Source organism: Marinigracilibium pacificum (genome assembly GCF_012926615.1).
Taxonomy (GTDB): Bacteria; Bacteroidota; Bacteroidia; order Cytophagales; family Cyclobacteriaceae; genus Mangrovivirga; species Mangrovivirga pacifica.
On record NZ_JABBNU010000002.1, the window covers coordinates 230,687 to 461,372 of the forward strand.

General features: G+C 34.6%; 217 protein-coding genes and 1 pseudogene (2 of these 218 cut by a window edge). 68 read left to right on the forward strand and 150 right to left on the reverse strand.

Going from position 1 to position 230,686, the window contains the following annotated elements; genetic code table 11:
• Positions 1–354, reverse strand: the beginning of a protein-coding gene (locus tag HH304_RS03515; protein ID WP_169678076.1) for a hypothetical protein. The gene continues 450 nt to the left of window position 1, outside the view; only the first 354 of its 804 coding nucleotides appear in the window; it begins with the start codon at positions 352–354; the stop codon falls past the left edge of the window.
• 125 nt (positions 355–479) lie between these two features.
• Between HH304_RS03515 and HH304_RS03520 the strand changes: the two genes are divergently transcribed.
• From HH304_RS03520 to HH304_RS03530, 3 genes are read left to right on the forward strand one after another with little or no spacing between them, the layout of a single operon-like run.
• Positions 480–1,487, forward strand: coding sequence for a ligase-associated DNA damage response exonuclease (locus HH304_RS03520; RefSeq protein WP_169678077.1), 1,008 nt, complete (start codon positions 480–482; stop codon positions 1,485–1,487).
• Positions 1,487–3,076, forward strand: coding sequence for an ATP-dependent DNA ligase (locus tag HH304_RS03525; RefSeq protein WP_169678078.1), 1,590 nt, complete (start codon positions 1,487–1,489; stop codon positions 3,074–3,076). The genes HH304_RS03520 and HH304_RS03525 overlap by 1 nt, the downstream gene beginning before the upstream one ends.
• 49 nt (positions 3,077–3,125) lie before the next feature.
• Positions 3,126–3,938 (forward strand): RMD1 family protein, encoded by an 813-nt coding sequence (locus tag HH304_RS03530; protein ID WP_169678079.1) that lies wholly within the window; start codon positions 3,126–3,128, stop codon positions 3,936–3,938.
• On the opposite strand, the gene HH304_RS03535 is transcribed toward HH304_RS03530, so the two are convergent.
• Positions 3,935–4,504 (reverse strand): RNA polymerase sigma factor, encoded by a 570-nt coding sequence (locus HH304_RS03535; protein ID WP_169678080.1) that lies wholly within the window; start codon positions 4,502–4,504, stop codon positions 3,935–3,937. The two genes, HH304_RS03530 and HH304_RS03535, sit on opposite strands and share 4 nt — an antisense overlap.
• Positions 4,505–4,705: 201 nt before the next feature.
• Here HH304_RS03535 and HH304_RS03540 point away from each other — a divergent pair, with 201 nt between their 5' ends.
• The 8 genes from HH304_RS03540 to HH304_RS03575 all read left to right on the forward strand — a co-directional run bounded on the left by HH304_RS03540 (position 4,706) and on the right by HH304_RS03575 (position 14,730).
• Positions 4,706–5,521 carry a M57 family metalloprotease gene (locus tag HH304_RS03540; RefSeq protein WP_169678081.1) on the forward strand — a complete coding sequence of 272 codons (816 nt, stop codon included), beginning with the start codon at positions 4,706–4,708 and terminating at the stop codon, positions 5,519–5,521.
• Between the two features lie 106 nt (positions 5,522–5,627).
• The gene (locus tag HH304_RS03545; RefSeq protein ID WP_169678082.1) at positions 5,628–6,353 is read left to right on the forward strand and encodes a cysteine peptidase family C39 domain-containing protein; all 726 of its coding nucleotides are present in this window, start codon (positions 5,628–5,630) and stop codon (positions 6,351–6,353) included.
• Entirely contained in the window at positions 6,331–7,782 is a 1,452-nt protein-coding gene (locus HH304_RS03550) for a RimK family protein (protein ID WP_169678083.1), read from the forward strand. The genes HH304_RS03545 and HH304_RS03550 overlap by 23 nt, the downstream gene beginning before the upstream one ends.
• The gene (locus tag HH304_RS03555; protein WP_271711483.1) at positions 7,779–9,023 is read left to right on the forward strand and encodes a carboxylate-amine ligase; all 1,245 of its coding nucleotides are present in this window, start codon (positions 7,779–7,781) and stop codon (positions 9,021–9,023) included. The genes HH304_RS03550 and HH304_RS03555 overlap by 4 nt, the downstream gene beginning before the upstream one ends.
• Positions 9,023–9,754 (forward strand): N-formylglutamate amidohydrolase, encoded by a 732-nt coding sequence (locus HH304_RS03560; RefSeq protein ID WP_169678084.1) that lies wholly within the window; start codon positions 9,023–9,025, stop codon positions 9,752–9,754. The genes HH304_RS03555 and HH304_RS03560 overlap by 1 nt, the downstream gene beginning before the upstream one ends.
• 45 nt (positions 9,755–9,799) lie before the next feature.
• A complete protein-coding gene (locus HH304_RS03565) occupies positions 9,800–11,290 on the forward strand; it encodes an acyl-CoA synthetase (protein ID WP_169678085.1) in 1,491 nt (496 codons plus the stop codon).
• Positions 11,291–11,448: 158 nt separating this feature from the next.
• On the forward strand, positions 11,449–12,918 hold the full coding sequence (locus HH304_RS03570) for an alkaline phosphatase PhoX (RefSeq protein WP_169678086.1): 1,470 nt from the start codon (positions 11,449–11,451) through the stop codon (positions 12,916–12,918).
• A 12-nt stretch (positions 12,919–12,930) separates the two neighbouring features.
• Entirely contained in the window at positions 12,931–14,730 is a 1,800-nt protein-coding gene (locus HH304_RS03575) for a cytochrome-c peroxidase (protein ID WP_169678087.1), read from the forward strand.
• A 37-nt stretch (positions 14,731–14,767) separates the two neighbouring features.
• Here the strand turns inward: HH304_RS03575 and HH304_RS03580 are convergent, their stop codons facing one another.
• The 3 genes from HH304_RS03580 to HH304_RS03590 all read right to left on the reverse strand — a co-directional run bounded on the left by HH304_RS03580 (position 14,768) and on the right by HH304_RS03590 (position 17,801).
• Positions 14,768–16,297: a bifunctional GNAT family N-acetyltransferase/carbon-nitrogen hydrolase family protein gene (locus tag HH304_RS03580; protein WP_169678088.1), complete on the reverse strand. Its 1,530-nt coding sequence runs from the start codon at positions 16,295–16,297 to the stop codon at positions 14,768–14,770.
• 28 nt (positions 16,298–16,325) lie between these two features.
• Positions 16,326–16,973: a peptide-methionine (S)-S-oxide reductase MsrA gene (msrA, locus tag HH304_RS03585; protein WP_169678089.1), complete on the reverse strand. Its 648-nt coding sequence runs from the start codon at positions 16,971–16,973 to the stop codon at positions 16,326–16,328.
• A 72-nt stretch (positions 16,974–17,045) separates the two neighbouring features.
• Positions 17,046–17,801, reverse strand: a complete 756-nt coding sequence (locus tag HH304_RS03590) for an MBL fold metallo-hydrolase (RefSeq protein ID WP_169678090.1) — start codon at positions 17,799–17,801, stop codon at positions 17,046–17,048.
• Between the two features lie 101 nt (positions 17,802–17,902).
• On the opposite strand from HH304_RS03590, the gene HH304_RS03595 reads away from it, so the two are divergent.
• Positions 17,903–18,253, forward strand: a complete 351-nt coding sequence (locus HH304_RS03595) for a HepT-like ribonuclease domain-containing protein (RefSeq protein WP_169678091.1) — start codon at positions 17,903–17,905, stop codon at positions 18,251–18,253.
• A gap of 5 nt (positions 18,254–18,258) precedes the next feature.
• Here HH304_RS03595 and HH304_RS03600 read toward each other — a convergent pair whose 3' ends face one another.
• The 5 genes from HH304_RS03600 to HH304_RS03620 are packed head-to-tail and all read right to left on the reverse strand — an operon-like array spanning position 18,259 to position 22,726.
• A complete protein-coding gene (locus tag HH304_RS03600) occupies positions 18,259–18,450 on the reverse strand; it encodes a CPXCG motif-containing cysteine-rich protein (protein WP_169678092.1) in 192 nt (63 codons plus the stop codon).
• Positions 18,447–19,790 carry a DUF2254 domain-containing protein gene (locus tag HH304_RS03605; RefSeq protein WP_169678093.1) on the reverse strand — a complete coding sequence of 448 codons (1,344 nt, stop codon included), beginning with the start codon at positions 19,788–19,790 and terminating at the stop codon, positions 18,447–18,449. Before HH304_RS03605 ends, HH304_RS03600 begins: the two co-directional genes overlap by 4 nt.
• Before the next feature lie 47 nt (positions 19,791–19,837).
• The gene (locus tag HH304_RS03610; protein ID WP_169678094.1) at positions 19,838–21,019 is read right to left on the reverse strand and encodes a tetratricopeptide repeat protein; all 1,182 of its coding nucleotides are present in this window, start codon (positions 21,017–21,019) and stop codon (positions 19,838–19,840) included.
• Positions 21,020–21,069: 50 nt separating this feature from the next.
• Positions 21,070–21,861 carry a 5'-nucleotidase, lipoprotein e(P4) family gene (locus HH304_RS03615; protein ID WP_169678095.1) on the reverse strand — a complete coding sequence of 264 codons (792 nt, stop codon included), beginning with the start codon at positions 21,859–21,861 and terminating at the stop codon, positions 21,070–21,072.
• Positions 21,854–22,726 carry a mechanosensitive ion channel family protein gene (locus HH304_RS03620; protein ID WP_169678096.1) on the reverse strand — a complete coding sequence of 291 codons (873 nt, stop codon included), beginning with the start codon at positions 22,724–22,726 and terminating at the stop codon, positions 21,854–21,856. The genes HH304_RS03615 and HH304_RS03620 overlap by 8 nt, the downstream gene beginning before the upstream one ends.
• A 122-nt stretch (positions 22,727–22,848) precedes the next feature.
• Here HH304_RS03620 and HH304_RS03625 point away from each other — a divergent pair, with 122 nt between their 5' ends.
• Complete coding sequence (locus HH304_RS03625) at positions 22,849–24,267, forward strand: S41 family peptidase (protein WP_169678097.1); 1,419 nt, start codon at positions 22,849–22,851, stop codon at positions 24,265–24,267.
• 75 nt (positions 24,268–24,342) lie between these two features.
• On the opposite strand, the gene HH304_RS03630 is transcribed toward HH304_RS03625, so the two are convergent.
• Positions 24,343–25,065, reverse strand: coding sequence for a hypothetical protein (locus HH304_RS03630; protein ID WP_169678098.1), 723 nt, complete (start codon positions 25,063–25,065; stop codon positions 24,343–24,345).
• Positions 25,066–25,131: 66 nt separating this feature from the next.
• Here HH304_RS03630 and HH304_RS03635 point away from each other — a divergent pair, with 66 nt between their 5' ends.
• Positions 25,132–26,184 carry a sodium:calcium antiporter gene (locus HH304_RS03635; RefSeq protein WP_169678099.1) on the forward strand — a complete coding sequence of 351 codons (1,053 nt, stop codon included), beginning with the start codon at positions 25,132–25,134 and terminating at the stop codon, positions 26,182–26,184.
• Positions 26,185–26,187: 3 nt separating this feature from the next.
• Here HH304_RS03635 and HH304_RS03640 read toward each other — a convergent pair whose 3' ends face one another.
• Positions 26,188–26,427 carry a hypothetical protein gene (locus tag HH304_RS03640; protein WP_169678100.1) on the reverse strand — a complete coding sequence of 80 codons (240 nt, stop codon included), beginning with the start codon at positions 26,425–26,427 and terminating at the stop codon, positions 26,188–26,190.
• Between the two features lie 540 nt (positions 26,428–26,967).
• Here HH304_RS03640 and HH304_RS03645 point away from each other — a divergent pair.
• Entirely contained in the window at positions 26,968–27,348 is a 381-nt protein-coding gene (locus HH304_RS03645) for a hypothetical protein (protein WP_169678101.1), read from the forward strand.
• A 100-nt stretch (positions 27,349–27,448) separates the two neighbouring features.
• Here the strand turns inward: HH304_RS03645 and trhA are convergent, their stop codons facing one another.
• The 6 genes from trhA to HH304_RS03675 form a co-directional block, all read right to left on the reverse strand.
• Positions 27,449–28,099, reverse strand: a complete 651-nt coding sequence (trhA, locus tag HH304_RS03650; RefSeq protein WP_169678102.1) for a PAQR family membrane homeostasis protein TrhA — start codon at positions 28,097–28,099, stop codon at positions 27,449–27,451.
• A gap of 90 nt (positions 28,100–28,189) precedes the next feature.
• On the reverse strand, positions 28,190–28,792 hold the full coding sequence (locus HH304_RS03655; RefSeq protein WP_169678103.1) for a hypothetical protein: 603 nt from the start codon (positions 28,790–28,792) through the stop codon (positions 28,190–28,192).
• A gap of 144 nt (positions 28,793–28,936) precedes the next feature.
• Positions 28,937–30,010: a proline iminopeptidase-family hydrolase gene (locus HH304_RS03660; protein WP_169678104.1), complete on the reverse strand. Its 1,074-nt coding sequence runs from the start codon at positions 30,008–30,010 to the stop codon at positions 28,937–28,939.
• Between the two features lie 64 nt (positions 30,011–30,074).
• Positions 30,075–32,024 (reverse strand): S9 family peptidase, encoded by a 1,950-nt coding sequence (locus HH304_RS03665; protein WP_169678105.1) that lies wholly within the window; start codon positions 32,022–32,024, stop codon positions 30,075–30,077.
• A 124-nt stretch (positions 32,025–32,148) separates the two neighbouring features.
• On the reverse strand, positions 32,149–33,324 hold the full coding sequence (locus tag HH304_RS03670) for an acyltransferase family protein (RefSeq protein WP_169678106.1): 1,176 nt from the start codon (positions 33,322–33,324) through the stop codon (positions 32,149–32,151).
• Positions 33,325–33,336: 12 nt separating this feature from the next.
• Positions 33,337–34,194 (reverse strand): TolB-like translocation protein, encoded by an 858-nt coding sequence (locus tag HH304_RS03675; protein WP_169678107.1) that lies wholly within the window; start codon positions 34,192–34,194, stop codon positions 33,337–33,339.
• 158 nt (positions 34,195–34,352) lie between these two features.
• Here HH304_RS03675 and HH304_RS03680 point away from each other — a divergent pair, with 158 nt between their 5' ends.
• Complete coding sequence (locus HH304_RS03680; protein ID WP_169678108.1) at positions 34,353–34,658, forward strand: hypothetical protein; 306 nt, start codon at positions 34,353–34,355, stop codon at positions 34,656–34,658.
• 20 nt (positions 34,659–34,678) lie between these two features.
• On the opposite strand, the gene HH304_RS03685 is transcribed toward HH304_RS03680, so the two are convergent.
• The 14 genes from HH304_RS03685 to HH304_RS03750 all read right to left on the reverse strand — a co-directional run bounded on the left by HH304_RS03685 (position 34,679) and on the right by HH304_RS03750 (position 44,141).
• The gene (locus HH304_RS03685) at positions 34,679–35,206 is read right to left on the reverse strand and encodes a methylated-DNA--[protein]-cysteine S-methyltransferase (RefSeq protein WP_169678109.1); all 528 of its coding nucleotides are present in this window, start codon (positions 35,204–35,206) and stop codon (positions 34,679–34,681) included.
• 93 nt (positions 35,207–35,299) lie between these two features.
• Positions 35,300–35,842, reverse strand: a complete 543-nt coding sequence (locus HH304_RS03690; RefSeq protein WP_169678110.1) for a hypothetical protein — start codon at positions 35,840–35,842, stop codon at positions 35,300–35,302.
• Between the two features lie 259 nt (positions 35,843–36,101).
• The gene (locus HH304_RS03695; RefSeq protein ID WP_169678111.1) at positions 36,102–36,623 is read right to left on the reverse strand and encodes a hypothetical protein; all 522 of its coding nucleotides are present in this window, start codon (positions 36,621–36,623) and stop codon (positions 36,102–36,104) included.
• 77 nt (positions 36,624–36,700) lie between these two features.
• Positions 36,701–37,543 carry a zinc-dependent peptidase gene (locus HH304_RS03700; RefSeq protein ID WP_169678112.1) on the reverse strand — a complete coding sequence of 281 codons (843 nt, stop codon included), beginning with the start codon at positions 37,541–37,543 and terminating at the stop codon, positions 36,701–36,703.
• Between the two features lie 71 nt (positions 37,544–37,614).
• Positions 37,615–38,517 carry a hypothetical protein gene (locus HH304_RS03705; RefSeq protein ID WP_169678113.1) on the reverse strand — a complete coding sequence of 301 codons (903 nt, stop codon included), beginning with the start codon at positions 38,515–38,517 and terminating at the stop codon, positions 37,615–37,617.
• On the reverse strand, positions 38,514–39,050 hold the full coding sequence (locus tag HH304_RS03710) for a DoxX family membrane protein (protein ID WP_169678114.1): 537 nt from the start codon (positions 39,048–39,050) through the stop codon (positions 38,514–38,516). The genes HH304_RS03705 and HH304_RS03710 overlap by 4 nt, the downstream gene beginning before the upstream one ends.
• A gap of 140 nt (positions 39,051–39,190) precedes the next feature.
• Entirely contained in the window at positions 39,191–39,508 is a 318-nt protein-coding gene (locus HH304_RS03715; protein WP_169678115.1) for a YbjQ family protein, read from the reverse strand.
• 108 nt (positions 39,509–39,616) lie between these two features.
• Entirely contained in the window at positions 39,617–40,390 is a 774-nt protein-coding gene (locus HH304_RS03720) for a DUF5995 family protein (protein WP_169678116.1), read from the reverse strand.
• Positions 40,391–40,487: 97 nt separating this feature from the next.
• Positions 40,488–41,117: a hypothetical protein gene (locus HH304_RS03725; protein ID WP_169678117.1), complete on the reverse strand. Its 630-nt coding sequence runs from the start codon at positions 41,115–41,117 to the stop codon at positions 40,488–40,490.
• Positions 41,095–41,685: a hypothetical protein gene (locus HH304_RS03730; protein WP_169678118.1), complete on the reverse strand. Its 591-nt coding sequence runs from the start codon at positions 41,683–41,685 to the stop codon at positions 41,095–41,097. Before HH304_RS03730 ends, HH304_RS03725 begins: the two co-directional genes overlap by 23 nt.
• A 70-nt stretch (positions 41,686–41,755) precedes the next feature.
• Positions 41,756–42,364, reverse strand: coding sequence for a hypothetical protein (locus tag HH304_RS03735; protein WP_169678119.1), 609 nt, complete (start codon positions 42,362–42,364; stop codon positions 41,756–41,758).
• A complete protein-coding gene (locus HH304_RS03740) occupies positions 42,361–42,963 on the reverse strand; it encodes an outer membrane beta-barrel protein (RefSeq protein ID WP_169678120.1) in 603 nt (200 codons plus the stop codon). The genes HH304_RS03735 and HH304_RS03740 overlap by 4 nt, the downstream gene beginning before the upstream one ends.
• 75 nt (positions 42,964–43,038) lie before the next feature.
• Positions 43,039–43,302, reverse strand: a complete 264-nt coding sequence (locus HH304_RS03745) for a hypothetical protein (protein WP_271711485.1) — start codon at positions 43,300–43,302, stop codon at positions 43,039–43,041.
• 158 nt (positions 43,303–43,460) lie between these two features.
• Positions 43,461–44,141, reverse strand: a complete 681-nt coding sequence (locus HH304_RS03750; RefSeq protein ID WP_169678122.1) for a Yip1 family protein — start codon at positions 44,139–44,141, stop codon at positions 43,461–43,463.
• 137 nt (positions 44,142–44,278) lie between these two features.
• Between HH304_RS03750 and HH304_RS03755 the strand changes: the two genes are divergently transcribed.
• Complete coding sequence (locus HH304_RS03755) at positions 44,279–46,972, forward strand: DEAD/DEAH box helicase family protein (RefSeq protein ID WP_169678123.1); 2,694 nt, start codon at positions 44,279–44,281, stop codon at positions 46,970–46,972.
• Positions 46,973–47,025: 53 nt separating this feature from the next.
• Here the strand turns inward: HH304_RS03755 and alr are convergent, their stop codons facing one another.
• The 3 genes from alr to HH304_RS03770 form a co-directional block, all read right to left on the reverse strand.
• Positions 47,026–48,192, reverse strand: a complete 1,167-nt coding sequence (gene alr, locus HH304_RS03760; protein WP_169678124.1) for an alanine racemase — start codon at positions 48,190–48,192, stop codon at positions 47,026–47,028.
• Entirely contained in the window at positions 48,186–50,180 is a 1,995-nt protein-coding gene (locus tag HH304_RS03765; protein WP_169678125.1) for a hypothetical protein, read from the reverse strand. Before HH304_RS03765 ends, alr begins: the two co-directional genes overlap by 7 nt.
• Positions 50,181–50,267: 87 nt before the next feature.
• Complete coding sequence (locus HH304_RS03770; protein ID WP_169678126.1) at positions 50,268–51,488, reverse strand: ATP-grasp domain-containing protein; 1,221 nt, start codon at positions 51,486–51,488, stop codon at positions 50,268–50,270.
• Positions 51,489–51,789: 301 nt separating this feature from the next.
• Between HH304_RS03770 and HH304_RS03775 the strand changes: the two genes are divergently transcribed.
• The 3 genes from HH304_RS03775 to HH304_RS03785 all read left to right on the forward strand — a co-directional run bounded on the left by HH304_RS03775 (position 51,790) and on the right by HH304_RS03785 (position 53,882).
• Positions 51,790–52,284: a glycine-rich domain-containing protein gene (locus tag HH304_RS03775; protein ID WP_169678127.1), complete on the forward strand. Its 495-nt coding sequence runs from the start codon at positions 51,790–51,792 to the stop codon at positions 52,282–52,284.
• Positions 52,281–53,081, forward strand: a complete 801-nt coding sequence (locus tag HH304_RS03780) for a hypothetical protein (protein ID WP_169678128.1) — start codon at positions 52,281–52,283, stop codon at positions 53,079–53,081. Before HH304_RS03775 ends, HH304_RS03780 begins: the two co-directional genes overlap by 4 nt.
• 93 nt (positions 53,082–53,174) lie before the next feature.
• Positions 53,175–53,882 carry a hypothetical protein gene (locus HH304_RS03785; protein WP_169678129.1) on the forward strand — a complete coding sequence of 236 codons (708 nt, stop codon included), beginning with the start codon at positions 53,175–53,177 and terminating at the stop codon, positions 53,880–53,882.
• A 103-nt stretch (positions 53,883–53,985) separates the two neighbouring features.
• Here HH304_RS03785 and HH304_RS03790 read toward each other — a convergent pair whose 3' ends face one another.
• Positions 53,986–54,510, reverse strand: a complete 525-nt coding sequence (locus HH304_RS03790; RefSeq protein ID WP_169678130.1) for a transposase — start codon at positions 54,508–54,510, stop codon at positions 53,986–53,988.
• A 334-nt stretch (positions 54,511–54,844) separates the two neighbouring features.
• On the reverse strand, positions 54,845–57,241 hold the full coding sequence (locus HH304_RS03795) for a TonB-dependent receptor (protein ID WP_169678131.1): 2,397 nt from the start codon (positions 57,239–57,241) through the stop codon (positions 54,845–54,847).
• 253 nt (positions 57,242–57,494) lie between these two features.
• Between HH304_RS03795 and HH304_RS03800 the strand changes: the two genes are divergently transcribed.
• Together HH304_RS03800 and HH304_RS03805 are read left to right on the forward strand one after the other, a co-directional pair.
• Entirely contained in the window at positions 57,495–58,541 is a 1,047-nt protein-coding gene (locus tag HH304_RS03800; protein WP_169678132.1) for a sensor histidine kinase, read from the forward strand.
• A 6-nt stretch (positions 58,542–58,547) separates the two neighbouring features.
• Positions 58,548–59,321 (forward strand): LytR/AlgR family response regulator transcription factor, encoded by a 774-nt coding sequence (locus tag HH304_RS03805; protein ID WP_169678133.1) that lies wholly within the window; start codon positions 58,548–58,550, stop codon positions 59,319–59,321.
• A gap of 168 nt (positions 59,322–59,489) precedes the next feature.
• Here HH304_RS03805 and HH304_RS03810 read toward each other — a convergent pair whose 3' ends face one another.
• The gene (locus HH304_RS03810) at positions 59,490–62,645 is read right to left on the reverse strand and encodes an AsmA family protein (RefSeq protein ID WP_169678134.1); all 3,156 of its coding nucleotides are present in this window, start codon (positions 62,643–62,645) and stop codon (positions 59,490–59,492) included.
• 99 nt (positions 62,646–62,744) lie between these two features.
• Positions 62,745–63,137 (reverse strand): MotA/TolQ/ExbB proton channel family protein, encoded by a 393-nt coding sequence (locus tag HH304_RS03815; protein WP_169678135.1) that lies wholly within the window; start codon positions 63,135–63,137, stop codon positions 62,745–62,747.
• Positions 63,138–63,368: 231 nt separating this feature from the next.
• Here HH304_RS03815 and HH304_RS03820 point away from each other — a divergent pair, with 231 nt between their 5' ends.
• A complete protein-coding gene (locus HH304_RS03820; RefSeq protein WP_169678136.1) occupies positions 63,369–63,944 on the forward strand; it encodes a hypothetical protein in 576 nt (191 codons plus the stop codon).
• An 81-nt stretch (positions 63,945–64,025) separates the two neighbouring features.
• On the opposite strand, the gene HH304_RS03825 is transcribed toward HH304_RS03820, so the two are convergent.
• The 5 genes from HH304_RS03825 to HH304_RS03845 form a co-directional block, all read right to left on the reverse strand.
• A complete protein-coding gene (locus HH304_RS03825; RefSeq protein ID WP_169678137.1) occupies positions 64,026–64,244 on the reverse strand; it encodes a hypothetical protein in 219 nt (72 codons plus the stop codon).
• Between the two features lie 114 nt (positions 64,245–64,358).
• Positions 64,359–65,657 carry a DEAD/DEAH box helicase gene (locus tag HH304_RS03830; protein ID WP_169678138.1) on the reverse strand — a complete coding sequence of 433 codons (1,299 nt, stop codon included), beginning with the start codon at positions 65,655–65,657 and terminating at the stop codon, positions 64,359–64,361.
• A gap of 89 nt (positions 65,658–65,746) precedes the next feature.
• The gene (locus tag HH304_RS03835; protein WP_169678139.1) at positions 65,747–66,808 is read right to left on the reverse strand and encodes a bestrophin family protein; all 1,062 of its coding nucleotides are present in this window, start codon (positions 66,806–66,808) and stop codon (positions 65,747–65,749) included.
• 67 nt (positions 66,809–66,875) lie between these two features.
• Positions 66,876–69,671: an outer membrane beta-barrel protein gene (locus HH304_RS03840; RefSeq protein WP_169678140.1), complete on the reverse strand. Its 2,796-nt coding sequence runs from the start codon at positions 69,669–69,671 to the stop codon at positions 66,876–66,878.
• Positions 69,661–70,029, reverse strand: a complete 369-nt coding sequence (locus HH304_RS03845; RefSeq protein WP_169678141.1) for a hypothetical protein — start codon at positions 70,027–70,029, stop codon at positions 69,661–69,663. Before HH304_RS03845 ends, HH304_RS03840 begins: the two co-directional genes overlap by 11 nt.
• 192 nt (positions 70,030–70,221) lie before the next feature.
• Here HH304_RS03845 and HH304_RS03850 point away from each other — a divergent pair, with 192 nt between their 5' ends.
• The 5 genes from HH304_RS03850 (at position 70,222) to HH304_RS03870 (ending at position 75,594) form a co-directional block, all read left to right on the forward strand.
• Positions 70,222–71,313, forward strand: coding sequence for a sensor histidine kinase (locus tag HH304_RS03850; protein WP_169678142.1), 1,092 nt, complete (start codon positions 70,222–70,224; stop codon positions 71,311–71,313).
• Positions 71,310–72,005: a LytR/AlgR family response regulator transcription factor gene (locus HH304_RS03855; RefSeq protein ID WP_169678143.1), complete on the forward strand. Its 696-nt coding sequence runs from the start codon at positions 71,310–71,312 to the stop codon at positions 72,003–72,005. Before HH304_RS03850 ends, HH304_RS03855 begins: the two co-directional genes overlap by 4 nt.
• A gap of 128 nt (positions 72,006–72,133) precedes the next feature.
• A complete protein-coding gene (locus HH304_RS03860) occupies positions 72,134–73,402 on the forward strand; it encodes a DUF4270 family protein (RefSeq protein WP_169678144.1) in 1,269 nt (422 codons plus the stop codon).
• Positions 73,395–74,369, forward strand: a complete 975-nt coding sequence (locus HH304_RS03865; protein WP_169678145.1) for a Kelch repeat-containing protein — start codon at positions 73,395–73,397, stop codon at positions 74,367–74,369. Before HH304_RS03860 ends, HH304_RS03865 begins: the two co-directional genes overlap by 8 nt.
• Complete coding sequence (locus HH304_RS03870) at positions 74,356–75,594, forward strand: hypothetical protein (RefSeq protein WP_169678146.1); 1,239 nt, start codon at positions 74,356–74,358, stop codon at positions 75,592–75,594. Before HH304_RS03865 ends, HH304_RS03870 begins: the two co-directional genes overlap by 14 nt.
• A gap of 186 nt (positions 75,595–75,780) precedes the next feature.
• On the opposite strand, the gene HH304_RS03875 is transcribed toward HH304_RS03870, so the two are convergent.
• The 3 genes from HH304_RS03875 to HH304_RS03885 all read right to left on the reverse strand — a co-directional run bounded on the left by HH304_RS03875 (position 75,781) and on the right by HH304_RS03885 (position 78,467).
• Entirely contained in the window at positions 75,781–76,737 is a 957-nt protein-coding gene (locus HH304_RS03875) for an RDD family protein (RefSeq protein ID WP_169678147.1), read from the reverse strand.
• A gap of 110 nt (positions 76,738–76,847) precedes the next feature.
• Positions 76,848–77,210, reverse strand: a complete 363-nt coding sequence (locus tag HH304_RS03880) for a hypothetical protein (protein ID WP_169678148.1) — start codon at positions 77,208–77,210, stop codon at positions 76,848–76,850.
• A gap of 321 nt (positions 77,211–77,531) precedes the next feature.
• Positions 77,532–78,467, reverse strand: a complete 936-nt coding sequence (locus HH304_RS03885) for a glutaminase (RefSeq protein WP_169678149.1) — start codon at positions 78,465–78,467, stop codon at positions 77,532–77,534.
• A gap of 266 nt (positions 78,468–78,733) precedes the next feature.
• Here HH304_RS03885 and HH304_RS03890 point away from each other — a divergent pair, with 266 nt between their 5' ends.
• The gene (locus HH304_RS03890; RefSeq protein ID WP_169678150.1) at positions 78,734–80,260 is read left to right on the forward strand and encodes a SulP family inorganic anion transporter; all 1,527 of its coding nucleotides are present in this window, start codon (positions 78,734–78,736) and stop codon (positions 80,258–80,260) included.
• A gap of 30 nt (positions 80,261–80,290) precedes the next feature.
• Here HH304_RS03890 and HH304_RS03895 read toward each other — a convergent pair whose 3' ends face one another.
• The 4 genes from HH304_RS03895 to HH304_RS03910 form a co-directional block, all read right to left on the reverse strand.
• Positions 80,291–81,340 carry an MBL fold metallo-hydrolase gene (locus HH304_RS03895; protein WP_169678151.1) on the reverse strand — a complete coding sequence of 350 codons (1,050 nt, stop codon included), beginning with the start codon at positions 81,338–81,340 and terminating at the stop codon, positions 80,291–80,293.
• Between the two features lie 61 nt (positions 81,341–81,401).
• On the reverse strand, positions 81,402–82,328 hold the full coding sequence (locus HH304_RS03900) for a hypothetical protein (protein WP_169678152.1): 927 nt from the start codon (positions 82,326–82,328) through the stop codon (positions 81,402–81,404).
• Positions 82,329–82,353: 25 nt separating this feature from the next.
• On the reverse strand, positions 82,354–82,824 hold the full coding sequence (locus HH304_RS03905; RefSeq protein WP_169678153.1) for a GyrI-like domain-containing protein: 471 nt from the start codon (positions 82,822–82,824) through the stop codon (positions 82,354–82,356).
• A 95-nt stretch (positions 82,825–82,919) separates the two neighbouring features.
• Positions 82,920–84,101: an N-acetylmuramoyl-L-alanine amidase gene (locus HH304_RS03910; protein ID WP_333908742.1), complete on the reverse strand. Its 1,182-nt coding sequence runs from the start codon at positions 84,099–84,101 to the stop codon at positions 82,920–82,922.
• On the opposite strand from HH304_RS03910, the gene HH304_RS21160 reads away from it, so the two are divergent.
• On the forward strand, positions 83,986–84,315 hold the full coding sequence (locus tag HH304_RS21160) for a hypothetical protein (RefSeq protein WP_271711505.1): 330 nt from the start codon (positions 83,986–83,988) through the stop codon (positions 84,313–84,315). The genes HH304_RS03910 and HH304_RS21160 overlap by 116 nt on opposite strands.
• Positions 84,316–84,333: 18 nt before the next feature.
• Here HH304_RS21160 and HH304_RS03915 read toward each other — a convergent pair whose 3' ends face one another.
• From HH304_RS03915 to HH304_RS03980, 14 genes are all read right to left on the reverse strand, one after another.
• The gene (locus HH304_RS03915) at positions 84,334–84,714 is read right to left on the reverse strand and encodes a BlaI/MecI/CopY family transcriptional regulator (protein WP_169678155.1); all 381 of its coding nucleotides are present in this window, start codon (positions 84,712–84,714) and stop codon (positions 84,334–84,336) included.
• A 129-nt stretch (positions 84,715–84,843) separates the two neighbouring features.
• Entirely contained in the window at positions 84,844–85,935 is a 1,092-nt protein-coding gene (locus HH304_RS03920) for an LVIVD repeat-containing protein (protein WP_169678156.1), read from the reverse strand.
• A 241-nt stretch (positions 85,936–86,176) separates the two neighbouring features.
• Entirely contained in the window at positions 86,177–86,641 is a 465-nt protein-coding gene (locus HH304_RS03925) for a 3-oxoacyl-ACP synthase (protein ID WP_169678157.1), read from the reverse strand.
• Between the two features lie 11 nt (positions 86,642–86,652).
• Positions 86,653–87,405 (reverse strand): META domain-containing protein, encoded by a 753-nt coding sequence (locus HH304_RS03930; protein WP_169678158.1) that lies wholly within the window; start codon positions 87,403–87,405, stop codon positions 86,653–86,655.
• 20 nt (positions 87,406–87,425) lie between these two features.
• The gene (locus HH304_RS03935; protein WP_169678159.1) at positions 87,426–87,782 is read right to left on the reverse strand and encodes an SdpI family protein; all 357 of its coding nucleotides are present in this window, start codon (positions 87,780–87,782) and stop codon (positions 87,426–87,428) included.
• Complete coding sequence (locus HH304_RS03940) at positions 87,779–88,147, reverse strand: VOC family protein (protein WP_169678160.1); 369 nt, start codon at positions 88,145–88,147, stop codon at positions 87,779–87,781. Before HH304_RS03940 ends, HH304_RS03935 begins: the two co-directional genes overlap by 4 nt.
• A 68-nt stretch (positions 88,148–88,215) precedes the next feature.
• The gene (locus tag HH304_RS03945; protein ID WP_169678161.1) at positions 88,216–88,782 is read right to left on the reverse strand and encodes a hypothetical protein; all 567 of its coding nucleotides are present in this window, start codon (positions 88,780–88,782) and stop codon (positions 88,216–88,218) included.
• Between the two features lie 20 nt (positions 88,783–88,802).
• A complete protein-coding gene (locus HH304_RS03950) occupies positions 88,803–89,450 on the reverse strand; it encodes an OmpA family protein (RefSeq protein ID WP_169678162.1) in 648 nt (215 codons plus the stop codon).
• 16 nt (positions 89,451–89,466) lie between these two features.
• Positions 89,467–90,300 (reverse strand): tetratricopeptide repeat protein, encoded by an 834-nt coding sequence (locus HH304_RS03955; RefSeq protein ID WP_169678163.1) that lies wholly within the window; start codon positions 90,298–90,300, stop codon positions 89,467–89,469.
• 34 nt (positions 90,301–90,334) lie between these two features.
• On the reverse strand, positions 90,335–91,363 hold the full coding sequence (locus HH304_RS03960; protein ID WP_169678164.1) for an HAD family hydrolase: 1,029 nt from the start codon (positions 91,361–91,363) through the stop codon (positions 90,335–90,337).
• Between the two features lie 216 nt (positions 91,364–91,579).
• Positions 91,580–92,053: a hypothetical protein gene (locus HH304_RS03965; protein WP_271711486.1), complete on the reverse strand. Its 474-nt coding sequence runs from the start codon at positions 92,051–92,053 to the stop codon at positions 91,580–91,582.
• A 340-nt stretch (positions 92,054–92,393) separates the two neighbouring features.
• Positions 92,394–92,924, reverse strand: coding sequence for a GNAT family N-acetyltransferase (locus HH304_RS03970; protein ID WP_169678166.1), 531 nt, complete (start codon positions 92,922–92,924; stop codon positions 92,394–92,396).
• Positions 92,925–93,083: 159 nt separating this feature from the next.
• Positions 93,084–93,752, reverse strand: coding sequence for a DUF6503 family protein (locus HH304_RS03975; RefSeq protein ID WP_169678167.1), 669 nt, complete (start codon positions 93,750–93,752; stop codon positions 93,084–93,086).
• A 53-nt stretch (positions 93,753–93,805) separates the two neighbouring features.
• Complete coding sequence (locus HH304_RS03980; RefSeq protein ID WP_169678168.1) at positions 93,806–94,765, reverse strand: Gfo/Idh/MocA family protein; 960 nt, start codon at positions 94,763–94,765, stop codon at positions 93,806–93,808.
• A 194-nt stretch (positions 94,766–94,959) separates the two neighbouring features.
• Here HH304_RS03980 and HH304_RS03985 point away from each other — a divergent pair, with 194 nt between their 5' ends.
• The 31 genes from HH304_RS03985 (at position 94,960) to uxuA (ending at position 142,478) form a co-directional block, all read left to right on the forward strand.
• Entirely contained in the window at positions 94,960–96,939 is a 1,980-nt protein-coding gene (locus HH304_RS03985; RefSeq protein ID WP_169678169.1) for an FGGY family carbohydrate kinase, read from the forward strand.
• A gap of 293 nt (positions 96,940–97,232) precedes the next feature.
• Positions 97,233–98,726, forward strand: coding sequence for a xylulokinase (locus HH304_RS03990; protein WP_169678170.1), 1,494 nt, complete (start codon positions 97,233–97,235; stop codon positions 98,724–98,726).
• Between the two features lie 40 nt (positions 98,727–98,766).
• Positions 98,767–100,122, forward strand: a complete 1,356-nt coding sequence (xylA, locus tag HH304_RS03995) for a xylose isomerase (protein WP_169678171.1) — start codon at positions 98,767–98,769, stop codon at positions 100,120–100,122.
• Between the two features lie 3 nt (positions 100,123–100,125).
• Positions 100,126–101,739 (forward strand): sodium:solute symporter, encoded by a 1,614-nt coding sequence (locus HH304_RS04000; RefSeq protein WP_169678172.1) that lies wholly within the window; start codon positions 100,126–100,128, stop codon positions 101,737–101,739.
• A 316-nt stretch (positions 101,740–102,055) separates the two neighbouring features.
• Positions 102,056–102,631: an RNA polymerase sigma factor gene (locus tag HH304_RS04005; protein ID WP_169678173.1), complete on the forward strand. Its 576-nt coding sequence runs from the start codon at positions 102,056–102,058 to the stop codon at positions 102,629–102,631.
• A 540-nt stretch (positions 102,632–103,171) separates the two neighbouring features.
• Positions 103,172–104,236, forward strand: coding sequence for a FecR family protein (locus tag HH304_RS04010; RefSeq protein ID WP_169678174.1), 1,065 nt, complete (start codon positions 103,172–103,174; stop codon positions 104,234–104,236).
• Positions 104,237–104,333: 97 nt separating this feature from the next.
• A complete protein-coding gene (locus HH304_RS04015; RefSeq protein ID WP_169678175.1) occupies positions 104,334–107,735 on the forward strand; it encodes a SusC/RagA family TonB-linked outer membrane protein in 3,402 nt (1,133 codons plus the stop codon).
• 10 nt (positions 107,736–107,745) lie between these two features.
• Positions 107,746–109,212, forward strand: a complete 1,467-nt coding sequence (locus HH304_RS04020) for a RagB/SusD family nutrient uptake outer membrane protein (protein ID WP_169678176.1) — start codon at positions 107,746–107,748, stop codon at positions 109,210–109,212.
• 117 nt (positions 109,213–109,329) lie between these two features.
• Entirely contained in the window at positions 109,330–110,241 is a 912-nt protein-coding gene (locus tag HH304_RS04025; RefSeq protein WP_169678177.1) for a hypothetical protein, read from the forward strand.
• A 3-nt stretch (positions 110,242–110,244) separates the two neighbouring features.
• Positions 110,245–111,210, forward strand: coding sequence for a hypothetical protein (locus HH304_RS04030; protein WP_169678178.1), 966 nt, complete (start codon positions 110,245–110,247; stop codon positions 111,208–111,210).
• 4 nt (positions 111,211–111,214) lie between these two features.
• A complete protein-coding gene (locus tag HH304_RS04035) occupies positions 111,215–112,315 on the forward strand; it encodes a CapA family protein (protein WP_169678179.1) in 1,101 nt (366 codons plus the stop codon).
• Positions 112,312–113,538, forward strand: coding sequence for a glucuronyl esterase domain-containing protein (locus tag HH304_RS04040; protein WP_169678180.1), 1,227 nt, complete (start codon positions 112,312–112,314; stop codon positions 113,536–113,538). Before HH304_RS04035 ends, HH304_RS04040 begins: the two co-directional genes overlap by 4 nt.
• Before the next feature lie 7 nt (positions 113,539–113,545).
• Positions 113,546–114,817 carry a mandelate racemase/muconate lactonizing enzyme family protein gene (locus HH304_RS04045; protein WP_169678181.1) on the forward strand — a complete coding sequence of 424 codons (1,272 nt, stop codon included), beginning with the start codon at positions 113,546–113,548 and terminating at the stop codon, positions 114,815–114,817.
• Positions 114,814–115,926, forward strand: a complete 1,113-nt coding sequence (locus HH304_RS04050; protein ID WP_169678182.1) for a WD40 repeat domain-containing protein — start codon at positions 114,814–114,816, stop codon at positions 115,924–115,926. The genes HH304_RS04045 and HH304_RS04050 overlap by 4 nt, the downstream gene beginning before the upstream one ends.
• Entirely contained in the window at positions 115,910–117,379 is a 1,470-nt protein-coding gene (locus tag HH304_RS04055; RefSeq protein ID WP_271711487.1) for a sulfatase-like hydrolase/transferase, read from the forward strand. The genes HH304_RS04050 and HH304_RS04055 overlap by 17 nt, the downstream gene beginning before the upstream one ends.
• A 10-nt stretch (positions 117,380–117,389) precedes the next feature.
• The gene (locus HH304_RS04060; protein WP_169678183.1) at positions 117,390–119,081 is read left to right on the forward strand and encodes an L-lactate permease; all 1,692 of its coding nucleotides are present in this window, start codon (positions 117,390–117,392) and stop codon (positions 119,079–119,081) included.
• Positions 119,082–119,113: 32 nt separating this feature from the next.
• Positions 119,114–120,718, forward strand: coding sequence for a malate synthase A (aceB, locus tag HH304_RS04065; protein ID WP_169678184.1), 1,605 nt, complete (start codon positions 119,114–119,116; stop codon positions 120,716–120,718).
• Positions 120,719–120,723: 5 nt separating this feature from the next.
• A complete protein-coding gene (locus HH304_RS04070) occupies positions 120,724–122,523 on the forward strand; it encodes a glycoside hydrolase family 2 protein (protein WP_169678185.1) in 1,800 nt (599 codons plus the stop codon).
• A gap of 9 nt (positions 122,524–122,532) precedes the next feature.
• Positions 122,533–123,987: a glycoside hydrolase family 28 protein gene (locus HH304_RS04075; protein ID WP_169678186.1), complete on the forward strand. Its 1,455-nt coding sequence runs from the start codon at positions 122,533–122,535 to the stop codon at positions 123,985–123,987.
• Positions 123,988–124,000: 13 nt separating this feature from the next.
• Positions 124,001–126,253 (forward strand): glycoside hydrolase family 3 C-terminal domain-containing protein, encoded by a 2,253-nt coding sequence (locus tag HH304_RS04080; RefSeq protein WP_271711488.1) that lies wholly within the window; start codon positions 124,001–124,003, stop codon positions 126,251–126,253.
• 94 nt (positions 126,254–126,347) lie between these two features.
• Positions 126,348–128,633, forward strand: coding sequence for a CBM96 family carbohydrate-binding protein (locus tag HH304_RS04085; RefSeq protein WP_169678187.1), 2,286 nt, complete (start codon positions 126,348–126,350; stop codon positions 128,631–128,633).
• A 352-nt stretch (positions 128,634–128,985) separates the two neighbouring features.
• Complete coding sequence (locus tag HH304_RS04090; RefSeq protein ID WP_169678188.1) at positions 128,986–130,365, forward strand: 3-keto-disaccharide hydrolase; 1,380 nt, start codon at positions 128,986–128,988, stop codon at positions 130,363–130,365.
• A 3-nt stretch (positions 130,366–130,368) separates the two neighbouring features.
• Entirely contained in the window at positions 130,369–131,577 is a 1,209-nt protein-coding gene (locus HH304_RS04095; RefSeq protein ID WP_169678189.1) for a Gfo/Idh/MocA family protein, read from the forward strand.
• A gap of 157 nt (positions 131,578–131,734) precedes the next feature.
• Complete coding sequence (locus HH304_RS04100) at positions 131,735–133,039, forward strand: Gfo/Idh/MocA family protein (protein WP_333908735.1); 1,305 nt, start codon at positions 131,735–131,737, stop codon at positions 133,037–133,039.
• A 170-nt stretch (positions 133,040–133,209) separates the two neighbouring features.
• Positions 133,210–134,184: a peptidyl-alpha-hydroxyglycine alpha-amidating lyase family protein gene (locus HH304_RS04105; protein WP_169678191.1), complete on the forward strand. Its 975-nt coding sequence runs from the start codon at positions 133,210–133,212 to the stop codon at positions 134,182–134,184.
• Positions 134,181–135,923, forward strand: coding sequence for a sulfatase family protein (locus HH304_RS04110; RefSeq protein WP_169678192.1), 1,743 nt, complete (start codon positions 134,181–134,183; stop codon positions 135,921–135,923). Before HH304_RS04105 ends, HH304_RS04110 begins: the two co-directional genes overlap by 4 nt.
• Positions 135,924–137,378 (forward strand): SLC13 family permease, encoded by a 1,455-nt coding sequence (locus HH304_RS04115; RefSeq protein WP_169678193.1) that lies wholly within the window; start codon positions 135,924–135,926, stop codon positions 137,376–137,378.
• Positions 137,375–139,666 (forward strand): CehA/McbA family metallohydrolase domain-containing protein, encoded by a 2,292-nt coding sequence (locus tag HH304_RS04120; RefSeq protein ID WP_169678194.1) that lies wholly within the window; start codon positions 137,375–137,377, stop codon positions 139,664–139,666. Before HH304_RS04115 ends, HH304_RS04120 begins: the two co-directional genes overlap by 4 nt.
• 48 nt (positions 139,667–139,714) lie before the next feature.
• On the forward strand, positions 139,715–140,389 hold the full coding sequence (locus HH304_RS04125; protein WP_169678195.1) for an NUDIX hydrolase: 675 nt from the start codon (positions 139,715–139,717) through the stop codon (positions 140,387–140,389).
• 75 nt (positions 140,390–140,464) lie between these two features.
• Positions 140,465–141,295, forward strand: a complete 831-nt coding sequence (locus HH304_RS04130) for an SDR family oxidoreductase (protein WP_169678196.1) — start codon at positions 140,465–140,467, stop codon at positions 141,293–141,295.
• Between the two features lie 19 nt (positions 141,296–141,314).
• A complete protein-coding gene (uxuA, locus tag HH304_RS04135) occupies positions 141,315–142,478 on the forward strand; it encodes a mannonate dehydratase (protein WP_169678197.1) in 1,164 nt (387 codons plus the stop codon).
• Positions 142,479–142,685: 207 nt separating this feature from the next.
• On the opposite strand, the gene HH304_RS04140 is transcribed toward uxuA, so the two are convergent.
• The 5 genes from HH304_RS04140 to HH304_RS04160 all read right to left on the reverse strand — a co-directional run bounded on the left by HH304_RS04140 (position 142,686) and on the right by HH304_RS04160 (position 147,839).
• A complete protein-coding gene (locus HH304_RS04140; protein WP_169678198.1) occupies positions 142,686–143,099 on the reverse strand; it encodes a DsrE family protein in 414 nt (137 codons plus the stop codon).
• A 21-nt stretch (positions 143,100–143,120) separates the two neighbouring features.
• Positions 143,121–143,813: a Tat (twin-arginine translocation) pathway signal sequence containing protein gene (locus HH304_RS04145; RefSeq protein WP_169678199.1), complete on the reverse strand. Its 693-nt coding sequence runs from the start codon at positions 143,811–143,813 to the stop codon at positions 143,121–143,123.
• A gap of 26 nt (positions 143,814–143,839) precedes the next feature.
• Positions 143,840–144,871, reverse strand: coding sequence for a c-type cytochrome (locus tag HH304_RS04150; protein WP_169678200.1), 1,032 nt, complete (start codon positions 144,869–144,871; stop codon positions 143,840–143,842).
• A gap of 132 nt (positions 144,872–145,003) precedes the next feature.
• Positions 145,004–146,905 (reverse strand): S9 family peptidase, encoded by a 1,902-nt coding sequence (locus HH304_RS04155; protein ID WP_169678201.1) that lies wholly within the window; start codon positions 146,903–146,905, stop codon positions 145,004–145,006.
• 148 nt (positions 146,906–147,053) lie between these two features.
• A complete protein-coding gene (locus HH304_RS04160; RefSeq protein WP_169678202.1) occupies positions 147,054–147,839 on the reverse strand; it encodes a hypothetical protein in 786 nt (261 codons plus the stop codon).
• Between the two features lie 181 nt (positions 147,840–148,020).
• Between HH304_RS04160 and HH304_RS04165 the strand changes: the two genes are divergently transcribed.
• Together HH304_RS04165 and HH304_RS04170 are read left to right on the forward strand one after the other, a co-directional pair.
• A complete protein-coding gene (locus tag HH304_RS04165; RefSeq protein ID WP_169678203.1) occupies positions 148,021–148,848 on the forward strand; it encodes a LytTR family DNA-binding domain-containing protein in 828 nt (275 codons plus the stop codon).
• A 108-nt stretch (positions 148,849–148,956) separates the two neighbouring features.
• Complete coding sequence (locus tag HH304_RS04170) at positions 148,957–149,625, forward strand: ubiquinol cytochrome C oxidoreductase (protein WP_169678204.1); 669 nt, start codon at positions 148,957–148,959, stop codon at positions 149,623–149,625.
• 36 nt (positions 149,626–149,661) lie between these two features.
• Here the strand turns inward: HH304_RS04170 and HH304_RS04175 are convergent, their stop codons facing one another.
• The 16 genes from HH304_RS04175 to HH304_RS04250 form a co-directional block, all read right to left on the reverse strand.
• Positions 149,662–150,669 carry a DUF481 domain-containing protein gene (locus HH304_RS04175; RefSeq protein ID WP_169678205.1) on the reverse strand — a complete coding sequence of 336 codons (1,008 nt, stop codon included), beginning with the start codon at positions 150,667–150,669 and terminating at the stop codon, positions 149,662–149,664.
• A gap of 106 nt (positions 150,670–150,775) precedes the next feature.
• Entirely contained in the window at positions 150,776–151,054 is a 279-nt protein-coding gene (locus HH304_RS04180) for a TIGR03643 family protein (RefSeq protein ID WP_169678206.1), read from the reverse strand.
• A 92-nt stretch (positions 151,055–151,146) separates the two neighbouring features.
• Positions 151,147–154,347 (reverse strand): efflux RND transporter permease subunit, encoded by a 3,201-nt coding sequence (locus HH304_RS04185; RefSeq protein WP_169678207.1) that lies wholly within the window; start codon positions 154,345–154,347, stop codon positions 151,147–151,149.
• Between the two features lie 21 nt (positions 154,348–154,368).
• The gene (locus HH304_RS04190; RefSeq protein WP_169678208.1) at positions 154,369–155,421 is read right to left on the reverse strand and encodes an efflux RND transporter periplasmic adaptor subunit; all 1,053 of its coding nucleotides are present in this window, start codon (positions 155,419–155,421) and stop codon (positions 154,369–154,371) included.
• A 23-nt stretch (positions 155,422–155,444) separates the two neighbouring features.
• Entirely contained in the window at positions 155,445–156,737 is a 1,293-nt protein-coding gene (locus tag HH304_RS04195) for a TolC family protein (RefSeq protein ID WP_169678209.1), read from the reverse strand.
• Positions 156,738–156,895: 158 nt separating this feature from the next.
• On the reverse strand, positions 156,896–157,372 hold the full coding sequence (locus tag HH304_RS04200; RefSeq protein WP_169678210.1) for a GbsR/MarR family transcriptional regulator: 477 nt from the start codon (positions 157,370–157,372) through the stop codon (positions 156,896–156,898).
• A 105-nt stretch (positions 157,373–157,477) separates the two neighbouring features.
• On the reverse strand, positions 157,478–158,158 hold the full coding sequence (aqpZ, locus tag HH304_RS04205; protein WP_169678211.1) for an aquaporin Z: 681 nt from the start codon (positions 158,156–158,158) through the stop codon (positions 157,478–157,480).
• A gap of 106 nt (positions 158,159–158,264) precedes the next feature.
• Positions 158,265–159,518: an OmpP1/FadL family transporter gene (locus HH304_RS04210; protein WP_169678212.1), complete on the reverse strand. Its 1,254-nt coding sequence runs from the start codon at positions 159,516–159,518 to the stop codon at positions 158,265–158,267.
• 4 nt (positions 159,519–159,522) lie between these two features.
• Positions 159,523–160,026 (reverse strand): DUF4199 domain-containing protein, encoded by a 504-nt coding sequence (locus HH304_RS04215; RefSeq protein ID WP_169678213.1) that lies wholly within the window; start codon positions 160,024–160,026, stop codon positions 159,523–159,525.
• A gap of 137 nt (positions 160,027–160,163) precedes the next feature.
• A complete protein-coding gene (locus tag HH304_RS04220) occupies positions 160,164–161,021 on the reverse strand; it encodes a pirin family protein (RefSeq protein WP_169678214.1) in 858 nt (285 codons plus the stop codon).
• Positions 161,022–161,071: 50 nt separating this feature from the next.
• Positions 161,072–161,572 (reverse strand): SRPBCC family protein, encoded by a 501-nt coding sequence (locus HH304_RS04225; protein WP_169678215.1) that lies wholly within the window; start codon positions 161,570–161,572, stop codon positions 161,072–161,074.
• 110 nt (positions 161,573–161,682) lie between these two features.
• Positions 161,683–162,597 (reverse strand): oxidoreductase, encoded by a 915-nt coding sequence (locus HH304_RS04230; protein WP_169678216.1) that lies wholly within the window; start codon positions 162,595–162,597, stop codon positions 161,683–161,685.
• Between the two features lie 107 nt (positions 162,598–162,704).
• The gene (locus HH304_RS04235; protein ID WP_169678217.1) at positions 162,705–163,154 is read right to left on the reverse strand and encodes a hypothetical protein; all 450 of its coding nucleotides are present in this window, start codon (positions 163,152–163,154) and stop codon (positions 162,705–162,707) included.
• Positions 163,155–163,163: 9 nt separating this feature from the next.
• The gene (locus tag HH304_RS04240; protein ID WP_169678218.1) at positions 163,164–163,367 is read right to left on the reverse strand and encodes a YgaP family membrane protein; all 204 of its coding nucleotides are present in this window, start codon (positions 163,365–163,367) and stop codon (positions 163,164–163,166) included.
• A gap of 549 nt (positions 163,368–163,916) precedes the next feature.
• Positions 163,917–164,705: a tryptophan-rich sensory protein gene (locus tag HH304_RS04245; protein ID WP_169678219.1), complete on the reverse strand. Its 789-nt coding sequence runs from the start codon at positions 164,703–164,705 to the stop codon at positions 163,917–163,919.
• 87 nt (positions 164,706–164,792) lie between these two features.
• Entirely contained in the window at positions 164,793–165,425 is a 633-nt protein-coding gene (locus tag HH304_RS04250) for a hypothetical protein (protein ID WP_169678220.1), read from the reverse strand.
• Positions 165,426–165,683: 258 nt separating this feature from the next.
• Here HH304_RS04250 and HH304_RS04255 point away from each other — a divergent pair, with 258 nt between their 5' ends.
• Complete coding sequence (locus HH304_RS04255; protein ID WP_169678221.1) at positions 165,684–166,331, forward strand: hypothetical protein; 648 nt, start codon at positions 165,684–165,686, stop codon at positions 166,329–166,331.
• Positions 166,332–166,333: 2 nt separating this feature from the next.
• Positions 166,334–167,431 carry a BamA/TamA family outer membrane protein gene (locus tag HH304_RS04260; RefSeq protein ID WP_169678222.1) on the forward strand — a complete coding sequence of 366 codons (1,098 nt, stop codon included), beginning with the start codon at positions 166,334–166,336 and terminating at the stop codon, positions 167,429–167,431.
• 25 nt (positions 167,432–167,456) lie between these two features.
• Here the strand turns inward: HH304_RS04260 and HH304_RS04265 are convergent, their stop codons facing one another.
• From HH304_RS04265 to HH304_RS04370, 22 genes and pseudogenes are all read right to left on the reverse strand, one after another.
• Positions 167,457–168,902 (reverse strand): S41 family peptidase, encoded by a 1,446-nt coding sequence (locus tag HH304_RS04265; RefSeq protein ID WP_169678223.1) that lies wholly within the window; start codon positions 168,900–168,902, stop codon positions 167,457–167,459.
• 75 nt (positions 168,903–168,977) lie between these two features.
• Positions 168,978–169,664 (reverse strand): DUF4919 domain-containing protein, encoded by a 687-nt coding sequence (locus tag HH304_RS04270; RefSeq protein WP_169678224.1) that lies wholly within the window; start codon positions 169,662–169,664, stop codon positions 168,978–168,980.
• Between the two features lie 15 nt (positions 169,665–169,679).
• The gene (locus tag HH304_RS04275) at positions 169,680–170,597 is read right to left on the reverse strand and encodes a hypothetical protein (RefSeq protein ID WP_169678225.1); all 918 of its coding nucleotides are present in this window, start codon (positions 170,595–170,597) and stop codon (positions 169,680–169,682) included.
• 192 nt (positions 170,598–170,789) lie between these two features.
• Positions 170,790–172,163, reverse strand: coding sequence for a BspA family leucine-rich repeat surface protein (locus HH304_RS04280; RefSeq protein WP_169678226.1), 1,374 nt, complete (start codon positions 172,161–172,163; stop codon positions 170,790–170,792).
• Between the two features lie 365 nt (positions 172,164–172,528).
• Entirely contained in the window at positions 172,529–173,542 is a 1,014-nt protein-coding gene (locus HH304_RS04285) for a S41 family peptidase (RefSeq protein ID WP_169678227.1), read from the reverse strand.
• Positions 173,543–173,655: 113 nt separating this feature from the next.
• Positions 173,656–174,477 carry a LytTR family DNA-binding domain-containing protein gene (locus HH304_RS04290; protein ID WP_169678228.1) on the reverse strand — a complete coding sequence of 274 codons (822 nt, stop codon included), beginning with the start codon at positions 174,475–174,477 and terminating at the stop codon, positions 173,656–173,658.
• A 192-nt stretch (positions 174,478–174,669) separates the two neighbouring features.
• Positions 174,670–175,299, reverse strand: a complete 630-nt coding sequence (locus HH304_RS04295; RefSeq protein WP_169678229.1) for a GyrI-like domain-containing protein — start codon at positions 175,297–175,299, stop codon at positions 174,670–174,672.
• 18 nt (positions 175,300–175,317) lie between these two features.
• Positions 175,318–175,815 (reverse strand): DinB family protein, encoded by a 498-nt coding sequence (locus HH304_RS04300; protein ID WP_169678230.1) that lies wholly within the window; start codon positions 175,813–175,815, stop codon positions 175,318–175,320.
• An 18-nt stretch (positions 175,816–175,833) separates the two neighbouring features.
• A complete protein-coding gene (locus HH304_RS04305; protein ID WP_169678231.1) occupies positions 175,834–177,246 on the reverse strand; it encodes a pyridoxal phosphate-dependent decarboxylase family protein in 1,413 nt (470 codons plus the stop codon).
• A gap of 127 nt (positions 177,247–177,373) precedes the next feature.
• Positions 177,374–178,558, reverse strand: coding sequence for a 2'-5' RNA ligase family protein (locus HH304_RS04310; protein WP_169678232.1), 1,185 nt, complete (start codon positions 178,556–178,558; stop codon positions 177,374–177,376).
• Between the two features lie 973 nt (positions 178,559–179,531).
• Positions 179,532–180,101, reverse strand: coding sequence for a hypothetical protein (locus HH304_RS04315; protein ID WP_169678233.1), 570 nt, complete (start codon positions 180,099–180,101; stop codon positions 179,532–179,534).
• Positions 180,102–180,332: 231 nt separating this feature from the next.
• The gene (locus HH304_RS04320) at positions 180,333–180,851 is read right to left on the reverse strand and encodes a hypothetical protein (RefSeq protein WP_169678234.1); all 519 of its coding nucleotides are present in this window, start codon (positions 180,849–180,851) and stop codon (positions 180,333–180,335) included.
• Positions 180,852–180,882: 31 nt separating this feature from the next.
• Positions 180,883–181,404, reverse strand: a complete 522-nt coding sequence (locus tag HH304_RS04325) for a TPM domain-containing protein (protein WP_169678235.1) — start codon at positions 181,402–181,404, stop codon at positions 180,883–180,885.
• A gap of 1 nt (position 181,405) precedes the next feature.
• Positions 181,406–182,230, reverse strand: coding sequence for a hypothetical protein (locus tag HH304_RS04330; protein WP_169678236.1), 825 nt, complete (start codon positions 182,228–182,230; stop codon positions 181,406–181,408).
• A 174-nt stretch (positions 182,231–182,404) separates the two neighbouring features.
• Entirely contained in the window at positions 182,405–183,082 is a 678-nt protein-coding gene (locus HH304_RS04335; protein ID WP_169678237.1) for a hypothetical protein, read from the reverse strand.
• Between the two features lie 187 nt (positions 183,083–183,269).
• Positions 183,270–184,349, reverse strand: coding sequence for a hypothetical protein (locus HH304_RS04340; protein WP_169678238.1), 1,080 nt, complete (start codon positions 184,347–184,349; stop codon positions 183,270–183,272).
• A gap of 250 nt (positions 184,350–184,599) precedes the next feature.
• Positions 184,600–185,082, reverse strand: coding sequence for a hypothetical protein (locus tag HH304_RS04345; protein WP_169678239.1), 483 nt, complete (start codon positions 185,080–185,082; stop codon positions 184,600–184,602).
• Positions 185,083–185,235: 153 nt separating this feature from the next.
• On the reverse strand, positions 185,236–186,000 hold the full coding sequence (locus HH304_RS04350; RefSeq protein ID WP_169678240.1) for a tetratricopeptide repeat protein: 765 nt from the start codon (positions 185,998–186,000) through the stop codon (positions 185,236–185,238).
• A gap of 255 nt (positions 186,001–186,255) precedes the next feature.
• The gene (locus HH304_RS04355; protein ID WP_169678241.1) at positions 186,256–186,762 is read right to left on the reverse strand and encodes a hypothetical protein; all 507 of its coding nucleotides are present in this window, start codon (positions 186,760–186,762) and stop codon (positions 186,256–186,258) included.
• Positions 186,763–186,806: 44 nt separating this feature from the next.
• The gene (locus tag HH304_RS04360; RefSeq protein ID WP_169678242.1) at positions 186,807–187,604 is read right to left on the reverse strand and encodes a hypothetical protein; all 798 of its coding nucleotides are present in this window, start codon (positions 187,602–187,604) and stop codon (positions 186,807–186,809) included.
• A gap of 225 nt (positions 187,605–187,829) precedes the next feature.
• Entirely contained in the window at positions 187,830–191,102 is a 3,273-nt protein-coding gene (locus HH304_RS04365; RefSeq protein WP_169678243.1) for an ABC transporter permease/M1 family aminopeptidase, read from the reverse strand.
• A gap of 8 nt (positions 191,103–191,110) precedes the next feature.
• Positions 191,111–191,983: pseudogene (locus HH304_RS04370) on the reverse strand (ABC transporter ATP-binding protein).
• Between the two features lie 186 nt (positions 191,984–192,169).
• Between HH304_RS04370 and HH304_RS04375 the strand changes: the two are divergent.
• Both HH304_RS04375 and HH304_RS04380 read left to right on the forward strand, forming a co-directional pair.
• The gene (locus HH304_RS04375) at positions 192,170–192,979 is read left to right on the forward strand and encodes a sensor histidine kinase (RefSeq protein ID WP_333908736.1); all 810 of its coding nucleotides are present in this window, start codon (positions 192,170–192,172) and stop codon (positions 192,977–192,979) included.
• Positions 192,976–193,680 (forward strand): LytR/AlgR family response regulator transcription factor, encoded by a 705-nt coding sequence (locus HH304_RS04380; protein ID WP_169678244.1) that lies wholly within the window; start codon positions 192,976–192,978, stop codon positions 193,678–193,680. Before HH304_RS04375 ends, HH304_RS04380 begins: the two co-directional genes overlap by 4 nt.
• A gap of 1,301 nt (positions 193,681–194,981) precedes the next feature.
• Here the strand turns inward: HH304_RS04380 and HH304_RS04385 are convergent.
• The 3 genes from HH304_RS04385 to HH304_RS04395 form a co-directional block, all read right to left on the reverse strand.
• The gene (locus HH304_RS04385; protein ID WP_169678245.1) at positions 194,982–195,743 is read right to left on the reverse strand and encodes a hypothetical protein; all 762 of its coding nucleotides are present in this window, start codon (positions 195,741–195,743) and stop codon (positions 194,982–194,984) included.
• Between the two features lie 329 nt (positions 195,744–196,072).
• Positions 196,073–196,531: a YehS family protein gene (locus HH304_RS04390; protein ID WP_169678246.1), complete on the reverse strand. Its 459-nt coding sequence runs from the start codon at positions 196,529–196,531 to the stop codon at positions 196,073–196,075.
• 72 nt (positions 196,532–196,603) lie between these two features.
• The gene (locus HH304_RS04395) at positions 196,604–196,918 is read right to left on the reverse strand and encodes a hypothetical protein (RefSeq protein WP_169678247.1); all 315 of its coding nucleotides are present in this window, start codon (positions 196,916–196,918) and stop codon (positions 196,604–196,606) included.
• A 541-nt stretch (positions 196,919–197,459) separates the two neighbouring features.
• Between HH304_RS04395 and HH304_RS04400 the strand changes: the two genes are divergently transcribed.
• A complete protein-coding gene (locus HH304_RS04400; protein ID WP_169678248.1) occupies positions 197,460–198,422 on the forward strand; it encodes a CPBP family intramembrane glutamic endopeptidase in 963 nt (320 codons plus the stop codon).
• 395 nt (positions 198,423–198,817) lie between these two features.
• Here HH304_RS04400 and HH304_RS04405 read toward each other — a convergent pair whose 3' ends face one another.
• The 39 genes from HH304_RS04405 to HH304_RS04595 all read right to left on the reverse strand — a co-directional run.
• The gene (locus HH304_RS04405; RefSeq protein ID WP_169678249.1) at positions 198,818–199,396 is read right to left on the reverse strand and encodes an NAD(P)H-dependent oxidoreductase; all 579 of its coding nucleotides are present in this window, start codon (positions 199,394–199,396) and stop codon (positions 198,818–198,820) included.
• 5 nt (positions 199,397–199,401) lie between these two features.
• Entirely contained in the window at positions 199,402–199,740 is a 339-nt protein-coding gene (locus HH304_RS04410) for a hypothetical protein (RefSeq protein ID WP_169678250.1), read from the reverse strand.
• A gap of 56 nt (positions 199,741–199,796) precedes the next feature.
• Positions 199,797–200,378 carry a Crp/Fnr family transcriptional regulator gene (locus tag HH304_RS04415; RefSeq protein WP_169678251.1) on the reverse strand — a complete coding sequence of 194 codons (582 nt, stop codon included), beginning with the start codon at positions 200,376–200,378 and terminating at the stop codon, positions 199,797–199,799.
• 257 nt (positions 200,379–200,635) lie between these two features.
• Positions 200,636–201,280 carry a hypothetical protein gene (locus tag HH304_RS04420; RefSeq protein WP_169678252.1) on the reverse strand — a complete coding sequence of 215 codons (645 nt, stop codon included), beginning with the start codon at positions 201,278–201,280 and terminating at the stop codon, positions 200,636–200,638.
• A gap of 96 nt (positions 201,281–201,376) precedes the next feature.
• Positions 201,377–201,661, reverse strand: coding sequence for an addiction module antidote protein (locus HH304_RS04425; protein WP_169678253.1), 285 nt, complete (start codon positions 201,659–201,661; stop codon positions 201,377–201,379).
• Entirely contained in the window at positions 201,662–201,967 is a 306-nt protein-coding gene (locus HH304_RS04430) for a type II toxin-antitoxin system RelE/ParE family toxin (RefSeq protein ID WP_169678254.1), read from the reverse strand.
• Between the two features lie 293 nt (positions 201,968–202,260).
• Positions 202,261–203,175, reverse strand: a complete 915-nt coding sequence (locus tag HH304_RS04435; RefSeq protein WP_169678255.1) for a hypothetical protein — start codon at positions 203,173–203,175, stop codon at positions 202,261–202,263.
• Positions 203,176–203,209: 34 nt separating this feature from the next.
• Positions 203,210–204,202, reverse strand: a complete 993-nt coding sequence (locus tag HH304_RS04440; RefSeq protein WP_169678256.1) for a hypothetical protein — start codon at positions 204,200–204,202, stop codon at positions 203,210–203,212.
• 133 nt (positions 204,203–204,335) lie between these two features.
• Complete coding sequence (locus HH304_RS21165; protein ID WP_271711490.1) at positions 204,336–205,391, reverse strand: LuxR C-terminal-related transcriptional regulator; 1,056 nt, start codon at positions 205,389–205,391, stop codon at positions 204,336–204,338.
• Between the two features lie 163 nt (positions 205,392–205,554).
• A complete protein-coding gene (locus HH304_RS04450) occupies positions 205,555–206,037 on the reverse strand; it encodes a hypothetical protein (protein WP_169678257.1) in 483 nt (160 codons plus the stop codon).
• A gap of 310 nt (positions 206,038–206,347) precedes the next feature.
• A complete protein-coding gene (locus HH304_RS04455) occupies positions 206,348–206,647 on the reverse strand; it encodes a type II toxin-antitoxin system RelE/ParE family toxin (RefSeq protein ID WP_169678258.1) in 300 nt (99 codons plus the stop codon).
• On the reverse strand, positions 206,640–206,891 hold the full coding sequence (locus tag HH304_RS04460; RefSeq protein ID WP_169678259.1) for a type II toxin-antitoxin system ParD family antitoxin: 252 nt from the start codon (positions 206,889–206,891) through the stop codon (positions 206,640–206,642). Before HH304_RS04460 ends, HH304_RS04455 begins: the two co-directional genes overlap by 8 nt.
• Before the next feature lie 404 nt (positions 206,892–207,295).
• The gene (locus tag HH304_RS04465; RefSeq protein WP_169678260.1) at positions 207,296–207,985 is read right to left on the reverse strand and encodes a hypothetical protein; all 690 of its coding nucleotides are present in this window, start codon (positions 207,983–207,985) and stop codon (positions 207,296–207,298) included.
• Positions 207,986–208,422: 437 nt separating this feature from the next.
• Positions 208,423–209,682 (reverse strand): hypothetical protein, encoded by a 1,260-nt coding sequence (locus HH304_RS04470; RefSeq protein WP_169678261.1) that lies wholly within the window; start codon positions 209,680–209,682, stop codon positions 208,423–208,425.
• 387 nt (positions 209,683–210,069) lie between these two features.
• Positions 210,070–210,582: a hypothetical protein gene (locus HH304_RS04475; protein WP_169678262.1), complete on the reverse strand. Its 513-nt coding sequence runs from the start codon at positions 210,580–210,582 to the stop codon at positions 210,070–210,072.
• On the reverse strand, positions 210,575–210,934 hold the full coding sequence (locus tag HH304_RS04480; protein WP_271711491.1) for a hypothetical protein: 360 nt from the start codon (positions 210,932–210,934) through the stop codon (positions 210,575–210,577). Before HH304_RS04480 ends, HH304_RS04475 begins: the two co-directional genes overlap by 8 nt.
• A 655-nt stretch (positions 210,935–211,589) precedes the next feature.
• Positions 211,590–212,129: an endonuclease V gene (locus HH304_RS04485; RefSeq protein WP_169678263.1), complete on the reverse strand. Its 540-nt coding sequence runs from the start codon at positions 212,127–212,129 to the stop codon at positions 211,590–211,592.
• A complete protein-coding gene (locus HH304_RS04490) occupies positions 212,126–212,980 on the reverse strand; it encodes a hypothetical protein (protein ID WP_169678264.1) in 855 nt (284 codons plus the stop codon). The genes HH304_RS04485 and HH304_RS04490 overlap by 4 nt, the downstream gene beginning before the upstream one ends.
• Before the next feature lie 255 nt (positions 212,981–213,235).
• Positions 213,236–214,501 carry a leucine-rich repeat domain-containing protein gene (locus HH304_RS04495; protein WP_169678265.1) on the reverse strand — a complete coding sequence of 422 codons (1,266 nt, stop codon included), beginning with the start codon at positions 214,499–214,501 and terminating at the stop codon, positions 213,236–213,238.
• A 136-nt stretch (positions 214,502–214,637) separates the two neighbouring features.
• Positions 214,638–215,168: a toxin-antitoxin system YwqK family antitoxin gene (locus HH304_RS04500; RefSeq protein WP_169678266.1), complete on the reverse strand. Its 531-nt coding sequence runs from the start codon at positions 215,166–215,168 to the stop codon at positions 214,638–214,640.
• Between the two features lie 466 nt (positions 215,169–215,634).
• The gene (locus HH304_RS04505) at positions 215,635–215,871 is read right to left on the reverse strand and encodes a DUF3303 domain-containing protein (protein WP_169678267.1); all 237 of its coding nucleotides are present in this window, start codon (positions 215,869–215,871) and stop codon (positions 215,635–215,637) included.
• A gap of 48 nt (positions 215,872–215,919) precedes the next feature.
• Positions 215,920–216,639, reverse strand: coding sequence for a suppressor of fused domain protein (locus HH304_RS04510; protein WP_169678268.1), 720 nt, complete (start codon positions 216,637–216,639; stop codon positions 215,920–215,922).
• Between the two features lie 124 nt (positions 216,640–216,763).
• Positions 216,764–217,297, reverse strand: coding sequence for a dihydrofolate reductase family protein (locus tag HH304_RS04515; protein WP_169678269.1), 534 nt, complete (start codon positions 217,295–217,297; stop codon positions 216,764–216,766).
• A 135-nt stretch (positions 217,298–217,432) separates the two neighbouring features.
• A complete protein-coding gene (locus HH304_RS04520) occupies positions 217,433–218,653 on the reverse strand; it encodes a DUF4272 domain-containing protein (protein ID WP_169678270.1) in 1,221 nt (406 codons plus the stop codon).
• A 31-nt stretch (positions 218,654–218,684) separates the two neighbouring features.
• Positions 218,685–218,993, reverse strand: a complete 309-nt coding sequence (locus tag HH304_RS04525; protein ID WP_169678271.1) for a putative quinol monooxygenase — start codon at positions 218,991–218,993, stop codon at positions 218,685–218,687.
• Positions 218,994–219,081: 88 nt separating this feature from the next.
• Complete coding sequence (locus tag HH304_RS04530) at positions 219,082–220,296, reverse strand: DUF3570 domain-containing protein (RefSeq protein WP_169678272.1); 1,215 nt, start codon at positions 220,294–220,296, stop codon at positions 219,082–219,084.
• Between the two features lie 6 nt (positions 220,297–220,302).
• Positions 220,303–220,518, reverse strand: coding sequence for a DUF4266 domain-containing protein (locus tag HH304_RS04535; RefSeq protein ID WP_169678273.1), 216 nt, complete (start codon positions 220,516–220,518; stop codon positions 220,303–220,305).
• The gene (locus tag HH304_RS04540; RefSeq protein ID WP_169678274.1) at positions 220,508–221,425 is read right to left on the reverse strand and encodes an FAD:protein FMN transferase; all 918 of its coding nucleotides are present in this window, start codon (positions 221,423–221,425) and stop codon (positions 220,508–220,510) included. The genes HH304_RS04535 and HH304_RS04540 overlap by 11 nt, the downstream gene beginning before the upstream one ends.
• Positions 221,422–221,799: a thiol-disulfide isomerase gene (locus HH304_RS04545; RefSeq protein ID WP_169678275.1), complete on the reverse strand. Its 378-nt coding sequence runs from the start codon at positions 221,797–221,799 to the stop codon at positions 221,422–221,424. Before HH304_RS04545 ends, HH304_RS04540 begins: the two co-directional genes overlap by 4 nt.
• Before the next feature lie 341 nt (positions 221,800–222,140).
• Positions 222,141–223,244 (reverse strand): hypothetical protein, encoded by a 1,104-nt coding sequence (locus tag HH304_RS04550; RefSeq protein ID WP_169678276.1) that lies wholly within the window; start codon positions 223,242–223,244, stop codon positions 222,141–222,143.
• Positions 223,244–224,362: an SPFH domain-containing protein gene (locus HH304_RS04555; RefSeq protein WP_169678277.1), complete on the reverse strand. Its 1,119-nt coding sequence runs from the start codon at positions 224,360–224,362 to the stop codon at positions 223,244–223,246. Before HH304_RS04555 ends, HH304_RS04550 begins: the two co-directional genes overlap by 1 nt.
• Positions 224,363–224,548: 186 nt before the next feature.
• Entirely contained in the window at positions 224,549–225,193 is a 645-nt protein-coding gene (locus tag HH304_RS04560; RefSeq protein WP_333908737.1) for a YdeI/OmpD-associated family protein, read from the reverse strand.
• A 38-nt stretch (positions 225,194–225,231) separates the two neighbouring features.
• The gene (locus HH304_RS04565) at positions 225,232–226,770 is read right to left on the reverse strand and encodes a serine hydrolase domain-containing protein (protein ID WP_169678278.1); all 1,539 of its coding nucleotides are present in this window, start codon (positions 226,768–226,770) and stop codon (positions 225,232–225,234) included.
• Between the two features lie 123 nt (positions 226,771–226,893).
• Positions 226,894–227,301, reverse strand: a complete 408-nt coding sequence (locus HH304_RS04570) for a putative signal transducing protein (protein WP_169678279.1) — start codon at positions 227,299–227,301, stop codon at positions 226,894–226,896.
• A gap of 32 nt (positions 227,302–227,333) precedes the next feature.
• The gene (locus tag HH304_RS04575) at positions 227,334–228,557 is read right to left on the reverse strand and encodes an MFS transporter (RefSeq protein ID WP_333908738.1); all 1,224 of its coding nucleotides are present in this window, start codon (positions 228,555–228,557) and stop codon (positions 227,334–227,336) included.
• A gap of 109 nt (positions 228,558–228,666) precedes the next feature.
• Positions 228,667–229,314 (reverse strand): alpha/beta hydrolase, encoded by a 648-nt coding sequence (locus HH304_RS04580; RefSeq protein ID WP_169678281.1) that lies wholly within the window; start codon positions 229,312–229,314, stop codon positions 228,667–228,669.
• A 40-nt stretch (positions 229,315–229,354) separates the two neighbouring features.
• Positions 229,355–229,687, reverse strand: coding sequence for a hypothetical protein (locus HH304_RS04585; protein ID WP_169678282.1), 333 nt, complete (start codon positions 229,685–229,687; stop codon positions 229,355–229,357).
• A 149-nt stretch (positions 229,688–229,836) separates the two neighbouring features.
• The gene (locus HH304_RS04590; protein ID WP_169678283.1) at positions 229,837–230,370 is read right to left on the reverse strand and encodes an STM3941 family protein; all 534 of its coding nucleotides are present in this window, start codon (positions 230,368–230,370) and stop codon (positions 229,837–229,839) included.
• Between the two features lie 125 nt (positions 230,371–230,495).
• Positions 230,496–230,686, reverse strand: the final stretch of a protein-coding gene (locus HH304_RS04595; protein ID WP_169678284.1) for a lactoylglutathione lyase family protein. Its footprint extends 331 nt past the window's final position; the window shows 191 of its 522 coding nt (coding positions 332–522); its start codon lies off the right edge, out of view; its stop codon occupies positions 230,496–230,498.

Consider the following 230,686-nt stretch of genomic DNA (forward strand, 5'->3'; position numbering starts at 1 on the left):
GGTTCCTTCCTGAGATTTTATATCACCTTCATGTTCCATTATATATCTTGAAACCTTTTCACCATCCCAAAAATTCAAACAAAAGGCCATCGACATTTCTGATAAAGCAAAAGAAAGAACTTTTTTGCCTTTGATAGGGAAAGGTTCTATACACATTTCCATCGGTAAAAAAAGAATAGTACTATCCCCTGCAAAATAAAGAAACCCTTCACCTTCACCTGTCCAATTACTTGATGCTTCTTCAAAAGTAACATCTTCAACATATTCCAAAGTTAGGTTAAGGTCATTTTGAAGATCGGTTAATTTATCTTCATAGCTAGAATCAATTGCAATTGCTGAAATATTAAATCCCATATCTTTATTTTTATTATTTGTAGAATCGAAAACTATATTAATTAATTGAGAATTCAAACTCTAGGAAGAAGCATACATAATCAATTTTTGAAGTAACTTATTTGCTCTAACACAGTTATTCTTCCATGCGACCAAAAAATCCATTATTAACATTTACAGACAAAGGTATTTACTGTGAGAAAGGTGATTTTTTTATCGATCCATGGCGACCGGTTGACAAAGCTTTAATTACTCATGGCCACGCCGATCATGCCCGTTGGGGAATGAAAAGTTATCTGTCAACTCCTACAACTGAATTAATTATGAAGCACCGCATCGGGGCGGATATAAATTCTGAATCAATTTCATATGGTGAAAAACTGAAAATTGGAGGAGTGAATGTCACCTACTTTCCCGCAGGTCATATACCCGGTTCAGCACAGATTCTTGTTGAAGATAAGCAGCAACGTTGGATTGTTAGTGGTGATTACAAAGTAACTGATGATTCTATAAGTGAACCATTTGAATTGGTGAAATGTGATTATTTTATTACCGAATCTACCTTTGGATTGCCTGTATATCAATGGAGGTCTGACGAGGAGGTTTTTGAAGACCTAAATCAATGGATAGCTCAAAATTCTGATGAAGGAGTTAACTCTGTAATTCTGGGGTATAGCTTGGGTAAGGCACAGCGGTTATTGCAGGGAGTTGATAAATCTTTTCTTCCTGTTTATTGCCACGGTGCAGTATTTAATATGAATGAAGCATTAGTAAATGTAGGGATGAAGCTTCAAGAATACCATGCAATAACCAAAGAATCACCAAAAGATAAATTAATAGGAAAAGTAATTATTGCTCCCCCTTCTGTTTTGGGGTCTTCCTGGTTAAGGCAGCTAACTCCTTACCGCACTGCTATGGCCAGTGGCTGGATGACTCTCAGAGGTGCTCGTCGAAGAAGAAATGCAGATAAGGGAATTATTCTCTCTGATCATGTTGACTGGCCGGGGTTGAATGAAACAGTAAAGGCTGTAGAAGCTAAGCATATATATGTTACCCATGGGTATTCTGATATTTATGTTCAATACTTACGGGAACAAGGGATCGATGCCGACGTTGTAAAATCAGAGTATGAAGGAGAAACTGATTCGGAATAATGAAGGAGTTTATAACCTTATTTAAACAAATTGATGGCACAACCAAAACTTCCGTTAAGCAAGCTGCTGTGGTAGATTACCTACATAAAGCTGACGGGAAAGATAGCATCTGGGCAGTGGCCTTACTTACAGGTAAGCGACCAAAAAGAACTGTAAATGCAACTCAGATTCGTGCCTGGGCAGCAGAAGAATCAGGTATTCCTCTTTGGCTCTTTGAAGATACCTATCATGTTGTTGGGGATCTTGCTGAGACAATAAGTCTTGTTTTACCTCCTGTATCTAAAGAAACCCTTTTGCCTTTAAGAGAATATTTGCAACTATTAATCGGGTTGAAAAATGAGGGTGAAGATGAAAAAAGGAGGCAAGTATTATCAATCTGGAGGTCATTGGATGTAACAGGTCGATTTATTTTTAATAAGCTTATGACCGGAGGATTCAGAATGGGTGTATCTTCTAAAACGATGATTAAAGCATTGGCTCAGTATGCTGATCTACCTGACGATGTAGTTGCTCTTAGACTTACAGGTAAGTGGTCTCCTGAACTCCTTACTCTTGATGAACTCCTTAGAGAAACTGATGAGGAAGAAAGGATTTCACAGCCATATCCATTTTATTTAGCCTATGCGTTAGATAATGATTCTAGTGAGCTTGGAAACCCTGATGAATGGATTGCCGAAAGAAAATGGGATGGTATCAGGGGGCAGATTATTCTTCGAAATGGGGAAATCTTTGTTTGGAGTCGTGGAGAAGAACTGATTACCGATAAATATCCAGAATTTGATGAGTTTAAGGATATTTTTGATGACGATCTAGTATTTGATGGTGAAATCTTAGCTTTTGATCAGGGCGAGCCATTGCCATTTCATATGCTTCAACAAAGAATAGGAAGGAAGAAGGTCACTGCAAATCTCATGAAAAAAGTTCCAGTTGCATTTTATGCCTATGATTTACTGGAATATAAAGGAGAAGATTACCGTAATGTTCAATTTTTTAAACGAAGAGAAAAACTACAACATTTATTAAAAGATGTAGATTCGAAATTTATTCATCTTTCTTCGATAGTTAAGTTTGATAATTGGGAGGACCTGGAAGAAGAAAGAAAAAATGCACTACAGTATAAGAGTGAAGGACTCATGTTAAAGCATAAGGAATCAATCTATCAGGTTGGAAGGAAGAAAGGAGGATGGTGGAAATGGAAAATGGATCCGATGACTATAGATGCAGTTTTGATTTATGCTATGAGAGGCCACGGACGAAGGGCAAACTTGTATACTGACTATACCTTTGCTGTTTGGAATGATGGAGAATTAGTGCCTTTTACCAAAGCATATTCTGGGTTGACAGATGCAGAATTCAGAGAAGTTGATCGGTTCGTAAAACAAAATACCATAGAAAGGTTTGGGCCTGTTAGATCAGTATCCCCAGAATTGGTTTTTGAGATTGCATTTGAAGGGATTGCTCCATCAAACAGACATAAATCCGGTGTAGCAGTCAGGTTTCCACGTATTCATAGATGGCGAAAAGATAAACCTCCACAAGAAGCTGATACCCTGGGTAATCTGCATCAGTTGTTAAAAATGATATCTTAGTGGCCGGATGTTGATTTTTTAGCGTACATTCACGATTATTTTAGAAATAATGGAAAGAATAAACCAGTTGAGCGAGCGAAAAGAGATTAATTATTTTGCTGTTCAGTTAGGCAACAATATAGATATTGTAATGCTTCGTAAAGAGACCCGTTTTAGGGTTGTTAGTTTTTCAGTATCAGACATAATGTTTGAAGCAGAACACGGAGGATATATCCATATATTTAAACAAGGAGGAGCAGTATTTGTAAATTGTAGTGAGCATGAGCGGTTGCGGTTTATTGAGGTTGTAATGCCCTATGTGTCAGAGCCACAGACAGAAAAGTTTATTGATGATTTTGTAGTTGAATTAGAACCCGAAAAGCCTGCCAGATTTCAATTTGATTATTTTTCACTTCCGGTAGTAAATACTGATGTTCATAAGGTGGTTGCTATTAATATGGTACAAAGTACCTCTCTGGATTATTACTCTGAAGTGGTTTCTAAATTGCTTGATCAGATTAATGAGTTTTCAGTTCAACTTGAATTGAAAGGTAAATTAAAACTGGGAAGAAAAAGCATGTTGAAATTTATTGGGAGGTCATTAAATTCAAAAAATGCAATCGCCCAACAGATATACTTTTTTGATACGCCTGATATTGCCTGGGATGATCAATATCTGGATAGATTAAATCGTGAATTGAATAATAATTTTGAATTGAAACAACGATACAGAGTGTTGGAGACTAAATTCAAAATCCTGGAAGAGAATTTATCTGTTTATATGGATATTTATAACCAGAAAGAGAGTGCTTTGCTTGAATGGATTATTATTATATTGATTTTGGTTGAAGTGATAGATACTTTTGTAGGTAAGATTCTTTAATATTCCTTATACAGGTTAGTTAATTTATCTTTCATGCGCTTGATCTGCATTTTGATAGAACTTTCAGATTCACCTGTAATGGTAATTAATTCTTTAATCGGATGCTGATCACGGAATCTTAAAATAAATAATGCTTTTTCACGAGGACTTAAGCTGTTTAGAAGTTCAAAGATTATTTCTTCCAGATCATGTTCTTTTAATAATTCCAGTTTACTATCAACATTTTCAAAAACTTCATCTTGAACAGATTCTATAATTTTTGAATTAATGGTAAAGCTGAGTTTTTTGTTTTTTTCCTTTAGGTGATTTATGGATGTATTGTGAACAATGCTAAAAACCCAGGTTTTGAATGTCGACTTTCCGTTGAAATTTTTAAAATGAATAAAGGTTTTTATAAGGACTTCCTGAGTTATGTCTTCAATCAGATCTTTTTCTTTAATATATCTTGATACTTTATCAAATATCAGCGGACGTAATTTTTTTAAAAGCTCACTAATTATCTCTGGATGACCGGTGTCATTATATATACGATACAGTTCTTCAATGGATCTATCCTCAAGCTTCATCAGAGTGCCCTAATTTTATAATTTTGTTTGTTGCAAAATATGAAATTCGAAACTATTCTTCATTTTTTAAACGGTTTTCAATAGAAGTTTGACGTAACTGGCTGTAAGTCAAGAATATTGTACAGTAGTTGTATTGGTTTAATAAAAGTGATTTATTAATTTAAAATATCGATCAAAACGTAACCAAATCAATTTACTAATATGTTAACTAGAACTAAGTCCCTGCTGTGCGCTGCATTGTGTACAATCTTTATGTTTTCTTGTCAAAATGATTCAGAAAAGCTAGGTCCTCCAAATGAGGTATCTGAAGATGTTTATGCTACTCTTGAGTCAGCCGGTTTTGATGTGGTAAATTTCCCGGTGTTCAATACTGAAATTGGATATGTTGTTGAACAAGATATTTTGATTTCTCATGAGCAATTAGAAAACCTCAAAGAAGGAGAGTTAATACCTTCGGTTGAGCATTATTCCACTGATAATCTGGTAACAGGTACTCCAAGAACAATTAATGTGTTTGTAAGTACTCGTTTTTCTTCGCAGTATTTTGCTGCGACTGATGCAGCATTAGCCCGCTATAATGCTGAAGGATTAAATCTTGTTTTTAATCGTGTTACAAGTTCTTCTTCAGCAGATATTACTATTCAGCCTTCTCCATGGTATTACGGATGGTTTGGAATATTGGGGTCTGCCGGTTTTCCTACTGCTTCAGGAGATCCTCACAACCAAATTTTACTTACCAGATCATATTATGATAATGTGACTGATATCGGAGCATTAACAACAACAATTGCTCATGAAATGGGACATTGTATAGGATTCAGACATACTGATTATATGGATAGAAGCTTTAGCTGTGGCGGATCTACCAATGATGAAGGCGATGGAGGTGTAGGTGCTAATTATATCCCGGGAACACCTTCAGGACCAGAAGCAGCATCGTGGATGTTAGCCTGTTCAGATGGTACTGACAGACCATTTACAACCAGTGATCAAACTGCTCTGGATTACCTGTATTAAAAAAGCATACTCTTCATACTAAGGCTGCCGGAAACGGCAGCTTTTTTTTTATTTTTTTTGTGACTTTTTAGAAAGTTATTGTCTAATGTGAAAATGACAATAAAGAATGAAAATTGACATTGATATTAAGGCTCAACCAAATGATATAACCTGTGGTCCAACAGCCCTTCATGCAGTTTATAATTATTATTCCAAACCTTTTAGTCTGGATACAATAATCGATGAAATACCGATGCTAGATGGAGGTGGTACACTTGGTGTTATGCTGGGAAATCATGCCTTGAAAAATGATTTTAATGTTTATCTGTATACATATAATTTAAATGTATTTGATCCTTCATGGTTTGCTTCCGAAAAGGTTGATCTTATAGAAAAGTTAAGAGCTCAGCTATTGGTTAAAAATGATGAGCGAATCAGATCTGCATCTGAGTATTATATTAAATTTCTTCAAAATGGAGGTGAAATAATTTATACCCAGCTATCTCCAGAGCTATTTACTCATTATCTGGCACAGGAAATCCCTTTATTAACAGGGCTGAGTGCAACTTTTTTATATGATTCGATGCGAGAAACTCCTGAAACCAACCAATATGATGATGTTGCCGGCTTTCCTTCAGGTCATTTCGTTGTGATATCCGGTATTGATTCGGTGGAAAACAAGATCGTTGTTGCAGATCCTTTATATAAAAATCCTCTGGCAGGCAAAAGCATTTACAAGGTTGGCTTAGGCCACTTGATAAACTCTATACTTCTTGGAGTAATTACTTATGACGCTAATATTCTTGTATTAATCCCTAAAGATAAGGTTGATGTTAATATATATCGTGGTTGAAAAAACCGGTAGAATAGCAGAATTTTCAGAAATTCCTGAAACTGAAACCATCACTGCTAAACAATATATTGAAGACGAATTCTTTCATCAGAAAAAACTTAAAATCATAAACCTGTGTGATAACTATAGCTATCAAAGTACAGGTTATTATGTTTCTCTTCTGGCTGAAGCTCGAAAGCATAAAGTACTTCCTACTGTTACTGCAATGCAGGATATTAAAGCTGCATCATTGATCAAAACAGATCTAAGTGACTGGGAGGATCTTATTCAAAAGTCTTTAGGAGAAATTTCAGAAGATAAATTTGAGTTTAATGTATACTTTGGTTCATGCAATGATCCCAAATTGTTAAGGTTAGCTTTAACACTTTTAAATATTGCCCAGCTTCCGCTTTTAAAGGCATCCTTTATCCGAAAGTCAGGTAAATGGTATCCTCAATCAATTAGACCTCTTTCATTAAAAGACCTTTCGAAGGAAGAGTTTAATGACTTCAGGAATTGTCTCACTTCATATATAAAAGGCAAAAAACTGACACTCAATTATGAGCGAAAGAAGTATTCTTTGGCAATCCTAGTAAGCCAGGATGACCCGACACCTCCGAGTAATGCAAAAGCTTTAAGTAAATTTGTTAAGGAAGCAGATAAGGCAGGATATTCTGTTGAATTTATCACACGAAACGATTATGCTAAATTGCTTAGTTTTGATGCGCTTTTTATCAGGGAAACCACTAATGTCAATCACCATACATACAGGTTTGCAAAGAAAGCCGAAAGTGAAGGGATCGTAGTTCTTGATGATTCTCAAAGTATTCTTAGATGTACCAATAAGGTGTTTCTTCATGAGTTATTAAATAGCAATGGAGTTTCTGTACCAAAAGCGGTAGTTGTTCATCGTTCTCAATTGAAATCATTTAAACTTCCATTTGAATATCCGGCTGTAATCAAACAACCAGATGGTGCTTTTTCAAAAGGTGTAGTTAAAGTTAAAAATCACGAAGAGTTAAAGCAGGCTTTAAAGTCAATGTTTCAAAAGTCTGATTTAGTGATTATCCAGGAGTTTATGCCGACAGAGTTTGATTGGCGTATTGGGGTATTAAATGGCGTGCCTTTATATGTATGCAAATATTATATGGCCCGAAATCATTGGCAGATCTACAACTGGGATAAGAAAAAAGGGCAATCTGGTAAAAGTGAAACCATACTTGTAGAAGAAGCTCCAAAAAAACTTATCAACGTTGCTGTAAAAGCGAGTAAATTAATTGGTAATGGCCTTTATGGAATTGATATTAAGCAAAGTGAGGGCAATTATTATGTCATTGAAATTAATGATAACCCAAGTATTGAAGCCGGGGTAGAGGACAAGGTGTCAAAAAATTTAATTTATAAAAGTATTATTCAGGAATTTACTTCCAGAATTAAATCAATAAAATGATAAAGAAAAATCGATTGCGATTATTTCAGGGGTTTGGAATAGAACTGGAATATATGATCGTCGACCGTGATACATTAAATGTAAAGCCAATAGCTGATAAACTGTTTAAAAAGAAAAATGGTGAGGTAATTGGCGAAAAAAATAATGGAATAATTAGCTGGTCGAATGAGCTTGTCATGCATGTGGTAGAGCTTAAGACTACAAGGCCTGAAGATGATCTGGTAGAGGTTCGTAATGAGTTTTTAAACAACATTAATGAAATAAACAAGCGACTGGAGGAGTATAATGCTATGCTTATGCCTACAGCAGCTCACCCATGGATGAACCCATTATCCGAGAAGGTATTGTGGCCTTATGATTCAGGAGAAATCTATAAAAGGTACGATCAGGTATTCAATTGTTCCGGTCATGGCTGGACAAACCTTCAGTCCACACACCTTAACCTTCCATTTTATGATGATTTTGAGTTTGCCCGATTGCACGCTGCTATCAGGGTTATTCTACCATTATTGCCTGCATTGGCAGCTTCGTCACCTTTTATTGATAAAGAGTTTTCAGGCGTTTTAGATAAGCGGCTTATCTACTACATGGCCAATCAAAAAAAGATACCGGCAATAGCGGGAAAGGTTATTCCTGAAAGAGTTTATAGCGAGGAATCATATAATAAAAAGATTTTTGAAAAGATTAAAACCAAAATAGCTCCTTATAATGAGGATAACTTATTAGATCCTGTTTGGGTTAATTCCAGAGGAGCTATCGCCAGGTTTGACCGCGGTAGTATTGAAATCAGGCTTATTGATATTCAGGAATGTCCTGCAGCTGACCTTGCGATCCTGGCTATGATAATTGGAATGGTAAAAATGATTGCCGAAGAGCGGTATACAGGACTTGAAAAGATTCAGAAAAAGAGTACGGCTGATCTTTACAGGATATTAAAGCAAACAGTAAGTTTTGGTAGGGCTGCGGTTATAAATGATTCAGATTTTTTAAGTTTTTTTGGTTTAAGAGGAGTAGAAGATTCTACAGTCGGAGAATTACTCAATCATATTTATCATGATATAAAAGAAGACTATTCAGGGTTGATTTCACCTTGGATTCCTTATATTGACGTTTTGATCAGTAAGGGTAGCCTTTCTGAGCGAATTGTAAAGAAAACTGGTCATTATCCAACAGAAGAAGAATTGAAAAAAGTATATACTGAATTGGCAGAATGTTTAAGTAAAAACAAAATGTTTGTCTGATGTCTGGCATTAAAGTTATTTTAACATGTGAACACGGTGGGTATGAAATACCAGAGCCATTCAAAAACAAACTGGAAATTCCGACTGAAATTCTCTCCGGACACAGAGGGTGGGATCCCGGAGCTTATATGATCGCATCTGAAATCGAAAAGGCAACTCAATATCCTATGATTTTTTCGATTTACAGTCGATTATTAGTCGATCTCAATAGAAGTGTAGGAAACCCGGAGCTGTTTAGTGAGTATTCGCATGAATTTAGCAAACAAGTAAAGCAGGAAATTTTATCTGACTATTATTTCCCCTACCGAAGGCGTGTAGAAGAATATATGTCCAGATTGATTGATGACAATTCTATTATTATTCATTTGGGTATTCACACTTTTAATACAATTCTTAATAATGAGGTGAGAGATTTTGATATTGGTCTCTTATATGACGAAACACGTATTTTAGAGAATAAAGCATGCTATTTTTTAAGAAAGAGCATTTTGAAATATGACGATTCACTAAAAATCAAATATAATGCTCCATATAAAGGTACTGATGATGGCTTGACAACATATTTCAGAAGTCATTTTCCACCTGAGAATTATCTTGGCATAGAAATAGAAATCAATAACAGACATTTTTATAATGGTGAAATCACATCATTAAGTAGTTCAATTATTGCGGCATTAAAGGGGATTGAAGATCTTAATCTTGATTCCAATGCGATTACAAAATATTCTTAATTCCGGTTTATAATGATTTAATTTGAAGGGAAATAAAATTAGATCATGTCTTTACTAATTGATGATATACTAAAAAATGAGGACGTAGCTCTTTCAGGTGATAACCCTTTAACTTATGAAGACTTAAAATTACTGTCTTCGAAAGTAGCTGCCTTCCTCCTGACAGAATATGGTGACCTTAACGGAGCACCGGTCCTAAGTTTTATTCGACCTTCATCAGAATATGTGATTTCAATGCTTGGTACATGGCTTGCAGGTGGGATGTTTGTTCCTATGCCTGTGAATTACCCAATTTCCGAGCTAGAGCATTATATTAAGGATAGCGGGGCATACGTTTTATTAACTACCACCAAAGATCTGGATCCTCAGATAGCAGAGAGTGCACCAACTATGGCACTTGGGTTTATTGACAGAATTGTAATTGATGATAAATTAAAAGTAGTAGATTTTCCGCAGGTTTCCGAAAGCCAAAATGCTTTAATGATCTATACAAGTGGTACAACAGGTAAGCCAAAAGGAGTAGTGCACACGTGCTTTTCACTAAAAAGCCAGATTGATACTTTGATTGATGCCTGGGGATGGTCTAAGGAAGATAAAATTATAAACCCGCTCCCGATGCATCATGTTCACGGGATTGTTAATATTACTCTTTGTGCACTTACCATTGGAGCTCAAGTAGAATTTATGAAGTTCGATAAAAAGAGAATGTTTGATAAAATTGTTCAATCAGACTGCACACTTTTTATGGCGGTTCCAACAATCTACAGAAAACTTATTGATGAATATGATTCAAGAGCTGAGGATGATAAGGAAGCATTTTCCAATGCATGCAAGTCAATGAGGTTAATGGTAAGTGGATCTGCTGCGTTACCTCTTTCTGTACTTAATGAGTGGATGGAAATCTCAGGGCATTTCTTGCTAGAAAGATATGGTATGTCAGAAACTGGAATGGTTTTAAGTAATAGCTATACTCAAGAGCGTTTTGAAGGTATGGTTGGTAAACCCCTTCCCGGACTTGAGGTACGCATTAATCCTGAAGATAATGAAAATAATATAGGTGAGCTTCAGGTTAGAGGAAATCAATTATTTAAAGAATACTGGAATAAACCAGAGGAAACAGAAAAGTCATTCACAGATGATGGGTGGTTTAAAACAGGAGATAGAGTTGAGGTAAATAATGAAGGGGTATATAAAATTCTTGGAAGATATTCTGTAGATATTATTAAAATAGGAGGGTATAAGGTTTCTGCAAGAGAAATCGAAGATGTTCTAAGAAACCATGAATTTGTCAGTGATTTGGCTGTAGTAGGTATTCCACATCGGGAATTAGGAGAAACAGCCGCTGCCGCAGTAGTATTTCATGAAAAATACAATACTGACGAATACCTTTCCTCGTTAAAAGATTATGCAGAGTTACACCTTGCAAGACAAAAAGTTCCTACTGTATGGGTGAGGATGGAGAATTTACCTCAAAATGCAATGGGTAAAGTGGTAAAGCCTGAAGTAAAGAGGGTTTTAATAGATGCATTAAGCTAAAGTTAATTTCCGGTCAATTAATTTTAACTGAACCACCGGATTTTTCAGTTTAAGCATCTTAAATCTTCAAGTTCATTTAATCTCAGTTTAATTATCAGGTTATAGTAAGGCGATAAGTTTGCATCAGATTTTACTACTATCTAAAAACTGAAATTAAGATGCAATTCAAGAAATTTTTACTACCGGCAGTTATAGCAGTATTGTTTTCTGCTTGTGATGACAAAGATGGAGGAGGTCAGCAGCTACCAGTTGTTGATCCTGCAGTTGAGTTAAAGGCTCACTCGATTACGCCAAATTTTTTATCATTAACATCACAATTTTCTGATGTTGATATTTATCCGATTTTAACTTCTGAAGATCAATTATCCGGCTCACCTGATTTCGTCTATGGATCAATGGCTGACGGTGCAGGGTTAATTAAAAATGATGACGGTACTTTTACCCTTATCAATAATATTGAAGCAGACTATTCAATTGCAAGAATCAAGTTTGACAAGACATTTAAGCCTGTTAGCGGTGAGTATATCCTTAATGCTGCCGCATCAGCTTTCACTGCTCAGTGTTCAGGTTCTCTAATTTCACCTGAAGAGCATGGTTTCGGTCCATTATACCTTTCAGGAGGCGAGTGGGGTGGATCTTCAAAAGGAGTTTTTGTTACAGATCCGTTTAAAAGTGCTGATGATGCCGGAGTTCCTGAAATGCTTACAGCAATGGGGCAGTGGTCAACAGAAAATGCCGTGGCAATAGGTAAAGATGCCTATACTGACAAAACTGTAGTATTTATTGGTGATGACCATTCTGATAATGAAGTGCCATCAGGTCAGTTAGGAATGTATGTAGGAGACCGTGGTGACCTAAGTGGAGGTAAACTTTATGGTTTGAAAGTAACTACTGAAGGTGTTGTTTATGAAATGGACATGGAAGAAGGAGTTAGCTATGATGCTGAATTTGTTGAGCTAACAGAAAAAAATATCGACCTTCTTGATGCTGAAGCTAAAGAAAAAGGAGTTATGGGATTCTCAAGACTTGAGGATATCGACTGGAGAAGAGGTAGCGCAGATAACAATAGAGAGGTTTATTTTGCAGTAACCGGACGTAAGAAGGATGGACTTGCAGGAAAAGGTACTTTCTACGGAAGAATATATAAGGTTGAGTTGAATGATACGGATCCTACAGGAGCAGCTAAAATCACTTGCGTTCTTGATGGAGATATTCTTGATGGAAAAGCAGCTTCTTTCCATAGCCCGGATAACATCGTTGTAACAGAAAATTTTGCATACATTCAAGAAGATCCTAATGGATATCCTGATACTCCGGCTAAGACTCATTATGCCAGACTGTATCAATATAACCTTAATACTGGTGAGTTAAAAACTGTTCTTGAATGCGATCAGGTAGCTGCAGCTGCTCAAGGTTATGGTAGTGCTACCAGTATCTGGGAAATCACAGGGATGATTGATATATCTGATATCATTGGTGTTGATGAAACATTCCTTGTTATAACTCAAAACCATGGCTGGGAGAAAGAAGATGGTACACCTTTTACTGATCCAAAAGCTATGACTAACATTGGTGAGAGTACAAAAGAAGGAAGTATGCTTTATATTATTAATGGATTAGGTAGATAATCTGATTCGATAATGAATTTATCAGTTAAACTATATGCAATCATTGAGGCTTGTTTATTAATAAGCCTCTTTGCTTTTTCTTGTATTAATGAAAAAGCTTCTCTTGCTGATGAAAAGCCATTTTCAAAGATGGATTCATTATATCGTAGTGATCTTTCATTTTGTGTAAATGATTTAGAATCAATTATTAATTCGCCAGACTCAGAACAAAAGCAAAGACATTATTTAGATGCCCGGCTAAGATTTAAAAAATTAGAACCTGTTCTTGGCTTTGTAGATATTGAAAATTACAAATATCTGAATCAACCCAATATTCTAAAAATTGAGGAGGAAGATCAGACTGATATTAAAATTTTTAAACCCTCAGGATTTCAGGTTTTAGAAGAGAATTTATTTTTAGATGATCCTGATACAGCACAGGTAAATGCTATAGCTAAAGCTATCATTGGGAGGTTAAAACTTGTTGAAAACACTACCTCATTAACAAATTATAAAGATTACCATATCTTTTGGATGATCAGGAAGGAACTAATAAGAATTGCTTTAACAGGTATTACAGGTTTTGACTCTCCGGTTCTTGAAAATTCATTGATGGAAAGCAGGGTGGCTTATCAGCGAGTTGGAGATTATATAAAAGCTTCAGGGTTATTAGTTGAACATCCGGAATTATCTAAAAAATGGAACAAATCTATCCAAAATGCTATGTTGTCTTTGGAGGGGGATTTTGAGAATTTTAACAGGTATGAATTCATCAAGGGAGTCACTCATAACCAATTAGCTCTTTGGAATGAATCGGTTAATCAATTAGATGTTGAATTTCCATTTGAACTGGCTTTCAATAATGAAATGACTACATTATTTTCTGCTGAAACTTTTAATGATGATTTTTTTGCTGAAAGAAGGAATAAAGAATCCAATGAAGCTCAGGTTTTATTAGGTCAGGCTTTGTTTTCTGACAAAAGGCTATCTGAGAATAATCAGATGAGTTGTGCCACTTGTCATAAAGCAGAAAAGGCGTTTACAGATGGTAAAAAGACATTCCAAGGACAAAATAGAAATACACCAACATTAAATTATGCTCATCTTCAACAAGGATTTTTTTATGATAACCGAAGTGGAAGTCTTGAAGGGCAAATTGTTTCTGTTGTAAAAAACAGGAATGAATTTCATACAGATTTGAGAACGATTATAGAAAAAGTCGGAAAGATTGAGGATTATAAAAATGCATTTGATACCATTTACTCCAATGGGTTAACTGAATATACCCTGAGACATTCGATATCAAGTTTTATCAGGGATTTGGCTCCATTTGATTCTAAATTTGACAGATCAATTAATGGAGATGATCAATTGTCAGAAGAGGAAATAAATGGGTTTAACCTATTCATGGGAAAAGCAAAATGTGCAACATGTCATTTTGCACCCTTGTTTAATGGAACCGTACCTCCAGATTTCACAGAATCTGAAATGGAAATGCTTGGAGTTCCTAAAACAAATGATTTTGACAAGGCTGAAATAGACCCTGATCCAGGTAGATACGAATTGTTTAAGACAGATGAACGAAAGCATTTTTTCAAAACACCTACAATAAGAAATGTAACACACACAGCACCATACATGCACAACGGGGTTTTTTCAACATTGGAGGAAGTTGTGGATTTTTATGACCGTGGCGGTGGTGTTGGGATAGGTATCAACCTTGATAATCAGACGCTTCCCGGAGACCCATTAAACCTTACTGATGAAGAAAAGGACAATTTGATACTTTTTCTTCACACTCTTACCGACAGCCGATATGAGGAATCTGAATAACCTGAAGGTTGATTACTGATAAGGCCGGATATCGGCCTTATTTTTTATTCCATTTCAAAGTGTAAAGATCTTTTCTTCTATCTTTTAGATTCTTGACAGATCCATAATTGTGAAGTCTCTTTAAAAGATCCAGATCAACATCTGCTATCAGGGTCATTTCTGTATTAGGGGTAGCTTCAGCTTTTACTCCATTATTAGGAAAAGCAAAGTCACTTGGTGTAAATACTGATGCTTGCCCATATTGGATGTCCATATTTTGAACTTTTGGAAGGTTACCAACCCCTCCTGCAATTGCTACATAGCATTCATTCTCTATAGCTCTGGCACGTGCACAGCTTGCCACTCTCGTATAACCATTTTGTGTGTCGGTTAAATAGGGTACAAATAGGATCTGCAACCCTTCATCGGCCATAAGTCTTGGTAATTCCGGAAATTCAACGTCGTAACAGATCAATACTCCAATTTTTCCAGCGTCAGTATCAAAAACTTTTACTTCATTTCCACCGACCATTCCCCAGTAATACTGTTCATTTGGAGTAATATGAATCTTTTCGTATTGCTCAAAGGTTCCATTTCTTCTACATAGGTACCCAACATTATACAAATGCCCGTCTTCTTTTATTAAAGGCATTGAACCGGTGATGATATTTACATTATAGGATATGGCGTATTCAAGTAATTTGTCTTTTAATGGAATAGTAAAACCGGCAAGAGCTCTAATGGCCTCGGATTCTTTCATTTCATTGCTGAATGCCATTAATGGGGCATTGAATAATTCAGGGAATAAGGCGAAGTCACAATTATAACTTCCCAGAGTATCCACAAAAAACTCCATCTGCTCACAAAGTGATTCAAAGTCATTGAAAAGCCTCATTTGCCATTGTATCAACCCGAGTCTAACCTCAGATTTTGGTTGAGTGATATCTTTTTCCTCCTTAGTATAATAAATATTATTCCATTCTAGTAGTGTGGCATATTCAAGTGACTCAGTATCTCCGGTCAAATAGTTTTTGAGTACTTTTTTTACATGAAAGTCATTGGCCAACTGAAAGCTGAGAACCGGGTCAAATATTTCTTTATGCCTTACATTTTCGATATACTGTTTTGGAGTCATCTCGTCAGCATACTTATTGTAATTGGGTATTCGACCACCTGCTATAATAGATTTTAAGTTTAAGCGCTCACATAAATCTTTACGAGCATCGTAGAGACGTCTTCCCAATCTTAGTCCTCTGTATTCAGGATGAATAAATACATCAATACCGTATAGCACGTTTCCATCTGGAGCATGTGTCTCAAAACTGTAATTCGCAATTACTTCATCATAAGTATGATCATCATCAAGATCATCATAATTGATTATTAAAGACAAGGCACATCCTGCTATTTTTCCGTCGGCTAAAACACAAATCTGACCTTCAGGGAATATATCCAGTAGTTTTTCTATATGGTGTTCTTCCCAATAATCTTCCTCCCATTCCTTATAAGATTCGACCATTGATTTTCGAAATCCACGATAGTCATCAATTTGAAGGGTTCTAAGTTCAACACTTGATACTTCACTCATAAAATAGATGTTTTAAAAACTAAGGATTTTAGTATTTAAGTAAGTTAGCAAACTTTTTGCGGACCTTGTCAATTTTTGGTCGGGATACATTTTTAATATATGGATCATTTGGATGATGCATTTCATAATCCTGATGGTAATCCTCTGCTTTCCAGAACTTATCGTATGGATTTAACTGTGTAACTACCGGTTTGCTGCCATAGGTTCCTGATTTGTCAATCTCTTTTATAGCTTTCTCAGCCAGTTGTTTTTGATTTTTGTTATGGTAAAATATAGCCGAACGGTATTGCTTGCCTACATCAGGTCCCTGTCTATTTAGCTGGGTCGGGTCATGTGCTGTGAAGAATATGTCCAGTAATGTTTCATAACTTATCTGAGTGGGATCAAAATAAATTTCAACAGTCTCGGCATGATCTGTTTTACCGTAACTTACCTCTCGGTATGTAGGGTTTTTTGATTGCCCTCCTGAATAACCGCTGACCGCTTCATAGACACCTTTTATTTGTTCAAAACTGGCTTCAATACACCAAAAGCACCCGCCGGCAAATGTAGCAGTATCTAACTTCTGGTCTTCAATTTTTGATAGATCGTACTTCTTTCCGGATTCATGGTTCTGTGCTTCAGAATTACATGAAAATATCAATGTTGATATAACTAATAAAATAAGATTCTTCATGGTTTTGATTTTCTTATGAAAACGGATTGCCCCAACACTGGTTCCTCATCTATGGTTAATCATTGTTAAATGTCATTCAGGATACCAATTCAGTAGTTTTACGGTAACTTCATTTGTTCCATTTTCAACTAACATTTTAAACTTGTCTACATCAGCAAATCCACCCTGGCCACGGTAATGGAAAGGATAAACTTTCTTAGGTTTGAATTCAATTACTGCGCTGGCTGCCTGATCAACGGTCATGGTATATGGAAGATTCATACATACAAAAGCTACATCAATGTTTGTTAATGTTCTCATCTCAGGAATATCTTCTGTGTCTCCACTTATATAAATTCTCTTACCCCCAATCGTCAGAATGTAACCATTTCCTCTTCCTTTTGGATGTCTTGAATCAGATGTCTCAGGAAGATTATACATCGGGATAGCGGCTACTTTTATCCCCATAACTGATTTTTCCTCACCATTATTTATAATTATAGTTTCTTTTGAAGATATGTCAGTCATTTTTTTGTTTACCGCTTCCGGAACTATAAAAATAGAATTTGTTGTGTTGAGTGACTTAATTGTTTCTTCATTATAATGATCTCCATGTATGTCTGTGATTAAGATGATATCAGGATTCGGAAAAGTTTCGAATTTTTCTTTTCCACCATAAGGGTCAACATAAATTGTTAAACTATTCCATTTCAGAACCATTGTGGCATGCAGGATAGGGAAAAACTCAACGTCTCCATCTGCAGTTTTGATAGATTCCTGAGTGCTATTTTGTCCAAATAGAAGTGTTGAAGTTAATAGTATTGCTAAAATAAATGTTGTGCTTTTCATATCATTAAAACCCAGGTTTATTAAAAGTGTTTTTATTATAACAATATATAATTATTGGTGAAATAGTTAAACAAAGGCCTGATTTATTCGGTATATATAGTATGACAAAAGAAGAAATAACTCAACATATCAGCCGCATTATTGATAACATAGCAATGATAAATTCTACAGTTGGTAAAACTGATTATCAATCATTTGTTAGAAATGAACAGGCTAAGGAAGCTGTGTACGAATATTTACAAGAGATAGGTCAAGCTTCATCAGAGCTTTATAATAATAGTGAAGAGGCAAGAAAATTACCGGTTGATACGCTTATGGCATTTAGAAATGCAAGATATAACCAGGAGGCAGAAATTGACCATCAGATGGTATTTAACTTAATCACCGGTGACCTGCAAGAAATAGCTGATCAATTAAAGAATTCTGATTTATTCAAAAACACATGGAATTGATCATTTTATTGATCTATTCCTCTTGCTTCGAAAAATTCAATGATTCCATTTGAAAATTTATAATGGATTTCAATCGGATTGCAACAAACTTCGCAATCTTCAATATATTGTTGTTCATTTATTGACAGATCAAGGATCATTGATATTTCCTCTCCGCAATAAGGACAATTAAAACTATGCTCTGTTTCTCCTGTCATTGCCGGGTTGATTTTATTCTTTCACGTAAAGACCTTGCCAGGTTGGTAAGTCGTTTAACTTCATACTGATTTTCAAGATGCTTTTCACCCGTAGACAATAGATGATCGATATATTCATTGAAAATAGAGTCATAGTAATGTCTTTTTTTATCCAGGAAAATAAGCTTCTCAATGGTAGTCATGCAATTGTATAGAATCTGAAAATCGGTTTTCCCATAATTAATAATCGGATCAAAGGAAGATCTGAAAATATGTTCAAATTTTAGTGGTTCCATGAAGATAACCGGTTCGCCTTCTTCAGTATAAATTACTGGTTTGTCCATTTTATAAAGGCATACAGAATGCAAATCAGCTAATGAGTGTATACAGGAAAGAGCTGTCGCGGGATCATTTATTCCTGGCGATAGTGCTTTAACAGCTATTTCAGTTAGTCTGGTAAAGCCATATTGATAGTGTGTATGTATTATTTGGTCTGTGTAGAAATCAAAGCAGTTAAAAAGTTCATCAATAACATCTTTATTGATTTTATCAGGGGGTATACTTAAGAAAAAGAGCTGGGTTCCACTTACTACATAGTCACCTCTATTATAGGGGATATAAATTTTAACTTCGTTTTCGGCAGCAATTTTGCTCATGGTCGATTTCTGGATGCCCTGATAATAGCCGCTTTCATTTGAGTTTACAGAATACCAATTGTTAAGGTTGGATACAACCCATTCTTCCTGGTATTCATCACGATCTATTTGATCTTGAAGAGAGTTTTGTAGCCTATCCTTGGTTTGGGAATGGATTTTTTGAATGACATGCCCATAATTAACGGATCTGGTTACATAATTAAGGAAATATATAAACAGAAAGATGTCTGCCATTACCATGATTATGCAAAGGAATACGCCCAAAGTAGATAAGTCGCTTGCATTACTTTCATCGGTTCTAACCTGGTAGAGCATCAAGAAGCAATAAACAATTGTGCCGATGTAAACCCCAAGAGTAATTTGATGATATTTCTCACTTAAAATACCACTAAGTAGCCGGTTAGAGAGGTTTGAGGCCGCCTGGTTTAGAACAATCATTACCATTGAAAAGCTAAATACCGTCAGCGAAATAATTCCTCCTGCAGCTGTGGTATAGATAGCTCGGGCAGTTGAAGCGTCAGAAATACTTAAAATGGGAAATAAATCAACAATAAACTTCTCAACAGCTGTATTTCTGGATTCAAAAACCAAAATTGCCAGTATAAAAAAGCCAAAGACAATCAATGCAGGGACAAATGAAATTCCTGTGATTATCTTTGTTTTAGCTTTTCTTAAGAATTTTACGACCTGAGTCTGATCGATCATTTTACTTTTTAATGGTGTTGTGGTATTAGTAAAATAATCAAATATTGTTAATCAATTATATTTGGCGAAATTTCTTTTGCCTCCATAAACCTGTTTTCTTTGATTTCACTTATTCTTTGTAAGGCAAATTCATGATAAGCTCTGTTTTCAAGTGTATCAAATCTTTCGGCATACATCGAATAGTAATTCAATGCGGGAGTTTTGTCTTTATAGTAAACATCACATGTTCTTGCTAGCTGGTAGATAATTATATCTTCAGTATCAAACTCAGTAGCCCTTTTGTACGATGCGATTGCTTTATTCATTTCGCCATTTTCCTCATATGTTTTACCTAATGTTGCATAATATGAGCCAATTTTATCATTGTAAGAATGCTTAATGGTTTGCTCAAAGGCTTTAATAGCTTCGGCATTTTGCCCTGTTTCTTTGAGGCAAACTCCTTTAAGGTAAAAGAGTGCTGGTATTGGTTTTGAATTTTCTATCAGGGATTCAATCAGTGGTAATGCTTCTTCATATTTGCCTATATTGTAGAGTGAAAATGAATTTAGTTGAAGCATATTTAAGTTTAAGATTTCTTCATTTATAAATTCGTTTGTAACATCTATTACTACTTCATATTGCTTTAGGTCATAAGCTGCTTTAGCCTTTATCTTTTTAAGCCTTCTATTATCAGGGTCTTGAAAGAAACCTATCGATACCACTGAGTCTGCATATTCTGGCATGTTGAGTTCCAGGTATAAGTCTGCCAGCCTGGATCTTAAATCGAGATCTTTTGGATTATTTTGGAGAGCTATTTCCCAGGCGTTCATCATTAGACCTGGTAATTTTACTTTCGCCGCCAGATTTCCAAGTGAGGAATAAGCCTGGGCGTTACCTGAATCAAGCTGACACCACCTGATATTATAGTCCATTGCTTTTTCATAAAAGTCTCTTTTTGAAGAGATCTTAATTCCCAGATTTAGCAATTTCGTATTTGTAGAATCTTCAACGAGACCTTTATCAATTAAAGATTGAGCTTCATTTAATTTACCAGAGATGTATAATGTATAGCCTAAATAATAAAGAGCTTGTTTGTCGCTGGAATCATTTGAATAGACCTGCTTAAAGATTGCCTCTGCCTTTTCATTATCATTATCTGCCAGGGCTAATTTGCCTTCATTTAGTAATGATTGGCCATTTAAATTAAAAAATAACAGAATAAGTAGTGTTGATAGAATGGAATGTTTCATGTGTCTTTAGTTATTTTCTTAAATATAACTAAAGATTTAGTGATATGAAATCACTTCCAGTCTTTCAGTGAGTCTTTTTTCTTTTTGGTTTTTTCTTTATCAGTCTGATTATAGTCATGTCCGAATGATTCTGCCTCCCATTCGCCATACATAGGATTAGGAAAGACAATAAATTTTTCCATCAATTCATCCCGATGGTTGTCCACCATATTATGAATACTCATTTCAGGTTTGATAAAGATCTCACTATAATCACGCAGGTTGTCACCAAGGAAAAGAATAATCTCGAAGTTTTCTTTTACGATATTCCTTCTTGATGTTTTATCGCTGGTTTCTGACTTAAGAAATACATGGTCATCATTGGCATTCGGAAAATTTTCAGCCTGAAGATTTTTAACCGTTCCATCCTGGGTAACAACACTTCTGTTTGATATATAGAATACCTCAACACCAATGCTTTTGGCAAATTTTGTAAATTCTACAGCTCCCGGTAAAGCTTTTGCAGTTCCGGAACTAGCCCATTCATTCCAGGTTTCTTTTTTGTACGATTCACCTTGTGTTATTAAGTAAGCATTATAAGGGCTATTGTCTAATACAGTTTCATCAATATCTAATACAACAGCTTTTGGTTTATCAGATTCTGATGCTGCCAGATTATTAATAAGTCTGATTTTTGCCAGGTCATAGATTTGCTGGTATAAAAGATAGTTTTCACCTGAATTTTGAAACCATAATGTTGAGTTTAAATTTTGGTCAGCATAAGTAGCATTTTTTTGTGCAAACCCTGATGAGAAAGTAAAAAGTAGCACTATGGTTAAGGTAATTAATCTATTGTTAAGCATTAGATTCATTATTCAAATATTTTAAAACTGATCGCAAAGTTACTTTTCTGATTTCTTTTTCGACAGATTTATTCATTTTATTCATCACAAATTGAAATTTCAGTGATGTATAATTTTCATTTATCTTAACTATTTTAAGGTTGAAGCTGTCTTTTTGAATATGTTTTTGAAATTCATTCAATTTGTTAGCTAAATATTTTTCAAGTGATTCAATATCCAGGCCAGTATTTTTAATATCAAAATCAAAGCTGATTTTCTTGATTTTTCTTTTACTGAAATTGGTAATGTCTGAATTCATCACCACATTATTTGGAATAAAAATCAGGTCTTCATCATCATTATTCAGGTGGATATTAGTTAATGTGATATTTTGAACCCGACCTTTGTTATTGCCTATTTGGATATAATCACCTAAGGAAATCTCATCAGAGAACATAATGATCATCCCATTTATCATATTTGATATATAGTCTTTTGATAAAAGTGCTATTGCAGCCGCAACAATACTTAGAGATGTGACAAATTCTAATGGGTTTATATTCATTAAGAGGAGGATAAACCCGATGAAAACAAATACATTAATTAAATCGGCAATTCTGTTTATTCCCAAAACAAAGTTGTCAACCGAACCTTTCACAATCTTGTTTTTGCGATTGTAAGTAGATACAAGTATTATTCTCCCTAAACTGATTATAATGTTAGCAGATATAATGAAAATTATTGCATGGGTGACATAGTCAGGAATGTTCAAAGAGTTCACCCATTTCGGATTGATTTTAAGGAGGATATAGATAGATAAGAAAACAACGAGTTTTATTATGAATATTGCTCTTCGTTTATTTTCGTTTTCTGGTGTTGATCGCATATTTTATTTGCTAAAAATTAGATAAAACAAAATTCAATATTTTTAATTATCAAAAGTATAAATCAACATTTTTTTTTATTTTTAACGATTGCAATGTGATTATTTTTCTAAAAAATATAATTATGAGTTATTCAATTGATATAAAAAGAATCTCTTTAAAAGCATTGATGATAGCTTTAGTTATCTTCTCTGTGTCATGTAAGGATGAAGGCCCTAATCCTGGCGGCGGTGGCGGATCTACCGGGCCTGATAATCCAATTAGTAAATGGGTTTATGAAACGATGGATGAAGTTTACTATTGGGAATCTTTCATCCCTTCAGCTGTTGATCTTTCAAAATCGCCAGAAACAGTTTTTACTTCAATTAAATATAGTGGAGATAGATTTTCAGTTCTTGTTGATGATTATGAAGGGTTGATCAATTCTCTAGAGGGAGTATCTAAGGAAGCAGGATACGAATTTCAATTATTACGTGCTTCACAAGATACCGATGATGTAGTTGCGTTAGTACTTTATGTTAAAGAAGGATCACCTGCAGATATTGAGGGAATGAGAAGAGGAGATGCTATTTCAGCCATAAACGGAACTTCCATCACAACAAATAATTATCGGGATTTGTTGCCTGAGTTAGCAGAAACACATACAATTTCTTATCGAAGATTTGACGAGCAACAGGATAAGTATGTTGATCAGCCAGACTTGACTTTAACAACTCAGGTCATTTCTGAAAATCCGGTATTTTTGGATAGTGTTTACACATTAGCCAACAATGAAAAACTTGGATATTTTGTATATAACTTTTTTAGCCCTGGTCCGGGATCAACCGATGAGTATGATCAGGGAATGAAAGGTGTTTTCGGAAAATTTAAATCTGAAGGAATTCAACATCTGGTATTAGATTTAAGATATAATAGTGGTGGATCGATTTCATCAGCTCAGCTTTTAGCTAGTTTAATTGCTCCTGGAGTTACTACGACAGATATTTTATATAAAAATGTATGGAACAATTTATACCAGGATTATATCTCAGGATTGGAGAATGGAGATGACATATTAAATGGTAAATTTTTAAATGTATCAAACAATATAGGTAGTCAGCTAACTAATCAAACTCTTTATGTATTAGTTGGTGAAAGAACGGCATCAGCAAGTGAACTTATCATCAATGGACTTCGTCCTTATATGAATGTTGTTATTATTGGAGAGACTACTGTCGGGAAGAATGTTGGATCAATTCCGATTGAAGATGATAACAGTACTTACGGAATGCTTCCGATAGTATTTAAAATATTTAACTCAAACAACAAGTCTGATTACGATCAAGGATTTACCCCTGACGTTGAAGTAAATGAGTTTTCTTATAGGTTTGAACAATTTGGTGATTTAGATGATCCACTATTGGCAACTGCTGTTAATCAGATTGTTGTTGGGCCGTCTAGAATTGCTCCTTTTACAAAACAATTTGAAGGAGAATTATTCAAGTCTTCAATTGACGAAAAAGTATGGACAAACAGATTGATATTTGATATACCTATTGAATAATTATAATTAATCTTGAATTATGGAAATCTCCTGAATAAAATCAGGAGATTTTTTATTTCTTATAGTATAAAGTAGTTAATTCAATTTCGGCTCAAGACTATTTTGAAACCCCCATTTAACTCCATAGCTATATAGTTCTGAAATTGCAGCCAGGTGGCCAAAAATGAATGATGGTGTAATAAACCCAAATAACCAAACATAAGGGAAATAAAGAATTCCGCTAGCTGATTGTTTATAGATAAATGATTGAAAGGGTGATGGCAAAGCAAACAGTACAATGATAAATAAATGCATCAATGTATAAAGAGCCAGAATATTCCAGATTATCATAAGATTGATGCTAAGTGCTTTCTTTTTGTATCCATAGAAATACACAAAGGGTGCAGTAATGCCGGCCAGAATATCATAATTGCTTCCTGAAAATGTAATAGATTGTGGAATTAGTTTATAGTAATAAAGTCCTACCAATATAAAAGCTATCGGTAATCTTAGAGATTGCATCAAAGTGAGCCATTTTAATTCAAAACCCTTCATTATTTTTCTTCCTCGAGGTGTAAATAAATAAATGCAAATCGGAACAAATGGAGGAAGAAATAAAAACAAGATTTGAAACGTTACTTTCCTTATAGATTCGAGATAGAATTCGGAATAACCGGCTAATCCTTGCATGAACAAACCAAATAGCAACGATGCTAAAATAAGCTTATTCCCTCTTGAAGTTTTATATAAGAATAATAAAACAGCAGTTGTAATGAGAATAAATGATATATTGAATCCTGTAGGGAGCTGGTCGATCATATATTTGGGATAAATCTTTGAAATAATTTAATTAATTTAATATTTAATTCAAAATCAGATTATTTGATGTTTGAATTAAGATCTCAAAATGATTTTATGGAGTTACTTTTTTATATATCTATAATTATTATCTCTTCTATTGTTGTGTATTGGGGTGGCGCATTACTTGAAAGTACCTCTGAAATTCTAGCCGATCATTATCGATTACCTTCTGTGGTAAAAGGAAGTATAATAATGGCAGTTGGGTCTAGTTTTCCGGAGCTTGCAACAGTGGTAGTGTCAACATTAATACATGAAAAATTTAATCTGGGAATTTCAGCTATAGTTGGCAGTGCAATATTTAATATCTTGGTTATTCCTGGTTTATGTTGTGTATTGTATGGTGATATGAAAGCAAATAAAACGCTTGTTTTTAAGGATGCTCAGTTTTATTTGACCTCCATTGCCGTTATCATGCTTATGATTACAATGGCAGTTATTTATTATCCTTTGGAAGGTGAGAAGTACATAGAAGGTAATGTTTCTCGTGGTCTAGCAATAATGCCTGTTCTACTTTATGGACTTTATATTTATTTGCAATTTGCTGATACTCGCGATCATCAAAAGAAAAATAATGATGAGGAGAGAAGACTTCATGAAAATATCAAAAAGATCTGGGTTAAGTTATTTTTTAGTTTGGTTTTAATTTTAATAAGTGTTGAAGGACTTGTTAGAAGTGCACTGTTTCTAGGCGATTTTTTTTCAACTCCGGATTTCTTCTGGGGGATCACGGTAGTTGCAGCAGCCACAAGTGTCCCTGATGCAGTTGTAAGTATTAAGGCAGCCGGGAAAGGAGATGGCACGGCTGGAATATCAAATGTTTTAGGTAGCAATATTTTTGATTTGTTAATAGCTATACCTTCTGGTATACTTATAGCAGGTTCAGCATCAGTAAATTTGACCATAGCAATTCCCATGATCTTATTTTTGACAGTTGCTACAATTATGTTTTTTGCATTTTTAAGATTTAACTTAAAACTGTCAAAAAAAGAAGGCATAATACTACTTTCCGGGTATTTAATATTTATAGTTTGGATGTTATTAGAAACTTTTGAAATTGTTTCTTTTGTCCTCAATTGATGGCTACTGTGTATTCATCCAGCCTACCATTGGAGAATTTTGGTCTAATTCTTCTTTAGATATTGAGCCTGTGTCAATATTTTCAGAATATAATAGTGATTTGTCCGTCCAGGTTATCGCTTTGACCCTGGACTTGAATAGGTCTTCATCACCATTAAAATATTTTAATATTAAGTTAGTACGATCCTCACAGGCTAATCTACCTCGCTCGCCCGTTTTCAATATGACGTTATAATATTGCATATCTATATCGTTTAAATGTGACAGGACATATAATTTAATTCAAATTGTTTAAAAAGTATAAATATTTATTAAAATATTTAAAATAAATTTTAAAGTGTTTTATAAGTATTGTTAATGGAATAAAATGTCTTGTGAGATAGAAATTAATTAAATTATAAAGTATTCCAGATGGGACTAGCAAACTTGAATGAATATAAAGATCAAATTAAAGTGATAGGGTAGGAAAGGTTTAATGCTTGTTAGTTGATAATATTCATAAAGATCTTCAGTTAAGTTTTAAGTTTTGTTTAGAACCAGTTTAAGTCAAAGCATTATGCTTTGACTTTTTTATTTAAACCTTTCGTAAATCTGATCTTATTTACTTTTTAAGGAAATTTATAATTATGATTCTTTTGCAAGCATGTCCGGTAATTAATTAGTGCTGATTATGTTAATCATATGTAAAATTTCAATATTAAATTTTGTTTTATTTAGTTGATATGCCTTTGATTGGTTAAATTAATTATATAATTATCTACTATTTAAAAACACGTTCACGCTATGAAAACATACAGTTATACTTTGTTGATACTCTTTTTTTTAAGTGTATCTATCCCAAACATTTCTGCTCAAACAGGTGACCTGACGAAGAATGATGTTCTGACAGCCATGAATAAGTTTGATGGTCTTGGTTTAAGTCAGGAAAAAGAAAATGAACTTATTGAAACAAATAGAGGTATCGTTGATGATATGTTTGAAATTGCGAATACCAATCAAAGTGAAGATAGGAAAATAGAGTTATTTAAAGACGCCAAAGAGCGAAACTTGAATAAGCTTAATGATGTTTTGGACGATAAGACCTTAAAGAAATACAAAAAGAAAGTTAAAAAAGAATTAAAGCCGTTTAAAAGAAGGGCAAAATTTATAGGCTGGATTTTATAAGAAGTTGAATTAGAGAAATAAATTATAATCAATTGCCATGACTGTAAGCCAGGTCATGGCTTTTTTATTTGATATCATCTATAGTTTATAGGAAATCGAGTTAAATCAAAATATATTTTACCATCATAATATAATGTAATAGACTACCGGTTATTACGAATAGATGCCAAATAAAATGTGCGTACTTTAATTTTTTATCTAGAATGTAAAAGATAATACCAAATGTATATGCGAATCCGCCAGCTGCTAATAACTTGAATGCAGGTTCTGATAAGGAGGATTTTAATAATTCAATATCAAAGATTATTATCCATCCCATGATTGCATACATGAGTGTGGAAATAAGCTTGAACCTTCCCGTAAAAAATATTTTTATGACAATACCTATTATTGCCATACTCCATTGGATGATAAAGTATATCCATCCTTTTGCACCACCAATACTGATAAGTAGGACAGGTGTATAGGTACCGGCTATTAATAGGTAAATCCCACAGTGATCAAGTATCTTGAAAATGTATTTAGCTTTCTCGTGTTTAAGTCCATGATAAAAGGAAGAAAAAATATAAAGTAAAACTAAGCTTATACCGTAGAATAGTGCACCAAAAAGACTCCAATCTTTCTCACTTTTAATTCCAAAAAATATAAGTATTATAAATCCACCAATTGCAACTATGGCTGTTATTCCATGTGAGAGGGTATTTAGAAATTCTTCGTTTTTTGTAGCAGATTCAGTCTTATCTTCTTTCACTTTCCCATTCATTTATCTGAGGTAAAACTAAATCAAGAATTTCAATCTAACTCATAAATTGAAGGCTCAATAATGAAAGATAGCCGGAGATTATGATTGTTTATCTAAATGACTGGAAGTTCTGATCTTTCCATTTTTCTTATCATATAAAATCAAAACTGCCAATAGACTTATAAATATAAATGCTGCCAAGAATTTATTATATGCAGTAATGCGACCGAAAAATCCTGATGTTTTATCAGTTAAAAGAATAATGGTCTGAAAAATATAATAGTTGATGTTCAAAATAATAATTACTTCAACTAATCGAACAGTCCAATGATGCTGTTTTAAGAGCATTACCCCTCCAATAATATTTATCAAGCCAATTATAATTCCAAATAAACAAAAGTTTCGCATCCATTTTATTAATAATGAAGATGGCTTTTCCTGCTCAAACTGGCTTAAGTTCGAGGCTGAGTTTTTTTTGTTTTCTAATTCATGGTTTAGAAGCTCATTTTGTTTTTGAGATGAATTTGTTACTTGCCTTGAATTCAGGCTGTCCATCTTTACAGAAATACTTTTAAATGATGAATTGCTCAATTCAGAATTATTGTTATTGAGCATTGTATAATTAGAAATTAGGCCAAACGATCCCAGAAGAATTAATAAAATTCCCACTGTGATTCCCCATTGTGGTGCTTCGGTTTTCATACTGCGTTACTTTTAAAACCGAATGATTATAATTAAAAAGTTGGCCTCTTATAATAAATATACTAAAATTTCGTTTTAGGCCGAAGTTATTTTGAAGTTATGTTGTTCTAATGTCTTTAATATGAGTCTCTTACATTGTTATATTTACATTTTTTGAAATTCATCTGAATCTACAGTATTGATGAATTGAATTAATCCTTCAAAAAATGTTTTTTGATCATCATATTGAGATAGGTGGCTTCCCTGAGGGCATAATAAGAAGTCAGCAAATGGTATTTCTGAAGCCATCCATTCCATATGCTTAGGGTCCATTGTATCATGTTTACTTCCTATTACCAGAGTAGGGACTTTTATATCGGAGATATCATCAGATCGATCCCAGTTTTTAAGTGTAGCATCTCCTGAAATACCAAATTCGCTATACCCCTGCATATAAACATAAATTTCAGGATTCAGATGTTTTAAAGCCCTGTTTACAGCCTCAGGCCATTGGTTGATAGGTTTTCTTAAAACATGTTGTGTATAGTGGTGGTTCATGAGTAATTCAGCATACCTGGGATTTTCAAAATCCTGATTCTTTTCGATATTCATAATTTCTTGTAAAACATCAGCGGGAAGTTGTGGTCCTAAAACTTCATGAGCGTAATTATTATACTCAGGAATGCTAGCCATCATATTGCTAATAATCAGTCCTTTTAAATTAATTTGATGCTTTAAGGTATACTCCATTGCCAGAATACCTCCCCAAGATTGTCCAAATAGATAAAAATTATCCTTGTTTAAATCTAAAGCCACTCTGACCTGTTCTACTTCATCAACAAACCGCTTAACATTCCATAATGATGTGTCACTTGGCTGATCGCTATAGTAGGAGCCAAGCTGATCATAATAGATTATTTCAATGCCTTCTTTAGGTATCCATGAATTGAAACACTCGTAAATTTCGTGAGTCATACCAGGTCCGCCATGCAATAGAAGTACTTTTTTTGTTGGGTTATTTCCAATAGTTTTAGTCCATACCTTAAACTCACCTTTTGGAGTGGTGATAGGAATCATCTTAATACCACCATTATAAATCATTTCATTATCCTGATAATCCCAATATTCTTTTAATGTAGTTTCGTGTTTAGAGGTTTCTATGTTTATATCATTAGTTGTTTCTGAGGTATTACAACCAGTAATTGTAAGGATAGCTAAAACTATTAATTGTTTATACATATTAATTAGGGGTTAAATTAGATGGTGTAGAAAAACTCCGGAGGAAAACTCCGGAGTAAATGATTTATCCTTCTTGTTTTATTTCTTCTGGTTTATTCTCTACTTCAGCACCTTGTCCTTTTAGATAGGTATCTAGGAATTCGAGAATTTTACCATAACCTTCTATTTTGTTTTCTTTTTTTACAAAGCCGTGTCCTTCATCATCAAATAAAACATACTCAACAGGTACTCCGTTTTTCTTAACTTCAGCAACAATTTCATCTGATTCAACCTGTAAAACTCTTGGGTCATTGGCTCCTTGTAATACCATAATCGGTTTTTTAACATTTTCAGCATGAAATAGGGGTGATATCTCATATAGCCTAACAGAGTCTTCAGAAAAAGGATCTCCTAATTCTTCATAAAGAGCTTCTCGTTGTGCTTCCCAGTAAGGAGGTATAGATTTAAGCGTTCTTAACCAGTTTGTAACTCCAAAGATATTTACTCCAACATCAAATTCTTCCGGAGCAAAGGTCATTGCAGCCATGGTCATATATCCTCCATAACTACCTCCGATTATACCAATTTTTTCAGGGTCAATATAAGATTGTTCTGCTAACCATTTTTTACCCCAAATACAATCTTTCAAATCTTTATCCCCATGATTTTTGTCATCCATTTTATAAAAAGACTTACCATAGCCACTACTGCCTCTATTATTTACAGCAAGAATAGCATAACCATGATTTACCAGATATTGAATCAAGGAAAAATAACTTTGTCTGGATTGACCACCAGGCCCGCCATGGACCCACACAAGTGCCGGTACTTTGTTTTCAGCACTTGCAACTTTTGGTTTGTAATAGATTGCAGGAATTTCTATTCCATCAAATGATTTAAATCGAACTACTTCTGCAGAAACCAAATCATCAGGATTTATTTCTTCATTTAAGCTATTGGTCATTTTTTTCAGTTCCTCTGTTTCCATATCATAATAATATATGTTGACAGGTGAGTTTGATGATCCTACAGCCAGGAGCATTTTTGTTTCACTATCTGCAATAGTTACTCCTAGTACACTACCTCCTTGAAGGTCAGGGAAGTTTACATTCTCATCATTTTCAGTTTTCTTAATTATAAGTTTATTTTTACCATCTTCATTTATTCCGGTAACTCTGAAAGTGCCATTTTCACTTAAATAGCTGTATGCTACATCCCAGTCAGTTTGAAATACTTTTGAATGTTCTCCCGTTTCAATGTCATATTTCTTTAAATAGCTAAATTCACTATCATTATCTGTCAGGTAAAAGAATGATTTACTATCCGTACTGAAGCCTGAGCTTCCGTATGACCCTTTACCTTGAGAGATTTCAGTCATTTTCCCTGATGTCATTTCACGAAGAAACAACTTATTTTCACTTGTGGTAATAGGTTTTACTAATGCCATATATTTCTCATCGTCTGAAAGTCCGGCATAAAAATATCCTTCATCATTTTTGAAGATCATTTCTGGTTTCCAATTACCGATATCCATTTTATAAACATCGAAATATTTTGGATCGCGTTTATTTGACCCATATATCATAGATTTTTTATCCTCAGACCAACGGTAAAAGTCAGCTTTCTCATTTTCGCCAGTTGTTAACTCTTCAGTAGTACCATCACTTTTCAAGATATATAAATGGTCAATCTCATTACCTCCTTTGTCAGCGAAGTAAAGAATATCTCCAGTTCCGGGTACAAAACCTTCAACAAATAATGATTCTTCAGTAGAGTTTGTGATTTGTTTTTTTGAACCATCAGCAATATTCATTTCATAAATATTATAAATTCCGGTTTCATTGCTGGATACAATGATCTTTGTTTCATCATCGGAAAATTCTGGTCCTCTGTATGATGTTGTAGATTCAAATTGTTCAATAGTATAAAGAGAAGGGGTTTCTACTACAGCAGTTGTCTCTTCATTACTAGTACTGTCCTGTCCACAGGATACTAATAGGGCTGATAATACCAGCGTAAAATATCTGATTTTCATGGTTAAAGTTTTTCTATGTTTATTGTTAGTCCCTAATCCTTATTGGTTAGTTACAATTAATTTCTAAACTTTAATCATGAATGTCAAGGCTATGAATGTATTAATTAGTTGATTATCAATTTATTTACAGCTTGATGAATATTTTTTTTCTGAATAAGTAATACAAAGGAATGAATATAATACCAATATAAAGAATTGAGTAAAGTGCTGAAGATAGCTTTAAACTGACCCCCAGGTTTTTCATTCCCTCCATGAAATCTTGATTTAGAGAAGTGCCTAAAAACCTATCATCATAGAATAGGAATATTAACAAAAAGGATAATACATAGGCCGAAATGGCATTTGCGCCTAAAATTTGGCCAATTTTGATTTTAGAATTAACTTTTTTAATATCTAAAATGAAGTAACAAAGTAAAAATGTGAGAGAAGCTAATCCAGTGGTAATCAATACATATGATGGGCTCCATAGATTTTTGTTTAGAGGAATTAATGGAGTTAATATTAATGCTAAAATAACCAATATAATTCCTGTGATTGATAAAAATTTTATTCTTGAGTTTTGCGTTGATGTTTTAAACTTTTGAGCAATAATTACTCCTGAAAGTGTAGTTACAATAGCAGGAAGTGTAGTAAGTAATCCTTCAGGATCCCATGTTTTTTCATAAAAGATACCTGGTAAAAATTGACGATCAATCCAGGCCGCAATATTAGTTCCTGGCTCCAGGTTTGGTTGAATTTTATCTGTAGAAAGTTTTGCAATTTCTACAGCCTCAAATCCTGATGCACGCAATATTTTTCCTGTTGCAAGAGCCTCTTTGATTACTTCGTCAATTGGTACTGGGATTACAAGAAGAATGATAGAATAAGCTATTAGAATTATGGAAGATATAATTATAAGTGATCTGATATTCAGGTTTATAAATAGGATTGAAGCTACAAAAAAACAAATGGAGATACGTTGAAGTACACCGGCCCATCTCATTTCTGATAAATCAGGTTTAAAAATAAACCATAAGAAAAGTCCGACGATAAAAATTTTTGCTGACCTCCAAAGTATTTTTTTATATATACTTAAATCAGCCTCACCTGCTATATTACCTAATGAGTATGAAATTGAAAAGCCTACAATGAATAAGAAAAAAGGAAAAATTAAGTCGGTAGGAGTAAGGCCATGCCAATGAGCATGCTGTAATGGTGAGTACATGTGTGACCAACTCCCTGGATTGTTCACTATTATCATGGCTGCAATTGTTAAGCCTCTGAAAACATCCAGAGAAAGCAGTCTTTCCTTTTTGTGCATATAAAAATATTATTAATCTCTTAAAAATCTTGGATCGCCATCAAAGCTACTGGAAAGGATTAATGGCATGGTTTTACCCGAGTCGATAAGATACAAAAAAAGATCCCATTGTCCATTTTTGTTACTTGAAAAACATATTGATCTTCCATCAGGAGACCATCTTCCGATAAGTTCCCAATCCGGACTGTTTGTTATATTTTTTAAGCTTTGATCTGTTAAATCGTAAATATATATTTCCATGTTATTGTTTCCGTCTCTACCAGAACTAAAAAGTATTTTATTACCATCGGGGCTAACCTCTGAGCGTTCATCTACAGCTGGGTGGTTAGTAATATTGGATATCCGATTATTATTAAAATAAAGTACATAAACGTCCATATTCCCACTTGAGTTATTTGAAAAAGTTATACCGGATTCATCAGGAAACCATGAAGGCATATAAGAATCTCCTTCCATTAATTCTGTTAGATTAACAGCCTTTTCATTGTAATCATTTAATAAAAAGATATTTCCGTTACATGAATAAAGCATTTTTCCAGAAACGGGACCATAACGCATGTTTTTATCATCGAGCGCACACTCTTTAGGTTGAGGGAGTTCTGTAGTTTTACCAGAAATTAAATCAATACTTTGCCTGTAGTAGGTGTTATTTTCTTCTTTAAGAATTGATATGGTAGAATTGTTAATTATTGTAGGACTGTATTCATTGGCTTCTGAATTTGTGATTTGAGTAGATGTGCCTGATTTAAAATCATATAAGAATATATCAGAATTCCCATTTCTATCGGATGTGAATACTAGTTTATGCTGAGCAGAAATATTGAAACCCAGAGATATACTGATCAATATGCTGATTACTTTAGTTTTCATTATGATTATGATAATGCAGAATTATGTTATGTAGTAATCTAGTGATTTTCAATTAATTAGGACTTATAATAAGTGTAATTTATAATTTTGATATAAAATATAAATTTTTACAAATGATTTATTGCTTTCAGTTTTGCATGACTAAACATTTATATGAAATGAATAATTCATTAAAAGAATTGGAAATCAAAGAGGAGGTTAATTACAAGCTTATTGATGGTCAGTTTTCTGTAGAAGAAGCTAAGGAGGTATTAAATGCTTTGTATAGAAACAAAATAAGATTCCATCAGGAACAACGATTATCAATTTATGAAAGAGAAGGTCGTGATACTTCTTCGACTGAGCTTAGAATTGCTGAATTAAAAACTGAAAGAGAAAAGGTTAGAGATCTTCTTAAGTTGATTGAATCTGATGAAGTAGTTATTCAGATTAATGGCACTATTGATGTGAAAATATTAAAGTGATATTAAATGTTCATATATAATTAGAATAACTCTTGTTGTGAGCTAACAACTGGAGCATTTTCTAATTTAAGTAATGATTTTTTAGTGTTTAATCCACCGGCATACCCAGTCAGGTCACCATCTGAACCTATCACCCGATGGCAAGGGATGATAATAGCAATTGCGTTGGCACCATTTGCAGATCCGATAGCCCTGATTGCACCTGGATTATTTAGCTTCTTGGAAAGCTCAAGATAGCTGGTTGTTTTACCATAAGGAATTTTTATTAATTCTTTCCATACTTCTTGCTGGAAGGCAGATCCTGCCATTGAGATAGGAATATTAAACTCTTTCCTTGTTCCTTTGAAATATTCCTCAAGTTGGGTAATTGTCAATTCACAGATTTCAGATGATTCTTGAATAAATTCAACTGAAAAGTAATTTTTAATTCTATTATCAATTGACTCTCTCATCCTGCGATATTTCCAATCACATAATACCAAATTGTCCTTATATGAACCAATTACAAGTTCTCCATAAGGTGATTTATAAGTGATTGTTTGTATCATAATTTTAGCGATGAGTTATGTAAATATAATTATAATAAGACAAAAAAAGGGATGGCTATTTCAGCCATCCCTTTAATAATATTTTCGGTAAAATTATTTCGTGAAATATATAGTAAAGAATACGTCAGTTTTTATTACCAGCTCTTCAAAAAGCTCATCTGCTTCCTCGTAGTTATATTCTCCTTTTAGTATAAACTCGCTATTGGTTAATTTTAGAATTTCAAGTGCTGATTCTACACCTTCAGGGTCTTTCATGTAAAATTTGTTACCTTCAATTCTCCATTCACTACCGAAGCCATCAATACTTTCCATGGTCAGATTTTGTGTTGTTGATTCTCCTATAAATGGTTTAATAGTCAAATCCATTTTGTAATTACCTGTTGCTGTAGCAGTATTAGGTTCTGAACTAAAACTTACAACCATATTACTTTCGGTAATTTTTCCGGTTATATCAGCAGTTTTTGTGGTTTGACCTTCAAAAATCATATATGCATCACTATCATAATCCATGTCAGACAAAGTCCAATTACCTTCAATTTCTTCTTCTTGGATTGCAGGTGCATTTTCCTCTTCTGAACATGAAGAGAAAACTAATAATACAACAAAAAATAGGCTTAATGATTTAAATAAATTCATAGTTATTATTGATTTAAAAATTGATTGCTTATTTATTCGATTATGATAAAAATGCAAATGTATATTGTAAAGCTTAAAAAATAAAGCTATAGAAAATATAAAATCGTCATTTTGCAATTTTTATTTTAAATATATTTAATCCTTTATTCGATAAAATTTATAACCGTTAGATATGGTCAATTATGATCTGAATTAAATTTAAAGGACAAAAAAAGCTGCTTCAATAACGAAGCAGCTTTTTATATTTCTTAATGAAGAATTATTGAACAATTTCTGCATCTTTAGTTAAAGTGATAACTTTAACAGATTTAGTAGTTGTTGTAATACCGAAAAATTCTTCTGTAGTAGATTCTTCCATTTTGAATTTGAAAGTAGTTGCAGAAAGCTCAAGGATTTGGTAATCCACAGCAGTCTCACCAGTTCCAAAAGTAACATTGCTACCATTAATTGCATAGCTACCATTTAATTCAGGAATAGAGTAATAAGTGTTAGTACCTTCATTAGATCCCTGTACTAGAATATCAACTGTAAAGTTACCAGAAGTTGAAACTTCAGCTGGCTCCTCAGTGAAAGAAACTCTCATAGTACCTTCTGTATAAATTTCCTCAGTTTTAGCAGTAGCACCTGCAGCTGAAACACTAGACTCAGTAGTGTAGTTAGTTACAGTCCATGATCCTGGAAGTTGCGTAACATCAATTGAAGGAGCATTCTCATCATCTGAACAAGAAACTAATACTGCAAGCGATAAAAATAATACGCTGAATAATTTTGAAAAATTCATAGTTTTAATATTAAATAGTTAAATAAAAAATACTCTTTAATTGAGAGGTCGGTTGATGATTCGGTGGCGAATATAAATCAATCGGAAGTTAATTGCTGATAAATTTTGAAATTTTTATTTAATAAATCCTGATTTAAGATTTCCGCAATGGCATAGTACAATTTTGGGTCAAAATCGTATAATTCTTGAGGTTTTTCAAAGAAGTTTTCAATTGAAACTGCAAAAAATTCATGGTAATCTGTAGCAGCGTAATCTCGAAAAAGATGGGTTTTAATATCCTTTAGTCTTACCATTTCTTTCATAGCAATCCATTTGAATTTCTTAATAGCCAATTCGGGAATGAAATTATATTCTTTGTTTACTATTTTATTTTCAAACTTGAGGGCATGTGCCATTTCATGGAGACCTAAATTGAGGCCATCATTATGATGCATGTAACCTTCTACAAAATTTTTCCAAGAAAGAACGATTAATCCTCTAAGGTTTACTTCTCCTTTATGATATTTTCCTGTGATTGTCGAATAGTAATCATCCGGATAAATTAAAATTTTATTAAAATGTTTGAAATAAACAGAAGGGTAACCAAAAGTCATTTGAATTGCTGATGCGGCAATAAGAACCTTCATTTCATCAGTTACAGTATTAAGTCCACCTCGAGGTATAAAGGATTTTAATTCTATGAATCGCTGAACTCTTGAGCGGAATTGTTTTTTCAGTTGCTCTGAAGGAAGATCATTATAGTAATGAAAGTAGCTTTCAAGTATTTTAATATGTGACTTTGGTAATTTATAGGTGAATAGAATGGCATTTGATACCTCCGGAATGAAATAATTAACTATTGCCTTAACTACTTGAAAAGTTAGGATTATGGGTACAAGAAATAAGATAATTAAGAAAAAGTAAAAAATGAATTCGCCCATTATAATAGTATATCGATAAAAAAATAGACACAAATTTATCGATTTAGAAAGTTAAAGGCCAATTGTTGACTTTACTTTTCGATGGGATTCCATATAATCACTGTTTTTTCGGGGGAATATTTGATAAGCATGGGAATGATTTGATTATCTCCTATTGTAGATGCCAATACAAATATATTATTATCATTTTTAATTACAAGGTGAGGAGTGTATGGAGGGCTAAATGAAAATAAATCTGTTGAACTTCCTTGTTTATCAACCTTTCTTAGTGTCCTTTTTCCCCAGTCAGCCAGATAAATATTTTTTTGATTACCATCGTAATCAAATATTGTATTTATACCCAGTGGTGGTGAATTAGCTGACTTATCAATTAAACTTTTCCATTTGTGGATGATATTTAAACTTGAGTCGCAAATGATTGTACTTTGTTCAGTGATTATCAAAAAGTCCCCTGAAGATGTTCGTTTAATTTTTTTTATTTTGGTTTCTGGAAATTGAATTTTTTCAGAAATATTATCTGGTCTTTTTAGATAAAGATATGGATAACTGGCAAATAAGAATTTATTTTCACCAGTCATAATAAACCCATAATTTCCCGGATGAAGGTTAGATTCAAACCAATCTGAAATTACAATAGGTTTTTTATTCAGTTCATTAGTTTGAAACAGTCGATATTCAAAAGAGTTGCCTTTGGTTCTACTTTCAATAATATATAAGTGTCCATTGTATACATCAAGAAAAAAATCACTGCCCGAACTGTCAGAAATTAACCATGGGATAGGTTCATTGGGCGTGGTTTCATCCCACATCATTATACAGCCTTTATGATTAGAGGATTCTATAGGATAAACATATGACCATAATAATGTGTTCTTGAAAATCACCATGCTCCCAGCAGGGTGGGCGAAAATGTCTGGAATAGTAATGATCACTATCAAAACAGAAATTATCGACCTATGTAGAAAAGAATTCACCAGCCCGCTGTTAGGTAAAACTCGATTATCCTAAAGACAATGAAGAAAATAATAATCGCACCAATTTTAATTAAATAGGGTTTGTTTATTTTGATATCTTTTACAGGAATTAGCAACACTTTTAGTGCTTGTATGAGCCTTTTTCGGTTTTTTATCAAAATGAAAATTAAAATAGATTGATAGATTATTGCAGCCCGAAGCGCTCCTTGATTAACTACATAGAATATATCTTGTAGGATAATATTTATCAGTATTGTGGAAAGGAACAGGCATCCGATGAGTCTTGTTTTTTTTAATAGGAGCATAATTCCTCCTGAGATTTCAAAAATGCCAATTATTACTGCAAATGGTTTTGAATGAGAATAAAAAGACCACATTAATTCCATGCTCGTTAGTTCTCCAACGGTTTTTTCTAAAACTTCTGGGTTGTACCCAAATTGCCAATATTTAGCACCTCCGTAAACGAACATAGCCATAACGACTATCCATGATAAAGCTTCCTCAATTATTTCACTAATATTTAAGTTTTTCATTTATCAATAATCTCGTTTTTCAAAGTCTTCATGTTTCTTAATTTCCTGTCTCCTGATAAATAAAAATATTATAATTATTAGGATTACTATAAAAAACAATCCTTGAAAAGCCATTAAAATTATAGGGATTAAATCCATAATTAGTCTTTTAGTTTTACAGCAGTTCCGTAAGCAAGGATTTCTGAGCAACCTTGCATAACCATGGAGGTTGCTAATCTGACATTAATAATGGCATCGGCTCCAAGTCTTTTGGCATCATGCTCCATTCTTTGCATCGCTTGTTCTCTTGAATGTGCCTGTAATTGAGTGTACTCATCGATTTCACCCCCAACGATATTTTTTAAACCTGCAAAAATATCTTGACCTACATTTCGAGCCCTTACTGTACTCCCACGTGCTATACCTAGAATTGAGTCAATTTCCTTATTAGGTATAAAATCAGTTGTTGTAATAATCATAGTTAATAATTAATTGATTGACAATAATTTATGTTAATCAAGTATCAATATCAATTAACTTATTATTCAAAGGTGATTATTGTACATGAAAGGATTTAATAGAGGCTATTACAATGCTTTTTCCAGCTTTTTAATTTTTTGATTGACAGATCCTATCTCGCAATTTCTAATCAGCATGAAAAGTAATTTAAGACTGAATCGGGTGGGAGAAATCAACCGGATTTTTGATGCTATCAATTTATCCCGAGTATTTATTGCATTATTGATATAAGATTCTTGAGTTGCAGATAAAAGAGTAGCAAATTTCCAGGCACCATCACGTGCAACCTGCATACTGAAATCGACAAGCAGGTCATCTACTTTTCCTGATTTTTTTAGAATGTATTTTAACGGTGGCCAGATGGTTGTTAAATTATACTGAACTTCAGCAACCATTGAAGAAAGTAACTGATTTATTTTATTGAAATCATTTTGGAGGGATATTAAATTACCGCCTTTCATTGTCTCGAATGCAGCAATACCTAAATCCAGATTTATGTGAGCATTTATTCCAGATAAAATATGCTGTAGTACCGTGATGTCATCAGATGTAGATAACTGAAAGCTTGATTTCCATGATTCAGAGATCAAATTCTTGTTCTTCCAATTGTAATAGGCAGTAATATATCTCAATGCAAAGATTACATCGAGCTTTTCCATTCGCTCTCCATCATCGAAATTCCCGTTCAGGATTTCCTGACCTACCCTTGCAGTTACCTTTTTATAGAGCACGGCAAAATACCCTTTAGGGTCATTGTTTTTCTTGCATTCTGTAATTATAAGATCAAGCTCAGCAATTACCTGATTTATTTTAGTGATGTTTCCGGAAATAATGGGTTCCATCTCAAATAATAACCCTTTATTATGATATTTAGAATATTTTTTGTGAATTTTGTCTACTTAATGTTACCCTTTGGAATATAGGAGGCTTAGTGTCTGTCTATTGTTTGTAATAAAAACCAGATTCTCTTATTGTGAAATCAAATCTACCCTGAAAAACTGTGTATTTTAGATTGAATGAATCTTCATACTCGTAACCAAACGTACCTGCGAAAATTATTTTATCAGAATTAGTTCCAGTTGAGGATGAGCGTCTAATTGTCAGATTACCTTTTTGATTTAGTGGTTGAAAATTTTCATCATAATTATTTTCATCAATTACAATATAAGCCAGGTTTCCTGGGCTAGTGAAGTCATATTTAGTTTGGTCCAAGGCTACCAGATCATCGAAAGATTTAACTTTATCGGTTTCAATTTCCATGATCAAATAAATGTCGTCATTATTATGGTTGTCTTCATTAACGAGATATCCTTCAAAATAGAGCCTTAATTTATTATTAATTGTATCACACTGTACAGGAATTGTTGAGCTATAATTCATAGAATTCCAAATCATTGTATTGTTTATAATTGCTCCGGCAACATCATTACCCCTTTTAGAAAAAACAGGTAATCCAGGCATACCCGGGTCGAAAATAAACACTGGTTCGTCACAGGCAGAAAATACTAATATCGAAGATACAAGTAGAATTAATATAGATTTATAGCTATTTCCCATGTAAGTAGACATTAATTCCGGTTAGGATGTAGAAATTTTTAAAATCAGATGTTGTGCCAATTGAATTACCATAATCATCAAATAATTCATAATTAAGCCTTCCCGAAGGCGAATAGCTCGCTCTTATGAATGGAGATACAGTTTTATTTTGTAAAAACTCGATGCCAAATAAAAAGGCACTGGTAAAGTCTTTGTATTCCCTCTCATTAAAGTCTGAATAAATTACATAACCAAATTCAAAACCTCCATTGACTGCCAAGAAATCAGTTATGTTATACCCAACTAAAATTGGAAATAAAATATACTGATCATTGTAGTTTTTTCTTTCTAATAGAGGATTTTCAATCGTATAATTTCTATTACTGAAATTTAAACCACCAGTAAAGGTAAAAGACTTATAAGTTTCTCTATAGGCAACTCCAGTTGCAAAGCCAACACCATAATCTGATTTGAGCTCAGGTGATTTTACAATTGATTTTGCATAGGTTAGACCGGCACTAAATTGAACCTGAGCATCACTAATGAAAAATGATAGACCTAGAGTCATTAATAAAATAGCCTTTTGAATAGTTTTAAGCATCTTTAAAAAGTTGAAGAGAGTAGTTATTGAGCATAGCTAAATAACTGTAGTTAAGTATTCCTTTGTGAATTTAATAAATACTGAAATCTGATTGGTATACTTTAAAATCAAATCTACCATAATACACAGAGTACACTTCATCATTCATATCAGTATAATCAAATCCAAATGTTCCTGAAATTATCCTTGGATAACTGTCTTTTACATAGTTAATATGGAGCTTACCAGATTGTGATTTTACTTTTAAGTTTGTGATACCATGATATTGTATTTCATCATAACTTGTAATTATTCCAAACCCATTTTGATTGTCAAGGGAGATTACAGAGCCTTCAAGCTTTTTTAAGTCATAGATAGATGTTATTTCATTTGTATATAATACAAAAACCAAATTATTATCATCTTGATAGTTCAAATTATAATTATTGAATGAGCCTGGGATAGAAATAGCAAACCTGCCACTATCCTGATCATAAATCATTCTAATATCATTATAATAACTTCCTCCTACATATGATGTCCAGTTTTGGCCATTAATTACTGCTCCGGCGACATTATGACCATCTTCTGTATATACTGGTAAAGCTGGTTTAGAAGGATCTGGAATGAATACAGGCTCATTACAACCTGTAAACCATAAAAATAGCAAGGGTAATATAACTAATTGAAGCTTTTTCATTTTTTAAACTTTACACGTAATCCAATCATGAAGTAAATATTTTTAAATTCACCAGTTTCTTCTGATAAATAACCATATTGGTCAACCTGTTGGTATTTTAATCTGGACATCGGACTAATACTGGTTCTAAAATATGGACTAACATATTCATCAGGAAAAGCCTGTATTTGTGCCAGGAAGGCAAACCATCCATCTTCATACTCATTTTCTCTAAATGTTGATGCAATAGGGCCTCCTAGCTCAAAACCACCACTTAATTTGACGGCATTTTTGATTTTGTAATTCAATAAAATTGGGAAAGTAATGTATTCATCACTTATCTTTTTCGAATCCCGATTATCACTATAAATTAATGTGTAGGCTCTAGATGTATAAATTGCTTCTGTAGATAGACTAAAATCCTCATTTTTAAATAACTTAAATTCATAACCTACACCAGTGAAGATGCTAACCCCTGATTTGACAGAAATTTGATTTGATTTTACTAGTGAATTAGCGATTGTTAATCCACCATTTACTGAGAATTGAGAAAAACCTTGAAAACCAATAAATGTAAAAATCAGAACTATTAATAATTTTAAACTCTTTCTGAAGACCATTTTTAAAAAATTGATAAACCCATTATTAAGAATGGTTCTAAATAACTTTAATTAAATTAATATTCCAAACTTATTTTAAAAATTGTGATTATTGATCGTGTTTGCAGCCATCATCCACCAGGTTATAGCTATTATTGTTCCTACAATAACTAGTTTGATAATGATTTTAATAATTTGTTTATTGTTTTCTGCAATTGCTCTTTTCCTGATTTCTTCAAGTTTTTCCTTACTAGCGTTTTTTTTCAAAAACACCAGATCTCCTTTATCACCAATTGTGGAATAATGTTTTATCTTTTCCCAAACCCTATTCTTTTTCAATAAATCCCTGTTTTGTTTCATGGATTTATTGGCTGAATCCATTGATCCAAAACCTCCCATATTATTTTGGTTATTGTAATTGATAAATTCTTATAAGAAGATACCAATTATGATCGAAATATTTAATTATGCATATAAAAAATCCCGGAGAGCCCGGGATTTAATTAAATGTGATAATATTAGAGTATTATTCCTGCAACTAATATCCCGATTGGGATTGCTGATATAAGCAACATAAAAAATGCCAACACGATATTTCCAATAGATCTTCCAATTGAAAATTTTTGAGTAACTGAAATTCCTACTACTGTCAATACTAAGCTCCAAACAGCAATTCCAAACGTTATAAATCCTATAAAGGCAATATAATACAGTAAATTTTGGCTGACTTCATTTAGATAATCAGATCCATACAGTGCATAAATAGCATAAACAGGAATAAAAAGTAAAATGGTAAATGCTGAAGGTATTGCGGCATAAGTATTCATCCGAAATAGATCGTATGTATTTGCTTCTCCACCAAGCCACTTACCCGTAAAACTCAAAAATGCGGCAAATATATAATAAGATATCCAGCCTAATAGCCCACCGACAATTATTCCAAATAAAATTGATACACCTACATTAGTGAATATACCTCCCCAGTCATTATTGATGAAATTTTCAAGACTTCCATTAATTCCTAATAAAATAAGGATAGGGAAAAGCCATTTGTCATATTCTTTTTTATCAATAAACTCAAGAACCATTCGTGGCTGTGTCCAGATTTTTGTAAAAATGTCTTTGTCCGATAAGTTTTTTAAATCTTTATGCTCATCTAACAATGTGTCATCAAGCATGTTGAAATTTGATGTTTCCATATTAAAAAATGTTTATTCATAATTGAATTGCTAAAATATAAAATGTCTGATTAATATAGAAATTTGAGTGTTCTCTATAACTGTTTTTAGAACGAATGTTTAAATTGTGGTTTTTAACCTCAAGGAATTTTTTCTTTATGAGTAATACCAACGCTCAATTTGGGCAAGAGCTTTTGTCGAAATTTCCGGATCAAATACAGTTTATGTATCCATGGAGGACATATCAGGAAAGGGTATTAAAAGATCTTGATGAACATATTAATGATGATCACCTACATATTGTAGCTCCTCCCGGATCTGGTAAAACTGTTTTGGGGCTGGAGGTAATGTTACGATTAAATAAGCCAACCCTGGTTTTGGCTCCAACAATTGCAATAAGAAATCAATGGATAACCAGATTTTGTGAATTATTTCTTCAAGAAGTTAAACAGCCTGATTGGATTACCACAGATATAAGAAATCCAAAATTAATGACCGTTGTTACTTATCAGGGAATTCATTCTGTTCTAAGTAATTCAGAAGAAAAAAAATCAATAATTGAAAAATTGATTTCGGCAGGTGTTTCAACTTTTGTTGTAGATGAAGCTCATCATTTGAAAAATGAGTGGTGGAAATCAATTATGGAATTAAAGTCAGCATTAAACCCTGTTATTGTTGGTCTTACAGCCACACCTCCATATGATGTTTCTTATGCTGAATGGCAACGTTATCTTGAGTTGAATGGTCCGGTAGATGCTGAAATTTATGTTCCGGAATTGATAAAGGCCGGAGATTTATGTCCTCATCAGGATTATGTTTATACAACAATACCAAAAGCTGAAGAAAGAGAGCGGATTGTTGGGATCAGAGAAAAAATAGATGAAGTCTTCTTACAGCTTAAGCACGACCTGACTTTAATTAGTGCTATTGAAAATAGTGGATTCTGGCTAAATCCACAGGAACATTATGAATGGATATATTCGAATATTGAATTTTATTCGGCCAGCCTAATTTATTTATATGGAAACCATAAGGAGATACCTAAATCTCATTTTGAGGTAGTTGGAGCCAAAGAGTACGATATTCCTGTTTTAGATAAAGAATGGGTAGCCATTGTTATTGAAAATTACCTTTTCAAAAATGAAAAATTATTTATTGAATATAAAGATCACCAAAGCCACATCGAGAAGGTCTTACGAAGGTCTGGGGCTTTGGAACATAGCAGGGTTAGTTTTACTGAAAATAATGAAATAACAAAGTCTCTTTCTTCCAGTATCAGCAAACTTCAGGGAATAAAGCAGATCACAGACCATGAACATAATAACTTAAAGGAAGATTTACGACAAGTTATTCTATGCGATTACATTAGGAATGAATTTTTGGCAGAAGAATCTGTAAATGAGAAACCGCTTAATAAAATTGGTGTTGTCCCTGTTTTTGAAATATTAAGGAGAGAACATGATAAGTCTAAAAAGCTTGGAGTTTTAACGGGGTCGTTGGTTATCATACCTGGATCTGCAGTCAATAAAATGCAAGTGCTTGCAAATCAGTATTCATTAGGTGAATTGCAGTTTAAAGAATTGCCTTATGATGAGAATTATCTTTCTGTAAATCTTACCGAAGTTGTAAAGCATAGAATAGTAACAATTGTAACTGAATTGTTTACCAGGGGAGAAATCAATATTTTAATTGGGACAAAATCTCTTCTTGGTGAAGGTTGGGACGCGCCTGCAATTAATTCTTTGATTTTGGCAAGCTTTGTTGGCTCATTCGTCTTGTCCAACCAAATGAGAGGGAGAGCTATTCGAATTGATAAGAATAACCCTGATAAATCAAGTAATATATGGCATTTGGTGTGTATTGATCCGACTTCTAAATCCGGTGGAAGTGATGTGGAGTTAATGAAGCGTAGGTTTCGAAGCTTTGTGGGGGTTAATATCCAAGAAGAATCATCAATTGAGAATGGCTTTGACAGATTGGGTTTTCCTACTCAAATAAATAATATACGATCAATTGAACAGTTTAATAATCAGACCTTAGAGAGAGCATCGCAAAGACGAAATTTACTTGTTAAATGGAAAAAGGGACTTGAAAACGGAACCAGGATGGTTGAAGAGATCAAAAAGCCATTTCCGGATAACCGTAATTATAAGAAAGAGAAAAGTCTTTATTTTCGGAATTCTATGGGGAATTTTACCGGAGTATTAGGTTCATCCATTTTTGGATATTTGCATTTTTCTGTAAATGCGTTTGCCAGGACTCTAAGTAAATTCCCTAATTCTCAGGTGATGGTTTGGGGATTTACAGCAATAATAAGTATTGGTATTTTATTCTTTGGTGCCAAAACCGTTAACTCCTTTGTAACCTATCTAAGGTTTAAGAATATCGATAAGGATCTAAAGAAAATTTGTGTTGTTTTGGTGAGAGCGTTAAGTAAAAAAGGGATCATCAAAACAGATCTGGATAACATAAAAATAGAAACATCAAAAGATATGTTTGGAGGGGTTCATTGTCGTATAGAAGGTGGAACTACCTTTGAGTGTTCAACTTTTATTAATGCTGTTCAAGAAATTTTAAGTCTTGTTGATAACCCACGTTACTTGCTGGTCAAAAAAGGAACCTACAAATGGCTGTTCGATTTTGTTGATTATATAAATGTACCGGAAGAACTGGGTAAGAAGAAAGAAGATGCTCTGCTGTTTTCAGAGTTGTGGGACCATTTTGTTGGTAAAACAAAGTTAGTGTTTACCAGAAATCCAAAAGGAAGAAAAGTATTGTTAAAAGCAAGAGTTGACTCGATGTCTAAACGATTTGTAGATTCAGATATCGAACACGTTAATGTCTGGAAGTAACTAGAAGACTAAAGGCTGAGAATAAACTCAGCCTTTATTGGTTAGCCAGGTAGTCACTTTACCACGGTCCGTGGTATAGCTGCCGGCAGTCTGCTCAGCATCTCATTATTGAGCAACTGAGTAGTGTTTGTAAAACTGGAAACGTTAATTACATTATTCTTTTGTCGGCCAATTAACACCACCTCATCACCAACATTCACATCCGGAATATGAGTTATATCAACCATAAAGAGATTCATGTTTATTAATCCTACAATTGGAGCTTTTTTACCATTAATCAGCACTTGCCCTCTATTTGATAGTGCCCTTGGGTAACCGTTTGAATATCCCAATGGCATTACAGCAATCTTCATTTTATGAGTAGCCTGATAGGCAGTACCATAACCAATAAACTCTCCTTCTTTCACATTACGAATATCCATGATATCGGTTTTCCATGTGAAGATTCTTTTTAGTGCTGCATCAGACAATTTATTGACTTCTTGTAAGTGATGGTAATAAATATCCGGACTTGGCCAGAACCCGTATTGTGCTACACCTACTCTAACCATATCATACACTGTGTCTTTCATTGCTAAAGCTGCGGCAGAACAAGCTATATGTCTTATTTCAGGTTCTATATTTTCTTTTTTACAAACCTGCAGGAATTCTTTATACCGCTTATGCTGTATGTCGAGTTTAAACTGATTTGAAAAACTCTCTGCCCCACCAAAATGTGTGCAAAGCCCATGAAATGTTAAATGATCTTTATTTTTCTTCAGAAACTTAAGAGCTTTTGGGAATTCTTCTTTTTGCATTCCGGTTCTGTTGGCTCCCGTTTCTACTTCTATATGAATTTTGGCTTTTTTACCAACCTTTTTTGCAGCCTCAAGAGCTATAGGCAGCCGATCATAATTGTATACAAAAAATTCAATATTTTGATCTATTGCCCATGGGATATCTTCTTCATAAATGATACCCATTATCATGATATGACTATCTTCCCGACTTACACTGAGAACTTCTTCTGCTTCGAAAGATGATGCAACAGAAAAATGTCTGACTCCACATTTCTCGGCCATCGGAACAAATGTTTCTATACCATGTCCATATGCATTGGCTTTTACTACAGAGGAGAAAATAACTCCATCCCCGATCTTTTTCTTTATAAAATTCAGGTTGTTTTTATATGCTGATTGTTTTAATTCTATTCTTGAAGAGTGTTTTACTTTTTTCACCATTGTTTTTTTGTATCTAACCATTTGTAAGATCTTCCCCAGCTTTCTTGAGCTAGTTGCTTTACTTTTCTAACCTCAGCGGATGGAATTAACTCCATTTTACTATGTACTTCCAGACTGTTAAAGTGAAAGGCATATATTCGAGCGGCAAACTCATGTATTGGCAAGGAAGATTCTCCATGGACTTCACCATGACCATATACTGAAGGTTTTATTCCCTGTCCCCAGTCCTGTCTTCCTTCATTGTTAGGGTTTAGAAAATATGCTCGGGTAATTCCTTCGTGATCATCAGCAACACGTAGTAGTGAAACAGCATGAAAACCAAGCATTTCTCCTTTGGAAGAAGTGATGAAAATACCCACCGGATTGGGATAAATAAGCCTGTGTCCATCATTATATTTGGGGTGGCACATTGAATAAAATACCCTGACAAATCCATCAAAATCAACTATGGCATCTGTTAAATAATCATAGGCAGATGCAAATCCAATTTGAATCCATTGACCATAAAGAGCAGGATTAACCCATTTATGTGGGTCTTCCCCTCGTCCAGAGGCACGGAGCATCATTTCATTGTAGATCTTATCAAGCATTGGTACAAGAGTCACTGATACGGCATCCAGATTATGATCCAGGTTTTGAACCAACCCCTGGCCGGTAAGTGACGCTTTGATTTCCTGCCCTTCGAAACGAAACATCAGGTCATTATGTACTGCTGCAGTTTGGATCATGTTGATCAGTTTTGCAGGAGCGTGTTCACTCCACATACTGATTCCACGGGCACTTTGGCATGTTGGATTATTTCCCTGACCCACACCTAGCGGTTGTCCTAAAATTCTGAATAAGGCTCCAATAAGATATTGCCTTGCAGAAATGCCTTCATGGGGAGTACTTGTTGATTTCAAAATGCGTTCTTCAACTTTCGGGTGAATTTTTATCGTTGAAAGATTTGAAATTCCTGAACGTACCGCCTCTCGTGAAATGATTCCCTTTTCTAACATTTTTGCCAATCCGAAAACACACTGAGTGTTATATGGATGGACATTTTTCTTTATAATATCTGAAAGAAACTCATGATATTCGTTCCATTTTGCTTTTCCGACAGCATTTAACCCTAGGCAAAGAGGAATAATTTTATTATAACCTTTATCTATCAAATACAAAAGAAGCACAGCATGAAAGCGACTAACCAACCCGAATTCATTCATTGAAGAACCCATTTCGCTTGCCTCAGATGTCAGCTCCTCTTTAGAAAGTTCCTTGATTGAAATTAAATATTCATCGATGGATTTATTCTTGCTGAATTGAGTCGGAGCATAAATTGATCGCTGAAATCTATAAAGCTTTTTATCCTCTGGCTTTTTAGGGTCGAGTTTTATCTTCTCATTAACGAGAGCAATAATTTTTCTTTGTTTTTCAGTAACAACTGGCCTTTGCTCACATATTAGTGTGAGTTCTTCAGCAAGTTTTAATTTGATGCCATCAAAATGAATATGTTCGGCTATGAATTTGAAGAATGAATGAACCTTCATCAGTTCATGATCACTCATAATGAGTCTTGTTTCTTCCAAGGGTTCATTAAAAACAAACTCAAGATTAGAAACCAGCACTTCCTGAATGTAATTTTCAGCTTCGGAACTGTTTATTGTAGAGTTATTAATTTTTTCCTGAGCAATAGCCAGTATTCGAAGTTCACTTAGGATCTCAATTGTGGAGTTTGGATGTCCGCTTTTAAGTGTGCCATTTACTAATCTGGCAACCAGTTTAGACGGATCAGACCACGGAGAGTCCTGGAATAATCCGGCCTCGGTCAGGTCCTCGATAGAGTCATAGATGAATTCAATGCCTTTCATCGAGTCGATCATCAAATCGATCTGCCCCATTAATTTATGCGCTTTTTCGGGTCTGGTAAGTATTGTTGCTTCACTAAACTCCTCAAAAAGCTCTTTGAATTTTTGATTTTTATTTTTTGATATCAGCTGTTCGTCCATTTATTCCTGCTTCACTTTTTTGAACAATAAAACCTTTCAACTGATTTGAAAGGTCCTATTGTAATTGATTTACTGATAAATATTCTATTAATGATAGAAGTCTACATTTTCATAATGCAGAAGAAGCTCTGTCATCCTATCAGGGTCTTCTCCTTTAAAATTGACGGTCCCAAAGTGATTTCCAAATCCATCTCTGTCACTAATTTTTTGAGTAGTTAATGGAGGTACCAGGTTATGATCAAGGAAGTACGGTTCTTCTTTGAGCTCATCTGGGATTTCAAGTTTTGAGATTCTGTTTTTATGAGGATAGATCATTACGTTTCCGTAAAAATTCTTTGGTCTGGCATCTAGAGTAGGAAGTATTTTATTTAATTCTTCCTCGGTCAAATCCGGATCATGACATAGTACAAACGCAGCTAATGCATCAAATCCATATGCTTTCCCACAAAGTTCAAGAATGTGCCCTCCGGGGATTCGGCAAGCAACTTCACCAAAACACATTTCATCCTTTTCAGTCAAGAACCATTCAGGGTGAACCATACCATACTCTATTCCAAATAGATCGACCATTTTTTGCATTTCTTTCATGATCATATCGCGTTTGGTATTTAAGTAGTTACCTTCAGGAATAAAATTTGAATACCCAAGTTTTACATACTCTGTGATATTCAGAAACCTGATTTTTCCACCATGCACAAACGCCTCACATGAGAACTCTCTCCCTGGAAGGTGACTTTCTGCCAGACAAGGGAAATCATCATCCTCACATTTTTCATCAATGTCGCTCATCGAACGGAGTAATCTGTGCCCAACTGTTCCGGCACTGGCAAAAGGCTTGATGTGTACCCAACTGTCTTCCTCACCATCTATTTGGAGATTTGCTTCGTTAAGTCTTTTCATAAAGGCTTTTACACCTTCTTTATTATATACTTCTTCAAAAAGACCTACTCTTAAGCCTCCGATTAGTGCTTTTCTTTTCATCATTGCTTTATTTCTGAAAAGAAATGCGCGGTTGAGTACACGAGGATCGTCTCTGTAGATCGAGTTTAATGCACCAGCCCACTCAACAGTTTCTTCGAAGAGTGGTACGGCTACATCAGCGTTATATGGTTTTAATTTCTCTAATAAGTCAAGTGAGTTGGAAGAGTCACTCCATTCATTGAGTTGATATGGTACAAAAGGAATGTTGTTTTCCAGAGCATATTGCTCAAAGTCAGGAAAAGATACAACGACAAAAGGTTTGCCGATTTTTTGCATACTTTCAATAACGGGTAAACTCCAACCTAATAATGCGAAACATTTAGCCATGTCGTGATTTGATTGTTTGGTTTACCTTATTTATAACAAAAATATAGCTGAATTTCAATGTTTTACAGGTTTAATCGGTGATTCCTGCCAAATCGTCAGGGATGCGAAGAAGGATCTAAGATAAGGTTGTATTATTAGGGGATTATTGAAAGAGTTTTAAGTTTTTTTTATTAGGAATAAATTATCGATTTGACCAAATGTTGGATAAAAGAAATTACACTTTCCAATATTGGTTTTAATTTTATTATGAAAGAGTTATTTTCGAAATTTGGATATTTATTATTGATTACAATTTTTTGAAATGGAATATATCAATGATCCATTATATCAAAGACTCAATAATTTTATAATCGATGATCCTGATGCTGAATTTAGTTTTACGGACAAGCTTTGCAGGGAAAATAATTGGGATTTTGAGTTTGGATATAATGCGGTGGAGGAGTACAAGAAGTTCATCTATTTAATTTGTGTTACAGATGATGGATTGACACCATCTCAGCAAATTGACCAGGTTTGGCATTTACACTTGTTATACACACGCTCATATTGGGAAGAGATGTGTGATGAAATAATAGGTAGAAAAATTCATCATGGACCGACAAAAGGTGGCGGTGAAGAAAAATCAAAATATGGCAATCTTTATGAAAGAACAATACAACGCTATATAGAGGTGTTTGGTAAAAAGCCAAATCAGGAATTTTGGCCGAGTAAAGAGCAAAGGTTCAAATCAAATAAACAAAGATGGATAGATGTCTCAGAATATTGGGTCATCAAAAAAATAAGATTTTTTAAATGATTAAAGAGTTAGAGAATTTTTCTGCAGCACAAACATTGTTGCTAATAAAGGGAAATAAGGCTTGGGATAAGGAGCTAATTAAAATAATAATTTTAGAGTTATTACTAAAAAGGAAACTCGAAATTAAGGATGTTGACTATCAACCACATCCTAGAAGCAAGTCGAGAGTTTTAACAATGGTAATGCCAGGAAGGAATTTTGTTTCTCAAGATTTATGTGAGAAATACGAATATCCATTTTTAAAGCCTTTCATTAAGGAACCGGATTCTCAAATAATGTTTAGGCAGTATTTAAAGATACTTTCTAGTAATCTAAAAGTAGGTTCATCACTTAAATGGCACCTCTTGGCAATGGAGAATCCATTAGTTAATTATATTAAATCCGATTGGTTTTATGCTTTTTTAAAAGTAATAAAATTTAATAACAAGGGTTTAAATCTTAGTTTCAGGGCTCAGGAATATTTTGATAAGTTAAATAATGAGTTGCCTAAATTAGTTGCATCAAATCCTGAAGAAGCAAAAGAAATAATCAAGCAGTTAAAAAGTAAGATCTTTTTGTTGCCATCTGTAGATTTTAAGATTATACGAGAACTTCATACTGCATTATATCCAATTGACTTAGATAATTACTGGGGAAATTCCTATGCCTTTTATGATTTTGATTTGATTTCTGATGATTTTGATTCCAATTATAAAGATGGAGGCACATCATTTTGGGGAGGAGACTCAGATAGTAGTGGAGATGGTTGTTCAGGATGTAGTGGCTGCAGTGGTTGTTCGGGCTGTGGAGGGGAATAACCCGCTTTACATTAAAAACTTTTAAAAAAATATATTATGAAGAAACTGCCTCTAAATACCAATATTCTACAGTTTTTGATTTGCATAACAATAATGTCTTGTAATCAAAAAGATAAGAATGACCAGGTGAATCTTATTTCTAATCAAAATATAAGGAGCCAATTAGAAAGATATATGACTGGGAAAAAAGACCATTATGTTTCTAATGAGGATGTTTTTCTAAAATATTTAATAAATAACGATACTATTGAGCTGGTTGATAAATTAAATGAAGAAATCAATCGGAGAGGTAGTAGCATAAAAAGAACAGATGAGTTAGAAGGAATTTTGGCTGAAGGGGAAGTGAAAAATGCAAACTCTAAAATTAATAATATTTATAAACTATCAGTTAGTTATAGCATAGGTTGGTCAGTATTGCAAGTTGTTGTAAAAGAGAATATCGTGGATAGCTCTTATAATTTGAATGCATGTCATTTTAGATTTGATAATCCGGAAGATTATGTGCTGGATCTTGATACAGTTTTTTTTAGGAAAGAAAAAAAGATCACAAAAGAGGAATGGCAAAAATTTAATGATTTGTTAAATTATTCAAACTTTTGGGACATAGCATTATTTAAAGAAAGAAGGTTTTTAGATGGGGTAACTGTTACACTTGAAGGTAAAATAAGAACTAAATTCGGAAGAGAATTATATCAAAATTTAGAAATTAGAAGTCCTGATAAAGGCGCATTTTCAGATGCCTGTGAATACTTGATTTTACTGACGGGAGAGGATGATGATTATTTGCGAATTGTAGATTGAATTTGTAAAATGACATTCCTTATATAGAGTTTTAAATTTTTGTGGTAGGGGCGTAGCATGCTACGCCCCTACCACAAAAATTTAAAACCATGCTTCGATGCGCCTAAGATATTATATTGACATCCCATCTCTTTGGATTTTCTTCTATGTATCTATTATAAAAAGGAATTTCAGTCTGTTTAATTATTTTATCATGAAATGATCTTTGCCAGCTAAAGTCAGGGTTTATTAACCGAGCATCTTTTGTGACAGCGGATTTGAATGATCGAATTATTGTTGATAATGATAATGGCTTTGGAGAAATTGAAGACATATATTCATTTTTAGAGCAATCAAAATTTCTATTTTGTAAGGCATTATTGCATAGCTGTCTATTTTTATTAATATGAATTACTCCATGAAAATGATCTGGCATCAAAATATATTTGCCCAATTTCACATTTTGAAAATGATCAGGTATTTCCTCCCAATACTTCATTGTTAATTCACCAATATTTGAAGGGTTCATTTTTTTATTTGAAACTTGCCCAAAGTATTGTTCTCGATCTTTTGTAATAATTGTGATAAAATAATATCCAATGGATCGATAATCCCATTCTGAATTTCTAAGTGAGTTTTTTCTTCCCATTTTGATTGGATGACTGATTTAATTAAGGAAGATAAAATTGGTTCCTGATTTCAGGAAGGAATAACCGTTTAATTGGAAATATTTATTTATAATTTTAAAATGGATTGTAGGGGCGTAGCATGCTACGCCCCTACAATCCATTTTAAAATTCAAACAATTACAACAATCCATTTTATTAAAACTCAAACAATTCCAGGATTACCATGGATTACCGCTGCTGACTACATATTAAAAGATCAATTAAAGGATAGATAATCAAGAAATATAAGCAGGCGGTAAATTTCTTTACCGCCCTTTCAATCTGTAGGTGTCACACCCTGATCAAACCCGATCTTTAGAATCTTATTCTGTATAATACATCAGGGAAAAATCCGTTTTGGGTGACTGTGTTTATTTCTCCGGTGACCTCATTGTACCGTTTTACAAATTCATTTTCACGGTTAAGTACATTTTGTAAATCCACATAAAACTGGTGACTCATATTTTTATTTTTACTGTTTATTCGTACTCCAAACTTAACATCCCAGCGCACATATGGGTCATAATGCATTGAGTATGCCTGGTTCTCATAATATATTTCTCTGCCTCCATTATCAATAGTTGACTCCAGATCGATCGGAGTATATGGCTTACCTCCGGCATAGGTGAGTTTGGTGTCAAATGTCCATGCATTTTTTCCGCCTGAACCAAAAGCCCATTCCTTTCCAAAGAGTAAATTATAAGCCAGGTTTGTGTTATAAGCTGTATTTCTGGTGATACCATCACTTCCCTGATAATTTGATTCGAATATTGAAGTCGTCATCATTAGATAATATTCTTTGCTGAAGAATTTTTCAAGTGTTAGCTCAACACCATAATTATTTCCTGTGCCCTCATTTACCAATGAACCTCTTTCACTGAATACAAAGTCCGCTCCCTCATTAATCACCGAATAGCTCGAAGGTGCCTGCTCAACCGGAATGTCAAATAATCGTTGGTAGTAGGTCTCGGATTTCACCCTCCAGTCTGTCCCTAAATATCGGTTGTAGCCCAATACAAAATGGTGGCTCTTCATGAAATCCAGGTTTTCATTGGTTCGCTCAAACACACCATCGGAAATTTCTTCATTGTAAAATAATATCGGACTAGGAACCACTTGTGAATGAAGTCCATAAGATAGCGACCAGGTATTTTTTTGTTGTGTATAACTAATTGCCGCCCTTGGTTCAATTGCCAATTTATTAGACAGTCCAAGAAACTGGCTGTGTATTCCGTAGGTAATACTAAGGTTGTCGGTAATATTATTTTCAACCTGTGCAAAAAGCTGAGTCAGGTTATAGTTTTCATCAACATCACGGATTGACATAAGTTTATCGGGAATGCCATCACCATTCAAATCCAGGTCAGGACGATCATCAGCGTCATTTACGATAGATTTTACAGAGTAATATTCATTGATCAGTCCTGCCCTAAGCTTCCATTTAGCATTGAATTTTTTGTTAAGTGTGGAGGTAATAGTAAATCGACCTTCCTGATCGTCAACTTCTGTTGCCCGGTATTTATTTTGAATATTGTTGTTTTCATCTCTGACAAAATTATCCTGAGTGTATTGGGTACTCATAATAGATTGTCCAATTGAAGTTTTGATATATGTTGATTTATTGATGTTCAGGGAATGACTTATTCCAATTAGTCCAATTTTATTCTCTACATATGCATCTTCATTTGGGTTAGCAAAGAGGTCATTTTCATCGATTTCGTCACCAAGGAAGTCAATACTTGATGTTCCTCCCATTCCAAATAGTTCAAGCCTGCCAAGTTTGCCATTTCCGAAGTTTACTTTGAAATTCAAATCTTGATAATATGGGGTTGCCGATGTACCTGTTGCAGCAAGGCTGGCAATGCCATAACGATATGAGGCCACAAATGACCCTCCTTTAGATTTACGAAATGGACCCTCAGCCATAAATTCAAGACCACTGAAAGCACTTAGCTGACCGGTAAATTCAAATTTATCCTGGTTGCCATTTCTGTAGTTGATATCAAATACTGCAGCATTAGCATTGCCATATTCGGCAGGGAAGGCCCCTGAAAGAAAATCTGAAGTCCTCAGTAAGTTAGTGTTCAGTGCACTCACCGGTCCGCCGGTTGTACCAAAAGTGGAAAAGTGATTTGTTGTGGCTACCGGAATGCCTTCAACTCGCCAAAGCAGACCGGTTGGTGAATTTCCTCTGACTACAATATCATTTCTGGAGTCATTTGGAGCACTAACACCAGCAAATGAAGTAGCTAACCGGGCAACATCATTTCGTCCGCCAGAAAAGCGGGTGACTTCTTCCGGAGTAAATGGTGTAGCACTGTTTTTTGCCAGTTCATTCAATGGCAAGTCAGAGGATCCTTCCGAAGTAACCACCACTTCCCTGAGTGCTTCAACAGATTCTTCAAGCTCCAGTTGAAGGATGACTTCTTTTCCACTGGTAACCAATACATTTGGAATTGTCATCGGTTTGTATCCGATAAAACTAATGACAAGTGTCTTTCTTCCTGTGGAAACCTTTTCGATCCGAAATTGACCGTCAATATCAGTGACTGCTCCCTTAATCGGGTCGCTGTTTTGAATGATGACTGATGCTCCTATGAGTGGTGCTTTTGAATCAACATCCTGGATGCTGCCTTTTATAGTTTGAGTCTGAGCAAGTACTATTCCTGAAGAAATGGAAATTAGAAATAATAGTGTAATTAAAGTTTTCATTATGTGCGGGTTTTGATTTTTTGGCAATGTATTCAACCGCATTTTTGATAGAAATGTAAAATAATTTGAAGCCCGAAATACCTAAGGTGAAGTCCATAATAATATATCCGGATCGATAATTACTATTAAACAGAAAAGATGACTGTTTCGATAACTGAAATTCCGGTTTCAGGTACTAATCTTCATGCTTCAATATATTATCTATTCACTTTTATGGTATATTAATGTTAATTTGGTGAAAAATCGGAGCGCGATGAGAATACTCGGGATTGAGTTTAAGGAGGTGCATTTCAGATGGGTAGGCATAGCCATAGTTTCTATAATTATGAGTTTTGTTCATCCTTTATCTGATGGGGAGACCTACATTCCGAAACTGATAAAAGCCTTTTTCTTTACATCCATATATTGGAATGGAGCCTTCCTTTTATTTATACTTTTCAGAAAGAAATTTCCTTTGATTAAGCAGACTCCGAAACGTCTGACTTTGACTTTTATCACTTTGATATTATTTCTATTAATATCAGACCCGCTATTATGCTCTGTTTTTCATGAGCGTACACTGGCAGAGTCGCTTCAGCCTGATGTTTTACTTCATAATGTATCAGTTAATTTTATTGCGGCATTGGTTGTAGGATCATTTTATGAAAATGCCTATTTCTTTGACCAGTGGAAAAATACTATCCGGATAAATGAGTCTTTAAAGAACCAACAGATCCGGACGCAGTTTGAAGTGCTTCAAAATCAGATGAGTCCACATTTTTTGTTTAATAGTCTGAACACTTTATCTGTTTTGATAACCGAAGATCAGCAGATAGCGGTAGATTTCACAGACAGCTTATCGGAAGTTTACCGGTATATCCTTCAGAATAAAGAAAAAGATGTAGTTACTCTGGAGCAGGAATTAGACTTTGTGAAGTCTTATGTTTTCCTGTTGCAAAAGCGATATCCTGAGAATTTAAAAGTAAATATCAATGTGGAAGAAAGTACTTTAAAAATGCATATTCCACCTTTGACTCTTCAGATTCTGGTTGAAAATTCGATAAAACACAATATCGTTTCAAGGTCAAATCCATTGACTGTTGATGTATTTACAGAAAATGGTAAAATGGTAATAGTAAAAAATAATTTGCAACCAAAAAGGTCACTTGAGCGATCAACCAAAACCGGGCTAGACAATATCGTGAAGAGATATAACTTCCTTAGCAAGCAAAATATCGATATCATCACTACTGATGAAAACTTCTTGGTTGCTGTGCCATTACTCTCAATTAAAACTGAAAAAGATCATAACCTGGCCTGATAATTTATGAAAGTACTGATCATAGAAGATGAAGCTCCGGCTTTCAGAAGACTCCAGAAAATCCTTGATGAAATTGACAGAGATATTGAGATCATCGATGTAGTTGATAGTGTTGAAGATAGCGTAAAGTGGTTGGGGAATCATGAATCACCCGACTTGATTTTTATGGATATTCAATTATCAGATGGTGTTAGTTTTGATATTTTTGATCAGATCGATATTCGTAATCCCGTAATATTTACAACAGCCTTTGATGAATATATGCTGCATGCTTTTAAAGTAAACAGCATAGATTACTTATTGAAACCAATCAAAAAAGAGGAACTGGAAAAAAGTCTCGTGAAATATGATCAGATGAAGCAAATATTTAGTGGTAATAATGGGAAAGAGCCATCACTAAACGAACTGATCAAAAGTATTAAGTTGGATGATCATAAATATAAAACCCGATTTTTGATCAAAAAGGGCGAAAAGCTTATTTCGATACCAACCGATGATATTGCATTATTTTATACGCGTAATGGAGTTGTTCATTTGCTTTCAAATTCAGGCAATGATTACCTGATGGATCATAATCTGGAGGAGATATGTGATCAGCTGGATCCTGAGAAATATTTCAGAGCAAACCGGCAGTATGTAATCAGTTTTGTTGCTATTCGTGAGGTGCATAAATGGACAAAAGGTAAGCTATTGATCGAGCCAATTATTGAACTTGATGAACAGATTATTGTGAGCGCTGAAAAGGCGGGAAAATTTAAGGAATGGTTAGGGGAGGGGTGAGAATGTGGGAGATCAGTGGTGACAGCTCAATCGATATATCATGAAATATTATTATATACATTTAAAGTAATGTAATTATTACGAAAATGATAAATAGACTCTAACCTGAATTACCAAGAAGATAAATGAGTTTTAATAATATAAACATTAAGGTTTTAGTTATATTATTCATTTCCCTAACGAGATATCAAATTCGTCTGGATTACCTTCAATTTTTATATTCACAAATTTCACATTTTTGTTTTCATCACGATATTGGATCTCATCTTTCTGATTAGAAGTATCTTTGTCTTTACTTCCAAATAGTTTATTCATTCCAGCTTTAGTGATTATTTCAAATGGAATACGCAAGTTGTACGACATGTTTAAGTCCATGTCTTGTCTTCCTGATATTTCAAAATACCCTATGGTTGAATTAATATTCATTGAAGGAATTGTTAGCGTTCCATTTTTCAGGTCTAATTTATTTTGAAGTGTATCAAAGCGAACATTGCTCAAGTTTTTGTCACTAAAATAACTCGACAATGCATCAAAAGCAGGGTAATGATTAAGACTTCCATTGACAACTCTAAAATCAATATGTAGTTCGGAATCATCAATTATAGGTATCATATCTGCATGCATATGAACTTTCCCTTTAATTGTGCCACTTACTTTTCCATGTAGGTTTTCTGATACTAGATGGTCTTGTCCAAAGTTTTCAAACTTGAATAAGATTTTATCCAAATCAACATTTGAAATAGTCATGTTTGGACTAAAGTATATTGTTTTTGGATTTGAACCATTGAAATATCCGGCTAATGAAATTTCACCTCCTGCAGCTTTAAGTGACATTGTGTCAATAAATATGTAATGGTTTTGTTTCATTCGACCTACCACTTTAAAATCATCAAGTAAATATCGGTGGTAATTCAGGTGACCAATGTCAAAAGAGAAGTCCATATTAGAAAAAGGAACTTCAAATATATTAAATCCTGCCTCATGATCTTCCGGTGTCATTTTTTTATCAGAAGGAGTAGGGTTGTATGCGAATAGCTGATCAAAATCTAGATGTTCAGCTTTCAGTGATAGTTGGTGTTGATGCCCAACAGTGTCTTGTGAAAGGTCATATTTAAAATCAACTGAGAAAGTAGAGTTTCCTATTTTTCCACCTGCATTTCTCGCTAGAATAGCTGTGCTATCTATTAGGAACTCTCCTTTGAACTTCTCAAATCGCATGGAGTGAACTTTCATATTTGTTTCAAGTACATCAATAGTAATCTTTGATGAAATAAGTTTTTTATTAAATTCAAGATCCGCGACTCCTTTGATATGTAAATCAGAAAATTCTTCATGACGATAGTCTTCAGGAACATGGTTTTCACCTCCATATGCAAATAAATCATCTAGTTGTAAAACCTCAGAATTTAAATGAAAGTCGATCGAAGTATGGCCGATAGGACCATGATCAAACCATAAGTCATAGTTTTCCAGTTTACCATTGAAATGAAAGTCGCTCTCGTCGATCATACCAGTAAAATCTATTACCCTAAAGTTGTTTTCATCAACCATGATATCTGCATTGAAGTCATGTAGCTCATGAGGGTAATTTTTTAGGTTGGCATGAAACTTTTCAATAAAGAACTCGCCTATTGGTAAGTTTGGAGATTCTGTGAATGCCTTAGCGGAACTTTTGAATTTAAACCGTGTTCTCAGGTCTGTTATAACTTCGTTGATTCCTGAACTGTCAATGTTAAAATTAGTGAGTTCTGCAAGGTCAATTCGAGAGGAATTTATATCTAAAATTGCTTCTACAGGTAAATCAGTGTGATGTAAAATTGCTGGTAGATCTGATATTTTAGCTGTTATCGAAATATCTGAGCTACCTATTTTTCCCTCAAATTTTTTAATTTCTGCAGCATGGCCATCCATTGTTAGGTCGACATTTACATTGGTAAAGGGTAAAGGATATTTACTGCTGTTAAAACTCAGGTCTTCAACCTTTAAAATTGTATAGTAGGATTCATTAAGTTTTTCAATGCTCTTTTCAGGATGCTCAAGATCAATGATGTCATGGAAATTCATCGTCAGTGAAATGTCACCACTAACATCTTCCAGGTTTTTCAGATTAAGAAATTTCGTAAGGAAATCCAGATTGAATTCAGATTTAAGTTTTAGATCGATATCCGGAGAATTAAAATTCACAATATTTAATTCACCACTAAAATTCCCGGCTTCTGGTTTAGCAGTAAAGTCAAGAATACTTAATGCCATAGTACTCGCGTCTTTCTTATCTCCATTAGTAAAATGACCTTCAAAATATAGCTCCTGAAGTGATTTATTTACTGTTGTATTTTCTACAAAAGCTTCCTCACAACCAAAGTCGACATTAATAGCAGGGTTATGTCCATTTATAGACTTACCTTTGATTTTTGCATCAAAATAGATTCTTCCACCATTATCATATTTTTCTAACACTGGAGCGATTTCGGGTGGAGCAAAGGCCAGGAAAAGGTCAAAGTTGGGTTTGTTACCTTGAAATTGAAGATCTAGATTCATATCATCTTCAAAATTGATACTTCCTTCCATCTTGAATTCAGCTTTTTCAACTTCTAATTTTGAAGGTGTAATCTCTAACAGGCCTGTTTTTGCATTAAAATCTAATTGAGTATTAAGTTTTATATGCTTGTCATGTAAAAAGGTGGTATCACCATCAGCAATTAAGTTGAATAAAAACTTGCTGTCTAATGCAATATAAGTGTGTTCACTAGAGGTCTTAAAACTGGAGTGAGCCTCATCGATCATGGCTTCGACTAATATATTATTTTCTTCGTTTAGTTTTAAAAGCTCTACATTATTTAAATGTACAGCAGTTAATTCGAGGTGCAGGTGATTTTCAGTTTGAGTAGTATCCTCATTGATTGATGTTAATGCATTGGCAATATTATAAGACCCATCAGTATGCTGAACCAACTCAATAAATCCATTGTTTAGTTTAATTGCCTTTATATCGTAATTGCCTCCTAACATTGCCCATACATCGAAGCCAATGTACATATCTTTTAAATGAAGGAGAACAGGGCTTTCTTTTTCCTTTCCTTCATAAACTTTAACATTTTCGAGATCAATTGAAATATATGGGAAATTGGCAAATGGAGAAATATGGCTGCCTTCGATTTCGAGTTTTCCTTTAAAATCTTCATTTAGATAATCTACCAATTCATGCACAATCCTTTGTTGGTTAGCATATACAATACCAATAACCGTTGAAGGAAAGATTAATACAATTAATAGGATAACAGCACCCCAGAACTTCCAGGATTTCTTATTAAAAAATGAGGCCATGAATTCAAAAAAGTTAAACTTTAAGCAACTTAGTTAAAACCTAATGATGAGGCAAATGTTTGATGTGCTGGCGTAATTTATTAACCTACTTTACAATATTTATAGGATGTCCTCCTCGTTAATTTTTGTGGAATTTACTTTCATCCTTTTTAATTCAGCAAGTGTAGCCCAAAGTCCGATTGAAAAAACAAGGATGAAAATACCGGCAATTGGAATAATTAAAGCTTCCTTAATACCTCGGGCAACGAGAGATGGCTGGATGTCTCCGGCTTGTTCAATGGCTTCAAAGGCTAATCTGATTTCGTAGACATACCCGGCTAAACTTAAAATAAAGGAAATTAATCCTAATACCCATATTAATCTGATACTTACATCAGTAATATCCTTTTGGTTCCAGATTGATTTACCTTTAATAATAGTAAGTGCAAGTATTGATCCTGTAACAATAAAAAATGGAGTCGTGTAATCTCCTAATTCGGCAAAAAAGTTCATAGGTAATTATGGTATAAAGTAAACTCTAACTGTAAAAATATAAAATGCAGAGGTTCATTTTAAAAAAATGAATTATTAATTATCCGATTGCAAATTTCATAATGAAATTCATTTTTGTTCTAGTCTTCCATATAATAATTTTAATATAAACTAGTTTCTAATTTAGGTTTACTCATCTATATTTAGATTTTTAAATTGGAATTATCACTATAATCTATTAAACCAAAAACAATGATTTTAAATCTTAAAACAGGGCTTTGTCTTGTGCTCTTTTTTGTCTTGTATAATATGTCCGGTCAGGATCAAAGTTTTTCAAAGCATAGTATCAAGATTGGTTCAGGAATTGGTTATTCAGAAGGGATGCAGACTAACGGGCTAGGCCTAATATATTCATTGGGATATCAAAAGGAAATGTTAAATGGCAGATTAAGATTAAATCCTAATTTCAGTTTTGGTCATTATAGTACCAGGATTAGCCTGGATTCAAAAGATCAATTCTTTAATTCTATAAATATTGATACAAAGATTTTCTATGATATAATCCGAATTAGATCCTTTTCTGTTGTGGCTGGACTTGGAGCCTTAGTTAATAATTCTCGAGGCATTATTGGTAACAGAGGTGAGATTCCTAATGAATATTCAGAATATATTAGTGATTTTCATGTTGGTGGATTTTTTGGGGCAGGGTTTAGAGTTAATCCAGCAGGCGACAGAGTAGCTTATAATTTGTATCCTTTATACATAAATAGAGGTACTAATGGGTTTTTCGAAACTCATTTAAAATTTGAACTCGACATTAAGTTTTAATGAAATTTTAACGGGGATATAGAAATTAAAAAGGTATACATTTTAAAATGTATACCTTTTCATTTGTTATCAATAAAATTTCTACTCTACCATCACTCGATCAAACTTTGAAAAGTAAACCTCGCTAGTGTCTAACTTGCTGTTAATCAAGGTTATCTTGACGTTATTCAGGCATTCTTCAATTGCTTGAATGGTTCCGATGTTAACAATCTCCATTCCTTTATTGAGGTCCGTGGCCTGAACATACTGAACAATTTTGTTCACTGTTTCAATTCTTGGTCTGTCAGCTAAAGAATACATACACGATCTTTTTGATTCTACATTTTTATCTTTTCTGATCGGTATTGGTAACCTGAAATCTTAGGTTCATTCGTCGAAAAGATTACAACCTAATGAGAATCAATTAGATAAAAATCACCTTTTTTTCTTCTCAGAAGGGTTACCTCCTTTATGGTGCTTTTTCCTTCTGAAATTCCTCTGATTTTTTTCTTTATTATGATGTTCGTGCCTCTTACTAAAATTTCGTTTCGAAGAATTAGCTGGTTGCTTTTTAGGTTTTTCAACACTTTCTTCTTCGGGACGTTCAAATGGGTGTCCTTCGACTTCAGGAATTGATTGTTTTATTAGTTTTTGAATATCCTTCAGGTAAGGAATTTCATCACGATCACAAAACGATAATGCGATACCTGCTTTATTAGCTCTACCTGTTCGTCCAATTCTATGCACATATGTTTCTGGTACATTCGGTAAGTCATAATTGATTACCAGTTCAAGTCCGTCAACATCAATTCCCCTGGCAGCAATGTCTGTGGCCACAAGTACCCAGGATTCCCCCTTCTTAAATTTATTCAAAGCATTTTGTCGTGCTGCCTGGGATTTGTTTCCGTGAATAGCATCAGATTCAATGCCATTTTGATTAAGCTTTTTAACTATTTTGTTCGCACCATGCTTGGTCCGTGAGAAAATTAAAGTAGACTCTTTAGGTCGTTCATTTAGTATGTGGAGCAATAGATTGTTTTTATTGCGTGTACTAACATGATATACTTTCTGAGCAACTTTATCAGCAGTTGGCTTTTCTGGTCTGATGGTTACTTGTTCGGGTTCACCAAGGATCTGTTGTGAAAGTTCAACTATAGCCGGAGCCATGGTGGCTGAAAAGAATAGCGATTGTCTCTTTTGCGGAAGTTTGCGAATAACCTTCTTTATATCATGGATAAATCCCATGTCAAGCATCTGATCAGCTTCATCAAGTACAAAATATTCAATATGATCAAGAGAAATATATCCCTGGCCCATTAAATCAAGAAGTCTGCCTGGGGTGGCTACCAGAATGTCAACTCCATTGTGAAGAGCCTTTGTTTGAGAACCTTGCTTTACACCTCCAAATATAACTGTGTGTTGGAGATGAGTAAATTCTCCATAAGCTTCAATACTATCACCTATTTGTAAAGCCAGTTCTCTAGTTGGCGTAACCACTAAAGCCCTGATTTTTCTTTTACCTTTTATTGATGAAAGTTTATTTTCAAGATGCTGAAGTATCGGAATTGTAAAAGCAGCAGTTTTACCTGTGCCAGTTTGTGCACATCCTAGTAAGTCTTTTCCTTGTAATAATATCGGAATGGCTTGTTCCTGGATGGGAGTAGGCTTAGTATATCCTTGTTTGTTTAAAGCATGTAGAATAGACTGATTAAGCCCTAAATCATTAAATGTCATAAATATCTATTTAGGCTGCAAAGTTAGCCTAATTTATTGGTATAATTAGAAAAGGCATTTAATCTAATTGTAGAGTAACAGGTTAGATGTTACATTTGGACATCATATTTTGATGGATATGGTTTAGGGATTCTGTCTGGACCTTCAGCTAACATCTGCCTCAAGTCTATTTCTATTCCTCTGGCTATTGTCGATATTGGCACATCATTTGGAGATCCTTCAAAAGGATTTTCAGAAACCCGGCCTATGCGTTCCATCGTATGAAATACCCAGGATATAATAACGATGAAAGGGATAGATGCCCAAACGAAATAATCGCCTATTGTAGGGAAATTGGCTATTATTTTTTGACCTATGGCTGTGAATTCGGGGATAACTCCAAACGGAAGAAGAATAATAAATATCCACAAAAACAAGCTGTTTAGGGTAGCGTATTGGCGTGGGTAAGGGAAGTTTTTTATCCGCTCCGATTTACCTTGTAGATCAAAAAGATCTTTAATTATATTTTCCATTTCCAGAAAGGTAAACTTCCAGAGGTGCTTACTTTTCTTAAGTTGGTCCAAATGCCGGGATTGCAATGAAAGTATAGCCGTTGCCTTATTTGCCCTTTCAAGTACATATTTTTGTTCTTCTTCGCTAATTAAACTTGAAAGTTCTTCTTCCAGTGAAATATCACGCTCGGGAATCACTATGTTTGCATGCCACTCACGATTGGTCATATCATCAAGTAAACTTTCCCAGGGTTTTAATTGTCTCATCGCATGCCGTAAAGCTGCCATCCAGGCAATGTGCCGATAAATGAACGTCTTTTTTTCATTATAAAGTTCTTCTTCAGATTTAGGTATATCAGCTTCATCATTATTTATATTGTCCATTACCATGACTGCCCAAAAGCGCGAAACATTAACAATTCCTCCCCAGATCTTTCTAGCTTCCCAAAGGCGATCGTACGCAACGTTGTTTTGAAAGCTTATAATAAATGCTACTGCAGTACCAATTAATGCTATAGGAAGCCAAGGAAGATGAAGCCAGGTAAAACCAAATACTTTATATAAAACGGTAGGTAAAAGTGCGATGAATATTAGAACAATAGTCTCTACTCTTGTCCATAATATCATATTTTTTATTGAGTACCTCTTACGGGTGTACATAGTGGTCTGGTATATGTTTTCTATAATTTAATGATAAAAAGCTTACCAGACCATTAGTATAAGCATATCAACCTTCTCTAAAGTTTTTAATTTTATAACTGAAGCTTAGTAAAAAATACTGTTGTAAGGCATTAGTTAATGTTTCCTGATAATACCCTGGCTGATTATCTCTTGAAATTCCGACATTGTTCTTTAGAATGTCGAAAACTGATAATGATATTTCACCTGCATCATCTTTCAGGAATTTTTTGGCAATACTTGCATTCCAGATAGCATATGCCTGATTTAGTTCCTCGCTATAGTAACCGGAGTAGTTGATGAAACTCAAATCTGACCTGAACACAAAGCCTTTACCAAATATCAGGTTGACTTTACCAGTAACTGTTTGTGATAAATAATCATCGTCGCTAGCTGATTGAAGACTATAACCTACGGAGTTTATATCAGCTCGGTAGGAAAGTGTGAAATCCACGTATTCACTAATGTTACTTGCCAAAGTAAAGCCTCCATTGACATTTAAAGATTTAACATCATTATCAAGTCCGTTAGTAATGCCGGGGGTATGAGAATAGGTTAGGCCTGCATTAAGATTTAAATTAGAGCTTATTGATTTCAAAGGCAAACCATATGAACTGAATACCCTGGCATTCCAGTATCCATTTAAATTTACAGGAAGTGAAATTTGAGAACCTCTATTTATAGTTACTTCCTCATTGATAACTGAATCTTGTCTGGCGATATAGGTAGCATTTGAAATATAATCTGCAGTATTTCTAATCATACCCATCACAAAAAAGTTTGTTGATTTTTCAGGATTAACAATCGAAAACCTTGTTGCAGCCATATGAGTAACACTTTGGTCAAGATTTGGATTTCCAGTAGATAAAAATAATGGGTCACTTATATCAATAACATCTTGCAATTGAGAAACTGAAGGAGCATCAGTCATCGCTCGATAAAATACACGTAAATTTTTAGTGTCTGATATCTTGTACCGCATCATTAATCCCGGTAAGATATTTTTGAAAGAGCGATCTACATTTGCTTCTACCGGAAAATGTTGAGTACTGGTTAATTGAACATGTTGGTAGGATATTCCTGCCCTCATCATCAATTTTTTACCCCGGACCATTATTCCTGCAGTAGGTCTATGTATTTGATATTTACTTTCAAATACTGATGAAAGTAAAGTGTCAAATTCATTTATTTGCTCTGCCTCAAAATCATAGTCGAAAGTAGACTTGTCTGAATTGCTCCAGGTGTTCGAATATTCATATCCGAATTGAAGAAGCGCTTTACTGGCAATAGGCTCTGTATAATCTATTCGAGTTCCGATTGTTTTGCCTCGTGTTTGATTGTCATAAAATAGATTGAGTGAATCAGCTTTATTGTTTAAGAAGTAAGTATTTACTGACTGTTGGTAATTATTCCCATTCTGGTCATTGAATTGACTATTTATATTTAAAGAAATTGTTCTCCCTCGTTTTTCAAAGCGGTGTCTGAAAAGTAGGTTTCCTGCTAATGAATAACCTGATTGATCATTTGAATTATTCGTCAATGAATTATTAATCTGTTCATTTTCGGAAAGGAATGTGTTTCCCAGTGTGTTTAAAGTAGATTTATTGTCCTGATAGTTTAATCTGGGAGTAAAGATGATTGAATTTTTATCATCAATACTATATTCTATCCGCATTGTAACCCTATGGTTATTGTTTATGCTCTCAGAGATATAGTCTTCATCGAAAAACTGGCTGGAATCAGGTGTGATGAATGTTTCCCTATTTAAAAATTGAGTTGTCAGGTTATTTTTTCTGTTATAGAAATAACTGCCATTGACTTTTAGCTTATCATTAATTTCATCGTCAAAATTTATCCCGAATGACTGGGTTTTAGAGATGCCATCATTTTGGTCAGTTACAAAATTATCTGCGGCACTACCTCCCATTGGTCTTCCACTTATACCGCCGCCAGGAGGGCCTCTTCTTCTTCCTGCTGATCCGCTGGAAACTCCCAAAAGATCTTCAGAGGAAAAATTCTGGTTATTAGTATTGTTAGTCATTCCTAGCATGGATATTCTCTGATCTTCATTGAAGAAATTTATACTTCCTCCTGATGAATATCGCTCATCTGTTCCAATTCCCCCATAAATTCTACCAAATTGCCCATTTCGTGTTTCAGGTTTAGTTACAATATTGATTGTTTTGGTTGTATTGCCATCATCAAATCCGGAAAACCTTGATTGCTCACTTTGTTGGTCAAAAACTTCAATTTTCTGAATTACCTCAGCTGGAATTGAATTCAATGCTAATTGTGGATCATTGCTAAAAAACTCCTTTCCATCAACTAATATCTTTTTTACATCTTCACCCTGTGCTTGTACTTTTCCGTTTGTAGTGATAATCCCAGGCATTTTTGAAAGCAGATCTTGTGCTGTTGCATCTGGGTTTGTTTTATAAGCTGCAGCATTCATCGATGTAGTATCCCCGTGCTGCTCAACCGGGATGACTTTCTCGGTTACAACCACTTCATTAAGTTTAGTGACATCTACTTCGAATATTAAGTCACCAAGGTCGGTTACTAGGTTATTGACCCGAATAATTTTTTCGTAATTTTTGAACCCGACACTCCTTATTTTGATTTTGTAAAAACCTGTTGTTTTTGGCTTTAGATTCAGAATTCCATCTTCATTTGAAATTGCAAAATATGTGTCTGTAGAATCTTTAACTGATGAAAGTTTTGCCGTTGCACCAATTATTTTTTCATTTGAGTCTTGCGATATAAGCACAGCAGTGACATTGTACTGCTGTGCATTGGATATATAAACGAATGAGAAGAAGATTCCTAAAATGAGTTTAATTTTCATGATTTTCCTTTTGTCGATTGCCTCTTGGTGAGTTTTTGCGTCGGTTTTCAAGAAATTCCTGATATTGAGCATATTGTTCCTGAGTGAATAAATCTTTTATCGCTTCATCTTTTTCATCCCTGATTGCCATCATTTTTTCACGATTTCTTTCCTGGATTGTAGATTTTATAGAGGACTCAAACTCTTGATATATTTGATCAAGTATTAAAATTTGATCAGGATTAAGATCTGAAACTGTATTTTTTACCTCAACAAGTTCTTCCTGTATTCTCTTACTAACATCAGGTCTTTGAGCATTTATAGCTGTCAGTGACGACAGCATTAATACGAATAAGGTGCTATAAACTATTTTTCTCATAACTATTAATTTTACCTGATACAAGATGTTACTTTCAATTCATGGTAAAAAATAAATTCAACCAACAGAATGAATTCATCAACATAAAATTACTTTGATTTAAAGCGTTCCCATTGAGTTTTATTCATTGATGAAATTGGTTAGTTGGTTGAAAAAAAATGGGTGATATTCTTGGAAAGGGTATATTTGAATGTGAAAGATTTAAAAAAAGTTGGGATAATTTGGATTCATTTGATTATCTGGATCACTCTTGGAATGTTGATATTCAACTGGATCTATAATTTCGGGAATAATACACTTCATGCATTTAAGATTGCCGGATCATCAGTATTTATCTATGCATTTTTATTTTATGCTAACCTGTATTTTTTACTTCCAAAGTTCATGAAGAAGAATAAATACCTGGCATATATAATTGGTGTTATCGTTTTATTTGCAATTGCCTTTTTAATGAGTGAAGCTTTTCAGGAGTTATTATTCACAGAAAGGCACTTTCCAGATATTCCAAAGGAAAATTTTCCTCAAAGAGGGGGTCGGAGACCTGGTTTTAGACCTGATGGACAAATGAATAATTTCAGACCATTTTTAAATCCACGGTTGGTAGTTAAGCTTCTTGTTTATCTGGCTGTATTGTTTGTAAGTACAATTATTTGGATTGTTCAACAAGCCAGAGAAAGAGAGAAGATTATTCAGAAACAAAAGAATGAGCAGTTGTCAAATGAGTTGAAACTGTTGAAATCACAGATTAATCCGCACTTTTTATTCAATGCTCTAAATAATATTTATTCGATGTCGGTAACTAATGAACAGACCACACCAGAGATGATTTTGAAGCTATCTGAAATGTTAAGATATGTTTTATATGAAACTGTTGAGGATAGGGTTCGGATAAATAAGGAGGTTGAGTATATTCAAAATTATGTTGATTTTCAGCGATTAAAAGATGATGAATTTCAAAATATTGGGTTTTATTCAAATATTAAGAATAATGAATTATTAATAGAGCCAATGTTATTTATACCTTTTATCGAAAATGCTTTTAAACATGGTAATATTCATCAGGATAATGGAGTTGTGGATATAAGGCTTATATCTACTGATAATGAAATTCAATTTTCTATTATAAACAGTAAGCCTTCAACTCAATTAAATAAAGATAAAGCGAGTGGAATTGGAATTAGAAATGTAAAAGAAAGGCTTAATCTTTTATATCCAAATAGCCATAAACTGGAAATTAATGATTCTGATACTTCCTTTTCTGTTAATTTGGACATTAAAATATGAGTGTAAATACCATTATAATTGATGATGAACAACATGCCAGGAAATTATTAGAAGATTATGTATCTAAAGTTCCTGGTTTAAATTCCTTGGGTTCTTTCAAAAATCCATTAGATGCCCTTGATTTTATTAAGGAGAATAAAGTTGATATCATATTACTGGATATACAAATGCCTCAACTCTCCGGACTTGATTTAGTAAAGGTTATTAAAAGTATTAATTGCAAAATCATATTTACAACAGCTTATTCTGAGTATGCACTTGAAGGATATAATCTTGATGTAACTGATTACTTATTAAAGCCGATAAGATTCGAACGCTTTCTTCAAGCTATAAATAAGGCAGTCGATCAAATAAAACCCGCTAAAGTAGCGAATACTTTAGCTGAGGTTTATTTAAATATAAAAGCAGACCATAAAATGTATCGGATTAAAGCTGAGGAAATTATCTATATCGAAGGAATGAAAGAGTATGTCAGATATCATTTCTCCGATAAAAAACTAATGGCGCTTGAATCTTTGAAAAACATTGAAAGCATATTACCTCAAAATAAGTTTATCCGTGTTCATAAGTCATTTATTGTTAATAGCGATAGAGTTACTACTCTTGATGGTAACAGATTAGTTGTTGAAGGTGAGTACATTCCGATAGGAAAATCTTACAAAGAAATTGTAGTATCTAAGCTATTTAAATAAATGTTAACAGAAATTGTTAACAAATAATAATGTCTAATCTTTAATAGAGGAATTCTATCCGTTTGTTGAATATTTTTTTTGATGGCCTGTTGAAAGCTCAACATTGTGTCATCAAAAATTATTTAGCGATGCGATTTTACATAATAATCTTATTTTTTATTGTCTTAACATCTTGTAATGATTCATTAAGTCTTGGAGAAAATTTATTCTCTGGTTCTGCTCTTGTCGCAGAGACCTGGGATACAGTAAGCGTAGAAATTGGAACGGTAAAATTTGATGAAGTGCTAACTAATGGCGATTCATCTTTTTATGCTGGAATTAAAGATGAAGAATTTACTGGTAAGCATACCTATTCTTTTTATACTCAATTAAGCCTCGGGACGACAGAAATTCCGGATGCTAGCAATAAATTGAAGTTTGATTCGGCACTAATTTTCTTGTTTTCAGATGGGTATTACCATGGAGAGTTAAGTGGTTCAACCTATTTGAATTTTTATGAGGTAATTGAAGAAATTTCTCCTCGTGAAGATTATTCCAGCCTGTATAATATCGATACTTTTTCTACTAACCCAGTGCAAATTGGACGAGTGAAACTAAGTTATCCAACTGAGTTTGATTCTACCTACTCTTTAAGGTTGATTGATGAATTTGGTCATAGCTTTTTTAATAAGCTTGTTGAAGAACAACTTTATGAAAGTGAAAACCTTTATGGCTTAAAAGGTGAACTAGACACTGATGTGCAATTTGTCTTAGGGTTTAACTCAAATATTGAACTTAGATTATATTATTCTTATGAAGATGATGAGCCTGAGGCTGATGAAAAATATATAAGTTTTGTCAATTCAGGTGTTTCTAAATTTAATTCCATAAAAAGTGAATATTCTGATTTAGTAATTTCCAATTTGAAATCCGAAGGGGATATTTTGTCCTCATCTCAATTGGGAGATCGAGCAATACTACATAATGGTAGTGGCCTTTATTCAATAATTGATTTTCCAAATATCGAGATGTTGAATGATGATGATTCTACACTATTTATTGAAAGTGCCTACCTAACAATAGCTCCATGCTGGCAAGATCTGGAAGATATAGATGAAGTACTTCCTGAGTTAAGAATGTTACCTGTTAATGAGAAAAATGAGCTTTTGTCACAGACAGAAGTCATTATACCGTTGACAGGTGATGATGAGTATATAGGCGAGAAGGTCTATAAGATTGATGTGACTGACCATGTGAATTATTTGATGAAAAACCCAACTGAGCATTATTCCTTTTTGCTTAAATATTATCCAACAGCAAGAAGGGGATATCCTGAATATTTAGTGATTGGAGATAATAAGAACAATAATTACAAATCTTTTTTAACAATAAATATAATAAGGTTGAGATATGAATAAATTTTATTTTTTACTGCTAGCAATGATATTATTTGCTTGTGATGATGTAATTGATGATTCCACTAGTGAAGAAGGTAACTGGATACGAAAAAGTTCATTTGAAGGGGTTGGGAGATCAAATCCGGTAGTATTTACTGTGGAAGACAAGGCATTTGTTGGTTTGGGTTTTGATGGAGATAATTTTCTGATTGATTTTTGGGTGTACGACCCCGATTTGAATTTCTGGAAACGAATAGCAGACTTTCCGGGTCAGGCACGTACTAGTGCTGTAGCTTTTTCTATTGGTAATAAGGGTTATGTGGGAACTGGATATAATGAAGAAGGCGAATTATCTGATTTTTATGTTTATGATGTAGATGCAGATTCATGGTCAAGAATAGCAGATTTTGGTGGTGGGCCAAGATATGAATCTGTTGCCTATTCCCTTGGTGATAATGGGTATGTGGGGGCTGGATACAATGGTAATTATCTTAAGGATTTCTGGAAATATAATCCAACTAATGATTCTTGGGATCAAATCATCAGTATCAAAGGTGAAAAAAGGATGGCTGCCAATTCTTTTGTCATTGATGGAAATGCCTATATTGTTACCGGATCAAATAATGGGATTCTTGAATCTGATTTTTGGCAATACAACCCCGAGTCTGTCGACTGGTTTGAGCTAGCAGACCTATACGAAGATGAAGACTATAGTAAAGTAAGAGAAAATGGTGTTGCTTTTGCTCTGAATGGTTATGGATATCTAACTACCGGTAATAATGGAGCTAATCTAAAATCTACTTATGAATACAATCCCATTGATGATACCTGGAAAGAGAAAACTTCATTTGAGGGTGTTGAAAGGCAGGGAGCTATAGGTTTTACTGTTAAAGGAAGATCTTTCGTAGGACTCGGTAGAAACAGTAGTCTTCGATTTGATGATATCTGGGAGTTTATTCCTTTCGAAGAGTATAATGATGAAGATTAATCGATCTCTATTTGTTTGTTTTATTTGTTGGCTATGTGCTTTTGTGGCACATGGTCAGCAATATCGATCCTCTGTTTATTCTGGATTTGGGATTGGAGAAATAAAGTATCCATCTACGAGTTATTTTAAAAGTATGGGTGGTACATCAATAGGCGTTACAAGTAAATATCATGTAAATCTTGATAATCCTGCAGCTAATACCTACCTCGGTGGAGAAAGTTTTCAGAACCAATTTGATATAGGTTTTTATATAAATAACCGAGAGCTTAAATCTGAAGAAATTAGTGGTTCACTGACAGATGGTGGTTTGGCTTATGTGAATTTTTGGACTCGATTTAATTCAAAATGGACTGGAATGGTTGGGATAACTCCAATTAGTTTAATGGGCTATGATGTTATGGAAAAAGATGTTCAGTTAGGGAATGGAGATCGATATGATTTGAATTATGTTGGTTCTGGTGGGTTTTCTAAAGCTTATCTTGCTATGAGCTATGAAGTATTTAAAGGTCTTACTTTAGGTGGTAGATTGGGATATATTTTTGGTAGTCTATCACAGGAGGAAAAATATATGAATGAGGCAGGTTACGCTCTATTTACGCTTGATAGTCGTACAACTGTTAATCGGCTTAACTTTGATATTTCAATGAATTACCAATATCAGTTTGAAAAGTCTGCATTAAACTTTGGTGCGATTTACGAAACGAAGGTTGAGTTGAAAGGGACAAATATTACTGAATTAAGCGATGAGATCGATGAGTATACTTTTGATAGGGGGGAATCATATACTAGCTTGACAATCCCAGAACAAATTGGAATTGGACTTTCATATCAGAATGAATTATTAATTGTTGGTTTGGATGTCATGAAGATGGGGTGGGAGAATGTATCTTCCAGTTATCCTGAAATTAGTTTAAGAGATTCTTATCGGTATTCAATCGGGATTAGCTACTTACCAACCTTAAATCCAGATACTTTTTTTCATAAGATCAGGTATTCGGCAGGAGGATATATAAATCAAAGTCATTTGATAATTGAGGGTGTTTCGTTTGTTGATTATGGAGTAAGCGCAGGAATAAGTATACCTGTCAATAATGCAATATTTGATTTTTATTATAACAGAGCAATTAATGGCACAACTACAAAGGGGTTAGTGCAGGAGTCTGTACATGAATTAGGTCTATCTATTTCATTTAAAGGTAGGTGGATGAAGACAAGATATTACTGATTAATTGGTAAATAATTGATTAGTTCTAAGCTAAAGGTAGAAGCTGGCGACTTATAATAAAAAAAAAGCATGAGATAAAATACCTCATGCTTTAATTAATAATGAGAACTGATGCATTAAAAGTAAATTCAATTACCAACATTATAACGATAGCAACATGATCCCAGTATGTTGCAACCAATGTTTTTAAGCATCAATTAAACCAGATCCTTGAAATGTGATTTTTTCATCTTGTTCTGCAACTCTTCCTTCTTTAACTACTGAAGTCTTTGACCATTTATCGTGCCATCCTTCTTCACCTAAAAATGAAATTGCATCAAAAGGAATTAATCTTGTGAATGTTCTACCAATAACCCGCCATACACCTGGCTTATCACCTTTGGAAATAACTCTAGAGCCTGTTGCAAATTTACCAGGAGTTGCCTGGAATATACTTTCAAAGAAAATGTAATAGAATAAAAATGCGAAATATACAGAAATATTGAAGGCGAATTCATCGAGATGAGATAAGTATTCATAAAATAATCTATATACCAATATATCATGTAAGGTGACAGCTACATACAAAAAGCTAATCAATGAATCGATAATATGATGAGAAAAACGCATGCCTCTGCTTACAGGCATTTGATCTGCTTTAGATAAAATATTCTCACTTTTATCAACACTTAATTGTTTTATGATTTTATAAGATAAAGTCGTAAATATTATATTTTTTATAAAGTGAGGTATTATCCCCCAATTGTAAGCTGAGGTGTTTTCACTTTTGAAAAATATTAAGTTTAAGACACCATATAACAATCCAAAACTTGCTGTTAACAAAATAATCGAATAACAAATTCGAAGTAGATTTGATCTAGAACCGTTAGAATTTGTATATAGAATTGAGGCAAGGATAAATAGAGAAAACACGACAAGGCTCATTAAATTCAAATGTCCGGGTCCATTAGGATTTGAAACTAAAAAGATATTCATATTTGAAATCCAGACACCAGCATATGGTGTAAACCAATATAATGCCCCTGAAAAGATACTTGAGTCTTCACTGGTAATTGGGAAGAAAAAAGGATATAAAGTGCCAATTAAACCTAAAATGCTTAGAATAAATGATATTGGTACAATAGGAAGTTGATTGTTTTTCATTTTAATGTCCTTAGTATATGAGTATATACTTTATTTGAGAGATAGGTAAGCCTGGACAAAAAAATAGCGGATAAGAATTAACTTATCCGCCTTAGCAAAGCGATCAATCTTTAATCTTTAACCAAATCAATTGACAGCCTGCTGTATCTTTCAGTCGATTCGTTAGCGTCTATTAAATACGTATACGAACCATTTTTATATTCAGTTTCACCAACAAAGTCTATTGGTTGTATTGTAAATACCTCTCCATCAATCTCAAGTTCAACGTATGCATATCGGTATGCTACCTCAAAGGTTTGATAATCAGATGTTTCTCCACTGTTTAAATCGTTGAAAGTGTTTGAGTTAACAGTGATATTTTTATAATCAAATTGACTAATATTTTTTATACGAATCAGTAAAGGTTCGTCTTCTTTAGAACATCCTAACGTTAATAAAATTGGTAGAATAAAAAGCAATATTTTGGACTTCATGATTATTAGTTATTTCACTTAATATTATAACAATAATTATACCAATTGACTGTTTTTATATTGCATTAAATAATAAAAGAATCTGTTAAATGGAATATCATCTATGACTGGGGTTGTATTTAGCTCAAAATTTAATGCCAGACCAAAACTTTATTATCAGATTTATAATCTTAGATAAACTTCCAAGCATAAATATCTGGTAAACAAAGTATAATTTGATCTAAAATGCCAAATACAATTCCAAATTGTCGCTGTTGATAATTCGTATTCAAAATTATATTCGGTCTAGCTTATATACAACTTTTTATAGATAAATTAATATTAAAAAATTGAGCTATTAGTTTTTGTTGTGAATTTTTCCAGAAATTTCATCCCTTTATACGAGTTCCCTTTACTGTTTAAGCGGGGACTCCAAACAGCAATACTGTATTCTCCGGGTAAGACTGCTGCAATACCACCACCAACACCACTTTTACCTGGAAGTCCGACTTTAAAAGCAAAATCTCCAGCTTCATCGTAAAACCCACACATTTGCATTATTGCATTTACTCTTTTTGCTTTACTGGGAGTGAGTATCTTATTATTTGTTAACGGATCTGTACCCCGGTTCGCCAGAAACAAAAATGCTCTTGATAACTCAATGCAGTTCATTTCAACAGAGCATAGATAAAAGTAAAAATCCAGAACTTGATCAGGATCATTTTCGATATTACCAAATGATTTCATGAAATGGACTAAAGCTGAGTTTCGTTCTCCGGTAGATTTTTCAGATTCAGCAACGCTTTTGTTATAATTTATTTCATTTGAATTGGCTAATAGTCTAACAAATGAAAGAAACTCTTCTTTTGGATTTTCCAAATAGCTGATTAATATATCTGATACTACTAATGCTCCAGCGTTAATAAAAGGGTTTCTGGGTATTCCTTTTTCATATTCTAATTGAACCAGGGAATTAAACGGAGACCCGGAAGGTTCAACTCCAACTCTGTTCCATATACTGACACCCTCATTTTTAAAAGCAAGGATTAAAGAAAATACTTTGGCTATACTTTGAATGCTGAATTTTTCACTAGCATCACCAAAATCATAATGATGATTATCTAAAGTAGTCAAATGCACACCAAATTTTTCCGGATTAATATGTTTTAGCTCAGGGATATAATCTGCTACGTGTCCTAAGTCATTCATATCAGTTGTGTCATCTGCTATTTCTCTGAATATCTTTCTATAATCGAATGTCATACCTAAAGCTTTCATGCAATTTAAGTAGCTTATTATCAATTGAAAACCATTGAGAAGGAGAATGTTGAAATGAGTGAAATTTTGAAGAATAAGAATGAATATTTATCAATTATAAGATTGAATAATTGGAAATCTATTAATTCGGGGCATTTTGTAAATCAATCGGTGTTATTTAAAACAGATAGTGCTACCTTTGCACCCTTAAAATTTAAAAGGCTCGGAAGCAGGTAAATACATCTTTTTTCGGGTATGGGTTTATAGCCTTTTAAAAAATAATTCTAATGAAGAAAATTTTTAATTTATTTGACCTGAAGCAAAAGGTTAACTATTCGACAGAAATTCTATCTGGATTAACAGTTGCTTTAGCCTTGGTGCCGGAAGCAGTTGCCTTTGCGATGATTGCTAACCTTTCGCCACTTATTGGTTTGTATGCCGCTTTTGTGATGGGTTTGGTAACTTCAATTCTGGGAGGTAGGCCGGGTATGATTTCTGGTGCGACAGGAGCTGTTGCAACTGTAATTGCTGCGCTGGCACTTGATAAAGGGGCGGAATATGTGTTTGCTACTGTAATTCTAGCCGGTATTATTCAGGTGATTGCAGGAGTATTTAGGTTGGGTAAATTCATGAGGCTAGTTCCGCAACCAGTGATTTTTGGTTTTGTTAATGGACTGGCGATTATAATATTCAAAGCCCAGCTAGGTCAGTTTAAAGCTGATTCAGGCGAATGGTTAACAGGAACTCCTTTAATGCTTAATTTGGGTCTTGTATTGCTAACAATGTTTATAATCTGGGGTTTGCCAAAATTGACTAAGGTTTTCCCTTCATCGTTGGCTGCAATTCTTGCCATTTTTGGATTAGTTTCTGTATTAGGTATTGATACAAAAACAGTAGGTGATATAGCTTCAATTGATGGTGGATTCCCTCCATTCCATATTCCTGATGTTCCGTTTAATTTGGAAATGCTCAAGCTTATTTTTCCTTATGCATTAGTTGTTGCTGGAGTAGGTTTAATAGAATCATTATTGACTCTTAATATTGTCGATGAAATCACCCAAACACGTGGTAGAGGTAATAAAGAAGCTGTTGCCCAGGGTACTGCAAATATTCTTTCAGGTATGTTCTCGGGAATGGGAGGATGTGCAATGATTGGTCAGAGTTTGATTAATATTTCTTCAGGGGCAAGAGCACGACTTTCAGGTATTACGGCATCTGTAATGCTATTGATGTTTATCATGTTTGGTTCAGGTATTATTGAGATGGTTCCTATGGCTGCCTTGACTGGTGTAATGATAATGGTTTCGATTGGAACATTTGAGTGGGCAAGTTTAAAAACATTTAGAAGAATGCCTACATCAGATGTTATAGTTATGGTGGTTGTGGTTATCACTGTTTTGATGTTTGATCTTGCAGTAGCTGTTTTAATAGGTGTTATAATCGCAGCGCTTGTATTTGCTTGGGACAATGCGAAGAGAATTCGAGCAAGAAAGCACGTAGATGAAAACGGTATTAAACATTATGAAATATACGGTCCATTATTTTTTGGCTCTGTTAGTGTTTTTAATGAGAAATTTGATGTTAAGAATGATCCTGAGGAGGTAATAATTGATTTTGCCGAAAGCCGTGTTGTAGATATGTCTGCTATTGAAGCATTAAATAAATTGACAGAAAGGTATCAAAAAGAAGGGAAGGTGATTCACCTTAAGCATTTAAGTGAGGACTGTCGAAAGCTTTTAAACAATGCAGAGAAATTGATAGATGTAAATGTAATGGAAGACCCTACCTATAAAGTCGTGGTTGATAAAGTATAAGAAAAAGCCGGAGTTAATCTCCGGCTTTTTTTATGATATAGTTTCCCACCATAAATTATGATTATCAAATTCATTAAATGAAAATATCTCACCTAATGAAGGTGTGTAAATATTTACTCCATCTTGTTTTGCTTGAGAGACAAATCTTTCTATCGGATCTTTCCAGCTATGTAAAGCCAATGCAAATCCACCCCAATGTACGGGGATGGCTGTTTTTACATTTGAGTCAATTGCTGCCTGAATGGCTTCTTCAGGGTACATATGTATTTGGTGCCAGTGTTCATTATATTGGCCACATTCCATAAAACCGACATCAAATGAACCGAACTTTTTCCTAACTTCTTTGAAGTGAGTGTCATATCCTCCATCGCCACTCCAATACACAGAGTGATTGTCTGTTTGGAATACCCATCCACCCCAAAGTGATTTCGCCCTGTCAAGCAACCCTCTACCTGAAAAATGTCTGCTTGGTGTGAACGTGATTTTTATATCTTTAAAATTAGTGCTATCCCACCAGTCAAATTCCTTTATTTTATCTTTGTCTACACCCCATTTCTCTAAATGTCTTGATACTCCTAAGGCAACAAACCATTTGCTTACTTTAGCTGTTAATTTTTTAATACTTCTAAGATCGAGATGGTCATAATGATCATGAGTAATAAATACAGCATCCAAGTTTGGGAGCTGGTCAATTATGTTTAGTGTATTTTCACTAAATCGCTTAGTTTTAAAGGGAGCAATAGGAGAGGCATCTTCACCAAACATTGGGTCAATTAGAATGTTTTGATCATTTAGTCGCATCAAAAGTACTGAATGCCCATACCAGGCAAATCCTGGAGAATTTTGAATATTTAAAAAATGATTTTTATCAAATGGTATAACCTCTAATGGCATTGCAGGAGTCCTGATTTTTTTGTTTGTGAAGTTTTGTTTTAAAAGGCCTGGGAGTTTTTGAAGATTAATATTCATTGTCGTTTCAGACAAATTCACAAACTTTTCACCATCCCAATTAGGTGAATTCTTGAACTTTATTAAGTCCTTTTTTCTTACAGATTTCCCGAATTGCGGAGACTTTACCATTGATTTGATTTTTAGTCAATAACGGTTTACTCAGATAGAAAGTTTAAGTAAGATCGATTGATTAAATATTTGCATATGCAGCTTGAAAAAACTTAAGGTTCCTTTCTAGTTTGCCTAGTCCTTTTTCTTTCGGAAATTCAGTCTTTCTTAAGGTTTCAACCAGCAACTCATGTGCCTTGTTAAATTCTTCTTCTTTCTTGAATGTGCTCTTCCAAGGTCGGATTTTTTCATTGTCTATTGAGTAAACGGTTAATCCAATGCTATAAAATCTAAATGGGCAAAGGTAGTATTTAGAGCTTTTAATTAAGGGCTCTTCATTTACGATGAGATCATCAAATACATATATCCAGAATTTGATAAGGTTTTTCACTTTTGTTTTTGCATCCAGGTCTCTATTTCTCCAGCGGTTGTTTTCAGGTAGTCTGTGCTTTGGTAATTTTGAGCTTTCCAAGGCAAGTACTCTATCATATACCCATAAAGTGGTAGCATCATGGGTAATGTTTTTGAAAGAGTAATTTTCATTTTCATAGATAAGTTTCAGCTCAATAGGAGAAGAATAAAAATCATTATTATCGATATTAAGCATAATAGTATTTTCGTCTTTTTCTTCCCAGGTGCCTTCAAAATAATACGGATCGATGTAGTAATTAAATGTATTATCTTCTTTGATTGATATGAAGGAATTATTTGTTTTCACAGAATACATATCAATATATGCAGCTTTAACAAGATTGTCTATAGTCTCCTTATCGAGGTTCTTTTTGTTATTTTCAATTATTTTACCGATAACGGTTTCAGAGAGGGATTCATCAACAACTTTAATATCCTTCACGATACTTAGTTTATCTTCTCTTGTAAGGTTTTTAACTTGTTCATTTAAACCATCATGGTCATATATTGCAGGGATTTCCCAGTCTCCAACCGGTGATTTCTTGCCACAACTAAAAATTAAAAATGTTAGAATTAAAAATGCTGCTCTTTTTATCATGATTAAAAAAAATATTAATGGTATTTTACTTTATAGGAATCCAGATTTCTTCTTCTGAATCGGGGGATGTGTTGCTGTATTTTTCTCCCAAAACTTCAAAATGAGGTCGGTTATCTAACTGATATCCCGAGTTTGGTAGCCATTCAGTGAATATATATTGAAAAATTTGAGGGTTATTTGCTGGGCCTAAATAGTTAAAAACTGCATATGCTCCCTCAGGAATTATTAGTGTATTTAAATTTTCTGGGATATTGGAGTTTTTATTAACTAATACTCCTGCCCATTTAATGAATTCTGTATTTGGGTTGAATGAAGAGAAATAATCGTCTGGATAAATTTGAAGTGATATTTTTTCGCTCGATTTTCTGTTAGGGATAGATTTTACCAAAGGCTCAAAGGCTGACCATAATTTCCCTGTTTGATTATTGGTTAAAGACATTGGTAAATTGATTCCTACTAGTATTGATTCTGATAGTTTCTTGATTTCCGCGGTCATAGTAAATCTAAAAATTCAAATACGAATCTCGGAATTAAAAGGAATAAAAAAAAGGGATTTATCATCCCTCTTTTTGTTGGCTTTGCAATGTTTTATTAAAATTCTTGAATTGAGTTGTAAATGGATTGAGCAATTTCTTTCTGATGAGTAGGGTCTGTGAGCCTTTGCAGATCAGTTTTGTTTGATAAAAACCCTAATTCAATTAGTACACCAGGTATTTTAACATCACGTATTATTTTATAATTGGCAGTATTAATTTTACCAATATCCGTTATTGTTTTAACTTGGTCTGAGACAATTAGCTTACTCAATTTTCTAGCTTGTTCTTGATTTTTACCTTCAGGATAGTAGAATGCTTCAATTCCTTTCATTGATTCATCATTGTCGGAATTACAATGAAGGCTTATTAACAAATCTGCTTTACTGTTATTTATGAATTTCACTCTATCTTCTAATGAAATAAATTTATCAGTTGTCCTGCTTAATATTATTTTGATATTACTCTTTTGACTTAATTCACTAATATGCTTTGCTATCATTAAATTAATGTCTTTTTCATTATTTATACCTGGATCTTTTCCTCCATGTCCTGCATCAATAATTACAGTAAGTGGTTTTGAGTTATCCTTTTTAGGTGTGAAAGATGTTCCTGCCAAAATGGTTGCGAATATAATGATTGCTATTGAAGGAAAAAACCATCTGGTCTGCTTTGAATGATTGTTCGTTGATAACATATTTATTCTGTTTTTAGTTATTAAAAAGCTGAAGGCACTAGCTAGATTTTGATTTGATAGTTTAATATTTTCAATAATATGGGCTGCATATTTTGATATGTTGATTCCGGAATTAATAACGGCTCTGTCTGCCAGGTATTCGTGATTTTCTTTCACTTCTTTTTTATAAATCCATACAATTGGATTGAACCAGAAAGTGCAGCATAAAAGTTCGATTAAAATTATATCTAAAGAATGAAGCTGGCGGCTATGTGCTTGCTCATGATTTAAAATTGAATTGAAAAGTTCTTTATCTTTTATGTATTTATTGGAAACAAAAAGAAAATTGAAAAAGCTATGAGGAGATTTTGAGTTTTCAGTAATAATTAATTTCAGGCCTTTAATTTCCTTGTGTTTAGATGATCCTATTTGAATGCATATCGCAATTATGTTAAAGGTAAATCTACAGATTAGGAGTGAAAATATTACTGAGTATAATGATTGTAATATTTTAGAGAAATCAAATTCTGACCTTTCAATGATTTCGATTGTATTCTTATTTATATCTGGATTTGGATATATTATTTCTTCTATGTTTGAATATGAAATCTCTGGTTTGTCTGGGAGAAATGTGTTGATTTCAATTTCAAATAATGGAAATGTAATACAAAGTATTAATGTAAAAAGTAAATACCATCTATTAAATATCAAGTTTGAATCCTTCTTCAAAAATATTTTGTATAGAAATAAAGCTGAAGCAAGTGAAATCGAAGAGTAAATTATATAATTAAGCATATTAACCTTCCTTCTTTTTAATTTGGTTCTTAATGATTTCTTCAAGCTCTTTTAATTCATCAATGCTCATATCAGTGCTTTTAGTAAAGAAGGAAGCAAATTGAGTTGATGAATTATTGAAAAAGTCGCTTACTATTGAACCTATTTGACCTTTGAAATATTCATTCTTTTTTATGAGTGGATAGTATTGTTTGTCGCGACCAAGTTTTGTGAAACCAATAAGTTTTTTATCAACCATTCGATTAACTAAAGTGGAAATGGTTGTGTATGCAGGTCCGTCAGAAGGAAACTGATCCACTATATCTTTCATGAATCCTTTTTCAATTTTCCAAAGGTATTTCATGATTTGCAATTCTGAATTATTTAAAGGCTTTACGTCCACAAAAGTAGTTTTTTAATTACAAATGTAAATTAGTTACTACAATTGTAGTTAAAAGAATTATAAAAATCAAATATTTAAGCATAAAAAAAGGGAGGCAACAGCCTCCCTTTATAAATTTAATCTTAAAATTTATTCCGCACTCTTAAATATGTAGAGTCCATTTCTTGAATCACTTACGTATTTATAACCACTATCTGAAATTCCGTAAATACCCCATGCACCACTGAAAACTTCTCCTGTTTCGGTAGGAGCAGTGTCATACTCAAATGCAAGTGTTGGATTTGCAGGGTCTGAAATATCATATACCTTGTAGCCTGCTGTATAGTATGAGAAATATGCATAATCTCCAACAATGTGAACATTATGTAGGATAGATGTTTCATCACTAATAGAGGTTAGTAAAACCGGATTAGTTTTGTCAGTAATATCATAGATATAAAAGTCATCTCCTGTTGGGTTGCTTTGGAATGCAAGCTCATCACACATTACTAAAACAGTTTGGTCTGCATTGGTCCATCCACTATGATAATATCTAACTTCTGGTGTTTGAATTGCACCTATTGAATCTGGGTTTGAAGGATCAGAAATATTATAAATTATTGCCCCCAGTGAACCATGGAAATCATATAAGTAGTCTCCGTTTACATGAGCTTCATGGCCATCGCCTTTATTGTCAGACCATAAAAATGTTGGATTTTCAGGGTCTGTAGCTATATCATAAATTTTAATACCCGGAGAACTAGCTATCAGAAGACCAGTTTCGGTAGTTAATATGTTGTGTGCACCAGAGAACTCACTTACAACTACTGGTGATTTTGGGTTGCTTAAATCAATAATGTAACCAGGATCTGATGGTCTGCCTGAAACTGTATATGCATAATTGCCATAAGTTTTTATGTCAAATCCATATACACCGGGTACTGAGCTTATTTGTTTTGGGTTTTCAATATCAGAATGGTCGACAACATACATTCCTCCTTGACCAAAAAATGAATTGTCATTTTGAGCTTTATAGCCTACAAGAATATATTCTTGGTTTTGAGTTGGAGATTCAAATGCCCAAATGTCTTTAATATCATTCATGAAATTAAGTCTTCCTGCAAGTTCATTAGGAGAGTGATTGTATACCGGTGGTTCTTTATCCTCAGGTTTAACATCTTCTTTTGTACATGCTGATATAAATAATACTAGTAGCGAGAAAAAGATTAAATTATTTTTCATTGAATTATTAATGTTGATTGATAGATGAGATAGAATTTATTAAGAATTTTATACACTTTAAATGTTGAAATTAATCTCTATTGATAACTATTCAAACCTTTTCAATTAAAACTATTAGTGTTAGCTATAATTAAACTGCTTGAGATATAAAAGAGGAAAGAATTCTCTCCTCTTTTGTAGTGGGGTAATCATAAAAAACATATTTGAATGATTCTCAAAAACCATTCCAATGAAGGTGATGTTATAATATATTTTTTATTTTAAATTCCTTATTTCTAAAAACAAAGATGTCATCCTTTTTTAAGTTGAGTAATGCATTAGCAAGTGGTGTTATAGGTGATATAGCAAAAAAGTCAGTGTTGTCAATTACAATTTTTCCAAGACTTACGGATATGTAGTAATTTCCAGAAGTTGTAAAAACTAAAGCACCTGACTCAACAATAGAATGATTTTTATTTAGGTTTATACTATTTAAAACCTGTAATATCTTTCTGTTTTCTGCTAACTGTGCCGAAAATTTATCTTTTTCCAGTTGAGCCATTGCTCTACCAGTTTCATACTTATCACCAGCACTACTTTTAGTTTCATTGTTTGCAGAGTCCTGAGCTTCTTTCATGCCTTGCTCTATTAAGGCAATCTTTTTAGTGGTTTCATCAATACAGTATTGGTGAATTTTATTCTTTAATTCTGTTTCTTTATTAGTCATTGTAAAAATTGCTATTCCAATCTTTTATAAATATACTGCTGATTCCCTCCTTTAATTGTAAGGATATTGGAATTAAGATTGAAAGTTAAATCTTTACTTTTAATAAACTCTAAATATTGAGGCTCAAGATTATCATCAGGGCAACTGTTTTCAGTTACTGTTAAACTGTTTAATAAAATAGATGAATCTTTAATTTCTAAATTCCCTTTATACATGTTGCAGCCAGAATAACCAATAACTTTTTTATTAGCGACATCAAATTGAATATTTGGCTTCTTTCTCTCAGATGAAATAGTGTTACCATTAATGCTATTTAATATCCAAACACCATTAATAGCTGCCTGTCCACGATAATTACCACATCCTTCATAACTATTGATTTCATTTGATGTATTATTTATAAGTTGGACTGTAACGGTGTAGTTGCTTTCTGGCAAACATTTTTCTGGCCTAATCATAATGTTAATTGCATGCTCATCATTTTTTGATCTGTATGAAGTTGCATTTACATCCTGAATAGGAATTGGTGCATTTGTAGGAAATATATATTCAAGATCTTCATCGTTATCAATGATTTTTAAAATTATGTTTTGATCAAATGTCAACAAAAGGTTCCATGTATTTGAGTCTGTGGCTTCAAAATCAACTTTTCCAATTTTAGTATTAATGGTCTTGTTGTCATCGTTTACACCTGATTCATTCCTTGGGCTACAACTAATGAAAAGCAACAAAAGGACTGAGAGTTTAAGAGCTGTGTAGTTCATTTAATACTTTAATTTATGGTTTAATATTCAGGGAAATTTTGTTTTATAGCCCTTTCTGTTTTAAAATATGAGATAATAAATGAAGCAAAAATTATACTTAAAGAAATGAAGATTTCAAGGTTTTCATTGATGGATAATATTGAGCCAATTAATCCTAAAACAATCATTGAAAATCCCCAGCCAAGTAATTCTTTCGAAGAGTATTTTTGAGCAAAGTCCCATTTTTCTTGAGAATTCATAACGGACTTGGATCGGTAACCATAAGCCCAGTTAGGTGTTTTTGGTGGCCACTTTTTCATTATTAAACCGGCAATTATCATTGACAAACCAGTCAGCGATAATACAATGAAGAGTACTGATTGAAAGTTGAAATTCATAATCCTTGTCCAAATGTTAATAAATACCCATCCGGATCAATTATATCAAAATCACGCATTTGATAATCTCTGTTTCCGATAGGGTTATGTATAGGTGTATTGTTTTTTATTAACTCACTATAATATGAGTCTATATTTTCAACGAAAATATACATAATAGGGATGGGATTTTTATTTTCACTATAGCTGTTTTTTTTTGATAAGTGGATAGATAATCTGTCACCAGCTGATAAAATAGCATAAGTAATTGGGATCTCCCATGTGAAATTAGATGTAAAACCTATTTTTTGGACATAGAATTCTATTGATTTATTAATGTCGTTAACATGAAGTATTGTAGCACCATGAGAAATCATGTGTTTCATTAAATCTAAATAATGTATTATCAGAATGTTTTAACTAAAATGAATTTCGTGATTTATTAAAATCTTTATTACCACATTCTGGAAATTAATAAAGATATTGTCCAGCTATCATAGGCATTAAGGCGGATATCATAGGTTAAGGGTATAGCAACTTCCCACTTTTCATTCACATGAGTGCTAAATTCATAACCTACCCTGAAAATAGATAAAGTTTTTTGAGGAGCATATTCGAACCCACCACCAAAGACTACACTACTATGATCTGTAAATTTATATGTTGCCATCAGAGCAGGGGCAATTGGTCTTTCACGTTCTACAATTTCTTTTTCATTACTATTGCGAAGGTTTTCCTCTACTTCGAAAGTTTCAATGATGATATCTACATGAATACCCAGACTCCAACGTCTATTGAAATGATAATCATAAACTATGGCAAATGAAGGGACGGTTAACCATTTTATTCCTTCAGCAGTACTTCCACGTGATACGTGCGTATGTCCAAGGCCTACACCAAGTTTGTTATGATAAACATGATGTTGCAGGTTTTCAGGTTGGGTATCATGATCATGATCATGTTGAGCCATACCTACAAAGGATAATAATATTGAAAACAAAATAATTAGGAGGTACTTCATAACTAAAATAGTTTGCGAGATTACTCAAGTGTTCCGGCTTTGGCATCACTTACCATATCTTCATTAGCATAAATTGCTAACTCAACTCTTCTGTTTTTTGCACGGTTTGCTTCATCATTCGGGTATTTGGGTTGGTTTTCTCCATACCATTTTGAAGTTAATCTAGACCGATCAATTCCTTGGGCAACAAGATAGTTTTCAACGGCCTTTGCTCTTTTTTCTGATAGGGCCATATTGTAATCAGCAGCACCAGTATCATCTGTATGTCCTTCAATTAAAATATTAGTATCCTCGTATTTTTTAAAAACATCTGCAGCAGCATTTAAGTCTTCTTTATAGCTTTCGCTGATATCTGATGAATTAATTTTAAACGCAAGACTGGCATCAAATGTCATGTTAATACCTTCGCCAACTCGTTGTACCTCTGCCGTTGGTACTGCCTGTTCAAGCTCACGAGCTTGTTTGTCCATTTTTTTGCCAATAAGGTTACCTGCTGTTCCACCAATAGCTGCTCCGGCAAGGATGCCCCAGATGCTACCTTTTGAAACTGCTGCCCCAATGGCTGCCCCACCTGCAGCACCAACTGCGGTTCCTTTTTGTTGTTTATTCCAATTTGAACATCCGAAAATTAAGGATGCAACAATCAAGTATGATACTATTTTTTTCATAACGGTTTCGATTATATTATTTACAAACAAGAGCAGCGAACATGTCTTTATTCATGTCTTCGAGCCCAAGTTCAATTGCTTTGTTTAATTCTGTACAGACTAGATTTTTTTCGTCTGGAGTCATTTTTTCTTTTAGTTCCTTTGCTTTGGTAGTTCCATACTTGTCACTTACCATTCTAAGAGCAGTATTACTTCTGATGGAGTACATATCAAGGTCGGCTTTACCCATTGCTACGGCTTTGTCAAAAGCAGAGAATGCTTCATCATACTGGCCGGACATCACGTACATTTCTCCTTTTTGAATCCAGAATTCTGTGTTGTCAGGATCTAATGCCATAGCCTGATCAAGAAAGATCAAGGCAGAGTCTCTGTCTCCAAGCTGTCGGTCGTAAATTGCTGCCATTAATGCATAATTTGCAGCTCTTTCTGAGGTATTCTGATTGTTTTCAGTAAGCTCGATAACTTTGGCAAGCTCACTTTTTGAGGCTTCGGTATTTCCCAATTTGCTATATGCAACGCCTTTTTGGAAGTGTGCTGACAAATTTCTGTCTTTAGTTATTTTGAGTGCTGCATCAGCTTCACTAATAGCCTGATCGTACTGGCCAAGTCCATTGTATGCTTCAGCACGACCAACTGCACTTAATACTTTAGCATCTTTGGTTTTGCAATCGTCTGAAAAAGCTGTGAATTGAGAAAGTGCATCATTGTACGATTTGTTGTGCAATGCTTCATTAGCAGTATTTAATAGCTCTCTGCACTTTTTGCCCATTGTAAATGTCTGGGAGAAAGTAATAGCTGGAGTGTAGATAATCATTATGAATATGATCACTCTTGTGAAGATCAATTTCATTTTGTGGGTCTTTGTGTGTAGTAAAATTTATTTTTCAATCATCAAAAGGATGAATTTTATTCCAATCATTTTTCATATCAACGATTGTCCATCCTTTGTCCATGGCAATGTCAAGTGCATTATTGAATTGCCCTACAGAAGACTCACGGTCGTAAGCCCATTCTCTTTCGTCATCAGTATGATGTACAAACAAAATAAAGTGATTATTGTTTGAGGCTGTCCATTGCGCCATTTGTAGATCACCATCAGAATTACCAGCAGTAAATATTGGTTTCTTACCAATAATGCGATTAATAGCTAGGGGTTTACCTTCTTTATCATCTATAAAATCTATCTCAGGTAATTTTTTGATTATCGGGTCTCCATTAACAATTGAAAATTCTGATTTAATTGTTGATCCTATTATTTGTTCTTTTGGAATACTGTAGGCTTTTTCTACCCACGGTCTCATAAATTCTACTCCACCCCCGGAAACGATATAAACTTTAAATTGATTTTTTTGTAGGTATTCAACCAACTCTATCATTGGCTGAAATGTCATTTCGTTAAAATGCTTGCCTGATTTTGGATGAGCACTTTTGTTTATCCAATCAATAACAGCCTTTTCAAACTCCACTGTAGTTACTCCGGCATGAGACTTCATTACAAGCTCCATCAATTCATGCATAGTAATGGAGGAAAGGACTTCTGGGTTGTCGCTATTTAATTTTGTGAATAAAGCGTCCTTTTGCCATTCAGGATGATTATTTGAGAGTTTTTTGTATCTGTCAATTGCAAAAAAGACCTGGAAATAGAATGGTTTTTCTGACCAAAGTGTTCCGTCATTATCAAATGTGGCGATTCTATCAGCAGGCTTAACAAAATTTTTTGAAGTTTCATTTGTTATAGCTTCTACAAAATCAATAATGCTTTGTTTAGTATTTCCTTCATTCCAGGATGGCAGCGGATCAGCAATCACGTCGGTAGTTATTACCTCAGATTCTTTCTTTGGCTGTTCATCATTTGAATTCTGGCAATTAGAAAATAGAATCAAAAGAATTAATAATGATGCTTTTAGTCGCATATGATTGTATTTAATTTAATTTCTTTGGTATAGATTAAAAAATACAATTGATCATGCATTTGAAACCACATCTGAAATTGGTTGTTATGGTTGTCTGCTTATAGTAATTTATTAAAAAATAAAAAGATTGTGTGGGGATTGGGGATAAAAAAAAGCAAGGGAATTTCCTTGCTTTAAAAAATTGATCAAATTTCTAAGACTCAGCTTAATAGCTCCCTAGGGTAAGGCTGCTATATATTTTTCATTTTTATTATTGTATGAATAATTAATTTCTTCCAGATCACTAACCTTTTTAACTGTTAATACAAAAGGCGTCTGTTGTACATAGAATTTCATTGTGTTGTTGAACACAGGACTAACAAATATCTGCATTAAGCAAGATTTGGTGTTTTTGTCTCTGATGGTAATAGTCCTTGAATCTTCATTGTAAACCCAAAAAGCATTATAGATATAATAGTCAGAAAGCCTGATATTAAAGTTAGCTTGTTGTTTGGAATCAAATTCGAATGAAGATCTGTTGAATTCTGTAATAATGAGGTCCATCATTTCGCGTTGGTCCTCCGTCATGTTAAGCCGCACTGGTAGTTCTGCTTTTTGAACCACCCATTTTCCTGTTATCTCAGTTTTGTTCTGGCCGAAAGACCCAAAATATAACAAAATTGAGATGAAGACAATCGATAAAACTTTCATTTGATGGTAAAACAGTGCTTTAAAAGTGTTTTTAAATTTTGGCAATTCTTGGTATTAAAAGTAAAATAATTACGATTAAGTCACTTCAAAGATAGGTTAATGATTATTAATTTTCAAATAATGTCTTGCATTTATTTGTCTTCATAGGTGTTTTTTTATGATTAATCGAAATTATTATAGAATAAACTTAAGTTTTTTATTACTAAAGGGGTTACCTTTTTGTAATGGTATTTTTTCAATTATAAATTGAATTATAGTTATTTTTCCGTTATAAATAATCGTTATAATTCATATAATCGAAATAAAGTTTTGTAGTATTTAAAGATTGTTATGAATTGTATTATTCAAAAAAAGCTTTTGGATAGGCTACTGTTCCACTTATATTACTTAACGAATTGGGAATCAGTTCTATTGCCATGCAATATTGGGGAGGGATATTGAAGGTAGTTTTGAGATTGAACTCCGACATTTGTTTGTATCCAAATCGAGGGTAATAATCTTCATGTCCGATAAGAACAATTGAATTAAATCCTTTTTTCAGGGCTCTTATGTGAGCTTCTTTAATAAGCTGTCCGCCTATACCTTTATTTTGATATTTTGGTAGAACACACACAGGTGCCATAGCCAGAGCCTCAAAGATTTCATTATCTGTTATAATTGAGATTTTTATAAGCAGGATAAAACCAATCACTTGATTTTTATATTCAGCAACTAAAGCAAGGTCTGGAATGTAATTACTAGTCATCCTTAGCCTTTCGACCAAATATTCCTCATTATGATCACTTTCAGGAACATTTTTGAAAGCTTTGGAAATAACCTGAGTAACACATTCGTAATCAGATTGGGATTCCGGCCGGATTGTTACCTTCATGATTATCTGCTAATATATTTTTATAAAATGAAACCTTATAAATTAACTCTGATTAGCTAACTATAGGCAAACTGAACTTTGTCTGTTGAATATAGTCAATATATAAAAATAATTGAAATCATATTAGTATGTTGAAAACAACTGGTAAGCATCGATTAGTTATTTTATTTCTGAACTTATTAAATAGTCAGTACCTAAATAACGTTTATCTCCCAAAGTATACCAACTTCTCTTTTGGGGTATTTTCATTCCCTCTACTTCAATTTCATCTTCAAGATAAATAATTTCACCACCACCTGATTTTTTTACAAACTGATAGCCTATCATCCGGTAGTTGTCTTTCATGATAAAGTAATCCCAGATATCTGTATCGTATTCAACTGTGATTTTATAGACCGGAATGTCATTAAAAACTGTATCAGAATATTCATCTTTAAATGATGTTCCAGGATCTGTCAGCTTCATTGGGAGACCCCAAAGGTAGGTGTAGTAATTTCGTAATTTGAATACACGACCGCAATCAACATCACCCTTAGTTATAAAGCAGGAATCATTGACTACTCCATGGATTTCGGTATCTCCACGGTTAATCCTGAATTCGTTTTTGTTATTGTCTAGCCATACGGTAGTATTTCGGATCACTTGTGAATCTCCTGACAAATGTATTTCTTCATATTTTAATTGACCTTTAAATTTTGGCCAGTTTCCCTGAGGATCATGATAAGCTATTGATTTGCCTATGATATACTTAGGATCTTGCTTCTTTCCACAAGAAAATATGAAACAGCAAATAATTAAAAAGGTAAATAACGATGATTTTTTTCCCATGAATTTTGTACTTGAATTTATAAATAAAACTCCCTTTTTATGAATAAGCAATTTTAGAAGTGATTTAAAATTGTCTGCATTTGTTTTTGAAAGAAAATAGATGTTTCTGGAGGAATGACTTCCGAAGTTTTTCTATTTTCAAGTATATCCATTGAGACTGCATCTATCTCAAATTCAAAGCCTTTACCTTTTCGATTGTCAAAATATTCATCAACCTTTTCTTCAACTTTGAATAAACTGCATGATTTTGCTCTCCAAAAATCTGGTATATCGATATATCCCTCTTCTCCGATAATATAAGTGTGGTTATTAAGTTTTGATCTGAATGAGGTATGTAAAGAAGCCGACCTGGAATTTGAATAGTGGAAAAGCATATTTACTTCATCATCTGCCCCAGTAGGTGCACGATGTCCGAAAATGTCAATTTTCATTGGATCGTCTTTCATGAATAATCGGGCCATTGCAAGGGTATAAATTCCCATATCCAGCAATGATCCTCCAGCTAATTCCGGATTAAACAATCTTGATTTCGGGTCGAAAGGCTTCGGGTATCCAAAGTCTGACTTAACTGTTAGAACTTCACCTATCCTACCTTCATTTATCCATTCTTGTGCTTTGATAATTGCCGGCAGGAAGTAGGTCCACATGCCTTCAATCAGATATTGGTTATTAGATTTTGCGGTTTCAAATAATTCAATTGCCTCTTCAGGATTTACTGTAAGCGGTTTTTCACATAAAATGGCTTTGCCGGCATTAAGTGCATCACTTGAATTTTTAAAATGAAAATTATGGGGTGTTGCTACATAAACTGCATCCACATCAGGTGAATTGTAAAGATCAGAATAGTTATAGAACGTAGAAGGGATTTTATACTGCTTCGCAAAGTCATCTGCTCTGTTTTTATTATTTGAAGCCACAGCAGTAATTTCACCATACTTAGAAAATTTAATGTCTGAAGCAAACTGATGGGCAATTCTTCCCGGGCCTACAATACCCCATTTGATCTTTTTCATTTTATAATTAAAGATTTTTTCATAAAGTTAAAAGACTTCTCTATATGAGCAACTTCAATTCTTGGTAAGAATGACATTTATTTCTATTGCATTAATTATTTATTAGGTCTATTTAATTGTTTTCACAATATTTGAGTGAATTGGAAGTCAATAATTTTTGACGTATTATTGAAGTGACCAGATGATTTTTTTATATGTATTTGATAGGATATGACATAGGAAGTTCTTCAATTAAAGCAGCATTATTTAATGCCGAAACGAATGAAACTGTTGCAGTGGTTCAATATCCTGAATCAGACATGGATATGATGTCAAGACAAAGTGGCTGGGCAGAACAGCAACCTGAAGTTTGGTGGAATGATTTTATTTCAGTTTCAAGAAAGTTATTGTCGGTTACATCTGTTAAATCTTCTGATATTCAATCTATTGGGCTTTCCTATCAAATGCATAGTTTGGTTCTTATTGATAAATACAATCAGGTTCTCAGACCATCGATAATCTGGTGTGATAGTCGTGCAGTTGAAATTGGCAAAAAGGCATTTGAGATCTTAGGAAAGACTAAAACGCTACAACACTTGTTAAATTCTCCAGGTAATTTTACTGCATCAAAGTTAAAATGGGTCAAGGATAACGAACCCCACATTTATGAAAATACACATAAAGTATTATTGCCTGGAGATTACATTGCGATGCGCCTTACAGGTGAAATTAATACTACAATACCTGGGCTTTCTGAAGGCATATTCTGGGATTTTAAAAATAAGCGGATTTCTGAAGAATTACTTGAATATTATGGTATTGAACACAATTTAATACCTGAAACAACTTCTGTTCTCGGAATTCAGGGCAGAGTTACGAAACAAGCTGCCGAAATTACAGGTTTGGCGAAGGGAATTCCGGTGACTTACCGCGCTGGTGATCAACCTACGAATGCGATGTCTCTTAATGTTATGAGACCTAATGAAATAGCAGCTACATGTGGTACTTCAGGAGTAGTATATGGTGTGGTTGATAAGCTTTTATATGATGAAAAGTCGCGGGTGAATTCGTTTGCGCATGTTAACTATGAAGATAATTTCGATAGAATAGGTGTGTTATTGTGTCTGAATGGTGCAGGTGTTCAATATAGTTGGATGAAAAATCAAATAGCCCGATCGGGTAGAAGCTATTCAGATATGGAAAGAATGGTTTCAACAGTCCCAATTGGAAGTGATGGGTTGTGTATTCTCCCTTTTGGTAACGGGGCTGAACGAATGCTGGAAAATAAAAATGTAAACTCTCATATATTTAACATTCAATTTAACAGACATAGCAGAGCTCATTTATATCGCGCAGCATTAGAAGGAGTTGCGTTTTCGTTCGTACATGGTGTGAATATATTAAAGGAAATGGGACTCAAAGTTGATGTGATGCGTGTAGGTAATGATAATATGTTTCAGTCAGAAGTGTTTTCTTCAACTATCGCTACAATGCTTGATTGCCATATTGAAGTTGTTGATACAACAGGTGCTATTGGAGCAGCAAGGGCAGCAGGTGTTGGTGCCGGTATTTATAAAAGTCTGGAAGAGGCATTACAAGGGATTAGCCCCTCAATAGTCTATGGGCCGCAATTCAATAAAATTAATTGTCAGCAAGCTTATTATTTATGGGAATCTTGTCTTGAAACAGCACTTATTTCAAATCCTAGAAAGGATAACCCTGAAAAGTTAAAAGCTGAGCTGGAAAGCCTTGAAAAATCATTAAGTAAAAAGAGTATGGATATAACTTCTCTTCATTTGCAGCTGCAAGCCAGGGATGAGGTTCTAAATGAAGTTAAAAATGATCTGAAGAAACTATCTGATCATATCTCTGATGACAAGAAAAAAGTATTTGAACGAGTTATAAGAAAAATCAATCAAAATTTCTCTGCTGATACCCAATGGAAAAAGTTTGAAGATCATTTTGAACTTATCCATAGTGATTTCTTTAAAGGGCTTAAAAATAGTTATCCGGACCTTTCAACCGCTGAGATTAAACTTTTGGCTTTATTGAAAATGAAATTAACAACCAAAGATATTGCCAGTCAATTGAATTTGTCAGTTAGAGGAGTCGAAACAAAGAGGTACAGGCTTCGTAAGAAACTAGATTTAAATAAAGAGTTAAGCCTTGAAGATTTTCTGGAGCAGGTATCCTGAATTTGTTAAGAAGTTTGAAAGCAACTATTTTATTTTGATTTTATTGAAGTGAGTAACTTCATTATATTGGAAGGTCAATAATCTGTTTAATTGAATTCTTTGATTACTTTCAATTACCCTCATATATTATTCTTTTTTTCTACATATAAGAAATTGACGTAGTGATGAATGGATTTTGACGAATCCTTGTAGGGCTATGTTTTTTAGAAATATGGAAAATATCACTGTCTTTTGTTAAGGCTCGAATAAAAGCTGAAATCAAATACCAGATGAAATTGAAAAGTAAGAAATAAATGAGTAGCTATTTAATTGGATTTGACATTGGGAGTTCGTCAGTAAAGGCATCTTTAGTAAATGCAGATACAAGCGAGACAATCCGAAGTGTCCATTATCCTCCGACTGAGATGGATGTGGTCTCCAGGCAAAAGGGCTGGGCGGAGCAAAATCCTGAATTATGGTGGGAAAATGTATGTAATGCCAGTGAAAAACTACTTTCAGATATTTCAATAGACGTCTCAAAGATAATTGGAATTGGTTTAAGTTATCAAATGCATGGGCTTGTTTTAGTTGATGAAAATTATCAAGTACTCAGACCTTCAATAATCTGGAGTGATAGCAGGGCTGTAGAAATTGGAAACAAAGCCTTTATTGAAATTGGAGAGAAAAAATGTCTTGATCACCTGATGAATTCTCCAGGTAATTTCACCATGTCAAAACTAAAGTGGGTCTTTGAAAACGAACCTGAAATTTATGAACAAGTCCACAAGTTTATGCTTCCGGGAGACTTTATTGCAATGAAAATGACCGGCAGGATCACCTCAACCATTCCTGGAATGTCTGAAGCTATGCTCTGGGACTTTAAAAATAATAAAATTGCAGATTTTGTACTTCAATATTTTGGCTTTGATCAAAAGGTAGTTCCTGAAATATTACCAACTTTTTCGATTCAAGGTAACTTAACGCCTGGTTCAGCAAAGCAGCTGGGATTATGTCCTGGAATACCAATAGCGTATCGCGCCGGCGACCAGCCAAATAATGCAATGTCATTAAACGTATTTAACCCGGGCGAAATTGCAGCAACTGGGGGTACTTCAGGGGTTGTGTATGCAGTCGTTGATCATCCTGTTTCTGATGAGCAGTCAAGGGTTAATGGTTTTGCACATGTTAATTATACCAAGTTGGATCCTAAAATTGGAGTTCTTTTATGTATCAATGGAACCGGCAGCCTTTACCGGTGGATAAGACAGCAGGTTGCAACTGATAATATTTCTTATAATGATATGGAAAAGGCAGCATCAGCCGTTCCAGTGGGTTCAGATGGACTAAGAGTTATTCCATTTGGAAATGGAGCTGAGAGAATGCTCAACAATAGAAATATTGGTTCACAAATAGTAAACCTTCAGTTTAACAGGCACACTAGAAGTCATCTATACAGAGCAGCTTTGGAAGGTATTGCTTTTTCATTTGTATATGGAATCAAAATTCTAAACGAAATAGGGATCAGGTCACATGTGATTAGAGTAGGTAATGATAATCTCTTTCAGTCTGAAATTTTTGCTACTACGGTTTCAGCATTAACAAAATGTAAAATCGAAGTCATAGGAACAACAGGTGCTGCGGGAGCTGCTCTAGGAGCGGGAATAGGTGTTGGGCGATATGAAAATACTCAACAGGCCTTTGGTAAAATTGAAGTTAAAGATGTGATTGATAAGCAAGATTTAAAAGGGAGCTACTCCATTGCCTATAAAAATTGGACAAAAGATCTTGGCAAGCTTATCATTGATTAGCATTTAAGATACAGATAAACATAGAAAAATGAGTAAAAAAATGAAAACACTAAATGATCAGGGAGAAGGGGTTGTTTTAGGTGAAAAAGAATACTTTAAGGGTATTTCTAAAATAGAATTTGAAGGGAGAGATTCTGATAATCCACTTGCTTTTAAATATTATGATGAGAATAAGAAAGTTGGTGGTAAAACACTCAAAGAGCATTTTCGATTTGCAGTTGCCTATTGGCATACATTCTGCGGTACTGGTGATGATCCGTTTGGGGTAGGCACAAAAGAATTCCCCTGGTTGGAAAAAGCAGATGCAATCGGAAAGGCAAAAGATAAAATGGACGCTGCATTTGAGTTTATTTCCAAACTAGGTGTTCCTTATTATTGTTTCCATGATTTTGATCTGGTTGAAGAGGGGGGTACAATCACAGAATCCGAAAAGAGGCTCGATGAAATTTCTGATTATGCTTTAGAAAAACAAAAGGCTTCAGGGGTTAAACTTCTGTGGGGGACAGCCAATTTATTCAGTCATCCTAGATTTATGAATGGAGCCATTACAAATCCGGATTTTGATATTTTGGCTCATGCAGGTGCACAGGTTAAAAATGCACTTGATGTTACGATCAAACTGGGTGGAGAAAATTATGTTTTTTGGGGAGGACGCGAGGGGTATATGTCTCTCCTGAATACTAATATGAAGAAGGAGCAGGAACATTTTGCCAGATTTCTTCATATGGCGAAAGATTATGCAAGAGCTAATGGTTTTAAGGGGCAGTTTTTTATAGAGCCAAAGCCAGCAGAACCAACTAAGCATCAGTATGATTTCGATGCAGCTACTGTAATTGGTTTTTTAAGACATAATGGGTTGGATAAAGACTTTAAATTAAACCTTGAAGTAAATCATGCCACACTGGCTAATCATACTTTTGCCCATGAGCTACAAGTAGCTGTTGATGCCGGAATGCTAGGGAGTATTGATGCAAACAGGGGTGATTACCAGAATGGCTGGGATACTGATCAATTTCCCGTTAATATTTATGAAGTTGTTCAGGAAATGATGATTATCCTTCAGGGAAATGGGTTTAAAGGTGGAGGAGTTAATTTTGATGCAAAACTAAGAAGAAATTCAACCGATCTGGAAGATATATTTTACGCTCATATCGGAGCAATGGATGTATATGCCCGGGCATTGATGATAGCTCATGATATACTCGAAAATTCGGATTTCATGAATATGAGAAAAGCACGATATAGTTCTTTCAATACATTGGAAGGGACAGCTTTCGAATCCGGGAAATTATCATTAGAGGATCTTCATAAAATTGCACACCGTAACGGAGAACCACGATTACGAAGTGGAAAGCAGGAGCTGTTTGAAAATATTATTAACCAATATATCCGATAATATATGAATGTAAGACTTGAGGCCCTTGACTGGGTAATTATCGGTATTTATTTTGTGGTTCTTTTTGCGATTGCCATATGGGTAATCAGAAGGCGTAAAGACAATACGGAAGACTATTTTTTAGCTGGAAGAAATGCAGGATGGTTTGTTGTCGGAGCCTCCATTTTTGCTTCGAATATTGGTTCAGAACACGTAGTTGGGTTGGCGGGCACAGGAGCTGAAAGTGGAATGCCAATGGCGCACTTTGAATTACATGCATGGATAGTTCTGTTACTGGGATGGGTTTTTTTACCATTCTATGTGAGAAGTGGAGTGTTTACTATGCCGGAATTTCTTGAGAAAAGATTTAATAGCACTGCCAGATGGTGGTTATCAATTATTTCACTCATTGGATATGTCTTGACCAAGGTTTCAGTATCAGTATATGCAGGAGGAATTGTTATTGAAGCATTAACCGGGCTTGATTTCTGGACTGGAGCTTTAATTACTGTAATTATTACAGGTTTGTACACTGTTTTAGGGGGAATGAGAGCTGTAATATATACTGAAACTCTGCAGACAATAGTCCTTATTGTCGGATCTCTGTTGGTTACAGTTTTGGGACTAATGAAAATTGGTGGATGGAGTGAATTGAAATCAATTGCAGGCAGCAGTCATTTTAATATGTGGCGGCCTTCAGATGATCCCGATTTTCCATGGACTGGATTAGTCTTTGGAGGTTCCATTGTTGGAATCTGGTATTGGTGTACTGATCAATACATTGTGCAACGAACCCTTGCTGCAAAAAATATTAAAGTCGGTCTACAAGGGTCAATTTTTGGTGCTTACCTGAAGTTGACTCCGGTGTTTTTATTCCTTGTTCCAGGTATAATTGCCTATGCTTTAAATAAAACAGGGCAGTTGCAATTGGAATCATCCGACCAGGCACTTCCAACCCTGATGGCTGCATTGTTACCAACTGGAATAAGAGGTGTCGTGGCCGCAGGATTACTTGCTGCCTTAATGAGTTCACTGGCATCTGTTTTTAATTCCTGTTCAACACTCTTTACTGTTGATATTTATAAGAAGCTACATCCTGGAGTATCTGAAAAAAAGCTAGTGAATATTGGTCGGATAGCCACTTTTGTTGTTGTTATTCTGGGAATATTATGGATACCGGTAATGGCTAATATCTCCGGGGTTCTCTATGAATATCTTCAAAGTGTCCAGGCTTATATTGCACCACCTGTAACAGCAACCTTTTTACTGGGTATATTCTGGAAAAGAATAAACTCAAAAGGAGCCCTTGCTACACTGATTGGAGGCTTTGTTCTCGGAATGAGTCGCTTAATTGCCGAGCTAAAAAAGGATTCTCTTACAGGGATTCTTCATGATTGGGCAACAATCAACTTTCTGCACTTTTGTGTGTTGTTGTTTGTGATTTGTGTAATCATTTGTATTACTGTTTCATTATTATCTGCAGCTCCTGATGCTAAAAAGATAGAAGGGCTAACTTATGGGACATTATCTGGTAATGACAAAATAAGTAACAGGAATCGTTACGGATTAAAGGAGATTTTTTTATCAATAGGTTTGATAGTAATTATAATTTGGATCTTAACCTATTTTACTGGTTAACTTAATGATTTAAAGCATTTATTTTAATGAATTTATGTAGTGAGCTAACTCCGATTATTTAAGAGTATCAATTATGTTTTATTTGTGTCTATTTGGGTTTTTCACAATAAGTCACCATGATTTTCATGGTGGCTTTTTTTTAAAAAAAACATTCAATTTATGCTGCAAAATAAAATATTGCCTAATTGATATATTGTATTTTTTAATTGTTATAAAATTCTAAAAAACAGTAGTTGAATTTTACCGAAAACCTTTGCGAACAAAAAAAAATTGTTATACATTCAGGTTATTGTTTGTATAATATACACAGAAAAAAATGAAGGCGAATAGCTTAACCATATTCCCCAAAGAAAATAGCAGTGATGAATACTTATGGTCATGTTTAAAAAATGGGGATCGTAAAGCGCTTGATGAAATTTATTATGGGCATGTGCCTGCTTTGATTGCCTATGGACATCAGTTTACAGCTAAAAAAGAATTGGTAGATGATTGTATTCAGGAATTATTTATTGATTTGTGGCAAAAAAGAAATCGATTAGGGGAGACTTCATCCATTCGTTTTTATTTAATAAAAAGTATAAAGAGGAGAATTCTTAGACAAATCAAAAAATCAGATAAATGTAAAGCCTTCAGCGAGTTTAATGAGTTTTTTATAGAAAATCAGATGGATACAAATATTTCTAATGAATCTGAAGTAATTGTTTCTACTCAAAAACTACGACGTTCATTTCAGGCTCTATCACCACTTCAACGAGAGCTCATCTACCTGAAATATTACAATAATTTAGATTGTGATCAAATGAAAGATGTACTTGATTTAACTAAAAAACAAGTATACAATGCACTTTCAAAGGCAATGATATCACTTCGGCAAAGCCTTGTTGTAAATTAAAAACGCACGTAAAAATTTCATTTTTCATTACAATATTTTTGAGAATATTGTAGGATTGTAATGTTCTAATGTAATTTTTTTCAAATAAAATTCATTATTATTATTAATGTCATTCAATAATACCTGTAAAGTGCCTTGATTTTTACCAACATAGTGCAAATTCTTGTATTTAAAATAAACTTTCTGTTTATGCAACCTAAATCATACTAGTTCAGTTTTAGGTTTAAATCAAAATTATCAAAGCCATATTCTAATACTTTTTATTATTATTTATAATAATAGAACTTATCAAATTATTATTAAAAATTATCTTTGATGTATTAACTAATTGATATTTATATAATTAAAATAATTGTTATATATAAGTTCATGTAAAAAATTAATGATAAAAAATTATTATTAATTATGTAATTTATTGATGTATTTATTGAAAAATAGTTGCTTTTAGGTTTAATATGTTAAATATATTGTAAATAATTAAATTTTCAGGAGTAATATAAGAGTGTTAGGTATTTATACACTAAACGAAGAATAATTACCTTGAAAATTTCAAAACATAAATATTCAAATTACACACTTGCTGATTTTCTGCAAGATGAATCATTTATTGATTGGGTATTAAATGATAAACCGGTAAGCAATCCATGGTTTGATAGATTAAATAATGATGAATCAATTGTACGCCATGCGTTACAAGCTGAAACATTAATTCGTAAGATCAAACCGTTAAAACCTGTTTTTGATGATAGTCGTGTTGAAAGATTGAAGTTGCGGATTGATGAATCTATCGACAAAAAGGAGTCTTCGTTAGATAGCAGACAATTATCAAGTAAATCATATAATTATTACTATGGGGTATCAGTAGCAGCATGTATTGCATTTATAATAATATTGACCTTTTTTTTGTTACCCGGTAATTTAAGTAATGGTAATTTTGAATCACAAACGATAACATGGGTAAAGAAGTCTACTAAAGATGGACAAAGACTGACCTTATTTTTAACCGATGGATCTAAAATTAAACTCAATTCAAGAAGTGAAATTCAGTATCAACAATCATTTAATGAAAATGAGGTAAGACTTATAAAACTTAAAGGAGAAGCATTTTTTGAAGTAGCAGAAGATTCAACTCGTCCCTTCAGGGTTTATGCTGGTTCAACAATTACAGAGGCCTTAGGTACCTCATTTAATATTAAAAGTGAAGTAAATCAAACAGGCATCTCCTTAGTTACTGGTAAAGTAAAAGTTTCTGATTTACAAACATCCAAACGAAATGAGATTTTAATTCCTGGCAATAAGTTATTGGTAATTTCAGATTCCTGGAAAAGTATATCAGAATTCGATTTTGATGAAGAAATTGCCTGGAAAGATGAAGTTTTAGTATTTAAAAACGCGGATAGTCAGGAAGTCTTTAGTCGATTGTCAAAATGGTTTGGTGTAAAATTTAATTTATCTGAATACGACAATCAAATCACATGGAATTATACTGGGAAGTTCAAAAATCAGACACTTAAAAGTGTTCTCACCAGTATTGGTTACTCCGAAAAATTTGAATTTAAAATAGATGATAAGGAAATAATTATTAAGCCTATGGAAAATAAGTAATACAAAATTTACCTATTCAGGTATTAAAATCGTTACATGGCAATTGAATTTGCCAGATTGATAAAAAACCAAATAATAACCTATAACATGAAAACTTATGCAAAAACTTAGACTTAAATTCCTGTTGAATTTTTACGTGCTGGTGTTTAGTGCTCCGGTACTTTTCGCGGGAGAGCACAGTTATGCCAAAATTGATGAACAAGTAAAAAGTGTGAAAGAAATTACTGTTCAACTTGATTTAGAAAATGCGTCTCTTCGTGAAAGTTTTAATGAAATCGAAAATCAAACTAATCTTAATTTTTCTTATGATGAGAAATTGATTTCATCAAAAGAAGTGAATGTTAGTTTTAACAGAAAGAATGCAACGGTTGAAAATTTCTTAATTCACGTTAGTAAGCTTACAAATTTAAAATTTAAGCAAGTGAATACTGTTATTAGCGTTCAAGGTATTAACCACACGGATAATGAGGTTCACGTAGAGGTGGTACTTGCAGATCTTGTTGTAACTGGACATGTTTACGATGAGAATGGAGGTGGCTTACCAGGAGCAACTATATTGGAAAAAGGAACTGCTAATGGAACAGTTACTGATGTAAATGGAAATTATTCTATCACAGTAAATGAAGGAGCTATTTTACAATTTTCATTTGTTGGCTATGAAACTCAAGAGGTTAATATAGGTAGCCGCACTTCATTAGATGTTACACTTTACCCGGCATTATCTACGCTAGAAGAGGTTGTCGTAATTGGATATGGTACCCAGAGTAGAAGAGATATTACCACATCAGTTTCTTCCGTTAGTTCTGAAGAGTTGGAGGGTGTGCCTGTTACGGGTGTTGATGCAATGTTACAAGGCAGAGCTTCGGGTGTCCAGGTTGTACAAAATTCAGGTGCTCCAGGAGCAGAAAATTATGTGCGAATTAGAGGGAATGGTTCTTTATTAGGTCAAAACCGTCCGTTATATATTGTTGATGGCGTTCAGATGAATAATATTACAACCAATGTTTTGGATGCCGGAGGACAATTAACTACTTCTACTAATGATATAAACCCAAATGATATAGAATCAGTAGAAATTTTAAAGGATGCAGCTGCTACGGCAATCTACGGTGCCAGAGCATCTAATGGCGTTGTTTTAATTACAACTAAAAGAGGTAAAACGGGTAAGTCCAGATTTCAATTGGGAATGTATACCGGTATGCAAAAGGTCTCCAATAAGCTGGACTTACTAAACGGAAGTCAATATGTTGATTTTATTACTGAATCTATTGCAAACACAAATGACCTGTTAGGTGGAAATATAGAGGTGCCTGATTTCATTGAAGATACCGGGATAAATACTGACTGGCAGGATGAGGTTTTCCGATCTGCCCCTGTTTCAGATTTTAGTTTGAGCATGACAGGTGGAAGTGAAAAAACACAATACTTTGTGTCATTAGGTTATTTTGATCAGAAAGGTACCATCAGAAATCAGGCATATGATCGATTTAATGCACGAGTTAATGTTGATCATCAGGCATCAAAGAAATTAAAAATCGGAAATAGTATTACACTGAGTTTATCAGATAACGATCGGGTATTTACAGATTTTAATAGTTTGAATCCTTTAGCTACAGCGCTTGTATGGAATCCTAATTTCCCCGTTTATAATGAAGATGGAAGCTATTTTCTGGATCCAAATAATCAAGATCCTTTGGGGAACCCGGTTCAGTTAGCTGAAGAAATCACTTTTAACTCAAAACAAAAAAGAGTATTAGGCAACGTTTACGCAGAATATGATATAATAGAGGGTTTAACTTTTAGAACTACTTTCGGAGTTGATTACCTGAATGATAGACAACAAAGATTTATTCCAAATACGATTGAAGGTTTCGGTAATGGAGCCGAGGCTACAGCAGCAAATTTTGAACAAATTTTATGGAGTTGGGAAAATACTTTGTCATATGCTACCTCAATTGGTGATGACCACAGTATAAACGCATTGATAGGATATAGTTTGTTGTCGAGAGAAGAGTATTTATTAAGGGCTGGTGGAAGTCTTGCCGGATCTAATATTGTAACTACAATAGCCATATCTAATCCTTCTATACCTGATAATTACCTAACTAATTATGGTTTAGTTTCATATTTTGGTCGGGTTAACTACGCATATAAAGATAAATATTTAGTTGGCGCCACATTACGTGCCGATGGATCTTCCAGATTTGGTGAAAATAATCGCTTCGGATATTTCCCATCAGCGTCTGTAGGATGGCGTATTTCTGAAGAGTCTTTTATGAGTGGAGTTAATTTTATTAATGACTTTAAGTTAAGAGGTAGTTTAGGGGTAACCGGTAATCAGGAAGGTTTGTCAGGAGATTTCCCTTCATTGGCATTATATGGAACTGGAATAGATTATTTATCGAATTTTCCCGGTATTGCTCAAACAAGTATTGCTAACCCTAATTTGACCTGGGAAGAAACAACGCAATATGACATCGGATTTGATCTGACATTTTTAAATTCCAGAGTGAATATTATCGCTGATGTGTACTTGAAGAAGACTGATAATCTATTGTTTTTCAGGCAATTACCATGGTCTTCCGGATTCTCTCAAGACAACGGGTCGAACATTGGGAAAATGGAAAATAAAGGGCTTGAAATTGAAATGGTAACGCAGAATCTTAAGGGTGAGTTTACCTGGACAACAAGCTTTAATATCAGTTTTAACCGAAATAAAATTACTTCTCTTCCGGATTTTGATCCTGAAAATCCGATTGGTTCAGACTTTTCTCAACAACAACCTGATGCCTTCGGTACTGATGGTACGCGTAGTGTATTTAGAGTTGGAGAATCTTTTGGTTCATTCTACGGATATAAAGTTTTGGGAGTTGATCCTGAAACCGGAAGTATTATTTATGAAAACTTAGATGGAAGTGTAGATGAAAATGGTAACCCGACCATCGGTATTAGTGACAGACAGATCTTTGGAAATGCTTTACCAAAACACACTGGTGGTTTTACTAATGAGTTTGGTTACAAAGGATTTACCTTAAATATTTTCATGCAGTGGTCTTACGGAAATGATATCTATAATCAAACTGCAGCGGTTCTTGAAAGTATGACGGGATACAGAAACCAGGGTGCTGATGTTTTAAACAGATGGCAAAACCCGGGAGACATGACCGATATTCCACAAGCACGATTTGAGGATCCTACTGGCGTCGCAGCAATTGGAGCAAACAACCGTGAGATTTCTGACCGATTCCTTGAAGATGGATCATTTCTACGGGTTAAAGATATCAGGTTGGGGTACAGATTCCCGAATTCTATAGCGGAAAAGCTAAACCTGGGTTCATTAGATGTATATACTTCTTTACGAAATGCATATACGTGGACAAATTATTCAGGGTTTGACCCCGAATCACAAAATAATAGTGTGGTAACAGCTGTAGGTATAGATTACCTTGTTCAGCCACAACCACGGACTTTTATTGTTGGGTTAAATGTTAACTTTTAAAAAGAAAGTCATGAAAAACTACTCAAAAATACTTGCTGCAATATTTATATTTAGTATGTCTGGTTGTGATATATTAGATCCGCAGCCAATAAGTGATATCTCAAGTGAAAACTTTTTTCAGAGTGCAGAACATGTTGAAGCTGCAATGAGTGCTACATACGATGTTTTGCAAAGCAACAGTATCGGAAGAGATTTTAAGGCATCTGCAACCGCAGGTTCTGATGAAGCCGATACTGATCCGGGTTCAGGTGGTAATAATAACCGTATGAATCGTCATGAGGTAAATGCTGACCATGGACCGGCAAGAGATTTATGGCGTGAATTATATCAGGGAATTCACCGAGCAAATGATATTCTGGAGCGACTTCCTGGTGTTTCTGATCCGGCATTGGAAATTAATAATAAAAGAGAGCAACTGCTGGGTGAAGCTCATTTTCTCAGAGGTTTCTTTTATTGGAATTTAGCTAAATGGTATGGAGATGTTCCTATCATTTTACAAACAACTACCTCGTCTGATCCGGATGTATTAAATGTTGAAAGAGATCCACTGCCTGAAGTTTATGACCAAATAATAGCAGATCTAACGTTTGCCGAGGCAAATTTGCCGGAGTCTTATGAAACCAATCAATTTACAAGGGGCAGAGCCACTACAGGGGCGGCAGCAGCAGTTTTATCAAAAGTTTATTTAAGAAGAGCATATACTGAATTTGCCGGAAGCAACGATTTTGAAATGGCAGCTGCAAGTGCACAACGAGTTATTGATAATCCAAATTATAGTTTGGTGGCACCTCAGGACTTTTTTAGTATGTTCGCTGCCGATGGTGGAAATACTGTTGAGTCTATTTTTGAAATTCAAACTGAAAACATTGAACTAAACAGTGGTGATGATCTTTACCGTGAGTTTGAGGCTTCAGAAAACGGACCGAGGGCAAGAGCTCGAATTATTCCTAATCAAAAACTAATTGATGCCTATAATGCCAATCCTGGAGATATCCGTAAGGATGCTGTGCTAAAACCGATGGATCCTGCACAAAATTCAGGTTTTGAATTTTACATTAACAAACACGATGTTGGTGAAGGACAATTGATTCCTAACCTGGTTATTCTAAGGTTAGCAGATATCATTTTAGTTCGTGCAGAGGCATTAAATGCAATTGGTCAAACACCAGAGGCGATCAATCTATTAAATATGATTAGAGATCGTGCTCAAATCGGAAACACGACAGCGACAACCCCTGATGAGGTATTTCAGGCAATTCAGGACGAACGTTTCGTTGAATTGGCCTTTGAAGGACATAGATGGCATGATTTGTCAAGATTCCCTGCTAATAACTTTGAGTGGGGTCGAAATGAGTTAGCAACAGCTGCTGAGGTTAGTTTTATGGATGAGAATCAGACATATCAGTTTCTATGGCCGATTAACAACCGTGAGTTAGATATAAATAAGAACCTGAGACAAAATCCAGGGTATAATTAATGGTTTAGGTGATCCCGACATTTCAGTCATTTGTGAGGTGTCGGGATTTTTTCCTAACCATTTAAAATTTCAATCAATTACCTAATTCAATGATACTCCTTAACAGGATCACTTATTATGTCTGAACACATTACTCATATTGCAGTATTTGAAGATACTACGCGGTTCATAAATCAAATGAACGTTTCAAAAGATTTCCAGCTGGCTGTAAAAAAGGCTCCTGATGCCGGACTTATATCCAGTGGAGCAAGAGGTAATCACCTGTTTGCTATTCCAATAATCGAAGAGGCCAAAAGTCGAAAAGATAATTTAAGTGAAGATGATTTTAAGAAACTAGCTGCTGCAATAGGTTGGTTAAGTCATCGTGCCATTGACTTGCAGGTTAAACCAAATTATTTAAAGTCTGCTGAAATAAAAAATCCACATTTTTCTACTTACGAGCACCAGATTTACTGTGATGCAGTAACATTTGATGAAGTCTACGACAGCGGAAGTAGACCTTCCATTTCTTCAAATGTTGCATTCTCAAAAGCTACGTTAGAGAAGGATATGCAATCGCATCCCGGTACTAAGTTGCTTTATCAGCCGCTGTTAGAAGAGATACTTTGCAGACAAACTCAGCATGAAATGCTGGCCATAAGAGCGTTTAATCGAACTTCAGCCTCAATCGATGATTGGCTCGATGATTTTCCTGAAAATTACCAAAAGCTGAGTGAAAATTTGGAGGTATATATTGAAGCCTATCAAAATCCAGATCCTGAAAAGACTAAGCGATATATAAAGGATTGGAATTTTTATAATGAAAAAGATGAGTTGATTCAGTTTGTCAGGGATATTCAGTTATCAGGTAAAACAAAAATAGATTTAGATAAAGCTGTAAAACTCGCGGAAGAACAAAGTCATTATGCACAGGGATTATCCAGATCATATCGGTTTATTTCAGCCGCAAATGAATTTTACAATGATAAAATCGATAAAAACGAAGTTTACGACCGAGTTGAAATTTTTAATGAATCTCACAGGATATAAATTATGAATACGACAATTAAACATACCGATCGAAGAGATTTTATTAAGAAAAGTGGAATATTTCTTTCAGGAATGATGTTACTCCCTAGTGTACTGACTGGTAATCCATTCGCAACTGCGATCAGGAAGTCACTTTTAACACCACAGGGTAGTTATCTAAGTCCGTTTATTTTAATTAACCGGTTACAAACCCTTGCAATTGGGTCGAGTTTTATTGGAAGTGATATACAGTATGCTCTTACAAAAGACTTAAATCATCTGGCTCCAGGAAATGCTTTTCATCATGGCTTAAGTATACCTTTTGATGTTAATGATCAAATCGATTCCCTGGTGAAGCTTCGTGGAAATGTAAATCCGGGTTCCCTGTCTGATAGTCAGGGCCAACGACTAGCTTTATTGTTAGGAGGGATTTCAGGTTCGGTAATAAAAAATGAACTACAAAAAGCCTATTCAGCTAATAAAAGTTCTGAAGCTGAAACTAAGATTCTGCATGACCTTGCTTTAATTAATATTTACATTTCAAGAGGTAATTCTTTTACAGGTAAGAGTGATGATGTCTATCAGCTATTTAAAGAAATCACCCCAAGAACGTTTACTCGGTTTCATACGATTAAGCCGGATGAGGCTATGGGTCCTCTCTGGGTATTGAAAATGCAGGAATGGCGTAATCAGAATGATGATTTTAACGAAAATATAGCTAAAAACCTAAGTGGTTCAACCGCTCAGGAGATAATGGAAAAAGCTACTGCAACAGGATTTATTAAGGAAAATGAATCAATACTTTTAAAGGTGTCATCATTCAATGATATCGATGAAATATCAGCAAAAGACGCAGAGAATTTAATTGAAAGTGGCGTCTCCACAGCAGGGAAAGCTATAGGAGGTGCATATCAGCAGATAATAAATATTAATGATTTTTGGAGTGGAAATATGACTAAAGAAGAATTAAAGTCATTAGTAAACAAATAATAACATGAAGAGAATATTTATACTTGTTTTTTTATTTATCAGTAAAATTATAATAGCTCAGGATTCTGAAACTTCCTCAATACTGGTATTAGGAGATAATAATTTTCAGCATCGGAAAAATCCCGAGCATGCCTTTAAATACATTGAGAAAGAGTTAAATGCGGCGGATTTCACCTTTTTAAATCTGGAAGGGCCATTCGCAGGAGGTACAGATGATACAACCAAAAGTGATATTCCACATAAAAACTGGCGTTATTCCAATCCTGATCAGGTGGCAGCGCTCACTAATGCTAAAATAGATGCTGTTGGAGTGGCCAATAATGTTACCTATCCCTGGCAGGCTTTGATGAAAAGCCTCAAAGTACTGGATAGTGCAGGTGTAAAATATGCAGGAGGAGGTGAAAACCTCGAAGCGGCTCATCGTCCGGTTATAATTGAAAAAAACGGATTAAAAGTAGGGTTTATGCAATATGCAGCAACAGTTTATCCTACCAATCATGCTGCACTTAAAAATCAGCCGGGAATAGCTGAAATCAAAGTCCATACGGCCTATCAGGCACCTAAGAATCTGGATAAACCCGGACAACCACCTTATGTCATTACCTGGATGGATGAAGAAAGTAAAAAATTGATGGTTGAGGATGTTAAAAAACTAAAAGCTCAGGTTGATATTGTGGTGTTAAGTTACCACTGGGGAGTATCAAGTACTTATGAACCGGTCAGCTATCAGGAAGATATTGCCCATGCTGTGATTGATGCCGGTGCCGATGTTGTTTTTGGTCACGGTCCTCACCGATACCAAAAAGTAGAAGTTTATAATGGCAAACCAATTATGTATAGTCTGGCACAAGCGGTATTTGATGACCGTAGAGTCGACAGATACTTAAATAATAAGGAAGGCCTTATTGGTGAAATAATTGTTTCAAACAAAAAAATTAAATCCCTTTACTTACTGCCAACGTGGAGAGAGGATGATAATGAAGTAAGAATTTATGATGCAAGCAAAGGTAAAGGAAAAGAACTGACAGAATATCTCTATCGGGTTAATGCGGGTGGAGCAGAATTGAAGGTTGAGGGAGATAAAATTAAAGTCATTCTGGAGTGAAGGCATCATTATTCATATTGATAAACTTTTTAATCACAACTACTATCTGTGCTCAGGTAGCTGAATTTGAAAAATTATTCACTGATTATATGCCATCAAAACAACAGTGGGAGGAGAACATCCGGCCCGAGGTGAAGAAAATTTTTCAGTCACAAATTTATGGCGTATTGCCAAGTGAAGATCTATATGTTTCAAAAAACATAGCTACCATTCCATTTACAATCGGGGACCAGGAGGCTATAATGAAACAGATTGAATTAAATTTTCACGCTTCATCTTCTTCAGATTCGGCTACTGTCAATGTACTATTGATTACTCCAATTGATCAGATCTCACCGGTTTTCGTCGGTATAAATTCCTATGGAAATCATACCATTCATAGCCATGATCAGATAGAAATACATGATAATTATGTAAAAAATAAACCGGAGTACGAAATCTTTAATAATCATGCAGGCGAATCAGCGAGAGGTGTGCAGGCACATCGCTGGCCGGTAGAAAGAATTCTGAAAAGAGGTTATGGTCTGGCAACCTTTCATATTTCAGAAATATACCCTGATCGAAACGATGGCGAGGATAAAAGCAATTTAAGATTATTTGAAGATTATAATCCGGATCCCGGGCAAAGAGCAGGAGCTCTTGCAATGTGGGCATGGGCGATCAGTCGAGTAATTGATCATTTACAAAGTGAACCGCTCGTTAACAAGAACCAGATTTTTGTAATTGGTCATTCGCGAAGAGGTAAAGCAGCTCTACTCGCTGGTGCAATGGACGAACGTATTGCTGCTGTTTTTTCTAATGATTCAGGTTGTGGAGGCGCAGCCCTTTCTAAAAGTAAAACTGGAGAGTCTGTTGCTCAAATAAACGATCAGTTTCCACATTGGTTTGCTGGAAATTTTAAGAAATATAATAATGCAGCGGATGAACTTCCTGTAGATCAGCACCTGCTATTGGCTCTTGTAGCACCAAGATTATTATATGTGGCGAGCGCAGAACAGGATGCCTGGGCCGATCCGGCAAGTGAGTTTCTTTCTGCCAGAATAGCTTCAGCAGCCTGGAATTTGTATGATTTGAATGGGTTGGAAGGGAAAACTCAACCGGAAGTAAATATTGCGCTTAATAGAGGATCCGTAGGGTATCACATCAGAAGTGGTAATCATGACCTGACAAGATTTGACTGGGAGCGATTCATGGATTTTACTGATATACATTTCAAAAATTGAAGCATTGATGAAATCTACAAGAAGAAATTTTTTTAAAAAGGCTGCATTGACCGGATTGGCCGGGTCGGTATCGCTGAGTACGTTTGGTGCTGTTGGAAATAAATGGGCCAACTCTTCAAATGTAAACGAAAAATATAAAAAGCTCGATGAAATTTTAACACAGCCAGTATTAAAAAAAGACCTGTTTAAAAGTCCCCTAATCATAAAAAATGTCGAGTTAAGTGAGTATCAGGGCAATTATATTTGTCAGGTTACTACAGAAGATGGGCATAAGGGTATATCCGTAAGTAACAACTTAAGGATGCATTACTTATACCCCATTTTTGTCAAACAGGTTGCTCCATATTTTATAGGGAAAGATGCCAGAGAGCTTGATGCATTAATCGAAGGTGTTTATACATTCAAGAGCAATTACAAAATGCAAAGCTATGCTCTTTGGGTGCCAGTGGCTACGCTGGAGTTTGCCATTCTGGATTTGCTGGGAAAAATTGCAGGATTACCAATGGGTCAGCTTGTGGGTGATGTTTACAATAAGGAAGTAGGAGTTTATCAGGCAAATAATTACCGTGGTAAGTCTGCAGAAGAATCGATAGAACTTCTTGCTGAAAAATTAGCAGAGACAAAATCCAAGGCGCTGAAATTTAAAATTGGCGGACGAATGAATAATCCGGATACTCCTCCGGGAAGAAGTGAAAAATTAATTCCATTAGTTAGAAAACGGTTCGGTGATGATATCGCAGTATATGTTGACGCCAACAGTTCTTACAATGTAGAAGAAGCCATTAAAATTGGGCGATTGATTGAAGAAAATAACTTTAATTTTTTCGAAGAGCCAATTCCTTTTGATTGGTATGAAGAAATCAAAGTAGTAAAAGACGCTCTAAAAGTACCCATCGCAGGCGGCGAACAAGAAGGGAGTATGCATAACTTTCGTTGGTTGCTTGCCAATGATGCTCTGGACATTGTACAGCAGGATATTTTCTATTTCGGCGGGATGATCAGGGCCATGAAAGTGGCAAAAATGGCACATGCATTAGGAAAAACATGTGTGCCTCATATTTCTGGTTCAGGCCTTGGCTATTTATACATGTTGCATTTCGTTTCGGTAATTCCGAATGCAGGACCTCACCATGAATTTAAAGGTTTCAATGAGGAAATACCTTTTGAATGTGATTCGTGTGACATGAAAATTGTTGATGGAAAAATCAAAGTACCTACCGGGCCAGGCTCGTCGATTGAAATTGATCCTGATTTTATTAATAAACATGTGAAGATATGAGAATGAGAAGAATTATTTATGCCTTGCTAGTTTTGTGTTTATGTGAGACTGCAGAAGCTCAAAATTATTTAAACTACCAATTACGGTTGGAACCGGTCTGGTCACGTGTAGCAGATGCTTTGGGAGAACCGGGTTCGGTGGAAAGTGTTGAGTTTTCAAATAATGGTAAATATATAGTTAGTGGCACCAAGTATGACAATTCGGTTATAATGTGGCGTACCTCTGACGGAGCCGAATTGTGGAGAAACTATACTGAGCAGGAGGTTGAACGTGTGGGGTGGTCTTCAAATGACCAATATGTTGCTGCAGTAAGCGAGGATTATTTAATTACAATTTACGATAGCAAATCAGGAGATGTAACGAAAACCTACAAGTTAAATAAAGCAGCCGACGGACTAACCTGGTCAAATAATGGGTTAATTATGGCTGTCGGTGAAGAGCGAACTGAGAAAAGTGATGGTACAACCGAAGGATGGATCAGAATATATGACCTGGAAAATGATGATGAACCCGAGTCAATTAATTTTGGCAATACGGTAAATGAATTATTTTTTACGAATGATGATAAATACCTTCTTGCTGTTGGTCACGGAGCAGTAAAAGTTTACAATACTTCAAACTGGAAGCTAGAGCAAACCCTGAATCCGGATTATTATGTGACATTCACGAGTGGAATCTTTTCACCAGATGCAAAATACGTAGTCGCCGTTGGCCAGGGAGGCACATCGAGAGGAACAGTTTTTTTATGGGAATGGAAAACCGGTGAATTAGTTAAAACCTTTAACCATACCGGTAAAAAAATTGAATCAGTTACCTGGCATCCAAACGGTCAGTACATAGCTCATGCCGGTCATGATCCTTACATCTATGTTTATCGCCTAAATGATATTTTAAATAATGGAAATGACGCTATTCCGGTAGCCCATCGTGTATGGGCGAGTGATCATGCGGAGTATATTGACTTTAATAAAGATGGCAGCTTCTTATGTAGTGCACATCAAAATGGCCTGATAAAGCTTTGGGTATGGATGGGTGAAGATTCTTCGGTTAATTCCAGACGACATGATTGGGTAAGAGAAAATCAAAAGGACAATGAAAATGGAAACTAATTGTCATCATACTATAGAATCCATTGAAAGCGTCGGTAGTAAGAAAGAGAAAGGCTTTATGACAATTCTTTTTAAGTCAACCTTTATTTACCTTTTATTACTATTATCCACAGGACTGGTATCTTTTGCCCAAACGGAAAAGCCGAATATAATTATTATAATGGCTGATGATTTAGGCTATGGAGATGTAGGGTTCAATGGAAACGATATTGTAAAAACTCCTGAGCTGGATCAAATGGCTGCTGAATCATTAGTGATGGACCGATTTTATGCAGCAGCACCTATTTGTTCTCCAACCAGAGCCAGTGTACTAACTGGTCGTAATGCTTTCAGACAAGGAATTTTTGCTCCTCACACTGCCGGAATGAGAGTAGGTGAGACTACACTGGCAGAAGTATTAAAAGAAGAGGGCTATAAAACCGGGATTTTTGGTAAATGGCATCTTGGCTGGATAATGCCTGATGCCGAACTTGATACCAGAGGGTTTTATTCTCCACCATGGCACCATGGATTTGAAGAGAGTTTTGTGACAAAATCGGCAATGCCTACCTGGAACCCTTCTGTAACTCCATGGGATATCTGGAACAATAAAGAGGGCGAAATGTGGACCACTTCGGTATATCTCGAAAACAAGGTCCTTGTAAAAGATAATCTCGCAGGTGATGACAGCCGGGTAATCATGGACAGAGTAATTCCTTTTATTGAACGTTCAGTTGACCAAAATAAACCTTTTTTCTCCTGTATTTGGTTGCATACGCCTCACGAACCAGTAGTTGCTGGTCCGGAATATAAAGCAATGTATGAGGGCATGTCAGAAGATGCCAAAAACTATTACGGTACAATAACTGCTATGGACGAGCAAATTGGCCGGTTGAGAAGAAAGCTTAAAGAATTGAATATCGACAGAAAAACAATAGTTTGGTTTTTCAGTGATAATGGCCCAAATAAGGAGTTTGTCGAAAAAGGAGTCGCTTCTGCAGGTAAATTCCGCGGTACAAAGCATACTATTTATGAAGGTGGCCTAAGAGTGCCTTCATTGATTGAATGGCCAGGGAAAATTCAACCAAACAGGACTGATGCTATGTCTGTCACCAGTGACATAATGCCGACCTTATTGGAGTTAATTAATAGTGGTTATACTTCCGAAGTTCCGCTGGATGGGATCAGTTTAAGGCCACTTGTTTTGAATGAAAACTCATTACAGGATAGGTATATCGCTTTCGGATACATGAGAAGATGGGATAACACCAATCAGCTGGCAATCATGAATGATAATTATAAACTGGTAATCGACGGTGATAAGAAGGAATTATATGATCTGAAGAATGATCCTGAGGAGACTAAAAATCTAAAGGATACAAAACCAGATATTTATGACATGTTACTCCAGGAGCTTACCAGGTGGCAAGATTCTGCAAGAATGAGTCGAGAGGGATCAGATTATAAATATTAAGAAACGACCAATGACATTAAATGAGGTTTTCATACTTGCCATTTTGCCAATCGTATTGGCCGGACTTCTTCTGGTAGTGTTTAGGTTGCCGGCAAAGGTCGTTATGCCATTTGCTTTATTCGCAACCATTATAATTGCCTATACAGGATGGGGTATATCGTTAATCGATATTGCAGCCTCCTTTCTACAGGGCTTAGTTATCACCGCTGATATTCTTTACATAATTTTTGGAGCCATTCTCTTATTAAATGTTATAAAATATTCCGGAGGTATCAGTATAATTCGACAGAGTTTCATTGAAATAAGTCCGGATAGAAGGGTGCAGGTTGTGATGATTGCCTGGCTTTTTGGATCTTTTATTGAGGGTGCTGCGGGTTTCGGAGCTCCGGCTGCAGTTGTCGCTCCACTATTGGTAGCGCTGGGTTTTCCGGCAATGGCAGCGGTTATGCTGGGATTAATGGTACAAAGTACTGCGGTTACTTTTGGTAGTGTAGGAACACCTATGCTGATTGGGGTAACACAAGGGATCCAAAATCCTTTACTTGAAGAGCAATTGGCTGCTTCAGGAATAACTTTCGCAGATTATTTGCAATTAATTACCAATCATGTTGTCGTTTTTCATGCCATTGCTGGTGTTCTGATGCCTACATTCATGGTCGTTATGATGACCCGCTTTTTTGGGAAAAATAAATCATGGAAAGAAGGGCTCGATATTTTTCCATTTGCTCTGTTAGGTGGATTGGTATTTATCATTCCTTATGTTTTGACCGGTTGGTTTCTTGGACCGGAATTCCCTTCGTTAATTGGTTCTTTCATTGGGATTTTTGTAATGATTCCATTAGCCAGAAAGGGAATTTTGATACCAAAAAAAGTATGGGACTTCCCTGATCAGAATAGCTGGCCAAAAAACTGGTTTGGTAAGATTAAAGTAGAAGAAAATTTAAGTACTGGAAATTCCGGATCACATAGATTCTTAAAAGTTTGGAGTCCATACATTTTACTGGCTGCACTCCTGGTGATCAGCAGACTTCCTCAATTACCAATAAAGGAATTTTTGACTGGAGCAAGTATTAATTTTAATGATATTCTTGGTACAGGGCTTTCGGCTTCCTCATCACCGCTTTACTTACCCGGAACTGTGTTTTTATTAGTTAGCATATTTTCAATTTTCCTCTTTAAAGTAAAGATCAATACAGCGATGAGTGCGCTGAAAGATAGCGGTAGAATGCTTTTAGGCGCTGCATTGGTTTTAGTTTTTACTATACCGATGGTCAGGATCTATATCAATTCAGGTAACAACCCACTCGAAATGGTTTCAATGCCTATAGCCATGGCTGAATGGATGGCAATTAATGTTGGAAATGCTTACCCGTTAATTGCTCCGGATATTGGTGCATTGGGGGCATTCATTGCGGGTAGTAATACAGTAAGTAATTTAATGTTTAGTCTGTTTCAGTTTGGCGTTGCAGAACAACTCCAAATGTCGACGATAATCATTGTTTCACTTCAGGCAGTAGGTGCTGCTGCCGGAAATATGATCGCTATCCATAATGTTGTCGCAGCGTGTGCTACAGTCGGTTTGCTGGGTAGCGAAGGGTTGGTGTTACGGAAGACTATTATTCCTACGGTCTATTATCTGTTTGTAGTAGGACTACTTGGCCTTTTGGCAATCCATGGATTTGACCTTGTTGATAATTTCTAATATAAATTTTGAACCTTGAAAAAAAATCAGATATGAAAGCAGAGAATGTTGCAGATATTGAAATTACAGGGAAAATTAAACCTGAATACGATAAAATATTAACACCGGAGGCTGTTGAGTTTATAGCCATATTACATGCAAAGTTTAATGGGACAAGGAAGAAATTATTAGCTGAACGCGAAATAATACAACGCGCCATTAATGCCGGGAATTTCCCTTCATTTAGAGATGAAACAAAAGATATCCGGGAAGGAGACTGGCAAATATCAGGAGTGCCGGATGATCTTCAGGATAGAAGAACCGAGATAACCGGACCAACTAATCGTAAAATGGTTATCAATGCACTGAATAGTGGTGCAAAGGTGTTTATGGCAGATTTTGAAGACGCTAATTCACCTTCTTGGGAAAACACACTTGACGGTCAGGTTAATCTGTATGATGCCAACAGAAATCAAATTGATTTTACAGCAGAAAATGGCAAAAGTTATAAACTGAATGAATCTCACGCCACACTTAAAGTACGTGCACGGGGCTGGCACCTGGATGAAAAACACGTATTAATTCATGGTGAGCCGGTTTCAGCATCAATATTCGATTTTGGATTGTATTTTTTCCACAATGCCAAATACCTTCTGGAAAATGGTTCAGGGCCATATTTTTACCTGCCAAAGCTTGAAAATCACAGAGAGGCACGATTGTGGAACGATGTATTTATCGAAGCTCAAGATCTGTTGGGTATTCCTCAGGGAAGCATTAAAGTAACAGTACTCATCGAAACAATCACTGCTGCTTTTGAGATGGAAGAAATTATCTATGAATTAAGGAATCACCTTGTTGCATTAAATGCCGGTCGTTGGGATTATATTTTTAGCGTCATTAAAAAGTTTAGAAACTTTAAAAGTTTTGTGTTACCTGACAGAAGCCAGGTAACGATGGGTGTTCCTTTTATGAAAGCCTATGCTATGCAGGTAGTAAAAGCCTGTCACAAACGAGGTGCTCATGCCATTGGAGGTATGTCTGCGTTTATCCCTTCAAAATCAGAAGAGGCTAATAAAAAAGCATTCGAAAAAGTTAAAGCAGATAAAAGTACTGAAGCATCGCAAGGCTATGACGGCACTTGGGTTGCACACCCTTTCCTGGTACCGGTAGCAATAGAAGAGTTTAATAAAGCACTGGGTGATAAACCACATCAAAAGCATGTTCTCCATGAAGATTATGAATTGTCGGGCGAAGAGCTAATTGATGTGAAAATTCCGGGAGGAACCATTACTGAGGCTGGAGTCAGAACGAATATAAATGTGGGTATTTTATACATAGAATCATGGCTTCATGGTGTAGGTGCTGCGGCTTTGTATGATTTGATGGAAGATGCCGCTACGGCTGAGATTAGTCGGGCCCAGGTATGGCAATGGTTGCATGTTGACTCGGCAAAACTTGATGACGGAAGACATTTGGATATGAATCTATACAAAAAATTACTCAGTGAAGAAGTAGAAAAGTGTAAAGAGTTATTGGGTGAAGAAAGGCTTTCAACCGGCAATCTTGACAAGGCAGTTGAACTGTTCGACGAACTGGTCACTAACTCTAATTTCAAAGAATTTTTAACTCTTGATGCATATAAAATTTTAAAAGGATAAAACGAATGAAATCATTGTTTATTAGATGCATATTATCACTATTTTTTTTAATACCTGCTTACAGTGTATTAGCCCAGGGATCATTAATTCAAAATGTTGAAGGACGAACCTCCATGTCACTGGATGGTCGCTGGCAGATTATAATTGATCCATTGGAAAATGGTTATTACAATCATCGATACAAACCTAAAGAAAATGGGTTTTTTATGAATGCAAAAATGCAAAGCCCAACAGATTTGATTGAATACAATTTTGATGAGGGCTATGAATTGCAGGTGCCGGGTGATTGGAATACCCAAATGAAGGAACTGTATTATTATGAAAGTACGGTATGGTATAAACGATCATTTGACTATGATGTAAATCAGGGGAAAAGAGTCTTTGTTCATTTTGGGGCAATTAATTATGATGCCAAGGTTTATCTCAACGGAGAACATGTTGGAGATCATATTGGGGGATATACATCTTTCAATTTTGAGGTAACTGACCTTCTTAAATCCGAAGATAATTTCTTGGTTGTTAAGGTAAATAACACAAGAAAAAGAGAGGCAATTCCAACGGTAAATACCGATTGGTGGAACTATGGTGGTATTACCAGAAGTGTTTCATTGATCGAAACTCCTTCAAATTTCATCAAAGATTACTTTATTCAATTAAAGAAAGGGAGTAAAAATGAAATAAGTGGCTGGGTTCAGCTTGACAAAGGGACATCGAAAGAAATAGTTATCGAAATACCTGAGTTAAAATTGAACAAAACATTTCAGACTGATGCCAATGGAAGAGCGGAAATCTCGTTCAAAGCAAAAATTGATCTCTGGTCTCCTCAAAACCCGAAACTTTATGAAGTGAAACTATCTTCAGGAGATGATAATCTTGTCGATCATATCGGTTTCCGTACAATTACTACGGAGGGACATAAAATTTTATTAAATGGTGAACCAATTTTCCTTTCGGGTATAAGCATCCATGAGGAAGCACCGTTTGGAGCAGGTCGGGTTACTTCTGAGGCCGAATGTCAGGTTCTTATCGATTGGGCGAAGGAACTGGGATGCAACTTCGTTCGACTGGCTCACTACCCTCACAGTGAACAAATGGTGAAAGTAGCTGAAAAGAACGGGCTTCTTGTCTGGTCTGAAATACCGGTCTACTGGACAGTTTTATTTGATAATCCGGACACCTATGCAAATGCGGAAAATCAACTGACAGAAATGATCTCCAGAGATAAAAACCGGACAAATATAATCTTATGGTCAGTGGCAAATGAAACTCCGGTAAGTGAATCGAGGGTGAAATTTCTTTCCAACCTGGTTAAAAAGGTCAAGTCAATTGATAATACCAGGCTGACCACAGCAGCGCTTGATACGCAATCTTCACAAGATGGATACAATATGATCGATGATCCGCTGGGAGAATACATCGATGTCATTGGCATTAACCAATATTGTGGATGGTATTTTGGAAATAATGAAGATTGTGCTAATTCAAAATGGAAGATCGGATTTGATAAGCCATTGATAATTAGTGAGTTCGGAGGAGGTGCACTACAGGGATATCACGGAAGTGAAAATGAACGGTGGACTGAAGAATACCAGGATGCGCTGTATAAATACAACCTGAAAATGCTGGATAATATTGAGTTTCTGGCTGGTATGACACCCTGGATACTTAATGACTTCTTATCACCACGAAGAAATTTAAATAAGATTCAGAATGATTTTAATCGTAAAGGACTGATTTCCGAAGATGGCATCAAGAAAAAAGCCTTCTTCAGATTACAGGAATATTATAAAAACAAAACTTTATAAGCTGACAGAATGAAAAATCGGCCTTTTTATATTTCTGGTTTAACAGGTATTTGGATCATAGTACTTTTCTGCACTATTACTGCATGCAATCAAGGTGGGGGATTCACTGTTGAATATGCCAATAAAATACAGGATTCAGCCTGGAATAGTATTGATCAAATTGAGTCGAGAATAATCAAGCCTGAAATTCCTGCCAGAACTATTGATATTAGAACATTCGGCGCAAAAGGTGATTCGATATCCAATGATTTACCAGTAGTTATCCAGGCGATCGATTCTTTGACAGCCATTGGTGGCGGGAAAATCATCTTTCCAAAAGGACAGTATTATATGAAAGGGCCGATTCATTTTAAAAGTAACATAGAATTACACTTTGAGGATTCTGCAAGGATATTTTTTAGCAGCACACCTTCAGACTACTTACCTCTTGTCAAAGTACGATGGGAAGGAACCGTTTGCTATAATTATTCACCTTTAATTTACGGAATAGGGTTAAAAAATATTGCGCTTACCGGTAACGGGATAATCGATGGAGCGGGAAAAGACTGGTCAGTTGAATGGAGAAAGGTGCAGGATAATGACAAACAGGTATTAAGACAGATGGGCAATGATGTTATCCCTGAGGAAGAAAGAGTATTTGGAAATGGGTTTCTCGATTTGGATGGTGATGGACAAGATGATGGCCATGGAGATCAAAAGCAGCATTTTCTCAGACCTACTTTGGTAGAGTTTTATGAATCTGAAAATGTCCTGATAGAAGGGTTGACCTTCCTGGATAGTCCTTTTTGGACCATACATCCTGTCTTTTGTAAAAATGTCATCATAAAGAATTTAACTGTTTTTGGATCGGTATTAAATGATGATGGTGTTGACCCCGATAGTTGCGAAGATGTATTGATCGAGGGGTGTGAGATTCAGACTCATGACGATGCGATTTCTATAAAAGCAGGCAGGGATCAGGATGCATGGAACAGACCAGGTAGTAAAAATATAATAATCAGAAACAACAAATTACTCAGTGGTGTCAATGCATTATGTATTGGATCTGAAATGTCAGGGGGAGTAAGTAATGTTTTTGCGGAGAATAATCAGATATCTAATGGTAAACATGCAATCAATTTTAAATGTAACCTCGACCGAGGAGGACAGGTGCAACATGTTTATATCAGGAATATTTCGATTGATGCCTGTGAGGATGCGATGTTTATTTTTCGGATGGACTACCACGGTTACAGAGGTAATAATTTCCCGACTCAGTTTAATGATTTTTATATCTCAGATATCACCTGTGATTTAGTAGAAAAGACGCCATTCAAAATTGTTGGTGTAGAAGAAAAACCAATTGAAAAAGTGTTCTTAGCAGACATTAATATTGAAAAGGCTGGTGAAGAAAATGCAATTGAATTTGCTACAGACATTTTGTTCAATAATGTCAAAATAGAAGGAAAAGAAATAAAAAATTAAAAAGAATATTCAAATGAATAATACTATACCGTCAATGTTAAAAATCACTTCATTAATAGTGATATTTTTTTCAACGTTAATCAGTTGTAGTAAAAGTGAATCTGCCAATCAGGAAGAGACTAAAAAGGAACAACAAGTTTATGAATATAATTTTCAAAATCCGGAGTTATCCATCGATGATCGGGTAAATGATCTGTTAGGTCAACTAACACTGGAAGAAAAAATCGCTCAACTCAATTATAATGCTCCGGCTATACCTCGACTAGGTATTCCTGCATACAATTGGTGGAATGAGGCACTACATGGTGTGGCGAGAGCCGGAAAGGCGACTGTATTTCCTCAGGCTATAGGTATGGCTTCAACTTTTGATTCTGCATTAATACACCGTGTTGCTACAGCTGTTTCAGATGAAGCAAGGGCGAAATTTAATGCAAATGTTGAAAACGATAATCGAATCAGATACGCCGGGCTTACCTTCTGGACGCCCAATATTAATATTTTTAGAGATCCCCGATGGGGACGTGGTCAGGAGACTTATGGAGAAGACCCATATCTAACCGGGATATTAGGAACTGCTTTTGTAAAAGGATTACAAGGTGATAATCCGAATTTTCTGAAAACAGCAGCTTGTGCCAAGCACTATGTAGTTCATAGCGGACCGGAAAAGGACCGGCATGTATTCGACGCTGTGGCCAGTGATAAAGATTTGTATGAAACGTATTTACCTGCCTTCAAAAAACTTGTTGAGGCAGATGTAGAAGCAGTAATGTGTGCTTACAACCGGACCAATGGTGAGCCATGTTGTGGGAGTGAAAAACTATTGCAAACTATCTTGAGAGAAGATTTTGGCTTCGAAGGTCACGTTGTCTCTGATTGCTGGGCGCTGGTTGATTTTCACGATGGTCATAAAGTAACTGAAGGTCCGGCTGAATCGGCAGCCTTAGCAATAAAGAGTGGTGTTGATCTGAATTGCGGCGATACCTATCCCGCTCTCAAGGAGGCGTTGGAAAAAGGATTAATTACAGAGGATTTGATCGATAAAGCTTTCGTTAGATTGATCAAAACACGATTTAAACTCGGTCTTTTTGATCCGGAAGAAAATAACCCATATACTCAAATTGGTCCGGAAGTGATTAACAGTGAAAAGCATCGAAAGCTAGCATTGGAGACTGCTCAGAAATCAATCGTCCTTCTAAAAAATGCAAATAACGTCCTTCCTTTAAGTAAGGATATTAGATACTTGTTTGTAACGGGACCACACGCCGCCGGTACTGAAGTGTTAATGGGAAATTACTATGGTTCAAGTCCAAACATGGTCACTATCCTGGAAGGAGTAACCAATACGGTTTCCGATGGTACGATTGTACAATATAAACAAGGGTTTCTGATGGACAGGCCAAATGTAAATCCAATGGACTGGACAACCGGAGATGCCCAGGATGCAGATGCTATAATTGTGACGTTGGGAATTTCAGGCTTACTGGAAGGAGAAGAAGGGGAATCGATTGCTTCTCCTACCAAAGGAGATCGGTTTGATATGAGTATTCCGCCAAATCAAATTGAATTTTTAAAGGGGTTAAGAAAAGACAATGATAAACCAATTATTTCCATTGTTACTGGTGGAAGTCCTATGGACATGAAGGCCGTACATGAATTGTCTGACGCAGTACTTTATGCCTGGTATCCGGGAGAACAAGGCGGGCAGGCCTTAGCCGATCTTATTTTTGGTAATGTAAGTCCTTCCGGAAGATTGCCAATTACCTTCCCAATGTCAATCGATGATCTGCCGCCATATCCGGATTATAATATGCAAAACAGGACCTACCGTTATGCAACTGCAGAACCTATGTATCCTTTTGGTTTTGGATTAAGTTATGCGGACTTCAGTTATTCAAATCTGAGTGTTGATAATGCTGATTTTACCGGAAATGATGAAATCACTGTGTCTGTTATGCTAACCAATTTTTCGGATAATCCTGCTAGAGAGATCGTACAGCTCTATATCAGCGATGTAGACGCATCTTTCACTGTACCAAGATCAAGTTTGAAGAGAGTAAAAACTGTTGAACTAAAAGGAAAAGAATCAAAGGAAATAACTTTTAAAATAAATCGAGAGGACCTTGTACAGATAAACGATGATGGAAAATCAGTCATTGAACCAGGTGAGTACAAAATTTATGTAGGAGGAATTTCTCCAGGAGGAGATTATAGCAGATTAAATGCTGAGTCTCCTAAAGAAATTTCGATTAATGTAGCCTCTATTTAATCAGCCAAAACTGTGATTTGCCTGGCTGAAAAATAGATGATTGTTAAAATATGTGTCTTGATGAAGTAAAAAATTAACCATAACCAAATATATCATGAAACGCTATGTAGTAATTATTCTAACAATTTTCTGCTGCTATCAGCAGGGCTTGGCTCAGTATCAGGCCAGACTTAATTTTAATGCAAAATTCGAACCTACGAACAAAATTTTGCACGGTGCGGGGCAGTCTAACGAAATCGAATTCAGTAGTTATGCCGATTTCCTTGGAAATAACAGATACCCAACAATTTTCATGTTCTATACCACTGCCAATCGAAACGCAACTGAACAGGAAGATAGAATGAACGAGTATCTGGACTTTATCGATAAGCACCCTGACGGTGTTATGCCTCAGATCGGACTTGCTTTTACCCGAAATGGAGTAGAATACGCAAATGAAGTATTATCTGGTCAGCACGATGCCGGGCTGATTAAAATGGCTCAAGTACTTAATAATTGGGGGAAACCTGTTTTTGTACGAATTGGATATGAGGCAAACGGTTTCTGGAATGCCTATTCAAGTTCGAGTTATAAGCAGGCCTTTCAATACATAACCAATATTTTCAGGAGTAATGCTTCAAATATTGCAACAGTCTGGTGTGTTCACCCAATCACAAACCTAAACAATATGATGTCGTATTATCCGGGTGATAGCTATGTTGATTGGTGGTCTATCGATCTTTTTGAGCCTAATTTTCTAAGTTCACCGAACACACAAGATTATTTAGACGAGGCCGTACTTCATTCAAAACCAGTCATGATTGGTGAATCTTGTCCTTCGGAAGTAGGAGTAGACGGAGGTCAGCAAAGCTGGAACAATTGGTATGTGTCTTATTTCAATATCATCAAAAATAACCCTGTTATTAAAGCTTTTTGCTATATAAACAGAAACTGGAAGACTAGTAGCAGCTTACCGCAGTGGCTTGATTGCCGTGTTTATAAGAACAGTACCGTTGGTAGTTTATATCAAAATGAATTGTCGAATAGCATCTACCAACATGTGAGTGTTCCTTCTAATTATAAAATCGATGCTATTCAGCCAGGTGACGATGCCTATGTCAGAGATGGAACGTATAGCAGTAATACATATGATAGCCAGGATCCACTTAGGTTAAGAGTAAAAAATTCTGCTGTAAGTGGGTTTACCCGAGAAAGTTATATTTCTTTCGATATTTCAGGAATAAGTAATGTTACCAGTGCCAGACTATGGTTTTTTGGGAGGAATGATAATACAGTAGATATTAATACAACTGTCTTTGAAGTTTCAAATAATTCATGGAGCGAGAATACACTCAATTATAACAACAAACCAAATACAGGAAATTCCCTTGGTCTTGTTGAAATTAGTGATGAAGATGAAGAATGGGGAAGTCTGGATGTAACCACATACGTAGCTAATGCTACTTCAGGTTCAAAAGTATCTTTTGCGATAATAAATCAGGGAGCACTGGAACTAACTCTTGATATAGATTCAAGGGAAACTATAGATGGTAATCCGCCATTTTTAGTTATCCATTCCAGTAGTGGGTCTACCACAGTATCCGGACAGGTAACAGTTTCAAATTCTTCAGATGATGCTGAGCAAGGGTCAAGTACGATGGATCTAACTAGTGGAGATCTTGATTTTGGTGAAAAACTATCAGGAATAAGATTTACCAATGTTACCATTCCTAATGGTGCGATAATACAAAATGCTTACATTCAATTTACAGCTGATAATGATGGTCAAAACAGCAATGCCAGTTATACCATCAAAGGTCAGGATGTAAATAATGCCGGTACATTTACGACTGCGACAAATAACATTTCCAATCGAACAACAACCTCAGCCTCTGTTAGCTGGAATAATGTTCCAGCATGGAATTCAGCCGGGCAAGCGGGCACAAATCAAAGAACACCGGATATTAGTTCAATTATTCAGGAAATAGTGAATCGTGGAGGATGGATCAGTGGAAATAATATGGTTTTAATGGTAGATGGAACAAGTGGGAAACGTTCAGCGAAAACCTATGACGGAGATCCTTCTAAGGCACCTAAATTGGTTTATACCTATACTTCTTCAGCAGGAGCCAGAGCATTAAAAACTGAGCAAACAACTATTGAAGTAAATTCGCTGGAATATTCGGAATTAAAGTTATATCCAAATCCTGTAAGTGATTACTTTAAATTGGAATTACCTGAGGGAAGTAATGAAATAACAATTCTGGATGTAAATGGAAGGGTTTTAAAAACAATAAAAGCTGAATCAAGGTCGGCAGTCATATCCGTGACAGATCTTGAACCGGGTATATATATTCTAAACACCAATAATTCACGTGTGAGATTTATTATTGATAGGTGATTTGATTTCTATTATTTAGGATGTCTTTATTTGACTTTTAATTATTCACATAAATGCTTTCAGGTTGATGAGTTCGGCTTTGATCTAGTGTGAAGTTGGATTTATCTTCCTGAGAGCTATTTTAATACAATGCCATTTGGTAAGATTTTAATTAATGAAAGAAACTTAGTGAAACACTTTAGCTCAGAGGATAAAACTGTTAGGATGTGTCAGATATCTATTAACACATTGTATGAATCCCTTAGTTGAGTTAGAATATTTCCATTTATCTATTATAGGGCGTAAATCAGTATAAAGCGAGAATGAATAGGTATGGGATACAAAGTTTTATGGCATAAAAAACATATACATGATGAAAAGAAAACTGTGGTTATTTTTTTTCCTTTTACTAATGATAGATACTATGCCTTTGAATGCCCAATGGAGAGAGCTTTTTAATGGCAAAGACCTTAATGGCTGGAAGCAATTAGGAGGTACAGCAACATACAGCATAGAAAATGAAGAAATAGTAGGTACAGCTGTATTAAATTCCCCAAATAGTTTTTTGGTAACAGAACAGCCTTATTCAGATTTTATTTTGGAACTGGAAATATATGTTTCGTCTCAACTCAATTCAGGTATCCAGATAAGGTCAAATAGTGATAAGGATTATTTAAATGGTATTTTTCATGGCTATCAAGTCGAAATTGACCCTTCCGACAGGGCTTTCAGCGGAGGGATTTATGATGAGAAAAGAAGAGGATGGCTGTATCCCTTAAGTAGAAATGAAGCTGCTAAAACAGCCTTAAAATTGAACCAATGGAATAAAGTCCACATTGAAGCAATTGGAAATTCGATCAATACATGGATTAATGGAATACACTGTGCAAGACTGATGGATAATGAAACTTCAAGTGGTCATATTGGGTTACAAGTCCATAGTATCAGTGCAGAATCCGGGCTGGAAGGAACGCAAATCAAATGGAGAAATATTAGAATAACTACTGATAATCTCACAGAGTATAAGTTGGCAAAGCATCCTGAGGTTCCGGAGATCAGCTATTTAAAAAATACAATTACTGATTGGGAAGCTCGTAATGGATTTCGCTTACTCTGGGACGGTGAAACAACAACTGGATGGAGGGGGGCCAAATTAGAAGGTTTTCCTGAAAAAGGATGGAACATCAACAACGGTGTATTGACAATTCTTAAAACAGATGGAGGCGAATCCACTGGTCCGGGAGACATAGTGACAAAAAACAAGTACGCCAATTTTGAACTTGAACTTCAATTCAAAATTACAGAAGGTGCCAATAGTGGGATCAAATACTATGTTGACCCTGCCTTAAATAAAGGTGAAGGATCAGCCATCGGATGTGAATTTCAAATACTCGATGATGACAAGCACCCGGATGCAAAATTAGGTGTTAATGGTAATCGCACTGTTGGATCATTGTATGATTTGATAACAGCAACAAACCTTTCTGTGCCGGGCCGGGCAAAACAATTCAAAGGTGTTGGTAAATGGAATACTGCTAGAATTGTAGCCAGAGATGGTAAAGTTGAACATTGGCTAAATAATGAAAAGGTGGTGGAATACGACCGCTTTTCTCAAATGTTCAAAGCATTGGTGGCTTATAGCAAATACGCCAGATGGGACAATTTTGGTCAGTGGGAGGAAGGATCAATTTTACTCCAGGATCATGGAGATGAAGTGAGTTATCACAGTATTAAAATCAGAGAATTGAATTAGCAAATGGGGTTGAAATCGAGAAGGACTTTTATAAGATCAGGATTATTGGCCGGTGCCGGCTTACTTACCGGGGCAAGTTACTTATATGGCAGACAGCTTTCTTTTGGAAATGAAAGAGTTAGGATCGGTATCATAGGTACTGGTAGTCGGGGTAAAGGTTTGGGTATTTTGATCAATCAAATTGATGGATTGAAAGTAGTAGCGTGTGCCGATGTAATTCCTTTCAGATTAGAAGAAGGGCTAAGGGTATGTAAAAATGCCAAGGGCTATGCTAACTATGAAGAGCTTCTGGATGATAAGAATGTGGATGCAGTAATTATCGCAACCCCGTTTAGTATGCATGATGAAATGTCGATAGCAGCTTTGGATGCAGGAAAACATGTCTATTGCGAAAAAACAATGGCAAAAGGGATCAATGAGATCCAGGAGGTGATTTCCAGTGTTGCTCAACAGTCATTGGTTTTTCAAACAGGCCATCAATATCATAGCAGCCCGTTGTATCAGCGAGCGAGACAAATTATCAAGGAAGGAAATTTAGGTGAAATCACAGCATATAAATGTCAATGGAATCGTAATGGAGACTGGCGCAGACCTGTGCCTGACCCCAAATGGGAACGATTGATTAACTGGAGGATGTATAAAGAATACTCGGGTGGTCTGATAGCTGAACTTATGTCGCACCAAATAGACTTTATTAACTGGGTCACCGGCTCGCATCCTGAAAAGATAGTTGGATTTGGTGGCATAGATTACTGGAATGATGGTCGTGAGACCTATGATAATGTTAATGTAATGTATGAATACCCCACCGGACTTGATGCCAGTTTTACTTGCACTACCTCAAACTCGTATGACGATTACCAGATAAAAGTACTGGGTTCTGAAGGAACCATGATATTGGGCTATACTGAAGGAACAGTTTACAGAGAACAGAAAACTTCAAAGGAAATAGGTGTCGTTGATGGCGTTTCAGGAGCCACCTTAAAGGCCTGGGACAGTGGTGAGGGTGTGTCGGTAGAGGCACATGCTAAGGACCCTACTTTAGATGCTTTAAAGCAGTTTTATGATGCGATCGTTCATGATAAAAAAGTAGAATCAAATATAAATACTGGTGCACTTACAGCTAAATGTGTTCAAGTTTCACTCGACGCACTCTACACAGAGGAAATAAAATATTGGAAGGATTATCCTGAATTGATGGTCGTTCCCTGATTTAAAAACCTAAAGTGAAAAGGTTTGGGGAAAGTGTTAAGCGAAGAGTACTTTTTGATAATGGATGTTTCCCTGAAAACTGAAAATTTAAGTATAAGAAAACGGTTTTATTCGTACTCAAGACAACCAAATGAAAAATATTAACCGCAGAAATTTTGTGAAAAAGACCGCAATGGCCGGGATTGGACTTAGTGTTTTTATGTCCGGCAATTCGGCATGGGCCTTTTCGCCCAATGAAACTGTCAATGTAGCAATTATCGGCACTGGAGGCAGGTCTTATGCGTTAATAAAGGCACTTTCTTTTAATAAAAACAATAAAGTTACGGTAGCCTGTGATGTTGACAGAGAACGGTTGGATAAATTTGTCACAGAAGCTGAAAATAACTTTGGGTTCAAAATAAAGAAAGAAGGGGATTTCAGGAAAATATTAAGCAACAAGGATATAGATGCTGTATTTATTGTGACCCCAGAACATTGGCATGCACCAATGGCAATTATGTCAATGCAGGCAGGTAAACACGTTTATGTGGAAAAGCCATGCAGTCATAACCTTGCAGAGAATAACCTGCTCGTCGCCGCACAACAACAGTATGGTAAAGTGTGCCAGATGGGTAACCAGCAGCGTTCATCCGTAACCTCCTCTGAAGCGGTTAATAAAATAAATGATGGCATAATTGGTAAGGCTTATTTTGCCCGTGCCTGGTATGCCAATACACGAGGGTCAATAGGAATTGGTGAAAAAATTACTGTGCCCTCAACGCTAAATTGGGACTTGTGGCAGGGACCAGCACCACGTCAGGAATATTACAATAATATTCATCCATACCATTGGCATTGGTTCAAAAAATGGGGTACGGGAGAAATTCATAACAATGGAACACACGAGATCGATATCTGCCGTTGGGCATTGGGTGTAAACTATCCTAATCGGGTAGTTTCTACCGGGGGCAGGTATGCCTTTAATGACGATTGGGAATTTTATGATACTCAGAATGTTGAATTCGACTTCGACGACAAAACGATAGCATGGGAAGGCCGAAGCTGTAATGGTAAGAAATTGTTTAATCGAGATCGTGGAGCAATTGTATATGGAACTGAAGGGTCTGTGATATTAGATAGAGCCGGATATGAAATATTTGACTTAGCAGGCAATCTTAAAGATACTGCCACCGAAGGATCAGGAAGTGCAGCCACTTCTTCAGCAGATACCACTGGGTTTGATACCTTAACCGTAGCTCATGTAGGTAATTTTCTGTCTGCAATCAGGGAAAGTTTGCCTTTAAATGCACCGATTGTAGATGCTAGCATATCTACGCATTTATGCCATTTAGGAAATATAGCTCAGGAATTAAAATCAACATTAAAAGTAGATGTCAATTCGGGTGATGTACTTGATAACGATAGAGCATCAAACCTTTGGTCACGGGAGTACGAGAATGGCTGGGAACCTTCGATTGATTAATTAAAAAAAAGAGATGAAAATGGAAAAGTTTAAAATATTAGAATATAAGAATTTGTTGATTGCTTTCGCAATAACGGAAATCGCTCAAAATATGGTCTACAGGAGGTTTAATAGATTTAAACAATTGTCCAGACCGCATTTATCAAATGGAATTTGAAGAAACTACAAAGATGAAAAACAATCTATTCATTGCACTGATTTTATTTATTTTTTCCATAGATCTATCGGCTCAGTCGCCAAATAATAGTGCTAGAAGATATCATTATGATACAACATGGCAAGTAGAAAATAAACTAGGTCAGCCAGCGGGATTAGGAATAAACAGCAAAGGTAATCTGGTAGTATTCCATCGGGCAGGGGTAGATCCAAACAGGGATCCGTTAACCTTGATTTCTAAACCCACCATTGCAATTATCGATGTCAATACAGGTAAAATTGTATCAGAATTTGGCAGTGGAATGTTCATATTACCTCATGGTCTTACAGTAGACGAAGAGGATAATATCTGGGTGACTGATACCGGTCTTGATCAGGTATTTAAATTTAATAGGAAAGGAAAATTGTTAATGACTTTAGGCATCGCACACGAAAAGGGAGATGACCATATTCATTTTAATCGTCCCACTGATGTAGCAGTTCTGAAAGGCGGATCATTTTATGTGAGCGATGGATATGGGAATAGCCGGGTGATCAAATTCTCAAAGGAAGGCAAATTTCAATTCCAATGGGGTGAAAAAGGCAGTAATGAAGGTCAATTTAACCTGCCCCATGCGATTGATGTGGATTTTGAGGGTAATGTCTATGTCGCAGACAGAGAGAATGGACGAGTTCAGAAATTTGATTCCAATGGAAAATTTTTAAAGAGCTGGGATACACCATCTGGAGCCGCGGTGTATTCTTTGACAGTAGATCCGCAATCAAAAGCCTTATTTACAGTTGACTACCAAAAAAAGGGAAATGACATCCTGGGATCGGACATAAGTTACCTGACATTGGATCTTTATCAACAATGGATTCAGGGTAGAAGTGGTCAATACTCAGGATCAATATGCCGATACCACGATATAACCCTTGACGACAAAGGGAATATTTATGTAGCAGATTTATTGAATAACCTAATTCAAAAATTTAAACCGATAGAATGAATATATTACGTTATCATATAATAATTTGTCTATTAGTTGCTTTTTTAGCTGCCTGCAATTTTGAAAATGAAGATCGGGTAGAAAACAAGATTGAAACCAAATATCCTTCATTTGATTTTCAGCCAAATATTATCTGGATTGTGGCTGAGGATATGAGTGGGAATATTCCTGCTTTTGGAGATTCAACCATTAAAACTCCAACGTTATCTTCACTGGCCAGTGAGGGTATCTGCTACGATAATTTTTTCACACCATCGCCGGTTTGTGCACCTGCCCGATCTGCAATAATAACTGGGATGTACCCAACAGCAATCGGAACACATAATATGCGAACGGGTCCATGGTGGGTAGGCATTCCCAATGAAGCTCAACTAAAAAGATATAATCAGTTTGTGCCTGAAGGAATTGGTGCCTATGAGGCAGTCCCGCCACCTGAAGTTAAGCTGTTTACCGAATACTTAAGAAAAGCGGGGTACTACACCACAAACAATGCAAAGGAAGATTATCAATTTTTAAAAACACCAACCGCCTGGGATGAATGCAGTGATAATGCTCATTGGCGCAATCGAAAGCCTGGACAACCATTTTTTTCGGTTTTTAATTTATTTGTAACTCATGAATCACAAATCTGGGAAAAATCAGAAGATAGTTTATGGGTTGATCCAAATCTAAAAGTACCAGTTCCACCTTATCTGCCAGATACTAATACAGGCAGGAAAGATATTAGGAGAATGTATTCTAATATTTTAGAAATGGATCATCAGGTGTCAGAAATATTACAACAACTGGAAGATGATGGACTGCTGGATAGCACAATTGTGATGTGGTATACCGATCATGGAGGGCCACTTCCCAGACAAAAAAGATCACTTCATGATTCCGGAATTAAAGTGCCATTAATCGTGCGGTTTCCAAACAATTTCAACTCCGGTAATCGAGATGACCGGATGATAAGTTTTGTTGATTTGGCCCCAACTGTACTTTCACTTGCAGGTATAAAACCACCAGAATATATGCAAGGCCATGCTTTTTTAGGTACATATATTCAAGCTGATTCAAGCCCTTATATTTTTGCAGCAACTGATCGGTTTGATAAAAATTATGACCAATCACGTGCTGTTCGAGACAAGCGCTTTAAATATATAAGGAACTATATCACCAATAAATCGACATATCTGCCAATATCATATCGTGAAAATATGGCGATAATGCAGGAGTTAATTCGTTTGAAAGATAAAGACAGCCTGACTGAAGTACAAAAGTTGTGGTTTAAAAATCCTAAGTCTCAAGAATTGCTTTACGACCTGCAAAATGATCCTCACGAAATAAATGACTTGTCTGATAATCCGCAGTATGCTGATAAGTTAAAATCACTCAGGGAAGCTAATGAATTTTTTATCAAAGAAATTAATGATAAAGGATTTATAGATGAAAAGGTTTTGCTTGAACAATTTGAACCTGGAGGAAAGCAACTAAAAACCAACACTCCAGTGCCAGAATATAATGATGGGACGATCAAACTTACTTGCGATACCGATGGGGCCAGTCTGGGATTTAGAAAGATAACACCGGGAGTAAGAAGTTCATTTTTTCCATATAAAGAAAATTTAGTGGTTAATTCCGGAGAAAGATATCAGGTCATAGCTCACCGGCTAGGCTACTTACCCAGTGATACTGTCACCATCAGAATAATTGATGACAGTATTGAAACAAATGTCAAATTTAAATCAGATTTTTAAGTGTATACTAAACTTTTTGGAAGGGTTGCAGGCCCGTTGCTATTTGTATTGATTTACTTTTTTTTGCCTCTGGAAGGACTATCAGCTGAAGGTAGGGCCACATTAGCTTGTGCTGCATGGGTAGCCTGCTGGTGGATGACTGAAGCTATTCCTATAGCTGTAACGGCATTGATTCCTATAATAATTTTCCCCTTAAGTGGTGCAGCTACTATTAATACAATTACTGAAGCTTATGGACATCCATTTATATTTTTATTTGTCGGGGGATTTCTAATTGGTAAAACCATTGAACGCTGGAATTTACATAAACGAATAGCATTGAATATTATCAACCTGATCGGGGGAAATGTAGCATTGATTATTCTTGGGTTTATGATTGCTACCGCATTTTTGTCTATGTGGATATCGAATACAGCCACAAGTGTAATGATGTTGCCCATCGGGTTGGCAGTGGTGCACCAGGTGTCAGGATCAACAGAATTTAGTAAGGAACAGCATAAGTACTTTAGTAAAGCATTGATGATTTCTATTGCCTATGCTGCTTCGATCGGTGGAATAGCTACATTGATCGGGACTCCACCAAACCTGGTCTTAGCTGGTATAATGGAGGAAACATTTAATATTGAAATTACCTTTAGCCAATGGGTCGTAATCGGACTTCCTTTTTCTATTTTTTTACTTTTCATTTGCTGGCAATACCTTATTCGGGTTGCATTTCCAGTACGAGGATTATCATTACCAGGAGGGCGAAGTGCAATTGCTGTTGAGCTCCGATCGTTGGGCAAGATTACTTATGAGGAAAAAATGGTTTCAATAGTATTTGGTCTTACTGCCTTTTGCTGGGTTACAAAATCCATTTTACTGGAAAAGATTTTTCCGGAGATCAATGATACTATTATTGGTGTAACCGGAGCTGTACTGTTATTTCTTATTCCAAGTAAAGCTCGCAAAGGACATCTTATTACCTGGGAGGAAGGTGTTAAATTACCCTGGGGAGTGTTATTGTTGTACGGAGGAGGTCTGTCCATAGCAGCATCTTTTCAAACCAGTGGTCTGGCAGAGTGGATCGGAAATCAAATGACTATCATTGATGGAGTATCAATATTCCTGATGGTTTTAATTATAGTGTTAATAGTCAATTTTATGACTGAACTTACCTCTAACCTTGCCACCACAGCGATGTTACTTCCGATATTAGCTTCGATGGCAGTGGCCTTACAGGTAAATCCGTATTTGTTTATGGTTGGGGCAACAATTGCCGCTTCCTGTGCATTTATGCTTCCGGTTGCGACACCACCTAATGCAGTGGTATTTGGTTCCGGTAAGCTGGAAATCAAAGATATGATCAGAACAGGGTTTTGGATGAACCTGATTTCAGTGTTGTTTCTGACACTGATAATTTATTATATACTTCCTTTAGTGTGGGATTTTGATGTATTCGAAAATATACTATGATTGTATTTGTATCACATACCATTAAGTCGTTAAGATTTTTAGTGTTTCTATCTCTCTTAACCGGATCTTTAACTGCTCAAGATCGAATCAATTATGACCTAACTAATTATAAGGATCAGGAAGGGTTGAAGGTTACAGTCCTGAAAAATAAATTAGAGTTAACATGGGAGGGTAAAAGTGCACATTTTAAAATTCTATTTATGGTTCAGGATGGAATTCCAGTAATTAGTCGACTTGAAAACAGTACTAATTCCGTTCACTGGAATTTGATGGAAGAAAATTTGATTCCTGAATATCGTATCGTTAGTGGCGTAAGAAGGGTGACTCAACAACAAACTGAATCAATCGAAAAGCTTGGAATTCCATTAACTGCAAAGAAAATTGATGAAATAAAATGGGACGCTTTTTGGGATGCCCCATTATACATATCTGATGAACCACCACTGTCGCATGCATCGTCGATTCCTGCAGAAAAACCGTTTGCCAATCATCCCGGAATGCCTAGAAATTTTAAGGAGGTAAGCAGGACGACAGCAGTTTATAACGTGAAAAAATGCAGGGTACTAACTGAAGGCACCCGAATAAAAATTATTTTTGAAAATGTAAACGCAGGTATCTTTGCCGGGTATCTGCAATATGATATTTATAAAGGATCGAACCTGGTCAGGCAAACCTTAATTGCAAAAACAGAAGAAACCTCAGTTGCATTTAAATATGATGCCGGATTAACGGGCCTATCGGCACATAAAGGTAAAATGGTCTGGCGAGATATTACGAATCAATGGCAATCTCATGTATTCAATGATTATGTCAATTCAGAACCGGTCATTATTAAAAGTAATAACAGGCTGATCGCAGCTGAATTAGAATCTGGTTCAATCACATCTTTTCCGCCGCCACACAGTTTTTACTGGGCAAGAGAGTCAGAGCAAAATCTTGGATATGCCTGGTATCGATTAGATTCTAATAAAGAATTTTCATTCGGAATCAGACAGGCTGAACATGAAGAAGATCCTGAATTCTACCATAATTTTGCATTGTATAATGCACGACCGGGAACCTGGCAAAAAATGCCTGTTTTTTTTTACCTGTCCCCGGGTAGTGGACAAGAAGCAGTGGAATCTACTTTGAAATTTACAAATAGTGACAAGTTTAAACCATTACCAGGGCATAAAGTGATGGGTGCACATTATCATGTCGGATTAGTAAAACGTCTTAAGAAGAAGGGTGGTCTGGATCAGCGAATCAATGATGTGGCCACGATGAAAGCTATTGGGGTTAATATTTACGGTGTAATAGATGGAGCCCGTGGTCCGGGGAGGCATGATAAGGGAGAATTATTTTTGAAAGATCTGGAAGAATATTATGAAGCTGCACGGAGTCAATCGGATGAAAACTTCCTGCTAATGCCCAATGATGAAAACAGTACAGGTGGCCGGCCTCCCTTTCTTGGAGGGCACTATGATATCATAATATCCAAACCCTTATACTGGAAACCTTCAAGAGCAGCTGGTCAGCCATTGTCTGAGGAGCATCCCAAATATGGTAAGGTTTATAATATAGGAACGCCTGCAGATTTGATGTCTATGGCAGAAATTGAAAATGTGTTGATATCAATGCCTCATCCGGATACGAAAAGATCTTCTGGATTTCCTCAGGCAATTATGGATTCAGCTTATTTTATGCACGAGAATTATTTTGGTCTGGGTTACCGTTGGGGAATGGGTATTGATGCCTCAGCAAGTCGCCTGGGAGAGTACCGGTTTCTCAAAATATGGGATCATACCAATAACAGGATGGTTAAAAATGGTAAGTCATTAAAATTCGCTCTGGCAATTTCTGAATCTCGATCTGATATCGGGGAAAGGGGTAAACCACCTTATGACGATACTTATGGAATGTCGCCGGTAAATTACCTGCAACTTGATCATGTTCCGACAATAGATGATATGAGCCCGATTGTGAATACTTTAAAGGCAGGCAATTTCTTTGTGACTACCGGAGAGGTGTTAATTCCTTCATATCAAATAAAGGGTGAAGGAAACCAAAAGACTATCATAGCAGATATTATGTGGACTTTCCCACTTGATTTTGTTGAAATTGTTTGGGGTGATGGAGAGAAAACTGGTAGCATAATAATTCCAACATCCGATCTTTCTTCTTTTGGAAGAAAAACCTTCGAAATTCCATTTGATGCAAAAGGGATGAAATGGGTTCGGTTTGCTGCCTGGGATGTAGCAACAAATGGTGCTTTGGTTCAACCAATTCGCCTAAAATCAGTAGATTGACATGATAAAATTGTAAACGCTTTCCGTTATAGAACAATGAATAGTAAAATGAATTTAAAGAAAGAATTTCTACAGACGACAGTTAAATCGTCTTATGAAAGCACAATAACGGTAGATGGAGCTGTGTTTGGGTTTCAGGACGGTGAATTAAAGCTGTTGCTTGTAAAAAGGGCTTTAGAACCTTTTAAAGGAAGCTGGATGCTCCCGGGAGGAGTGATGGATGAAGGACAATCGCTAGAGGAAGCAATAAATAATGTGCTGTTTAAGCTAACAGGTATTAATGATATTCATAAGGAACAGGTAAGATGTTACAGCGATGTCGACAGACACCCGGTTAAAAGAGTGGTAACAGTGAGTTTTTATGCATTGATCAAACCAGAAAATCACCCTGTAATACCTAAAAACTATGTTTCTGAGGTAAAATGGTTTGCGCTTGATGAAATCCCTCAAAAACTTGGTTTTGATCATTCCATTATTTGGCGTGATGCTCTGGAACTGCTTAAAAGAAACATGCAGGAAAAACTGCTTTTTGGTGAGCTATTACCTGCGAAATTCACACTCAAAGAACTTCAGGACTTATATGAATCAATACTGGGTGAAACCCTGGATAAAAGAAATTTCAGAAAAAAAATCACTCAACTTGGTCTGGTCAAAGGAACAGGTAAGAAGAAACCAGGAGTAAAAGGCGGTCCGGAGCTGTTCAAACTCAAAAAAAAAAGGTGATTTACAAGAATAAATATCCTTAATATTTTGTTTTTAATTATACTGTGTATATTTTACACAGTAAATAAGAGAATCATGGCAGAATTTTCAAACAAAACCGTAGTAATAACAGGAGGGGGAGGAGTTTTAGGAGGTGAATTAGCAAAATATATCGGAGGTCGAGGAGGTCGTGTTGCAATATTGGATCTGAAAAAAGAGTCTGCTGATAAAGTTGCTGATGCGATCAATGCAGCAGGAGGCAAGGCCATAGGAGTGGAAGCCAATGTATTAGAGGTTGAAAGCTTGAAGAAAGCACACGAGGAAGTTGTGAAAGCCTTTGGTCCTTGTGAAATTTTGATCAATGGTGCAGGAGGGAATCATCCAAAGGGTACTACTTCAAAAGAGTTCTTTTCCAGAGAAGATTTGGATGCTCAGGACTTAATTTCATTTTTTGACCTGGACCCGGAAGGGGTTTCCTTCGTATTTAATTTGAATTTTCTGGGAACCTTATTGCCAACAAAAGAATTTGCACGTGATATGATTGATTCCGGAGGTGTAATCATCAATATTTCATCGATGAATGCATTCACCCCATTAACAAAAATACCTGCTTATAGTGGGGCAAAAGCAGCGGTAAGTAATTTTACTCAATGGCTTGCTGTTCATTTTTCCAAAGTGAATATTCGGGTAAACGCGTTGGCACCGGGATTCTTTCTAACAGAACAAAACAGAGCATTATTGACTAATAAAGATGGATCACTAACCAACAGAGGTAATACAATCATATCTCAAACTCCTTTAGGTCGGTTTGGAAAACCTGAAGATCTGAACAGCACTCTTTCCTGGCTTTGTGCAGAAGACAGTGCTTTTATAACCGGGGTAGTTGTACCTATCGATGGCGGATTTAGTGCTTACAGTGGTGTATAATATAAAATAAACTTCAGTTATGAACCTTAAGCAAACATGGCGATGGTATGGTCCGAATGATCCGGTCAGTTTGAATGACGTCAAACAAGCTGGCGCAACAGGAATTGTTTCAGCACTACACCACATTCCAAACGGAGAAATATGGTCAGAAACCGAAATTATTAATAGAAAGGAAATAATCGAGGCCATGGGATTAGAATGGTCTGTGGTTGAAAGTATTCCGGTACATGAAAATATAAAGACTCGGTCTGGAGATTATGTCAAATACATTGAAAACTACAAAAAGAGTATCGAAAACCTGGGAAAGGCAGGTATACCGGTAGTTTGCTATAATTTTATGCCCGTATTAGACTGGACTCGGACTGATTTGGCCTATGAAATGCCGGATGGCTCCAGAGCATTAAGATTTGATTCAACTGCTTTTGCTGCATTTGAATTGTTTTTACTTAAAAGACCAGATGCTGAAGAGACCTACACTAGTGATCAAATCAGTAAAGCCGAAAAATATTTTCAGCAGTTAAGTGATACTGATAAGGAGCAATTGGTCAATAACATCATAGCCGGTTTGCCTGGAGCTGAAGAAGGGTATTCTCTTAAGGATTTTCAACATGTTCTCAATACTTATGAAGCCATCGGAGATCAGGAATTAAGATATAATTTATACGAATTTTTACGTGAGATCGTACCCGTTGCCGAAAAGTCAAATATTAAGCTGGCAATACATCCTGATGATCCACCATATTCTATTCTGGGATTGCCAAGGGTTGTTAGTACGAGTGAGGATGTCAGAAAACTTCTGAATGTAGTGGATAGCCCGGCAAACGGATTGTGCTTTTGTACGGGATCTTTTGGAGTAAGGGAAGATAACAATCTGGTGGAAATGGCGGAAGAATTTGGTGATAAGATAAATTTCATTCATTTGAGAAGTACTACAAGGGATGAAGATGGTAATTTTTATGAAGCCGATCATCTTGATGGTGATGTAGACATGTATGGTGTGATGAAGGCACTACTCCAGGTGCAGCGCTCTAAAGATTTTATTATGCCGATGCGACCTGATCACGGACATCAAATGTTAGATGATTTAAATAAAAAAACTAATCCAGGGTATTCGGCTATTGGTCGTTTACGTGGGCTTGCCGAGTTACGTGGATTAATGCTGGGGATAAATGGTAATAAATAAGGGTCTTCAAAACTGAAGAAATTCTGTTTAAATAAGCGTGTATGTAGTTAACAGTTAACTGATTTTAGAAGAAATCAACTTCTGACAATTATTTAGGGAATTTATTCCATTGGTCACTCGTAAAAGAGTTTATTTTTGTGTTTATTTTGGGTAAATAAAATGCCACCATGAAAGCCATGGTGGCTATTTTTTTGATTTTACTAATAACTAATAACTTTCTTTAATATACCCCCAGCCCTGCCGTTGTTTGGTGACTATTTCAAGTATGCCATCGGGAACTGGTTCGATACCTGCCAACAGGTCTGCCTCTGTTTTATTGTATCTTTTCATAGTTTGTTCACACACTTTAAAAGATACATTCGGGTTCTTTGCCAGTGCTTCAATATCATTTGCTACACTTGATTTACCTTTAAGATACATATCGAGTGCTCCGCTGTATACTACAACTTCAAACTTTGCATCCGGGTATGCGTTAGACATACCTTTTACATGCCTGATAGTTTTTTCATGGATTTTTGTATCAGATCCGGTAACATCAAATACTATATTTATTGGATCATTTTGAGAAAATAGCAGGGACGTAATTAACAACCCTGCTATAAATAGAATTGATTTTTTCATTTCAAAATTGCTTTCATGAAATTATCCGACACTACTATCTATGTAGCCAATATTGTTTTCAGCCAGCCTACCTAACACCCATACTCCTGATGGAGCCAGATGTATACCAGGTAGTTTTCCATTTACAAAATCCGAATAAACATCTTCTGGCTTTAAACCCATTTTTTCAGCGATTTTTCCGCTATATACTTTGTAAGCCATATTGCAGACGCATACCATCGTTCCTTTTTCCATTAAGCCATTAATTCCTGCAAGTCCAGGTAAAGGAAATGCTCCGGGTTGAGGATCGATATATGGGTTTTTAACAGCAAAACTACCAGTAGTAGGGTCTTTATATCCCATTACTTCGCCTAGTTTATACTTTTCTATTACTTCATCTTTGAATGAAAAGATAATTCCGTGATGTCTTAAGACATTGATAACCCCAAGATCACCATTTGGTGTACCAGTTTCATCATTGGTCATGTAGTAAACGTTTGACCAAATAAAACCCCACCAGTTTGCTTGAGATACATCATATGCGATTGGATGCTGCATTTTACCTATATGTTTTAATCCTGCATCGAGATCGCCATAGCTTCCTTTAAAATCAAAACCCAAGGAATCTTTGATTTTAGCTTCTATCGGGCTGGTGATCATTGCCAGTCCGGCAGCCGTTCCGGCAGCTACGCTGCCAAGGAACTCTCTTCTTGAATGGTTGTGGTTTTTAATCATTATGGTATAGTTAAATTAAGTTGGTGTCACTTTGTTTTTTTAATCTGGTAAGTGTCCTGATAGTATTTCATAATAGGCTGAAATGGTCCGTATTTATGTTGTTCGGCTGGAAATGAATCTGTCCAGGGACCATATGGAGTTGATACCGGCTTGAGTTTTTTATCCGGAAAATCAGCTTCCTTATTCGCTTTCTCTGGCCGAGGTAATGAGTTTATATAAGCCGCTACATCATAGGCTTCTTCATCAGTTAATAGCGGGTTATCGTAATTAACTCCTAAAGGCATGTTGTATTTTATGAATTCTGCTGCGGTAATTACCCTATGCATTCCTGCACCATCATTATATGAATCGGGCCCTGCTAATGGAGGGTATAAATATTTAGTTGTTTTTGAACCTGCTATTTTCGTTCCAAGGCCATTGAATCCATGGCAAGGTGTACAGTGTACTTCGAATACTTTTTTACCGGCAATAGTATCTGCCTTTCTTATAGGGATATTTATATTTTTATATCCTTTATATAATTCCTGTACGTTATCGGGTACATTTTCGCTTAGCCAGTCAATGTATGCAATAATAGATTGCATTTCATGGCTGTTTTCTGGCATTGTACTTCCATTCATACTCCTTTCAAGGCAACCATTAATTCTTTCTGGCAAAGTGCCCATTTTGTTTTCTCTGCCTCGGAATTGTGGAAATCTGTTTGATACTCCAATAAATGATCCTGATCCAATTTTTTTACCCGATTCAAGGTGACAGTTCTTACAAGCTAGATTATTACCTGAGAATTGTTTTTCGGCAATAGCTCCAGGGCCAATAAATTCAGATGTGTTATTGATAATATCGTAACCAAGCTTTATCATTTCTCCTTTTTCGCCTTCTGGCAAATTCATCTCAACAGAATTTGGAGCCCATACTGAAGAAATCAAGTTGTTCTCTATGCTCTTTTGAGGTGGATTTATACTCACTATTATAGTAAATATGAATAGCAGGAAAGCACCAGAGAATAGCAAGAGTGCTACTTTAAGCAAAGTCGATATTTGCTTCAATCGATCTTGCATAGTTTGAATAATATAATTGTAAAGACTCTCTTAGCTTTCGCGTTTATTAATATAGCTTATTTTTTTTATAAACTCTAGTAAATGTTTTGATTTCAGAGACTTACAATATTGTGTTGGTGATTAGTTGTTTTATCACTTAAGTGTTTCGTCAAGCCATTTATAAAATTCTTTTTGCCATATTATACCGTTTTGTGCCGATAAAACCCAGTGGTTTTCTTCCGGAAAGTATAAAAGTTTACTTTTTATTCCTTGCAACTGTGCTGCCTGAAATGCCTCTAGGCCCTGACCAATTGGTACTCTGAAGTCTAATCCCCCCTGTATAATCAGCATTGGAGTATCCCAGGCAGATACATAATTAACCGGATTAAACTCATTGTAGGCTTTCTGAATTATAGGGTCATCTTTCTTCCAATATGGTCCACCATAGTCCCAATTTAGAAAGAAAAGTTCTTCCGTAGTGCCATACATACTTCTGGTATTAAAGATTCCATCATGGGCAATGAATGATTTGAATCTGTTTTCGTGTATCCCCGCCAGCATAAATACCGAGTATCCTCCGTAACTAGCTCCAACGCACCCTAATTTATCTTTATCTACATAGGGTTCCTTAGCTAAATCATCAATAGCTGAGAGATAATCCTGAATTGCCTGTCCTCCATGGTCTTTACTTATTTGCTCGTTCCATTTAACTCCGTAACCAGGCATTCCTCTTCTATTAGGAGCAACAACTATATATCCATTAGCTGCCATTAGCTGAAAATTCCATCTGTAAGAATAAAATTGAGTTAATGCTGATTGAGGTCCTCCCTGACAATACAATAGTGTTGGGTACTTTTTATTCTTATCGAATCCAGGTGGGTAGATTACCCATACAAGCATTTCTTTCCCATCTGTTGTTTTCACATATCGTTTTTCAACTTTACTTTCAGAGATGTTTTCATATAAGTCGTCATTGACATGTGTTAATTGGGAAAGGTCTCCTGATTTTAAATCAATAGTATAGAGTTCTGAAGCCCTGTTAAAAGAAGTTCTGGAAACTACCAGAGTATTGTTAGTTTGCCCAACTATACCTGATATATTAAAGTCTCCATTAGTGATTTGTTTGATTGAAGGCAGCTTTCGGGATAATCCTATATTATCAACGCTAAACAATTGAGTAGTACCTTCAACCGGTGCAATGAAATATATTCTTTTTCCGTCTTCAGCCCAATGAAATGAATTGACAGTCCCATCCCATTGGCTGGTCAAGTTTATCGGACCTGCTTTGGTTTGTACGATAATATCATTTTTGTCTGACTCGTACCCGTCACGTATCATTTGTAACCATGCTAAAGCCCCTGTTGAAGAATACTGAGGAGAGGTATCATATCCTTTATTATTTTCGGTAAGGTTTATTGTTTTGCCAGTATTTATATCATATTCATATATATCTGTATTGGTACTTACCGCATAGTCAGTTCCATAACTTTTTTTGGTGACATACAGTACTTTGGATCCATCCGGACTCCAGATATAATCTTCGGAACCACCAAAGGGTTTAGTAGGACAATCATATGGTAATCCTTCAAGCAAATCAATTGATTCACCTTCATTATTAACATTTGTAAGAAAAATATGGTCGAATTCACCGTCCTCCCATTGATCCCAATGTCTGTAATTTAAAGTTTCATAGATATAGACATTTGACTTGTCAAGTTCAGGGTAATAATCTTTACCTGTTACCTTTTTAACTTTTACAGATTTAACTTCTATTCTATATTGATTATCGGGTGAGACTGATTTATCTGAGAGGTAATCATTGGTGTTTTTTATTTCTTCTGGCGAGCCTCCGGCTAATGGTATCCTAAAATATTTTCTGCCGGAAGAATTGTCATCAATTGAATAGTGACTCACAGCGAAAATTACATTTTCATTTGAAATTCCCATTCCGGATACCCGGCCAAGAGTCCATAATTTTTCCGGGGAAAGCGGATTTTGACCAAAACCTGAAACGAAGGTTAGGCACAATAAACAGATTATTGATAGATGTCTCATTATATTGGGTGGTATATTTATAGAAATATAATAAATAAAATGAAATAAGCCCCAATTGATGAATCATCGCGAGGGGCTTATTTCATTTATAAATAATGAGAAGCACATGTTTGTTAAATTCAAAAATGTGCAAATGTTTTTAACCAATTTAATTGGTTTTTATAAGCTCATGAGCCATGGCTCCAATACCCATTTCAGGATATTCTCCAGCAAGATCATATAGACGAATTGTGTCACCAGAAATCTCATAATGATAAATTAATTCGTTATCTCTGTTAACATTATCACTGATGAATATTGCATCAAATTCAAGTTCTTCGCTGAAGTTGTCAAGGATGGAAAAATATTTTTTATCTTCAAAACCGGTAATAGAACCATTTGCAGAAAATGAATATTTTTTTCCACTTTCGGAGATATAATTTCCTTCAAATAAAACTCCTCTTATCGCACTTTCACGATCAGTTGTCTTTCTATAATAAGCTTTGTTTCCATTTGCATATTCATAGATCAAACTCCCCGGTCTATTGATGATTATTTTTATTGAAGGAGAGTCTAATGAAATGAAAGAACTGTCTTCATAATTCCACCTGATAGGTTTGTCAGTTGTCTGAGTTCCGGTGTTAAATGGTATAACCCAGGCATCACCAGTTTTTAAATCTTCTCCTTTCAGGTTGAAACCTAAAAGTGATGATTTATAATCTTTATTTAAATATACAGAAGCAGAATCTTCAATTTTCTTTAAGTAATAGCTACTTATCCAGGTACCTGAAAATAGATCGGCTATTGAATCAGAAGGTCTTGACGTATCAATTTCCGGTTTAGTGACCACAACTGAAGAGACTGTGTCTTCAGCTATTTCATCTTGACTTGAGTCAGATGAATTACATGCAGCACATATAAATATAAAAAATATGATTTTTGGAAAATGCTTCATTTTGGTTGCTATTAAAAAATAATTATTTGGCAATATAATAAAATTGTTAGTTAGGAATCAAATCAATTATGTCCTCATCGATTTAAATGATTATTGTTAAATAAGTAAAATAGATATTTGAAAATAGTGAATTAATGATCCTTTTTATATTTTGTGTTTCAATACAAATAGCTTCAATTAAATGACATTTAGAGATATTGATTTTAGTCTTTCTACCAAGGGGAAGGTTTTTGCTATTTTGGGAACAGGACTTTACATGATCTTGTTTCTACTCTTTTTTCAGCCATTTGGTGTCAATAATTATGATCCGAGTGAATCAATATCTGACGAATTAGTACTTGGAGTAACTATTATGGTAGGAGCAGCTACACTGGTTATATTATTGGTAACTCAAATCTTGTATGATCGACTAATTTTAAAGTATTCAGGTAAAGGATTTATCTATTGGATGCTCATTTCTTTAATGGTTATATGTACGGTAACGTTTTTGACCTATAACTGGCTTGGAGGGTGGCATGACTGGCGATTTTCAAGCTACATTGAATTTATAGTCAATATTGGAGCTACGCTGATAATACCTTTTTTTGTAATTTTTGTTTTTTTATATCAACGTTCATTGAATGCCAGCCTTGAACTGGCTTACAAATATCAGGGGAAGACAAATAACTCATTGGTAACCCTAAAATCTGACAATGGTAAGGAGACACTTTCATTGAATCATGATAGCATACTTTTAATTGAATCAGAGGATAACTATGTTGGAATTCATTGTGTCGAAGATGGTAATGTGAAGAAACATTTATTACGAAGGACACTTAAAAGTATAGAAAACGAAAGGGTTAGCGATACCCTAATCAGGTGCCATAGATCTTATATAATTAACCTAGCCCATTTGAATCAGATCAATGGTAATAGAAATAAAATGATTGTCAAGATCAATAATATTGACAGGCCTGTGCCTGTTTCCAGAAAGTATATTGATGAAATATATGAGTTAGCAGGAAAATAATCGTTACCGTTTATCCCTCAACAAAAGATTTTATCCCATAGAAAGTGATTTTTGAGCGATTGAATGTTGTTTTCTGGAATATTGCTGAAAACAAAACAATCAAACACCATGAAAAATTTAATCGCATACCGAAAAACAGATTTATGGAAAAATATCCTGATGTTTCTCTTTTCTTTAACTTTTATGATTGTATGGTTACCATTTATCAGGTCAATATTTGATGGCGAAAGCTATGTCTGGGGAACTGAATATTTTGGCTTTTGGTTAAGGGGAGAAGGAGTGACACCTGAATTCTTATTTTTAATTATTCAATTAGTTTTTTACGTGGGACTATTTTATAGCATGTATTGGGTGAAGAACCGGAATATTTTTTATTCCCTGCTTGTTGTTTGGTGGGTAAACTTTTTTGGAAACTTGTTATTTGATATTTTAAAGAATGGGGATACCGTATTTCACGGAGATACATTAAATGTTCATGTTTCCATCTCAGCAATTGTAATTCCTCTTTCTGTGATTGCCTTATTTGTGATATTCATGGCAATTAAGAGTGATATGAATGCTATTGAGAAACATATAGAATGGAAAAGCAAGAATAGTATTTTACTGGCCATTATCCTGGGGCCGCTGGTGGTTCAGGCAGTATTGTTAGCTACGGGAGAACCACATGGTGTCACTGATCAGATAGGAGTGATACTGGCTTTGATTCAATGTTTCACCATTCCATTTATTTACAGACCCTATCAGAATTCTGAGGTTAAATCCCCGGTAATGAACTAAATACTGATGCACCTTTGGTTAGCCAAGGGTGCTTTATTACCAACTCCACCCGAATGATGTTTGCCAGACATAATCCGTATTAACCCCGCCTTCAATAGGTTCAGAGTCATAATTTAATGTCAAACCTGTTTTAATATAAAAGTCTAACGGGAGATCATATTTTAAATCAAGCCTATGGTCAACACGAACCCTTCCCGATTCAGTCAGACTTGGATAAACTACCACATTGGCCAATAATGATAAATCTCCAATGTCGTATACATTAACCTCAGAGCCAATCCAGGCTTCTGTACTTTTTCTATCATTGTTCTCACCCTGATAATTCTCATTGTTCCAGGAAACTCCTCCTTGTAAACCCCAGTATAGTCTGTTAGTCCTGACAAGGAATTTACCAGCACCAATTCTAGTGTTAGTACGTAGGTCTAGCAACTGATCAGAACTGGATAAGAAATCTACCTGAGCCATTACAAACCATTCATGAGGTAAAATATATCTGAACGCAACATTTCCATCTGTCCGGTCAATATCTTCAGAGTCGTCCTGTTTCGAACTTAAAGTATTGAAATTCATATCCAGTGACCATCGTTCAGCCATATACCCTGCACGGCTTCGTAATGTAAACTGTCTTTGTGTCCTTGCCCTGGTTAATGTATAACCTAAATCAATTCCTGCATACAACCTGTCCAGAAATCCTTTATCAAGGGGTTTTAAATTAACTATTTCCCTGCGTTCAACAATATGTGAGGTGCCGTTATCTTCAATGATTTCAAATTGTCCGTTTTTTGTTTTCAAGGTTCCATAATACCTGTCACCATCTACAGTTACCATTGTGAGTAACGATTCCGTGTATATTTCTTTGATGTCTTCCCACATTATAGTGAAATCATTGTCGCTATAATCTGTTTCTATAGTTAATACACCTTTGTTCATGGACTGTATTTCACCTACGATTATATTACCATTGTTAAATAATAATGAATCCTGAGTGAATCCCTGAAAAATGCACAACATAGAAAGACAAGTCAATATGATTAGTTTTCTCATATGAAATATTGGTTTTGGTAGTGAATTGTCAGGTTTATAACCTTCTTATATTATTAATTTAATGAAATTTCTTCAAATAAGTGCATGACATTTATTAGTAATCAGGTTATCTTTTTGATATTTTATTTAGTGAAACGTGACGTTGACGGGAAGATTTAAATCTTGAGATACCCTCATGTCTTTTTATTTTATGCTTTAGGCTAACTCCTGAATTAACTCTTTTTCTCCATCTTTTAAAGCTTGATTCCTTTAACTCGATTCTCATAAGGTTGATGACATCCTTTTCAGTAAGGCCAAATTGATATTCAATTGCCTCAAAGGGTGTTCTATCTTCCCAAGCCATTTCAATTATTCTGTTTTTATCACGTTCATTTAATTGTGTCATTTTGGTATAACAGCAGAATAAATAAATTGTTATAATTAAAAAGGGAAGGCAATTTTGCCTTCCCTTAGGATCAAACTAACAACTAATTAAGCTTAATGATGGAGTTCTAACTCCTTTTTATTTTTGTTCAGATTTTTAAGTAATTCGTCAGCTTCACTTTCCATATCTTCAATTGGCGTATCATCGATTTCAATTACTTTTTTCTTGTTCATTCCGAATTTCTCCAATAATCTGTCAAACAGATAGTAAATCAATGGTACCACAACTAAAGTCAGGAACATCGAACTAATCAATCCTCCGATTAGTACCCAACCCAGTGAGTTTTTCCATTCAGCACCCGGTCCTGATGCTAAAGCAATAGGCATCATACCAATTACCATCGCAATTGTAGTCATCAAAATTGGTCTGAAACGGGTTTTAGTTGCCTGTAACAGTGAATCTTTAACTGGAATGCCTTTTTCTTTCAATTGGTTTGTAAAGTCGACTACCAGAATTGCGTTTTTAGCAACCAATCCGATAAGCATGATGATACCCAGAATTGAGAATATACTCAGGTTTTGTTTTGCCAGTGCCAAAGCAAATAATGCTCCGATTATCGCTAATGGAATAGAGAACATGATTACCAATGGATATACATAACTATCATAAAGTGCGACCATGATCAGGTAGATAAAGAATAATGATGATAGCAAGGCCAGTCCTAAAGTACCAAATGCTTCTGACTGGTTTTCAAGGTTACCTCCAAAACGGTAACTAACACCTTCGCCCATATCAAGTGCATCAAGCTTAGCAGTTAATTCCTGCCCGATTATACCTTCTGATCGACCAAGTACCTGTGAAGCTACTGTTACTGCTGCAATTCTGTTTTCCCTGTCCAGTCTTGTCGGACCAGTAGTTTCTTCTATATCTGCGAATTGCGACAGACGAATGATTTCACCTTTGTTATTTATGAAAGTCAGGTTTGCAATGTCACTCTGGTCTTGTCTGTCAAATGCATCAAGTCTTACATTAATGTCATACTCATACTCACCATCTTTATATCTAGAGTCATCGTTACCATTAAATGCAACTCGTAGTCCACCACCAACTTGATCAAGAGAAAGACCTAATCGAGCCATTTTATCACGATCAAGCTTAACGTTTATTTCCGGCTTACCTGACTCCACACTTGATGTTATATCTGCTGTACCTTCAACTGAAGCTATGATATTTTCAACTTTTTTAGAGATCGAAAGAAGGCTATCAAGATTTGGTCCGGTCAATACTACCTGAATCGGTGCATCCTGAGCCGAACCCATAATTGAAATTGGTACAGTTTTAAATTCAACACCACTTACTGTCTCTTCAAGACTTGCTTTGAATTTTCTGGCAAAAAGATTAGTTGAATAATCACGCTTTTCCTTATCTACCAACTTAACATTTATTTCAGCTGCATTGGCTTTATCCTGAGTTCCTAAAAACGGATCAGTTAACTGACCAATAGTCGTGAAGTATGTTGTTACATCAGGGTTTTGATCCAGGATGCTTTCTACTTGTTGAGTAGCAAAGTTTGTCTGTTCGATAGTAGCATCATCCGGAAGTTCCATTCTAATAAGAAATTCACCACGGTCACCACTAGTAACGAACTCACTACCAATGAATCCCATCGGAAGTAAAGCAACAGAAGCAAAGAACAAAACAATAACTATAAAGAAAGTAACAATTTTATGATTGAAACTCCATTTCAGAATACCAGTTACACCTTCACTAAATCTATCAATCAACTTTTCAAATCCTAATATGAATCGACCAATAAATGTTTTATCAGACAGGTGTTCAAGTTTTGAAAATCTGGATGATAGTAATGGAATCAATGTAAATGCAACCAGCATACTCAATAGGGTAGAGATAGCAACTACAACAGCAAATTGTCTAACGATATCTGCTACTAGTCCGGTAGAAAGTGCTAATGGTACGAATACCACAACAATTACAAGGGTAATCGAAGTTACGGTAGCTCCTATCTCACGGATACCATCATAAGATGCCTGAATTCGGTTTTTACCCATCTCCATGTGACGATAGATGTTTTCAATAACCACAATGGCATCATCCACCAGGATACCTACAACCAGTGATAATCCAAGAAGAGTCATCAAGTTAAGTGTGTAACCTAATAGGAACATGAAAGTGAATGTTGCTATGATCGATGTTGGTACAGCAATCATTACAATGATAGCGTTTCTGATACTATGAAGGAATAGTAACATTACAACCGCAACAAGAACAATTGCAATTGCAAGGTCATGAATAACTGCATCAGCAGCATCAAGAGTAAACAATGATGAGTCCTGAGCCATTTCAAATTTTAATCCGTAATCAGCATATTCGTTTTCAAGCTGATCCATGGCAGCAGTAGTTAGTGCACTTACTTCTACAGCATTTGCATCAGATTGCTTTTGAATTGCCAGCATAATTGACTCACTGGCATCGATGCGGCTTATCTTTTCTACTTCTTTCTTGGTATCCTGAACTTCAGCAATGTCTTTGAGTCTTACACTACTACCATTTGATGCTTGCGAAATTATCAGGTTTTCGATTTGATCCAGAGAAGAGTATTTTCCTGAAAGTCTAATTGATACCTGACCTTGATTACTTTTAATTTTACCAGCTGGAATATCCATGTTTGAGCTGGCAATTTTTTGATTGACTTGTAAAATGGAAAGGTTATAAGATTCCATTTTGTCTTTGTCAATATTAATTCTGATTTCACGTTCTTCACCACCTGTAAGTTCAATGTTGGCTACACCTTGAATCCTGGATAATGATGGCTGAATTTTGTTAGTGATAAGATCGTAGAATTCTGTGGATGATAGGTTTGACCTGGCACCTGCATACATAATTGGCCTGTCACTTAGATTGAATTTAGCCAATGATGGAGGATCTACTGCATCGGGTAATTCTCCTAGAATAGCATCAATTTTTCTTTGAGCATCCTGAAGACCTTTGTCGGCATCAGCATCAATGACAAGCTCGATAATTACTACCGATACATTTTCCATTGAGAAAGATCTGATCCTGTCCAGTCCTTCAAGTGATGCAACGGCATCTTCAATTTCTTTGGTAACCGAGGTTTCAACCTCGTCAGGAGAGGCTCCCGGATAAACTGTGGTTACAGTTACTACAGGCGAAGAAATATCCGGAAGTAGTTCATAACCTAATTGCATATATGATCCGATACCAAATGTCAGGAGTAGTGAAAAAACTACGGTAACAATGGTAGATCGTTTTATGGATATCTTAGTTATTTGCATAATATCTAATTATGATTTTGATTAAAGAGCAGATACTTTGGTGCCGTTTTTAAGGTTTATTTGTCCACTTAAAACAACCTCTTCGCTTGAACTTAATCCGTCGATAACTTCTACTTTATTGTCAAAGATTTGACCGATAACTATGTTTTTCTGATAAGCAGCGCCATTTTCCACTATGAAAACTGCCGGCTCTTTTAAACTCCCTACGATAGCCTTTCTATCAATAACAACAGATTTTTTTGGTTGGAATTCGAAGTTTGCTTTTGCATACATACCTGCTTTTAGAGGTAGCTCATTATTATTGTTTAACACCTCAATTTCAACTTCGTATTTTAGAGTTTTGTCTGCTTTTTGAGCGATGGTTTTTACCTTTCCATTGAAAGTTTTTCCCGGGTGTACATCTGCTGAAAGAACTACTTCTTGACCCTCTCTTACTTCAAGAATATGGCTTTCAGGAACATTAACAATCAACTTAAGTCTTGATACATCTACAATGTCATATAGTTTTTTTCCAGGAGTAAGGAACGATCCAACCTCTACAGCATCATCATGAATAATTCCTGAAATAGGACTTTTTACATATGTTTCATTCAGACGCTTACGAATTGCTTTATAATTTGCTTCAGCCTTTTTCAATCCAAGCTTTGCATCTTCAAGGTCACGTTGAGTGATAGCATCTTCCTCGATCAGGTTTTCAAATCGGGCAACATCCTTTTTCATTTTCTCAAATTGAGCTTCCGCAGCTAATAATTCAGCCTGGAAAAGTTCGTTGTCAACCTGAAGTAATAAATCGCCTTTAGAAACTCTGTCTCCCTTTTCTTTAACAAGTCGTAAAACCTGTCCTTGAGTCTCACTTAGAAGAGCTAATTCTCTTATTGGTTCCAATGTTCCATTAAGGCTCATTTTGCCATTGATTTCCTCTTCTTTTAGTTTAGTGATCTTAACAGGAATAGATTCACTCTTTACCTGTAATGAGGCTATTTCTGCTTCTTTTTCTTCCTTATTGCTAGCTAAAGTATAAGCTACCAGTCCGATTGAGGCAATTACAGCTATTATTGTTATTATTTTTTTCATAATTAAATGATACTTAGAGTCTATTATTGATTAAGAGTGTTAAGGTTTCCGTTTGCTTTTATCAGTTCAAGTTCAGCAAGCTTTACATTGATGAGTCCAGTGTTATAACCTGTTTGAGCTTCACGCAAGGCTGTTTCTGCATCAAGTAGGTCGATTAGCTGAATCACACCTTCTTTGTACAGGCTGTTTTGTTGATCATAAACTTTTTCAGCCAATAGCATATTTTCATGTTGAGCTTCAAGGTTTTCAAGACTGTTTTTTAAAGTTGACTGGGCAGTTTCCTGTTCCAGGGAAATGTATGTCTTTGTTTTAGACATGTTTTCATCAATGATTGATTGATTAACTTTTGCCTGTGCTGAGCGATATTTTTTCTGGAATCCATCAAATATTGGTATGTCAAGTCTGATTCCGATCATTGCTGCATCAAACCATTCGTTATTGAATAATTCACCAAGTTCATTTTGCTGGCCAACATAGTTATAGCCACCATATAGACTCAAACTTGGATAATAACCTGCTTTGATGTTCTTATCATTTAGTGTATTTAATTCTTTTTGCTTTTCAAGAAGTTTTATTTCAGTTCTTGTATTTGAATTAATCGCCTGTAATGATGATACCATTTGCTCATCGAAAGAACCAATTGATTTGTTATCAAGAGTGATGCTATCTTCCGTAGTCATACCCATTGAGTATTTTAACAGGTTCTTTTGTTGCTCAAGTTGTGTAACAAGGTTACTCTTTTGAGTTTGAAGATTAGTTTTGGATACCTTTACCCTGTTTAAATCTACCTGCCTAACAAGATCATTATTGGCTCTTACTTCCATGATTTTTAGCAATTGAGTAAGCCTTTCAAGGTTTTGATCAACTACTTTTAATTGTTCCTGAATGTAAAGCGTGCGATAGTAATTTGCTGACACATGGTAGATTACTGATTCTTCAGTTTTAATCTTGTTTAATGCGTAGTACTCTTTTGAAGTTCTCGCTGCTTCCAGACCAATCAAATAAGATTTATTAAATATTAATTGATTAAACTGAACTCCGGCAGTTGCTACATATTGAACACCAAACTGTACAGGTACAGTACCACCCGGTTCACCAATTAATTCACCCGGTAAAATCTGGGTAGGCAATTTTAAATTGTCTTCAAGCTTAGCATAAGCATTGACCTGAGGTAAACCAGTGCTGCGGATTTCCTTAATTTGATTTTCGGCATTCTCCATTTCATAATCAGCAATTCTCATGTCCTGACTATGGCTAAGAGCATATTCAATACTCTCTTTTAATGTGAATACCTTTTCCGACTCCGTCTGTGCCATAATTTCATCCCCCGATGAAAAAATGAACATCAAAATAAAAATGGGAGTAAAAGATAATTTTAATCTTTTCATTGTATTTGTTCTTGTTGTTCGGTAAATTCTATTTAGTACAGTTAGTTCTGTATTTAAAGAACTAAACGAGGCAAAAAAATATTGGTTTAACTATTTTTTAATTTCCATTCAGCATGGGCTTTAGTAATCTTGTCATTCATAAATTCAAAGAATTCAATAGCTGTTTTCAGATTATGACAGAATACACCTTCTTTATTTGATTTCTGGTCGTAAACTTCTTTTAACACCCTGGTTAATTCTTTTCTGGTATCGATTTCTTCAAGAATCATGTCATGAACCATAATTGGTTTAATTCTGAAATACCTTTTACGATCACCTGTTTTGGTAATGTATTCTACTTTGCCATTATTGATCAGGTTATTCAAGGCTGAACTTGTGGCACTTTTACTTAGATTCAAAACATCACGTATTTGATCAAATGTTAATTCACCTTCATCATTAAGTGCCAGAACACCTAATACTCTGGCAAGCGCAGGCTGCCAGCCTTTCTTTTCAAGAAATACACCAAACATTTCGAGTACTTCTTTCTGTTGTTCTGTTAATATGATTTTTTTGTCTTCCATTCTATTATCAAATACGGAACAAATGTATAAAGGTTTTTTTAGTTCTGCAAATACAGAACTAAAAAAAATATCTCTTTATACTGTTTAGATTATTTTAATTAATTATTATTCCTTGGTAAAGAATGCTTTATATACTAATCCTGCAGTAAATGCCCCGGCAATTGGTACAATAATAAATAACCAAAGCTGTGCAATAGCCCAGTCACCGACAAAAATAGCCTGACTGATGCTTCTAGCCGGGTTGACCGAAGTATTCGTTACTGGTATACTGATAAGATGTATTAAAGTTAAGCATAGACCAATCGCAATTCCGGCAAATCCGGCGGGAGCTCTTTCATCAGTTGCTCCGATAATCACCATGAGGAACATAAAAGTCATTACAAATTCGCAAACCAGGGCAGCGATCATGCTATATCCGCCAGGAGAATGTTCACCATAGCCATTTGCTGCAAATGATCCGATTTCTGAACCATTGCCCGTAGCAATTAAGTAAAGAATCACAGCGGCCATGATAGCTCCAAGAATTTGTGAAGCCACATATCCCAAGATATTACCTGCTTCAAATCTACCTGCAGACCATAGGCCAACGGTAACTGCCGGGTTAAGATGGGCACCGGATATATGGCCTAATCCATAAGCAATTGTCAATACGGTAAGACCGAAAGCAAAGGATACTCCTAAAAGGCCAATGCCTACTTCAGGAAAAGACGAGGCAAGGACAGCGCTTCCGCAACCTCCAAGTACCAACCAGAATGTTCCGAAAAATTCTGCAACAAATTTTTTCATTGTTCAGCTGTATTAAATGAAAGATTATTAAAATAAAGTTGATTGTCTATTTAATATAGTGATATAAATCGAATTAACGTACTGTTTATCAGCTTTTTGATCAGCTTTAAAACTTATAATTGGTACCCAGGAATGCTCCAAGATACCTGTAGGTTAAATTTGTTTGACCCGTACCTATAGATTTTGGTTGTTCTCCTTTTCCTAAAGAATAAAATAATCCCAGGTTAGAGGTAAAGTTTTCTGATTTTAATTTAAAACCGGTTACTATCGATATGTAGTCCGGATCTTTATAATTTTCTTCAGAGAGTTTTATGGAGGGAGTATATGACCCACCCGCATAAATTGAAATATTTTTATTCATGATGTATTCACCACCACTGCTCAATCGATAACTGCTCCTAAGTTCTTCTATATCATCGAGTTCCCCTGATGGATAAATATCATATTTCATTTTAAAGTTATAACTAAGATCGGTAGCTATTTTCCACTTTTCTCCTGGTTTGAATACTGCCCCTATTCTTATTTCAGCAGGTGAATTGAATTTTGTGTCAACTTTGGTCAGGTTTGTTTCTTCAATTTCGATTGCATTGATCAAATCGTTTGAATATCTGAATTCATAAAAATCACCAGTTCCAAACAGGTAGAGTGATGGTGTTGAAAGTTTTAACCCAAGATCAACTTTGTCTCCTTTGCGATGAATACCTGCAAATAGTACTAAATTAAATGGGTTAACTGTACTTCTATTAGAAAGTTGAGTAAGAGTTCCTGGTCTTTCTATGATCTGACTTTTTGCATCAGATATGGTGTTAAAGGTAAACACTTGAAGATATATAGTTGCTCCCCATGACCAGTGCTCATTGATCTTTCTTGCTCCGGATAATCCGATAAGAAAAAGGTTTTCTTTATAGTTTTCAATAAAATTAAGATCAAGTGTTTCTTGTTGTGTAGAAACCTGCCAGTTTATTTGTCCATTATATCTAAAGTCCATCGGGATTAGGGCTGAAAAGGCAAGTTTCCAGTCTTTGACACTTTTCACCATTATTATACTTGTTGGAATAGACTGGTAGCCCGTCGCATTAAAATCGAGATTCTGATTATTAATTGTTGCGATTGGTTCAACAGAAAAATCATATCTCAGATATGCTGTTCCGGAAAGTGAAAAAGAAGTTCCCTTAAGCATGGTGAGAGCAGCAGGATTATAAAATACTGCTCCTGTCGAAGCTAGTCCTCCAGTCCCTGTGTTTGCCATCATAGGTTCCAAATCTCCTAATGGTAGAATATTAGGGCTATAAGCAGTTTGGGATCTGGAAGGCAAAAACCAGAAAAATATCAAAACAGTTAAAAGGGCCTTAATATGCATATTATTAATTGGTTGACGGAGATGAAGGCGTGGAAACATTCTTTGTAAAAAAGGCAACAATAGCTGAAGTGATTGCTCCGACAACAATTGCAAAAATGAAGCTTTGTATGATGTAGCTGTTTAAATTGAAATAACTCTCAGCCTCTTCAAGTGTGACATTTCCGGAGGAAACTGAATATTCAATCGCATTTTTAAAATAATCAGGTGTGATTAGTTTATGGGTGATAAATTGTGATACCGGACTTAGAATTGCTACTATGATACTTATAATTAATCCTGAAATGAAGCCTTGTTTATAGGTCATTTTACCATTGTAGAAAGTTCTTCTTTTATCTAGTAGTGCCATTGTGTAAATCACAAAAGCAATTATTGCAAAGAGGTTGGTGTAAATCGGATGCTTGTCAATGTGAGTACTGTGCAGTCCTGTTATTTTCTCAATATATGTCCAAACTATAAGGGCAACAGTGAAAATTAAAGCCCATTTTATTTCTATTGAATATTTTTTCATGGTAAAAGATTATCGTAGAGTGTTATTTAATTTACTGCTGATAATCAAATTGTTCAAGTGTTTAGACTTATATATAAAAAAATAAGCGGTCCCTTAAAAAAGGATACCGCCATATTTACATGCAGTTTCTTATATATTTACAGGTTCATTGAACCTAATTTTCCACTCTGAAAGTCCATTATTGCCTGATTAATTTCTTCTGCAGTATTCATTACAAACGGACCGTGGGCGAATATAGGCTCATTGAATGGTTTTCCAAAACAAAATATTAATATACTTTCTTCTAAAGCTTCAAAAATTATTTCATCCCCTTCCTGAGTCAGTTCTATTAGTTGATGAGTTGAAACTTCCTGGTTGTTTATTTCAATCTTGCCATTGATCACATAAAGCAGTACCTGAGAGCCTTCAGACATGGATTTTTGAAAATTACCACCTGCTTTTAATGTTATTGTTGAAGTGAAGAGATTTGTGAGTGATTTAACAGGACCCTCAACATTATTGAATTCTCCTGAAACCATCTGAACCTCTCCAAGTCCGTCTTCTGTTTTAACAATTGGTATTTTTTCTTTTTGAAGACCAATATATTTTGGTTCAGTCATTTTTAAATGAGAAGGCAAATTGAACCAAAGCTGGATAACTTCTTCCTTACCTCCATTCTTTTTGAAATCATCAGACGAAACTTCGGCATGAATAAGTCCGCTACCAGCAGTCATCCACTGTATACCTCCCTTTGTTATGACGCTTTCGCCGGTTACTGAGTCTTTGTGAGTAATGTCACCATGAAGAACGAAGGTCAATGTTTCAAAGCCACGATGGGGATGGGGACCAAATGGTAAACCGTTGTTATTCGGGCCATATTCTTGTGGGCCATGATGATTTAGAAATAAAAACGGATCCAGGTTATTTATGGATTGAGTAGGCATTGCTCTCCATGTTTTTAAATCAGCAATTGGGTCGTAAACTGCGTTATGGATAGCTCTGATTTCTTTTTTCATGATAAATATTGTTTAAACAAATAAACGGAAGGAGATAAATAATGTTTAAATCAATCAAGGTGTAGTTTAGTGTTTTTATTTCTCAGATCTACTCCACCCTGAACAATTGAGTTCATATTAGCAAGGTAGAAGGTCCAGCCTGTCTTACAGTCTACATGAAAATTCACTTCTGTTTCAGAAACAGGAGGGATGTTATCTTGAGTTAAAGTTACTATAGTAGTGCTTTCTTCAATTCCAATTGTAACAGTTACAATTCCGGCTTTTCCGAAGGTAAATCTCATGTGATTTTTTCCATTCAGCTCAAGGATTTCGCCATGTTCAACAACCGTGTCCGGGTATCCGTGCCATAACCACTTATAGGTATCACCAACCTGAATATCTTCATGAGGATCTCGTTTTTCTCCATTGGAGCTTGTGAATTCCGCAAGCCTTAGAAACCATTTTTCAAGCCCTGCTTGTGATGTCCAAAGTTCATAGACTTTATGAACACTAGCCTGAACAACAGATTTTACTGTGAAATGGCTGTAATCGAATTGTTTTTTATTTGACATGATGGTAAGAGTGAAAGTTATATCTTGATTTATAGTAAGATACATTAGGTAATTACTAAAATCCAGATAATTTAGATTCGTTTATCCTAGATGGTTTTACAGAAATCAAGTTATAAGGAAAAATCAAACTCAGTCATTTTTTCTGATAACTTCCATAATCTGTTGGCCTTATATTTATCTTTTGAGTTTGAATTTGAGTCAACTAAAACTGGTTTTCCACTATATTCACGAAAACCTCCGGGGCCATAATATTCCCCACCTGTAGCATGGGGATCCAAAGCAGCCCTTACGGTTGGTTCTGCTCCTTGTCTGGGATTATTAAATATTAAAGGACCAATTCCTTTAAATATAGTTTGAGCAAATTCAGGTAAATATCTTCCAAGATTAGTAGTAGATATTCCCGGATGTGCCGCAAGGGAAATAGTATTTTTATTTGAAAGCTCTGATAATCTACGTTGAAGTTCATATGCAAACATTAAACACGCAAGCTTGCTTTGCCCATATGCTTTTCTTTTGTCATAACCCCTTTGAAAATTAATATCATCAAAATATACATCTCCCCATCGGTGAGCCAGACTGCTAAGAGTGATTATTCTTGAATTTTCAGTTTTTAAGATTTTATCAATTAATAATCCTGTAAGTAGGAAATGAGCCAGATAGTTAACCCCAAATTGAAGTTCAAATCCTTGTTTTGTAGTTTGATAGGGAGGAAACATAACTCCTGCATTGTTTATTAGAAGATCAAGCCTGTCATATTTAGAATTAAATTCTGAAGAAAACTTTTTTACAGAATTGAGATCTGAAAGATCAAGGTGGATAATATCAATAAGTGCTGATTTGTGGTTGTTTTGAAGTTCAGACCTAGCCATTGTAGCTTTGTCAAGATCACGACAGGCCATTATTACGGTGAGGTTTTTTTCTAGTAGAAAGCTACAGGTTTCAAATCCAAGTCCAACATTTGCACCTGTAACTATTGCTACTTTTCCAGTTTGATCCGGTATTTTTTCAAATATGTATCCTTCCATTTGATGATTTTGAGATGATCTATCTTAAAATACAAAATTGTGGCTGGCAAAAAAAAACGGTTAGCTAATTTTATAGCTAACCGTCAGGAATACATAGATCGTATTATTTATAATTTTTCAAATCTCAATGATTCATTACTATCGTTTTCAATTCCAAGATCAAACCTATTTTGATTTTCATAAAGGATGTCCCACACCAAAGTCAAGTTATCAAATTCGTTTTCCTGGTTAAATTTAATTTCAAGATCTAATTCGTCTAGTTTGTCGTCGTCACCATCACTTGGGTTAGTAATAAGATTCCAGGATCCTGAAAATGCATTTAAACCATTTGATGCCATAATTGAGCCATCAGGATTAAACATAAAGAAATAACCATTATAATTTGCAGTGGCAATATTTCCTGAGTCCTTGAATTCAGTGATTTTCCAATTACCAACAGTCATTTTTCTAATAAACTGATCTGCAGGTGAAGGATTATTGTCTTTGTTACCACATGATACCATTATTGCATATAAGGCAATCAATGAAATGGCAAATAGCTGTTTAAAAAAATTCATCGCTCCAATTTAACTTTTCTTTTTAGTAGATATATTCAGCGGAAAATACAATGGACAGAATCCTGTGAAACCGGTTATTAAAAAAATAACAGAAAGAGAAAACAATACCGGACGTATTGAATCACCAACTATATCGGTATAATACAAGATGCCTAAGCCGACCGCCAGAATAATCCTGATAGTACGGTCCAAATTTCCCATATTTTTTTTCATTTTCGTACCATTAACTCGTAATTGTTTGAATTATTATTACCAGTGAATAAATAATCGCAAAACATAATAAACAGACGAGAATAAGTTTTATAGCTTTTTTTCTTACCAACAATTTCATTGGATGAGATAGGTTTGATATTGAAAAAATCTATTTCTTCCTTTAAATACTTAATAATTAATAAAAATCTTACAAAATACACGGCTCTGAATGTAGGAAGAATAGAATTCCCCGTTGCTGATTTTTAACAGCAACGGGTAAATTCATGCTCCCGAATTTTACTATTAACTTTTAGCTCAATTTCACTAAATCAACCAATTGATTAATTGTTAACCGTTTGATTATCATTAGTTTGTTTAAAAGTCGAAACTAATGTATAATAAAATTGTGTTAAAAGAAAGATTAAATTGAATTTTGTCGTTGTTAATAGTGTTTTTGCGATTTTATTAGTCTTGATTATAATTTCTATTAGTAAAATTCACTTTTAGCTGATAATAAGTGAGTTAAAGAATGTGATTTATCGTTGTAATACTCTTGAAATTACTCTTCATTTACTGCTTTTTTTTGCCTACAATCGGTAATGATTTTCTATTATGAAAAGCATGATACAGAGTCAATACAAAAATCACAGCAGCAGCGCTTAAAGCTACAAACTTAAGTTCAGGAATCGTATACCAATGTCGAACAGCAATACCATAAAAGGCCCAGATTCCAACCGCAGCAAATTCACGCATATTTCTATTGAAAATCATAAATATGTAAATAGCAGTTCCGATTAATATCATAATTATTGTCCAGGAAACTTCAGATAATCCACCAGACCACCCCATGCTATATAAATATGCTGATATATTTGCTATAGTCGCAACAGTTATCCAGCCTGAATAAATGTCTAATGGCCACCAGATTGATATCATATATGCGACCGGGACACTTTTATGTTGCATATTTAATTTTAATACAGCTGTTAAGAGCGATACCAGTATTATGACCATAACCAGAATTGATAAACCGGTATATTCCTTAAGCCATACATATACCCATAGTGAATTGGCAATATTAGCAACTATTAAATATGGTATTAGTTTTTTTATGGTAGGTTCGATATTTCCTCTAAACCCTTGAATTACCAGATATACAGCTTGAATTATTAAACAAAGATAAATTATTCCCCAAATGGCAAAGGTGTAACTGGCTGGGGTAAATAAACTATCATATTTATTACTGACGAGCCCTACATTTTTACCATCGATAATTCCTGTGTTTGACAGGTAGTTCCAGTAAATTGTTCCTGATAAAATTAACAGATTGATCAGAGGTAGAATTCTGGTAGTTTTCAAATGCAATTAAGTTTTGTTTTCAGAAGGTAATAAAAAACTTAATTCAAGTCAAAAGATAATTTTCAAACTAGACAAATTCTTTTCTAATTACCATTTATAATCAGTTGAAAACTTATCTATTTGTTTTGGGGAATAGTTTTCACCCATCATCAAATTAATTTTTGGTTGAAGGAACCAAATACCCAAAAAGTAGAACCAAATCATTAAAAATTCTCCGACGTATTCCGAAAAACTCACCGGACGTTGTAATTCGGCAGTTTTAAAAGTTTTTGAGGCAAAATAAATATTATATATACCACAAAATGCCATAAATAAATGTACGGGTATTATGATTCCTAATATTATAGGAAATGAGCTTTCATTGTGAAGATAGTCGTTAGAAATAGCTGTTACCAAGGCTGTTAAAAATATCAATAAATATATTACAGGGAATATAAGTGTAAATTTAAAGACATTGGTACTAAGTCTATATTCCACAGGGATTTTACTTTGAAGGCCTTTCCCTACTGACCAATACCAGGCAAAAAGAACTCCTAAAGGAAGTAAAACTAAAAACGGAACAAAATATATAATGGGAAATAAAGCTTTATGGCTTGGTTCAATATGGTTAATGCCTGCCAATACTATATATCCGATTACAACTATCTGAAAGAGAAATGGAATTCCATAAATCGAAATGAATAATTGCCAGTGTTTCGCATTAAGAAATTTCTCTTTCATGTCCAAAGTTATATTAGGGTCTCTTTATTATACGATTTTCAAGTGTTTCCGGTTTATATACCCGGTTATGTGGTTTTTGGTAAAGATGAGTGTCATTTATTTGCTTTGGGTTTATTAATAGCTTCATTATAGTTTAATGGACTAATATTTATTAACTTATTTAAAGGATTACATCCTCTAAATTAAGGAGGTGATTCAAACTTCATCCTAACTCTATACGCTGTATAATGATTCATGCCTAAAAGGTTATTCTTCATAATGAAAATGATTTTTTCTTTAGCGATTATGCTTTTCGCTAATGATTGTTTAGGTCAAAATTCTGATTCTACAACCACTCCATTTTTAAAAGGGAAATGGATCTCCGGATTATCAGGAACGATTAGTTCTGGAACAACAATTAGTGATACAACCACTCAAAGAGGATTTAATAACAATTATGGGATTAACTTATCTACAGGTAGGTTTATGAAGGACAGGCTTTTAGTCGGAGCGATATTTAATGCAACAAGGCAAAACTCCACAGAAATTATTGAAAGGAATGCTGAGCAACTATTTGTTGGGCCGTTAGTTTCATACTATATCTCTAAAAGTGAACAGGGGTCATTATTTTTTTCTTTGTCACCAGGTTATTCCTCATATCTTGATGAAATAGCAATAGTTCGTAATGGGATCCGTCAGGGTGAAAAAGTGAAGGGAGATGGTTTTGCCATTTATTTTAGATTTGGATATGCTTATGCAATACATCGGAGGATTTTACTTGAACTTGGTCTTAATATTACTAATTCATGGATTAATGCAGAGAGAATTTCCTTTCCTTCAAATGACTCTTCTCAGGATAAACTTCAATTAGGTTCCTTATCCTTTTCTTTTGGGTTTAATGTGCTTCTTGATGATTTCTTTTTTTAGTAATGAAAAGGTTGATGACCATATTGATAATATTTTTTTCTTTTGGATGTTTTGCACAAAAGGAAGAAGCTATTTATCGGTTTGATACTGCCAGGCTGAAGAAAATAGAGTTTGTAGCCTTGCCTGTTGTTTTCAGTACTCCGGAGACAGGCTTTGGGTTTGGAGGAGGTGGCCAGATATTTATACCGGGGCAAAGTAATATTTATAATAACAGGTTGTCTAACATGTTATTTACGGCTATTTACACTACCAATAAGCAATTTATTTTAGATTTAAAGCCACAGCTTTACTTCGGGAAAGGCAATTACTTTTTTGATATGGCTTATAAGTTCAAGATTTATCCAAATCAATTTTGGGGTATTGGTCCAAATACCCCGGAGTCTAATGAAGAGTCATATGATATGACTTCACATGAATTCAGAATAGCCCTGCTAAAACGACTTCCCCCAAATCTTAATTTTGGCTTTGAGTACATTTATCAAAACCATAATGTTACCGAAGTAGAAGAAGGTGGAATTCTTGATCAGAGAAAAGTATTGGGATATGATAAAGCTGTTATTAGCGGGCTTGGGGTAATCTTCAATCTGGATAGTCGTGATGATGTATCATCTCCGTTTTCAGGACATTATTTACAGATGAGTGCCCGGTTTTCAAGTGAAGTCTTTGGAGCCACAACCGGGTTTAATAAAATAATAACAGATTTAAGAACTTATTTTCCTTTGAATGACCGAAGTATTCTTGCTGCTCAATTTTATTCTGAAAATACCTTTGGTGAAGTTCCGTTTCAAGGAGCATCATGGTATGGAGGAGGTGACAGAGCGAGGGGATATTTTAAAGGAAGGTTCATTGAGAATCAGATGTATGTTATACAGGCTGAATATAGATTAAGGTTTCATCAACGATGGACAGTAGCCGGATTTGGATTAGTCGGAGAGGTAGCTCAATATTCCAGAGAATTTTTCTCTAGTTTAAAGCCTGCAGTAGGGGGAGGGATTCGATTTAAAATTAAAAAAGATCAATCTACTGTTGTTCGCCTGGATGTAGGGGTTGGAAAAGAACAAGGTGCTAATATTTATTTTGGTGTAAATGAAGCTTTTTGACTTTATCAAGTTTAGAATTTTTCATTTAGAGAGGGTAATTAGAATAATTATTTATTGTTCTATTTGAGATCTTTTTGATAGATTCCAAAGTCTTTTGCAGATCCTTTTCCGGGTTATTATAAAGCATTTTAAAAAACTGCTGTCTGTCTTCAGGGTAAAACAGTTCATAATGAACCGGAATGCCTATGTTTTCATAACAATTACCCCATGGATCAAAATACAATTCATTAGATATTGAAAAGTACCATCCGTTAGGAAGTTGCTTTTCCAGCGCATCAGAAATAGCTCCCTGTGTAGGCGAACCAATTCTAATAAAATTATCAAGACTCATTGAGCATAAGGCCAGGAAATCAGTAGCGCTGGCTGATTGTTGGGAAGTAAGAAGATACACTGGTTTTAGGTATGGGTCTTGAGATGCAGGTAAATAAATAGGAAGTGGTTCTGTTAGTTTATTCCCTGCACGGGCACATTTACTTGCAACAAGTTTGTTTTGATCATTAAAGTGTCTTAAAATTTCTATACTAACATCATCGTTTCCTCCTCCGTTAAATCTAACATCCAAAATAACCGCAGGTGTATTTCGTAGATCACTGATTGCCCTTGATATTATTTTTTTGGTTCCTGCTACTTCTGCATTTGTAGCTTCAAATTCAGACAACTCAGAAATATGATTTAGGTAGGCATCAACAAATCCAAATTCTTTTACAACTGAATCGGGTATGTTTAATTTAGCGTTGAGCCACATAGCGTTGACCTGAAGATATCCAAATCCATTTTTCATTATTCCCCAACGTATAACTTTAGAATCTTCAGTCAAGTCAGAATCAAGATAGGTACTGGCAATTTTTGAGGCAACAACAAAATCTCCAATTTCCTCAACTTCATGAGAATTTGATGATGTATTAGACGTTCGATCTATAACAACATTTACTGGCTCAATATAGCCGTGATTATCTTTTATAGTATCAATTAGCTCTTCCATTATTTGGTATAACTCAGATTCAGAAGTGCCTTTGTTTATTTTTTCTTTGAAATCGGGTAAAATAAGCTCAAAATCTATGTAATTGAGATCAAAGTAGGCGTAATGCTCATTTATAGTTTCTCCAAATACCTCAAAAACATATTCTGGATCTACTTTCCTCAAACTGTCTTTACATATTTTTGGAAGGTTATTAATTCTTACGAATTTGTAAATATCAAATCCGATCGAGTATAAAAGTGTATCATTTTTGATTGAAATTGAAGTACTTAATTTGTCAGTTTGTCCTTCTTTTTTAAGACCGCAGTACGTTGTAGTGTAGTCATAGAAATGGTAGTCTGATGAATCGATAACCAGAATTCTTCCATAGCCAATTGATTGCCAAATTCCATTTTGGTCAATTACTTCATTATTTACTTTTTTATTATTACAACTTGAAAGAAATAAAAGAAGCAGGCCAATTACGCAAATAGTTTTAAGCCCAGGACCCATAATAACAAATTAAGGAGGTTTATTATATAGATTCCCAAACCTTTAGACAGGTTGCATTCCCTATAGAATTATTTTTTAGTCAGTTGAAAATTCTGATATTTTGATGAATAATCTGGATACATTAAAATATAGTCCATCCAAGTCCAGATCATTTTCTTTAAGAGATAAATAATCGCAGGTTCCAATCAGGCTTTGTTCACCACCAAACTCAAAACCCACAATATTTAAAATAAAGTATTCATGAGCAGTATACAACACATGAAAAGCTGACTCCTCTTTTAGTCCGTTACCTGTACTGAAAATTGCATCCAGAATAATGTTTAATCTAACTCGAATCTTATTTGCCATTTCTGTTTTGCCATTTGCATAATAGAAATAGTAAAGGTTATCATGAAGGTGAAGATTAAAAGGTTCATATTTAAATACCGAATCTGACATAGCAATGAATTTGTCAGATTGAAGGAAGATACTATCTGGTAGGCTTAAAATTGCTCTAATACTATCCATATAATCAGGTGAGTCATAAGGAGAGTAATTTTCATGGAAGAAATACCCGTAATAAAGATGTCTGCTCTCATTAAGAGAAAGAGTAGAATCACCTTCTAAGAACCTTTCCATTAGCCTGTTGTAAAACAGTCCTGAAGTAGAATCATTAATAGATGATTCAATTCTTTCGTAATCTGGTGTGGAATATTTATTCGATTGTGAAAATAAATTAAATATTGAGCCAAAAATGATAAGAATGTATATTGAAAATTTCATTGGTTAGTTTCCGGGTTATAGTATTTCAATTATACGCTCTTCAATACGGGTAGTTTTGTCAGCTTTAATTTCTGTAGTTTCTACAGAGAAAATTAACCAGCCAGTATTATGAACTCTGGAAATAGTGAATGTATCCTTTGTAATTTTAGGAAGCTCACCACCTTCAGATAAATATGCTTTCATTTCTGAAATGTTAGAGCTCATAAAATCATAAGTCGCTTTTGTAAGTTGTTCTGAATTCAACGATTGCTCCATGATTAAATCATAGGTATATTCTTCAAAATCGATAGTATCTAGCCAAAATGCTATTCTAGAATCAAAAGGTTCTCCACCAAACATATTAGGAACCTGAATGTCTCCATAATAAGTTTCTTCTTTTTCAAGAACGATTCCATGGAATAGATGATATTGTTGAATGTCCTTAATAATACCATTTTCAAATGCTTCCTTACTCATAAACATGTTTTCAACCTCTTCAATCATCGGTTGGAACATTTCTTTATCCTTCCATTCTTCTTTTAGAAAAGCTGTAGTCTTTTGGACTGATTTTTTTACCTCATTATAATTAATGATTTCTTTGAATATACCTAGTTCATCGGTTGTAAATCTGATAACCATTCCTTCATAGACTTCATTTAATTTATCAATAAATTCATTTTCATTAGAAGAAGAATAATTGCTGTATTTCCATTCTATGGTGTATGATTTTTCAGTAGAATCAACCACGGTTATATCTACATTATAGGTTAGAAAACTTCTATTTGTAGTGTCAGTATCTATAATTTTGAATTTTTCTTCTGAAACTGCATAAGAATAGGTTTCATTTAAATCCCAGTAAGATATTACCTGGACAGATGAGTCTTGAGAATTGATCTGTGCAAAACTAGTTGAAAGACAGGATATTAATAGGTAAAAAAACAGGTTGCTTTTCATCTTAAAAAATTAATTGATCATAAATTTAGCGAAATAATCTTTTAATGATTATTCTTTTTGATTCAGTAACCTATTTTTCTTTCATTAAGAATGTAATAATATTCTACAATATATGGATAAATGTGTATCCGTAGAAAATGAAAAAAGCCACTTTTTATCGTGGCTTAGGTGTTGTTTTTTTATAGAGTTAAATTATTGAGCACATGTAAGGTTAGGTTTAGGAGAAGTCCAACTAGTTGCTCCAGATGCAAATGAGCTACAATCTTCTACCTGGTCGACATCCCATGAAGATAAATCCTGATTAAATGAGGTTGCATTGGAAAACATAAGTGACATATTATTTACATTACTCACATTCCATGAGGATAAATCCTGATTAAATGAGATTGCATTATAAAACATACTAAAAGTACTTGTGACATTGGATACATCCCAGTTGGAAATATCTTGATTAAAGGATTTGGCAGAACTAAACATTCCCCCAATGTTTGTAGTATTACTTAAGTTCCAGTTTGAAATCTTTTGATTAAATTTTTCTGCATTTTTAAACATATTGCCCATATCTGTCACCTTACTTACATCCCAATTAGAGATATCTTGATTGAAAGTTTTCGCTCCAGAAAACATAAATGACATAGTTTTAACATTACCAACATTCCATGTAGAGATATTACTATTGAACGAATGTGCTGAGGCAAACATGCCATACATATTGGTCACCTTACTCACATCCCATTGAGATAAATCCTGATTGAATTTGATAGCTTCTTCAAACAACGACCCCATATTAGTCGCATTACTCACATCCCAACCAGAAATATCCTGATTGAAAGATGAAGCTTTTTCAAACATGCCATACATATTAGATACATTGCCAACATCCCAGTTTGATATATCCTGATTGAAATCTGCAGCTCCATAAAATATCCACTGCATTCTAGTGACGTTGCTTACATCCCATGAAGAAATATCTTGGTTGAAATTAGTGTCATTCCAAAACAAGGCGTCCATGTCAGTAACTTTTGTTGTGATGATATGGGTAAAATCATCGTTAATTTTATCCATATCATATAGCATGGTTCTATCAACGATTTTATACATCTCTCCATTATATGGGTATTCCTTTCCGATTTCTGCCTCCGGAAGACAGTATAATGTCACGCCATTTTCAGCTACTTGGATAATGGTTGCACATCCATTTTCATCTACAATCATTCCCGGTTCGGTATCCCTGCAATTATCCAGGTAATCAGGAACTCCATCTTCATCAGTATCAGCCGTCTTATCAATAAAGTTAGCAACAAGGTTAATGTTACTTGTCATCAGGACTGTAATTGGATTGTCCCTTAAGGTTTTATCACCTGTCCAACCATCAAAGAAAAAACCTTCTTCAGCAGTTGCAGTAACAATGATTGTTTCTCCTGATGTAACCTTCTTTGTTGAAGGATTTACAGTTCCGGAACCTTGTACCTGAGTTGTTAAGGTGTAAGTTGTAATGGCATCATCTTCTTTACAGCTTGATATGCCCATGATAAGAGCTAATAAAAAAATGTAATATTTGTTCATTTAAATAAGTGTTTTGGTTTTATGCTAATTAAAGTTCAAAAATTCAAAAAATTAGTTTAATAGCTTTATTTTGATTAGTAATTTATCTAGTGATTCTACTTTATTATTAGTTTAGCTCCATGTAAAAAATGAAAGTACAAATGTAAGATTTTGTCATTGAAATGAAAAAAAGTTTAATATGTTTTGAAAATCAATGGATATGTATTTCATATAGCTATCATTAAAAAAAGTAAAGAAAAAGCCAGAAAAGAAAAACTCTTCTGGCTTTGGATAAGTGCTTAAGGTAAAAGATATAGCTTATTAAATATCCTTATGCATAAGTATTCTTTTTATCTAGGCTATCAACTTCGATAGCCCTTCAAAAATTATAAGTTCTTTTCTTTAATAATTTCTAAGACATGGTCTAATGCCTTTTCTGATTCTACTTCGATATCCGGTGCAACTCCTACCTTATCAATGCGGTCACCATTTGATGTTTGATAGTCTGCACAAGGAATGAATACTCCATATTTTTCATTTATAGGGAAAGTATAAGCACTCAACATTGCTCCAGCTGATTTTTGACCGATAAGAGTTGCTATTTTCTGGTCTTTGAAATAGTAAATCAAAGGTTCGCATGCACTTGCAGTATGCTGGTTTATCAAAACATAAACATTTCCTTTGAAAACTGGTCCATCGTGACCAGGAACAGCCATTCTAAATGCAGCTTCGTTTTGAAACATTTGAGTAAAACCTGCATAGGTGAAATCCTGAAGGTTAGGAAATGAAGCAATGTCTTCTTTAGTTGCTGATCTGTGTTCCTTTTCAAACCATTTTCTGGTTAAATAAACTCCTGCATCAATATTTTGGCCTGTAAGGAATCTTCCAAGTACTACAGGTGCATCAAGAGTTCCTCCACCATTATTTCTTAGGTCAACAATTAAGTTTTCGTATTTGTCGTATCCGATTTCTTGTAAAATTCTGACCATTTCTGATGCATTTGTTGCAAAAGACTGGACTCTTAAATATGCAGTTTTTTCATTGATTTCTTTCCAGCTGAAGTATTCAGATTCTTCAGAAGAAGTTTCAACATCAGAAGAATTATTGTCTGAAGACGTTGAAGGTTTCACTGGCTTTAAGTAGAAGTGAGTAAATGAAAGGTTTTTTACTTGTGTATTAAAGTGAGTTACAAATTGGTCTTCGTCTAGTGCCAGTGTGCTTTCAGAATACATATCTTCTTTAAACTGAGAGAAGGCTTTGTCTTGAAGCCAAGCAGGATTAGCTACATTTTGTTCTAGAGATTTAAATATATTATCTAATAGATCTTCTCTTTCTGAATTGTTTTGAGCGTATAAAGAAAGTGTGAAAAATGTCAGTAAAATGGCTATTAAATTTCTCATGATTTTGATTGTTTTTGTGGTAAAGTAAATTGGTTGAAATTGATTGTCAAAATGATAGTGACAATCATGAATGTTTTGTTATAAAATTGAATTCTATGTGATAAAAATGAAGTTTAGGGACGAATTTGAAGGTGGTTTTTTAACGCTTTGAAGTGTTTTGGAGACACTGGAATATCACCTTTTATATGATTAGCCGTTACCCAGCCTTTTCTTGAATTCCCTGAAATGCTTTCGATATAACTTGTGTTTAATAAGTAAGATCGATGGACTTGCTGAGCTCCGGGAATTTGATCTATTAAGCTTGAAAGTGTAGTTCTTATAACATGTTTTTGGATTTCTTTATTGTCATCTAAAATTGATATTTCAACATAGTTGGATTGTGATTGTGCTAGAATGAAATCTTCCTGTTTAAAGCTGATTTCTTCATTGTTGTTACTCCCACTTATTCGGATAACTTCTGAATTGTTAGATGGTGTCGCTGAAATTGTAATTTTACTGAATTTTGACCTGAGAAAAATCCAGAAAGGTAATACAATCGGAGCAAATGGAAGCCCATACATTTTTACCCATCCATACAAGTAATTCAGGTTAAAGTCGTCATTGTTAATAACTATGGTATTGTAAGCAAATGAAAGTGATGACATCAGTATGAACCCAAATATTATTGTTATTATTTCATCTATGAGAAACCATTTCTGGTTTCTTTTTTTGAAAATGAAAAGTTCAGGGATATGGATAAGTATTACAGGTGCTATAATACAAAGGCTATAGCCTGTTAGTTTTAAAACTTTAAATGAAACAGTTTGTGAATAGGTATCAAAAGGCTGTAGAAATACTAAAATAAAAACAATAATCAATGAAAGGATAATTCCGATTAGGATAGTCGATATCCAGGAAGATGTAAAAGCTATTGACCTGTTTAGTTGAAAAAACATAATTGATTAAAAAGTAAATTCCAGACAATAATAATAGGATTTTCTAAAAAAGTAAATCAAAAATTTAGTTCAAATATCTAGTGATAATTAACTCGTTTAGATTCAGGGGAATGGCTTAATATATTGTGCAGGATATGATTTGTTGATGCCATTTTTTTAGACCTGATTATTTCTATTGATTTAATCTCGAAATCAAGAAACCCTGAATCTCAATAAAGTTTTAAGCTTTTCAGTTGGAACTTTTCTAAAATCTGAAAGATAAATCTCTCTGTGAACTTTTGATTTTCTTGCAAGGTTGTTTTCAATGGTAAACTCTTCCATAATCTTAAAACTGGTTGGTTCGTTGTCAAAACTTCCTATGTGAAGCATTTGCACACATTTACCATCTGTAATTGACTCGAATTTGACTTTGTCATATAGCTCTGAAGGATTTTTTTTCTTGGATAATTCAACCATTTCTAGGAAAAAGGCTTCGGAAATGAAGTCTGGCTGACGAATCATTAATTTGTAAACAAAATCTTCTTTGTTAATGGTACCATCAAAATTATTTTTTGCCTCATCATTTAAGTCCCAGATGCCTTCCAAAGGATAAACTGTGTAATCCAAATAATTGCCGGGCTTGTCAGATAATTTCTTAAGTGTCATTTTGATTGCATAGGCAATTGGGTAAAGGGTGCTGATTCTATCGCTAAATGATTGGTTTTCCGGACTTCCTTGTCCTGAAATTGTTATGAATTTAAATGCCGGGACATCTATAATTTCCGGTTTCGTTTTTGGTAGATAAAATTGCTTTTCAGATTTCCTCCATTCATGCTTTTCCATAGTTAGTTGATGATTAGTTTAGTTGTATAGATCGTAGTCTTCTCTTTGAGTAACTCTGGATTTTATTAATCCTATTTGACCTGAGTGATAAATATCGTGATGGATGATTCCTTCAATTAATGAGTGAAAATTGTATTCCTTTCCAGGAACAATTTCATCCAGTAACTCATCATCTTTTGCAGAAAGAATATCAGTAATTTCTTGTTGCGACTCAAGTAGCTTTTTGATTAAGTGATCCCATTCAGTTTTATTTTTAATTATAGTGTCAGGCCAATCCATGGCAGTGTTCAGTTTTATGTCAAAGTCAGCATTTCCTTTTAATTTCTCAATTACAAAGATTCTCCATTGGATTATATGTGCAATAAGTTTTGCAATTGAGTTAGAACCTTCAACCTGGTCATTAACAATATCGTGATTTATTGATTTTATTTTAGTCATTAGTGATTCCCCATACCAGGGCTCACCATCAAAAGTGATTTTTAAAGTTTGAATGACATGCTGCAATTTTGAGCTCATAATTCTTGGATTTTTTTACTATTCAGTTAATTGAATTTGTTTGTAGGCTATCTCCCTGGCTTTAATAAATGAATTGACAGATCTGGTGATATCTTCTTTATTTGTTACCCATGAACATACACTGATCCTGATTACTCGTTTGCCTTTCCATATTGAACCACCGACCCAGCATTCTCTTAATTTTTGAACCTCTTCTATTACTTTGTTAGTTAGTTCCTCAGTTTCACATTGAACAATAACTTGATTAAATACCACTTCATTTAATACTGAAAATCCTTCAGCTTTTGAAATTTCATTAGCAAACTGAATAGCTCTCTGGTTAAGGTTGTAAACCATTTGGTCTACCCCGTTTTTACCAAGATATTTAAATGTTGCCCATAGCTCAATGATTCTTGCTCGTCTTGACATTTCAGGAGTGTAGAACATTCCATCACGGTCTTTACCCTGGATAATATAGCCACCTGACATGTGTAAAGATGACATTAAAGCTTCCTGGTCATCACACATAATTATTCCGGAATCATAAGGAGTGTTTAGTGTTTTGTGACCATCGACCGCCCAGGAGTTGGCATGCTCAAACCCTTTTGTTAGGTGTTTTAGTTTTTTAGTAGCTCCGGCCCAAAGTCCGAAGGCACCGTCAATATGTATCCATGCTCCTTGGCTTCGGGCTTTTTCGCATATTGAACTAAAATCATCAAAGGATCCACTGTTTACATTTCCTGCCTGAAGGATAAGAATAGTGTTACTATCAAGTTCAGGTATTTTATCAGGGATTATCCGACCTTCTTCTTCAGTATCCACCCACTCAATATTTCCTTTACCCAAGCCATTTAATGCAATAGCTTTTAAAACTGTTGAATGGGCATCTTTTCCAGTTACCACTCTGATTTTCGGGGCTCCGAAAAGTCCATTTTCATTAAAATCCCAGTTGTTATTTTGCAATACACGATACCTTGCGGCTGCAAGTCCGCAAAAATTTGCCATTGAAGTACCACTTACAAAACCGGCAACTGTTCTGTCAGGAAGACCGAATAGCTGAGTCAACCATTTCTGGACTACCGTTTCAAGCTTAGAAGAAATCGGAGATAAAACCTGCATAGCAGTATTTTGATCCCAGAAAATTGATAGGTTTTTTGCAGCCAAACCGGCAGGTACAACACTTCCATTGACAAAACCAAAGTATCGCCCACCAACCTGTGCAACTGTAGCTGGCGAACCATATTTATGAAGCATTTCAATAACTTCATGAGCATTCCCCGTATCATCAGGTAGCTTTTCTTCGAATGCACTTAAATTTTCAAGTGCTTCTTCAGTTGGATAGACATTTCTGTCTAGTACTTTAGAAAGATATTCTAAACCAAAAGATTCTGCTTTTTTAAAAAGTGATTCATCCTGAAGTTCAGAGAGCATCTGTTTTTGCAGTTCACTCATATTATTATATAGTAATACCCAGGGAGGGCAGTTTTGACATAATTTTTCATCAATTTAGCTTAACTATAAATAATGACAAATAAATATCGGATGAATGGTATGCTTAGTTTTCTTTTTCAGGGTCTTATTAGCCCTTATTAGGGATTTGCTGAATATAAATTTCATCTGGTTTATTTAAAAACCGTTCATCAGTCATTCCTGTTCTGTTGAAGAATATAATACTACCTAAATTTAATGAAGGGTAGATCCTGATTTCGCTGTAATAGCCACCGCCACCCCCGGCATGACAATAATAGTCATAACCTAATAATGCACCTTTAAACCATGAAAGGCACATTCCGGAATGTCGGGTGTTTATAGTGGAATTTTCTTCAAAAAGAAGCTTTTTATAATGATTAGAAATTAATTGACTATCCTCCTTTAATAATTCCTGGATATATTTCATAAATGCTGAAGGCTTTCCGATTAACCCCCCGTAGGCAGCACCATTAACATAAAAGGAGTTGAAAGGAATCCACTTACCTTCAGGTTTGTTCATGAACTTTGAACCGTCAATAAATAATCCCAGGATATATCTGGTAAGAGAATATCTTTTGTGATAGCCTTTAGCATGGTGCTCGATATCGCATATATGAAAAGATAAATCATTTTTAGTCAGATCTAATTTTTCAATGATATAGGTAGATACATAATCTTTATATCCAATTCCTATTGTGACATGAGGGTTATATTTATCTCCACTTGAGCTTTGTGTAAACTTATTTACATAGTCAACAGTGGCATCCATAATAGGAGTGCCATCAGGTTGTGGCACAAAGGCAGTTCCTTGTCCGTTAGGCTCGGTATATTTTTTCATTAAATCCACTACCTGATTATGAAACTCCATCAAATTACCTTTGTCAACAGTTATTCCTGCCAGACCTTTGTCGTCAAAAGGTATGTAGTATAATCCATTAGCTGTCAATTCAGCTTCAGACAAATTGCTTTGGGAGATGAGGGTTTTCAATTCAGCTTCAATTTCCGGTAGGGCTGATTTTTTAACATAAGCCTGAATGATTGTCACATGCGGTTGATGACTTGCATCGAGTTCAAAGCCTTCTGCATAGTTATCACGAAGCTGGTCATTAAATACTTTTGAAGTGGCTAGCATAGCGTTATCCGGGTCTAATAGAATGTCAATGGCAATAACCTCATCACTAGTGACTGATTCCGAAGATTGAATTGTTTCTTCTTCGCTATTTTGATTGGTAGAATTATTACATGATGAAATACAAATGGCTATTATGAGAATAATTTTAGATAGTGGTTTCATAATTTGATTCTAGTTTGATTGATATTATTAAACCTTAGTTTTAATTGTGGTGGAGGTTCAGGGTTCGTTAAGTAGCAGATTTTTATATGCTTAATAACTTATTATATAATTTATTTTAAAATAACTGATAGAGCAATATCATGTTACAGTTTTAAGTTCTAGGGGATTAATATTGTTCGTTTAAATAGTGTTGAATCATTTATTCTATAAAGGAAGTTATTTGATTGAAAAACCAGATATTCAATTCAATTTATGGTCTTTTATTTAAGGATCATTACTATAGGTCTAAACAGTATTCCATCAGCATCTTTAATGTTTATTGGCACTCCACAAAAAATCATATTTTGCTTATCTAATAGTTGATCAACATTAATAGTTGCTCATAAATAGGTATTCCTCTGGATAAAAACGAATGATGAATTGGGGCAGCCTTTATTATGTCAGATTTAGCATCTACAGATACTGTATCCGTTAAACTTGCTACACTTAAAGCATCTGTTCCAAAGGCTCGAACAGGTTGGCTAAATATTCAGAAGCTTCATAAGTTAATGTTATGACTAATGAGAGAAACGCCATTTTATATGTTAAGCTAAATTTCATGGCTAAATTTTTTATTTGATGCGGAGATAATTGATTTATAGATTTTACATTATCTTATTAAAGTTAACATACCAGAAAGATAAATAAAATACCGACTATCTGGATTGAAGGTTTAGTACTAGAAGAAGGGGGAGGGTAAGAATTAATTGGATTATAATGTTTTGATAATAAATTAGATAGATTAATGTGTCTTGGGTGCATCACCACATTTTATTAAAGGCTGAAGTTTGGCTGACTCTAAACTTCAGATGGAAGGGGATATGAACCATAATTACAAATGATTGACAGGAATTTAGGTATCCTACTAATCCATAAATCCTGATAATTTAATAGTAAGAAGTTATACAATCTAAAAACTCCATCAATAAAGAATTTAATTTACTGGAATGACCTTGCCATTTCTGTCATATTCTATCAGGCGTTTTCTTTTAAGATTTAAATAATACCTCAGTGCGAAAACATGTTTATTGGCCCGGGTAAAGTTCTCTGAGTAGATATTTATATTATAACCATAATTGATGTCAAAATTCCAAAGACCAAGTCCTATTTCAGGCCTTAATTTTATTGCAAATTCACTATTTAAATCGGAATAACAGAGAGCAGCCAGACCTGTATTAAAGAAATATGCATGAATTCTACCTTGAATATTAGGTGCAATAATTAATTCATCAATGTGCGAGAATTCAGATCCATAGATCATTGTTTTAGAAAGTGTAGGGAAACCCCCTGCTTCAAATATATGGCTCTTGTAATATCCTACTTCTCCAAATAAATATTGTGAATAATTAATGCCGGAAATAATGCCATGATCAATCCATTCAGATGAAGTTACTTCACCAGCAAATGATGTGGTATCATGCTTTATTGTGGTATTTTGAGCTAACAATGTATGATAAGAAAAAATAAGTAATGATAGTAGAAGAGTAGCTAGGATTTTTTTCATGTACAGTTTGTTGATTACTCAGGACATAAGGTTGCCAAAATCTATGATTGTTTAAAAAATGCATAGTTGATATCCAAAGATAGAATCTCTAATTATAAAAACAAAAGTCTGATTTTTGTGATTGAAGAAATGCTTATAGGAAATAATAAGGTTTAAAATCCAGATTGGATTTAGATAATTGGATTTGGTTTATCTTTAAAATGCTGATTCAAGAAATAATTGAGCCATTGATTATTTTTTGAATTCAATATTTGCAAGTGAGTTTTTGATTTCATTTTGATGCTTGGTGCCATATTTAGAAGGGTATAAGAGAAAACTATATGACATATCATCTTGCCAGGGGATAATGAATCCAGTTTCATTGTCTTTAAATACTGTAAAAATTATCCTGCCGTTTACAGTATCAGTTTGGGATTTATATCCCATTTCTTCAAATGTAGAAAGTTGTGGAGAATACAGTCCATATTCATAGTTAATTAAATTCGAATAAGAGGCAATAAAACTGCCAACAAAGCCTGGACATGTTGGTTCGTTTGAGATATTAATAAATTTTTCTTTCGTAGGAATGTTAGCCCACGAAGTTGATATTATATATGTAATTGAGTCTTTTTTATGATAGTTGGTTCGAATTGTCGACTTGTAGTTGACATCTCCTATAAATATTAAAATAGCTAATTGAGAGACAATCCAGAATAGAAAAATTCCGACAAGTATGATAATTGGTTTTCGATATTTTCTAAGTCTTAGCATAATTGGATATGAATATTTGGCAGATAAGATTTTAATTCATGTTATTTTCCGGAGTCCATTTTTCGCCAACAAGTTCCGGATGATCATAAATTAAATTGATAATTTCTTTTGTGCCTTCTGAAATTCCTTTGTAAAAATCACCATTTCTAAATTCTGGTAACATTGTATTATCAATAATGCTTTTGGCAATTTCATCTCCTATTATCAATTCAAGTCCATATCCAACTTCAATCCTTACTTGTCGATCAGAAGGAGCTATAGTTATCAAAATACCATCATCATAGTCTTTTCTTCCAATACCCCAATTATTAGCAAATTCCAGAGAGTACCTTTCTATTGTTTTACCCTCTAATGAATTTGTAGTTAAAATAATAATTTGGGATCCGATAGAATCTTCCAGACTCCTAACAAGTTGACTTAGATCGTTTTCCTCAGTTTCAGATAGGATGTTGGCATAATCATTTACTCTATAGAGTTTGTTTTCTGAATCACTATTAGAATTACAACTAATTATAATCAGAAATAAAAGGATAATCCAAAGGGCTTGTTTCATATTAGTTTTGATTTATCAATCCTAGTTCTGGTTTTTCAATATTGTAAGGCAGTTCGTTATCATAAATATCGTTGATACAACTACTGTGAAGTACTTTATCAAATGACTCAATTTCAAAATTCTCATTGATTATTAGGTGGGCCACGTATTGTTCTATTCCTGCACCACAAACGCCATAACCATATGATCCGGGATTAGACTGTTGAGAATATTCAAACAATAAATAATATTTGCCAGCCACTCTTTTTTGAGCTATTATTTTAACCCATTCAATATATTTGTTTTCTGATAACTCTGTCAGATTAAATTCTGCTATAGTCAAATTATTGATCTTAAAACCAAGTGTTGCTTTAGTTAACCAACTAAATTCATGTGTTACGTTCAAGTTAACCGGATATGTTTTTCCTCCTTTCTGATTCCATGTGAAGTTTTTAGCTCCTTTTTGTTGAGTGAACTTTTCTTTATAATCAATCATTTCGCATTCATTATCAAATGAATAATCAATGGGATCTGATGGTACAAATAGTTCTTTATAACTTTCACATGCATCAGAATAACATACGTGACCAACTAAAGGTATTTTTGTGCCGATTTTAGTATACATGTACCAACCATAAACAAGTCTTGGAGTCCATTTGGTTGATTTGCTGCTACACGAATTCCCAGATTCTTCAATTCTCATTTTTATAGGGTACTTGTTATCGATAGTTCCTTCATAAGTAGTATATCTATCGAATTGGATATCATAACTAAATGACCATTTACCTTGGGCAAATATACTGGTCGATATAAAAACTAATGAAAAGAAAAGTAATAGCTTTTTCATGATAAATTAGTAGTTCAATCTATAAGTATTTTTAAAGTATCAAGCCTTTAATTGGCACAAATGGAGGATTCAAAGATATAAAAATATAAAAGTGATATTTTGGGTTGTGTGAAATACTAACCTTAGTCAAGGTATTATCAGATAACATAATAATGCTTTGGATTTATTCGATATTCAATTTCTGACAGCATTTAGTTCATTTCGGATAGCCTTATAATCAAGATATTTGCATTTAATATATCTTCTGTCTTCTACATCTTCTTCACCCATGTCAAAGTCCCATTCGCCATTTAGTTTTACTTCAGAGTAATCACATCGTTCGGAAAGAAGTTTTGTTAAAACAAGCTTATTGTTTTTAATAAGGCCATTATAAACATATACATTGTTATATCTCCCATGACGCCCACAATAGTCAGAGGCATGAATGATTAACTCCCTGCCGATTTTGTTAGCATCAGCATCATGTAGAAAAACTGATATTATTTCTGGTCTACTCCCACAGCCTGACAATAATTCCATAGTTTCAATTAGTCGGTATTCACCTTTGATTGGTGTAGGTTCTAGAAGAACTCCAATAATTAGATCACTTTCTTCATAAGTGTAAGTGGCAAATGAAATGATAGAATTACCAAATTCTTCCAATTGAAAAGCACCATGATGTAGGGTAGCATTATCTTTAAGTATTCTATTGACAAAAGCTTCGTTGTCTTCATTGGCTGATTTTTTGAATGTCTTTCCGAAAGGTAGTCTTGCATTTAAATCAGCTCGAAATTCAGTAATAGAAGAAACATCTCCACTATTTATCAAATCATTTTGACCAAATGCTGAATGTGACCATAGAATTAATGGCATGGTTATATATAAAAAAATACTTTTCACCATTTGACAATTTATTTTTGATAAGTTGAAATTTAAGCTTTACAATAAGTTATAAAAATATCAATCTCAGAATTTTAAAATAATTGAATTCTTGAGGCGAAATAAGATTGATTAATCCAATTAACCTGTTTAAAATTTCTTAATTGTTGAAGTATATGGCTTAAAAATATTTACAGATTCTATTTACTAATAAATAGATAGGTAATGCAACTAAAAACCTAACCAGGAAACCAATAATAACAAATCCAAAAGCAATAAAAACAAAATACCCAGTTTCAGACAATACAGTTATCATTAGTGTAATCCCAATAGCTATTGTAGCTAAAAAAGAAAGAACTGTTATTGTTTTAGACAGTGGGTCGTCAATTTCCAGATAGGCGTCTGGGTGATTTATGATAATTCCTTCCAACCCTTCAGTAGTAACTACTTTATACACATTTTTATACTTTGTATCTTTTGTAATGTAAAATTTTGATTCTGGGCTTAGTTTTCCGATTTGAATATCCTTTACATCATTTTTTAGTACCAGGAAATTTACAAAAGACAATTTCGAAAAGTCCTTCTCAATTTTATCAACTACCCTGATATTAATTGTGTTAAGATTATATTCAATTAAGCTGGTAATTTCATCTTTATATTTATCTTCTACCTTTTTTTTACCTGATTCAACCTTGATAATATTATTATCAAATTCCTCATGAGACATCAGTATAATATCAAGGTGTTCACCTTTAGACATACATTGTCTGCAGATATCAAACCTGTTTAGGTCTTTAACAATATAGTGTTTAGAACCATTTATTGATGTTCGCAATAATTCATTGCTATTGCGAATTACCTCTCTGTCAAATTTTTGCAGTTGGCCAGCTTCCAATTCCATTACTTTATTGTAAAGATTTGGATTGGAATATATTGGGGTTCTCTTTTTAATATATATTCTATGATCTAATTCTTTTGATTTCAGTTCATCTGTACTTTCAAGAATCACTGGTTTAAAATTGTTCTGTTTTTGCTTTTCTGCTGTTACACTATTATCCTTTTCTATTTCAAATTCTTTATTGAATTGCCCGGATAAAATAAAGGAGTCTTTTAGTTCTCTATTACCTTGAGCAGATTGATGTGAATTGCAATTTGATCTTTTCTCTAAAGGAACATTTTTCAAGCAATTGAATTCATCATAATTGATGTGATCGGCATGGATACAATCCAGACATTTATTTTGCTCTTCGGAATTAATCATAGTTATCGTATTAAAAAATTCAATAGTATTAAGTAATACAGAAAATTATATAAAAGTAACCTGAGTAAAATTCCATTTTTTATGATCGTGAATAAAATGAATTACTAGGTCTTTATTTATCTAATAATCTTAAAAAATCTATCCCTACTGATTGTTTTTGCATATATGGTCAGCTAAACAAAGAATTTGAAGTCAGGTACACACGTTTAAAGGTCTGAAGCTTTGATATTGCTGAACTTTGGATCGCAAATTAATTGTTTGAACTTCTGATTCGTTTATAGATTAATAATGTATTATCAGTTATATCTGTTTCAGGGGGAGTGTAAAATTCAGATTCCCTGATTTTTGTTGTCATGTACATTTTTAATTTGTTTTTGCTCAATTTGATTTTCCTATGCCAGTCAACTGCAGGTTCCTCAAACGGTGGATCAGATACAATTTGAGATAATATCAAGTTATTTTCTTTTGTTATTTTCCATTTACCGGAAATAATTTGGAGTGGAACATTTCCTTTATTTCTTGACGTCATGATAAAAGTTCCATTCTTATCAATTAGTAAAGAATCTTGGGAATATCCAGGTAATTTAGATTTAGAAGACTCTAATGTAATGGATGCAGACTCTATTGCCCATGTTCCAATTATCTTTTCAGATGTTTTAAGAGATTTTTTACTAGCATCTTGTCCAAAACAGACGATAGTAGAGAAAAAAATTAAGATAAGCGAATATTTCATGAATTAGATTGAAGGTATTGATTAAATGCCCAAATCGAGTATTTAATGCATTGATGATACATAGTTGATGCCCAAAGATAGCCTCGATAATTGAAAATTAATATTGAAGATGAAAGATTATGAACCAGGATTGGACAGGAATACTGTTAGCTTCTATTGGCTATCATTTAATTTTTTCAAGACATCTATGCAATAGCTATCGTTTAAGTCAGCCCCTAATTTGTAGAAATATAAACCTTTGGTTATATTCTTTTTTTTATCAAAGCCACCATTGTACCAGATGTCTGCAAGTCTTCTAATTGATTCAATATTGTTGTTTAACGCTCCGTATTCATAAAGTTCTATAGCCTTTTTAGTGTTAGAAGGAATATTATATAGACCGTAATTATATATTTCTGCTAACTGGAAATAAGCATCGATATCCCCATTATGTATTTGATCCTGGTATTGTAATATTTTTTGATATCCTTCACTATCTGATTTAACTTCTTTATTGAATTTAGCAAAATCAATTGGTTGGGTCTCTATAAATACTGAATCAATGCTAATCTCGTATTTAGTAAAGCTTACGAGGTTTTCTGATAGAATAACATACTTTGCATTATCACCGGCAATAATTAAGGGACGGGTATTCAGGCTACTTAAATCAACAATGTTTGTATTATAGATTTTTATTATGTTGTTGTTTCCTTTTATAATTATCACATCATGACTATCATCAAAGAAAGCGGTATTTTTTTGAATAAGATCAACAATATTGTTTTCTCCTTTGAATATGATTTTATCTTGGCCTTTACTGTAACTGATAGAATTTGTTTTTTCTATATTAAGAACATTATTCTTGTCGGTAGAGCTGGTTTGAATGGATGTCTTACATGACATAATAATGAAAATTGTTAAAAGAGCTCTAATTTTCATTGTAATATATGTTTTGTGTTTACGGGTCTGCCTGATCCTTAGGTAGCTTAAAAAGCTGAATTATCCGTCAAAGTTAGATTTTTCATATGAAAAAAATAGAGCAATATAGATATATAACCAATATTGACCGGGATTAAAAAAAAATTAACTGGATTTAAAGCATCAGGATAATCCTTAAATCTTGTGAATCCTGATTCTGATCAAAGTTATGCTGATTCTAAAATTCAGACGACTTGAGCTATTGAAATGAAATCCTTAATTTCCTTCTAAAAACAGCTCCCATTCTTTTTTATTAATAAAATATGATGTTTGAAAATTTTTATCGAACACCATGGCTTTTCCATTTAAATTTAAAGTGTCAACAAAATACATTCCTAGTTTATATTCATCCTTATAAAATGTAATTGAATAATAGGAAAAAGGACAACAACAATAACCCTTGTTAATTGACTTTTCGAATAACTTATTAAAGTGTTTTATTTTTATTGGACTTACTGTCGAATCACTCCAAGTTATGCTATTTGGATCTCTTAAAATGTTCGAATCTGGATCTAGATAATATCTTTTGAACACTAATTTATTGCTGTTTAACCCTAATAGCTTCAAGTTATTTTTATATTTTTTGGCAATATTGTTTTCAATATTCTCAATTTCAGATTTTGTCTTTTGAGAAAGATTATTGTCAGGTTTATTTGAGTTACAGCTCAATTGAAAAACTAAAATTACTATTATGGTTATTTGAAATAATTTTTGATATTTCATGGTATGTATTGAACTAAATATAATGAGAAATGCTGAGCAAGTGTTTATTTGTCATTGGTAATAAGTTCTTTGCTAAAGTCAAAGTTCATAATATGACCGGAGGATTTGTCTTTAACGTCCATCATACCACTTATTTCATAAGTTCCTGATGTAATGGGAGTAAATTTGATTTGCATTATATTCCCTATCATTTCAGCTTCAAACTTCTGTTCTTCGTTATTCTTTAAGTTAACTATTTTAAGTTCTTTATATGTGCAATCAGTAGTACGGATATAATAGTCATCCGTTATAGTTAGAATAATTGTGTTATCCTGACCAATTTTAATGGGGTTAAAACCAACATGAAATCCAAAATAATAAAAGCAATCATAACCTCCAATTAGTCTCATTGAGTTAGATATGATTTGATTTTCAAGTCGGGATATCAACAATAAATTTGAAACATAATCATAGTAATTTTCAGATTTTTTTAGCTCAGAAGTTAATGCAGTCCACTTTTTGTTTTCATTACTATTGGGTATTGTGGCTTTAAAAATCTCAAATAGTTTGTTTTTATATTCATTGATGTGATCATCGGTTACGTTTTCAGGGAAGATTTCTTCTTTCTCAGTTTTGAATGGTAAGGTATATTTAAATGCATACATTGAATCTAATCTTTCAGATACAATGAGGTCTTTCGGGCGATTTCCTGCATTTTCAATTTCAATTTTTATTCGGTTTACCATTAAGTAATTTTCTTTTTCATTATTAAGATATTCTTGTTCAAGTACAGGGGTTTTATGTTCAGTTGAACAAGCTACAGAGATAATTGAAAATAAAATGATAAGATTTATAACCTTCATGATTAATGTAGCTAGTGAAAAATTCCTTATTAGCTATACGCTCACTCTAACCTATGAATTTAAAACAAAGCATAACTACTGATTCAAATATAATTACCCCAATTGAAAAACAAAATCGAAGGTAAATGTGTGAATCAGGATTGACCGGGATTAAAAAGAATTCTCAGGATTGAGGGAATCCTTTTAATCCTAAAATCCACTAAATTCTGATTCAGACAATCATTCCTACCCCACCTCTCCAACACCCTCAAACAACTCCGTGACAATTTCTTTCTTATCCTCCGGTGTAGCCTCAAGAAGATACTTCATCAAATCTGCTGTGGTAGCATACCTTGCAGGCTTACCATTATTGTCAAAGGAGTGCCAGTCTTCAAGGAAGTTTTGTAGTGCCTGGTTTACTTTTTGCTCGCCGATTAGCTCCTGTAATTCGTACATCGCCAATGCGCCTTTGTTGTAGTACAGATAATCTTCGTTTTCAACCAAAACTAACGGCACTTCTTCTTTACTGGATTTTAGTTTGCCTTCTTCATAATCTTCTTTTTGCAACTCAAGAAACTGCTGAAGCTTTTCATCAGGGTACTTTTCTTTCAATACCATCATGGCAGAGTATTGTGCCAGGGTCTCCAGTATCATGTGCTGACCCTGAACATTCGCAGCCTCCAGTTGCAATCCCCACCACTGGTGAGCTACCTCGTGAGCAGTAATGTAAAATACCATGTCGACATCTACCGCATCATCAATATCCATGATGAATCCCAGTGCCTCGGAAAACGGAATCAAGGTCGGGAAGGACTGGGCATATTCCTGGTATCTAGGGAACTCTACAATCCGTAGTTCATCGTATTGATACGGACAAAAATGGGTGCTGTAATAATCGAGCGACAGTTTCATCGATTCCAACATGCGGTCCAGGTTGTACTTATGTTCTTTATGGTAGTAGATCTCCAAATCGACAGGTGAATTATCAGTGTTGCCTGCCGGAATACAAGTATCTTTTAGCACTTCGTATCTTGCCGAAACAAAGGGGTAGAAGTTAATGATTTGTCCATTGGTTTTGTAATGGAAATAGTTTCTGCCGTTTTCCTGCCATTTCTCTATCAGGCTGCCCGATGTAAGTGCTGTTTGATGTGCTTCGGTACTGATGATTACCTCAAGGTTGGTACCATCAGAATCGCTGCCACTACGGGCATCGACCAGCTCCCTATGATCATCTCGATTCGCTTTTTGTGGCCGGGGTGCTAATCCAAATTCTTTGCGATCGTTCTCATCTTGTAATTCATATTTTCTTCGGTAGCCGAATGATGGTAACACATCATTTGTAAAGAAGGTTCCGTTTTGAACTACCTTAGTATCTGTGTCATTTGCATCAAGGCCATTTGGTTTTAACACCTGATTAAATGTCATTTGGATACTGTCTCCAGGTTGTAGTGCCTCACTCAGTTCATAGATTGTATAGAAGTAGTTTTCATGTTTGTTGTTGATTATTGTGATATTACGGTTAAAAATGATGTCTGTTACCGTTACATTGGCTTCGATCAGCTTTTGTACATGAATTTCTTTAATTGGGTCTGGTGATGCATTAATAAGCAAGTAGTATCCGGAGATTTCATAGGCTTTTTCCGAAGGGTATAAGTCAATATTGAGATGGGTATCGATAATTTTGGGTTGTGGTAGGTATTCCAGATGTTTCAATTCCTTTTCATATCCGGCTCTGATGGTGTTTTGCTCATTTTTAGTCCAGAATTCATTCAGAATATTGGTATTGTAGAAAATGAACCCCCCAAGTACGATGAATAATCCAAGGCAAACTATTCCAAAGTTAGTAGTTGATCTTTCCATCTGCCTCAATCCTTTTCTCCATCGGATCAACAGTCCGCTTTCATTTCCTCTTAATAAAAAAATGCTTGCTATTACCAAAAGTAGTAATCCAGATATCATCCAGTAGCTTTTTACCCAGAGGTAAGGAGTTAAGAAATGTCCATAACCATTCATATCTGAATATCGGGCGAGTGAGTTTCCACCGAAATTAACCAGCACATGTTCCAGTCCAAAAACCCCTAATCCGATATTAAATATTGCGAAAACTATGGTAGCCAGTATACCGATGAACTTATTGCCTGTAAGTGATTGAAAGAAAATAGCAGCCATAGTATACAGTGCAAGAAAAGGGAAGATCTCAAGGAAGAATCCGGTGAAATAGACATCTAATTCATATTGGTAATACCCGTTGATTGTTTGAAATATTATTCCACCAATAATAAGGGAAAGCATAACGATGATATAAATAATCTGCAATCCAAGAAAGCGACTAAACAGATTTACGAATGGATTTAGGGGGGTAGCATCATGAATGAAATTTATTTTTACATCATGTTCTTTCCACATGATCTCTCCGGAATAAAAGACCAGGATGATCATAAAAAAGTAAAGTGACATTTCCTGTAATTCTTCGATGATCAGGTAGGTGGTAGGGTAGCTATCTACTCCATAGGAGGTGCCAAGGTTTATCGAGTTCACACCAATGATGATGAAGCAACAAATGATAATCGTCCAAAAGGAAGGAAGCTTTAGAATTGACCTGCTATGAAACCAGGCGTTGTGAATGACCTGACTGATCTGTGCGTCAATATCGAAAATTGGAGTTACTTTCGGTATATTATATTTACTTTTTCTGATTACTGCTTGTTCCTTTTGCTTCTTTTTAGATGATGAATTGGTCACAACCATTAACTGAAACCGGTTAAACCCGATGCTCATTACTAAGAGTCCCAATCCAACCCAGAGTAATTTGTTGAACAGCATAACTCCGGTCATTGGAATTAACTGCAGGTTTCGCTCTTCAGCAGACCAGCCTTCGGTAGCTTTTGTCAATGTGGTTAGCGAAAACGGATCGAAAACTGCCTGTAGTGTTTCGTTGGTGATTCCTTTGGTGAGCATGAACAACAGGAAAATGATAATACCCTGGGTATACACAACCATGAGTTTTTTTGTTAATGCTCCGGAAATGAAGAATACACAAGCACCAAAAAACAAGTTGGGTAACGCGACCCATAGAAATGGCTGCAGGTAATTGTTTAATTGAAAGGGGAGGTATTCATTTGGTTCGATCCAGGGCAGGTGTTCTCCTAATACCATGCCTATGAATAATCCACTAAATATGAATAAAAGAATTACAAACGACCCGAAAAAGTGTCCCGTTAGGTAGTGTTTTTTAGCAATCGGGTTTACATAGATTAGTGAGGCAACATCATACTGGAAATCGCGCAAGACTGGCACACCCATAATCAAGGATGCGATGATCATTGATAGCCCGGTGATAGCCCCCATCGTTTTGGCTATGACGATTGGCGAGTTCTTTTTGACCATTCCCAAATCGATACCCTGAAAGATGAATTCCACTCCAAAAACAGCGAAAAAGAGGATGAAAAGGAAGAAAAGATAAGTTTCAGGCCGTTTTAGACGGTATTTGAGTTCGAAAGTGAAAAAAGTGTACCACATAATTGAGATCAGTTGGTTAAGATTTGAGACATATAAACATCTTCTAGATTGGCATCGATGGCTTTGAAGTCGCTCCCCGGGTTCGAATCACTCAGTACATGGATGATCTGCTTTCCGAGGTAAAGACGTTCATTGATTACCTGATATTCTTTTTTGTACAGATCTAGTTCGCATTTGAGGATGGATTTTTGATAGATTCGTCCTTGCACATTATCCATGATCTGAATCGGGTTGCCTTGAATGATCACCTGCCCTTTGTTGATAATCGCCATACGGGTGCAGAGCTCTTTTACATCTTCGACGATATGAGTTGAGAGGATCACAATGGTGTGTTCACCAACTTCACTAAGCAGATCATAAAACCGGTTGCGCTCAATCGGATCAAGACCGGCGGTGGGTTCATCGACGATCAGCAGCTTTGGGTTGTTCAATAAGGCCTGGGCAATACCAAAACGTTGTTTCATCCCTCCGGAGAAATCACCGAGTTTTTGTTTGCGAACAGTGTACAGATTGACTTTTTCAAGTAGAGTATAGATAATTTCTTTTCGTTCCTTACGGTTAATGATTCCTTTCAGAATTGCCAGGTGATCCAGTAACATTTCTGGAGATAATCGGGGGTAGAGGCCAAATTGCTGAGGCAAGTAGCCAAGAAATTATCTCAATTCATTGGGTTGTTTCAATACGTTTAACGATCCTAGTTGGATCGATCCGGAATCGGGTTCTTGCAGTGTCGCAATAGTCCGCATCAGAGTAGATTTACCGGCACCATTGGGCCCGAGGAGTCCAAACATTCCTTTGGGCACATCTAAAGAGATGTTTTGTAGTGCCTGAACGCCATTTTTGTAAGTTTTGGAGAGGTTTGTTATGATCAGTTCGTCCATGATAATTTTATTTTTCTTCAATGCTATTCGGAAAATCCGGAGCTTGAAAATTACAGGGACAGATGAAAGAGTAGCAGGGATGGAAAGCTTGATTCATGATTTGGGTGCTTTTTAACACCATGGAAGCCATGTTCATCACTGCTAAATGTATGTCTGTCACAGGTAAATTGTAACAGATCTATTTTTGTGTATTTTTACGAGATGGCTGTAATGCAACGTGTGTTTAATTGGCAATTCATTAAGCGGATTATCCCATATTTTTATGTGGTGATGACCGTGGTGATACTCATTTTTAATGATGCGTTTGGCGAAGTTGATGAGTTTATTGTGTTCAGTTTATTGTTTTTCACCTCGATGGGAATCTGGGTTTTGCGATGGATTTTTATCCAGGTGAAAGCTATTCTTAAACTAAAGAAAGAGAAGAAGGAAGCTGAACTTATGCATTTAAAAAGTCAGGTGAATCCGCATTTCTTTTTCAATACCCTGAATAATCTTTATGGGTTGGTTGAACAGGATACGGAAAAAGCACAGCAGTTGATTCTAAAATTATCGGATATGATGCGATACAGTATCTATGAAGGTCAAAATGAGCTGGTGAAGCTGGGGGATGAGATTACCTACCTCGAAAATTATATCGAACTTCATAAAATGCGGTATCACAAAACAATTGACATCCGGTTTGATGTAATAGTGGTTGACCGCAGTATCAAGATTATGCCTTTGTTGTTTATAATTTTGCTTGAAAATGCATTTAAGCATGGTGTGGAAAAGCTGCGGAAGGATGCCTTTGTATGTATTCGACTAACAGCAACGAACAAAGAAATAGACTTTGAAATAGAAAATAACTTTGATGTAGAGGAGGTAAGCGATAGTGAGGGTATCGGACTGAGTAATCTTCGAAAGCGGTTAGAACTCGTTTATCCGAAGAAATACAAACTGGAAATTTCGAAAATAGGATCTGATCGATTCAAGGCCAATCTAAAACTGACCTTATGAGTATAAAATATATCATAGTTGATGATGAAACGATTGCTCATGACATTATCAAGAAATACTGTGGCATGTTACCCAATATGGAGCTGGTGCAAGATTGTTACGATGCGATAGATGCATTGCAATTTCTACACAGTAATCCGGTAGATCTTATTTTCCTAGATATCAATATGCCTAAACTGAAAGGATTTGAATTTCTTCGAACATTGACTAATCCACCCAAGGTTATCGTAACGACTGCATATCAGGAGTATGCTCTGGAAGGCTATGAACTTAACGTAGTGGATTACCTGTTGAAGCCATTTTCATTCGAGCGATTTCTTAAGGCAGTGAATAAGTCAAATCTGAGTGGAACAAATCAACATTCAAAAGTAGAAACACAGCCTGAAAAGGTATCGCCAGAGAAAATATTTCTTCGATCTAACAACAAATACATTCAGGTTGATCCGGAAGATATCTTATATGTGGAGGCATCGGGCAACTATGTGAAGGTAGTAATGAAAGAAGAGGAGCTGACCATTCGCGGAACACTTTCATCCGTGCATGAGCATATTCCTGCAGACGGTTTTTTGCAGGTACACCGATCATTTATCATTGCTAAAAAACACATTAAGAGTATTGAAGGTAACCAGGTATTTATGGGGGATCATGTGGTTCCGATTGGAAAGTCCTATCGGGAGGTATTAGAGAAGCTGGTGATGTAGTGAAGGTGTAGTTGTGGCATGTGTCATCACACGCCATGGATGAGCTTTTTAGTTAAAAAGTAACACTCTACACGTCCTTTCGAAACCATGAATTTTCATGAATAAAAGTGATTTAATTTGATAAAATTGGATGAAAAAAAAGCATGGGTAAAAAATCTCAGAATCTGGCTTTATTACTAATTGGGGGCTTATTATTCTAATTAGTGGTCTGTCAGGGGACATACCATGGGGAAGGGTTATCCTAATTCATCTTTTGAGGAATACAATTTATATTGATGTTTCCTATGAATTTAGAATGGTTTCATAATATCTTATTGTCCTTTTTTCTTGATAAAAAATGGACCAAAAAATCAAGACAAAATCAAATCTCCTAACTCACTAACCTCCCCACGCTCGTGATTTTGTCAATCCTCCCCGCCCTTCTAAGTTACTTTTGTTTTATCGAGAAAAAAGTTTTTTCATTGGGAAGCGTATAATATTATCCAAACGCTTTTTCTTTTCAACATTTGTAGCAGGGAACCCTTATCATAGGATTTGTGATCCGTAATTAACAATTTATAATTTAGAGTAGTGTCTTCACTCTACCCGTCCTTTCGAACCCATGAATTTTCATGAATAAATGCAGTTTTATTTGATAAAATTGGATGAAATAAAAGCATGGGTGAGAAATCTCAGAATCTGGCTTTATTACTAATTGGGGGCTTATTATTCTAATTAGTGGTCTGTCAGGGGACATACCATGGGGAAGGGTTATCCTAATTCATCTTTTGAGGAATACAATTTATATTGATGTTTCCTATGAATTTAGAATGGTTTCATAATATCTTATTGTCCTTTTTTCTTGATAAAAAATGGACCAAAAAATCAAGACAAAATCAAATCTCCTAACTCACTAACCTCCCCACGCTCGTGATTTTGTCAATCCTCCCCGCCCTTCTAAGTTACTTTTGTTTTATCGAGAAAAAAGTTTTTTCATTGGGAAGCGTATAAAATTATCCAAACGCTTTTTCTTTCCAACATTTGTAGCAGGGAACCCTTATCATAGGATTTGTAATCCGTAATAACAATTTATAATTTAGAGTAGTGTCTTTACTCCATTCGTCCTTTCGAACCAATAAATTTTCATTAATAAAAGCGGATTAATTTGATTTAATAGAATGAAATAAAAGTATGGGTGAGAAATCTCAGAATCTGGCTTTATTACTAATTGGGGGCTTATTATTCTAATTAGTGGTCTGTCAGGGGACTTACCTCGCGATAAAATTTCTGTCAAGGAGTTGGGTTTAGGGCATTTGATTCAACTAATCCTTATATTCAATAATTGTATTATTTATTTTAATCACTTTGCCTGATAGGTCATATTCATAAGATAGGTTTAAGCTAAATCTAGGGTATATCAGATTTTCTATGCGTAGGGGGTTATTTGGGGAAAGATGATAGACTTCATTGAAAAATGGGAATCCTAAGATTTGATTAACAGAATAATATGGATTTGAATATTTATCATATTTCGAAACATTATAGATTCCAATGTAAGAATATGAATTTAGGTTTCCATTCTTATACTTTATTATTTTAGGGAACTTATTGACTCCTTCAGTATTTGAATCATAATCAATTTGAATAATCCTAAAAATACTGTCAAAAGTAAAATGGGTGGAACTATAATTTTTATCAGAAGGATAAATACCAATTATTTTATCATTTGAATTATATTCCAAATAGTTGTTATAGGATGATTCATATTGAATACCATATCCATTGTATTCGTATTGAACTGAAATAAAATTGATTAGTTTCGAGTTTTCATCATATTTAAAGAATGTAGTGTCCCTTCTGTTTAAATAAAAAGGAGAATTCATTGTGGAGTCGAATTTATCAATAATTATTTGACTTATTTGTTCTCCTTCGTATATGATTTCAATGATATTATTATTGCTAATGATTTTAGTTGGGTAGACGAGTTCAATTTCGTTTATAAAAATTTCTGTTGAGTCTTCATTACATCCAATAAATGCCAAATATATTATGACCACAAAAAGTAAAAAGGTGTATTTCTTCATAGGTTGAAAATGAATAGTTGAAAAATTTGATAAAACCTCTTTAGCTGATTTAATAGCTAGTCTATTTAGATGCTAATATATTTTAAAGATTATTGAAATTAAAAATAAATACCTAAAGAGGGGAATACTTACTGGTAAATCTGTACTACATAATTATATTTTAACATATAAGGTAGTCCTTTAACTCTTCAATTATTTCTCAATGATTAATCAACGAAAAGGTAGATTAGTCAGTAAGAAACCTATTGTTCATTAGTAAACAGTTTCAATGTTAGTGTGTGTCTCCACACGCCATGGATTAGAAAGGTCATATTTATAGCTAATTAAACCTATTCCCGATACTTCAACTGCAAACCCTTCAGGAACTTCCTCAATACCTGATCTCCAGCATGCTTGTATTGTCCCTGGTCAGGTTTACGGAAAAATGCACTTAGCTCGTGTTTACCAATTGGGAAACTGGCAAGTTCTAATACCGCCAACATATCAGTGTCCTTAAAGTTTAGTGCTATTCTTAGTTTTCTCAGGATTTGATTATTGTTCAGGAACTCTTCGGCTTCATGTTGAGGACCTTCTTTTACACCCCTTTTTTGATTGATTAGTCCATTGAGAAAAAGTGCTAGTTCTTTATCTGACATGGGTTGATAGTATTCTTCCTCTTCTTTTAAGAGCCAATTGACTACTTCTGGCCTGTTGACTGAATAATTTGCAAGTTGAAAGATCTCGATTACCTGTTGATCACTCAAGTCAAAAGTATAACGTAGCCGGCGTAAGATATCGTTATTTGTCATACTGCAATTTATTGAACTGCATTAACAAATTAAATGGATCTAATTTATTCTTTCCCGGCTAACTTGATTTTCCTACAATAATTCCATCACTTGATAGAAAAGAAAAACCAGTAAAATCAATATTAGTCCACTAAAAGAGTACCATGGAGTTTTGATCACATTTCTCGCTCTAATGAGATTTTCAATTTCCGAAGGCGCATGAAAAAGTTCGTTCCCTTGACGTAAAGCAAAGATCTTGTTTGTACTGAATAATGGAATCCAGAAAATATGAAATATCTTTTGGCGAACTTCCATCGTGAAGTTGTTTAAGGTATCTTCTTCTATTCCAAGGTCTTTACAGGTAAATGACTTTATCTTGAAGGTATAGGTTCCAAATACTATTCTCATAATGATTTCCAGTTAAGGTTGAATAAATAATATCTGATCTAGTACTAAAAAAATCAGTTGACTAAGATTCGGTTTAATGTGTTAATATTAAGTGCTTTAGCTTATAAAATTAAAATTTAAAAAATTAAAAAGTACTATTTTGTGTTTAAAAAATTCAATTATTTATTTATACCTGTTTTTAACTATTTGTAACCTTTAGAAAGGAATTATTTTAGTTTGTTTTTCAAGATATGAATCAGTAACTCAATGTGATTGCTTGTCATAGGATAGCCCAAGGGCAGAGAGCAAGGAGATATAATAATTAAATAGTTTACTCGATAACGTTAGCAATGAATTTAGGACGGTTTCAGACCTATATTTTTTTCAGTTTGAATCAAGTTGTAACCAAAAGTAGTTTGAGGTGGTCAAATGTCTATAACATCTTAGAACTAGAGTAAGATGCTTTTTCTTATCCTTTTAAAGGAGCCCTTTCTTTTTCTGTGAAAAAAAAGAGGGTAAACTAGTTTAAATAGAATCTTTTAAAGTTGTAACTATTGATCTTATGAAAAATATATTTATAAACCCAGAAACCAATGTCATTAGAGCAGGATGGAGACTTGTGATTTTCCTTTTATTATTCTCTGCTTTAAATGCTGTTTTAATGATTGGGGTTCGTACTATTTTAGGCGGATTACCAGCAGCAGGTACATTGTGGTTTTTTCTTTTAGGTATTGGAGCTACCCTGGCTTCTTATATTACAACAGAATACATAACTAAGAATGCATTTCAATCTTTGGGATTAAGAATGGGGTATGTATTCAAAGATATCTTAATAGGTATTTTAATCAGTGCATTTATTATGACTTTGATGTATTTAACTCTTTTGGGGTTTGACTTAATAAGGTTTGACGGATTTAGTTGGTGGAGTAAAGAAGCAGGTACTCTCGGTGCTTTTACTGAGGCTAGTATTTGGACTGCTTTAGCTGTTTTGTTTCAATTTATAGTTGTTGCATGGTGGGAAGAATTGGTATTCAGGGGTATAATTCTTCAAAACATAGCTATGGGTTTAAATCTTAAATGGGGAGTGTTTATTTCAACGATAGGATTCGCAGTTTTACATGCCACTAACCCAAGTGCGACAATAATGAGTACACTGATAATTATGCTTATAACACTAAAACTGGTTTATGCATATATGAAAACAGGTCAATTGTGGCTTGCTGTAGGTCTTCACTTAGGATGGAATTTCTTCCAGGCTTCTATATTTGGATTTGCATCTAGCGGACACGTGTCTCCTGCACTAATCGCTCAAACTCCAATAGCGCCAGATTGGTTAAGTGGAGGAGATTTTGGGGCTGAGAATAGTGTGGTTATAATTCCATTTACATTGGGATCCTTTTACTTAATACATCTTTGGGTTAAATTTTCAAGAGGTTTACAGCGTTATAAAATGTTTAATTATCTGGTGTCGGATGAAGATTTTAATCAGGCTAATATTAAAACTGAGCAGAATGTTTTAGTGTGAATTTATAATAATAGATTATACATTTAAGTAAAGGCAAAGCTGATATAGAAATTATTGCCTTCATGTTGTTTAAATGATTTAATATATGTTTTTGGTTTTGTGGGTATAGCATAGAACTATGTAATACAAGGTAGTGTAAAAAATGAAATTATCAATTTGATTTGAGCAATTTTTTTTATTTGTATGTAAATGCTTTATGCCGAGCTGCACCACCACTATTAGAAATGAACCTTTGACCCACTGGGTACCGAATATGTTAACGCTCTCTTCCTTGGCATTTATCGTTATGAGCGTTGTCAGAAGGAGAGCTCCATCAGTAATGGCTGATGGAGCCGTCTGTTAGATTGGTAAATCGATATTTTTCCATCGACTTGGTAAAATAATTCCTTCTTTCTTTACTTATTCATTTGACCTAATTTTTCAATTTTTTTCAACCATTTTGCCCTGAACTCTTCTTTAGAAAGCCTTATTGGTCCGATGGTTGTGATTCGCACTTTTTTTACTCCAATAAAATTTAATGTTCCTTTTTTTAAAGCATTGTGACTTGGGTTTCCATAAACCCACCTGTAATACCAGGCAGGTTGGTCTAATGTGCAAATTATCCTTGCCGATTTTCCTGTAAGACCCTTGTCGCTAAACAATGAATTTTCTCTTTTGTTAAAGGCAAATCCCGGAAGTAGAATCCGGTCTAAAAAACCTTTCATTATTGCCGGCACAGAGCTCCACCAAACAGGGTAAATCCATACTAAATGATCAGCCCATTTTAATTTTTCCTGAGCATCTAATAAGTCAGGTTCTAATTCGGTTCGTTTTCTATATCCAAATTGTAGGTTAGGGTTGAAGTCCAAATCCCTAATATTAATCACTTTAATTTCGGCATTTGATTTTTGGGCTCCTTTTAGATATGACTCTGAAAGACCAAAATTGAAACTTTCTTTGTCGGGATGTCCATTTATAATTAGTATTTTTTTCATCTGTCTTAAAAGTATTTTTTCATTTTATATTCAAACTGAGTATCTGTTAAAAGCTCGATTTTGAAGAACTTATAAAGAATAAAACAAGCAGGTACTGTTAAAAAGGCTGAACAAATAATGAAAGTGGCTACACTACAAAAAACAGCTAAAGATTGAGTACTGATTTCTCCTATATATGAAGCAAAGTAATCTGGCCGTTCGATAAAGAAATTATGAACAGCTATTGCGTAATCGTAAAAGCGAATTGTAAGTTCGTAAAGTAACCAGGTGGGGTAAAACCATTGTCTGACCGGTTTCCACCACTTTCCAAAAATTGATTTTTGTAGTTTGTTTTTTTCTTCCATTTTTTGATCTTTTTCACAAAAGTCTACTAAATGGAAGGGTTAAAATTTGATATAGATCAAATTCGGTTTTTAGGATTTCTTATTCTACTTAAAGTTTCGAGTGTAATTCCTAAATAAGAAGCAATATGGGTAAGGGGAATTCGGTTTGTGATGTTAGGATATATATTTAATAGGTGATTATATCTTTCATCTGCCTTATTAAACTGAATAGTATATAGTCTTTCGCAGAGCCCTAACATAGTTTCGGTAACCACTTTACTTATGAAGCGTTCAAAGTCGTGGTGTTTATTTGTTAGTTTGTCCATTATATCTTTTGAAAATTCAAGAACTATTGAGTCTTCAACAAATTCAACAAAATGAGGACTTGGTTTTTCACTAAAAAAACTAACGATGGCAGCCATAAACTGATTTTCGAAAGTAAACCAGTCTGATATATCTTTTCCGTCTTTCAAGTAATAAGCCCTTGAACAGCCTTCTACAATTAAATATGCTTTTTTAGAAAATTGTCCTTCACGAACTACAACCTCTCCTTTTTTGAATGTTCTAACTTTTGCATTAGCAATAAATTCTTCCTGACATTCAATGGTTAATGGAGAATAAGTTTCTCCCATTTCGTTTAGGATTTTTTCAGTATTCATTTTTTAATAGACTACAATTTTTCATTTTAGCACTGATTCTTTAAAAAGGTCGTTAAGGTAGATGGTTTAAAAAAACCGCTCTGCAATATGTATCGTTGTGGTTAAAGAAAAAAGAAGCTACATAGAGAAATCAGTTAGGCCAATACCCTCACAAAAGTAGCAGAAATCTACATAGTATCATTATCAAACACCGGACTTGTCAACCCTGTATTCAAATGCCTATCGGCCACTCGAATTCTTAGATGTTTTGCAGCGAATCATCCTAAATCGAGCGGTTTTTCAGATTTATAATAGTACCAGTTCTTGTCCAATTTCCTGCCATTTTTCTGTTTGTTCCGCCAGTGTTCTTCAAACTGCGGTTCGGAAATTTTGTAGTTCGTTGGATAGTAAATAAGATAGTCGTAGGTTGTTAAATAAACCTCGATAATGCCGCCAATGCGGAGTTCCCCATAAGTAACGATTCCATATTTGTTGACTAAATTTTTCAGATAATTAAACTGTTCAAGTGGATTCTTGTCGTATCTGATAATTTCAAACATTAATGAGTCGTCCGCCTGAAGTTTTAGTCCTTCATTTTCATTCCATATAGTTGCTCTTCCAAAAGTTGGAATGGAGTCTATTTCGAGTCCAAATTCTTGTAGAAACCGTTCTTGGTTTGCGAAAATAATTACTCTTAGTTTTGTTGTGTCATGAATCAGAGCTCTGAAAGTTGGCTCTTCGTTGCGGGTGTTAAAATAGAAATGAGCCCTTGGGTTGTAGCTGTATTTTAGGAGTTCAGTGTTCTGGATAAACTCGTTAGCATAGTTGGTATGAAATTCAGATGCAAGTTGCCAACCATCTCGTTGAGTCGTTCCGCAAGAGGTCAGTGTAATCAATAAAATTGAAGTTATCAGAAGTCTCATGAAGTTCGCTCTATACTGCACAACGCCTACACTATGGCGCAGTTTTTGTGTCCCTCGTTGCATAAAATGCGGTTATAGTGAATGTTGTGAAGTGAATTAATTTGATGAAATATTCAATTTCAGATTACTTCCAATAGCTCTAATTACCTTCAAAATAGTATCAAATTGAGGTTTTGAATTTTCTGATAGAGCTTTATACAGACTAGGTCTACTCAATCCAGTTTGTTCTGCGATTTTTGACATCCCAATTGCTTTCGCGATGTGACCCAAAGCGACAACAATATCTCTTGAATCCCCCTCTTCTAAAACTGTATTTAAATACTCCTGAATCATCTCGTCATCTTCAAGATAATTAGCAATATCGAATCTTGTAGTTTTCATTTAAATCTTGTTTTTATACTGCTCCCAAAGTTCTTTTGCTTTTTTAATGTCATTACTTTGGGTTGATTTATCTCCTCCAATTAATAGCAATACAAGTGTATCTCCATGTTCTTTAAAATATACCCGATACCCTTTTGCATAATGTATCCGTAATTCGGAAAGACCTTCGCCTATTGGTTGACAATCGCCAAAATTACCTTGATCCTCTATTCTCTGTAGACGGAGCAAAATTTTAGCTTTTGCTTTTCTGTCTTTTAACTTTCGAAACCACTTTTCAAATTCAGTGGTTTGTTCAATTATATACATACGTAAATGTATTCACTTGGATACAGTAAAACAAGATTTTTAATTTGGAATAGTAATTTTATGGTTCACAACGAATTGATAAGCGCGACTCTATTGCTCTTATTTCCTTTATAACTTCGTTGTTTTTTTTGTAAATAATTTCCTTTAAAAATTCTAAAATAGCTCTTGGTTCTACAAAATCAAATATCCTTGTTATAAATACTTGTTTGAAACCGTATATGACCGGGGTTTAATCCCTGCATTTCATAAAAAGTCTGAAGTTATGCTATCAATAAACTCCCAACAGCAGGGGATTATATCGGTTTGACAGAAAAATTGAGTTCTTCTTCTAGTTTTTTCAATTCATCAATCAAATAATATCGATGCGAGTAGCCTGTTAATACAACAATTCTCTTATTGGGGTTGTTTTTTATTTGATTGACAATGTTATTTACCATCGCCTTATTTCTTATGTCCCAATAATTCATATGAACCGGTAGAAATTCTTTTAAATCATCCGATAATTCTTTAGACTTTAAAATTTCGGGAATTATATTGTAAACATAGGTTTGTCTTTTATTAATGATACTATCTGCTATTGGATTATTAAAGTCGTATAGCGTTTTGGAATTTCCAAGGTTTAAGTATTTCTTTTTTACTTCATTGTAATCACTTATCATTTCGGACTCTTCACTGGATAGTGCATTTTCTCGAATTAGTTGATGTGCCATTCCAATAAGTTCACCCATATTCTTTTGATAATTATGTTTAAAGTGAAACCGATCTCTTTCTTCCCATTCATAGCCTATGACTTTAGCTTTAGGATGATTTTTTAAATATTTAAGCGCTACAACATTTTCTACTCGCTCCCCATTTTGAAAAGCACTCATGAATTGATTTAAGAAATCAATTCTTTTTACCATCCGGTTTACAGTTTGTTTGTCGCTTTCATATAAGATAATAGATGGAGAAACCGTATTGATGTAGTTATAGAGATCGTCTCTTTTAAAGTTATTAGTTTCAAAATGCATAGAACCAACCACATATACCTCTGTCTGCTCAGGTGCTGCTTTATTTTTTTGTGCCTGAATTCCGGTTTCTTCCTGATTGATATACCCATTTAAATCCACGTTATATTTAATTATTGCGACTACGAAAAGTATAAGAGTGAGTGATATCCAGGTTATTAGTAAGTATTTTAAAACTTTTATGATTTTTATTCTTTTCATGATTTAATCTTTAATTCGGTAGAAGAGCTTACTACTACTCTTTTACAGCATAACGTAAATTTGGAGCATCAAGAATCAGAGTTTTTTCCAGAAACAACTTATTGCCTGTCATTCCTCCTAAGTCACTTCCTAAATTTGCTGCCTTTAATACAAATTGTAACATCTCTGTGCCAGGGATTTTCATATAAGTTACATAGGTAAGTGGAGCTGAGGCATTTCCAAATTCAAACATACCTTCAGATTCCGCATTATATACCATAGCCTTTCTTCCCCAGGAAGAACCTTCATAGCTTGTTATTTCAGCATTAGGTTTAGATAAATCTTTAAAAGTATTTTCATCGACTATCAATTCAAATGCACTCGAACCAGAGTCAAACCACAATTCTACCGGTTCTTTATTTAATTTTGCAGAAAGAAATATTCTGCGACCATCAAACGTAAATGGTAAGAAATTATCTTCCTTTCTTACCCTTTCGTCTTCAGGCTCTGTTATAGTCATGTTTTGATTTTTATAATCGATGATTATAGGGTTCTTCTCAATAAAATCATTACCTACAGTGCCAAGTATTATAAATGGATCATTCTCCCAGTCAATTTTATCGCTACCACCTCGAAAACCTAAAGAACTGGCTGTAACATTTACAGTACCTACTTTAAAGTTGGCATTTTTAACACGAACCTGATTATCCAAGGTATCTATATTAAAAATATTCCCATACTTTTCGTTCACTGATAAGATTTTCTTGTACCGTAATACAGTTGATGGTGCTCCGGTGTCAAATTGCATATAGAAGGTCTTATCTACACCTGGAATACTAACAGGAACAAACATGAAAGCATTTTGAATAACCTTACCCTCGAATGTGTGACTTCTCCATATGAAATCAAAGGATTGGCCTACGTTGGAAAGTGTAAGATGATTAGGTGGTGCTGATAAGAATTTATTCTTAAAATAGAAGAAGCTGATGGTTCCTCCCACAATTATCAGGATAAAAAGTCCTAACAGAATTCGTTTAAATAGTTTCATTGTTTTTGATTTTAATTAGTCAAGCTATCGCCCGGTATTGGCTTCGAATTCAAAAGACGAAATCGTCCTTTGTTTTGATCAAAAGTAGCTGAGGAGCCTAGGAAACTATAATAAACCTGTGGTGATTTAGGGGCTAATCCCTGGGGTGATTTTTAAATTTCTCCATAAACTCAGTTCGATTACTCACTTCTAATTTCGCGTATAGATTGCGTATATGAGTTTTTACAGTGTTTAAGGATATGAAGAGTTCTGAAGCGATTTCTTTATTGCTTTTATTGTCAATCATTAATTCTGCTACCTTTTCTTCCTGTGAAGTAAGACTGAAATCGATAGGGGTCTGTTGTAAAGTTCTGGTGTGCTTTAATTTGATAATAAGAAATACTATTCCTCCTAAAAAAAGAAGACATAAAAAGCCTAAAGCATAGCTTAACTTTTTAAAGAAGGCCATTTTTTCTTTGGTTTCAGACCTGTATAGCATATCTAAAAAGCTTTTATACTGCAGCGCATAAGAAGAGTTATTATAATAATCATTCAGTTGACTAAGAAGTTGAATATAGAATTCCGGGTTGTCGCCCAGATCTTTTTTTATTGCACTTTTTGGTAGGCCTGCTATTAAAATGATAGTTGTCAGGGGATGTGATTCTTTCTCAAGAACATAGGACTTTAATTCCCTTAGAAATTGATCGGTAGTTTGTTTGGAGATCTTCTCATTGTTAAGATCTAAGAACTCTGAATGTAGTTTTTGAGCATAATCATTATGGGTTCTCCATTCTTTATCAATGGGGTTCGTGTTCTTGTAGCTGGAAAACCAAAGTTTTTTATTCTTTTCGAATACGATGGTATCTGTATTGGAGAAGATAAAATTGTGAAAGTTTTTAAGATCTTCTATATCGTATTTTTGTGCTCCTTCGACATTTTCATCCAGATTGGAGTATATACGATATAATGCATGTTTATCTGATAGTAAACTTCCTTCAAAAGAAAAATATCCCAGGCTATCTGTCACTGTTGAAGTGATGATTTGGTCAGGATCAAGTGCATTAACTTCATCAAATTGCAATAAGCATAGATATACTCTTTTATTTTTTTCTGGTGTATCTAAATATCCAGAAATAGAGTATTGACCATAACAGTAATTCCCTATTAAGCATAAAATAAAGAGTATAATTCGTTTAAAGTAAATGCTCATTTAGAATAATATTTATTTTTCAGATGAAGGTAAAAATAATCAAATTGTTTAAAACGCTTTTACTAAGCGGACGTGGCGGATTATCGTTCCGATTTCGCGTCCCGTAGGACGCTGAAATCCAGCGCTTGAGCTGGCATTGATGCCTCCATAACTGAACATGATGTTATAGCTTTTTTTTAATTTTATGTTTGAATTTTTTAATATCCATTATTGTTCTAAATTTTTTGACTTTTGGGTTAGAAATATGAATATTATATCCATCTGTTATTGATGAAACTGACCCATTTTCTAATCTCAAAACTGATGTAATACAGGATGGGGCAAAATATACATTATCATTATTGCCAGTTTCTTTAATATTTAATCCAATAATGATTTCATTATCTGATTCAAGGAATATTTCGGTACAGTCTATTCCTCCTTCGTATATATTAATTGAACTCTGGTCAATAGTCCCTTTTAAGACATCAGAGATTACAATTACTCCCTTTTTTGAATCTGAATCCCTTATGAATTTTCCAATAATTATGGCATCAAAATTCTTTACATTCGATATGAAGTCATTTTTGATGTTATCAGAACAAGTGCATCCAATCGAATAAAAAGTGCTAAAAATAAATAATATTGTTACAATTAATTTCGTCATTTTAATTGGCTATAACAAGTGGATAAGCGCGTCTCTATTGCACTTATTTCCTTTATAACTTCATTGTTTGTTTTGTTAATGATTCCCTTTAAAAATTCTAAAATAGCTCTTGGTTATGCAAAATCAAATATCCTTGTTATAAATACTTGTTTGAAAAGTATATGACCGGGATTTAATCTCTTCATTGCAAAAAAAGTCTGAAGTTACACTATCACTAAACTCCAGACAGCGGGGCAGTGAAATCCAGCGAGAATCAGGCGCTTGAGCTGGCACTAGTGCCGACAAAACTTCATGCTGTTGGGTGTAGTGTTTATTCTTCTATTCTATATTTTAAATCTATTCTTTCGTGTAGAATTCGAACAACTTCAATTAAGTTCTTATTAAGAATTCTATAAAAAATAATATGCTTAGACACTCTAAATCCATTTAGATCATGTGTAACCATTTCATAATTCTTGCCAATTTGAGGAGTCTTTGCAATCTGTTTAATTGCATCAATTAGCATCTTATAATATTTATCTGCTTGGTTTTCTGACCATTCATTTACAGTGTAGTTCCAAATATCAGCCAAATCCTCAACAGCTTTTCTGGTTAATAGATATTTAGCCATTAAGTTTTCTGTTTGCTTTTAAGGATTTTAAATGATTATCGGGATCAAAATCCACAGCATGCCCACTATTTATTCCTTCCTTAATTGAATTTCTTAAAGCTATTACTCTATTTTCTTCCTCTTCTAATAGTCTTAATCCTGCACGAATAACTTCACTAGCATTTTTAAATCTTCCTTGAGAGACACTTTCTCTTACAAATTTATCAAAGTATTCTCCTAATGATATGGATGTGTTTTTATTCATGAATTCACTTTTTCTTAAAAATACCAAATTTTGGTATAATTTTCAAATTACTCCCAACGAGTGGATAAGCGCAACTCTATTGCTCTTATTCCCTTTATATCTTCGTTGTTTGTTTTGTTAATAAATCCCTTTAAAATTCCTAAAATAGCTCCTGATTGAACAAAATCAAACATTTTCTTAATAAATACCCGTATGTAACCGGATAATGTACTTTAGAAATGGTAATTGATGGAAGTAACTCATTTTGCTTATAGCAGGATGCTACTGAGATATTATTGGACTGGCTTCTTTATTAACCGGGATGCAATCCCTTCATTTCATAAGAGGTATGAAGTTACGCTGTCGCTAAACTTCAGACTGTGGGGGTAGCCTGCCGATAGGTGGCTATGATTTGTTATACAGTTTTATATGCTGATTTTATTTTCTTTTAAGTGATACTTTTTCCAATCAAATGATCCTTCGTGTAAAGCGAAAAACCAAGTCGGCAATTCTAAGTCAAGGTATTTAAAACTTGTTTGTAGAACTGTTGAATTTAATTCAGTTTTTCCATCATTAGTTATTTCAAGGTCTTTTTTACTTTCATAATCGTAGTGATATACTTTAATTCCCTCATTAAATACGATTGCATATTCTTCCTCAATATCTCCACCCCACATCACACAATAATAATATAGAAACGGAACACTAAACTTTTCATTCAAAGACTTTATAAAGCTCAATAGTTTGAGTTGATTTTCCGTCAAATCAAGATTTAAGTTCATTTTGATAGAAGAGACAGAATCTATAAAACCCCATTTGTCATTTGGATATTCTTTATACTTATTCCAAAATTCATTTGTATCATAGTCCTTGTCATAACCAATTTTATATACCTCAGGTTTAATTACCAAGAGACCTCCTTCAGGTAAAGTATGCTTTCGGTAACTATTTTCATTTGGCTCGTCAGAGAGCATAAAACTTCTTGTCCAATCAAATCTAATTCCTTCAAGATTATCTACAAGAAAGAGTTCATCTTTGAATCCGTCAATAGTCTTTAAGTAATCTATTAATTCCGGTGTTGGTTTAGTATATATTCGATTTGCTTCCCAGCTCATTAGTTTTTCTTATTTGCATATAACGAGTGGATAAGCACGACTCTATTGCTCTTATCTCCATTATATCTTCGTTGTTTGTTTTGTTAATAATTTCCTTTAAAAATTCTAAAATAGCTCTTGGTTGAGTAAAATCAAAAATCCTTGTTATAAATCCTTGTTTTGTAAGCGTATGTAACTGAATAATGTATTTTAGAAATAGTAATTGATGGATGTAACTTATTTTGCTAATCGCAGGATGCTACAGAGAAGGATATCATTGGGCTTACTTCTTTATTGACCTGGATTTAATCCCTGCATTTCATAAAAAGTCTGAAGTTACGCTATCGCTAAACTCCAGACAGCGGGGCGAACCGCCGTATCGAAGATGCTGACACTTGTCGTCAGTAGGCACACCGTGGGCTTATGGCTCACGGTCGTCTACTCGATTATGTGTGGTTTTAATTCAGCCATCCAGACTGTTTAAATGCTTTATAATTATTTTTTATTTTCTTACTCAATAGAGCATCTTTGAAGGTATCTGTTTCTCCAACAATACATCCATTACATGTATTCAGTTGAATATCCAGTAAGCTAATATGGTTCATTAATGCTTTTTCCTCTTGTTTTATTTTTTTGCCATTAAGTTCAAGAAATGATAGCCCCACATATCCATAAGCAGAGATTTCAGGATTCAGGGACTTCAACCACCCAGAAAGTTCTGAATAGTTATTATCATTTACCAATCTCAACATTTCTCCACATTTATCAGGCGGTGTTCCTACAAACCCGCAAAATGTCCCGAAAGTGTAAATATTGATTGGGCTAGATAAGGAATTATTGAGGTCAATTTCATTTGTATACTTCGCTTTCCTTTTGTTTAAGTTATAAGAAATTATTTTGAACTCTTTTCTTTCAATAATCAAGTTGTCCTTGGTGGTTAATTTGCAGTAAACAAGAGAATCATTAGAAGTTAGAATGATTAGCTCATAGTGGTCACGGCCTAATTGGAAGTCTCTGTAAGATTGAAAGATGTCAAATTCCAAATTCCTTGAAAAGCCCATAAACGAGCTTATCGCAAAGGGACCTTTATTATTCTGTTCTTTCTCGAAATATTGCTCAATCTCTTTGAGGTCAAAATTCTTTGAATTCAAAATGGATTGCAATTTTTCGAGCTTTTTAGCTGTCGGCTGATCATCATATTTGAAATTTACTCTTGAGGGTATTCCAAATTCATTATTGTTGTTAATCTCAATCTTAAAAATGACCTCATTTGTGTCGAACCCCTTTTTGGACGGGTCCCTCTTGATATAAAAAGTAATGCCATCTTGTGGGCAATATGCGGTGCTATAATTAGTGAAACATCCTGTCTCGTTATACAAGTTTTGCACATCTTTCATTGTGCTTTGATTTAATATGATTCCATTTTTTGTTTGAGCTTTAAATGGGGATTGAACAGAAATTTTTCTAACTATTTTGTTCGCGTCCATTGGGTCAATTCCAAAGGTTAATCCAAGAGAATCATATTTGAATTCCGTTAATAATTTATGCTCAACAAGTCTATAATTCGAACCATATTCAGAGGTGACATCATCAATTCTAGATTCATCAATAGTAATTGGAATTCCCTCGATCCCTACTCTAGGCGTAATAGTATTGACCTGCCCAAAGGATTGAGTCCAAAGACAGGTGGCAATACAAATGATGGTTAATCGAATCATTATCATAGTTCTAATCACACAAAACGAGTGGATAATCGCGACTCTATTGCTCTTATTCCCTCTATATCTTCGTTGTTTGTTTCGTTAATAATTTCCTTTAAAAATTCTAAAATAGCTCTTGATTGAGCAAAATCAAATACCCTTGTTTATAAATACTTGTTTGAAAACGTATGTAACCGGATAATGTATTTTAGAAATTGCAATTGATGGAAGTAACTCATTTTGCTTATCGCAGGATGCTACTGAGGGGGATATCATTGGCCTTACTTCTTTATTGACCGGGATTTAATCCCTGCATTTCATAAAAAGTCTGAAGTTACGCTATCGCTAAACTCCAGTCTGTGGGTGGGCTTATGGCTCACGGCCGTCTACTCTATTGTGTTTTCGTTATTTCTTCTCTAATATCTTATCTGCAAGCTTTTTATCATGTATCTTGCTGTATATTTTATTGCTTAAAATCCAGTATATTACAATCCCAAATCCAATAGAAAGCAAAATTGAAATCCAGTTAATACCTTGCCAATAATAAATACCTCCAAGAATTAGGATTAATGCAATTTCAAAATAGTACTTCTCTTTTTCTTCAAGTCTCCTCTTTAGAATCATGTTATTACCTTTTCCTTTTTTGATTCTGTCAAGAACCTTTTTACTCAATTGGTCAACACTGTAATATTTATCTAAATCTTGAAGTGAGAAACAAATTCCAAATTCCATCTCAAGCTTATCCATGAATCTGTAATATTTTCTTGCGCCTCTAAATGAATTCTTTATCGTATTTTTTGGATGAGCAGGAAAGGTTAAGTAGTCCATAAAATGTGAGCCATCAAATTCAGCAGTTGGATTCTTCCTCTGTGATTGAAATACCTCCAATATCTTATCTTTTATTTCTTTCTCAGTCATTTTTTAATATAAGATCTGGTTCAAAAATCATACAGTGAGGCATCCAGCAATCTTTTTTAATCGTTCCAATTTCATGTCCATTCTTACATAATGTATTAATACCGTCCGCTCCATCAAGGTCACAACAACCATTTAGCCTCCTAAAGTCTGTATGTTTCTTGGTGTTTATTAAGTCCTTAATATTTACAATTATTTTGTGGTCAGAATCCGTGAAGTATTCACCATCACTAACAAAAAAGTATCCTTTGGGTAAAAACTCCTTACCATCTTCTTCAGATATTTGGTTTATGTCAGTCAGTTCAACTAACTCATTTGATAATTCGATATTACATGTCTTGCAGAATACTTTCATTTCTCTGTTACAATGAAACACAACGAGTGGATAAGCGCAAATCTATTGCTCTTATTTCCTTTATAACTTCGTTGTTTGTTTTGTTAATAATTCCCTTTAAAATTCCTAAAATAGCTCTTGATTGAGCAAAATCAAATATCCTTGTTTATAAATACTTGTTTGAAACCGTATATGACCGGGATTCAATCCTTGTATTTCATAAAAAGTCTGATGTTACGCTATCACTAAACTCCAGACAGCGGGGGAGGTTGGGCAGTAGCTCAAACGCGAAGCATTGGCTTTGCCGAATCTCGATTTTGCAAAGCAAATCATCGATTTCATGAACTCCATTAATAATAAATTGAGATAGTGAATAAAATCCAATTCTAGGTACAACGATTACCGAATCCCGACTCCGAAGAAGAGGCTATGAAAGCATGGTTACATACTATCAGAAAGTGAAGATTTGATTTGACGAACCGCCGTATCGAAGATGCTGACACTTGTCGTCAGTATACGATCACAAGCACTAGAGTGCGAAGAGAGGGGCATTGCCCCCGTACGTACGGTGGCCATGACGTTTCAGTCATGGTTTACAATGTGAGATTGAAAATGCTGACCGCAAGCGTCAGTATTGAAAATGCTGACATTTATCGTCAGCAGGCGCACCGTGGGCTTATGGCTCACGACCGTCTACTCTATTACCCACTTTTTCTTTTGTTTTAGTATCCAATATCTGTAATAATGTTGGCATCCTGAAATCGCCGTGCATTGATTTAATATGTTTAAATGCAGTTTCCAATTCAATTCCAATTGCTGTTATATATAAAGGCTTTTTACTTTCTCCTCGAAATAATTCTTTTACATTTTCTTTATTTCCATGAAAGCCGGATTTTGCCACACCAATTATAGGAATATTTGAATTCAATTGATTGAAAAGATGACCTCCTAATCCTAATTTATTTTGGTCATCAAGAACTACAAAACCATCAATCACGATAGCCTTTATATATTTAAATTCCCTTTTGACTTTATTTAGTAAACTTAGTATACAAGGTAATTCACGCTTATAGAATGCCCCTGGTTCATATTCAGCTATTCCGTCTTTTATTTCCTCATAACTGTTTGTTGGTTCTGAGTCAGACCAATCTTTGAAAGTCAAACAAACAGTTTTTGCTTTATCTTTAAAATAATATGTATCAAAAGCCAATATCATAAAATAACTCTTTTTGTTTCTCTATCCGGGAAATTTTCATTTTGATATTTCGTGTATTCTCTAATAAAATGATAGGCTTTAGAATTTTCTTTATTTTCAGGCTGAATGTATGAATGGAATCGATGGATTGAAATGATTGAAGCAACACGTTTAATAATCTCTCCATCAGAGTGAACCATGAGGCTGTTAAGGATATCAAAGTACTTTCTCTGGTCCATTTCAAAAACTTCCCAAAACCACATCCATATGTGATGAATTCTATGATTCTCAACATGACTTATTGACTCATTTTTTAACTCCGGGTTTTCAAAACTCAAAAGATTAAAATAATTATTTAGCATCAATTCATTATCATATTCAATTAATCTTTCCGTAGTTCCATTAACCATTTTATCTTTCATCTGGGTATATATTACTTCTCCAGATTTTAGATAATATTTAGTTTGCCATGGCTCTGTATTGCTCTTATCTGAAAAACTTTTTAATTCTCCTGATGAATAATACTCATAATGTTTACCATCCTGAAATCGAGAGACAATAGCCCCATTAAGATTCCAATAGCGGTAATAGCTGGGAGTACTCTCCATCATTTTGTTTCCGTTGGGATAAAATCCAAATCCCTTAACAAATCTTCCATTATCATAGATTTCATGTTCTCTTATTATACCATCTTTATATTTGACTATATAATCACCATGAGCATTACCGTTTACATAGCTTGTTTGTTCAATTGGTGGATAACTAGAAATTATTTTACCAGTGAATGGTAGACCTTTAAAATAGACCTCTACAAATAGGTCCTCTTCTCTTCTGTATTCTAATTCTGCATTATTGTCTTTAATGGTAGTCATTCTTCCAATTGTGGGTAACAAGTGTATAAGCGCGACTCTATTGCTCTTATTTCCTTTATAACTTCGTTGTTTGTTTCGTTAATAATTTCCTTTAAAAATTCTAAAATAGCTCTTGATTGATCAAAATCAAATATCCTTGTTATAAATCCTTGTTTGAAACCGTATATGACCGGGATTTAATCCCTGCATTTCATAAAAAGTCTGATGTTACGCATTCGCTAAACTCCAGACAGCGGGGGTAGTTATTGTAAGCTGTTAATTTTTCGGTATTATATGTTTTATATCAACGATTGTTGTATACGGGATTCTATCTTCAATCCATTTTCTATTTGTTGAATGTTCGGCTTTCTCCTCAGCTCTGCTTCGATAATGATATTCTACATATATAAGTTTCAAACTGGTCATTTTTTTCAAGCCATTCTCATTCTCTTTTAGAAGGTCAAATGGACACCACAAAGTGTTTATTTGATTTAAGTTGGTTCCTTCCAGATTCAGTGATTTTAAAGTCTCAGGAAAGTGAATATCCTTGAGTTTTGGTAGTTCAAAAATTTCATCGGAAATACTCTCTAGTTGATCATTTACTCCCAGATCTAATTTTTCCAGTTTTCTAAGCTTTGATATTTGATCAGATATTTCCTTTATCTCAGTTAGGGACAAGTCTAATTCTTTTAAGTTGGTTAGTGAATATATAGAATTAATATCGTTAATGGGATTTGAACTTAAATTGAGTATTTCAATGTTGCTTAATAATCGTAATTCTGGTGGTAAGTAGTCAATTTCATTGTTTTGTAAAAGGATTGTTCTCAGCTTATTAAGCTTACTTAGTAAATCTATATTAATATATGAGATGTTGTTTCCTATCAATCCTAATTCATAGGCATTTTTAAAGCTTTGTACTTCTTCAGGTATTGAGTCCAGATTTAAGTTATTAAGATCTACGATAGGTATCAGTAATGACGAGTCAGAGTTCGAGAGAGTAATGAAATTATTAAATCTTTCTTTTTTCCATCTTGTTTGAAGGTCATCCTGATATTCTTGAAAACCGTAGGTACTGTCTCTTACTATACACTGAAATGCACCTCTTAATGTGAAGTTAGTATTTGATGATTGTTCGTCATGGTAATAAACTTTTCCACTTGTTTCAATTTGACCAAATAATGAATCTCCAACATTAAATTCAGATGAATTTAATGTGAGTCTTTCTATTTCAAAACTATATATCGGAGGATAGCCCACATCCGACCAAGATTCTAGGGAAGATTGAAATGTTCCATTATAATAAGCCAGGATAAATGATTCCCCAACAAAACTGCCACTGTTGACATGAACCACATTAACCGAGGAGTCGGTCTTGTAGCAGAAACAATCAAGAAATTCAAAATTATAAGATTTATTAGGTTTTTCGATTACAAAAACGACATTGGTTCCGTTAGAATTGATTTCCGGATAGACCTTAAATTCGTGAGAGGCTTCCTGACAAGATAGAATTGGAATAAATAGAATAAGAATTAGTTTCTTCATTGAACAGAAATAGCTTACGTCAAGGCTATGTGTCCACCGAAACCAACGGCTACTTAAAAAACGCATAGCTGAAACCCAAAGATAATAGCCCCAACTGAAAAACAAAACGGTGGACCATAGCTCTTGTTAGGCTCTGTTACTTTATCCGTTCCAATTGTCCATTCACATATACTTCTGTTCTAAATAGGTGGCCAGTTGAATTGTAATATTTCAGATTGCTAGTAGGTATACCGTTGCTGAATTGTCCTTTAAATCTTATTATTCCATTTGTATCAATCTCCTCAATGGTTCCATTACAAAGTTCTCCGCAGCAGTAGTACTTAAATTCTTCAGGTTTTGGATGTATAGTTTTTGGGCCAAAAAAGCGAGGTTTTTGTAAGTAGAGAGTATCCGTTATGGATTGTTCATATAAATAAAGATCAAACCAGAAAGAAGTTAGCATTTCATTCCGATTCATTTGAGCTTCAATCTGGTAGTAGTTTGAGGCTAAGTCAATAGATTTTCTCTTCTCAACTATAATCGATGTGTCTGATTCAAAATCATGAATAAAATAAGGGGGCTCAATTACTTTTTGAGTACATGCATCATAGAATAAATATGAGACATTCGATTGTCCAAATGTGTTTAAGAATATAACAGCTAATATAAAAGTAAATAAGGTTTTCATATTTGAATGCCCATAATTGAGCCTAACGCTTCGGGTAAGAACCGTGGCGTGATTTAGTAGTAGTTGGTTTCGGTTTTCAAAGTAGCGAATTCTTCGAATTCGCAAAGTAATTTTGTTCGCCTAGTTTGCGAATTCGAAGAATTCGCGGGGCTAGCAAGTAAACACAAACCTCCAGTGACCTTCTGACGCGACATGGTTTTTTACTGGGTCTGCTACATTTGACTGGACAATTAGATAAGCTAAAATGTATAACTTTCAGACAAATGACAAAACAGAGAAAGAAATACGATAACGAATTTTATCAAATGACTTAATTGGAAAATCTTCTATCTGGAGGGCTTTCATTATTTTAGTTATATAGCAAATATTTAGGTCTTAATGTAAATAGGAATTATTTTAAAATGAAACTAGCTTGCCTATTTACAAAGCAAGCTAGTTTCAAAATGGTATTTTCTTATCTGAAAAATTAATCTATAGGATATACCTCAAAATCAGTAAAATCTTTCCAGTTTTCAATCCATTCCTCGAAGAGGTCAGGGTTGTTTGTTTCCATCAATTGAAAGCAAATGTTTTGCTCCTTATTTACCCATGAATTAAGGTAGTATAATCCTTCGGGAAGCATTCTTCCTTTTTCATTCCACCTTTTGTTGTTTTCCTCGAATAGTCCCGGTTTGAACTTTTCAACAACCATAAATTTTTTCATAGACTGATGATTTATAGATTGACTGGATTAGTAATTGACAAATGAATATTAAAATAAACCAAAAAGTTTCTTTCTTTTGACTGTGTTTGGTCTATCAATCTGTAAAATATCACTAACATCGTACTTGTCAAAACCTTCAAATAGAGCCTCAACTCCCTTTTTTAATTTTAGATTGACTTCTTCATCATAAAGAGGGATGAGAGTATAAAAGTTGATTGTTTTATTTTCAAGTTGAAGTGTGTGAAATTCATCACTGAAGGTGACAGAAGGTAACAGTACCATTGTGTTTAACTTGGTGTTATCAGCAAATGGCTCTGGTGGGTTGCCATTGGGAATGGTGTGTCCGTAGCTTAGCCAGGTATTATATTCATGTGGAAATCTGGCCATATACTTTAGCCATCTTAAAGGCCAGTAGTTATTTTCATCTTCAAAATCTTCCTCAGATATTTTCCAGTCTTCAGGCAAGCAGATACTTAACTCGGCAAAATCAAAGCCCTCTAGTTCGGGTGGACTATGCATTGGTTTGTCGCTCATACCCGATGTTACTAAAGTATGGAAAGGTCTTTCCGGAGTAGGTTTAACCCAATGTATATCTATATGGACCTGATCTGATATTATTTCATGAAAAACCATATGGATTTCACCAATATGCTTCTCAATGTGCTCTGAAATTTCTTCTATTGATGATTCTCCCGAAGGACCTTCAAAATCATTTTTATCTGACTCATTGTATCGATATATTGGTGATCCTGATTCTGATTTTTCCATAATTCGATTTTAGTAAGTTGATTTCTTATTTATTAGTTTTTGGTATAAAATCAACCAAAATAATAGTTTCAATTATTAAATCAAAACATGATTAATTATTGACATATGCTTTTATGGATAAAGCTTATTTTTTATGGTTATAGGTAAGGATTTTTAATCCATCATCGAAAATTTCATTATCCACAAGGTCCCATTTTGCTTTTTTTGCTGAACCACCAAAAAGTCGAACTCCATCACCAATGATTATTGGGTTGAGTTTTATTTTTAACTGGTCAATCAAGCCGTTATCTAATAGCCATCCGGCAAACTCGCCACCGCCACACAGGTAAACATCGGTATCAGAAGCATCTCTAATTTCTTTTACCCGTTCGATAGACTTGGGTTCGATATGAACGGTGTCGGATAAATTTTCTATTTTCATCGAATCTGAAAAGATATGATGCTGCATATGAGGATATGCAGGCTTTCCGGGTTCAAGTCCATATTGATATCCGAATTCATAGGTTCGGCGTCCCATAATTACCGTATTGAAATTCTGCAAATCAGCAAGATACTTCTCAACTCCTTTTCCACTCATGGCAAAGTCACTGATGTCATCATTTGTTCCGGCAATAAACCCATCGATTGAGCTTGCAACGTAGTAAATTATTCTGGGCATAAGGTAATATTTATGTTTTGGTTATTTAATATACAATTTTTAAGATCAAGATATTTAGCATTTCATTAAATAAAAAAAGCACAAGTTCTCTTGTGCTTTGGTATTTGTAATGTCAATTGATTTTGTTTTTACTTTTCAGGTGTCACAGGTCACATCATCCCAATCCTGATCCATGTAGTTGACCAGCCAGTTTAAAGCATATTGTCTTTCATAAACTACTGCGGGGTGAACTTCAGTTAATTCACTGCCGGCTAATCTGGAATTTACACACGCCCAGTTAAGTCTGAAGTATAGATCCGTTGCATCTAAAATTTCTTTGACACTCCTTATTTTATGATCCTTATTAATGAAAGTATTGGGGTCTGTTTGAGGTTTAATCGGGTAATTATCTTGCGGAATATCATTTAAGTTGACCAAATCACTGGCAGAACCCAGGTCATCAACAATACCTAATGCCCAGCAGAGTACCCAGATCCCTTCGCACCTCCATGACATTCTGTTTTTAAGATTTTCTGTTGGGTTTTGAAGGAAATCATTTTCATCCGGAGTTAAATACTTTTCTAAATTGTATTTAGTAATGGAATTTAATGCTTCTTCTCCAGATATGGTACTGAAAGCTACCAGGTTTGTAATTGCCAGCATGACTACTCTCGAAGCAATTTCTTCGGAAGTACGAATGTTAACTTCTTGCTCCGATTCAATTACAGGAAGATGATCAATTGTTTTTATACCCAGGCTCTTTACAAATTCAATATTTCTCTTTTTTCTTTCTATTTGATCTGGAAATAACTGAACTTTTTCCCGTTCATCCATATCAATAGTGAGTTTAGAAGATTCAAAAATTTCAGAATTACCATTCACGTCAATAAGCAGCTTTAAGTCTTTATCAAGGAAATGAGGAAACTTGCCTCTGCCAATAAATTGACCTTCCTGGCAAAAAAGCATACAATCCTTTTCCTGAACTATTTGTTTGACTGAGTTTAAGAGTTCTGGAGATGTTGAACTGTCACATAATACAGCTGTTTCAGTTGTAAAACTATCTATCAGCAGATTCATGCCACTTTTTCCTTCAACAGATGCACCAGGAATTTGAGAGATGAAACCTTTTATTCCGATTAGATTTGCTGCTAATGCTGATTTATCTTCTTCAAGGCTGACATTATTATTTCTGGACCGTGATGAAATCTGGAAGTTAGTCTTACCTTTTAGAAAGCCGTTTTTCTTATGAAATTTGATGATTTTATTTTCTCCTTGTTCTTCAATATTGATTTTCGGATTATTGAAGTTTTTATTTATTAGTTCAATGAGCCGATCATCTAACTTTTGACTAGAGTAAATTGTGCAAAGATTTTGCATAGTTGATCTTGATCTTTTTATCAGTTAGAAATTATTTAATACCCATTCCACCAATTACCTCTAATTCCTGGCCTTTGGTTGGTTGTCCTTCTAGTAGGGGCATAGCCTTCATGATCAGGTTTCTGACATTATCATCTTTAAGTGAATTGTCATGATCTTCCTTGGTATCCCATACTTCCGTAATATGGACATCATCAGTGTTTTGCTGATTATCTTTACTAATTAAATATATGTGACATCCTTTAGCTTTGGCAACTAGTTGTGAAGCTTCAATAAGAATCGATGCGAGTTCTTCAGAATGTCCTTTTTTAGCGGTTAATTTTCCATTCAATAAATACATAGTATCCAAAATACTAATTTTTAATTAATTGAAAATTTCACAACCGGATAAAGGTTATTTCTTAAGGCAAAGGGAACATGTTTTTTGATTATTTTTTTATTGACATTTTATCAATTTCGGTATTAAAAATCAATGAAATTGAATGTGACCTCAAGTTTGTTGAACGATGAAAATAATAGTATCGAAAAGTATAGGTTGTGAATTTCTTTTTGTCAATACTTACCTTGTTTGTTCTCAATTTTAGTCCTGTTCCGGCGCCAAATGTATTGAATTTTGAAAGGTCATAGTCTGAAGTGTAAAATTCTTCTTCTCCGGAGTGGATAGCATAAGGAGCAAAATACCTGGAACCACTTTGATGATACAGCCTTATATTACCTAGAATTGATATAAAGGGAGATATTTTTATAATAGTTTCATTTTCGAAGGCAAAAGCCGTTATTCCGAAATTATCATTATATAGATCGATCGTATTTTTAGTTATCGTTTTTCCTCCAAGGAAAGCATTAAGCTTTATAGCCAGAGCTTCTTTGATTCTTTTAGTAGGTAGCCTTTCAACAACCACAGAATTATCCGTTAAATAAACCCTGTGGAAAGGGGTTGAAAGCAACCCGCTTTGATATGATATTTCAGGATAAATACCTAATACAACTCGTTTATTGACTACCTGATCAAGACCCATTCGGAAATTGATTGAATGTCTTCTATAAATATCAAACCAGGCGGTATCTCTCAGTTCTTTTGGGTATATCAGTGTAGTTGGTTTGTAAAAGTTGCCAACTCTTTTACGCCATCTCAGGTCATCGTTTAAATATTGAACATTAATGTTTCCATTTCTTAAACCGTCTTTACTTGATTTAGAAACGCCAGCTTGAAATTGCAGAGAAAGGTAATCACTTTCGAGAGAGGCCCCGGTACCAATTGAAACAGCTACTTTGTTCTCAAAATTTCTTACATAATTCACATTAACATAAGACCTGAAGTCGTTTAATGAAGCTGATGAAGCAACAAAATCTATTTTGTCAGTTGAAGCAGATGTAATAATATCAGCACCGGCTTTAATACCAATTTCGTGATTCTTTTTAGTCTTTTTGATCATGGCAGATGGACCATAAACAGTAAGCTTTTCAGTGCCAACTCCACCCGTTACTGCCGAATTATTGCCATCTTGAGTATAATGATTATATACTACTTCAATTTCAGTTTTATTAATATTCTCTGTATTGGTACTATCTTTTTGGGTCTGAGCTTTGGTCCAATAGTTAAAAAATGCCAGTGTCCCGATTAAAAGGTATTTTTTTCTCATTGTATATTAATTACATCCACATCCGCCACTTCCTTTAGTAGAGCCGGCTGGTGTGGCGCCTTCACGAATAGAGTGAACATATTTTTGAAAATTATCGCCTGAATCGGACCCCATTTGCATATCCGGGTCATTGATATAGATTTGTTCATAAGGCTTTACAGATACGCACGACTGCAACCACAGTAATGATATCACAAAAAATAGTAGCCGTTTAACTTTCATAATTCAGGTCTTTCGAAAAATGAACATTATTGTTTTCGTCGATAAAGATAGCATGTGTCATTGGAAGTTGGTCAATAAATTTGATTCCTTTATCCACACCCATGACATAGGCTGCTGTTGCTAAGGCATCTGAGAGTTCTGCTCCGGGAGAAAAAACAGTGACACTTTTGATCCCTGAAAGAGGTTTACCACTCAGCGGATCAATGTTATGTGAATATCTCTTGCCTTCGTGTATAAAATGTTGTTCGTAATCGCCTGAAGTTGCAACAGAGGTATCTTGCACCGGAATATAAAAAAGCATCTCCTTTGGATTATCCGGATTTGCAATTCCAATTCTCCAGTCACTATTGTCTGCTCTGTTGCCAAAGCAACTAAGATCACCACTTGCGTTAATATAACCAGCCTTAACCCCATTTTTTAGCCAAAGTTTCTTCACCATATCTGAAGCATATCCTTTACCTATGGCATTAAAGCTTATTTTCATGTTTTCAGTTGAAAGGTTAATTGCCCCGTCATTTAGCTTTATTTTTTTATATCCAACTGAGGATAGTGCCTGGGTAATACTTCTGTTTGAAGGAAATGCTACTTCGCCATTATTAAATGAGTAGAGATCTTTTAAAGGACTTACAGTAATGTCAAAACTTCCTTTGGTAAGTAATGATATTGCAAGACTTCTTTCAATAAGATTATAGCACTCTTCGTCAATTACTAAAGGACTTTCATAATCGTGATTATTTATTCTGGCTGTTTCAGAGTCTTCATTGTACTCAGAAAGCAGTTTTTCAATCCGTAAAATCTCTTCAATACCCTCTAACAGGTATTTATTTGCTCTTTTCTCACTGCTTTCAACAACAGTAAGCTCAAAAGCCGTTCCCATTAATTTCTTACGAATCGAATACTCTTTCATTGCAATACCTTCAAATGAGATGAGATTTCACTTGTAAATTCCTCTACCGATTTTCCTAATGGAATTAACTTGATCACTTTACCGGTACTTTCATTTACAAGAAGCATTGTTGGAAATGCCCCGTCAAATGCATATTTATCTGCAATCTCCGAATTGTATTGTTTTGTTTCTTTGGGTAGTTTCTTTCGTTGTGGAAAATCTATTATTTCCATGTTGATATTATTCCTTGAAAGAAAGGTTTCAAAAACAGGGTTATCAAGAATGTCTCTTTTGATGACAATGCAATCTGCACACCAGTCTGATCCGGAAAAGTAAATTATTGAAAGATCATTTTTTGGATCACTTTCTAACTCTACTGCCTCTAATGCAGGCATAAATATCAGGGTAATGTATAGGCAAATAGTATAAATCACAGTTGAGTCCTTTTATTATTCTATAATCAATGGTCTAAAATTACCAACACTGATTTTGGTAATCAATCGAATTATTAGATTTTAATAATTTAATAACACAAGGGGTCTGACTCCAATTAGGGTAATGTTGCTCTTACTATTTAGACTTAACGAAGGTATCAATAAAATTAGTGTGTAGAAGTTAAGATTCTTAATAGAATTACAAAGTGAAATTTAATATGATTAACAAGTAGGTAAAATCAACGATGTGATAAAAAAAACGCCCGATTCAGGCGTTTTTTTAATGGTAGTATTATAGGTTTCTATTTTAAGAAGAAGAAAATTGTTCCTATGATTATCAATCCAAGAATTACAGCCATTACGATTTTAATCCAGCTGTAAGGTCTTTCTCCCTGAACTTCACCTGTTCGTGCATTGACCAAAAACTGGTATAGTTTGTCTTTGAATTTAAAAGCACTAACATAAACCGGTAGATGAATATGTTTAAAAGTGATGTCATTGTAAATGGAATTAAGAGAAAGAATTCTCTGTGTATCTCCACCAATATCCCTTTGCACTAAAATTTTTATTTGTTCATCAGCCTTTTCTTTGGCTCTTTCAAATCCATGACTTAGTTCCGTATTGTGTTTCTCGGTGATAAATCCACTAACATACTTTTTATCGAATGGAGTCAGGTTTTGTAAATCCCATGGCTCCAGATTATCGATATACTTTTCAGGTAGTGACTTGGTAGAAACTGTCAGAATATCATCAAAAAACTTGCTTACCGTACCACTTGCCGGATACCATCTGATTTTTTGAACTCTTCTGGTTTTGGTAACTGTCTGACCATTTTCAGTGGTAGTGTAGCTTTCGTTTACATAATAATACTCACCTCGCTGGCCTACATATTGTGTTACAGTGTCCGCATCAAAAGTTCTATATGGAACGTAAACTCCTTTGAAATGGTCAAAACTAAGAACTGCTTTTTTCAAATCACCTGGCGCAAACCATAAGCCATCGATCCATTTTTTGAATTCAGATTTTGCTTGTTGCTTATCTAATTTAAATGGAAGAATTGACTGCGGTATTACCACTTCTTCTTCATGTACATGGTCAAGAATTAATGGTGTAGAGCAATACGGACAGAAAGCTGAAGTTATATTAGGCTCCAAAGTAGATGAAGCTCCACAACTTTCACACTTCACAAAGCTCTCTATAGTTGTAGGCTCTGAACTAGATTTACTTTCCAGAACTGCATAATAGTCTTGCTCTATTATTTCATCTTCAATCTGAGGAATCTCATTTTCGGTACCACAGTATTCACAATGTAAATTTTGTGTTCCCGGTTTATATTTTAATTCCGCACCACACCCTGTACAAGCAAAGGAGTCAACTAGTAATTCATTTACTTCAATATTTTCCATTATTGTCCTGGTATTGGTGGAGGAACACTTCCAAATATATTGTCAAGCTCAGATAAGGTGTTTGCAGCAGCCCAGTTAGCCATGCCTTCTCTCCATACCAGAGTTTCTCTTGTGAATTGATTTTGAGAAGCCATCTGCTTCAAGGTGTTCATATCATAAGGACCTGCCTGCTGACCATTGATCACAACATGAAATGTTAATGCTGGTGGTATCGGTGGAGGAGTTGCCTGTGATGGTTGCTGTTGCTGTGCTTGTGGTTGCTGACCTTGAGAAAAGGCATTTCCCATTTGGTTAGCCATTGCAAAGCCCATACCCATTCCCATGCCTGCTCCAGCTGTTCCACTAGGGTTTTCTGCTGCTTTTTCCATTGCCTTTGCAGCCTTCATTTGAGCCAGTTTATTTAGGTCAATGGCGTTTAAGCGGCTAAGCTCGAAGATCTCTTTCTTGATCTCCTCAGGCATAGACACGTTTTCGACCAGGAACTTTGTAATTTTGATTCCATACTCAGCAAAATCTGGTCCTATTGCTTCAGCAATAAATTCTGAAAGTTCATTCAGGTTACTGGCAAAAGCTTCAACAGGGAATTCTGCCTCACCTGCAGCATCAGTAAACCTGGTTACAATAAGACTTTTTAACTGCTCAGCAATTTCTTCAGTCGTGAAATGTCCGTCAGTACCTACAATCTCTCTTAAGAATACTTTTGGATCATCTACTTTAAGAACGTATGTTCCAAATGCTCTGATTTCAAACATTCCAAAGCGATTGTCGCTTAGTGTTATCGGGTTTTTAGTGCCCCATTTTTGAGCAGTAATATTTCTTGTGCTTACAAAATATACCTCAGCTTTAAACGGACTGTTAAACCCGTATTTCCAACCTTTTAATGTAGAAAGGATTGGTAGGTTTTCTGTATTTAATGTATACATGCCCGGTTCAAAAATGTCGGCAATCTGGCCTTCATTTACGAATACAGCCATCTGACCTTCTCTTACAGTAAGCTTAGCACCGTTTTTTATTTCGTTTTGATGTCTTTCAAAGCGGTAAACTAATGTGTCGTTTGAGCTATCGGTCCATTCAATAATGTCGATGAACTCATTACGTAGCTTATCAAATATTCCCATGATTGTATATTAAAAGGTTGTTTCAGTAATCGTTGTTATAAAAAATGTTAGTTGAATCTTACTCTTATCAAAAAAATAGCCAAAAAGTAAATCCGGCCCACAAAATAATAATTTATTGGTGTTTAACACATTTATTAATTCAGATTTCCTTACTCATCAATAAAATAGTGTTGATCAAGAATATTATTATTTTTTCCGTCCCTGGTATTTGTCATGCAGGCCTACTCCATTCATGATCATTTCTTCACATTTTTCTATTCTTGAAATTCTGGTTTTAGATTGTTTTGGCTGGGAGAAAAATAAAATGTATCCTCGTTGCCTGCCAGGAGTTAGTGAATCAAATGCAGATTTTAGCATTGGATCTTCCTCAAATTTTTGAGATAATTCCTCAGGAATCGGCTCGGGTTCTTTTTTGAAATTGACTTTTAATCCGGCTTTTTCAACTTCAATTGCCTCGAAAATATAGGCCTTGATATCAGATTCAATTTTCGTAACCTGATCAGGACTGGTGAATTTAAGCAACCTGAATGCTTGAGAATTTTTGCCGGGCTTGTCAAGGAGGTTCTTTGAATCTGCCAATAATGAACCTTTCATGAAACTTATCGAACAAAATTCCTTGAATGCACTCAGCAAAATAACATTGGTTCCATGGTATGTGTAGCAAGGAACACCCCACTTACATTCTTCTGTAAGTCCGCTTTCAAGAAGTATTGTCCGTAGCAGTTCAAGTTCTTTGGTCCACTTATGAACTTTACAATCTGGTGTACCACCCAGAGAACACCTTCCGCAACCTTCAACAAAATAGTTTTCAACAGAAGTATTCATTTCCATAGATATTAATTTAGGTTAATTCACTCTTTAGTAAATGATTAATTAGCCTTTCCAACAATCTGCTTGCCTAAAGATAAGTGTTCTTCAATTAACTTGAAAAACAGATTTTTACCATTATCGCCATTAGTGAAAATAACTATGCCTTCACCTGTTTCTGGGAGAAGCATAATCAAAGTATTAACACCTTTGTCTCTTCCTGAATGAAGGAGAGCATATTCCTTACCAATAAGTTTTGGGAGTATTTCCCAGCCTAACCCGATCTTGATATTGTTTTCTGTATCATTTTGTTGAGTTATCATTTGTTGGTACAATTCCGTTGATAAGTTAGCCCCTTTAAGAATGTATTCGGCAAAGCGACCATAATCTTCTACTGTAGTCAGTAGGTCATCTGCGGCATTGGCTTCAGTATTTTTGTATGTTTCATAAGTCTGCCCTCCGTTCATATCATGCCATTTTGCAAACTGGTTTTCATCAATTGATTTTGACCAGTAAAACTGTGTATTATTCATTTTTAATGGATCAAATAGTAGCGAGTCGGCAAGGATTTCAATCCTGGTTTGAAATTTTGATTCTATTGCTGTTTTCAGATACTGGAATCCTTCTCCGGAATAATTAAATCCTTTTCCCGGTTCAAAATCAAATTGAAGCATGCCGGATTCATTTTCAATTCTCCAGTTTTTAAACCCGGATTGGTGTGATAAGATATGTCGGGTGGTAATCTTTTTGCTTTGGGGATTATTCTTTACATCCGGGTCTACCCAATATTTGTAAAGAGGTTCATCAAGGTTCCATTGCCCGCGTTCAACGAGGGTTAAGGTTAACATTGTGATAACGGGCTTTGTTAGTGATGCAACATTAAATATCGCATCAATGGGTGCTGTTTTGCCTTCTTCTAGCTCACCATAAACTGCTACTTTTTGCAATGTGTTGTTTTGCAGTATTGCCATGCCTAAAGCAGGAACTTTGTTTTCTTTTAACCAGTTCTCTATACTTTTAGTGTCATCAAAAACTGGTGTAATAGCATTGCCAGTAGGTGTTTCAGGGTTTTGATGATTATAGCTTAATACCCGTTTTAACTGCCAGCCGCTTTCTTTTTTAATCCAAAGGTGACTAAACTCTGCGATACTGGTAATGTATGGATCTTTATTTTCTTCAACAGCATAAAACTCATGAGTACCATTTTGTAAAACGCCATAAACTTCTCCATTTGATTTTAAAAGGTGAATTTCATTTGTTTCAGGGAGTAGCTTTCTAAATGGACGATATGAAAGTGAGCAAATGTTCTTTTTAATTCCTTCTATAAAAATCTCCTTACCATAGGTAGTTCCTGATTGGTCATGGTAAAATTCAAAATCAGAATCAATAATGTCATACAACACATCTGTATTACATTTATTAAATGACTCTTCAAATAGAAGACTGTCTGCTTTAACTATCTCTTTGGTTATTTCACTTAAAGACTGAGAAAATAGATTCTGGTTGAATATAAATAAAGCTAAAACAATAAATGACGCTGGATTTAATTTAGCATTTAAAGAAAGGAAAGTTAGAAAACCAACTGGAGTTTTGACGTTCATAGTTGAGCTGATTATTGATAAGTACAAATTATACTAATACTCAACTTCTATCAACTTTAAACTCATTAGTTGTTGTAATTTATTATACCAGTGGTATAGATATACTCTGGAAGGTAATTGCAATTATTTGAACTCCGTCCCACAAGATTTACACTTGTAAACAGTCTTGTAATAAATAGGGAATACCATAAATAGAAATGACACAATTGCTGATAAAACTCCTTTAATTCCCTGCATCGATTTGAATCTGTCATAAATATCTTCAGATCCACAATTCGGACATTTAACTCTTTGATCATTATCGTCTTTTATGGGGGAGTTTTCAATTTCAGACAATATCTTAAGAGCATTTTCAGCATCTTTTTTGTTGATCATAAGCTTAATGCCACCTACTGAATGACTAAAAAGCGGGTTCATGCCTACTATATTTTCATCATAGAGATAGCATTCAACGCCTTCGCTTTCAAGCCTTGATTTTAAAATATGAGCGTCAACAGCATTGTCGAAGGTAGTTAATAGTACAAGTTCCAAGTGTGGTGTTGTTTAAGGTTGAAAAATCAGAATTATAAATATTCGATTTGTGATTTTTGGTTCCTATTTCTCAAAAGGTAAATATAGATAATACCTACACTTAGTCCAGTAATAGCAGTTAGCCCAATCAAAATTTGAGTTGATGTGCTTTCATATAAATCACTTCCAAAATATGTTACTATTATAGATAATAAACTAGTCGGGATTGATGCAAAACTTATTAGAATGGTAAAGAATTTAGGTTTACTGTATTGGAATATTACCGAGTGAAGAACTGGAGCTATATAAATTTGAGATACATTAAGGCATATAACTGAAATACCATAAAATAAGAAATGTAATTCATTTGGATATTCTGGGATCATATATAATAAGCCAAATGAAATCATGACTAAAATAGCTCCTGTCATTAGTTTAAAAAAAGGCCGGCTATAGAATTTTTTCCATAGAAATATAGCTATTATGCTCAACGGGATAGTTAATAAAAGACTTCCTGTTGACCACAATTCTTCAAAGCTAAATATTGTTGTGATCTGATTAAATTGATTTAAGATATAATTACTTTGGAAGGATGCAATACCATAAATTACCCAGAATAAACCAACTAGTATGAAAATAATAACAATATTAACAGTGCGGTTATTTATTGAAGGTTGTTGACTTACAACCTTTTCATTTCTTTCTATTTTTATAGTTAAAAAGAGTATTAATGATAGAAGTGCAATAATTCCGCAGGTAATAAATCCAGGTTGCCACCCAAATTTGATTCCAATAAATCCAATAGCTAATGGAGCTATAAATGAACCTGCTTTGGGTATTAGGTATAATATTGTTAGACCTGAATCTAAAAGTTTTGTTTTATCATAGTAAAGTTTTCCAAAACTTGAAATAAGATTTGGTGAATATAATCCACCACCAATTGCTATAAGAAATAAACTAATGAAAAATGCCTCCTTATAAGGCAAATTAATGCAAAAAGCTCCACATGCTTGTAATAACATGCCAGTAATTATAGCTTTTTTATTTCCAATTAATAAATCACCAACAATTGCACCAATGAATTGAGAAAGTATAACTGAGATTGTGAAAACAGAATAAATTTTAGCAGCCTCAACATCTTCCATTTTCAGGAAACTTTTAACCATATATAGAGTTAAAAGAGCACGGATTCCGTAAAAAGAACTTCGCTCCAGTAAATTTGAAAATGCATATTGAAATGTTCCTTTAGGGTATGATTGGTTTAACGTTTTTTTCATTTGACTAATAAAAATGATTAGAGAGTCAAAATTTACAACTCTAATAAATGGTTGATATTCCTAAAAAGTATTTTCAAAATTAAATTTAATCAGTATTGATTGAAACAATTCAATCAATATTTTGAAGCGATTTTAACTCTTTATTAATAAACTCACTAATTTCTTCAGCTCTGTCAACAATCATGAAATGTTCTCCTCCATCGATCAAATGAACTTTACCTGATCCTTTCCAGGGAAGTAACTTATCATTTGCGCCATGAATTCTAATGAGTTTGGTTAATTGTGTAGAATTATCCCAGTTTACTACTTCGTTTACAGCCCATTTAGCAAAGTTTAAATCAGTGTCCTCAAGGATTTTATTTAAAAGTGTTGTGTTCCTGGCCCCAAATAAAACTCTTGCAATTCCTCGTGGAGGATTAAATAATCTTTTTGGAATCAAACTAAGAATTCCGGATTTCCCTGTGACTCGATAAATCAAAGGGATTTCTTTTCTTGTGGCAGCTGATGATATCAATATGGTTATTTTGGGATTTAGAATTTTACTAATTTCAACTGCAACCAGTCCTCCGAAGCTAACTCCGATTATTCCAAATTCAGAATCAGTATCAATTATTTCCGAAAGTCTTAATGAATAATCCTTAAGTGATTCGTGTTTTTTTGGTTTTATCCAATCAATAGGAATTAATTCACAATCTAAATTTAAGCATGAGTAAACACGCTTATCTGCCCCAAGCCCACTGATAGCATATAGTTTCAATTTGGTATTCGTTGATATAGTTGTAATTCCTATTATGAATTTACATGTTAGCTACACCTCTGAAAAATTGGACTGCACCAAATACAATTGCTCCCCAAAAGATAAATCCTATATCAGCAACAGTAGCGATAAGCCCTCCAATACACCATAAGGCACCATAAATCATGTCTTTTCCAGCCCGTTTCTTTTTTGCTTCCTGGTATTGCTGTTGTAGGTTGTTAATTACTACTGATGCAGTCTCTTCATCCATACCTTCACCAACTAATATACTTTTAGTTTCTGTGGCACTTTTATTTTCATTATACATCAGGTTAGCTGTATAGTCATAGATTTGATTTACAACTTCTTGTTGATTCACGCTCTGATCGTTCATAGTTTCAATAGTTAATAATCGATGTTCAAATAGTAGCTCTTAATGCCAGGATGGCCTAATTAACATGCTGATTAATTTTCGATACTTTCCCAAAAAAAACGAAAATAACAGGAAGCTTTTTAAAAGCAAAAATATGATTAAAAATAATTTTACCCTTGTCTGATAGCAAACTCTTTTAATAAAATTGCCTCAAGTTCATTATGCTTTATTTTAAGTGCATTGGTTGAAATGGAAATCGGTGAACCATACATTTTATAGTTTGATTGCATGACTTTCTTCATCATACCATTTTTAGCACGATCAATATATTTTTCTGGTTTAATGGTATCAATCATTATAAGTTTTGTCGAAGCAATTTGAAGGGTTTCGATTCTTACAATGTCTTCCCACTCTATCAATCCGATATCGAAGGCATTTGAATTGTCAGTGATTCCTTTATCGTCTATGATAAACCCAATGCGATTATCAAATAATTTTCTTGAAATGAATATTAAACAAAGCCCGAAAAACAGAATGGCTGATATGCCAATGATTCTTACTATTAATTGATTTCCAAAAATGGATCGGGAAAACATTTCCGGATTTAAAATGAAAAATACTCCGGCTATAACAAATGCAAGTGACCCAATAAGCAGCAATATTATTTTAGTCTTACTTAACTGGATTTCGATTTTATTATTCATATTGGTTGAAGTTGAAAACAGGAGGCTAAAGAAATTAGATTCTTTCTGATTTCCAAATATTTATAGGGGTAAATATACCCGATTGAGATTAGTCTTTAGTTTGTTATATTGTTATTGAATATTGTTCAATTTCCTTCCCCATTTTGATAAGCTCCGGAAGAATAAGTTAGTTCATAACTATGAGTGTAAATTTCAAAAACTATTCCAAACGGATCTTCTACATAAACCATTTTATATGGCTTCTCACCAGGGTAATATTCTCTGATTGGCATTCGCTGTTTACCTCCATATTCCACGATTTTATTTGCTAGAGATT

Bases quoted from the DNA above. Each gene is read 5' to 3' on its own strand.
- HH304_RS04045 (WP_169678181.1), top strand. From the start codon at position 113,546: ATGAAATCTACAAGAAGAAATTTTTTTAAAAAGGCTGCATTGACCGGA.
- HH304_RS04270 (WP_169678224.1), bottom strand. From the start codon at position 169,664: ATGAAATTTTCAATATACATTCTTATCATTTTTGGCTCAATATTTAAT.
- HH304_RS04285 (WP_169678227.1), bottom strand. From the start codon at position 173,542: ATGAGAAATTTAATAGCCATTTTACTGACATTTTTCACACTTTCTTTA.
- HH304_RS03565 (WP_169678085.1), top strand. From the start codon at position 9,800: ATGTCTTTACTAATTGATGATATACTAAAAAATGAGGACGTAGCTCTT.
- HH304_RS03875 (WP_169678147.1), bottom strand. From the start codon at position 76,737: ATGAAAAACAATCAACTTCCTATTGTACCAATATCATTTATTCTAAGC.
- HH304_RS03595 (WP_169678091.1), top strand. From the start codon at position 17,903: ATGACAAAAGAAGAAATAACTCAACATATCAGCCGCATTATTGATAAC.
- HH304_RS03720 (WP_169678116.1), bottom strand. From the start codon at position 40,390: ATGGAACCCATTATTTCCGGAAACATCACTAAAATAAATCAGGTAATT.
- HH304_RS04215 (WP_169678213.1), bottom strand. From the start codon at position 160,026: ATGAAAAAATATTCAATAGAAATAAAATGGGCTTTAATTTTCACTGTT.
- HH304_RS03830 (WP_169678138.1), bottom strand. From the start codon at position 65,657: ATGACATTTAATGATTTAGGGCTTAATCAGTCTATTCTACATGCTTTA.
- HH304_RS03835 (WP_169678139.1), bottom strand. From the start codon at position 66,808: ATGTACACCCGTAAGAGGTACTCAATAAAAAATATGATATTATGGACA.
- HH304_RS04465 (WP_169678260.1), bottom strand. From the start codon at position 207,985: ATGAGCTGGGAAGCAAATCGAATATATACTAAACCAACACCGGAATTA.
- HH304_RS04565 (WP_169678278.1), bottom strand. From the start codon at position 226,770: ATGAACGTCAAAACTCCAGTTGGTTTTCTAACTTTCCTTTCTTTAAAT.
- HH304_RS03955 (WP_169678163.1), bottom strand. From the start codon at position 90,300: ATGAAATTGATCTTCACAAGAGTGATCATATTCATAATGATTATCTAC.
- HH304_RS04495 (WP_169678265.1), bottom strand. From the start codon at position 214,501: ATGAAGAAACTAATTCTTATTCTATTTATTCCAATTCTATCTTGTCAG.
- HH304_RS03545 (WP_169678082.1), top strand. From the start codon at position 5,628: ATGAAAATTGACATTGATATTAAGGCTCAACCAAATGATATAACCTGT.
- HH304_RS04525 (WP_169678271.1), bottom strand. From the start codon at position 218,993: ATGTATTTATTGAATGGAAAATTAACCGCTAAAAAAGGACATTCTGAA.
- HH304_RS03735 (WP_169678119.1), bottom strand. From the start codon at position 42,364: ATGAAAAAGCTTCAATTAGTTATATTACCCTTGCTATTTTTATGGTTT.
- HH304_RS04200 (WP_169678210.1), bottom strand. From the start codon at position 157,372: ATGGAAGACAAAAAAATCATATTAACAGAACAACAGAAAGAAGTACTC.
- HH304_RS04210 (WP_169678212.1), bottom strand. From the start codon at position 159,518: ATGCATATTAAGGCCCTTTTAACTGTTTTGATATTTTTCTGGTTTTTG.
- HH304_RS04455 (WP_169678258.1), bottom strand. From the start codon at position 206,647: ATGGCTAAATATCTATTAACCAGAAAAGCTGTTGAGGATTTGGCTGAT.
- HH304_RS04295 (WP_169678229.1), bottom strand. From the start codon at position 175,299: ATGGAAAAGCATGAATGGAGGAAATCTGAAAAGCAATTTTATCTACCA.
- HH304_RS04405 (WP_169678249.1), bottom strand. From the start codon at position 199,396: ATGAAAAAAATACTAATTATAAATGGACATCCCGACAAAGAAAGTTTC.
- HH304_RS04280 (WP_169678226.1), bottom strand. From the start codon at position 172,163: ATGAACAAATATTACATTTTTTTATTAGCTCTTATCATGGGCATATCA.
- HH304_RS04060 (WP_169678183.1), top strand. From the start codon at position 117,390: ATGACATTAAATGAGGTTTTCATACTTGCCATTTTGCCAATCGTATTG.
- HH304_RS04055 (WP_271711487.1), top strand. From the start codon at position 115,910: ATGAAAATGGAAACTAATTGTCATCATACTATAGAATCCATTGAAAGC.
- HH304_RS04235 (WP_169678217.1), bottom strand. From the start codon at position 163,154: ATGAATTTTTTTAAACAGCTATTTGCCATTTCATTGATTGCCTTATAT.
- HH304_RS03700 (WP_169678112.1), bottom strand. From the start codon at position 37,543: ATGGGCGAATTCATTTTTTACTTTTTCTTAATTATCTTATTTCTTGTA.
- HH304_RS03900 (WP_169678152.1), bottom strand. From the start codon at position 82,328: ATGATAAAAAGAGCAGCATTTTTAATTCTAACATTTTTAATTTTTAGT.
- HH304_RS03620 (WP_169678096.1), bottom strand. From the start codon at position 22,726: ATGCGATCAACACCAGAAAACGAAAATAAACGAAGAGCAATATTCATA.
- xylA (WP_169678171.1), top strand. From the start codon at position 98,767: ATGAAAACACTAAATGATCAGGGAGAAGGGGTTGTTTTAGGTGAAAAA.
- HH304_RS04490 (WP_169678264.1), bottom strand. From the start codon at position 212,980: ATGACTACCATTAAAGACAATAATGCAGAATTAGAATACAGAAGAGAA.
- HH304_RS04090 (WP_169678188.1), top strand. From the start codon at position 128,986: ATGAAAAGAAAACTGTGGTTATTTTTTTTCCTTTTACTAATGATAGAT.
- HH304_RS04340 (WP_169678238.1), bottom strand. From the start codon at position 184,349: ATGATTAATTCCGAAGAGCAAAATAAATGTCTGGATTGTATCCATGCC.
- HH304_RS04170 (WP_169678204.1), top strand. From the start codon at position 148,957: ATGAAAAATTTAATCGCATACCGAAAAACAGATTTATGGAAAAATATC.
- HH304_RS04260 (WP_169678222.1), top strand. From the start codon at position 166,334: ATGAAAAGGTTGATGACCATATTGATAATATTTTTTTCTTTTGGATGT.
- HH304_RS03960 (WP_169678164.1), bottom strand. From the start codon at position 91,363: ATGCGACTAAAAGCATCATTATTAATTCTTTTGATTCTATTTTCTAAT.
- HH304_RS03770 (WP_169678126.1), bottom strand. From the start codon at position 51,488: ATGGCTAAATGTTTCGCATTATTAGGTTGGAGTTTACCCGTTATTGAA.
- HH304_RS04515 (WP_169678269.1), bottom strand. From the start codon at position 217,297: ATGCCCAGAATAATTTACTACGTTGCAAGCTCAATCGATGGGTTTATT.
- msrA (WP_169678089.1), bottom strand. From the start codon at position 16,973: ATGAAGAATCTTATTTTATTAGTTATATCAACATTGATATTTTCATGT.
- HH304_RS04560 (WP_333908737.1), bottom strand. From the start codon at position 225,193: ATGGAAATGAATACTTCTGTTGAAAACTATTTTGTTGAAGGTTGCGGA.
- HH304_RS03575 (WP_169678087.1), top strand. From the start codon at position 12,931: ATGAATTTATCAGTTAAACTATATGCAATCATTGAGGCTTGTTTATTA.
- HH304_RS03795 (WP_169678131.1), bottom strand. From the start codon at position 57,241: ATGAAAACTTTAATTACACTATTATTTCTAATTTCCATTTCTTCAGGA.
- HH304_RS03580 (WP_169678088.1), bottom strand. From the start codon at position 16,297: ATGAGTGAAGTATCAAGTGTTGAACTTAGAACCCTTCAAATTGATGAC.
- HH304_RS03950 (WP_169678162.1), bottom strand. From the start codon at position 89,450: ATGAAAAAAATAGTATCATACTTGATTGTTGCATCCTTAATTTTCGGA.
- HH304_RS04150 (WP_169678200.1), bottom strand. From the start codon at position 144,871: ATGCAAGATCGATTGAAGCAAATATCGACTTTGCTTAAAGTAGCACTC.
- HH304_RS04070 (WP_169678185.1), top strand. From the start codon at position 120,724: ATGAAATCATTGTTTATTAGATGCATATTATCACTATTTTTTTTAATA.
- HH304_RS03540 (WP_169678081.1), top strand. From the start codon at position 4,706: ATGTTAACTAGAACTAAGTCCCTGCTGTGCGCTGCATTGTGTACAATC.
- HH304_RS04365 (WP_169678243.1), bottom strand. From the start codon at position 191,102: ATGTGGTACACTTTTTTCACTTTCGAACTCAAATACCGTCTAAAACGG.
- HH304_RS03535 (WP_169678080.1), bottom strand. From the start codon at position 4,504: ATGAAGCTTGAGGATAGATCCATTGAAGAACTGTATCGTATATATAAT.
- HH304_RS04545 (WP_169678275.1), bottom strand. From the start codon at position 221,799: ATGCCTGCATTAGAGGCAGTAGAGTTAGAAAGTGATCCAAAAAATGAT.
- HH304_RS04005 (WP_169678173.1), top strand. From the start codon at position 102,056: ATGAAGGCGAATAGCTTAACCATATTCCCCAAAGAAAATAGCAGTGAT.
- HH304_RS03800 (WP_169678132.1), top strand. From the start codon at position 57,495: ATGAGAATACTCGGGATTGAGTTTAAGGAGGTGCATTTCAGATGGGTA.
- HH304_RS04230 (WP_169678216.1), bottom strand. From the start codon at position 162,597: ATGGAAGGATACATATTTGAAAAAATACCGGATCAAACTGGAAAAGTA.
- HH304_RS04390 (WP_169678246.1), bottom strand. From the start codon at position 196,531: ATGACAAATAACGATATCTTACGCCGGCTACGTTATACTTTTGACTTG.
- HH304_RS03660 (WP_169678104.1), bottom strand. From the start codon at position 30,010: ATGTATAAACAATTAATAGTTTTAGCTATCCTTACAATTACTGGTTGT.
- HH304_RS04250 (WP_169678220.1), bottom strand. From the start codon at position 165,425: ATGAAAGAGAAATTTCTTAATGCGAAACACTGGCAATTATTCATTTCG.
- HH304_RS03615 (WP_169678095.1), bottom strand. From the start codon at position 21,861: ATGCTTAACAATAGATTAATTACCTTAACCATAGTGCTACTTTTTACT.
- HH304_RS04020 (WP_169678176.1), top strand. From the start codon at position 107,746: ATGAAAAACTACTCAAAAATACTTGCTGCAATATTTATATTTAGTATG.
- HH304_RS03895 (WP_169678151.1), bottom strand. From the start codon at position 81,340: ATGGTAAAGTCTCCGCAATTCGGGAAATCTGTAAGAAAAAAGGACTTA.
- HH304_RS21160 (WP_271711505.1), top strand. From the start codon at position 83,986: ATGTTAAAGGTAAATCTACAGATTAGGAGTGAAAATATTACTGAGTAT.
- HH304_RS04120 (WP_169678194.1), top strand. From the start codon at position 137,375: ATGATTGTATTTGTATCACATACCATTAAGTCGTTAAGATTTTTAGTG.
- HH304_RS03975 (WP_169678167.1), bottom strand. From the start codon at position 93,752: ATGGGAAAAAAATCATCGTTATTTACCTTTTTAATTATTTGCTGTTTC.
- HH304_RS04195 (WP_169678209.1), bottom strand. From the start codon at position 156,737: ATGGCACAGACGGAGTCGGAAAAGGTATTCACATTAAAAGAGAGTATT.
- HH304_RS03930 (WP_169678158.1), bottom strand. From the start codon at position 87,405: ATGAACTACACAGCTCTTAAACTCTCAGTCCTTTTGTTGCTTTTCATT.
- HH304_RS04050 (WP_169678182.1), top strand. From the start codon at position 114,814: ATGAGAATGAGAAGAATTATTTATGCCTTGCTAGTTTTGTGTTTATGT.
- HH304_RS03605 (WP_169678093.1), bottom strand. From the start codon at position 19,790: ATGATCGATCAGACTCAGGTCGTAAAATTCTTAAGAAAAGCTAAAACA.
- HH304_RS04275 (WP_169678225.1), bottom strand. From the start codon at position 170,597: ATGAAAAGCAACCTGTTTTTTTACCTATTAATATCCTGTCTTTCAACT.
- HH304_RS04480 (WP_271711491.1), bottom strand. From the start codon at position 210,934: ATGAAAGTATTCTGCAAGACATGTAATATCGAATTATCAAATGAGTTA.
- HH304_RS04585 (WP_169678282.1), bottom strand. From the start codon at position 229,687: ATGAACGATCAGAGCGTGAATCAACAAGAAGTTGTAAATCAAATCTAT.
- HH304_RS04105 (WP_169678191.1), top strand. From the start codon at position 133,210: ATGAAAAACAATCTATTCATTGCACTGATTTTATTTATTTTTTCCATA.
- HH304_RS04435 (WP_169678255.1), bottom strand. From the start codon at position 203,175: ATGAAAAGAATAAAAATCATAAAAGTTTTAAAATACTTACTAATAACC.
- HH304_RS04350 (WP_169678240.1), bottom strand. From the start codon at position 186,000: ATGAAAATTAGAGCTCTTTTAACAATTTTCATTATTATGTCATGTAAG.
- HH304_RS03695 (WP_169678111.1), bottom strand. From the start codon at position 36,623: ATGAATTTTTCAAAATTATTCAGCGTATTATTTTTATCGCTTGCAGTA.
- HH304_RS04420 (WP_169678252.1), bottom strand. From the start codon at position 201,280: ATGAGACTTCTGATAACTTCAATTTTATTGATTACACTGACCTCTTGC.
- HH304_RS03685 (WP_169678109.1), bottom strand. From the start codon at position 35,206: ATGATACAAACAATCACTTATAAATCACCTTATGGAGAACTTGTAATT.
- HH304_RS04180 (WP_169678206.1), bottom strand. From the start codon at position 151,054: ATGACACAATTAAATGAACGTGATAAAAACAGAATAATTGAAATGGCT.
- HH304_RS04505 (WP_169678267.1), bottom strand. From the start codon at position 215,871: ATGAAAAAATTTATGGTTGTTGAAAAGTTCAAACCGGGACTATTCGAG.
- HH304_RS03755 (WP_169678123.1), top strand. From the start codon at position 44,279: ATGAGTAATACCAACGCTCAATTTGGGCAAGAGCTTTTGTCGAAATTT.
- HH304_RS03570 (WP_169678086.1), top strand. From the start codon at position 11,449: ATGCAATTCAAGAAATTTTTACTACCGGCAGTTATAGCAGTATTGTTT.
- HH304_RS03725 (WP_169678117.1), bottom strand. From the start codon at position 41,117: ATGTCTACTTACATGGGAAATAGCTATAAATCTATATTAATTCTACTT.
- alr (WP_169678124.1), bottom strand. From the start codon at position 48,192: ATGGTGAAAAAAGTAAAACACTCTTCAAGAATAGAATTAAAACAATCA.
- HH304_RS03805 (WP_169678133.1), top strand. From the start codon at position 58,548: ATGAAAGTACTGATCATAGAAGATGAAGCTCCGGCTTTCAGAAGACTC.
- HH304_RS04300 (WP_169678230.1), bottom strand. From the start codon at position 175,815: ATGAGCTCAAAATTGCAGCATGTCATTCAAACTTTAAAAATCACTTTT.
- HH304_RS03530 (WP_169678079.1), top strand. From the start codon at position 3,126: ATGGAAAGAATAAACCAGTTGAGCGAGCGAAAAGAGATTAATTATTTT.
- HH304_RS04240 (WP_169678218.1), bottom strand. From the start codon at position 163,367: ATGAAAAAAAATATGGGAAATTTGGACCGTACTATCAGGATTATTCTG.
- aqpZ (WP_169678211.1), bottom strand. From the start codon at position 158,158: ATGAAAAAATTTGTTGCAGAATTTTTCGGAACATTCTGGTTGGTACTT.
- HH304_RS03520 (WP_169678077.1), top strand. From the start codon at position 480: ATGCGACCAAAAAATCCATTATTAACATTTACAGACAAAGGTATTTAC.
- HH304_RS03590 (WP_169678090.1), bottom strand. From the start codon at position 17,801: ATGAAAAGCACAACATTTATTTTAGCAATACTATTAACTTCAACACTT.
- HH304_RS03655 (WP_169678103.1), bottom strand. From the start codon at position 28,792: ATGAAAACCGAAGCACCACAATGGGGAATCACAGTGGGAATTTTATTA.
- HH304_RS03925 (WP_169678157.1), bottom strand. From the start codon at position 86,641: ATGACTAATAAAGAAACAGAATTAAAGAATAAAATTCACCAATACTGT.
- HH304_RS04400 (WP_169678248.1), top strand. From the start codon at position 197,460: ATGAAAAATATATTTATAAACCCAGAAACCAATGTCATTAGAGCAGGA.
- HH304_RS04075 (WP_169678186.1), top strand. From the start codon at position 122,533: ATGAAAAATCGGCCTTTTTATATTTCTGGTTTAACAGGTATTTGGATC.
- HH304_RS03790 (WP_169678130.1), bottom strand. From the start codon at position 54,510: ATGGGAAGAAAAAACTCACTTAGAAATTCAGAATGGGATTATCGATCC.
- HH304_RS04395 (WP_169678247.1), bottom strand. From the start codon at position 196,918: ATGAGAATAGTATTTGGAACCTATACCTTCAAGATAAAGTCATTTACC.
- HH304_RS03555 (WP_271711483.1), top strand. From the start codon at position 7,779: ATGATAAAGAAAAATCGATTGCGATTATTTCAGGGGTTTGGAATAGAA.
- HH304_RS03600 (WP_169678092.1), bottom strand. From the start codon at position 18,450: ATGACAGGAGAAACAGAGCATAGTTTTAATTGTCCTTATTGCGGAGAG.
- HH304_RS04590 (WP_169678283.1), bottom strand. From the start codon at position 230,370: ATGAATAATAAAATCGAAATCCAGTTAAGTAAGACTAAAATAATATTG.
- HH304_RS03855 (WP_169678143.1), top strand. From the start codon at position 71,310: ATGAGTGTAAATACCATTATAATTGATGATGAACAACATGCCAGGAAA.
- HH304_RS04290 (WP_169678228.1), bottom strand. From the start codon at position 174,477: ATGTTTTTTCAACTAAACAGGTCAATAGCTTTTACATCTTCCTGGATA.
- HH304_RS04015 (WP_169678175.1), top strand. From the start codon at position 104,334: ATGCAAAAACTTAGACTTAAATTCCTGTTGAATTTTTACGTGCTGGTG.
- HH304_RS03710 (WP_169678114.1), bottom strand. From the start codon at position 39,050: ATGAAAAACTTAAATATTAGTGAAATAATTGAGGAAGCTTTATCATGG.
- HH304_RS04430 (WP_169678254.1), bottom strand. From the start codon at position 201,967: ATGTATATAATTGAACAAACCACTGAATTTGAAAAGTGGTTTCGAAAG.
- HH304_RS21165 (WP_271711490.1), bottom strand. From the start codon at position 205,391: ATGAGCATTTACTTTAAACGAATTATACTCTTTATTTTATGCTTAATA.
- HH304_RS03640 (WP_169678100.1), bottom strand. From the start codon at position 26,427: ATGCAATATTATAACGTCATATTGAAAACGGGCGAGCGAGGTAGATTA.
- HH304_RS04415 (WP_169678251.1), bottom strand. From the start codon at position 200,378: ATGAATACTGAAAAAATCCTAAACGAAATGGGAGAAACTTATTCTCCA.
- HH304_RS03890 (WP_169678150.1), top strand. From the start codon at position 78,734: ATGAAGAAAATTTTTAATTTATTTGACCTGAAGCAAAAGGTTAACTAT.
- HH304_RS04345 (WP_169678239.1), bottom strand. From the start codon at position 185,082: ATGAAATATTCGCTTATCTTAATTTTTTTCTCTACTATCGTCTGTTTT.
- HH304_RS04325 (WP_169678235.1), bottom strand. From the start codon at position 181,404: ATGAAACAAGCCCTTTGGATTATCCTTTTATTTCTGATTATAATTAGT.
- HH304_RS03940 (WP_169678160.1), bottom strand. From the start codon at position 88,147: ATGAAACACATGATTTCTCATGGTGCTACAATACTTCATGTTAACGAC.
- HH304_RS03905 (WP_169678153.1), bottom strand. From the start codon at position 82,824: ATGACCGCGGAAATCAAGAAACTATCAGAATCAATACTAGTAGGAATC.
- HH304_RS03665 (WP_169678105.1), bottom strand. From the start codon at position 32,024: ATGAAAATCAGATATTTTACGCTGGTATTATCAGCCCTATTAGTATCC.
- HH304_RS03775 (WP_169678127.1), top strand. From the start codon at position 51,790: ATGGAATATATCAATGATCCATTATATCAAAGACTCAATAATTTTATA.
- HH304_RS04030 (WP_169678178.1), top strand. From the start codon at position 110,245: ATGAATACGACAATTAAACATACCGATCGAAGAGATTTTATTAAGAAA.
- HH304_RS03550 (WP_169678083.1), top strand. From the start codon at position 6,331: ATGTTAATATATATCGTGGTTGAAAAAACCGGTAGAATAGCAGAATTT.
- HH304_RS03610 (WP_169678094.1), bottom strand. From the start codon at position 21,019: ATGAAACATTCCATTCTATCAACACTACTTATTCTGTTATTTTTTAAT.
- HH304_RS03845 (WP_169678141.1), bottom strand. From the start codon at position 70,029: ATGAGAAAAATAGTTTATAGCACCTTATTCGTATTAATGCTGTCGTCA.
- HH304_RS04530 (WP_169678272.1), bottom strand. From the start codon at position 220,296: ATGAGAAAAAAATACCTTTTAATCGGGACACTGGCATTTTTTAACTAT.
- HH304_RS04450 (WP_169678257.1), bottom strand. From the start codon at position 206,037: ATGACGAAATTAATTGTAACAATATTATTTATTTTTAGCACTTTTTAT.
- HH304_RS03765 (WP_169678125.1), bottom strand. From the start codon at position 50,180: ATGGACGAACAGCTGATATCAAAAAATAAAAATCAAAAATTCAAAGAG.
- HH304_RS04095 (WP_169678189.1), top strand. From the start codon at position 130,369: ATGGGGTTGAAATCGAGAAGGACTTTTATAAGATCAGGATTATTGGCC.
- HH304_RS04265 (WP_169678223.1), bottom strand. From the start codon at position 168,902: ATGGGTCCTGGGCTTAAAACTATTTGCGTAATTGGCCTGCTTCTTTTA.
- uxuA (WP_169678197.1), top strand. From the start codon at position 141,315: ATGAACCTTAAGCAAACATGGCGATGGTATGGTCCGAATGATCCGGTC.
- HH304_RS03680 (WP_169678108.1), top strand. From the start codon at position 34,353: ATGAATAATTCATTAAAAGAATTGGAAATCAAAGAGGAGGTTAATTAC.
- HH304_RS03965 (WP_271711486.1), bottom strand. From the start codon at position 92,053: ATGAAAGTTTTATCGATTGTCTTCATCTCAATTTTGTTATATTTTGGG.
- HH304_RS03635 (WP_169678099.1), top strand. From the start codon at position 25,132: ATGTTTGAATTAAGATCTCAAAATGATTTTATGGAGTTACTTTTTTAT.
- HH304_RS03870 (WP_169678146.1), top strand. From the start codon at position 74,356: ATGATGAAGATTAATCGATCTCTATTTGTTTGTTTTATTTGTTGGCTA.
- HH304_RS03670 (WP_169678106.1), bottom strand. From the start codon at position 33,324: ATGCACAAAAAGGAAAGACTGCTTTCTCTGGATGTTTTCAGAGGCTTA.
- HH304_RS04305 (WP_169678231.1), bottom strand. From the start codon at position 177,246: ATGAGTGAACTGCAAAAACAGATGCTCTCTGAACTTCAGGATGAATCA.
- HH304_RS04440 (WP_169678256.1), bottom strand. From the start codon at position 204,202: ATGAAACTATTTAAACGAATTCTGTTAGGACTTTTTATCCTGATAATT.
- HH304_RS04190 (WP_169678208.1), bottom strand. From the start codon at position 155,421: ATGAAAAAAATAATAACAATAATAGCTGTAATTGCCTCAATCGGACTG.
- HH304_RS03810 (WP_169678134.1), bottom strand. From the start codon at position 62,645: ATGGCCTCATTTTTTAATAAGAAATCCTGGAAGTTCTGGGGTGCTGTT.
- HH304_RS04330 (WP_169678236.1), bottom strand. From the start codon at position 182,230: ATGAAAAAGCTATTACTTTTCTTTTCATTAGTTTTTATATCGACCAGT.
- HH304_RS04165 (WP_169678203.1), top strand. From the start codon at position 148,021: ATGACATTTAGAGATATTGATTTTAGTCTTTCTACCAAGGGGAAGGTT.
- HH304_RS04520 (WP_169678270.1), bottom strand. From the start codon at position 218,653: ATGCAAAATCTTTGCACAATTTACTCTAGTCAAAAGTTAGATGATCGG.
- HH304_RS03785 (WP_169678129.1), top strand. From the start codon at position 53,175: ATGTCTTGTAATCAAAAAGATAAGAATGACCAGGTGAATCTTATTTCT.
- HH304_RS04110 (WP_169678192.1), top strand. From the start codon at position 134,181: ATGAATATATTACGTTATCATATAATAATTTGTCTATTAGTTGCTTTT.
- HH304_RS03880 (WP_169678148.1), bottom strand. From the start codon at position 77,210: ATGAAGTCCAAAATATTGCTTTTTATTCTACCAATTTTATTAACGTTA.
- HH304_RS04085 (WP_169678187.1), top strand. From the start codon at position 126,348: ATGAAACGCTATGTAGTAATTATTCTAACAATTTTCTGCTGCTATCAG.
- HH304_RS03970 (WP_169678166.1), bottom strand. From the start codon at position 92,924: ATGAAGGTAACAATCCGGCCGGAATCCCAATCTGATTACGAATGTGTT.
- HH304_RS04335 (WP_169678237.1), bottom strand. From the start codon at position 183,082: ATGCCATTAATTCTATGGTCACATTCAGCATTTGGTCAAAATGATTTG.
- HH304_RS03525 (WP_169678078.1), top strand. From the start codon at position 1,487: ATGAAGGAGTTTATAACCTTATTTAAACAAATTGATGGCACAACCAAA.
- HH304_RS03715 (WP_169678115.1), bottom strand. From the start codon at position 39,508: ATGATTATTACAACAACTGATTTTATACCTAATAAGGAAATTGACTCA.
- HH304_RS04460 (WP_169678259.1), bottom strand. From the start codon at position 206,891: ATGAATAAAAACACATCCATATCATTAGGAGAATACTTTGATAAATTT.
- HH304_RS04540 (WP_169678274.1), bottom strand. From the start codon at position 221,425: ATGAAAGAGTATTCGATTCGTAAGAAATTAATGGGAACGGCTTTTGAG.
- HH304_RS03860 (WP_169678144.1), top strand. From the start codon at position 72,134: ATGCGATTTTACATAATAATCTTATTTTTTATTGTCTTAACATCTTGT.
- HH304_RS03745 (WP_271711485.1), bottom strand. From the start codon at position 43,302: ATGAAACAAAACAGGGATTTATTGAAAAAGAATAGGGTTTGGGAAAAG.
- HH304_RS03935 (WP_169678159.1), bottom strand. From the start codon at position 87,782: ATGAATTTCAACTTTCAATCAGTACTCTTCATTGTATTATCGCTGACT.
- HH304_RS03625 (WP_169678097.1), top strand. From the start codon at position 22,849: ATGAGTTATTCAATTGATATAAAAAGAATCTCTTTAAAAGCATTGATG.
- HH304_RS04025 (WP_169678177.1), top strand. From the start codon at position 109,330: ATGTCTGAACACATTACTCATATTGCAGTATTTGAAGATACTACGCGG.
- HH304_RS04500 (WP_169678266.1), bottom strand. From the start codon at position 215,168: ATGAAAACCTTATTTACTTTTATATTAGCTGTTATATTCTTAAACACA.
- HH304_RS04380 (WP_169678244.1), top strand. From the start codon at position 192,976: ATGAGTATAAAATATATCATAGTTGATGATGAAACGATTGCTCATGAC.
- HH304_RS04555 (WP_169678277.1), bottom strand. From the start codon at position 224,362: ATGGGAATATTTGATAAGCTACGTAATGAGTTCATCGACATTATTGAA.
- HH304_RS04125 (WP_169678195.1), top strand. From the start codon at position 139,715: ATGAATTTAAAGAAAGAATTTCTACAGACGACAGTTAAATCGTCTTAT.
- HH304_RS03885 (WP_169678149.1), bottom strand. From the start codon at position 78,467: ATGAAAGCTTTAGGTATGACATTCGATTATAGAAAGATATTCAGAGAA.
- HH304_RS04510 (WP_169678268.1), bottom strand. From the start codon at position 216,639: ATGGAAAAATCAGAATCAGGATCACCAATATATCGATACAATGAGTCA.
- HH304_RS04145 (WP_169678199.1), bottom strand. From the start codon at position 143,813: ATGATTAAAAACCACAACCATTCAAGAAGAGAGTTCCTTGGCAGCGTA.
- HH304_RS04410 (WP_169678250.1), bottom strand. From the start codon at position 199,740: ATGGAAGAAAAAAACAAACTACAAAAATCAATTTTTGGAAAGTGGTGG.
- HH304_RS04575 (WP_333908738.1), bottom strand. From the start codon at position 228,557: ATGAAAAAAACGTTAAACCAATCATACCCTAAAGGAACATTTCAATAT.
- HH304_RS04185 (WP_169678207.1), bottom strand. From the start codon at position 154,347: ATGCAAATAACTAAGATATCCATAAAACGATCTACCATTGTTACCGTA.
- HH304_RS03750 (WP_169678122.1), bottom strand. From the start codon at position 44,141: ATGGAAACATCAAATTTCAACATGCTTGATGACACATTGTTAGATGAG.
- HH304_RS04470 (WP_169678261.1), bottom strand. From the start codon at position 209,682: ATGATTCGATTAACCATCATTTGTATTGCCACCTGTCTTTGGACTCAA.
- HH304_RS04130 (WP_169678196.1), top strand. From the start codon at position 140,465: ATGGCAGAATTTTCAAACAAAACCGTAGTAATAACAGGAGGGGGAGGA.
- HH304_RS03825 (WP_169678137.1), bottom strand. From the start codon at position 64,244: ATGTATTCTTTAGCTGACAGACCAAGAATTGAAACAGTGAACAAAATT.
- HH304_RS04320 (WP_169678234.1), bottom strand. From the start codon at position 180,851: ATGCTAAGACTTAGAAAATATCGAAAACCAATTATCATACTTGTCGGA.
- HH304_RS04220 (WP_169678214.1), bottom strand. From the start codon at position 161,021: ATGAAAAAAGAAATCAGAGCTATCCATAACGCAGTTTACGACCCAATT.
- HH304_RS03980 (WP_169678168.1), bottom strand. From the start codon at position 94,765: ATGAAAAAGATCAAATGGGGTATTGTAGGCCCGGGAAGAATTGCCCAT.
- HH304_RS03630 (WP_169678098.1), bottom strand. From the start codon at position 25,065: ATGATCGACCAGCTCCCTACAGGATTCAATATATCATTTATTCTCATT.
- HH304_RS03840 (WP_169678140.1), bottom strand. From the start codon at position 69,671: ATGAAAATTAAACTCATTTTAGGAATCTTCTTCTCATTCGTTTATATA.
- HH304_RS03730 (WP_169678118.1), bottom strand. From the start codon at position 41,685: ATGCTTAAAACTATTCAAAAGGCTATTTTATTAATGACTCTAGGTCTA.
- HH304_RS04355 (WP_169678241.1), bottom strand. From the start codon at position 186,762: ATGAAATATCAAAAATTATTTCAAATAACCATAATAGTAATTTTAGTT.
- aceB (WP_169678184.1), top strand. From the start codon at position 119,114: ATGAAAGCAGAGAATGTTGCAGATATTGAAATTACAGGGAAAATTAAA.
- HH304_RS04035 (WP_169678179.1), top strand. From the start codon at position 111,215: ATGAAGAGAATATTTATACTTGTTTTTTTATTTATCAGTAAAATTATA.
- HH304_RS04000 (WP_169678172.1), top strand. From the start codon at position 100,126: ATGAATGTAAGACTTGAGGCCCTTGACTGGGTAATTATCGGTATTTAT.
- HH304_RS04140 (WP_169678198.1), bottom strand. From the start codon at position 143,099: ATGAAAAAATCAATTCTATTTATAGCAGGGTTGTTAATTACGTCCCTG.
- HH304_RS04255 (WP_169678221.1), top strand. From the start codon at position 165,684: ATGAAAATGATTTTTTCTTTAGCGATTATGCTTTTCGCTAATGATTGT.
- HH304_RS04315 (WP_169678233.1), bottom strand. From the start codon at position 180,101: ATGAAAAAAATCCTAGCTACTCTTCTACTATCATTACTTATTTTTTCT.
- HH304_RS03690 (WP_169678110.1), bottom strand. From the start codon at position 35,842: ATGAATTTATTTAAATCATTAAGCCTATTTTTTGTTGTATTATTAGTT.
- HH304_RS04485 (WP_169678263.1), bottom strand. From the start codon at position 212,129: ATGATATTGGCTTTTGATACATATTATTTTAAAGATAAAGCAAAAACT.
- HH304_RS04160 (WP_169678202.1), bottom strand. From the start codon at position 147,839: ATGAAGCATTTTCCAAAAATCATATTTTTTATATTTATATGTGCTGCA.
- HH304_RS03920 (WP_169678156.1), bottom strand. From the start codon at position 85,935: ATGAAAAATAATTTAATCTTTTTCTCGCTACTAGTATTATTTATATCA.
- HH304_RS04385 (WP_169678245.1), bottom strand. From the start codon at position 195,743: ATGAAGAAATACACCTTTTTACTTTTTGTGGTCATAATATATTTGGCA.
- HH304_RS03990 (WP_169678170.1), top strand. From the start codon at position 97,233: ATGAGTAGCTATTTAATTGGATTTGACATTGGGAGTTCGTCAGTAAAG.
- HH304_RS04175 (WP_169678205.1), bottom strand. From the start codon at position 150,669: ATGAGAAAACTAATCATATTGACTTGTCTTTCTATGTTGTGCATTTTT.
- HH304_RS04535 (WP_169678273.1), bottom strand. From the start codon at position 220,518: ATGAAAGTTAAACGGCTACTATTTTTTGTGATATCATTACTGTGGTTG.
- HH304_RS03675 (WP_169678107.1), bottom strand. From the start codon at position 34,194: ATGAAAACTAAAGTAATCAGCATATTGATCAGTATATCTCTGGGTTTC.
- HH304_RS04080 (WP_271711488.1), top strand. From the start codon at position 124,001: ATGAATAATACTATACCGTCAATGTTAAAAATCACTTCATTAATAGTG.
- HH304_RS03815 (WP_169678135.1), bottom strand. From the start codon at position 63,137: ATGAACTTTTTTGCCGAATTAGGAGATTACACGACTCCATTTTTTATT.
- HH304_RS04360 (WP_169678242.1), bottom strand. From the start codon at position 187,604: ATGAAGGTTATAAATCTTATCATTTTATTTTCAATTATCTCTGTAGCT.
- HH304_RS04475 (WP_169678262.1), bottom strand. From the start codon at position 210,582: ATGACTGAGAAAGAAATAAAAGATAAGATATTGGAGGTATTTCAATCA.
- HH304_RS03985 (WP_169678169.1), top strand. From the start codon at position 94,960: ATGTATTTGATAGGATATGACATAGGAAGTTCTTCAATTAAAGCAGCA.
- HH304_RS03820 (WP_169678136.1), top strand. From the start codon at position 63,369: ATGATTTTAAATCTTAAAACAGGGCTTTGTCTTGTGCTCTTTTTTGTC.
- HH304_RS03560 (WP_169678084.1), top strand. From the start codon at position 9,023: ATGTCTGGCATTAAAGTTATTTTAACATGTGAACACGGTGGGTATGAA.
- HH304_RS03945 (WP_169678161.1), bottom strand. From the start codon at position 88,782: ATGAAGTACCTCCTAATTATTTTGTTTTCAATATTATTATCCTTTGTA.
- HH304_RS03645 (WP_169678101.1), top strand. From the start codon at position 26,968: ATGAAAACATACAGTTATACTTTGTTGATACTCTTTTTTTTAAGTGTA.
- HH304_RS04550 (WP_169678276.1), bottom strand. From the start codon at position 223,244: ATGGAAAATATTGAAGTAAATGAATTACTAGTTGACTCCTTTGCTTGT.
- HH304_RS03740 (WP_169678120.1), bottom strand. From the start codon at position 42,963: ATGGTCTTCAGAAAGAGTTTAAAATTATTAATAGTTCTGATTTTTACA.
- HH304_RS04310 (WP_169678232.1), bottom strand. From the start codon at position 178,558: ATGAAACCACTATCTAAAATTATTCTCATAATAGCCATTTGTATTTCA.
- HH304_RS03865 (WP_169678145.1), top strand. From the start codon at position 73,395: ATGAATAAATTTTATTTTTTACTGCTAGCAATGATATTATTTGCTTGT.
- HH304_RS04225 (WP_169678215.1), bottom strand. From the start codon at position 161,572: ATGTCAAATAAAAAACAATTCGATTACAGCCATTTCACAGTAAAATCT.
- HH304_RS04425 (WP_169678253.1), bottom strand. From the start codon at position 201,661: ATGAAAACTACAAGATTCGATATTGCTAATTATCTTGAAGATGACGAG.
- HH304_RS03780 (WP_169678128.1), top strand. From the start codon at position 52,281: ATGATTAAAGAGTTAGAGAATTTTTCTGCAGCACAAACATTGTTGCTA.
- HH304_RS04155 (WP_169678201.1), bottom strand. From the start codon at position 146,905: ATGAGACATCTATCAATAATCTGTTTATTGTGCCTAACCTTCGTTTCA.